A 225,851-nucleotide genomic window follows, 5' to 3' on the forward strand; every position below is an offset into this window, starting at 1 on the left:
GATATTCGGCTGTTTCAAGTACCACTCTCACAGCAGATCAAGGGGCTGCAAGATGATCTGTACGATGTGGGTTTTGCGCAGTCCGACGAAGTGGGCGAAGGCATTTCAGCCGAAATAGTATGGAATGACCCACTGATGGTAGCAGTGCCAGCGCGGCATCATTTGCTTAGGCATAAGCGAATCCCGTTGGATGAAGTGCTGCAATTCCCGCTTGTACTGTGCGATCCGCAGGCATGCGAGGGACATGCCCGCCAGGTCGAGCGCGTGCTGCGGCGCTCGGATAGAGAACCGTTGATCGCTGAGAGAGTTCCCTCGTTCGAGTTGATGATGGTCGTTGTATCGGCTGGCTACGCCTTGGGGCTGGCCGGTGGCTCACACATTGCGGCAAGTCGTGAGTCCGGTGTGGTCGCACGACCTTTGGCTGGACGCTCTCCTATGCTGACGACCTACCTATTGCGCCGCGAAGGTGATGTATCCGAAGTATTGACCCGATTCATTGAACGGGTGCAGGCCATTGACTTGCCTGAAGGCAAGAGACATGTGCTACCCCCTGAACCAGACCCCGAGGAGGAAATCGAGCTATGAAGCGAATACTCTCGTTGTTGCTTATTGCGGGGCTCACTGCTTGCGGCCCATCGGAGACGCCCAAGCAAGCCGACGTGCCGACCGTGGAAGAACTGGCCGCCGATCCTGCGCGGTTGAAAGATCTGCGCCAGCAGTGCAAGACCGACCGCGCGACGCTGGGCGACATGTTGTGCAACCGAGTAGCCGAGGCTACCCGCAAGCGGTTCTATGGCGATGGCCAGACCCCTTACACGCCGTCAGAAACGCCACCGAAGTTCTGATCGCCAACTCTTCGAAAAAATTCTGTTCGTCTTTGCAAACACGCCGCAGCGCGCTCGCGCCTGCGGCGTTTTTACTGGTTTCTTCCCTGCATGAAACCATGCTTTTTGCATCACCTTGATGCCGATAACGGTCTTTGACCGGCACTGAACCGGCACCGATCCTGACGCCTGCGGCACGCCTTTGTGCCGCGTTTTCCACGGGGAATCAGCGCAGGAGAAATCGGAGGCAAAGGTATGCAGGCTCAAGGCGTGTTGTTCGGCCAGATCGCCGCTGTGTTCGGCATCGTGATCGCCGGTGTGTGGGGTGCCACCCAATGGACAGCCGCCGCCTTGGGCTACCAACTACGCCTGGGCTCGCCCTGGTTCGACTTACACGGCACGCCGGTCTATTACCCGTGGAAGCTGTTCGAGTGGTGGTTCTTCTTCGACGCCTATGCGCCGCAGGTGTTCGACACCGGCGGCATGATCGCGGCAAGCAGCGGCCTGCTGGCTGTGGCGGTCGCCATCGCCATGTCGGTGTGGCGCTCGCGCCAGGCACGCAAAGTGACGACCTATGGCTCGGCCCGCTGGGCCGACGCCGCCGATGTTCGCAAGGCCGGACTGACGCAGCCGGTCGGTGTCTTTCTCGGCCATCATGAGAGCCAATACCTGCGGCACGAAGGCCCGGAGCACGTCCTGACCTTCGCGCCGACGCGCTCGGGTAAAGGCGTCGGCCTGGTCGTTCCCACCTTGTTGAGTTGGCCTGCGTCCGTCGTCGTTCACGACATCAAAGGCGAGAACTGGACGCTCACTGCCGGCTGGCGCTCGCGGTTCAGCCATTGCCTGCTGTTCAACCCCACTGATGCGAAGTCGGCAGCCTACAACCCGTTGCTGGAAGTCCGGCGCGGCGCGCACGAAGTACGCGACGTGCAGAACGTGGCCGACATTCTGGTCGATCCCGATGGTGCGCTTGAACGTCGCAACCATTGGGAAAAGACTTCGCACGCGCTGCTGGTCGGCGCGATCCTTCATGTGCTCTACGCGGACGAGGACAAGACGCTGCGCGGTGTCGCCAACTTCCTCAGTGACCCGGCTTGCCCGTTCGAGCTGACGCTGCACCGGATGATGACGACGAAGCACCTGGGCGATGCGCCGCACCCGGTCGTCGCATCCGCCGCGCGGGAAGTGCTGAACAAGTCGGACAACGAGCGTTCCGGTGTCTTGAGCACCGCCATGTCGTTCCTCGGCCTGTACCGCGATCCCACGGTGGCCGAAGTCACATCACGCTGCGACTGGCGCATCGCCGACCTGATTTCCGCCGAACACCCAGTTTCGCTCTATCTGGTGGTGCCGCCGTCCGACATCAGCCGCACCAAGCCGCTGATCCGGCTCATTCTGAACCAGATCGGGCGGCGGCTCACCGAGTCGCTTGACGGCAGCGACGGTATCGAGCGCCGCCACAAGTTGCTGCTGATGCTGGATGAATTTCCGGCGCTGGGCCGGCTCGACTTCTTCGAGTCGGCGCTTGCCTTCATGGCCGGGTACGGCATTCGCAGCTTCCTCATCGCGCAGTCGCTCAATCAGATCGACAAGGCCTACGGCCAGAACCATTCGATTCTGGACAACTGCCACGTCCGCGTGACGTTTGCGACGAACGACGAACGCACGGCCAAACGCATTTCGGAAACGCTCGGCACCGCGACCGAGCTGCGCGCGCAGCGCAACTATGCCGGCCACCGGCTCGCGCCGTGGCTTGGGCATCTGATGGTGTCGCGGCAGGAAACCGCGCGCCCACTGCTGACACCGGGCGAGGTGATGCAGCTTCCGCCCGATGACGCCGTGGTGATGGTGTCCAGCGTCGCGCCGATCAAGGCGAAGAAGCTGCGCTACTACACCGACGCCAACTTCAAGCGCCGCGTGCTGCCGCCGCCCGCGCTCGCTGCCGGGCCAATCAATGGACGTTATGCCGACGCGCCACCTTCTCGGCCCGACGACTGGAGCGGGCTGGCGATCCCGGCCGTGCCCGCCGCACCGGCTTTGGCATCCGCCGACGACCTTGGCGGCACCGATGACGGCGGCCCGCGCCGCCAGCCGGAGCTATCCGAATCCGTCGCCTACGACCCCGAAACGGACGCATACGCGACCGACCTGGCGCTGCTCGATGACGACGACGACTTGCCGCTGCCGCTTCCCGGCCAGCTCGATCCGGCCATGCAGCGCACGGCCCGGCTGGCTTCCCTCGACCCCAACGACGGAATCGACTTATGAGCCAATACCGATTGAACCTGTTCATCCAGCACGAGCACGCCAAGCGCCTCGATGAACTGGCCGCCAAGAAAGGCGTCTCGAAGTCCAGCATCGTTGCTGCTGCCCTGGCGTCATGGCTGTCGCCGGACGCGGGCGACCAGCGCGAGGCCGCCATCGCCAAGCGGCTCGATCGCCTGTCACGGCAGGCCGAACGCCTGGAGCGCGACCAGAACATCCAGATCGAGACGCTGGCGCTGTTCATCCGCTACTTCCTCACCGTCAGCACACCGGTTCCCGAAGCCCATCAAGACGCAGCCCGCGCCCAAGGCAAGGCGCGTTTCGAGCAGTTTGTCGAACAGCTTGGCCGCCACCTGCTGCGCGGCCGGAGCTTGGTGCGCGATGTGGTGGAGGAACTGCATCCCGATCCCATGCGGATGGATGAAGCGGTAGCACAGACCGAAGCCCATGAACGGGCCGCGGAGCGTGCGTCATGAGCGCCGTTCCACAGATCCCGCCCGAACACCGCTCGTCTGCTGCGACCTCGCTGGATCGCCGCATCCAGATGCTGCGCACGGCGATGGGGCCGCTGATCGCCGCCGCGCTGGAAGACCCGGACGTGGTGGAAATCATGCTCAACCCCGACCGCACCCTATGGGTGGATCGGTTGTCGTCGGGCCGCACGCCGCTGGGCGTCGAACTGCCCGAAGCCGATGGCGAACGCATCATCCGCCTGGTGGCCGCGCACGTCGGCGCGGAAGTGCATCGTGGTCAACCGCTCTTGACCGCCGAGTTGCCGGAAACCGGCGAACGCTTCGAGGGCATCTTGCCGCCGGCCGCGCCTGGCCCGGCCTTCGCGCTGCGCAAGCGGGCCGTGAGCATCATCGGCCTGGATCGCTACGTCAGCGACGGCATCCTGACGGCAAGCCAAGCGGACTTCCTGCGCCGTGCCGTGCGTGAGCGCCAGAACATCCTGATCGCGGGCGCGACCAGCAGCGGCAAGACCACGCTCGCCAATGCCTTGCTGGCCGAGATTGCCGCCACGGGCGACCGTGTGCTGGTGCTCGAAGACACCATCGAGTTGCAATGCGCGGCCCGCGACCATGTGCCGCTGCGTACCCGCGCGGGCGTGGTGTCCATGACCGAGCTGGTGCGCGCCACGATGCGCCTGCGGCCCGACCGCGTGATCGTGGGCGAAGTACGCGGCGGCGAAGCCCTCGACCTCATCAAAGTGTGGGGAACGGGGCATCCCGGCGGTATCGCCACCATCCACGCCGGTTCCGCGCTGGGTGCATTGCTGCGCCTTGAACAGTTGATTCTCGAAGTCGCGGTGAACCCGCCGCGTGCGCTGATCGCCGAGGCGATCAATGTCGTCATCCACATCGCCGGACGTGGCCGCAAGCGCCGCGTCGGAAGCATTGCCCGCGTCGTCGGCTTCGACGGCGCCGGCTATCGCCTGGCGGACGCGCTGGAAACGCCGCTTCCCGAGCTGCCGCCGCTTTCTTCCCCGTCCCTTGACCAACCTGGAGAACTGCCATGACGCACGTTGATGCTTTCCGTCTTTCTGTAAATCCGCTTTCTCGCCTGCCTATCCTGGCACGGCTGCGCAGCCTGGCCCGCCCTGCGGGGCAAGGGCTGCTGCTGGCCGCGCTGCTGCTGTTCCTGGCCGGAACAGCACAGGCCGCCGGTTCCTCGATGCCGTGGGAAGGTCCGCTGCAATCCATTCTGGAGTCGATTCAGGGGCCGGTGGCGCGCATCGTCGCGGTCATCATCATCATCGCCACGGGCCTCGCGCTCGCCTTCGGCGACACGTCGGGCGGCTTTCGCAAGCTGATCCAGATTGTGTTCGGCCTGTCCATCGCCTTCGCGGCTTCGAGCTTCTTCCTGTCGTTCTTCTCGTTCTCCGGCGGGGCCGTCGTATGAGCACGGCCAACGATCTTCCGGGTTTCGAGGTGCCCATGCATCGCTCGCTGACCGAACCGCTCCTCATGGGCGGTGCGCCGCGAACGGTCGCCATTGCGAACGGCACGCTGGCCGCCGCCGTCGGGCTGGGCCTGCAACTGTGGATTCCCGGCGTGGTGCTCTGGATCGTCGGCCATTCGCTGGCGGTGTGGGGTGCGCGCGTCGATCCGCAGTTCATGCAGGTCTTCGCCCGGCACATCAAGCACAAGCCGCTGCTGGACGTGTGAGGGGGATGCCATGCTGAACCTTGCCGAATACCGCCAGCGGCCTGCGCTGCTGGCCGACTGGCTGCCCTGGGCCGGGCTGATCGCGCCCGGCGTCGTCTTGAACAAGGACGGTGCTTTCCAGCGCACGGCGCGTTTTCGCGGGCCGGATCTGGACAGCGCGACGCAAGGCGAGCTGATCGCCACGTCGGCGCGGCTCAACAACGCGCTGCGCCGGCTCGGGTCGGGCTGGGCCTTGTTCATCGAAGCCGAGCGGGGGCCGGCGGCGGACTATCCGCATTCCGACTTCCCCGAACCGCTGTCCTGGCTGGTGGAGGAAGAACGCCGCGCCGCCTTCGAGGAATCGGGCCATCACTTCGAGAGCGGCTATCACCTGACGCTGGTCTACCTGCCGCCGGAGGAATCCCGTGCCCGCGCCGCCAAGCTGCTCTACGAGCACGCGCCCGGCGATGGCGTGGACTGGCGCGGGCGGCTCGATGCCTTCGTGGCGGAAACCGATCGGGTGTTCGACCTGCTCGATGGCGTGATGCCGGAGATCGCCTGGCTGGACGATGCGCAGACGTTGACCTACCTGCATTCGAGCATCTCGACGCGGCGCTACCGCGTGGGCGTGCCCGAAGTGCCGTTCCACATCGACGCACTGCTGGCCGATTCCGCCCTGGTCGGTGGCCTTGCGCCGACCTTGGGCGACCAGCACCTGCGGGTGGTGTCGGTGCGGGGCTTCCCGACCTCGACCTGGCCGGGCCTGCTGGACGACCTCAACCGCCTGGGCTTTGGCTACCGCTGGAGTACGCGCTTTGTCTGCATGGACAAAGCCGAGGCGGAAAAAGAACTCGGCCGTTTGCGCCGCCAGTGGTTCGCCAAGCGCAAGAACGTCGTCGCGCTGTTGCGCGAAACGATCTTCCAGCAGGAAAGTCCACTGGTCGATACCGACGCAAATAACAAGGCCGTTGATGCGGACGCCGCCTTGCAGGAGCTGGGCAGCGATCAGGTCGCCTTCGGCTACCTCACCGCCACGGTGACGGTGCTCGACGCCGACCCGGCTGCTGCCGACGAAAAGCTGCGCATGGTGGAACGCGTCATCCAGGGCCGGGGCTTCGTGACCATCCCCGAAACCTTGAACGCGGTCGATGCGTGGCTGTCGTCCATTCCCGGCAACGCCTATGCGAATGTGCGCCAGCCCATCGTTTCGACGTTGAATCTCGCGCACATGATGCCGCTGTCGGCGGTGTGGGCCGGGCCGGAGAAGAACGATCACCTCGACGGGCCGCCGCTGATCGTCACCCGCACCGATGGCGCGACGCCGTTCCGGCTGGTGACGCACATCGGCGACGTGGGCCATACGCTGGTCGCTGGCCCGACCGGCATGGGCAAGTCGGTACTGCTCGCCATTCTGGCGATGCAGTTCCGCCGCTACGTCGGCTCGCGCATCTTTGCCTTCGACATGGGGCGCTCGATGCGCGCCACGATTCTCGGTCTGGGCGGCGAGCACTACGACCTTGGGGCCGATGGCGGCATCGCCTTCCAGCCGCTCGCCCGTATCGACGGTGAGGGCTACCGCACCTGGGCGGCCGAATGGGTGGAAGGCCGTCTTCTGCATGAAGGCGTGACCGTTGGCCCTGACGAGAAGGCGGCCATCTGGTCGGCGCTGGGTAGCCTCGCGGGTGCGCCACCGGAGCAGCGCACGATGACCGGGCTTTCCGTGCTGCTGCAATCGAACGCGCTGCGCCAGGCCTTGTCGCCCTATGTGCTTGGCGGCGCGCACGGCAAGCTGCTGGACGCCGACCGCGACCGCCTGGGTTCCGGTTCGGTGCAGGGCTTCGAGATGGAAGAACTGATGCACAGCCCCGCCGCCGTGCAAGCGGTGCTGCGCTACCTGTTCGCCCGCTTCGATGAGCGTTTCGACGGTGCGCCGACGCTGCTGATTCTCGATGAGGCGTGGCTGTTCCTCGATGAGCCGGCGTTCGCCGCCCGCATCCGGGCGTGGCTGAAAACGCTGCGCAAGAAAAACGTCAGCGTCATCTTCGCCACGCAGAGCCTGGCGGACATCAAGGACTCGACCATCGCGCCCGCGATCATCGAGAGCTGCGCCAGTAGGATTTTCTTGCCGAACCCGCAGGCGACCGAGCCGCAGATTCGCATGATCTACGAGGGCTTTGGCCTCAACAGCCGGCAAATCGAGATCGTCGCCACCGCGCAGCCCAAGCGCGACTACTACTACCAATCGCGCCTCGGCAATCGCCTGTTCGACCTCGACCTGGGGCCGGCCGCGCTCGCCTTCGCGGGCGCATCCACACCGCAAGACCAACGCGACATCGACCGCGTGCTGACGCAGGCCGGCGCTCCCGGCTTTGCCGGTGCGTGGCTGCGCCATCGCGGCCTCGAATGGGCCGCCGACCTGCTGCCGTCCTCGCCGGCGGCGGCTTCCTTCCTGTCCCAACCACTGGAGAACCAGCCATGAAAAAGCGTCTTCTTGCCGCCGCCGTCGCGGCCATGCTTTGCACCGCTACTGCCCACGCGCAGTGGGTCGTTGTCGATCCCACCAACCTTGTGCAGAACACGCTGACGGCGATCCGCACGATGGAGCAGATCAACAACCAGATTCAGCAGCTCCAGAACGAAGCGGATATGCTCATCAACCAGGCGCGCAACCTGGCGAATCTGGATTTCAACATCGTCAACCGGCTGCGCTCGACGCTCGCCACCACCGAGCGCCTGATTGCCGAGGCGCAGGGGCTGGCCTATGACGTGCAGAACCTCGACAGCGATTTCGCACGGCTGTATCCGGAGCAGTACGCCGCCACCATCAGCGGCGACCAGATGTTCCGCGATGCCCGCGAACGCTGGAAGAACTCGCTAGACGGCCTGCATACCGCCATGCGGATGCAGGCGCAGGTGTCGCAGAACCTGGCGCAAGACGAAGGCGCGCTGGCCGACCTCGTGAGCCAGAGCCAGTCGGCCACCGGCGCGCTGCAAGCCATGCAGGCGACGAACCAGCTTCTCGCCTTGCAGGCCAAGCAGTCCATCCAGGCCCAGCAGCTCCAGATCACGCAAGACCGGGCCGCCTCGCTGGAACTGGCGCGGCAGGCGGCGGCCACCGAGCGCGCCCGCGAAGTGCGGCGGCGCTTTCTCGGCACCGGCACGCCGTACACGCCGCAGTCCGTCAACTTCTACAACAACTGACAGGGGGCGGCCATGCGATGCGTTCCTGTCCTGCTGGCCGTGCTGCTGACAGCTTGCGGCCAGCAGCCGGCCGAAGACCTGGCCGCGACCTTGGCCGCCGATCCCGTGCGGCTCAAGGCGCTGCGTGCCCAATGCGCAGCCGACCGGCACGCCGCAGGCGAAGACATCTGCCGCGCCGCCGCCGAAGCCTTCCGGCGGCGGTTCTTCGCCGGCCAGACCGGGCCGGACGAATACGGCTCGCTGGCCGACCTGCCGCCGATCCCGGCCAGCTTCGATGAGCCGACCACGGAGGACGCGCCATGAACGACGTGACCATCATCGACAGATTCCTCGACACGTTCTCGCGCTACATCGACTCCGGCTTCGGGCTGTTGCAAGGCGAAGTGGCGTTCCTGACGGCCACGCTCATCGTCATCGACATGACCATCGCGGGCCTGTATTGGGCCATGAGCCATGCGACTGGCCAAGGCGAGGACGTGATCGCCAAGCTGCTGCGCAAGGTGCTCTACGTCGGTGCCTTCGCCTACATCATCAACAACTTCAACTGGCTGGCCAGCATCGTGTTCCGCTCCTTTGCCGGGCTCGGTATCACCGCCACCGGCTCGGCCATCACGATGGAGAACTTCTTGCAACCGGGCCGGCTGGCAAAGACCGGCATCGACGCGGGCGCGCCGATCTTGGAGCAGATCGGCGACATGGCGGGCTTCCCCGAGGTGTTCGTGAACCTCGACCCCATCGTGGTGCTGTTCATTGCCTGGCTGGTGGTGATCCTCTGCTTCTTCGTGCTGGCGGTACAGCTTTTCATCACGCTGATCGAGTTCAAGCTGACGACGCTGGCCGGCTTCGTCTTGATCCCGTTTGCGCTCTGGAACAAAACCTCATTCCTCGCGGAAAAGGTGCTCGGCAACGTGGTGTCGTCGGGCATCAAGGTCTTGGTGCTGGCCGTCATCGTCGGCATCGGCTCGGGCCTGTTCGCTGAGTTCCAGGTTCACCCTGACGAGCCTTCCATCGACCACGCGCTGGTCGTGATGCTGGCCTCGCTCGCCTTGCTGGCGCTCGGCATCTTCGGCCCCGGCATCGCCACGGGCCTCGTGTCCGGTGCGCCGCAGCTCGGCGCGGGCGCGATGGCCGGCGCGGCGGTCGGTGCTGTCGGCACGGGCGTTGCCATTGGTGCCGCCGCGACCGGCGTGGGCGGTGCTGTCATGGCTGGCGCACGCATGGCCCCGGCCGCCGCCAAGCTGGCCGGCGCAGGTGCGCGTGCCGCCACGTCGGCGGCTGGTAGCGCCCGGTCGGCGTTCCAGGCCGGTTCCGCCGCTGCGGGCGGCGGGGCCAAGGGCGCGGCGGCTGGCCTGGGCAATGTCGCCAAGACCGGAGCACAGGCGGCAGGCCGCCGCGCCGCGTCCGGCGCTTCGGCTGCCGGGCAGAAGGTGGCCGATTCCTTCCGCGCCGGCTGGAACGGCACCGGCGCTGGCGCTGCTGGCGCAGGCCAGGCCGCCGCCGGCGAAGCGGCAGATGGTGCCGCCAGCTCGCCCAAGCAGGAGCAACCCGCCTGGGCCAAGCGGATGCACCGCCGCCAGCAGATCACCCATGCCGCGACCACCGCCGCCCACACGCTGCGTGGTGGCGACGGTGGCGGCTCCGGGCAAGGCCCGAGCCTGCGGGATTCCGATACCTAACCTTCAAGGAGAACACCCATGCGATTCAAGCGACCGCAGGTGCGCTATGCCGACACGCCGCAGCCTGCCACCCCATACCAATCCGCCGCCCAAGTTTGGGACGACCGTATCGGCTCGGCCCGCGTCCAGGCGAAGAACTGGCGTCTCATGGCGTTCGGCTGCCTCGTGCTGGCACTGCTGATGGCCGGTGGCCTGGTGTGGCGCTCGGCGCAGTCCATCGTCACGCCCTATGTCATCGAGGTGGATGAAGCCGGCCAGGTGCGCGCCGTGGGCGAAGCCGCCACGCCGTACCGGCCAGGCGATGCGCAGATCGCACACCACTTGGCGCGCTTTGTGACGATGGTTCGCTCGCTGTCCGTCGATCCCATCGTCGTGCGGCAGAACTGGCTCGATGGCTACGACTACACCACCGACAAGGGCGCGGCCGCGCTCAATGACTACGCGCGGGTGAACGATCCCTTCGCGCGCATCGGCAAGGAGTCGGTGACGGTACAGATCACCAGCGTAGTTCGCGCCAGCGATACGTCGTTCAACGTGCGCTGGACGGAACGCCGCTACGTCAATGGCGCGGCCGCCGGGCTGGAGAGGTGGACGGCCGTGGTGTCCATCGTCCTGCAAACCCCGCGCACCGAAGAACGCCTGCGCCGCAATCCCTTGGGCATCTACGTCAATGGCTTGGCGTGGAGCCGCGAACTGGATTCTTCCGAAGGAGCCAAGCCATGAACCTGCCTTTCCGCTTTTACGCTTTCGTGCTGACGCTTGCAGCCCTGTCAGGCTGCGCCACGCAGGGCAAGCCGCCGCCGACCATCTCACTCGATGAGCCGGTTCAGGCGCAGCCGCTGCCCGAACCGCCGAAGCCCGTCGAAGTCGTCGCCGTCCCCGAACCCCTGGCGCTGCCCGCGCAGTTGAAGCCGCTGCCCGAAGTGGACACGGCCCCGGCTGCGCCGGAGCCGGCCGACGAGAAGGTGCGCGTTTCGCGTGCGAACGCCGAGGCGCGCATCGCGCCGACCCGCGAGGGTTACGTCAACGCGATTCAAGTGTGGCCCTTCACCGATGGCGCGCTTTATCAGGTCTATGCCGCGCCGGGGCGCGTGACCGTGGTGTCCTTGCAGCCCGGCGAGGAACTGGTGACGGTCGCCGCTGGCGATACCGTGCGCTGGATCGTGGGCGACACGTCCAGCGGCAGTGGCGACGCGCTGCGCGTCAATGTGCTGGTCAAGCCCATCCGCTCGGGCCTGAAAACCAATCTGGTCATCACCACAAGCCGCCGGACGTACCTGCTCGAATTGACTTCGACGGAGAAGGCATGGATGGCGTCAGTGTCCTGGGACTACCCGAAAGATCGGATGCTGGCCTTGCAGCGCCAGGCGCAGGCGGCCAGCGCCGCCGCGCCGGTCGATACCGGCTTGTCGCTGGAGAAGATCCGCTTCCGCTACGCGGTCAGCGGCAGCAATCCGCCGTGGAAGCCGCTGCGCGCCTTCGATGACGGCGAGAAAGTCTATATCCAGTTCCCCGCAGGCATCGCGCAAGGTGAACTGCCGCCGCTGTTCGTCATTGGTGCGCAGGGTGACGGGCAACTGGTGAACTACCGTTTCCGCTCGCCGTACTACATCGTGGATCGGCTGTTCGGCGCGGCCGAACTGCGCTTGGGTGGTGATGGCGGCGACGTGGTACGCATCGAGCGCACCGATGGCGTGGCGCGGAGGAACTGACCATGAGCCAGGACGACACTCCCGACCTCGCCGCGCCGCAAGCGGCGGGCAAGATCGCGCCCGAGGCGATGGCGCTGCGTGCCCAGCCGCGCCCGGTCACGCGACTGAACCGGCGCACGTTGGCTATCCTCGCTGGCGGCCTGTCGGTCGCCGTGCTCGGCGCGCTGATGTGGTCGCTGCAACCGCAACGGCGCGGTGCGGGCGAACAGAGCGAGCTTTATAACGTCGATCGCGTGTCGAAGTCCGAAGGGCTGGATGCGCTGCCGTCGGATTACTCCAAGCTGCCGCCCGCCGTTCCCGAACTGGGGCCGCCGCTGCCGGGCGACCTTGGCCCGGCCATCGTCAAGTCGCAGCAGCCGGTGACGGCCGCCTACGCGGCCCCCGGCCATGACCCGAACGACACACTGCGCAAGGAAGCCGAAGCGGCCGCGGCCTCGTCCGTGTTCTTCCGTTCGGGTGCGCAGGCGGCCGCGCCGGTGGCGCAATCGCAGGTGGCTGCTGCGCCGGGCTTCGCCGCCAATGCGGCGTTCGACCCGATGGCCGCCGGGCCAGCCTCGACGGCGGCCCAGCCGGCCGACCCGACCGCCGTGCAGAACCGGCAAGACCAGAAAGAGGCGTTCCTGAAAGCAGGCTCTACGGAAACCCGCAATTCCGGCAATCTGACCCTGCCGGCTTCGCCGTATCAGGTCATGGCCGGAACCGTGCTCGCTGGGGCGCTGGTGACGGGCATCAAGTCGGACTTGCCGGGTGACGTGATCGCCACGGTGACGGAGCCGGTCTATGACACCGCTACCGGCGATTTCCTGCTGATCCCGCAGGGTTCGCGCATCCTGGGCAAATACAACAGCCAGGTGAGCTACGGGCAGAGCCGCGTGCAGGTGGTGTGGAACCGGATCGTCCTGCCGGACACGTCATCGCTCACGCTCGACAACCTGGCCGGCACCGACCCGGCCGGCTATGCCGGTCTGGAAGACGATGTGGACTGGCATTGGGATCGTGTCTTTGCCGGCGCGGCATTGACGACGCTGCTGGGCATCGGCGCTGAACTGGCCGCCCCGGAGAACCGCCAGGACGGTGATCGCGTCATCATCGCCGGGCGCGACAGCGCGCAGGACAGCATCAATCAGGTCGGCCAGGAGATGACCCGCCGAAATCTCAACATCCAGCCCACGCTGACCAGCCGGCCCGGCTTGCCGGTGCGGATCATCGTCAATCGTGATCTGGTGCTGCGGCCCTACCAGCCGCTTTTTTTCAACAGAGGGACTTCACGATGAGCGCGACGCGCAAGCTGCGGCTCGGGCCGCTCCCGAAGACCGAGACCGTCAAGGTCACATTCTCATGCCCGGCTGACCTGAAATCCGACTTGGAACGCTACGCCGCGCTGCACGCGCAGGCGTATGGCGAGGCCGTTGATGTGGCAACGCTGATCCCGCATATGCTCGACGCCTTCATGGCCGGGGATCGGGTATTCAGGAAGGTCGGTGCGGGCAAAGCTGCGCCGCCCAAGCCAAGCTGACGATGCGGGCTTCCGCTGGCGGCCATTCCTCGAACGCGCAGCCCGAAGCTGCGCGTTCTTCGTTCTGGAGGGCTGCGGCTGATTGGGCTATGATGGAAACACAAGCCCGCCGCGTCTCGGCAATCCAGCACGACCAAGTGCGATCCGGCTTTCTCTCCCGATGCTCTTATGTGGCACCTAGCCCACAACGCCGCAGCCCCGCAACGTGGCCTCGAAAAGAGCTAACCTACTGTCCAATATACGGTTTCAAGCCTTCCGTGATTTGCACGAAAGACTTGACACGAGAACTTTTTTGCCCGCAGCACAGGAAATGACGCGAGCAGCCGCCGGCAGGACGCATCCCGACGCAGGCGGCCCTTGATGAGGTTGCAGTTGATCCTCATCCTGTTAGGCTCAATGCCATATGACACCGATCAAAGGATGCAACATGAAACACGCCAAGCTCTTACTACTGGGAACCGGGGCCCTGACCCTGCTCAGCGGCTGCGATCTGGGTACCGGCAAGCTGGGTGTCACCGGCGGGGATACCGTCACCTACCTGTGTGAACAGAACCAGAAGGTGCAGGTACGCTACTTCTCCCTCTCGGACGAGAGCCTGAACTTCGTCAAGCTCGCCCTGCCCGATGGCAAGGACTACACCCTGCCCCAGGCCGTCTCCGCCTCCGGCGCCCGCTACACCGACGATCACGAGGTGGTCTGGTGGAACAAGGGCAAGGAGGGGTTCGTCGAGATGCGCGATGAGGCCGGGGAGTGGCAGAGCCGCTACAACGACTGCAAGGAGCAGTAAACCTGGCGCCGCCATGGCGCATTGCAGACACGCAACACCCCGGTCAGGCCGGGGTGTTTGTCATTTCACTTCCACTTCGAATCGGGCCTCAACCCGAGCCGGAATGGCTTGTGGATTCTGATCGGATGCCCGGTAGCGCATCTTCGCCAGCCCGGAGATGGCGATGAGATCCAGCACGCCGGGGGGCTCGGATGCCAGGACTTCAGGGCTGAACAGATTGCCATTGGAATCGATGAGATAGCGGAGTGTCACATACCCCTTGACCGGCCTCTTCTCCGGCAGCCCCCCGACCGGGCGGAAGACGCCTATGTCCCCCACCAGCACCCAGTATCTGGGCAGATCTTCCCAGGTGACATCCACCGGAGGCTGGTTCAGCTTCACGGTCGGGCTCGGGCTGGCACAGCCCCCCAGCAGGCCCAGGCTGGCCCACAGCAACAACACCTTCAAACGCACTCGACACTCCCTCTTCCTTGCACCGTTCGGCTCCTTGAACGGCGTGCCAGTGTCAGATGAAAGGGCTCATACGGGAAGCCCCCATCTGGCGGGCAACAAAAAGGCCAACCCCGGGGTTGGCCTTTTCAATCGGGCGGATCAGCCGCGCTTGTCGCTCACCACCAGCCAGAGCGCGTGGACCATGCCGGGCAGACCGCCGAGCAGGGTCAGCACTATGTTGATCAAGAAATGCAGGCTGAAGCCCACCTGGATAAAGGCGCAGACCGGGGGCAGAAAAATGGCCAGCAGGATCTTGAGCAGATTGTTCATCGCGCATCTCCTCGTAACGATGTCGCAGGAATTGGAATGGGCTAACCATAAACATCCCTGGCCTCAACTGCAAACCTGACAGGGGATGCCTTGCCCCTGTTGCGCCCGCCATGCATCGAGGTGGTGAATGATCTGGTTGCTGCTGCCGCGCCACAGCAGGCCGGGATCCGCCAGCCCTTTCTCGAACTTGCCGTCCACCAGCACGTCCAGCAAGGCCACCAGCTCCCGCTGGGCCGGGCTGAGTTCGCCGAGCAGATAGCCTGTCCAGCACCAGATGTCCTTGCCCGGGCACTCGGCGCGCACCCGCTGCACCAGCGCCAGCACAAAAGGCACGTTGGCAGGGTGGAGCGGATCGCCGCCGGAGAGCGACAGCCCCCGCCGCTTGATGCGGGTGTCGTTGAGATCCTGGATGATGCGATCGCTCATGGCCTGATCGAACAGTCTGCCGCCATCGAGCCGCCAGGTGCTCTGGTTGTAGCAGCCGGGGCACTGGTGTTCGCAGCCCGACACGAACAGGGTGGCGCGGGTGCCTGGGCCGTTGATCACATCGACCGGGTAGTACTGGTGGTAGTGCATTCGAGTTCTCTGGGTTAACGGCCAACCCCCTCCCAACCTCCCCCTTCGAAAGGGAGAGGAGCTTCTTTGCCCCCTTCCCTGCCAAGGGGAGGGCTGGGGTGGGGTCTGCTCGCTTACATATGCTTGACGCGGCGCTTCACCTCTTCCTGCTTGCCCGCGTTGAAGGGGCGCGCATCCGGGCTGCCGAGATAGCCGCACACCCGGCGGGTCACCGACACCTTGGCCGGATCGTGGTTGCCGCAGCGCGGGCAGGTGAAGCCCTTGGAGGTGCACTCGAACTCGCCGGTGAAGCCGCAGTCGTAGCACTCGTCGATGGGGGTGTTGGTCCCGTAGTAGGGCACCTTGTCATAGCTGTAGTCCCAGACGTTCTCCAGCGCCTCCAGGTTGTGCTGGATGTTGGGATACTCGCCGTAGCAGATGAAGCCGCCGCTGGCGATGGGCGGATAAGGCGCCTCGAAGTCCAGCTTGTCGTAGGGGTTCACCTGCTTCTCCACGTCCAGATGGAAGCTGTTGGTGTAGTAGCCCTTGTCGGTCACCCCGGCCACCACGCCGAACTCTTTGGCGTCGATGCGGCAGAAGCGGGTGCAGAGGTTCTCGCTCGGGGTGGAGTAGAGGCTGAAGCCGTAGCCGGTCTCCTCTTTCCACTCGTCGGTGGCCGCCTTGAGCCGCGCAATGATGGCGATGGCCTTCTCCCGCAACACCTCGCTGTCGAACAGATGGGTGTCGGTGCCGAACAGGGCGTTGATGGTCTCGTGCACCCCGATGTAGCCCAGGGAAATGGAGGCGCGGCCGTGCTTGAAGATCTCGCTGATGTTGTCGTCCGCCTTGAGGCGCACGCCACAGGCCCCCTCCATATAGAGGATGGGGGCGACCCTGGCCTTGACCCCCTTGAGACGCTCGATGCGGTACATCAGCGCCTGCTTGGCCACCCGCAGGGCGGCATCCAGCTTGTCCCAGAAGTCCGCCTCATCGCGGGATCTCAACGCGATGCGCGGCAGGTTGAGGCTCACCACCCCCAGGTTGTTGCGCCCCTCGTGTACCAGCTCGCCGTGTTCCTCGTAGGCACCGAGGAAGGAGCGGCACCCCATGGGGGTCTTGAAGGAGCCGGTGACCTTGACCACCTGGTCGTAGTTGAGGATGTCCGGGTACATACGCTTGGAGGCGCACTCCAGGGCCAGCTGCTTGATGTCGTAGTTGGGATCGCCCGGCCGATGGTTGAGGCCGTCCTTGATGGCGAACACCAGTTTCGGGAAGACGGCGGTCTTCCTGTTCTTGCCAAGGCCGGCGATGCGGTTGCCGAGGATGGCGCGCTGGATGAGGCGTGACTCCCAGCTGTCCCCGAGGCCAAAGCCGAAGGTGACGAAGGGGGTCTGGCCGTTGGCGGTGTGCAGGGTATTCACCTCGTATTCCAGGGACTGGAAGGCGTCGTGGCACTCCTTCTCGGTGCGAGCCATGGCGTAGGCATCCACGTCCTGGATCCCCCACTCCTCGGCCACCTCCCGGTGCTTGTGCCAGCTGATGGTCACATAGGGCGCCAGCACCTCGTCGATGCGGTTGATGGTGGTGCCGCCATAGATGTGGCTCGCCACCTGGGCGATGATCTGGGCGGTCACCGCGGTGGCGGTGCTGATGGATTTGGGGGTGTCGATCTCCGCGTTGCCCATCTTGAAGCCGTGGGTCAGCATCCCCTGCAGATCGATCAGCATGCAGTTGAACATGGGGAAGAAGGGGGAGTAGTCGAGATCGTGGAAGTGCAGGTCGCCGCTCTCGTGGGCCTGCACCACCTCCCGGGGCAGCATGTGGCTGATGGCGTAGTGCTTGGCGACGATGCCCGCCAGCAGGTCGCGCTGGGTCGGGATCACCTTGGAATCCTTGTTGGCGTTCTCGTTGAGCAGGGCCGCGTTGGTCTGCTCCACCAGGCCGCGGATCTCCTGGGCCAGGCGGCCACGGGCCTCGCGGGCCTGATCCCGGTCGTGACGGTACTCGATGTAGGCGCGGGCGATAGCCTTGTCGTCGGATGCCATCAGGTGGTTCTCGACCCGGTTCTGGATCTCGTGGATGTCCACCTCGCCGCGCCCTTCCAACTCCTGGCAGACCGCGTTTGCGATGCCCGCAGCCAGCGCCGGGTTGGCCTGATTGACCGCTTCCGCCGCCCGGCTCACCGCCTCGGCGATCAGTTGGCCATTGAATGGTGCACGACATCCATCGCGTTTGATCACTACCGGTTTCATCGAATATCCCCGCATTAAAGGCCTGGCGGCCACCCTCGGCTCGCCCTATGGAGTCCCCTTCCCCGCACCTGTCCCCGGCGCAAATAAAATCAGCCGGGGCTTGCAACACCTGGGCTGACACTGAGAGGGTGACGACTTATACACAGCTTAACAACACAACATATGGGTATTTTTATTTCACTAACCCCTATATGTGGGGCTATTAGGCACCAAAGCGATACCCTGTTTCTTGATCCAGAACAGGTTTTGGGAGGAGTGGGGCAGTTCACAACCAGCGTCAAAAGGGGCTTTTTGAGCCTACCCCAGACGGGGGGCGGGCTGGCGCCTCATCCGCCCGGCCAGAAAAAGAATTCCCCCTCCGACAGTAGTTGACCGGGACAGCGCTGCACCAAAATGGACATAATGGGTGACGACTCTCCCTGTCCATCTGGAAGCGACATGACCAACCCTCCCTTGCGGCTGTTGTTACTGCTGCTGTGCACCCTCCCGCTGCGGCTGTGGGCCGCCGAGATCCTGGTGATCAGCAGCTACCACCCCGAATACCTGTGGGACAGAAGCTACAGCGCCAGCCTGGAGGCCCACCTGGGTGGCCACCACCGCTTCGACTACTTCTACATGGACACCAAGCGCCGCTCTCCTGACGACTTCGACCGGATCGCCGAGCAGGCGCTCGCCTACTACCGGCAGAGCAAGCCGGAGCTGGTGATCCTCGGCGATGACAACGCCATCAACTACCTGGCCAGAGACATCGCCGCGCTCGGCACCCCTGTGGTGTTTCTCGGCATGAACGAGAATCCGCGCCACAAGGGGCTGGTCGGCCATCCCATGATCACCGGCGTGCTGGAGCGCCCCCTGCTCAAGCGCAACATCAGCGAGATGAGCCAGATGATGGGGGGGATCAAGAAGGCACTGGTGCTGTTCGACTCGAGCAATGTCTCCCTCACCGCCATCGAGGACGAGTTCAGGAGCCAGACCGAGCTGCGCATCGGCCAGACCCTGGTCAACAGTCAGCTGATCGGCAACTACGGCCTGTGGCAGGAGGCCGTGCTCGGCGCCAGGCAGAGTGGCCATGACGCCATCTTCGTCGGCCTCTATCACACCCTCACCGACGATCAGGGCAGGCACGTGGACGAGCAGCAGGTGCTGGCGTGGACCAGCGCCCACAGCCCGGTACCGCTGTTCTGTTTCTGGGAGTTTACGGTGGGCAAGGGCAAGGCCATCGGCGGCCTGGTGCTGGATGGCCGCGATCAGGGGGCCAAGGCAGCCGAGCTGGTCAACGCCATCCTGGCGGGGGCCCAGCCCAGGACTCTGGCACCGCGCGCTGCCCTGCGCGGCGAATATGTCTTCAGCAAGAGCGAGCTGGCCCGCTGGCAACTCACCCTGCCCGACAAGTGGCGCTACAAAATACTCTGGCGTGAGTGACGCGCCGCCCCAAACAAAGAACCCGGCCACAAGGCCGGGTTCTTTCAAGTGAGAGGGAGAGCGCCTCAGCCTTGCAGCGCCTGCTGCAGCTCCTCTTCGGTCCAGATGGTGATGCCGAGCTCCTGGGCCTTGGCGAGCTTGGAGCCCGCCGCCTCACCGGCCACCAGCACATCCGTCTTGGCCGACACCGATCCCGCTACCTTGGCACCGAGCGCCTGCAGCGCCGCCTTGGCGTCATTGCGCGAGAGCTGGGTGAGGGTGCCGGTCAGCACGAAGGTCTTGCCGGCAAACGGCTGCTCTGCGGCTTCTTTCTTCTCGATGGCCGGCCAGTGGATGCCGGCGGCCAGCAGGGCCTCCAGCACCTCCACGTTGTGGGGCTGACGCAGGAAGTAGTAGACGTGCTTGGCCACCACCTCGCCTACGTCCGCCACTGCCAGCAGCTGCTCCACGGACGCAGCGCGCAATGCATCCAGGGTGAGGAAGTGGTTGGCCAGGTTCAGCGCCGTCGCCTCCCCCACCTCGCGGATGCCGAGGGCAAACAGGAAGCGTGGCAGCGTGGTGCTGCGGGCCGCATCGATGGCCGCCACCAGGTTGAGGGCCGACTTTTGCCCCATCCGCTCGAGGCCGGCCAGCTGGATGGCGTTGAGGCTGAACAGATCCGCCGGGGTCTTCACCAGCCCCTTGTCCACCAGCTGCTCGACGATCTTGTCGCCGAGACCGTCCACGTCCATGGCGCGGCGGGCGGCGAAGTGCTTGATCGCCTCCTTGCGCTGCGCCTCGCAGAACAGGCCGCCGGAGCAGCGGGCCACCGCCTCCCCTTCCAGCCGCTCCACCGCGGAGCCACACACCGGGCACTGGGTCGGGAACAGGATTTCCCGGGCATCCGCCGGGCGCTGGGCCTCCACCACGGCCACGATCTGCGGGATCACGTCCCCAGCCCGGCGCACGATCACGGTGTCGCCGACCATGACGCCGAGGCGCGCGATCTCGTCCGCATTGTGCAAGGTGGCGTTGGAGACGGTGACGCCGCCGACGAACACGGGTTTGAGCTTGGCGACCGGGGTCACGGCGCCGGTGCGGCCGACCTGGAACTCGACGTTCTCGAGCAGGGTCATCTCCTCCTCCGCCGGGAACTTGTGGGCGGTGGCCCAGCGCGGGGCGCGGGCCACGAAGCCGAGCTCCCCTTGCAGGGCAATGTCGTCCACCTTGTAGACCACGCCGTCGATCTCGTAGGGGAGATCCCCGCGACGCGCCAGGATATCATCGTGAAACGCCTGGCAGCCGGCGGCACCCTCTTTGAGCTTCACTTCCGGGCTGAGCGGCAGACCCCAGGCCTTGAGCTGATTGAGGCGACCGAAGTGGGAATCCCCCAGCTCGTCGCCACCGACTCCCACGCCGTAGGCATAGAAGCTGAGGGGGCGGCTGGCGGTGATGCGTGAATCGAGCTGGCGCAGGCTGCCGGCAGCGGCGTTGCGCGGGTTGACGAACACCTTCTCCCCCGCCGCCAGCGCATCGCGGTTCATCGCCTCGAACCCCGCCTTGGGCATGAAGACCTCCCCACGCACCTCCAGCCGCGCCGGCCACCCCTGGCCGCGCAGAGTCAGGGGAATGGCCTTGATGGTGCGCACGTTCTCGGTGATCTCCTCCCCCGTGGTGCCGTCCCCGCGAGTGGCGGCCTGTACCAGCTGGCCATCCACGTAGAGCAGGCTCACCGCCAGACCGTCGAGCTTGGGCTCGCAACAGAAGGTGAAAGTCACCTCCCGCTTGAGGCGATCACCCATGCGTTGCTCGAACGCCTGCAACTCCTCGCTGCTGAAGACGTTGTCCAGACTCAGCATGGGGATCTCGTGGCGTACCTGCTTGAAGGCGGTCAGCGGCTGGCCCCCCACCCGCACGCTCGGCGAGGCCGGGGTTTTGAGCTCGGGATGCTCGGCCTCCAGCGCGATCAGCTCGCGCATCAGGCGATCGTATTCGGCGTCCGGCACCGTGGGGTTGTCCAGCACATAGTACTGATGGCCGTACTCGGTCAGCAGCTCACACAGTTGACGGTGGCGGGAGAGGATATCGCTCATGAAAAAGTCTCGAAGTGTGATGGAACATTCAGTCTGGGGCAGAAACAAAAATGCGGCACCGGGGTACCGCACTTTTCATTGTTCAAGCCCCATGGCTCATCAGTCGCGGCTGGCCTCGTAGGCCGCCAGCTCGTGACGGTAGCGGGCGATGTCGTCGTCGCTGAGGGGACTGCGCGAGGCGTCGGTCAGCATGGCATCGAGATCGCTCGCCAGCTGATCCGCGGCCTGCAACATGTGCTCGAAGGCGAAGGCGGCATTGCTGCGAAGGGGCAGTTGCATGAAGAGGGACACACCCGGGGTGCTGAACTGCTCCATGCGATAGGGGTTGAAGGTACCCGGCTTGACCATGTTGATCATGGAGAAGAGCACTTCACCCTTGCCGCCCAGATCTTCGTGACGGTGGAAGATGTCCATCTCGCCAAACTTGAAGCCCAACGCCAGCAGGGAAGAGAGCAGGGTCGCACCTTGCAGATCGTGGCCGGGACGGGCCATCAGGTTGATGACATAGACATCCTGCCAGATCTTCTCAACCGGGGCCGGGGCGGGTTCTGGCTCGGCTGCGTGAACCGGCTCTTCATAGGCTGGCTCGTCATCGTAAGCGGGCTCTTCATAAGCCGGCTGGGCGTAGCGGGGAGCCTGCTGGGCAACCGGTGCCGGCTCGCGTGCACCGAAGGTCGGCGCCTGGGCATAGGCCGGCTCCACCAGCGGCTCTTCGTCCAGCGGCTGCATCATGGGCTCGCGCTGCGGACGGGAACGGTGTACCGGCGTACGGCGGATCACCTGTGCAGGTTTGCGCACCGGCGCGGCAGGGGCCTCTTCAACAGGGGCGGCAACCGGCTCGTCATAGTCCTCTTCTTCCTCATACACAGGCTGAGGGGGGACAGGGCGAGCGGCAGGCTTGCGCACCACGGGAGGCGGCAGATCGGCGTCGTCATCTTCATCATCGAAGGCGGGAACGGGGGCGACACGGCGGGGTTCGGGCTGACGGGCCTCGTCGCTGCGCAGTTTGGGCTCGGCACGACGGCCACCGCTCACCACACGCACCTGACCGATGCCATCGCTGTCGAAGGCGTCGTTGTCACGCTCACGGGACTTGGACTCCATCCGACCCAGGGGTTTCTCCTTGATCGGTGCCTGACGATTCTTTCTGTTGCTCCACAACCCGTGAATGAGCAATGCCGCGATGGCAATACCGCCCAGGGCAACCAAGATGTAACGCAATTCCTGCATTAGCTGCTTCTCTTTCTAGTTTTGCTCAGCCAAAGCGACGGCTTCACCGATATCGACCGACACTATGCGCGAAACCCCGGGCTCTTGCATCGTGACGCCAACCAGCTGCTCGGCCATCTCCATGGAGACCTTATTATGACTGATGTAAACGAACTGTACTGTGCTCGACATCTCTTTGACAAGAGAACAGAAGCGACCGACGTTCACTTCATCGAGCGGTGCATCCACCTCATCCAGCAGACAAAATGGTGCTGGATTGAGTCTGAAGATGGCGAAAACCAGCGCAAGGGCGGTTAGCGCCTTCTCCCCCCCGGAAAGCAGGGCAATGGTAGCATTCTTCTTGCCCGGAGGTCTTGCCATGATGCTCACTCCGGCCTCCAAAAGATCATCCGAGGTCAGCTCAAGCCAGGCACTGCCCCCCCGAACACTTTTGGGAACAGGGATTTTAAATCTTCATTGACCTTATCGAAAGTGTCGCGGAAGCGTATTTGTGTTTCTTTATCAATTCTTTTAATGGCTTGGCTCAAGGTATCGAGGGCCTGCTCCAGATCCTGGCACTGATTTTCCAGGTAGCTTGAACGGGTTTTCGCCTCCTCATACTCTTCCAGTGCCGCCAGGTTGATGGCGCCAAGCGCCTCCACCTGCGCCTCCAGCGTCTGGATCTCCTGGCGCAGCTTGCCGCGATCAGCGGCAATCAGCACCGCCTGATCGAGGTCCACCAGGCGCACGCCCAGCTCTTCGAACTGCTCGTGCAGTCCCTGCCTGCGCGTCAGGTTGCGCTCGCGCTCGAGCCGCAGAGTCGCCAGCTTCTCTTGAATTTTCACCAGCTGCTTGTGATCGGCGCTTCTGGCCTGCTCCAGCTCGGTCAGCTGACGCTCCAGCTCCGCGAGCCGCTGGTGACAGGCCAGTTGCTGCGCCTCAAGATTGCGCTGTTCGACCAGCAGGGGCGACAGATCCTGACTCGGAGCGGCCCCTGGCTCCTTGAGTTCCGCCAGCTCCAGGCCGAGACGGGCCAGCTCCTGCTCGCGCAGCGTGATGAGCTGGCGCTGGTTCTGCTGCTCCAGTTGCAACCGCTGGCAGGCCGCCTGCTGCTGCTCCCGGCGAAGGCGCACCTCTTCCAGCGCCCGCTCCGCCCCGCTCACCTGCTCCTGGGCGAGCAGCAGCGCCTCGGCGAGTACCTCCCCCTGCTCCTGCAGCTCGCCAAGGGCCGCTTCATCCTGCTCAAGCCGCTCCCCGGCCGACGCCAGTCGCTGCGCCTCCTCAGCCTGCTCCTTGTCGAGCCGGGCCAGCTCTTCCCCCAGCTGGCCCAGGCGCTGCAAGCGCTCCTGGCGCTGCCCCTCGCGCAGACTCCAGGCTTCGCGCAGTTGCTGCCACTGCTGCTCCTGCTCGCGCAGGGTGCGCTGAGCCAGCTCATGCGCTCCATGCTGCTGGGCCCGCGCTGCATCGGCGGCGGCAAGCTGCTCGTCGAGTCTGTGCAGCGCCTCCCGGCCCGCGGCCAGCTCGGTGTGCAGCCGTTCACGCTCACCGAGCAGCGCCAGCGTACCGAGGGCCATGCCCTCCCCCAGATCCGCCCAGTTGGGGCCGAACCAGTCGCCGGCGGGAGTGAGCAGCGACTCACCGGCAGAGAGGCTGTGCAGGCGGGACAGCGCCTCCTCCCTGCTCTCTACCAGCCAGATGGCGTTGAGGAAAGCCGGAATGTGCTCGCCCCCCAGTTGCGCCGCCAGGGTACCGGCCCTGGCTGGCTGGGCCGGGCCAATCCAGAGTCCAGGTTGCGCCAGGTTGCACTCGTCCGCCGGGATTGCGGTGAGCCAGCGGCCGAGCACCTTGTCCAGCCCCCGGGCCCACTCGGGGGGAACCTGCAACCGATCCGCCAGGGTCGCGCCCGCCATCTGCTCCCCCAGGATCTGATCCAGGGTGGCGAGGCGCGCCTCCAGCTCGCGCAGCAGGCCCTGCTGGCGACCCTGCTCTGCCTTGAGTGCTTGATGGCGCGACACACCGGCCTGCCACGCCGCATCGGCTTCCTCATGGCGGGCGCGGGAGAGCGAGAGTTCCGCCGCCAGGGCATCGAGGGCCGGTTGCAGGTTCTCCCCTTCGCCGCCGAGGGGGCCGGCCTGTTCGTCTTCCAGCTTGAGACGGGCCAGCCGGGTCTTGGCCTGCAGCTCCTGCAGACCGTTCACCTCGGCGCGGGTCTGGTTGAGCCGCCCCTGCAACTGACCCAACTGCTGCTGCCACTGCTGCTGGCGCTGGCGCGCCTGCTCGAGTCGATCGCCCGCTGCTGCACGCACGCTCTGCTGGTCGGTAAGCAACTGCTCACACTGCTCGAGGCGCGCCGACGCTACCTCCCCCTGCAACGTGCTGTCGCCCAGTTGCTCCAGCTGGCCGGCCAGCTGGGCCTTGAGGCCGTCGATACGCTCGCCGAGGGCCTGCCGCCTCGCCTGCCAGTCACGACCGAGTTCGTTCTGGTGCAATTGCTGCTGCTCGAGGCGGGCGATGGCCTGCCCGCCGAGAAAAATCTGCTGCTGGCGGCTGGCCTGCTCGGCCTGCGCCTCCTGGCGGGCCACCGACAGGGTGACGTGGCGTCCTTCGTCTGCAGTGCGCTTGGCATCGAGGGCCGCCAGCGCCTGCTCGGTCTGGGCCAGTTCGGTCTTGGCTTCGCCAAGACGCGTCTCCAGCGCCCACAGTTCCGAGCCGATCAGTTCGCTGCGGGCCGCGCGACTGCGGCTCTTGAGCTGCTTGTAGCGCTCGGCGGTCTCGGCCTGGGCCTTGAGATGCTCGAGGCGTGAGCCCAGTTCGCCACGGATATCGCCAAGGCGTTCCAGGTTCTCCTGGGTATGGCGGATGCGCTGCTCGGTCTCCCGGCGCCGCTCCTTGTAGCGGGAGACCCCGGCGGCCTCTTCCATGAACAGCTTGAGATCGGCGGGGCGGGACTCCACCAGCCGGCTGACGGTGCCCTGTTCGATGATGGCGTAACTGCGAGGCCCAAGGCCGGTGCCGAGGAAGAGGTCGGTCACGTCCTTGCGGCGGCACTTCTGGCCGTTGATCTGGTAGTGATTGGATCCGTCGCGCAGCACTTCGCGGCGCACCGAGATCTCGGTAAAACGGCCGAACTCGCCGGGTACCCGGTTGTGGGGATTGTCGAACACCAGTTCCACCGAGGCGCGGCCGTGGGCGCTGCGGTTGATGGAACCGTTGAAGATGACGTCGGTCATGTTCTCGCCGCGCAGATGGCGGGCGGAGCTCTCCCCCAGCACCCAGCGCACGGCGTCGATGACGTTGGATTTGCCGCAGCCGTTGGGGCCCACCACGGCGGTCATGTCGGCGTTGAGTTCGATGCGGGTCGGCTCGACAAACGACTTGAAACCGGCGAGTTTGATCAATTTCAGACGCATGGCGGCCTATGTGGGTAACGAAATAAAGAGGAGGCGGGCAGGCGACTTTACCAAATCAAAGGCTTGTTTGTAATATGCTGGCACTTTCCCCATTCACTGATGGAGCTCACATGAGCCAATCACCCCACATGGTCAAAGATTCGGTCAGCGGTGCAGACTACTTCCTGCGCGGCTTCTCGCTCATCCGCCAGCCTGGCATCCGCACCTTCGTGCTGATCCCCCTGCTGGTCAACTTCGTGCTCTTTGCCGGTGCCTTCTACGCCCTGTTGCTACAACTGGACGGCCTGTTCGCCTGGCTGCACCAGCAGATCCCGAGCTGGCTCTCCTGGCTTGATTACCTGCTCTGGCCCATCGCCCTCATCACCATACTGGTGGTCTTCTCCTTCATCTTCAGCTCGGTGGCCAACTGGATAGCGGCCCCTTTCAACGGCCTGCTGGCAGAGAAGGTGGAACAGATCCTCACCGGTGAAGCCATGAATGACACCGGCATGCTGGATGTGGTGAAAGATGTACCCCGTACCTTCGGCCGCGAATGGACCAAGCTGAAATACTATCTGCCCAAGGCCATCGGCTGCCTGATCCTCTTCCTGATCCCGGTAGTGGGCCAGACCCTGGCACCCGTGCTCTGGTTCCTGCTCAGCGCCTGGATGATGGCGATCCAGTATGTCGATTATCCGTTCGACAACCACAAGATCGGCTTCATCACCATGCGCGACGCCCTCAAGCAACGTCGTGGAAAGTGCCTGAGCTTCGGCGCCCTGGTGACCCTTTTCTCCGCCATCCCGGTGGTGAATCTCTTCGTGATGCCGGTGGCCATCTGTGGCGCCACCGCCATGTGGGTGGACCAATACCGCAGCGAGCAACTTGGACGCTGAACCGCGTCATCATGATCAAAAGAGGGGGCGAAAGCCCCCTTTTCATTACTTAATCTAATGCATAACCAAGATAGCTTGTCGCCCCAGCGCAGGGTTGTTAGGATGCAGGGCTTTCTCGCACCCTGGGATATCTCATGTTACATGCACTCTTCTTGCTCGGCCTGGTGGCCGAAGGGATGACTGGCGCGCTGGCAGCGGGTCGGCGACGGATGGATCTGTTTGGCGTCGTGATCATCGCCTCGGCGACGGCCATCGGTGGCGGTACCATTCGGGATGTGCTGCTGGGCCACTATCCCCTGCTCTGGGTCGAGCACCCCGAATACGTGCTGCTGGTGGCGGGCGCCGCCATGGCCGGGGTCATCTCGGCCCCGCTGATGCGCTACCTTGGCAAGCTGTTCCTGGCGCTCGATGCCCTGGGGCTCGTGGTCTTCTCCATCTTCGGGGCTGCCCGGGCGCTCGAGATGGGCCACGGGGCCGGCATCGCCTGCATCATGGCCGTGGTGACCGGCGTGTTCGGGGGGGTGCTGCGGGACTTGCTGTGCCAGCGCATCCCGCTGGTGTTCAAGCGCGAGCTCTATGCCGCCGTCTCGCTGATCACCGCCGCACTCTACTGCTTTGCGCTGCACCATGGGCTGCCCAACGACTGGGCCGCTTTCGGTGCCATCGGCATCGGCTTCGTGCTGCGCCTCCTGGCGGTACGCTTCAAGTGGGGACTGCCCACCTTCAACTATCAGTACGCCACCCATTGAACACGCCAGTTCCTGGCCATATCGCACGGATAACGAGCAACAAAAAAGCGCCATACGGCGCTTTTTTGTTGGGCATCGGCAAGAGAGGAAAGGGTCAGTTGATCCCTTCCGAGCTGAAGAAGGTCGCCTTGTCGGCGATGAAACGCACCTTGATATTCTTGCCTTCCCCTCCCCAGACACAGCTCGTGGTGCCGAGAGCATCGTCGCAACGCTCGGCCTTGCCGAGGATGGCGCTCGCTTCGGCATAGCTCATCCCGACTTTCAGCTTGTCGTAGCTCTCGCGGTTGAGCTTGCCGCAACCAGTCAACAACAGGGCGATGAGCCCCCCGATCACAATCTGCTTCATCTTTCTCTCCTCTGGCTGGAGTCCAGAGCCTAGCAGCTTGGTCCCCCTCAATGCCAGCGGCAAAAAGACACAATCGGCACTCAACCCTTGAGGAAATCCCGACTCACCAGCTACGAACGGGGCCTGTGTCCAGGTGCACGAAGTTGTCGGAAGGGTAATAACCCACACCGCCCACCTTGAGGTTCAGGGCGGCCTTGCGCAGGTGCGCCAGCTGCACGCCGGGGATGCGCACGTCAACCGCCTGCCCCAGGGTGTGGTAGCTGTGCTTGGCAACACCGCGACTCTTGCGCCGCTTCTGCTGATTGGTGGTCGGGGAGCGATAACCCGAGATGAGCTGGATTTCGCCGTGGCGCCCCAGCTTGTGTTGCAGCAGAAAGAGCTGATCGAACAGCTTTCTGTCGATGTTGAACACTTCGTTGCGACGGTAGTCACGGAAAATATGGTTGAGCTCCGCCAACCCGTCACTCAGATAGTGGCCATCTTCCCAATAACTGGCGCGTACCCGCTCGCCGGTATTGAGGTTGAAGAAACTCAGTTCCCGTCCCGAAGTGCTGCGGCTCGCCAGCGCAGGGAACGACAGCAGGCTGGTCCCCATCAGGCAACCCGCCCCCAGCAGCAGACGGCGTCGGCTTATCTCTTGTCCCAGCATCCGTTGTCCGTCCATCTCATGGTGAAGTCACACAGGTGAATGAATTTGATACAAGGGCCGAAACTACCTGCCAGAAAAAGCGCTGTCAAACCCCATTCACCCATGAAAAAGCCCGGCACGGGCCGGGCTTGTCACTCTGTGGCGAGGATCACAGCAAGCGGCTTTGATAGCTGACTCTGTCGAATCCGTAGATATCGTTGCGCAGTTGCTGACGTCCCTCTTCATCAATCCAGCTGCTCCAGTAGACGGTAAACACCGGGATAGGGTTGCTCAGGGGCAACCACTTGGTCTGGGTCTCTTTCAGGATGCTGGCTACCTTGTCCGGCTGATAGCGGGAGTCCGCCAGCAGCAGCTCTGCCAGATCGTCGGCGTGTTCCACCCGGATGCAACCCGAGCTGAAGGCACGGGCCCCCTGCTCGAACAGCGCCTTGCGCGGGGTGGAGTGGAGATAGATGGCATCGTTGTTAGGCAGATAGAACTTGTAGCGACCCAGGGCATTGTGATCCCCCGGCTTTTGCCGCAACCGGTAAGGGAAACCGGAGGCCAGCGCATGGTGCCAGCCATCTTCGCTGAACTGCACCGGATTGCCCTCGCCGTCGATCACCTCGAACTGTTCGCGATCCAGGTAGGCAGGATCGCGCCCGAGCTTGGGCAGAATGTCCTTGCTCAGGATGGAGCGCGGCACGTGCCAGGCCGGGTTCAGCACGATGGAGCGGATCTCGCTGGCGAGGATGGGGGTTGCCCGCTGCTCCTTGCCGACGATGACCCGACTAGTGAAGACCTCGCTGCCCGACTCCACCACGCTCAGGCGGTAGTCCGGAATGTTGACCAGCACATAGCGACCGGCAAGGTGATCCACCAGATCACGGCGCCACAGGTTGCGAACCAGCAGGCTGGCGCGCACCTCGGGGCCGGTATTGAGCCAGCTGCGGGTCTGACGGCCGATGATGCCGTCGGCGGTCAGGCCGTGGCGGCGCTGGAACTGCTTGATGGCCTGTTCGGTCTCGGGATCGTAGAGGCTGTCCTGGTGAGTCGGGGCACTGTCCCCCAGTTCGTTCAGGATGGAGCGGATCTGGCCGAGCTCGGTCGAGCTCTCCCCGGCCCGCAGGGTCGGCATGGAGAGAGTGGGCCAGTGCTTGGCCATGGGCATGGCCAGCAGCTTGCGCACTTCTTCGCGCACGGCGTCGTATTCCGCCACTTGTGGCCTGAGTTGCTTGACCTGCTCCAGCAGATTGTCTCCCTGGGGGGCATGGGCCAGGGGGCGGTTCAGATCCAGCTTGAGGGTCTGCATCTGTTCGCGCGCGACCAGATCCATCCCTCGCCAGGCCTGCTGGAACCGGGCCAGCTTGCCAAAGGCCTCATCGTAGAGGGCACCGCGCCGATCCGCCGGGGTCTTTTGCAACTGCTGCCAGAGGCGGTAGAAATCCGGATGCAGCTGGGCCAGCACCGCTTCCTGCAACTGCTGTTCAAGCTCATGACGAGCCTGCTCGGCCACCTCGTTCTGATACCAGTCATGCTGAATACTGGGACTGGCCACTACCGCCTGTTCCGTGCTGGCATGAACCATGCTGGCCGGCCAGCAGCCCAGCCAGATGAGATTCGCCAATGCCAACCAATACTTCTTACCCATGCTTCTTACCACGCTTGCCTCAAATCGGTTCATTTCGGCCTGTCAGGCGCGACGGTCAGGTCCCCATGATGCGTGAATGCTGGCGACTTTGCTAGCGGACGGAGGTGTAACGACGCCAGATGAGTTCCTGCTCACCGCTGTCACCGACGGCCACTATCGCCTCGTTGAACCGCGCTACGAATTCCCCGGACAGGGTCTTCTTGCTCAACATGAAAAAGGTGGGCGTCTCATGGATCGCCATGGTGTGGGGGACGACCGCATCCGACAGCCCCTCTCTTTTCAGACCCCAGGGCGTGGCCAGACTATCCCCGAGAAAACCGTCTATCCGCCCAAGCAGCAGCTTGCGATAGTTTTGCACATCGTTGACCTCGCTCACCTGGTTGCGGTATCGCTGCAGAACCTTGGTGATTTCCGGGCCGTAATAGTAGTCCCTGGTCACACCGAGGCGATGCCCGTGGGCCAGCCAGCTCGCCAGATCCGACTCCTCACCGGTACCGGATTTGCGTACCCAGAGCGATGTCCGGCCCGGGTTGTAAGGGATGGAGAACCAGGCATAACGCGCCCTCTCATCAGCAAAATACGCCTCCATCACGATGTCCAGCCGACCCCGCTCAAGATCGTGCAACCCCCGCTTCCAGGGACGCTCCACATAGACCAGACGACAACCCAGCCGATTCGACACGGCATTGAGGTAGTCGACCGCAAATCCACGCAGTTCCCGACGTGCTCCCTCTTGCTGGTAATAGTGGTATGGGGGCCAGTCATCGAAACCGACGCGAAGGGGGGAGGAGCAGAACGATTGCGCCCACAACGGTTGGAGGGGCAGACAGCAGAGCACACACAGAGAGAAGAGTCTCATGGGTCATCCTTGACGACGGGACAAGCCATCTTAATTCTGCCCGGGTGAAATGGCGACAGATCCTGCCACAACAAAGCACAATATCAGCCGTTTGCCTGATGCGCCCCAGGTGGCGGCAGACAGGTTGGCGCCGAAAAAGCCACAATCAAGAAGAGGAAGCAAACGACCCCAAAGCCCCTTGGTAAGCAGGGTGATTGAGGGTTAATATGTGAGCAAATATATTTTTGTGATCCACTATGCTTTTTTTGCAATTGGATTAGCATATGCGCGAAATCTGCCTATCAATCTGTCGGGCGTCGAGTGAGTAATATGACCTACAAAAAGTTCGGTTTTCTGGCTGCCATCCTGGCACTGAGCGGTTTCTACCTTTATACCCTCTATCTGGCCGCTCACCCCAACGTGAGCCTGGCTTACAAGCTCTATTACCTGGAAGGCAAGACCCGTTTCTGGGAGCACAACTCCAGCATGACCTACCAGCCCGGCAACGAACTCAACCTGACCAAGCCGAGCCGCTTCCTCTCAAGCGAAGGCTGGGCCAAGAAGCCCAGCGAGCAAGGCACCGAGCTGAGCGGTCAGGGCGGTCTCTATTTCGTGCTGCCCAAGCAGCAGGCCCAGCCGGAGCAGCTCACCATCCAGGCCAGGATCAACAGCCCCCAGGCTGGCACCCTGCTCAAGGTGGCGCTGGGTCATGATTTCACCACCACGGTCAAGCTGGCCAAGGCGGGCATCAACGAGATCCGTCTCAGCCTGCCGGGCGACTCCCTGACCGCCGATCCCAAGCGTCCCAACTTCCTGGCGCTCTCCGCTCCGACACCGCTCAACGTCCAGTCCGTGCGGCTGACCGTGGCTCAGTGAAGCGGAATGCCCCAAGCATCTGTTCCGTAAAATAATTCTTTCAATAAGGAAGTTCCCATGTCCCGTGCCGATTTTCGACTCTCTCTGGTCGTTCCCGTTTACAACGAGGAAGAGAGCATAGACGCCTTCATCAGCGCGATAGATACCGAACTGGCCCCGCTCAAAGACCAGCTTGAAATCGTGTTCGTCAACGATGGCAGCCGTGACCGCACCCGTGAGGTGGTCGAGCAGGCCATCGCCCGGGATCCCCGTGTGACCCTGGTCAACCTGGCCCGCAACTTCGGCAAGGAAGCGGCCATGACCGCTGGCCTGCACCAGGCCAAGGGCGACGCCATCGTCCCCATGGACGTGGACCTGCAGGATCCCCCCTCTCTCATTCTGGAGTTCGTCAAGCTGTGGCAGACCGGTGACTATGACACCGTCTACGGCATCCGGGTGGATCGCAGCGCCGACACCCCGATGAAACGCCTGACCGCCGGTGGCTTCTACCGTTTCTTCAACGCCCTCTCCACCAGCACCAAGCTGCCGGAGAACGCCGGTGACTTCCGCCTCATCGATCGCAAGGTGGTCGAGGCCATCAAGCAGTTGCCGGAGCGCAACCGCTTCATGAAGGGGCTGTTCGCCTGGGCCGGTTTTCGCGCCGTCGGCGTTCCCTACGAGCGCCCGGCCCGCCATGCAGGCGAAACCAAGTTCAACTACTGGAAGCTGTGGAACTTCGCCCTTGACGGCCTGATGAGCTTCTCCAGCTGGCCGCTGCGGGTGTGGAGCTACATCGGGGTCGGTGTCTCCTTCATCGCCTTCCTCTATATCCTCAAGATCATCACCCAGGTGCTCTTCTTCGGCATCGACGTGCCCGGTTACGCCTCCCTGATGTCGGTCATGCTGTTCCTCGGCGGCATCCAGCTGCTGTCGCTGGGCATCATCGGTGAGTACATCGGCCGCATGTTCGTGGAGGTGAAACAGCGCCCCGTCTACCTCATCGAAGGGGTCTACGGCCAGTACGCCAAGCAGGATGAAGAGCAGAAGCAGGAAGTGCCCACCGCCAGCAAGAAGGGCGCTGGCAAGAAGGCCGCCGCGAAAGCCGCTGATGATCAGCAGGAGCAGGCGTCTCAATGATCTCCCGCGAGGAATTCTGGCGGCTGGTTCGCTTCGGTTTTGTCGGCGGGGGGGCCACCCTCGTCGATCTGGGTACCTCCATCGCCCTGTTTCATACCTGGCCGGCCATCTCCGAGCACCTGGTCACTACCCTGGCCTTTGCCGTGGCGTTCTGGTTCTCGTTCTTCGGCCATCGCTACATCACCTTCCAGAAACAGGGTGCCGCCAGCAAGTTCCTGCTGGTTGCCCTCTTCTCGCTGGCGGTGCGTAATCTCATCCTGAGCGGTTTGCTGTTTGCCGGTCTCTCCGGCCTGTTGCCGGTGGTGATCGCCACCCTGACCGTCACCGTGCTCACCTACGTTCTCTCCCGTATCTGGGTTTTTGCCTGATGAATGATATGACCAATACCGCCCCGTCAACCGGGGCTGCACTCCCCTATCGCCCGTCACTGCGCATCAGCGGCCGCGACTGGCTGATGATCGTCGCCGCCTTCGTACTGAGCCGGGTGGCGCTCTATGGCATGGGCTATTTCGGCGTCCAGCTCTATGGCGCCACCGACATCGGACCGCTGCAAGCCTACTGCCAGTTCGACTGCGTCTGGTTCCAGCGCATCATCGAGAATGGTTACGACCTCTATCCACGCTGGTTGAGCAAGGGCAATGCGGCGAACTGGGCCTTCATGCCCCTCTATCCCATGCTGGCCGGCGGTCTCTCCAGCCTGTTTGACATGGAGAGCCTCATCGGCCTGATGCTGGTGGCCAACATCGCCTTCTTCATCAGCCTGCCCCTGATGCTGCTGGTGCTGCGCCAGCTCAAGCTGGGGGACGACACCGCCCGCTTCGGGGTCTGGCTGCTGGCCTTCTCCCCCTTCTCCGCCTATTTCGTCTCCGGCTATACCGAGCCCATGTTCATGGCGCTGATGCTGGGAATGTTCCTGTTCGCCTACCGCGAACAGTGGCTCATGGTCGCCTTCCTCGGCATCTTCATCTCCGCCACCCGCAACCTGGGGGTGATGATGGTGTTCCCGGTGCTGATCCTGGCTCTGCAGGCCTACGGCTGGCGCGAGTTCTTCCGCTTCACCGAGCGGGCCTTCAAGGTGGTGTTCACCCTCTGGCTCATTCCCCTCGGCCTCTTCTCCTACATGGTCTATCTCTATCACCTCACCGGGGATGCCCTTGCCTTCAAGCACATCCAGGTGGCCTGGGGCCGCTATATGGACAGCCCCCTGGACTGGTGGCTGAGCGGCTTCGAGCTGGGGGGGCGCAAGGCCTATCTCTCCATCATGGTGATCTTCGGCTGGTGCCTGAATGGCTACCTGTTCAGCCAGAAACGCTGGGCCGAAGCGACCCTGATGTTCATCTGCTGCACCATCCCCCTGATGACCGGCCTCAACGCCATGCCCCGCTACATGTTCGGCCTCTACCCGACCCTGCTGGCCATCGTGCTGCTGGCCCATCGCTGGCCTACCATCCGCCCTGCGGTGCTCTGCATCAGCGGCATGGTTGCCTCCTTCATCGCGGTGGCCTTCGTCAACTTCAAGTTCTTCACCGTGTGACGCCACCCCGAATACCTACAAGCCGGTCAACTGACCGGCTTTTTTCATGGCCGCGACACCCGGTTCACACTTTTCCATTCTTGAAAACGTAACCATTTGAACTGACGTCACAAATCGGTATTTTACCGGTCCAAGCCTGCCCCAGCGCGCCCTAGAATGAGTGCCTCAACGGATCCTGCTCCTCACACTCTGCTCAAGGAATGGCTTATGCGTCTCTCTTCGCGCCCCGCTCTTCGCCCATCACCCCTGTGGCTGGCCGTGCTCGCCACACCGCTGTTCATCGGTCAGACGATGGCCGCCCCCGAGGTCTATCTCCATGTGGATGGCAAACCGGTGGCCGAGGCGCTGACGCTGGACAAGGGCACCGTCACTCTGACCCACAGACTGGACAAGGGGAGCCACCAGATCCGCATCAGCGATGCGGGCAACAGCTGCGGCACCAGCTTCGGGCCAACCGAGGCCAGGCCCCTTCCCTTCGGCACCGCCCAGCCCATGGACAAGTGCAGCAAGGGGACAGACTTCAATCTGAGGGTGATGCTGGCGGGGGACTACGAGTTCACCTTCAATCCCGATACCCCCAGCCTCAAGGTGTTGCGGGCAACCAAAAAGAGCGAGTTCAAACGCCAGCCCCCGGAAGAGCCCTGCATCAGCTGGGATGGCGGCCCGGTCACGACATCACTCAAGGGAGTCTGGCCCGACGGCACCCGGTTGCGGGATGCCTACTCGGGACAGGAAGCCGTGGTCAAGGGCGGCAAGATCACCCTGACACCGAGCAAGGAGAGCGGCGGCCTGCTGCTGCTCGAGCCGGTCAAGGCCGCCAAGCCTGCTCCCTTCAGCTGGGATCAGGCGAGCGTCTATTTTCTGCTGACCGACCGCTTCCACAACGGCGATCCTGCCAATGATCACAGCTTCGGTCGTCAGAAGGATGGTCAGGACGAAGTGGCCACCTGGCATGGCGGTGACTTCAAGGGGCTGACCGAGAAGCTCGACTACATCAAGCAACTCGGCATCAACGCCATCTGGATCACCCCCATGGTGGAACAGGTCCACGGCTTCATCGGCGGTGGCGAACAGGGGAACTTCCCCTTCTACGCCTACCACGGCTACTGGGCGCTCGACTTCACCAAAATCGACCCCAACTACGGCGACGAAGAGAGCCTGAAAACCCTGGTGGACGAGGCCCACAAGCGAGGCATGCGGATCATCCTCGACGTGGTGATGAACCACGCAGGCTACGCCACCCTCGCCGACTTGCAGGATCTGGGGCTCACCGATCTCACCCAGAACACCGGCAAGCTGCCGAGTCGCTGGAACGAATGGCGCCCGAGCGGCGGCCTCAACTGGCATGGCTACAACCAGTTCATCGACTACCAGTCATCCCACTGGGACAAGTGGTGGGGCCCTGACTGGGTGCGTGCAGGCCTGCCTGGCTACCCGCAACCCGGCACCGACGACGTCACCGGCTCGGTGGCGGGATTGCCGGACTTCCTGACCGAATCCACCAGATCGGTGGGGCTGCCACCGCTGCTCGCGGCCAAAAAAGACACCAGGGCCAAGGCCCTGCCCAACGCCACCGTGAGCGACTACCTCATTGCCTGGCACACCGACTGGGTGCGCCGCTTCGGCATCGACGGCTTCCGTGCCGACACCGTCAAACACCTGGAGCCCGCGGTCTGGGCCAGGCTCAAGCAGGCGGGCACCGACGCGCTCAAGGAGTGGAAGGCCTCCAACCCGGGCAAGGCCCTCGATGACCTTCCCTTCTACATGGTGGGCGAGGTGTGGGATCACGGGGTCGCCAAGGACTTCTGGTACCAGCACGGCTTCGATTCCCTGATCAACTTCGACTACCAGCGTGAATTCGCCCTGCCCCAGGCCCAGTGCATGGCGGGGGCAGAGCCCACCTATGCGAGCTATGCCAGCCGCATCAACCAGGATCCCGAGTTCAACGTGCTGAGCTACATCAGCTCCCACGACACCAAGCTCTTCTTCGGCGACTACCAGGACGTGGCGCTGCAACGGCGGGTGGCCAACAGCTTCATGCTGCTGCCGGGGGGCATCCAGATCTACTATGGCGACGAGTCCGGCCGGGGGCTGGCCAAGGATGGCGGCGTGTTCGATCAGAGCGTGCGCTCGGACATGAACTGGCAGGAGCTGGCAAGTGGCGAGAAGGCGGAGCTGGTCAAGCACTGGCAACGGCTCGGCCAGTTCCGTGCCGCCCACCCTGCCATCGCGGCGGGCAGCCACAAGAAGATTTCCGATACCCCCTACGGCTTCGTGCGGGAGAAAGGAGAAGACAAAGTGGTCGTGGTCTTCGCGGGTCGGCAGAAATAGCCACCTGGCCTGAATAAAAAGGGGGAGCCGATGGCTCCCCCTTTTTTGTCTTGCCGACGCCCGCATCAATCAGACTGGCGGGCCGCCTTTGGCCACTGCAACCTCGCCTTGAGCAGGGTTTCCTGCCACTGGGGCCAGGCCAGCAAGGCCTGCTGATAGGCGCCAGCCTGACCGGGCAGCGAAATGCCATAGCTTGCCAGTCGATAGGCCATCACCGCATAGAAGGCATCCAGAATGCTCGCCTCGTCGAAATAGAAGGGCCCCCGCGCCTGGGACCAGAGGGTCTGCAACCGGGCCAGCTCGTCAATGACCTCCACCGGCGGTTCACTCTGGGTGGGCGCCCCTAGGAAGAAGGGCAGCAGGGTGCGGATCTGGCGAAAACCGGCGTGCAGCTCGGCGCACAGGCTGCGGGCCAGGGCCCGTTCGGCCTTGTCCACCGGATAAAGGTGACGCTCCGGGCAGCACTCGTGGAGATATTCGGCGATGGCCAGAGAGTCGTGAATACGCAGCTCACCGTCGTCGAGCCAGGGCACCAGGCCGGCAGGGGCCGTGCGCTTGAGCCGTTGCAGCTCCTTGGCATCTTCCAGATCGAAGACCTGCTCCTGCCACTTGAGCCCGCTCATGGCCAGCACCATCGCCGTTCTCATTGCCCAGGTGGAGCCCGTGCCCACCGTCAAAACCAGGGATCCCATCGATTGCCTCCTGCATGGGTTGTTTACTGGCCATCCCGCCGGCCCCGTGGCACGACATCCGATGACCATCTCACATTTGCGTACTGGCGGGTTTGACCCACTTGGGTAGCAGTGCTAGTTTGATTTTTCAAAACAATCGGTTAGCAACAATGTGAGCTATGGACAGCCAATTTACCATCGTCATCGCAGATGACCACCCCCTGTTTCGGGGCGCCCTCTATCAAGCGGTGCACATGGCCATCGACGACGCCAGATTGCTGGAGGCTGACTCCATCGACAGCCTGAGCCACCTGCTCGATGAACATCCCGACGTCGACCTGCTGCTGCTGGATCTCAAGATGCCGGGGGCCAACGGCTTCGAGGGGCTGGCCTATCTGCGCGGACATCACCCGGATCTCCCCATCGTCGTGGTCTCGGCCTCCGAGGATCCCGCCATCATCCAGCAGGTGCTGCGCCTGGGCGCGCTCGGCTTCATTCCCAAGTCCGTCCCCATGAAAGAGCTGGTCAGCGCCCTCAATACGGTGATCGGGGGGGACAACTGGGTGCCGGAAGGCATCTCCCTCCATCCCGAGCCCGGCGAAGGGCCCGATTTCGCCACCAAGCTGGCCAGCCTCACCCCCCAGCAATACAAGGTGCTCATCATGTTGCGGGATGGCAGCCTCAACAAACAGATCGCCTGGGAGCTCAACGTTTCCGAGGCGACCATCAAGGCCCATATCACCGCGATTTTCCGCAAACTCGGGGTCAAGAACCGCACCCAGGCGGTCATCGCCCTCCAGCAGATGGATATCAAGGACAGTTGAGCCCCTTGCCACCATCAGAGCCCATATCACTCCGCCTTCCGCAAACTCGGGGTCAAGCACCGCACCCAGGCAGTCATCGCCCTGCAGCAAATGGGCATCAAGGACGACTGAGCTCGTCCCCGGCTGGCTTGTATCGAGCCAGCCACAACCGCCCCCAGCAGACTCTCTGGCCCCCCGCGGCAGCCGGAAACGGCCTCCCTGCACCATTTGCGGCTCGACAATTAGCACGGTCGTACTTTATGCTGCCAGCCCAGAGAGAGGAGAGCCGGATGAGCAAGGGACGTCTGACCCGCGACACCATTTTGCAGACTGCATTCGAGCAGGCGAGCCAGCAGGGGCTTGAGAGCCTCACCATAGGTTCCCTCGCAACGGCCTGCGAGATGTCAAAAAGCGGTCTGTTCGCCCACTTCCAGTCCCGCGACAACCTACAGATCGCCGTGCTCGCCCATTCCGCCGAGGTATTTCGGGAGCGGGTGATCCAGCCGGTGCGCCAACAGGGACACGCCACCCAGCAGGAGAAACTGCTCGCCCTGTTGCAGGCCTGGCTGGCCTGGAACCAGAGTTTTGCCGGCCGCTGCATGTTCCTCGATGCCTGGACCTCCGCCCAGGAGGGTGAGGTCCAGCAGGCGGCACGCGAGCTGGTCCGTTTCTGGCTCGACTACCTGGCACGCCAGGTAGTGCAGGGGCAGGCCAGAGGGGAGTGGCGCAGCGATCTCGACCCCTGGCGCGCCGTCTATCGCCTCTATGGCCTCTATCTCGGGGATCAGGTGTTCCATGCCCTGGGGCTCAGCGAGGATCCGGCCCGCCACTTCTGGCCCGAGGTGGAACAATTGCTGACCAGCTGGCGCTGACCCGACGGGCTCTTCCTTTTAAAAACTCGCAAAAAAGCACGACCGTTCGCACACAAAAAACACAGGATGACCATGAGCAGCAAGATCTACTTCAACACACGCCGCTTCAGCCCGAGCAAGTTGCTGCTGGGCCTCGGCACCCGCCTGCATCACGTGTTGGCGCCCACCCACGCCAAGCGCACCGCCAGCAAGCTGCTGCTCACCCCGCAGCGGGCGACCCGGGACGTCGAAGACCCGGCCGGCCTGGTCGAGCAGGCCATCCACACCAGTGAAGGGACCCTGATGAGCTACCGGCTCGGGCAGGGGCCGGTCTGGCTGCTGATGCACGGCTGGTCAGGCAGTGCTAGCCAGTTCTATCCGCTGATGAGCCACATTGCCGCCCAGGGCTATACGGCCCTCGCCTACGATCACCCCGCCCACGGCCGGAGTGAAGGGAACAGGGGCCACCTGCCCCGCTTCGTGCGCGCTTTCGACGAGATCCTCGAGCGGGTCGGCCCCGTCCAGGGCATCGTCACCCACAGCATGGGGGGCGCCGTCACCCTCAGCAGCCGTCACCCTGCAATCGATGCGCTGCCGCTGCTGCTCATCTCCCCGGTACTCGACTACGTGCCCCAGCTCTACGGCATGGTGGCGCGCTCCGGCTACTCCATCCGGCTGTTCGATGCGGTGGTCAAGGAGATAGAACACGAATACCAGCACCCGCTCAGCACGGTTGACCCCCTTGGCCGGCTCGCCCGGCGCAGCGGCGCCGCCCTCATCGTTCACGATGAGGAAGACCGCTTCGCCCCCCACCGGGACTCCCTGCGCGCGGCCCAGGATGGCCGCACCCGGCTGGTGAGCACCCGGGGGCTCGGCCATGGCCGTATTCTGGCAAGCCCTCCAGCCTTCGCCGCCTTCGATCAATTGAGCCAGACGCCCTTGGCAAACTGAAAATGAAACGGGCCGCAAAAATTGAGCGTGCGGCCCATTTTTATCCGGTATACAACGTCTTATAGTTGAATTGCGCGGTGGCAACCCGCCCTGGCGATCACGATAAGGCGCACCCTCATGGCCAGACCCAATACTGCTCTTCTGCTGACTGGTGGTGGTGCCCGCGCCGCCTATCAGGTCGGCGCACTCAAGGCGGTGGCCGAACTCTACCCCCGCAACATCGGCATCCCCTTCCCCATTTTGTGCGGCACCTCGGCGGGGGCTCTCAACATCACGGCGCTGGCGTGCTACGCCTCCTGTTTCCATCTGGGGGTGCGCAAGCTGGAGTGGGTCTGGCGACGATTCGAGACCCACCACATCTTCGACTTCCACCCTTGCCAACTGCTGTGGCGCACCCTCTATCAGGGCTCGGCCGGCCTCATCACCCCCCAGAGCAACCGAGCCTTTCACCTGTTTGACAACGCCCCCCTGCGCCGTCTGCTGGATCAGCTCATCGACTATCACCGCATCGATGACAACATTCTCTACGGCAGCCTGGAGGCCATCGCCATCACGGCCTCCGACTACGATGACGGCCTCTCCACCACCTTCTTCCAGGGGCGGGCCGAACATCAGCCCTGGGAGCGCGCCAGACGACGTGGCCTGCGTACCCTGCTCACCTCGGATCATCTGCTGGCCTCGTCGGCGCTGCCCTTTGTCTTTCCCGCCACCCCCATCGGCGATCGCGTCTACGGGGATGGCTCCATCCACCAGCTGAGCCCACTCAGCCCCGCCATCCACCTGGGGGCGGAGCGGATCCTGCTGGTGACCCTGGACTCCCCTCACAGGGAGAACCCGACTCCCCGCCAGGGGCACCTGACCAGCTCCAACATCGCGAGCCATCTGCTCAACACCGTCTTCTCCGACACCCTCAATTCGGATCTGGAGCGGCTCGGGCGCATCAACCAGACCCTTTCCCTCATTCCAGCACGGGAGCGCAGTCGGCTGAAACTGCGCCAGGTGGAGACCTGCGTGATCCGCCCCAGCCAGGATCTCGACCTCATCGCCCTCGAATACCTCCCACGGTTGCCGACCCAGCTGCGCCGTCTGTTGCGGGTGCTCGGGGTCAACGGCGAAGAGAGCAGCAGCCTGGCCAGCTTCCTGATGTTTGACCCCGGCTATTGCCAGCGGCTCATCAAGCTGGGATACCAGGACGCGCTGGATCACCGCCAGCGCATCGAGGCCTTCCTCGACCTGCCGGGCAGCGGGAGGCAGGAGCAGTTTCGCGAAGAGGCCTGAGGGGCCTTATCCCATGGCAAGGAGATCCTAGCGTCCCTCCAGCAGGCGCTGCTCGGCCTGTTCCATGGCCACGGCCGTGCCGAAAAGCACCAGGGTATCTCCCGCTGCCAGCACCAGCTCGCGCCTGGGATCCAGGCTGCGCTCCCCGCGATGAATCGCCTTGATGCGCACCTCCCCCAGGGCGAGATCCCGTACCCTGTGTCCCACCGCCCAGGCCTGGTCGTGCAGCAGCACGGGATGCAGCCGCTCGAGCTGTTGATCCGTCTCCAGATTGCCCGCACTCTTGCCGCCCCAGTAGAAACCGTGCGGAAAGCGATACTGGCTGCTGCGCTCGTGCTCCATGCGCCGGATCACCCGGCCGATGGGAATGTCGCAGTTGAGCAGCAGGTGGGAGACCAGCATCAGGGCTCCCTCCTGGGATTCGGGGATCACCTCGAAGGCGCCGGCCTGCTTGTAGTGTTCAAGGAAACTGTCATCCCGGGTACGCACCAGCACCTTGATCTCCCCCGCCAGCTCCCGGATCAGCGTCAGCATGGCATCGACCCGCTTTTGATCGTCGAAGGTGATGATCACCAGCCGTGCCCGCAACAGACCGGCCGCCAGCAGGATGTCGCGCCGGCTGGCATCGCCGAACGCCACCTGCTCCCCCGCCAGCTTGGCCTCGCTCACCCGCTCGGGATCGAGATCCAGGGCCAGGAAGGGGATCTCTTCGAGCTTGAGAAAGCGGGCACAGGTTTGGCCGGTGCGTCCGAACCCGGCGATGACGACGTGCTGGTGTTTGCTCAGGCCCGACTGGGCCACCTCGGCGCGAGAGAGCAGGGCACTGTCGGTGAGGGAGTGGGCAAGCCCCAGCGCCCGCAACACCAGCCAGGGGGTGAGGGCGATGGAGATGACACCGATGCCGATGAGCAGAGAGACCAGCTGGTGATCCAGCAAGCCGTGATGACTCGCCAGCGCCAGCAGCACAAAACCGAACTCCCCGACCTGGCTCAACATGATGCCGGCGGCCATGGCGTCGCGCTTGCGCTCCCCCATCAGGCGGCCCGCCAGCAATATCAGCAGCGACTTGCACAGGATGAGCCCCGTCACACAGGCCAGCACCTGCCACCAGGCACCCGCCACCAGCGCCCAGTCCATGGTCATGCCAATGGTAATGAAGAAGAGCCCCATCAACACGTCGCGAAACGGCTTGATGTCCACCTCAAGCTGATGACGATAGTGGGACTCCCCCAGCATCATGCCCGCCAGAAAGGCACCGAGCGCCATGGAGAGCCCCATCCACTGGGTCAGGGAGGCCGCCAGCAATGCCACCAACAGGGCACTCAGTACGAAGAGTTCGTCTGAACGTGCGCGCGCCACCTCGAAAAACAGCATGGGCAGCAGCCACTTCCCCACCGCCAGCAGCACGGAGAGCGCAAACAACCCCTTGAGGGAGGCCCAGGCGACCTCCGCCAGCAGGGCGCTGCCCTGCACCTCGGGCTGGGCCAGGATGGGGATCATCACCAGCAGGGGCACCACGGCAAGATCCTGGAACAGCAGCACGCTCACCCCGAGCTGGGCTCGCCGGGTATGGAGCTGCTTGAGCTCGCCGAGCTGCTTGATCACCACGGCGGTGGAGGAGAGCGCCAGGGTGCCTGACACCACCAGCGCCTGGGCCAGGCTCAGCCCCCACCACCAGCCGAGCCCGAAAAACAGCAGTGAGGTGAGCAGCACCTGCAGGCTGCCGACCCCCAGCACCAGCTTGCGCATGGCGAGCAGACGCGGCAGGGAGAACTCGAGCCCGAGGGAGAACATCAGGAACACGATGCCAAGCTCCCCTATGGTCTGCATCATGGCCTGACCCGTGACGATGGCCACGCCGTGGGGGCCGAGCAGCATGCCGGCAAACAGATAGGCAAGGATCACCGGCTGGCCGAGGCGCCGGAAAATGGCCACCAGCACAACGGCGAAGATCAGCAGGATCAACACATCGGCGTACACCCATCCCTCTCCTTCATCTGCCCGGCGCCCTCTTCCCTGACACAGCAAGCACAGCGCACGCTCCCCATATGGCACGCCACTCGCTCAGTGGCAGGAATTTCCCCTCCCGTTTCATCCCGTTAAGCCTAGCCAGCCCCCTTGTTTTTCATCGGACATATTTTAGGCACAGGGCTTGCAAGAGCCTGTGCAATGAATGGAGAGGTGTAAGGGCTGTAACGTGGAAAACACATCGTCATTGAACGGCTTCGGACATGGCATAGAGCAGTGGGTACAGCAGATGGAGCGGCTTGCGCCGTTGACCGGGCAGGACCGCTTTCAGCAGATAGAGCAGTTGCTGGGGCAACGGGATCTTGACGCCCTGCTGGCAATCTTTGCCGAGCGGGTGGCAAACATTGTCCGGATCCACTCGCTCCAGTTCGACTGTGGCCAGCCCCATCCCCTCATCTCGCACCCGCCCCAGGCCAGGCTGACCCTGCATGCCTATCGCTTCGAGCTGCGGGGACGACACGAGCAGTTGCTCGGCCAGTTGCACTACGAGCTGGAGCACCCCCTGAGCGACGGCCAGAGGCGGTTGCTTGAGCAATATCATCAGCTGTTCAGCCTCCCCCTGCCCCTCTACCTGCGGCTGGATCGGCTGGAACAGCAGGTGCGGCTCGACCACCTGACCGGGCTTGGCAATCGCGCCTACTTCGACGAGGCCATCGGCCGGGCGGTGGAGCAACACAGCCGGGAACCCCACGGCCTGGTGCTGGTGCTGCTGGATCTCGACAGATTCAAGCAGGTCAATGACACCTGGGGCCACCCGGTGGGCGACCTGGTGCTAAGCCGCTTCGCCCAGTTGCTGCAGGGGTGCATTCGCGGGACGGATCAGGCGTTTCGCCTCGGCGGGGACGAGTTTGCCCTGCTGCTGCAACCCGCGGACCCCGAGGCCTGGCGCCCGGTCTGGCTGCGGTTGCAACATGTGCTCCACAGCCACAAGGAGCTCAGCGCCTTCTCGGTGGGGTGCAGCCTGGGAGCCGCCAGCTGGCAGTCTGGCATGGATGTGCAGCGCCTCTACGAGACGGCCGATACCCATCTCTACGCCCGCAAGAAAGCCGGGGGCTCCGGCCTGCCCGAATAGGGCATCACCCTTCCCCTCCCGGCCCCCTGTCACTCTGCGATGTCAATCCGCATCCTGGGGGACGGGGGGCCGCCACTCCCACGCCACCCCCTCTTCTGGCGCCAGAAATCCGTCGCAGACAAAGAGCCCGGCCACCAGTGCCACCTGTTCACCGTAGTAGAGGATGGGAATGCGCCCCCGCTGCCAGGAGGGCACCCCGTACTCTTGCAGCAGCTTCTTGAGCCGCCTGCTGCCCACCCGCCCCACCGGTTTCAGCATGACGCCGGGGGCGACCTGAAAACGCACCGAGAGCGGCTCGTCCCCCCTCGGTGTCCGCAACCCTTCGCCATCCGTTCTCCAGAGCCTGAACTGCCCGAGCCCGTCCGGCAGGGTGAGCGTCTCTTCCATCCGGATGGGCAGCACCTCCTCGCGGGGGGCGAGATCCGGCGCCACCAGGTACAGACGCCCCTGATAGCGGCGACACGCCAGCCCTTGCAGGCTCAGCCTGGGGTTGGCGTCATCACGCGCCAGCGCCACCTCCTGCCACAGCAGGCCCAGCAGCTCGCGGGAGGGCATCTCTCCCCCCTGACGGCGGATCCAGTGGCGCAGCAGGTTGTTGCGCCGCACGGGGGAGAGGGAGAGGAGTCCGTCAATGCGCAGCCCTTCTCCCTCACCCACCGCTTGCCAGTCCGCCTCGGCCAGCTCGCTGATAAGCGCCTCCTGCTCGGCGCACAGGGCCATGGTGCGCGCCGTCGTCCGGGCCATGGCGGGCCAGCGGTCCTTGAGCAGGGGAATGATCTGCTGGCGCAGGAAGTTGCGGTCATAGCTCGGGTCCTCGTTGCTCTCATCCTCAACCCAGCCATAAGGAAGTGACTGCGCGGCTTCCGCCAGCTCGGCCCGGCTCATGTCGAGCAAGGGGCGCAACAGATGGCCTGCGGCAAAAGGCTGGCTCGCCACCATGCCCGCCAGCCCGCGCAGACCGGCACCCCGCTTGAGCGCCAGCAGCAGGGTCTCCAGCTGATCGTCCTGATGGTGAGCGGTGAGCAGCCACTCCCCCTCCCCCAGGTGGGCGGCGAGTCGCTCATAACGCGCCGCCCGCGCCTGGGCCTCCATGCTCTCCCCGTTGCCCCGACAGAGCTGCACCCGCTCCACGATGAGGGGCACCGCCAGTTGCCGGCACACCCCTTCGCAGTGAGCCACCCAGTCGTCGGCATGTGGGCTCAGGCCATGATGAACGTGCAGGGCGTTCAGGGCGAGGCCGTGGGCGCGGGCAAAACGGGCCGCCAGCACCAGCAAGACGGTGGAGTCGAGCCCGCCGCTGAAAGCCACCAGCAGACCGCGGGAACCTTCCGGCGCGGGCAGGGTCTGACAAAAACGAGAATAAATACGAGAAATCATAGGCTTCCCCAATACGACCAAGCCGATCTTAGCAGAGTCGGGCTTATCAAGCGCTAACCCGGCTGCTAGAGTGAATCGCTCCCTGCGTGGGCAAGGAAGCCATATAACCCGAATTGGAATAAAACCATAATGAACAACAAGAAACACATCCTGGCCACCCTCGTCGGGCTGGCCCTGCTGGCCGGTTGCAGTCAGGCACCGAGCCAACCGGACAAACACTCCGGCCTTGCGCTGGCCAACATGGACACCAGCGTCAAGCCTGGTGACGACTTCTTCCGCTACGTGAACGGCCACTGGCTCGCCACGGCCAAGATCCCCGATGACAGGCCCGCCGACGGCGCCTTCTACCTGCTGCGGGACAAATCCCTGGCGGACGTGCGGGTGCTGGTGGAGGGGCTGGATGGCAAAGCCGCCGCCGGTACCCCGGCCCAGCAGATCAACGACCTCTACCAGAGCTATCTGGATCAGGCCGCCCGCAACGCCAAGGGCACCACGCCCCTGCTGCCAATGCTGAGCGAGATAGAGCAGATCAGCACGCCGCAGGATCTCGCCCGGGCCTTCGCCCAGAGCGCCCGCACCGGTGGCGGCTCCCCCTTCGGTTTCTGGATTGACGCCGACGCCAAGGCCCCTGACAGCTATGCCGTCTACCTCTACCAGGCCGGCCTCGGCCTGCCGGATCGGGACTACTACCTCAAGCGCGACCCCAACAGCCAGGCGCTGCTGCACAAGTACGAGCAACACATCGCCGCCATGCTGACCCGCTTCGGTGAGACGGATGCCCAGGCCAAGGCGAAACGCATCCTGGCCCTCGAGACCAGGCTCGCCCAGATCCAGTGGGACAACGTGGCCCTGCGAGACAGAGAGAAGAACTACAACAAGGGCCCGGTGAGCGAGCTGGGGCGCCTCGCCCCCGCCATCGACTGGGACGCCTACCTGGCCCAGGCTGGCCTTGCGGGGCAGCAGAGCCTGGTCATCGGCCAGCCCACCTACCTCTCGGCCCTGAACGAGGTGATGCAGCAGACCCCGGTCGCTGACTGGCAGGCCTACCTCAAGTGGCAGCTCATCACCGATTACGCCCCCTACCTCGACAGCCAGACCGATGCCCAGAATTTTGCCTTCTTCGGCACCGCTCTTAGCGGCACGCCCAAGCAGCGCACCCCCTGGGAGCGGGCCCTCGGGGTACTGGACAACAACCTGGGGGAGGCGGTGGGCAAGCTCTATGTCGAGCGCTACTTCCCGCCAGCGGCCAAGGCCCGTATGGAGCAGCTGGTGGAGAACCTGCGCACCGCCTACGGCCAGAGCATCCAGGAGCTGGACTGGATGTCCCCGGCCACCAAGACCCAGGCCCTCGAGAAGCTCGCCAAGTTCAGACCCAAGATCGGCTACCCGGACAAGTGGAAGGACTACAGCGCCATCACCATTCGCCCCGACGATCTGGTGGGCAACCTGCAGCGGGCCCGCGCCTTCGAATACGCCGACAACCTGGCTCGCCTCGGCAAGCCGGTCGATCGGGACGAGTGGCACATGTCCCCCCAGACGGTGAACGCCTACTACAACCCGAGCAACAACGAGATCGTCTTCCCGGCCGCCATTTTGCAGCCCCCCTTCTTCGACATGACGGCAGACGATGCGGTCAACTACGGCGCCATCGGCGGGGTGATCGGCCACGAGATGGGCCACGGTTTTGATGATCAGGGGGCCAAATCCGACGGTGACGGCGTGATGCGCGACTGGTGGACGCCGGCGGATCTCAAGGAGTTTCGCTTCCGCACCAGCCGGCTGGTGGCCCAGTACAACCGCTTCGAGCCCATCAAGGGCCAGTACGTCAACGGCCAGTTCACCCTGGGGGAGAACATCGGCGATCTCGGCGGCCTCACCATCGCCCACAAGGCCTACCTGCTCTCCCTGGATGGCAAGGAGGCCCCGGTGCTGGACGGTTTTACCGGCGAGCAGCGCTTCTTCCTCGGCTGGGCCCAGGTGTGGAAGGGCATGTATCGCCCCGAGCTGATGCAGATGCTGCTCGCCTCGGATCCCCACTCGCCGCCGGAATACCGGGTCAACGGCGTGGTACCGAACATCCCCGCCTTCTATGAGGCGTTCAAGATCCAGCCCGGCGACAAGCTCTATCTGGACCCGGCCAAACGGGTCAAGATATGGTGATGACAACCCGGGCAGGGGGCGGCCGACCAGCGGCCCCCTGCCCGCTTCCGACGTGGCAGGGAAGCGTCCCCTGCCCGTCACAGACACACAAGCAGCAACAAGGGTCCTCTCCATGAAAGCCTTATTCCTTACTCTCGGCCTGCTCACCCTGCCCCTCGCCAGCCAGGCGGCGGACGGCTTCTTCAAACAGCTGACGCTCCCCTCCGGCCAGGTGGTGACCGTCAGCGAAGGGCGCGGCGAGCCCGCCTCCACCGGCAGCTACGACGTGCGCCTCTACTCCGGTGCCAACCCCCAGTTTCCGCTGGATCAGTTCATCGACGGCAAGGTGCTGCCGCGCGATGGCAGCATCAAGGAGCTCAAGCTGCTGGATCTCAACGGCGACAAGCAGCCTGAAGTCATCGTCGTGGTGGAGAGCGCCGGCAGCGGCAGCTACCTGAGCGCCGACGCCCTCACCATCAATCCCCAGGAGGGGCTGGAGAGCTTCAACCACGTGGAGGGACTGGCCCCCAGTGACGATGTGATTGAGGCCCTCAAGACCCCCCGCGACTGACCCCCCACGCCCCGTATCACGGGGCGTTTTTTTACCCCGCGCCTCCCGATGCGGTGCCCACGGCCCCCCACAGGGCGGATGGACGACTGTTTTTTTCTGTGCCTATAATCGCCGCACCCTGCCATAACGAAACACAAGGAGGTAAAAAATGGTTATCCAAGCGTGTCCGATGTTCTCGGCTCGCCTGTTCGGCACATTCAAGTGCTCTTGCCTGCATACCATCGCGCTGCGATAGCGGGTTCGAGCAAAGCCGACTCCCTTCCATACCGAGACCTTTCTCGACTCTGCCGTTGTCGCCAGCGCTCCTGATGACAGGGATTTCCCATCCCGCGATTTAAGAGAGCAAGAGCATGACAACCCTGATGAGTACCCATTCCCTGCAGATGAGTGCGGGGCACCTTCCCTTATTTGATCACCTCGAACTCGGCATTCGCGCAGGCGACCGACTCGGCCTGATTGGCGCCAACGGCTGCGGCAAGAGCACATTGCTCGCGCTGCTGGCGGGCGAGCGCACGCCCCAGGCCGGCCGGGTCGTGCAGGCCGCCGCCTGCCGCTGCGAGTTCGTGGCCCAGCAACTGCCCGCCGGGCTTTCCACCCTCAGCACCCGCGCCGTGCTGCTGGATGCACTGGGCAACGACCCCGCCGCCGAATGGCAGGTGGACAAGCTGCTGGCCGAACTGCAGCTGGAGGCCCAGGCCGCGCTGCCGGTCAGTGCACTGAGCGGTGGCCAGCACAGCCGGCTGCAGATAGGGCGCGCCCTGCTGCGTCAACCCAACCTGCTGCTGCTCGATGAGCCCAGCAACCACCTGGACTTGCCCGCCCTGCTCTGGCTCGAGCAGTTTCTGCTGGGCTGGCGCGGCGCCTTCGTGCTGGTTTCCCACGACGCTCGCCTGCTGGACCGCGTCACGGATCAGACCCTGATCCTGCGAGACGGCCAGTTGCACCGCTTCGCCCTGCCCTGCAGCCAGGCCAGGGCTGCGCTGGCTGCCGAGGATGAACAGGCCCGCCTGCGCCGGGCAGATGAGCAAAAGGAGATAGACCGCCTGAGCGCCAGCAGCAAGCGCCTCGCCATCTGGGGGCGCGAATATGACAACGAGAAGCTGGTGCGCCAGGCCAAGTCCATGGAAAAGCGCATCGCCCGCCTGCAGGAGGAGCAGAGCCAGGTGGCGGCGCTGGCCCCCTGGCGGCTCGAGCTGCGCGGAGTGAGCCTGCCTGCCGACACCCTGCTGCGACTGGAAGCCCTCGACGTATCGCCGGCACCGGCACTGCCGCCGCTGCTGCGTGCCGAGGGGCTCTGGCTGCGGGCAGGGGACAGGGTTGCCCTGCTCGGTGCCAACGGCACCGGCAAGTCCTCCCTGCTGCGCCAGTGCTGGCGCGAACTGACCATGCAGAGTCCGCAGGCGGGCTGGTACTGCCACCCCGGCGCGAGCATCGCCTATTACGATCAGTCCCTGCAGCAGCTGGCTGACGACGCCACCCTGAGCGACGCGCTGTACCCCCTGGCCCCTCTGCCTGAGGTGACGCGGCGACAGGCGCTGATCCGGGCGGGCTTCCCCTATGTCCGCCACGGCCAGCAGGTGCACACCCTGAGCGGGGGCGAGCGGGCACGGCTGCTGTTTCTCGCCCTGTCCCTCGGCAGCCACCACATGCTCTGGCTCGACGAACCCACCAATCACCTGGATCTGGCGGGTAAGGAGGAGCTGGCCGATGCCATTGCGGCCTTCCCCGGGGGCGTGCTGCTGGTCTCCCACGACCGGGAGCTGATCGAGCGCAGTTGCAACCGCTTCTGGCTGATACAGGACGGGCGCATCCAGGAGGCTCACAGTGCCGAGCGGGCCTATGCCGAGCTCCTGGGCGATGCCCCCTTGCCGCAGGCGGGCAGCCCGGCTCGATCAGGTGACCCGCAGGCCTCGGCCGCCACGGGGGATGACGAAGAGGCGCTGCTGGCGCGCTGGTATGAGCTCGATGCCCTGCTCGCCGCCGATCTGGCCCGCAAGCCCAGGCACCAGACCCCGCGCCTGCAGCAGCAGTGGCGTGACGAGCTGGCGCGCCTTGCCGAGCGGCTCGGGTTTGCCTGACGCCAGCCCGGATCATCCATCTCTTATGACGCAACACTCGCGGCCAACTCAGGTTGGCCGCAAGGAGCCACCATGACATCAACGCAACAACCTCACATCGGGCTGGATCCGGTCAGCGACGCCGATCTGCCCCATATCTTCCGCGGCCTGTCGGATCCGCGGGTCGTCGCCTACTACGGCGTCAGCTACGACAGCCTGGCGGCATGTCGGGCACAGATGGATTGGTACGCCGAGCTGATCCGCACCGGCCGTGGCGCCTGGCACCTCATTCGCGACCGGCACACGGGCGAGCCGCTGGGGGCCATCGGCTACAACGATGCCGACCCGACTCACCTGTTGCCGAGCTGGGCTACTGGCTCTATCCCGAACACTGGGGCAAGGGGGTGATGAGCGCGGCGCTGCAACTCTGGCTACCGCTCACTTACCGCACCACCGACCTGCACCGGCTTATGGCAGTGGTGGAGGAGCCCAACCTCCCCTCCGCCCGCCTGCTGGAGCGGGCCGGTTTTCACTACGAGGGCACGGCGCGGGAGTGCGAGCGCAAGGGGGATGGCTTCAGCTCCCTGCGCCACTACGCCATCTTGCGCAGCGACCTGCCCGCCAGCCTGTGACCCGCAACAACAAGCCCCGCGCTGCGGGGCTTTTTTTCGGGAGTTACTTGATGGCGCAGACACCCTCATCGGACGCCGAGCGGCGGCGTCTGCGCCGCCACAGGGAGAAGCCGCCATACCCCAGGCTCAGCACGACGGCATAGAGCACCTGGGTGGCGAGGGCCAGCAGCACCAGGGTGCAGAGCAGCACGCTGAGGCCCGCCAGCCCCTTGCCGGTCCCCGACAGCAAGCGCCAGCCGGCCGCCATGCAGAGCAGATAGACCAGCACGAAGTTGCCATTGGCGTAGCGGATCAACGCATCGAGGGGCAGACGCAGCCAGAGGATCAGGGTGATGGAGACGAAACAGATGGCGAGCACCCAGGCAAGGGCATGCAGGGGAGCGCCCCGGGCCGAGAGGCGAGAGAGGGAGACCGGCAGTTTGCCCTCCCGCGCCATGCTCCAGATAAGGCGCGCAAAACCTTGCAGGTAGATGTTGATGCTGGCGAAGCAGGAGAGATAGCCCAGCACCGCCACCAGCCACTTGGCGGTGGGGCCGAACAACAGGGAGAGCAGGGCCGGAATGGCGGTGGCATTGGTCGCCTCGTCCCCGTAGAGGTCATATTTGAGCACCACCAGCGAGTGAACCCAGTAGATGAGCCCCGCCAGCAGCACGCCCCCCAGCAGGGCAAGGGGGTAGTCCCGCTCTGGCCGCTTGAACTCCTCCCCCATGTGGGCGAAGGCCTCGAGCCCCACGAAACACCAGAACATCACCGCCAGCGCCGAGCCCATGGCGGGCCACTCGCTCGCCGTTGGCAGAGGCTGGGCGGCATCGCGCCAGCTGAGATCCCCCTTGACCCAGATAAGCAGGGTGAGCCCCAGAATGGCCAGAGCGATCAGCAGTTGCAGGTTGCCGGAGGAGCGCGCTCCCCGCAGCCCCAGCAGAAAGACCCCGAGCAGGGTGAGCAGCTGGATGCCCCAGAGGGTCCACTCCCCCATGTCGAACAGGGCGTGCCAGAAACCGGCGGCGATGGTGAGGGCGGCAGGCAGGCCCACCGGCAGCACCGCCAGAAACAGGAAAGCGGAGAAGCGCTCGGCGCCGTTGCCAAAGGCGAGGCCAATCAGATGGGGGGCGCCCCCCGCGTGGGGATAACGCCGCCCGAGGCGGGCGAAGGTAAAGGCGATGGGCAGCACCAGGGCAATCAGCAGCAACCAGGACCACAGCGACGCCCCTCCCGCCAGCGAGGCGGCGGTGGCCGGTACCACGAAGATCCCGGTACCGAGCAGGGAGGTGGCGAGCAGCCCCATCCCCTGCCAGAGCCCGAGATCCTTTTTCAACCCAGACATATCCTGTTGTCCCGTCTAGAAAAACATCCCGCCATGTTAGGCCGCCACCACCGCTTTGTTAAGCATTTGTGCCCATAAAAAAACCGCCCCGGGGGGCGGCTTTCTCACAGGGATGAACGCTGTCATCAGGCAATCAGCTTGTAGATGATGCCGGACATGGCGATGAGGCCGATGAGGGTGACGAAGCCGTTGCTGAGGTTGCCGGCATATTTGCGCATGGCCGGTACCTTGGCGATGGCGTACATCGGCATCAGGAAGAGCAGCATGGCGATGATGGGGCCGCCCAGATCTTCAATCATGCCGAGGATGCTCGGGTTGATGGTGGCCACGGCCCAGGTGGTCAGGATCATGAAGACCGCGGTCACCTTGTTCAGCTGCTTGACGTCGACGTTCTTGCCCTTCTCGCGCAGGGACTTGGCCATCAGGCCGTTCATGCCCTCTTGCGCACCCAGGTAGTGACCCAGGAAGGACTTGCTGATGGCAACCATGGCGATGAGCGGTGCCACGGTGGCGATCACCGGGTTGTCGAAGTGGTTGGCCAGGTAGGAGAGGATGGAGATGTTCTGCTCCTTGGCCGCCGCCAGGTCAGCCGGGGAGAGGCTCAGCACGCAGCTGAACACGAAGAACATCACTGTCATCACCATCATGACGTGGGCGCCCAGCAGGATGTTGCTGCACTTCTTCTCGGCGTTGGCGCCGTAGCGGCCTTTGTTGTCCACCGCGAAGGAGGAGATGATCGGGGAGTGGTTGAAGGAGAACACCATCACCGGGATGGCCAGCCACAGGGTCTTGATGAAGTCACCATTGAAGGCCTCACCCAGCGCCGGGGCTTCGGTGATGATGGCACCGTTCCAGTGCGGGATCAGGTAGACCGCCAGGCCCATCAGGGTGACCACGAACGGGAAGACCAGCACGCTCATCGCCTTGACGATGACCTGGCCGCCCAGGCGAACGATCGCCATCAGACCCAGGATCAGCACCAGGGAGAGGATGGCACGGGGAGGTGCCGTCATGCCCAGCTGGTGCACCATCAGGCTCTCGACGGTGTTGGTAATGGCCACGGAGTACATCAGCAGGATGGGGTAGATGGCGAAGAAGTAGAGCAGGGTGATGAACTTGCCTGCGGTCTTGCCGAAGTGCTCTTCCACCACCTCGGTGATGTCGCCGTCACGGGTGGAGCCGGACAGCACGAAGCGGGTCAGGCCACGGTGGGCGAAGAAGGTCAGCGGCAGGGCCAGGATCAGCATGGCGACCAGCGGCCACAGGCCACCGACACCGGCATTGATCGGCAGGAAGAGGACACCGGCGCCGATGGCGGTACCGTACAGACCCAGCATCCAGACCACGTCGGCCTTGTTGATGCCACGGGAGGAGGCTTTGCTCAAGCTGCCTTCAACTGCAATGTTCATGTCAGACATAGGGGTGTTCCTGTCATCAAGGAAAGTGGGATCTTAACTTGTCAGTGGGCCTGGGCCCGGTTCCTTTCCCTGGAACTCCAGCTATTCGTCCTGTTTGTTCCTCCGCCCCGGCCATCCGGCCGCCACTCCCTGTGGCAACCTGATTGCAACAAACACGGGCGGGGAGTCGTAATACAGAGGGGATCGTGCTCGCTCGTTAACAACGGGATAACGCTCACCTCATCCGATGAGATGACTCTAGTTAAAAGGCCCTATTAATCACAGCGTTTTTTTGAATTAATCAACCAAAGTTTGATTGGAATCGCCTTTCCGTCGCTTCAGATCACACTTGAATCGCCATATTGCGATTTTTTTTTAACATATAAACTTTTTGATGTGATCCACCTCACTCTTGAAACGCGCAACAATTTTGTCACAATCCCCTCATTGCCCCCCGATTGTCTCCCGTCGCCCCATGGCGTACCCTTTGTGTCCGCCCTTTTTCTGCGTACCGACCATGACCCTCTCCCGCACCGATCTCGCCGAGCTGGCCGTGTTTGCCGCCGTCGCCCGTCACCGCAGTTTCAGCAAGGCCGCCCTCGAGCTCGGGGTCTCCGCCTCGGCCCTGAGTCATGCCCTCAAAGGGCTGGAGAGTCGCCTGGCCGTCAGGCTGCTCAATCGCAGCACCCGGGCCGTGGTGCCGACCGAGGCGGGCGAACGGCTGCTGGCCCAGGTACTGCCGACCCTGGGGCAACTGGAGACGGCACTGGCGGAGCTGACGCGCCACGCGGGCGAACCCGTGGGCAGGCTAAGGCTCTGTGCCCCCCGAGCCGCCATCCAGGAAGTGCTGGCCCCGGTGCTCATCGACTATCTGGTGCGCTACCCGCGCATGCAGGTGGAGGTGGAGGAGCTGGAGCTGATGCCCCGCCTCATCGAGGATGGCTACGACGCCGCCCTCTTCTACGGCGACCTGCTGCCCCAGGAGATGATCTCGGTTCCCCTGGGCCCGCAGCAGCGCTATCTGGTGGTGGGCTCCCCCGACTATCTGGCACGGCGTGGCACCCCTCGCCACCCCTCGGATCTGCGCCAGCACGACTGCATCGGCTACCGGCTCACGCCCCATCACCACTATCGCTGGGCCTTTGCCGCCGAGGGGGAGCTGCTGGAGATCGAAGTGACGGGCCCGCTCACCACCAGCACGCCTGCGCTCTACCTGGGGGCGGCCGAGGCGGGGCTCGGGCTCGCCTACTGCCACGAAGGGGAGGTGTTCGACGCCCTGGCATCGGGACGGCTGGTGAGCGTGCTGGATGACTGGAGCCCCAGCTTTGCCGGGTTCAACCTCTTCTATCCGGGCCGGCACCAGCTGGGGCAAGGGCTGCGAGCCCTGATCGACATGCTGAAGGAGTATCACAGGATCCGTTGATTGATGAAATTTATTCAGCAATTCATCAAATGAAAGCCTGATTATCAATTAAACCATAAGAAACTAGACTGTCTGCTCGATTCCGGCCCTTTTCCCGAGTACAGATATGTCCGCCTACTTCCGCCTGCGTCAACGGGCCATGGCCCGCCGTTTCTGGGGCTATGCCCTCCCCTCCGTCATGGCCATGCTGGTCTCCGGCGCCTACTACCTGGTAGACGGCATCTTCGTCGGCCACTACGTGGGGGCCGCCGGCCTTGCCGGCATCAACCTGGTCTATCCGGTCATCATGGTGCTCATCGGCCTCGCCGCCATGATCGCCATGGGGGCCGCCACCGCCATCTCCTTCCAGCAGGGCGCCAGGAACCTCGCTCTGGCCCGCCAGGCTCTGGTCAGCGCCCTCTGGCTGCTGCTGATCCTGGGCACGGTAGCGCCGCTGCTGCTGCACCACTGGCACACCGATATCCTGCAGGCCCTGGGAATGGCCCCCGGCACCGACACTTGGCAGCAGGCCAGCGACTACCTCACCTGGATTGGCGGTGGCACCCTGCTGCTCGCCAGCAACCTGGCGGTGCCCTACCTGCTTCGCAACGACGGCCGCCCTCGCCTCGCCATGGTACTGGTGAGCGGCGGCGCCCTCCTCAACATCCTGTTCAACTACATCATGGTGGGCCGGCTCGGGCTCGGCCTCACCGGCACGGCCCAGGCCACCCTCCTCTCGGAGGCCATGGTCAGCCTGCTCGGCCTGGGGTACTTCTTCACCCGCCACGCCCGGTTGCGGCTGACCTGGCGCCAGCTGGTGCCCCGCTTCCCGACCATGCCCGGCCTGCTCTTCACCGGGCTGCCGAGCCTCATCGCCCAGTTCAACCTGGGGCTGCTGTTGCTGCTGCACAACAGCCAGCTGATGGTGCACGGCACGGTCAAGGATCTGGCGGGCTTCACCGTGGCGGGGTACACGGAGGCGGTCTTCATCGTCATCCTGCAGGGACTGGCGTTTGGCATCCAGCCCCTGGTGAGCCAGGCAGCCGGGGCCGGGCGCCATCGCGACCTCCAGTTCCTGATGGCGATGGGGCTCAAGATCACCCTGGTCTATGGCCTGGGGGTCTGGCTGATTGTCCAGCTGCTGCCGCAGCCGGTCGCCATGCTCTACACCGGTGATCAGGACGCAGAGCTGCTCGCCGCCGCCATCAGCAGTCTGACCCTCAACCTCGCTGCCCTGCCCCTGGAGGGGATCGTCATGTTCGGCATCGTGCTGTTGCAGGCCATGGCCCGCACCCGCCAGGCCCTCGTCATCTCCGTGGCCAAGACGGTGCTGCTGCTGCCCCTCATCTTCCTGCTGCCCCTCTGGTGGGGGCGCGACGGGGTCTTGATGGCACAGCCCGCCACCGTGCTGCTGCTGACGCCCCCCCTGTGCTGGCTGCTGTGGCGGGAGTGGCGGGCCCTGAGCCCTGCCGGAGGGCGTGCTTCCGTCCGTATGCAACGGGCGCTGACCGCCCCCTGAGACCCGCCCCCGGCGTCCCCCACAAACGTCGCCCATAAAAAAAGTCCCCGCATGCGGGGACTTTTTATTGGAAGCGGCAGATCAGCAGTAGCCGTAACCCAGCAGACGCTGGTAGCGCTGCTCCAGCAGTTGCTCGCTGTCGAGGGGGCGCAGGGCATCCAGATCCTGCTTGATGCGCGCTTTCAGGTGCTTGGCCATCTTCTCCACGTCGCGGTGGGCACCGCCGAGGGGCTCCTCGACGATGTTGTCGATGAGCTTCAGCTCCTTCAGGCGCTGGGCGGTAATGCCCATGGCATCCGCCGCCACCGAGGCCTTCTCGGCGCTCTTCCAGAGGATGGAGGCGCACCCTTCCGGGGAGATGACGGAGTAGGTGGAGTACTGCAGCATGTTGACCCGATCGCCCACGCCGATGGCGAGAGCGCCGCCGGAGCCGCCTTCACCGATCACGGTGCAGACCACCGGCACGGTCAGGCCGGCCATGACTTTCAGGTTGCGGGCGATGGCTTCGGACTGGCCACGCTCCTCGGCACCGACGCCAGGGTAGGCACCCGGGGTGTCGATGAAGGTGATGATCGGCATCTTGAAGCGCTCGGCCATCTCCATCAGGCGCAGGGCCTTGCGGTACCCTTCCGGACGCGGCATGCCGAAGTTGCGCTTGATCTTCTCCTTGGTCTCGCGCCCCTTCTGGTGACCGATGACCATCACTGGCTCGCCGTCGAGACGGGCGATGCCGCCGACGATGGCCTTGTCATCGGCATAGGCGCGATCCCCGGCCAGCTCGTCGAAATCGGTGAAGATCTGCTCGATGTAGTCGAGGGTGTAGGGGCGCTGGGGATGACGTGCCATCTGGGATACCTGCCAGGCACCCAGATCGCCGAAGATCTTCTTGGTCAGCTCTTCGTTTTTCTTCTCCAGCCGGCGAATGTCTTCGCTGAGATCCACGGCACTGTTGTGCTCGCTCACATGGCGCAGTTCATCGATCTGTGCCTGCAACTCGGCGATCGGCTGTTCAAAATCCAGAAAAAGACTCATAGGGACAATAGATCCTCTAATCAAAAACCAATTCAACCCGCTCTCGTCCAAGCAGGACTCGCAAGTCATCTATCAGTTGATCGGTGGGCGTCACCCGCCACTCGGTACCGAGCGTCAATCGCACCCGGGAACCGGGGCGACGATAGTTTACCTGAACCGGACAGACTCCGGCACGGGCGGGCTCCAAAATCTCGCACAAACGCGGGAAAAAGCGCTCGTCAATGCGTTGTTCATCGAGGGAGATGCGGATTGCCCTGGCAAAACGCTCCCTCGCATCGTTGATATCCAGCAACTCGCGGGCCGACATTTTAAGGCCACCGGAGAAGTCATCAAAGCTGACCTGTCCAGAAACCACTAAAATACGGTCTTTTTGCATCAATTCTTCGTATTTTTCCAGCGCTTCACTGAAAAGGGTCACATCCAGACGGCCGGATCTGTCGTCCAGGGTGAAGATCCCCATCTTGTTGCCGCGCTTGGTCACCATGCTGCGCGCCGCGATCACCAACCCCGCCGCCGTGGTCACCGTATCCCGGGAGGTGGGATGCAGATCGCACAGTCGGCCCGAGGTGTAGCGCCGCAGCTCGCTGCTGTACTGGTTGATGGGGTGACCGGTGAGGTAGAGCCCGAGGGTCTCGCGCTCCCCTTCCAGCCACACCTTGTCGGGCCAGTGCGGCACGTTGGCGAACGCCTTCTTGACGTCGTCGATCTCTTCGGTGAGCACACCAAACATGTCGACCTGCCCCACCGCCTGGGCCTTGGCGTGCTGCTCGGCGGCGCGCATCGCCTCCTCCAGGGTCGCCATCAGGGCGGCGCGGTGGGGGCCGAGCCTGTCCATGGCGCCGGAGAGGATGAGCTTCTCCATCACCCGTTTGTTGAGCTTCTTGATGTCGACCCGGTTGCAGAAGTCGAACAGGTCGCGGAACGGACCGTCCCGATCCCGCGCCTCCAGGATCGCCTCGATGGGCCCTTCCCCTACTCCCTTCACCGCGCCGATGCCGTAGACGATGTGGCCGTCCTCGTTGACGCTGAAGCGGTAGCGACCGGTGTTGACGTCCGGCGGGATCACGGTCAGCCCCATGCGCTGACACTCGTCCACCAGGGTCACTATCTTGTCGGTGTTGTCCATGTCCGCGGTCATCACCGCCGCCATGAACTCCGCCGGGAAATGGGTCTTGAGCCAGAGGGTCTGGTAGGAGACCAGCGCATAGGCAGCGGAGTGGGACTTGTTGAAGCCGTAGCCCGCAAACTTCTCCACCAGATCGAAGATCTTCATCGCCAGTTCGCCGTCGACGCCGTTCTTGACCGCCCCCTCCTCGAAGCCCGCCCGCTGCTTGGCCATCTCTTCGGGTTTTTTCTTGCCCATGGCCCGGCGCAGCATGTCCGCGCCACCCAGGGTATACCCCGCCAGGGTCTGGGCGATCTGCATCACCTGCTCCTGGTAGAGGATGATGCCGTAGGTGGGCTCGAGTATGGGTTTGAGGCTCTCGTGCTGCCACTTCTCGTCCGGGTAGGAGATGGCCTCCTTGCCGTGTTTGCGCTCGATGAAGTTGTCCACCATGCCCGACTGGAGCGGGCCCGGGCGGAACAGGGCCACCAGCGCGATCATGTCTTCGAAGCAGTCGGGCTGCAGCCGCTTGATGAGATCCTTCATGCCGCGGGATTCGAGCTGGAACACCGCCGTGGTCTCGAAGCGCTGCAAGAGGGCGAACGACTTCTTGTCGTCGATGGGGATGGCGGCGATGTCCACCGGCGGCTTGCCCTCTTTGGCAAGACGGGGGTTTATCATGCCAAGGGCCCAGTCGATGATGGTGAGGGTGCGCAGCCCCAGGAAGTCAAACTTCACCAGACCCGCATACTCTACGTCGTTCTTGTCGAACTGGGTGACCGGGTGATGCCCCTCGTCGTCGCAATAGAGCGGCGCGAAGTCGGTGATCTTGGTGGGCGCGATCACCACGCCACCGGCGTGCTTGCCGGCGTTGCGCACCACCCCTTCCAGGCGGCGGGCCATGTCGATGAGGTCCTTGACCTCCTCGTCCTGCTCGTAGAGCTCCGGCAACTTGGGCTCGGCTTCGAACGCCTTGGCGAGAGTCATGCCGGGGTCGGGCGGGATCAGCTTGGAGATGCGATCGACAAAGCCGTAGGCGTGGCCCAGCACCCGGCCGACGTCCCGCACCACCGCCTTGGCTGCCATGCTGCCGAAGGTGATGATCTGGGACACCGCCTCCCGGCCATACATCTCGGAGACGTGATCGATCACCTCGTCGCGCCTGTCCATGCAGAAGTCGACGTCGAAGTCGGGCATGGAGACCCGCTCGGGGTTCAGGAAACGTTCGAACAGCAGGTCAAATTCCAGCGGATCGAGATCGGTGATCTTGAGGGCGTAGGCCACCAGCGACCCCGCCCCCGAGCCCCGGCCCGGACCGACGGGGATGCCGTTGTCCTTGGACCACTGGATAAACTCCATCACGATGAGGAAGTAACCCGGGAAGCCCATCTGGTTGATCACTTTCAGCTCGATGTCGAGACGCTCGTCATACTCGGGACGACGCTCGGCCCGCACCGCCGGATCCGGGAACAGGAAGGCCAGCCGCTCCTCCAGCCCTTCCTTCGACTTCATGACCAGGAAGTCCTCGGTGGTCATGTCGCCGGTGGGGAAGTTGGGCAGGAAATACTCGCCAAGGCGCACCGTCACGTTGCAGCGCTTGGCGATCTCCACCGTGTTTTCCAGGGCTTCCGGGATGTCGGCAAACAGCTCCGCCATCTCCTCCTGACTGCGCAGGTACTGCTGGGGGCTGTAGCGGCGCGGTCGGCGCTTGTCCATCAGGGTGTAGCCGTCGTGGATGGCGACCCGGATCTCGTGGGCATCGAAGTCATCGGCGGTGAGGAACACCACCTCGTTGGTGGCCACCACCGGCAGTTCGAACTCGGTGGCAATGGCCACCGCCATGTGCAGATAGACCTCCTCGTCCGGGCGGCCGGTACGCAGCAGCTCCAGGTAGTAGGCATCCGGGAAGTGGGTCTGGTAGAAGGCGAGGCAATGCTCCACCATCTGGCGGTTGCCCTTGAGCAGGAACTTGCCCACATCCCCCTCGCGCCCCCCGGAGAGGACGATCACCCCCTTGGCATGTTCGCCAAGCCAGGCCTTGTCGATGACGGGGCGCCCCTGCACATGACCGCGCTGATAGCCGCGGGAGATGAGCAGGGTGATGTTCTGGTAGCCGTCGTTGTCCATGGCGAGCAGGGTGAGGCGAAACTGCTCGTCCCCAAGCTCGTCGCTCTGCACCCAGAAATCCGCCCCGACCAGGGGCTTGATCCCCTTGCCGTGGGCAGAGCCGTAGAAGCGCACCAGGCCGCACATGTTCATCTGGTCCGTCAGGGCCAGAGCCGGCATGTTGTTGGCGGCGGCTGCGGAGACGATGGGACCGATCTTCTGCAGGCCGTCGACCATGGAGAAGTCGGAGTGCACCCTCAGGTGGATGAAGCGGGGATCAGCCATGGTCACGCCCTCTCATTGCGCAAGCAGAAATCGTTCAGACAGATCGGCATCGGTTATTCGATCCCCAGGGCGCGGCGCACCGGCTTGAAGCTCTGACGGTATTCGAGCAGCGGGCCCCGTTCGGCCAGAATGGCGAGGTGCTCCGCCGTCGGGTAGCCCTTGTGGCGGGCGAAACCGTACTCGGGATGGCGGCTGTCCAGCTCGGTCATCTCGGCGTCCCGGGTCACCTTGGCGAGGATGGAGGCGGCGCTGATGGCGGCCACCAGGCTGTCCCCCTTGACCACGGCGCGGGCCTCCATCGGCAATCTGGGGCAGCGGTTGCCGTCGATGAAGACCAGCTCGGGCGTCACCTTGAGCCCCGCCACGGCGCGCTGCATCGCCAGCATGGTGGCGTGCAGGATGTTGAGCTCGTCGATTTCCGCCGGGCTGGCGCGGCCGATGGCATAGGCCAGCGCCTTCTCTTTGATCTCGCCAAACAGGGCGAGCCGCTTCTTCTCGGAGAGCTTCTTGGAATCGGCGAGGCCAAGGATGGGATTGGCAGGATCCAGGATCACCGCGGCGGTGACCACGTCACCCACCAGGGGGCCGCGACCCACCTCGTCCACCCCGGCAATCAGCTTGTCTTCGGGAATATCGATCGTCATCTCATAGCCTTGAATCAAAACCGGCCCCGCAGGGCCAGTATCAGCACAACATCACGCCTGACACACAGGCAGAGCCCACTAGCGTTCCAGCAGCACGGCAACCGCTTCCGCTGCCTGCACATCCGCATTGCAGCGGATCTTCTCGTGCAACCGGGTGAAGGTGGCGATGAGCTCGCTGTTGTCATGGTCCAGCAGCTTGCTCACCTCTTCCACCAGGTTGGCCGGGGTGCACTCGTGCTGGATGAGCTCGGGCACCAGCATCTTGTCCGCCAGCAGGTTCGGCAGGGAGACATAATCCGTCTTCACCAGCCACTGGGCCAGCAAGTAGCTGAAGGGTTTGAGCTTGTAACCGACCACCATGGGCTTTTTCACCAGCATGGCCTCGAGGGCCGCGGTGCCGGAGGCGAGCATCACCACATCGGCGGCAATCATGGCCTCGCGGCCCTGGCCGTCCAGCAGCACCATGTCGAGCTCCGGAGCCACCTCGGCCTTGATGGCGAGGAACTGCTCGCGCCGTTTCTGGTTGACCAGAGGCACGATGAAACCGAGATCCGGGTTGTGCACCGTCAGGTGCTTGCACGCCTCGAGGAAGACCGGCGCCATGAAGCCCACTTCCGCCGTGCGGCTCCCCGGCAGCACCGCCAGCCAGCGACGGGCGGGATCGATGCCGAGGGCCTCGCGCACCGCCCCTTGATCTGGCACCAGGGGAATGTCGTCCGCCATGGTGTGGCCGACGAAGCGACAGGGGGCATCGAAACGGTCGTAGAAGGCTTTCTCGAACGGCAGGAAGGCGAGCACCATGTCGGTAGCGGCCTTGATCTTGTGAATGCGGCCCTGACGCCAGGCCCAGACGGAGGGGCTGACATAGTGGACCGTCTTGATACCGGCGCGGCGCAGTTTCAGCTCCACCCCGATATTGAAATCCGGTGCATCCACACCGACGAAGATGTCGGGGGGATTGGCGATGAAGTGGCGCAGCAGTTCGCGGCGCACCTGGAGGATGCGGGGCAGACGGCCCAGCACCTCGGTGATGCCCATGACGGAGAGCTCCTCCATCTCGAACAGCGCCTTCACGCCGAGAGCCTGCATCCGCGGCCCGGCGATCCCTTCGAACTGCGCATCCGGGTAGCGGGCTTGCAGTTCGCGCACCAGCCCTGCGGCCAGGATGTCGCCGGAGGTCTCTCCGGCGACGATGCCGATGCGAATGGGATCAGGCACGGATGATCCCGCGCTCATTGTCCTTGAGGAAATCCACATAGAGCTGGATGGCCGGTTCGCTCTGGGCCATCTCGCTCAGCACGGGCAACACCTCTTCAATGGTCTTGCCGGAGCGGAAGATCTCCTTGTAGGCGCGCTTGACGGCAGAGATAGCCTCGGCGCTGAAGCCACGACGGCGCAGGCCTTCGGAGTTGACCCCGAACGGCTTGGCGTAGTTGCCGGCGGCCATCACGTAGGGCGGCACGTCCTTGTTCAGGGCAGCGCAGCCGCCGACGAAGGCGTGGGAGCCGACACGGCCAAACTGGTGAATGGCAGACAGACCGCCGAAGATCACGAAGTCACCGATGTGCACATGGCCCGCCAGGGTGGCGTTGTTGGCGAAGATGCAGTTGTCACCGATGATGCAGTCGTGGGCCACGTGAACGTTGACCATGAACAGGTTGCCGCTACCCACCTTGGTCAGGCTCTGGTCCTGGGTGGTGCCGCGGTGCACGGTGCAGTTCTCGCGAAACACGTTGTTGTCGCCGATCTCGAGGAAGGTGCGCTCGCCGGCGTACTTCTTGTCCTGGCAATCCTCACCGATGGAGGTGTGCTGGAAGATCTTGTTGCCGCGACCGATCTTGGTCGGGCCCTTGATCACCACGTGGGAGCTCACCCAGGTGTTGTCACCGATTTCCACCTCGGCACCGATGACGGTGAAGGGGCCGATTTCAACCCCTTTGCCGATGACGGCAGACTCATGGACGATGGCGGTGTCGTGGATGATGGCAGTCTGATCGATCACGGTTATACCTCGCGCTTGGCGCACATCAGTTCGGCAGTACAGACCACTTCACCGTCGACGGTGGCGACACCGGTGAACTTGGCGATGCCGCGACGCTCCTTCAGGAACTCCACATCCAGCACCAGCTGATCGCCGGGACCCACCGGGCGCTTGAAGCGGGCATTGTCGATGGAGGCAAAGTAATAGAGCTCGTTGGGGGACGGCTTGCCCACCATGGTGAAGGCCAGGATACCGGTGGCCTGAGCCATGGCTTCCAGGATCAGCACGCCGGGGAAGACCGGCTTGGCCGGGAAGTGGCCCTGGAAGATCGGCTCGTTGAACGAGACATTCTTGATGGCGCGCAGGGTCTTGCGCTCATCGCTGATCTCGTAGTTTTCCACCTTGTCCACCATCAGGAACGGATAACGGTGGGGCAGCAGATCCATGATTTCCTGGATGCCCAGGCTCTTCTTTTCAGTAGTCAAAACAGTACCCTATACCAATCGTGATTATTCTTGATCCAGCTTTTTCTCAAGCTTGCTCAACCGCTTGTGCATCTCTTCGATACGCATCACCCGGGCGGCGGTCTTGCGCCACTCTTTATTGGTTTGCAGGGGGATGCCGGAAGAGTAGATACCGGGCTCGGTGATGGGACGCATCACCATGGCCATGCCGGTGACGGTGGCCTGGTCGCAGATCTCCATGTGCCCGTTAAAGACGGAGGCACCACCAATGATACAGTATTTGCCGACCTTGAGACTACCGGCCATCACGGTGGAGCCCGCCACGGCAGTGCCGTAGCCGATCTCGACGTTGTGGGCGATCTGGCACTGGTTGTCGATGATGACGTTGTCAGCGATGCGGGTATCTTCCAGCGCACCGCGGTCGATGGTGGTGCAGGCACCGATCTCGACCCGGTTGCCGATGGTCACGCCACCGAGCTGGGGGATCTTGATCCACTCGCCACGCTCGTTGGCATAACCGAAACCGTCTGCCCCGATCACGGTGCCGGCCTGTACCAGACAGTCCGTGCCCAGGGTCACGTTGTGATAGAGGGTGACGTTGGCCCACAACCGGGAGCGCGCTCCCAGTCGGGTATCCTTGCCAACGAAACAGCCCGGGCCGATGCGCACATCGTCACCCAGCACGACGCCGGATTCGATCACCGCATTGGCACCGATGGCCACTCTCTCGCCCAGTTGCACGTCCGCCGCGATGACGGCGCTCGGATGGATATCCATGGCCGGCTGCGGGGTGGTGTCCAGCAGTTGGGCAACCCGTGCAAAGCCCACGTAGGGGTCCTTGAGCACCAGAGCGTTGGTGGGGCAAAACGGCAGGTCTGCCTCGGTGATGAGCACGGCAGTGGCCTTGCTCTGCTCCAGAAAATGCCGGTACTTCTTGTTGGACAGGAAGGCTATCTCCCCCTCCCCGGCTTTTTCCAGTGTCGCGACCTTGCGAATTTCCCGGGTCCCATCCCCATGGACCTCGGCCCCCAGTTGCTGGGCCAGCTGTGCGAGAGTGAATGCCATCAATTAGTTGCTCTTGCTAACCTGAGAAATAACCTGGCCGGAGATGTCCAGCTTGCTGGCTGCATACGGGGCGGCGTTGCGCTCCAGCACCAGATCGTAGCCATTGCTCTTGGCGATGGCGTCGATGGCAGCCTGCACCTTGGTCAGGATCTTGTTGCGCTCTTCGGACTGACGGCGACCGTTGTCCTGTTCAAACGCCTGACGCTTCTGGTTGAACTCCATCTGCAGCTTGGCCAGCTTCTCCTGGCTCTGCTTCTTCTGCTCGGCGCTCATGAAGGCTTCGTCCTTCTTGAACTTCTCGACCAGTGCCTGACCGTCGGACTCCAGCTTTTGCAGTTCACGCATGCGCGGCTCGAACTCGCCCTTCAGCTTCTTGGCAACGGCTTCACGCTGGGGCAGCTTTTGGAAGACTTCGCCCATGTCGACCACGGCAATCTTGGTCTCAGCGAAGGCAGAACCCATGCCGGCAGCCATCAGTGCAAAGCTCAAACCAGCTACTTTCAACGCTTTATTCACACTTACTCCTTGGTCCCTCGGTCGAGGGCTACCTGATTTACCTGATTGTGCAAGCGATCCACGAGATCGTCTTGTTACCTGGTGAGGCACGCAAACGCGCGACCCATCATGCTTCCCCCCGCCACGGCAGGGGGGCGTCCGCTCCCCTTAGAAGGTACGGCCGATGTTGAAGGAGAAGACTTCGGTGTCGTCCCCTTCGTATTTCTTGATTGGTCTTGCCAGCACGAACACCAGCGGGCCCATGGGAGAGAGCCACTGCAGCGACAGGCCGGTCGACATCCGGATGTTGCTCGGGTCGGAGTAGTCCATCAGATAGTTGCAACCACTGAAGCAACGGTTCTGATACTGGCTGTAGTCGAAGTGGGTATCCCACACGGAACCGGCGTCGATGAAGAAGCTGGTCCGCAGCTGGGGCTGATAGGTCTCGGAGGCAAAGGGCGTCGGCACGATCATTTCCAGCGAGGCCACCGCCAGGGCGTTGCCCCCGACCGAGCTGTCGGTGCCCTGGATGACGTCGTTGCCACCCAGGTTGTAGTAGTAGAGCGCCTTCGGACCCACGGTGTTGCTCTTGAAACCACGCAGGGTGTCGAAGCCACCGGCGTAGTAGTTCTCGAAGAACGGCAGGACGTGCTCGTAATCGCCATTGCTGCCGTAGCCATCGCCGTAGGAGGCCCGGGCCTTGGCCAGCATGACCCACTTGTGATCGGCATCAAACGGGAAGTAGTGGGCATCTTCGGCGTTGAGCTTGAAGTACTGCAGATCCATGCCGGGCACAGTCACCTTGGCGTTCACCCGCTGGCGGTCCCCCGCGGTCGGGAACTGACCCTTGTTGAGGGTGGAGCGGGTCCAGCCGGCGGTGACGTCCACGGTGTTGAACACCATGCGGTTGTCGCCATCCAGATTGCCGTTGTAGACCTTCCAGAACTCGTCCACCTGTACATAGGGGTTGGGCTGGGACAGTTTGTTGTTCTCGTAGCCCAGGCTGAAGTCGAGACGGTTGTTCTCGTTGACCGGGAAGCCGCTGGAGAGACGGAAACCGACGGTGGTGTTCTCGTAGTCCACGATGTTGGCGTCGGCCGCACTGAACTTGTTGTAGTAGAGACGGCCGCCCAGGCTCACCCCGTCCACGGTGAAGTAGGGGTCGTTATAGCTCAGGTCGACGCTCTTGGAGTAGTCGTTGGTGCTGGCGTTGATGCCGATCTTCTTGCCGGTCCCCATGAAGTTGTCCTGCTGCAGACCCGCCTGCAGGCTCAGACCCGACTCGGTGCCGTAGCCGATACCGGCGTTGATGGACCCCGCCGGCTGCTCCTTGACCTTGAAGTCCAGATCGACCTGGTCATCGCTGCCCGGCACCCGCTTGGTGTCCACTTCCGCGGTCTCGAAGAAGCCGAGGCGGTTGAGACGGGTCTTGGACTGCTCGACGTTGTCGGAGGAGAGCCAGGTGCCCTCCATCTGGCGCATCTCGCGACGCAGCACTTCGTCCTTGGTGGTGACGTTGCCGCTGAAGTTGATGTTGCGCACATAGACCCGGGGACCCGGCTCCACGTTGACGATGAGCTCCACTTCCTTGGTCTGATCGTTGATCTGGGGGAAGGTAACCACTTTCGGATAGGCGTAGCCGTAACGGCCGAGGAACTTGGAGAGCACCTCTTCGGTATGGGTTACCTGGCTGGCGGAGTAGACGCTGCCCGCCTCGATGGGGATGAGGCCCTTCATTTCGCCGCCGCGGTCGATGAGGTCGCCCTTGAGCTGGATGCCGGAAACCTTGTACTGCTCCCCTTCCTTGACGTTGAGGGTGACGTAAACGCCCTTCTTGTCCGGGGTCATGGAGACCTGGGTGGACTCCTGGGTGAAGCGGATGTAGCCGCGGTCCATGTAGTAGGAGCGCAGCACTTCGATGTCACCGGCCAGCTTCTGCTTCTGGTAGCGCTGATCGCCGGTGAAGTTCCACCAGGGCACGTCGTCCTTGAGGGAGAGCTGGGCCAGCAGCTTCTCTTCCGGGAAGACGTTGTTGCCGACGATGTTGATCTGCTGGATCTTGGCCGCTTCCCCTTCCACGAAGGTGAACTTGAGGTCGACCCGGTTGCGCGGCAGCGGGGTGACGATGGCCTTGACCTTGGCGGAGTACTTGCCCACACCGTAGTAGAAATCTTCCAGCCCTTTCTCGAGGGAGCTCAGCACGGTGCGATCCAGCGGATCACCCACGCGGATCCCGGAGGATTCCAGGCTCTGGGTCAGTTGCTCTTCCTTGATGTCCTTGTTGCCGGAGAACTCGATGCTGGAGATGGTCGGGCGCTCCTTGACCACCACTTGCAGCACCTGACCGTCGCGATAGACCTTGACATCCTCGAAGTTGCCGGAGGCATAGAGCTTCTTGATGGCGTTCGCCAGGGACACGGAGTCGACGGAATCACCGACCCGCACCGGCAGATTCAACAGGGCGGCACCCAGGGTCACCCGCTGCAGGCCCTCGACCTGAATGTCTTGCACCACAAAAGAGGCCGGGGCAGCCTGAGCCAGGAAGCTGGCCCCCAGCAGGCAACTCAACACCAATGCTTTTTTAACAGCCATTTTGTTCTTATGTGTCCTTGTTGATGCTCTGGCCTCAGAGGCGAGCGAAATCATTAAACAGCGCAATGCCCATCAGTAACATCAGAATGGCGGCGCCTATCCTGAACCCAACTTCCTGAATTTTTTCCGATACCGGCTTGCCGGTGATCGCCTCGATGAGGAAATAGACCAGATGGCCACCATCGAGCACCGGCAGGGGGAACAGGTTGATGATCCCCAGGTTGACGCTGATGAGCGCCAGGAATCCGAGGAAATAGACCAACCCGTAATCGGCGCTGCTGCCGGCCCCCTTGGCGATGGAGATGGGGCCGCTCAGGTTGTCCAAAGAGACGATGCCACCGATCAGCTTGCCTATCATGTCGAAGGTCAGGGTGATCAGGCTCCAGGTCTTCTGGACCCCATGCCACAGGGCTTGCAAAGGCCCATACTGTAACAGAGTTCGATACTCATCCGGTAATGGAACCAGTTGCGGCGACAAGCCCACAAAACCGACCAGCTGGCCCTTCACTTTCTTCCCGTCCGGGGTCAGGGTCAGGGTCATCTCGCTGCCCCCGCGCTCCACCGTCACCTGCAGCGGCTGCGCCGGTGACTGCTGGACACGCTCGACAAACTGGGTCCATTCGGTGATGGCCTCTCCATCGACCCCCTTGATGCGATCCCCTATCTGAAGGCCGGCCTTCTCGCTGGCGCTCGATGGCACCACGGCCTCCACCACGGGCAGCACCTTGCCACCGAGGGGCACTATCCCGAGGCTCCCGATGGGTGACTCTTTGTCCGGATCGAATTTCCAACCTGCCAGCTGCAGGGTCTTGTCCACTGCATAGCTGGTGTTGGCCGCCTTGAGCTTGAGCTGGACCGAGTCATCGCCAAGGTGGCTGATGAGGGCGTAGGTGACGCTCTCCCAGTCACCGGTCTCCTCGCCGCCGACGCCGACGATCTCCATGCCTGGCAGGATGCCGGCCTCTGCCACGATGGAGGCGGGACGCACCTCGCCCACCACGGGTTTGACGCTCGGCACCCCTATCATGAACATCAGCCAGAAGGCGAACAGGGCGAACACGAAGTTCGCCATGGGGCCGGCCGCGACGATGGCCATCCGGGCCCAGACGCTCTTGTGGTTGAAGGCCTGCGCCTCCTCCCCCGGCTTGAGTTCGTCGACCCGGCCATCCAGCATCTTGACGTAACCGCCAAGGGGGATCAGGGCCAGCACGTATTCGGTGCCATCCTTGCCAAGGCGACGCCAGATGGCCTTGCCAAAGCCGATGGAGAAGCGCTCCACCTTGACGCCGCAACGACGAGCCACCCAGAAGTGGCCAAATTCATGCACCGCCACCAGCAGCCCGAGGGCCACGATGAAGGCGCCGATATTCCACAGAACCCCGCCCATCAGCCGCGTACCTCGCGGTCATGTCCAGTCCTGCGCTCGAGAGCATGGAGAGGGGCTGGCTGCCACCACAGTCCGTTCATACGGCAAGCTCCTTTATCAGTTGCTGGGCACGGGCTCGGGCCGTACCGTCCAGGGCGATGAGATCCGCCAGAGAGCCGGCAGCACTACTGCCCAGCTCGGCCATGACGGATTCGTTGACTCTGGCAATATCCATAAATCCGATCCGCTCTGCAAGAAAAGCCGCGACGGCCTCCTCGTTGGCGGCATTGAGGGAGGTGGTCGCCCCCTGCCCCTGCTGGCACGCGCTCATGGCCAGCGCCAGACAGGGATAGCGCTCATAGTCGGGCCGGATAAAGCTGAACTCTCCGACACTGAAGAAATCCAAAGGTTCCACACCGGACTCGATCCGTTCCGGATAGGCCAGAGCGTGGGCAATGGGGGTGCACATGTCCGGGTTGCCGAGCTGGGCCAGCACGGAGCCATCCTTGTACTGCACCATGGAGTGAATGACGGACTGGGGGTGAATCACCACCTGGATCTGCTCGGGGGCCGCATTGAACAGCCAGCGCGCCTCGATGTACTCCAGCCCCTTGTTCATCATGGTGGCGGAGTCCACCGAGATCTTGGCCCCCATGGACCAGTTGGGATGGGCAATGGCTTGCGCCGGGGTGACATGGTGCAGTTCACCCACATCGGCATAGCGGAAAGGTCCGCCGGAGCCGGTCAGCAGGATCTTGCTGATCCCCGCCCCGGCCAGATCGCAGAAACCGGGCTGGCGCTGCACGTCGACCGGCAGGCACTGGAAGATGGCGTTGTGTTCGCTGTCGATGGGCAGCAGCTCGGCGCCGTGCTCGCGCACCGCCCCCATGAAGAAGGCGCCGGACATCACCAGCGCCTCCTTGTTGGCCAGCAGAATGCGCTTGCCGGCGCGCACGGCGGCCATGGTGGGTGCCAGACCCGCCGCACCGACAATGGCCGCCATCACGCTGTGGGCATCGGGGTGAGCAGCCACGTCGCACAGGGCTGCCTGACCGGACAACACCCGGGTGGTGCTGCCGTGTGCCTTGAGCCGACCCGCCAGATCGCTGGCGGCGCCTTCGTCCACCATGACGGCGAACCGGGGGGAGAATTCGAGACAGTCGCGCAGCATGGCATCCACGCTGCGGGCAGCGGTCAGCGCCAGCACCTGCCAGCGCCCGGGGTTGTGGCGCAGTACCTTGAGGGTGCTCTGACCGATGGAGCCTGACGCTCCCAGGATCACCAGGTTTTGCATCAAGACTCCTGATTGGGTAACAGACTGATGGAGCGGGACGCTCCCGGGATCATCAGTGCGCGAAACATCAAAACTCCGGACCGAGCAACAGGTAGCTGAGCAGGAAGACGGGCAGCGCCGCCGTCAGGCTATCGATGCGATCGAGAATGCCCCCATGGCCCGGCAACAGGGTGCCGGAATCCTTGATGCCGGCTTCCCGCTTGAACATGCTCTCGGCCAGATCGCCGAGCACGGAGGCCAGCACCGCCAGCAGGGAACAGAGCAGCACGGTGCCCATCTTGGCAGGCACGAAGCCCATGAACCAGGTCACGCCGATGGCCAGCAGGCTGGCGGTAAAGAGGCCGCCCAGCATGCCTTCGATGGTTTTACCCGGGCTCACGGCCGGCGCCAGCTTGTGTTTGCCGAACGCCTTGCCGAAAAAATACGCGCCAGAATCTGCCGCCCAGACCAGTCCCATCACGAACAGCAGGATCCAGGCCCCCATCATGGGGTCGTGGTAGAAGTTGTAGCCGCGAATGGCCACCAGGGACCAGAAGAAGGGAACCAGGGTCACCAGACCGAACAGGGATTTGAGCCAGATGGATTCACGCCACAGCCTGGCGCTTTGCGGGTAGCGCAGCACCAGCAGCAGCCCCAGCAGCCACCAGCTGACGGCAGTCCAGAGCACGCCCATCACCAGCGGATGCAGTTGGGGGATCCAGAGTTGCTCCACGGGCACCCAGAACAGGCTGGCCCCCAGCAGCAGACAGAACACCAGCGGCAACCACTGTTGCGGCTGGGCAGTGACGAAGGCACTCCACTCACGGCTGGCCAGCAGAAAGACCAGGGCGGCGAGCAGGGCAAAGAATTTCAACGGCAGAAAAAACAGCGCCCCCAACACCAGGGGTACTAACAGTAATGCGGTAATAATTCGTTGTTTTAGCAAAAGAAACCTCTCTCTTGGGAGCGGGGTTTAGCCGGTCTGTTGCGCGGCGATCAATTCCCGGATCTGTTCACCCGTACACCCGAAGCGACGCTCGCGAGCAACGAAGGAGGCAACTGCCCCACTGAACTCGGCCTCGTCAAAATCGGGCCACAGGACCGGGGTAAAATAGAGTTCGGCATAGGCGAGCTGCCAAAGGACAAAGTTGCTGATGCGATGATCCCCGCCGGTGCGGATCAGCAGATCCACGGGGGGAAGATCAGCCATGCAGACATGACGACCCAATGCCGCCTCATCGACCGCCTCGGCATCCAGTTCACCCACCGCCACGGCCCGTGCCAGGGTCCGGGCCGCCTGGGCGATGTCCCACTGACCGCCATAGTTGGCGGCGATATTGAGGGTCAATCCCTGATTGTTGGCGGTCAGGGCCTCGGCCTTGGCGATCTTGGCCTGCAGCCGCTCGCTGAAGCGGGCAGTGTCGCCAATCACCCGAAGGCGAATGCCGTTGCTGTGCAACTTGCTCACCTCGCGACCCAGCACCGTCATGAACAACTCCATCAGGGCGTTGACTTCCCCTTCCGGACGGCGCCAGTTCTCGCTGGAAAACGCAAACAGGGTCAGCGCCTCCATCTTGGCACGGGCGGCAAAGGCCACGGCCTCACGCACGGATTTCACGCCCGCCTTGTGCCCGGAAACCCGCATCTTGCCGCGGTTCTGGGCCCAGCGACCATTGCCATCCATGATGATGGCGACGTGACGGGGCAAGGACGAGCTGGCGCTATCGCCTAGCGCTGCCAAAAGCGACATTCATTTCTCCCACAAAGACAAAAGCGCCGTGCAGGGGCACTACACGGCGCTCGTAATATACCTGTCGGAGGCTTAGATTTCCATTAGCTCCTTTTCCTTCACAACCAGGGCGTCATCCACCAGCTTGATGAAGGTATCGGTCAGCTTCTGGATCTCTTCCTGGGCGCGACGGTCGTCGTCTTCGGAGATCTCTTTCTCTTTCAGCAGGGCTTTCAGATCGGCGTTGGCATCGCGACGGATGTTGCGAATGGCAACCCGGGCACCTTCGGCTTCGGCACGGACGATCTTGGTCAGATCACGGCGACGCTCTTCGGTCAGCGGCGGCAGCGGCACGCGCAGAGTCTGGCCGTTGCTGGACGGGTTCAGGCCCAGATCGGAGGTCAGGATGGCTTTTTCCACCGCCTGGATCATGGAGCGATCGAAGATGGAGATGGAGAGAGTACGGGCATCTTCTGCCACCACGTTGGCCAACTGCTTCAGAGGAGTGGCAGCACCGTAATACTCCACCTGGATGCCGTCGAGCAGGCTCGGGTGAGCACGGCCGGTACGGATCTTGGACATCTGGGTCTTCAGCGACTCTACGCTTTTGCCCATGCGGTCCTTGGCGTCGTTTTTAATCTCGTTGATCACAGTGGTTTTCCTTTTGGCGAACGAGCCGACGGGCGGCTCGTATCTATCTTGTTGACTGGCGTAATGGACAAGCGAGCCTGGGGCTCACACTTGCCTTACTTGCTGGCCTGGTGGATCAGGGTACCTTCCGGCTCACCCATGATCACGCGGCGCAGCGCGCCCGGTTTGTTCATGTTGAACACCCGGATCGGCAGATCGTGGTCGCGGGCCAGGGTAAAAGCAGCAAGATCCATCACTTTGAGTTCTTTTTCAAGAACTTCATCATAACTCAGTTCCTGATAGAGCACGGCATCCGGGTTCTTGACCGGGTCATCGGTGAACACGCCATCGACCTTGGTGGCTTTCAGCACGACGTCGGCTTCGATCTCGATACCGCGCAGGCAGGCTGCCGAGTCGGTGGTAAAGAAGGGGTTGCCGGTACCGGCAGAGAAGATCACCACCTTGCCGGCGCGCAGCTGGCTGATGGCTTCGGCCCAGCTGTAGGAGTCGCAGACCCCTTGCAGGGAGATGGCCGACATCAGGCGGGCATTCACATAAGCACGATGCAGGGCATCACGCATGGCCAGGCCGTTCATGACGGTCGCCAGCATGCCCATGTGGTCACCCACCACGCGATTCATGCCTGCCTTGGCAAGGCCGGCACCACGGAACAGGTTGCCGCCACCGATGACCAGACCGACCTGAACACCCAGCTCAACCAGCTCTTTGATCTCTTGGGCCATCCGTTCCAGCACCGCCGGATCAATGCCGAAACCCTCGGATCCTTGCAGGGCTTCACCACTCAACTTCAGAAGAACACGTCTGTATGCAGGCTTGGGATTGGTACTCATGTCACTGATTCCTGGTCATATAAAGACCGCGACATAAGTCGCGGTCTGGGGAAACGGAAAAACCGGTTCGATTAGGCCTTCTGAGCGGCCGCGATCTGGGCTGCTACTTCAGCAGCGAAGTCGGTCTCTTGCTTCTCGATGCCTTCGCCCACTTCGAAACGGGTGAAGGAAACAACGTCAGCGCCTTCTTTCTTCAGCAGCTCGGCAACGGTCATGGAAGGATCTTTCACGAACGGTTGACCAGTCAGGGAAACCTCACCGGTGAACTTCTTCATGCGGCCTTCAACCATCTTCTCGGCGATCTCTTTCGGCTTGCCGGAGTTGATGGCGATGTCGATCTGGATTTCGCGCTCTTTGGCAACGACTTCGGCAGACACGTCTTCCGGTTTGACGAATTGCGGGCTGTTGGCAGCAACGTGCATGGCCAGATCTTTGGCCAGCTCGTCGGTACCGCCAACCAGCTTGGTGATAACACCGATGCGGGAGCCGTGAACGTAGGTGCCCAGGTTGTCACCTTCAACCAGCATCACGCGACGCAGGTTCATGTTCTCACCGATCTTGGCGATCAGGTTGGTTATGGTCAGCTCGACGGACTCGCCGTTGCCGAAGTCGGCGGCTTTCAGCGCGTCAACGTCAGCGATTTTCTGGGTAGCAGCGATCTCGACGATCTTCTGACCCATGGCCAGGAAACCGGCATCCTTGGAAACGAAGTCAGTCTCGCAGTTCAGCTCGATCATGACGGCAACGTTGCCTTCGGTACGGGCGAAGATCACACCTTCAGCGGCGATACGGCCAGCTTTCTTGGCGGCCTTGGCCTGACCGGATTTACGCATGTTCTCGATAGCCAGCTCGATATCACCGTTGGCTTCTTCCAGCGCTTTTTTGCAATCCATCATGCCAGCGGCGGTGCGCTCGCGCAGTTCTTTTACCAGGGCGGCAGAAATGTTTGCCATGTCCAGTATCCTCGGTCTTGAATTGACAAGAAACAGGGGCCACAAGGGCCCCTGCTAACCAATTACATCAGCTTGGTTAATAAGGGCTTTTCAGTCCTTATCAATTACTCAGCTTCAACGAAGCCATCTTGTTCGGCTTGAACAACGATGTCCTGCTCGCGGGCTTCCAGAACGGTGTCAGCAGCAGCGTTCAGGTACAGCTGTACGGCACGGATAGCGTCGTCGTTACCCGGGATGACATAGTCAACGCCGTCCGGGTTGGAGTTGGTATCAACGATGGAAACTACCGGGATACCCAGGTTGTTGGCTTCTTTGATAGCGATGTGCTCGTGGTCGGCATCGACAACGAACAGAACGTCAGGCAGGCCGCCCATGTTCTTGATACCACCCAGGCTCTTCTCCAGCTTTTCCATTTCGCGAGTACGCATCAGCGCCTCTTTCTTGGTCAGCTTGTCGAAGGTACCGTCTTCGCTCTGGGTTTCCAGATCTTTCAGGCGCTTGATGGACTGACGAACGGTTTTCCAGTTGGTCAGCATGCCGCCCAGCCAGCGGTGGTTAACATAGAACTGGTCGCAACGCTCAGCGGCTTCTTTGACGGCTTCAGACGCGGCACGCTTGGTACCTACGAACAGTACCTTGCCTTTCTTGGCAGCTACGGAGCTGATGAAGTTCATGGCATCGTCAAACATCGGAACGGTTTTTTCCAGGTTGATGATGTGAACTTTGCTGCGGGCGCCGAAGATGTAGGACTTCATTTTCGGGTTCCAGTAACGAGTCTGGTGACCGAAGTGAACGCCGGCTTGCAGCATGTCGCGCATAGAAACTTTAGCCATTTTATACCTCTGTATTGGGGTTAGGCCTCCACACATCCCATATAACCGACCCGTTAAGGCACCCCGGCATATGTGTCGATGTGTGTGTGTTGTTGAGTAAGGGTGATGGTATGAGGACACGAGTTCCCCATTCCGGCGCGCTTTATACCATAACTTTGGTCATGACACCACCAGCCCGGGTGCTAAAAATGGATCCCGGACCATGGTGCGACCGCCTGATGACGTTGCGATGACGATCACACTGGAAGTAAACGGGGGTTGGGGATAAAATTTCGCCCTGATTGCAAACGCATCTATTTTTCATTACCTGGTTGTTGGGCATCGGCAGGATGCGCAATCAGGCCCCAAGAGAGATCCCATGTCCATTAAAATCAAGACACCGGAAGAGATTGAAAAAATGCGTGTCGCCGGCCAGCTGGCCGCCGACGTGCTGGTCATGATCGCCCCCCACGTCAAGGCGGGCGTCACCACAGACGAACTGAATACCCTCTGCCACGACTACATCGTCGACGTGCAGCAGGCCATCCCCGCGCCGCTCAATTACCACGGCTTCCCCAAGTCCATCTGCACCTCGGTGAACGATGTCATCTGCCATGGCATCCCGAACCACAAGAAGCTGCGGGAAGGGGACATCATCAATCTGGACATCACCGTCATCAAGGATGGTTATCACGGCGATACCTCCGCCATGTTCATCGTGGGCCAGACCACCCCCCTGCGCCGCCAGCTCTGCAAGGTGGCCCAGGATAGCCTCTATGCCGCCATCAAGCGGGTGCGCCCGGGCATGTGCATCACCGAGATCGGCGCCGTCATCCAGCCCATCGTCGAGCAGGCCGGCTTCTCCGTGGTACGCGACTACTGCGGCCATGGCATCGGTGCCGAGTTCCACGAAGAGCCGCAGATCCTGCACTACCGCAACGGCGGCAAGCTGGAGCTGAAAGCGGGCATGTGCTTCACCATCGAGCCCATGGTCAACAGCAAGAAGTACCACTGCAAGGTCAATCCGAAGGATGGCTGGACCGTGACCACCAAGGACGGCGGCGACTCCGCCCAATGGGAGCACACCCTGCTGGTGACCGAGGATGGCTGCGAGGTCCTGACCCTGCGCCCCGACGACACTATCGAGCGTTTTATCCACCACGTTTGACATTCAACCCCGGCCGCGCGCCGGGGTTGCTCTTTACCCGGCCCGACCGAGAGTGTGACATGCCATGGATGCCAGCCTGCTTTCTCCCCATCTGCTCCCAGACGATCAGCTCACCCGTGACAACTGCAAGGAGTATCTGAGCCGCTTTCTCGCCTGGCTGCATGAGCGCTTCGACGCCGGTGACAACATCATCGAACTGGTGGCCACCCGCTCCGAATACATGGACGCGCTGCTGACCAGGCTCTGGCACAAGTTCGGCTTCGACAGGACCGAGCTCACCCTGATCGCGGTAGGCGGCTATGGCCGCGGCGAACTCCATCCCCACTCCGATATCGACCTGCTGATCCTCTACGAAGGAGATGAACTGGACGAGGTGCTGGGGCTTCGCATCGGCGAGTTCATCACCCTCTTGTGGGATCTCAAGCTGGAGGTGGGCCAGGCGGTGCGCAACGTGGCCGAGTGCATCGAGCAGGGTCGCAACGACATCACGGTTGCCACCAACCTCATCGAGGCCCGTTACATCACGGGTCGCCTGGTGGGATTCGAGCAGTTGCAGGCGGCCACCCAGCCCCAGCACTTCTGGCCGAGCGAAGCCTTCTTTCGTGCCAAACGCGAAGAGCAGGCCCTGCGCCACCAGCAGTTTCTCGGCACCGCCTACAAGCTGGAGCCGGATCTCAAGAACAATCCCGGGGGCCTTCGCGACATCCAAACCCTGGCCTGGGTCGCCCGCCGCCACTTCGGCGCCACCACCCTGTTCGAGATGACCAGCCACGGTTTTCTCAACCGGGCCGAGTACCGGGAGCTGCTCGACTGTCAGAACTTCCTGTGGAAGGTGCGCTTCGCCCTGCACATGGCCATCAACAAGGGGGATAACCGTCTCTTGTTCGACCGCCAGCGCACCGTGGCCCAGATGCTGGGGTTCGAGGGGGAAGGCAACGGCCCGGTCGAGCAGATGATGAAGCGCTTCTACCAGACGGTTCGGCGGGTGGCCGAGCTCAACGAGATGCTGCTGCAACTCTTTGACGAGGCCATTCTCGGCAACACCGCCATGGACGTGCGCCGCATCAGCGACGAATTCCAGCTACGCGGCCGCCTCATCGATGCGGTGGACTCCGAGCTGTTCGGCCGGGATCCTGCCGCCATCCTGCGACTCTTCTACCAGATAGCCCAGCACCCGGAGATTGCCGGCATCCACTCCGCCACCTTGCGCCAGTTGCGCGAGGCCAGACGCACCCTCAACTGCTGGCTGCAAGATCTACCCGAGTGCCGCCGTCTCTTCATGGCGCTCCTGCGCCACCCCAACGGCATCGGCCAGCCGCTCACCCTGATGCACAAGTACGGGATCCTCGCGGCCTACCTGCCCCAGTGGAACCTCATCGTCGGCCAGATGCAGTTCGACATGTTCCACGCCTACACGGTGGACGAACATACCCACAGGCTGCTGCAGAACATCCATCGCTTCCCGAATCCGGCCAGCCGCCAGACTCACCCGCTCTGCCACGAGGTGTTCACCCAGTTGCGCAAGCCCGAGCTGCTCAGCATCGCCGCCCTCTTCCACGACATCGCCAAGGGCAGGCGTGGCGATCATTCCGAACTCGGGGCCGTGGATGCGCTGGAGTTCTGCCAGTTGCACGGGCTGGATCGCTACGAGAGCCGACTGGTCGCCTGGCTGGTGCGCCACCATCTGCTGATGTCGGTCACCGCCCAGCGCCGCGACATCTACGACCCGGACGTGGTCACCGACTTCGCCCAGAAGGTGCGGGATGAATTGCACCTCGACCTGCTCTATTGCCTGACCGTGGCCGACATCTGTGCCACCAACGACAGTCTGTGGAACGACTGGAAGGGCACACTGCTGCGCGAACTCTACTTCGCCACCCAAAAGGCCCTGCGCCAGGGGTTGGAAAACCCGCCGGACATGCGCCTCAAGATCCGTGAAAACCAGCGCCAGGCCAGGCAGATCCTGACCCAGCGCGAGGTGCCACAGGAGGCGGTCACCGCCCTCTGGAACGACTTCAAGGCCGATTACTTCCTGCGCCACAGCCCGGAGCAGATCGCCTGGCACTGCCGCAAGATCATCGCCCACGGTGACAACCCGGCCCCCCTGGTGCTCATCGGCAAGCATCCCATACGGGGCGGTAGCGAGGTGTTCATCTATTGCCGCGATACCCCCAACCTCTTTGCCACCGTGGCTTCGGCACTGGATCAGAAGAACCTCAGCATCCACGACGCCCAGATCATGAATTCGCGCAACGACTACGTGCTCGACACCTTCATCGTACTGGAACCGAACGGCGAGCCCATCAGCCCCAACCGTACCGCCACCATCAAGAAGGCGCTGGAGAAAGCCCTTCAGGAGCCGGGCAAGCTGGTGCTGCGCAGCAAGCCCCTGTCCAGACGCCACCGCCAGTTCAGCGTGCCGACCAGGGTGGTCTTCCTGCCCCACAAGGGGGAAAACCGCCACACCCTGCTGGAGCTGACGGCCCTGGACACTCCGGGCCTATTGGCCCGTATCGGTGCCGTGTTCCAGCAGTGCGGCCTCTCCCTCCATGCCGCCAAGATCACCACCATCGGTGAGCGGGTGGAGGACTTCTTCAGCCTCACCACCCTGGCCGGAGAGCCGCTGAACCCGGAGGAGCAGCAAGCCCTCGAGGAGAGGCTGGTCAATCAGCTCAACCCCCAGGAACCGCTTGGCGAGAGCGCCTGACACGCTCGGATGAAGCCTCGAAAGAGGCTTTTTGACGTATTGATTCCTCAATCAGAACAAATGGTTGGACCACTCAAGTACAATAAATCGCCCTAATTCTGAAGAAATCGGCGAGAGCCCTTAAAAACGATTGGAAAAGTGTGATACAACAAACAGAATTTTATAAAGGAAACCTGTCATGACCCAGTTGCAACAGACCATCGAAGCGGCCTTCGAGCGCCGTGACTCCATCACCCCCGGCTCCGTCGATGCCGCCACCAAGGCCGCCATTCTGGAAGCCATCGACCTGCTGGACTCCGGCAAAGCCCGGGTTGCCGAGAAGATTGCCGGCGAGTGGGTCGTCCACCAGTGGCTGAAGAAGGCCGTGCTGCTCTCCTTCCGCATCAACGACAACGGCATCATCAAGGGCGACGATGCCCAGTACTACGACAAGGTTCCCCTGAAGTTCTCCAACTACACCGAAGAGCAGTTCAAGGCTGCCGGTGTACGCGTCGTGCCGCCCGCGACCGCGCGCAAAGGCTCCTTCATCGCCCCGAACACCGTGCTGATGCCCTCCTACGTCAACATCGGCGCCTTCGTCGATGAAGGCACCATGGTCGACACCTGGGCCACCGTGGGCTCCTGCGCCCAGATCGGCAAGAATGTGCACCTCTCCGGCGGCGTCGGCATCGGCGGCGTACTGGAGCCACTGCAGGCCAACCCGACCATCATCGAAGACAACTGCTTCATCGGTGCCCGTTCCGAGGTGGTGGAAGGGGTGATCGTCGAGGAGGGCTCCGTCATCTCCATGGGGGTCTTCATCGGCCAGTCCACCCGCATCTATGACCGCGAAACCGGTGAAATCCACTACGGCCGCGTCCCGGCCGGCTCCGTGGTCGTTTCCGGCTCCCTGCCCTCCAAGTGCGGCAAGTACAGCCTCTACGCCGCCGTCATCGTCAAGAAGGTGGATGCCAAGACCCGCGCCAAGGTCGGCATCAACGCCCTGCTGCGCTCCATCGACGAGTAATCCACGCCGATGTCATCAAGGGCACCTCTGGTGCCCTTTTTCATGCCCGCTCTCATGGGTGGACGCCAACTCCCCTGCCCCACCAGCACTGCACCCCCCATGAGACGATACCGCTTATGGCAGTGCTGGCAAGGCGTTCACCCCTCCCCTTGGCTCATTGATTAAAGAAGACCTTTTTGACACCAATTTGAATTTGGCGCGCCTGTCACAGGCAAGGCGTCCGGACTCGGGTAAGATAGAGGGGTCAGGATCGTTTCAAACCAAGGAAGCCCGATGTACGAGAATCTCAAGAGCCTGGGGATCCAGGAACCCACCTCGGTGGACAGCTACACCCTGCGCCAGGAAGCCAACCACGACATCCTCAAGATCTATTTCAAGAAGCAGAAGGGTGAATTCTTCGCCAAGAGCGTCAAATTCAAATACCCCCGCCAGCGCAAGACCATGCTGGTCGACTCGGGGACCCATGAGTACAAAGATGTCACCGAGATCAACGCCAACCTCAAATACGTGGTGGATGAGCTGGACAATCTGACCCAGGGCGGCCAGCCTTCCGCCGATCCGGACATCAAGCAGAAAATACTGCGCGACTTGCGTCATCTGGAAAAAGTGGTGCAGAACAAGATCAGCGAGATAGAACGGGATCTCGAAAAGCTTTAAGCCGGTCTGATGCAGCAAAGGCGCCCAGGGGCGCCTTTTTCATTGGGTCACACCATGCTGGCGCCGCCAGGAAAGCCCCCGCACATGTCCCGCCACCAAACGCAACCCAGCAAAAAGGGAGGCTTGCGCCTCCCTTTTCGGAACTCGGATATTGGAGCGACAATCAGTTGCTCTTCATCCAGATGTCCATTTCAGTTTTCAGGTTGTCGGACTTGGTGCCGAAGATGGCTTGTACACCGGAACCCGCCACCACCACACCGGCGGCACCCAGCTTCTTCAGACCAGCCTGGTCAACCTTGGCCACATCCTTCACACCGACACGCAGACGGGTGATGCAGGCGTCCAGAGAGGCGATGTTCTCTTTGCCACCGAAGGCGGAGACCAGTGCAGCAGACATCTCGTCCTTGCTTTGACCGGCAGAGGACTCTTGGGCAGCTTCGTCTTCACGACCCGGGGTTTTCAGGTTCATGGCACGGATGACCACGGTGAAGACCACGTAGTAGATGACCGCGTAGACCAGACCCAGACCCACCAGCAGCAGCATGTTGTCGGCACGCGGAGATTGCACCACGAAGTCGATGAAGCCGTTGGAGAAGGTGTGACCGTGAACGACACCCAGCATGTTGGTCAGGACATAGGCCAGACCTGCCAGCAGAGCGTGGATGGCGTACAGTACCGGGGCCACGAACAGGAAGGAGAATTCGATAGGCTCGGTGATACCGGTCAGGAAGGAGGTCAGGGCAGCAGAAGCCATGATACCTACGATCTTGGCGCGGTTTTCCGGCTTGGCGGAGTGCGCAATGGCAAACGCGGCAGCAGGCAGACCAAACATCTTGAACAGGTAGCCACCCGCCAGTTGACCGAAGCCGTTACCGGCAGCACGGGAAGCGTCATCAGCAGTCAGGAAGCAGGTCATGATGCCGTGTACGGTTTCACCGGCGGCGTTGACGCAGGTACCAGCCTGATAGAAGAACGGCACGTTCCAGATGTGGTGCAGACCGAACGGGATCAGGGAGCGCTCAACCACGCCGTAGATGCCGAAGGCCAGGACCGGGTTCTGGTTGGCAGCCCAGTCGGAGAAGGCACCGATGGCACCACCAATAGGCGGCCAGATGAAGGAGAGCACGACACCCAGACCGATGGAAACAAAACCGGTGATGATGGGCACGGCGCGCTTGCCAGCGAAGAAGCCGAGGTACTCTGGCAGCTGGATCTTGTAGAAGCGGTTGAACGCCCAGGCAGCCACGCCACCGGCGAGGATACCACCCAGCACACCGGTATCGATCTTCTCGACACCCATCACAGGCGCCATCACAGTCAGGGTGGCGGTCATGATGCCGTAGCCGACGATGGCGGACAGGCCGGAAACACCGTCGTTATTGGTGAAGCCAAGGGCGACGCCCACGGCGAACAGCAGAGCCATCTGGCCGAATACGGAACCACCGGCCTGCTCCATCAGTTGGGAGACGATTTCCGGCAACCAGCTGAAGTGGGCAGCACCCACCCCCAGCAGAATACCTGCAACGGGCAAGACCGATACGGGCAGCATCAGCGCCTTACCGACCTTTTGCAGATTAGAGAAAGCATTTTTTAACATGTGTGCGCTCCTGAATGGAATGTCTTACCGTAGACGCTTCAGTCCAATTTATAGACGATCATCAACATCATCTCTCATCGGCATGAATTCGACGCGGGTTTGTTTATTTTGACCAGCTGAATATAACCCAGCAGATCGCAAATATCTTCCATCAGGGGTAAGCGAATAAAAAATTTGGAGGGGAGATCACAAGATAATTTCGGCGGGAATTTTCGGCTAATTACGGATATATTTCGGCATCTTCATGCTAAACCATAAATATGAAAAGTGCTGTTTCGCATTGTATTTTAGCCAATCAAACCAATACCCAACGAAACACACTGTAACTTAATGTAACCATTTGCTGTTTTTTCTATTTTAGTCTACCGATTAAAAAGGTTCTTCGCGGGATCTTGGGGAAGTGGAAGTTGACAGACAGGGTGCTGGTAAACTGGCTGTCTCCAAACACACCACCACCATCACCCTGCTGTCGCCGTGCATCATATTGATATTGCCTCCTTCTGGCCAGGTTATACCGTCATCGCCCAAGCGCTTTCTGCCAACCATCACACCCTGTTTACCCTTGAGCCTCGCGCCGACCTGTTGCCCCGTTGTCGCCGATGCCTGCAACCCACGCCATTGATCCACGACCAACGTATCCGCCGGGTGCGTGAGCGAGACCTATTTGACCGACAAGTCTGGTTACAACTGCCTGTTCGCCGCGTCGACTGTCTGCGCTGTGGTCGCGTCAGTGAACATATCGACTGGCTCCCCTCTGGCTCCCGCCTCACCCGGCGCATGCAGTGCTGGATTGAAGCGCTCGTTCAGTACCTCCCCATCCGCCATGTCAGCCAGCTCACCGGGGTCGGTTGGCACACCATCAAGGAGATCGACAAGCGCCGTTTGCAGACCAGTGTGGGCACCATCGAACTTGGGGAGGTGCGGCGGCTGGTGATGGATGAGTTTGCCCTGCACAAGGGACACCGCTATGCCACCGTGATCATGGATGCCGAGCGAACCCGCGTCCTGTGGGTGGGGCACGGCAACAGCCGGGCCGCTATCCGTCCCTTCTTCGAGCAGCTCGGCGAGCGATGCCAGCAGATTGAAGCGGTGGCGATGGACATGAACACGGCGTTCGACCTGGAGGTGAAGCAACACTGCCCGCAGGCGGAGGTGGTCTACGACCTGTTCCACGTGGTGGCTCGCTATGGCCGAGAGGTGGTGGACCGGGTGCGAGTGGAGCAGGCGAATGCACTGAAAAGCGATAAACCGGCGCGAAAAGTGGTCAAAAGTGCGCGTTGGTTGCTGCTACGTAATCGGGCGAAGTTGAGTGAAAAACAGGATGTGAAGTTGCAGGAGCTGTTGGCGGCGAATCAACCGCTGGCGATGGTGTACGTGCTGAAAGAGGGGTTGAAGGGCATCTGGTATGCGCCGAGCGTGTGGGAAGGATGGCGACGATGGCGGAGCTGGATGCGGCAGGTGAAGGAAAGCGGGCTAGCGCCGCTGCAACGATTTGGTCGAAATTTATCGAAATATATGCGGGGGATCCTGGCGAGTGCAAACTACCCGATGCACACGAGTGTGCTGGAAGGGGTGAACAACAAGATCAAAGTGATAAAGCGTATGGCATATGGATTTAGGGACTCAGAATACTTTTTTCTGAAAATCAAGGCGGCCTTCCCCGGAAAGCCGCGATGAACCATTAAAAAGGCCTCCAACAAGGGAGGCCTCAAATAAATATTATATTTTAAAGACCGGGCAATATTCAGCCCTTTTGGGAACGCTTCACCGCATCAATAAAGATCGATTTCGCCTTGGTCGAACCGGCCCGCTCCGCCTCGCTGACCAGTTGCATCGCCTTGTCGATATCACCGGCTTTCACCGCTTTTTCGATCTGGGATTGATAGAAGGCCTCGGTTTCGCTCAGCATGGGGGCACTGCTCTTGACTGCGCCGGCGGTCGCCAGGGGCACGACAAGCTTGTTTGGTGCCGTGTTGACTACCGGGGTGTTGGCATCAATCACATCCTGATAGACAGGCTTGTAATAGTTGCTCTCGGTTTTGACACCACTCAAGTCCTCCACAGAGAGGCTGACCACGCCCCAGGGGGAGTGCGGAATGACGGGGTCTTTTTCACCATAATCAACCACCCCCAGCGACTTGGTCATCAGCTTGGAAGGGCTAAGGATGGTGGTTGTTTTGTCCAGACCGCTCTGGTCTGTGTAGATCACCATGTAACTTTCGTTATTGGGGTTACCAACATAGGAGCGATCCACGGTAAACACGGCTTCCATGCGATCCCCTTGCAGCATGCGTGCAGGCTCGTACTTGAACACGTCGCTGCCCAACTTGCGGGTCACATTGAATTTGGAATCCAGCATCAAGACGGTCGGGTTGAACAGCGATTTGTCGATCAAGCCATCAACCGTGATGCGCAGGTCACCGGAGTTGACCGGCAACCGGAAGGCGGCAAAGTGGCTTTTCCCTTCGCTGAAAGCGTAAACGGGGGAGCTGCCATCAATGGGGATAAGCTTAGTTGCGCCCGGTTGTATGTCCTGGAACGGCAGACTGGAGACATCGTGACAGCAGCTGCCAACCGTAGCCAATTGGCTCATCGCAACGTCGCGATTTCCCATGATGGACTTGAACTCCTGAGTCGGCGCTACCGTCGTTTCCAACGTGGCGCACCCACCCAGCACAACAGAACAGAATACAGTCAAGGCTAATCTGGAATATCTCATCGCGTGACCCTAAGAAACGTGTTGTAAAAAAAGAGCCCCCGTCATGCGGGGGCACTTGCAGTCATGACGTCAACAGATTACCACCAAGCTTCAGCTTGAACACCGAAGTTCCAGGAGTCGTCCTGCTTCACGCCATTGGCATCCGGGCGGAACTGGCCGTCAGAATCCAGGTAGGAAGCATATACGCGGATTTCCGGGCGGGCCCAGAAGCTGGAGCCAGCGGACCAGGCCTGAGCCAGGGTGTATTTCTTACCGATGGTGCTGGTTTCGGTGCCATTGTTCGGCTTGTAGCTGTCATGGTGATAGCCAAGCTCGGCGATGGTCTTCATGGTGTCATTCCACTTGTACATCGGGCGAACGACAACGGAGAAGGTGTCTTTGTCAGCGCTGTCATTGTCGATATCACTGGCAGTACCGTAAACCAGCTGATGACCGAACTCGACCTTATCGCCAACGGGCAGCACGCCCCAGTTGATGAAGCGCCAGCCATCGCCCTTGGCGGCAGATTGGCTCAGGCCGCTGCCAGAACCGCTACCGTAGTCAACAGCCTGAGCGGCATAACCGTCGGCGAAATACTGAACCACGGTCTTGTTGAAGCCACCCAGCATGGATTGGGTCAGCTCGGCGGTCAGCATGTGGCCGTTTTTCTCGTAATCTTTGCTGCCCAGAGCCGCTTTCTGCTCATCGGTCAGGTTACCGCGGGCGTAGTCATATCCCAGCTCCAGGGAGCCGTCTTTCCACAGCGGGATACCGGCATAACGCAGGTCCAGTACGTCCGTATCAACACGCTTGTCGACACCAACACCACCTACAAACTGATCGTAATCATCCCACGGGTCGTTACGCAGCCATGCAAAAGAGAGCTTGCCCGGACCAGCCTGGATATTTTCTACACCAGCACCGGCACCAGACACATCCCAGTAGTAGAAGTCGGAGATGTGGATGTCGTGACGTTGATAGTAACGCTTACCGGCCCACAGAGTGGCTTCCGGCGCGAAGCCCAGCACGCCTTTGGCCTGGACGTTGAATTGGCGCAGGGCAAAGTCGGCATCACTACCGCTAGTGCTTTCCCAGTCGCGACCTTGCTGACCAGAAACCATTGCAAACATGGAGTCTACGTAGAAAGACTTGCCGTCCTTGTTGTAAGCCTCTTGACCTAGCTGGACTTCGCCGTAGGTCTCGGCTTCATTGCCCAGACGACCGACTTTCGCCTTGGAATAGGTTTGCAGGCTGCCGTTATCGGAAGTACCGACACCGGAACGCATGTAGCCGTGGAAATCAACGGCGAAGGCGGCTTGGGAAGCCAGGGCTGCGGTTACTGCTGCAGCGATCGGGAGCCACTTTGCTTTCATTTTCATTTTCCTTATTCCCGCTGAGAGGAGTGTGATCCTGATATTCAAGTTCTTATCACCGGAAAAACGTTTTGGTGATAACCGAGGTCGATTATAGGTACCCAAATTCCCTGCAAACATGAGCTGATTCACAAAACGATGACAAATCGCACGCCACCGACAGCCACAGCCACAAAATGTCAATGAATTTTCATTTTTTGGCACCAACCACCCAAGATAAGCACAAAAAAGAAAAACAATAACTAAAGAAAGCGCTTTCAAATATTAATTTGCAACGAGAGTTAAGTGATAAATCCATGTCGCAGTAGCAAAAACATGACTGAAATCGCTTTCAATGCGGAACTTTTAATTTTTCAATTTGTCGTGGTTGATGATGAATATGGCCAATCGCTTATCATCATTGGCGAGAAAAATAACCGGACGAAAGAGAGGATATATTTGGGGGCTGAGGCGTGACGCCCCAAAAATAACCCCCCCCCGACAGCACACTCACGGAGGTGAATTTATTCTCGGGGAGAAGGGTCTGGCTACAGTCTATTTTCCCAGGTTTTCAACCAGGCCAGCGCCGCCACTTCAGGCTCATCTTCTACCGTCGCATCGATTTCCAGGTGCACAACCAGTGGCTCGGCAGCCAGCTCCTGCAACAGGGCATCCAGCGATCGCCCCGCTCCGCAGAAGTGTTCATAGCTGCTGTCTCCCATGGCGATGAGGGCATAGCGCCATCCCTTCATATAAGGAGCACGATCGGCCAGAGCACTGGCAAAGGACTGCAAATTGGGCGGTATATCCCCCTGCCCCGTGGTGGCGGTCACGATGAGCAGAACGCGGGAGGCATCGATGTCGGTCAGCGCCGCGTCATCGAAGATCTGGCAGACATGGCCATCGGCTTGCAGGTGGTCACAGAGGGTCTCGGCCACCAGCATGGCAGAGCCGTAGACGGTGCCGACCAGGATGTCGATCTCGGCCATCAGCGACTCCTCAGGGACAGACATTGGGCCCGGCAAGACCGGGATGGGTAGGAAGAGCCCCCCTGAACAGGCGGGGGGCACGCGATTGCGCAGGCGATATCTCGTTGAGCCATAAGTCATTCCTCTGACGTACCTGGGCTACAGCATGCCACAGCCCGGTCAGAGGCAACAGATGGAAAGAGGCTCAGGCGCCGTAGTCTTGCTCGCTGGCAGGCCAGCCCAGACGGGCGAACAGACCCAGCACCTCGGGGCCCAGGGGCGCCTGGATCCGCATCGGCACCTTGAGCACCGGATGCTCGAAGCTCAGACGGTGCGCGATCAGCAGCAGGCGGTCGCACCCGTAGTGCTCGCGAAAGAAGCGGTTGTGTCGGCCATCCCCGTGGGTGGTATCACCGACGATGGGGTGGAACAGGTGATCCAGATGGCGGCGCAGCTGGTGCTTGCGCCCCGTCTTGGGAAAGAGGCGGACCAGGCTGTAGCGACTGGTGGGATGCTTCTTGGAGACGGCGAAGGGCAACTCGACCTGATGCAGACGACGAAACGCGGTCACCGCCTCCTGGGCGGGGCGATCCGGGTCGCTGAAGGCATCGGCAATCTTGTCCAGCTGCTCCTTGAGCGGATAGTCGATGAGCCCCTCTTCGGGGGCCCATCCCCGCACCAGTGCCAGGTACTCCTTGTGGATCTGACGGGCAGCAAAGGCCTCGGTCAGGGTACGGGCCACGGCAGGATCGAGAGCAAACAGCAGCACACCCGAAGTGGGCCTGTCCAGTCGGTGCACGGGGTAGACATGACGACCCCCGATCAGATCCCGGGTCATCTGCATGGCGAAACGGGTTTCGGCCTTGTCGAGCCAACTGCGGTGCACCAGGAGACCGGACGGTTTGTTCACCGCCACCAGCCAGTCATCCTGATAGAGCAGAGTTGGCTGCAAGGCATCCGCTGTCCGGGTCTGCTCGTCCATCATTGTTCGACCACTTTGCCGGAGAGCAGCAGATCGAAACGGGCGATCAGACGAAGCAGGGCCTCGACCTCCGCCAGCTCCTCTTTATAGACCTCACTTGCCATGGGATAGAGGGAGACGCTGGTCGGCAGCGGAGCCTGCAGCAGCACCAGTTGCTCCATACGCGGGATCAGCACGAACTGCAGCCATTGATCGAAACTCAGGGTATCGACACAAAACGGCAGCTCGCTTGCCAGCGCCTCGCTCCCCGGATGGTCGGCTTGCCAGCGTTCCAGACGTTGCAACTCGGCAGTCAGCTCTCCCAGCAGACCGGCAACCAGCAGATATTGATTCATCTCGCTCACTTCCTCATCGCGGGCCCGGTCTGCGACGGGGCCCCACTCAATACGGCCATCAAAAAGGGGCGCTACTATACACCGACCCCGCAATGGCTGCCATGTTACCGTCACCTTCATACCCTGCATCACCGCCTCTGGCTATCTGGTGCAGCCCCCTTATAATCGCCCGCATTATCTTCAAGCGGGATCTCTTCATGTCTTCCATCAACACCCTGACCGAGTTTCTGACCCAGGCCGATACCCAGTTCCAGCTGTTCGATCTGGGCCGCCAGGTGCGCCCGCTCCCCAGCGACCTCTTCGTGCGCATCGAGCAGCAGCAGGAGCCCTACCCCTGGCCGTTACAGCAGCACGCCTGGCTCGGCGTGCACTTCTTCCAGCCAACCGAATCCAGGCACTACCTCTGGTTCCTCAAGTTCGCCCTCGATGAACGCGGCCTGCTCATCTCCAGCGGCCCCAAGCATTTCATGGATCAGGTGGTAGAGACTCTGGGCTACAAGCTCACCGGTGAACTGGACGAAGAGAAGGCCCAGCGTCTGGCGGACAACCCCTACACCTTCCGTCCGGCCGAGGCCAAGATGGCCAGTGTGCACGCCAAGCTGGCCCGCCAGCTGGAACAAGCCCCTTCCGCTTACTACGAGGCCCTCTGCCACTATCTGGCGGCGCCGGGGGAAGAGGGGTGGCAGGCACTGGGACTGCAAGGGTTTGCAGATCTCGCGGAGCGGCTGCAGGTTGAACGCAACCTGGCACTGGTCTGCAAGGCCTTGCCCATGCTGCCGCAGGCCCCTCTTTACGCCCTGTGCCAGAGCCTGGAGAACGCCCCCCTGCCCCCTGCCCTGCAAGGCGCATTGCTGGAGCGCATCGGCAAGGAGCAGGAGTGCGCCGAGCCTGACCCCGAAACCCTGGCCTATCTGTGCCGGGCACTGGCCTCCTGCCCGGGCAACGGACTGCGCACCAACAAGCTGTTGACCCTGCTGCAAACCCGGCCAAGTCCCTCCCTGCTCCTCGCCATCGCTGGCCGCCTCTGGCCCGATCTGAAACACCCCGAACTGCTCGGCCTGTTTCTGGAGCAGCTCGCCCTGCAACCCACCCAGTTCTTCAACCAGGTATTTGCCGAGCTCGTCACGCTACCGGCCTTGCGCAATGATATGCTGGCAAAACTGCGTGACCCCGAACGCAGCGAGGCCTTGGGTCTGGCCATCGGTCGCCTGTTCGCTGCCACCTAGGCCCGGCACGACGGCCCTGTTGCCTGGGGTGAACAGGGCCCCACACATATCACAGAAGGAACCCGCTGATGGGAGAAATGCTTGGGATCTTGCTGCTCGGCCTCGTTGGCTGGGCCTTCTGGCAACAGCGCCGCCAGGCGGAGCTGGCCTGGCAATACATGCGCCGCTACTGCCAGCACCACGACCTGCAACTGCTGTCGCTGGCGCGGACACACCGCGCCCTGGGGCACAAGCCCCTGCGCCTGCTCACCTACTACCAGTTCGAGTTCTCCAGCGACGGAGAGAGCTATTATCAGGGACAGCTCTGCATGCAGGGGCTGCATGTCGCCGGTGTCGAACTGCCACCCCATCGTCTCCCCTCCTAGATTTGAGAGCACGGGGGCTGGCTATACTCTTCCACAGCCCCCTTCCAAGGAGTACCGACATGGAATTGCTCACCCATGACATGGCCGCCCTGTTTGCCCAGCTGGGGCTGGCCAGTGACGACATCAGCCAGCAGCGTTTTATCCGCGACCATCCCATCGATCGCCATACCCAGTTACCCGACGCGCCGTTCTGGACTCCTTCCCAGGCAGACTTTCTGCGCGATGCCCTCAGCCACGACGCCGACTGGGCGGAAGCCATCGACCAACTGGACGTGATGCTGCGCCAGGGGACCTGATCCCCCCACTCCCGGCGGCCAGCGTTGGGTAGACGCGGAGCCGCCAATCCCCTCCCTCCATCGCCCAGGCGCCCCTCCCTCTCGCCACCCACGCCCTTCGCTCCGCTTTCCTGATGGACAGGCTTTGATTAAGCTCTGTGCCACTATCCACCCGCAGCAAGACGGCCGTGCAGGAGCCAAGATGTCAGCCCAAGAGATCATCCAGATAGCCAACGAACTCAGTGCCAGGGGGATCACCCCCTCTACCGCCATGGTCAAGGCCCGCCTCAGCCATCCCGTGCCCATGGCCGAGCTGCTCAAGGTGTTGAGCCAGTGGAAGCAACAACCCCAGCCCGCGGCGACAGCGCCCGCCCCCGCCAGTGCCCCCGAGGCGTCCCCCTTGGCCACGGAAAGCGTCACTCTTCAGCAACTGAGCGAACAGCTCGCCCGGCTGGAGCAGAAGGTCGATCGCCTCACCGATCTGCTGCTCAACCAGAAGCCGGATTGACCCATCGCCATGTATATCCTCGAACTCACCTTTGAGTGCTACCGCGATACCTCCCTCGGGGAGGCCGAACGGGCCATCGTCCACTACCTCGACATGCTGCGCTATCAGGGTCAGATCCTGGGGCGGGAGTTTCCCACCAGCATGCACGAAGGCTATTTCGTCAGCCGGGTGGTCTGCACGGAGCAGGACAGCCTGCACCCTGACAACCAGAGCGAGCTGGTCGCCCTTGCCGAGCAAGGTCTGCACCAGGCGGGCCTGCTCACCCCCAAACTCCACCTGCAAGGGGCGGATCTGCTCTCGGACAGCACGGACCCGTGCGCAGAGCAGGGGGAGCGTCCCAGCTGGATGCTGCTCTACACCAGCTTCCTGCACAGTTGCTCTCCCCTGCGCTGTGGCGATCACTTCGCCCCCATCCCGCTCTATCGGCTGCCCGCCGTCGCCAACGGTGACCACAAGCAGATCATCAAGTGGCAGGAAGATTGGGAGGCCTGCGATCAGTTGCAGATGAACGGCTCCATTGCCGAGCACGCCGCCCTGCACGAAATCGGCGAGGTGGGCAGCCGCCTTCATCGCCGGGGCAGCGATCTCGCCAGACGGCTGGAGCTCCTGAGCGGCATTCCCACCTATTACTATCTCTACCGGGTAGGCGGCCTGAGCGCCGCCGAAGAGCGGGCTCGCCCCTGCCCTGGCTGTGGTGGTCCATGGGCGCTGGCCGCCCCCCTGCACGAGATCTTCGACTTCAGGTGCGAGCCTTGCAGGCTGGTCTCCAACCTCTCCTGGGACTTCAAGGAGTAGGAGCCTACCGCGCACAATGGCGCAATAAAATGGCACCATAAAAAGAGAGGGCCTTGCCAGGTGGCAAGGCCCTCTCTTTTGGAGCATCACTGGGGCAAGGTTTCCAGTCGCGCCAGAAAGGCCGGCAACGAGGGGGCCAGCGTCAGGCGCCGTCCGGAGTCCAGCCACTCCAGCCACACCTGGCCGCTCTCGTTATCGAGGGACACCAGCGTCATCTCGTTGCGGGTCGTGGCAATGAAGAGTGAAGGGGATCGCTTCAACTTGCGCAGCATCAGCAGGTGGCCGATGAGGTTCTCCTTGAGCAGATCCAGATCGGCATCGTTCCACGGCAGGATGAGTTCGATGCGCAGCCCCTTGAAAGAGCAGGGCAGAGGGCGGCTGAACCAGTGGCCAAACAGGGCGATGGCGCTGGGATGCAGCGTCAGCTCCAGGGCGTTCGCCATGGCCGTGAAGTCGGCTGCCTGCTCCCGCTGGAACGGACGCCAGGCTACCCGACCCTCCCTGGGTTCATCCAGCTCGCAAGGAGAGCGCCAGTCGGCCTCCCAGTCACACAGGGGCAGCCCCCGCCTTCCTTCGCCATCGCGCTGCCAGCGTAAAAAGAACTGCTCCAGGGCAGACAGGACTTGATCCGACATCGATATTCCCCACAATAGCGGCCTCTGATGGCCGCAAGTACCTGATCGAAAAATCGGGCCATTGCACCATCAAACCCTTTATCAGACAAGCGTGAGCAAACCAGCATGAGCAAACAAGAGAGATACGCCGGCGCCAGTGCGCTGCAAGGCCTGAGCCTGGGGCAGCAGTCAGCCTACATCAGCCAGTACACCCCGAGTCTGCTGCAGCCCGTGCCACGCAGCCTGAACCGCGACGATCTTGGCCTGAGAGGTGAACTGCCCTTCCAGGGGAGCGACGTCTGGACCCTGTATGAACTCTCCTGGCTCAATGCCAAAGGCAAGCCCGTGGTTGCCATCGGGGAGGTCTTTGTGCCGGCCACCAGCCCGAATCTCATCGAGTCCAAGTCGTTCAAGCTTTACCTGAACTCCTTCAACCAGACCCGTTGCGACTCCCTGGAGGCGGTGCAAGCGCTGCTGGTTCAGGACCTGAGTGGCTGCGCTGGTGCCCCGGTGAGCGTCACCCTCTTCACCCTCGACCAGGCCACCCACCAGATAGCCCAGCTGCCCGGTGAGTGCATCGACAACCTGGATATCGAGGTGGATGGCTACGAGTTTGACGAGACCCTGCTGCAAGGGGCCGCCGGTCGCGAGATCGTGGAGGAGACCCTGCACAGCCACCTGCTCAAGTCCAACTGCCTAGTGACCAGCCAGCCGGACTGGGGATCCGTGGTGATCCACTATCGCGGCCCGCGCCTCGACCGGGAGAAGCTGTTGCGCTACCTCATCTCGTTCCGCCAGCACAACGAGTTCCACGAGCAGTGCATCGAGCGCATCTTTACCGATCTCAAACACTTCTGCGCCCCGGAACAACTGACCGTCCATGCCCGTTACACCCGCCGCGGCGGCCTGGACATCAACCCTTTCCGCAGCGACTGGGAGCCGGTTCCGGCGAACCTGCGCCTCATTCGCCAGTAATCACCGGCGCCGCCATCCTGCGGGCTGCGGCCCGCTGCGCATCACCTCAGTAAACTCTGGACGGGCGGGGGTGGGCTTGGATAACATGCCTGCACCTCCGTGCCGTTCTTAATCCAATGAATCAACTGTTTTTTCTGGCAATGATGATGTCCTCCTTGTCGGCTCCTGATCTGGATCTGGCCAAGGAGCAGTTGTCCATCGACCTGCAGCAGGCCCAGACCCTGGTGCTGACCGATCCCGCCAGATGTGCCCAGATTGCCACCTCCTTCCTCGAACGCACGGCCAACAATCCCAAGCAGATCATCAGCAACCGTCAGGAGTACGGCTATCGCGAGCCGATGCTGAACTACGGTACCGCCACCCAGACCACGGGCGCCTATCTGCTCAAGGGGGAGTGTCTGCAGCAGCTAGGGCAGTTCACCCAGGCACAGGAGTCCTTTGAGCAGGGCATCGCCATGGCCGAGAAAGAGCAGCAGTTCGAGCTGCAGGCCCATGGGCTCTATCTGCTGGTTCGAAGCCGCAATCTGCAACAGCATACCCATGGCGCCGCGTCCCCCCTGCTCGACAAACTCGACAAACTGCTGGCCAATCCCGACCTCAAGGAGAGCCAGTTGCAGGTCTACAGCCGTCTGCTACGCGTCAACGCCAGCGTAGAGGAGCGGCAATTCGATCTCGCCAAACAGCAGCTGGCCGAGACCCGCAAATGGGCGGAACACGCCAAACAGCCTCTGGCCAGGGCCTGGACCAGCGCCGTGGGCGGGGATCTCTATCAGGCGCTGGGTCAGCCCCAGCTTGCACTGGGGGAATACATCGAAGCACAACAGCAAGCCAAACCCCTGCAGGATCCCCTCTTCCTCGGCCTGCTCTCGAACCAGATGGTCAGCCTCTATCAGGAAGAGCAGGAGCCACAAAAAGCGCTGCAATACGCCAGCGAGGCGGCCAACTATTTTCATGCCCTCGGCAATTCCTCCATGCTGAGCGACGCCCTGATCGTGCTCGCCCGTCTCAACCGGGATCAGGGCGAGATGAACATGGCGCTGGTCTATTTCTTCAATGCTCTCGACCTGCTGGACGAGAGCAGCAACCGCACCCGCATCGCCCATCTCAAGTTCGAGATAGGCAAGACCTACCTGCAGACCGGCAACCTCAACCTGGCGCGAAACTACCTGAACGCCGCACGCCAGTCCCATGAGCTGGGGGATGACAAGGAGTCGCTCATCGACACCCTGCTGTTGCTGGGAGAGCTGCACCTCAAGCAGCAGGAGGCGGGCATCGCCATCCTGCAGTTGGAGAACGCTCTCACCCTGGCCAACCGGATTGGGGACATCCGGCGCCAATTCGAGATCTTCCGCCTGCTCTCCGTCGCCTATGAGCAGAAGGGTTACCTCCAGCAGGCCCTGGAGAGCTACAAGAATTACCACCAGCGCAGCGAACTGGTTCGCCAGCAACAGCTGGCGCTGGAGCAGGAGGCGGTGCGCGACAACTACGCCCAGGTGGAGCGTGTGCAACAGGTCAAGGAGCTGGAACAGCAACTCGACGTCAGCCAGCACCAGCAGGAGCGATACCTCTGGACCAGCGTCAGCACCGGGCTGCTGCTGGCACTCTTCATCTATTTGTTTTTCACCCTCTGGCTGAAACTGCGGGTCGCGCGCCTTCATGCCAAACAGCTGGGAGAAGCCCTGCTGGTAGAGCCGCGCAGCGGCCTGGCCAACTGGCAGCGACTGATGAGCCGCTGGCCGCGGGAGATGGCCAAGCGCCAGCAAAAATCCGAGCGCTGGTACCTGAGCGAACGCCCCACCAGCGAATTTGACGACAAGCTGCACTACCTGCTGTTCCGGGTTCCCTTCCTGATCAACAGCCTGGAGCAGCACGGCTATCAGGTCAGCCGCGAGATAGAGCAGGCCTTCGGCCGTTACGTCAACGAACTGACCCCGCAGGATGGCCGCATCTACGACCTGCGCGAAGGCCACCTGCTCTATGTGGTGCCCCAGCGCCACGTGGCCCAGTTGCATCAGCTGGCCCAGACCCTGCTCGACACCCTGGCAGCCTTCCCCTGCGAGCACCCGCTGGACAGGTGCATCAGCCTCGGCATCGTCAGTCATCCCTTCCTGCCCAAGGCGGCCATGGCCCTCGATCACCACGGCCTGTTCGATCTCTGCTACCTGGCCCTCTCGGGTGCCATTCAGCTCAGCGAAAAATGCCAGCAGAGCGTCTGGCTTGAGCTGGCCGCCATCGATTGCCAGCAGGCCGCATTTTTTAACGGAGATGTGTGGCAATGCTGCTTGATGGCAATTGACAAGGGACTGGTAAAAGTAAATTCTTCTCATGAAAAGCAATGGGTTAACTGGCTTGCGCTTTCACGGATGAAGGTTGCGGACAATCCTTGACAAAAAGGTACTCAACGGGGTCTTTGATTGGCTTTCTGTTGCTGGACGAAACAAAAACGATAATGACAACAGGGCGACCTGAAGAATGAATGATATGGCTGCCGTAACAGGACAACTGGCAAGACTCAGGGAATCCCTCCAGCAGAAACAGCAGGAGCTTGACGGCATGGCGAGCTTCTCCGATGCCGAACGCACCCGCAGTATCCAGTTCATCGGCAAGTTGATGCAAGCCTGTCGCGGCCACGATCGCGAGCTCGACAACCGGCTCGCCAAGCTCAAGCAGAAACTTGAAGGCAACCCTCCGCTCACCTCCATCGATGCCGATCTGATCGCCATCGAGAAGCTGTTGCAGCAGCACAGCCACACCATGGAAGAGTCCATCAGCCTGACCCGGGCAGCCATCGATCTCGGCAGCAAACAGCTCAAAACCATCAAGGGGTTTCCGGAAGATACCCGCCGCGCCCTCAAGGAGTTTCTCGCCAGCCCGGAGAGTTACGGCATCGGCGATCACCAGAAGAAGGTGATCCGGCTGCTGGAGTTCTACCAGCAGGCGATCAAGATCCAGCTGCTGCCGCGCAAGCCGCTGATCCCCCCTTCGGCGGAGATCCCCACCGAGCTCTCCAGCCCGGCCCCTACCGACTCCTTTGACATCAAGGCACATGCCCAGATTTCAGACGAGTTGCAGCGTCTCATCACCGAGCTCGACTTTGCCGGCGCCGTGGGCGAGAGCCTCGCAGACATCCGCCGCCAGTTGCTCGGGGGCATCACCCCTGCCCTGCTGGCCGAAGTCTGCCTGCAGATCATCGAACTCATCATCGAGGGTACCCGGGAAGAGCGCAAAGCCTCCCAGGCGTTTCTCAGCACCCTGAACGAGAGTCTCTCCTCGGTCCATTACAGCTTTACCGAATCCCTGGATGAAGGGCGGGCGCTGCAAAATGCCGCCCATCTCAGCGGACAGGCGCTGGAGCGGGAACTCGCCGCCATCGATCGCGCCATGGCAGCCCATGACTCGCCACAGATACTCAGGGGCGCCATTTCTGGGCATCTGGACACCATCCGCCGGCTGCAGCAGGAGCGGGAGGAGATGGCCAACCGCGAGCGCCACCTGCTCACCCACCTCTCCAACATGGAAGCCAAGCTCAGGTTGATGAAGGACGAGACCGCCGAGTACAAGAAGCGGCTCAGCATCCAGAAACACAAGCTCTTCCTCGACAGCCTGACCCAGGTACACAACCGGGCGGCCCTGGACGAGCGGCTCGAGCTCGAATACAAACGCTGGCTACGCTATGGCACCCCCCTGTGCCTGGCCATCATCGACATCGACCACTTCAAGCACATCAATGACAATTACGGCCACATGGCCGGCGACAAGGCATTGAAGGTGGTTGCCAAGGCCCTGCAGAACGCCTTGCGCGACACCGACTTCATCGCCCGCTTTGGCGGTGAGGAGTTCGTGGTCCTGCTGCCGAACATCAATCCGGACAAGTACCAGAAGCCGCTGGAGAACCTGCGTCAGACCATCAAGAGCATCCCGTTCCGCTTTCGCGATGCCAGGGTCGAGATCACCATCTCCATCGGTGCCACCCTGTTTCGGACCGGCGACCATACCACGGATGCGTTCGAGCGCGCCGACAAGGCGCTTTACAGTTCCAAGCACTCCGGCCGGGATCAGGTCAATCTCGCCTGAATCCGCTTTGAGGGGCGGCTAAAAAAGCGGCAAACGCACAGTCCCCCTATTCCCCTGCCCACCCCCTTGCCTCTACTATCGAACCCGAGGGATGCCAAAGCATCCCGTTTTCTCCCCAGGGAAAGCACAACGATAACAAGCGAGTGAAAGGGGAAATTATGATTACACACATCAATCCCGTGGGCAGCATGGACCTGCTGTCCCAGCTCGAGGTGGATCGCCTCAAGCAGACGGCCTCCAGCGATATCTATCAACTGTTTCGCAACTGCTCGCTGGCGGTCCTCAACTCCGGCAGCCATACCGACAGTTCCAAAGAGATACTGGAACGTTTCAAATCCTTCGATATTCACGTGATCCGGCGCGAGCGCGGGGTCAAGCTCGAGCTGTTCAACGCCCCCGAGCACGCCTTCGTCGACGGCGAGATCATCCGCGGCATCCAGGAGCACCTGTTCTCCGTGCTGCGGGACATTCTCTATGTGTCGACCCAGCTCGAGTCCAATCGTCTGGTCAACCTGACCAGCTCCACCCATATCTCCAATGTGGTGTTCGCCATCCTGCGCAACGCCAAGGCGATCCTGCCCGGCGCCGATCCCAACCTGGTGGTCTGCTGGGGCGGCCACTCCATCAACGAGGTGGAATACCAGTACACCCGGGCGGTGGGTAGCGAGCTGGGTCTGCGCGAGCTCAACATCTGTACCGGCTGCGGTCCGGGTGCCATGGAGGGCCCCATGAAGGGGGCCGCCGTCGGCCACGCCAAGCAGCGGGTGCGCAACGGCCGTTACATCGGTCTCACCGAGCCTTCCATCATCGCCGCCGAACCGCCGAACCCCATCGTCAACGAGCTGGTGATCCTGCCGGACATCGAGAAGCGGCTGGAAGCCTTCGTGCGTCTGGGTCACGGCATCATCATCTTCCCGGGCGGGGTCGGCACTGCCGAGGAGCTGCTCTACCTGCTCGGCATCATGATGCACCCGGCCAACGATCGCCAACCCATCCCCATCGTGCTGACCGGCCCGAAAGAGAGCGCCGACTACTTCCGCGCCATCGACGACTTCGTCAAGGCGACCCTGGGGGAAGCCGCCACCAGTCTCTACCGGATCATCATCGGCGATGCGCCCGAGGTGGCCCGCGTGATGAAGGAGGCGATGCCGAAGATCCGCGAATACCGCAAGTCGGTGGGAGATGCCTACTCCTTCAACTGGTCCCTGCGGATCGAGCCCGAGTTCCAGCTGCCGTTCGAGCCGGATCACGCCAGCATGGCCAGCCTGGATCTGCATCGCAACCAGCCACCCCAGCTGCTGGCAGCCAACCTGCGCCGCGCCTTCTCAGGCATCGTCGCAGGCAACGTCAAGGAAGGGGGCATCAGGGCCATCGAGAAGAAGGGTCCCTTCAAGCTGCACGGCGACAAGGAGCTGATGCACCTGATGGACAGATTGCTGGAAAGCTTCGTCAAGCAGCAGCGCATGAAGCTGCCGGGCAGCCAGTACGTTCCCTGCTACGAGATAGTCAAATAGTCGGGACATCACAATGCACCGCACCGGAGGGGCCCATGGGCCCCTCTTTCATTGACTGGTCTTCTACGGGGTTAGCAGGAGACGCCACCATTGTTACAATGGCAATCCCCGACGCCCGGAGTGCCCCATGCCACACCTGCTCATCATCGATGCCCTCAACCTCATCCGCCGACTGCACGCGGTGCAGAGCCAGCAGGGACTGACCCCGGCTCAGGCCCTGCTCGCCACCCGTGCCAACCTCATCAACACCTGCAAGAAGCTCCTGGCGGCCAGCGAGCCGACCCACGCCATCGCGGTCTTTGACGGTGAGGTCCACAGCTGGCGCAAGACGCTCTATCCCCCCTACAAGGAGGGCCGCACCCCCATGCCGGATGAGCTGAGAGAAGGGCTTGCCGACCTGCAGGACGCCTTCTGGGAGTGCGGTGTGGATGCCCTGCTCTCCCAGACCGACGAGGCGGACGATCTCATCGCCACCCTGGCAAGCGGCATTGCCCAGCACGGCGCCAGCGCCACCATCATCTCCACCGACAAGGGGTTCTGCCAGCTCATCTGCCCGCAGATCCGGGTGCGGGATTACTTCAACAAACGCTGGCTGGATGCCGCCTTCGTCCAGCAGCAGTACGGCGTTACACCGACCCAGCTTGTGGACTTCTGGGCCCTGACCGGTATCAGCGGCTCCAACATCAAGGGGGTGCCCGGCATTGGCCCCAAGACCGCCACCCAGTTGCTGCAGCAATACGGGGACCTGGCTGCCATGCTGGAGGCCTGTGAGCGGGAGGAGGCCACCAGACCCCTGCTCAAGCTGCGCCAGCACCGGGAAGAGGCCCTGCTGGCCCAACGCCTGGTCCGGCTGCAGCACGATATCCCGCTCGGGTTCAACCTGCGGGAGATCCGCTACCCTCCCATCCCTGATGCCGGGGCGTGATCCCCAGCACACCATTTCCCAAGACAGGCCGTACCTGTTGACATAAATGGGTAAAATGTAAAGAAACATGGAGGATGTGGTGCAAAAATGGTATAAAGCCGACGAATCCTCCCCCTCTGTTCCCTAGAAGTGGATACGCCTCATGTCAAAAAGAAAGATTACCGTCATCCCGGGCGACGGCATCGGCCCCAGCATCATCGAATCCGCCATCCAGATCCTGACCCACGCGGGTTGTGACTTCGACTACGAATACGCAGACGCCGGTCTGGTAGCCCTGGAAAAACATGGCGAGCTGCTGCCCCAGGCCACCCTCGACCTGATCGAGAAGAACAAGGTCAGCCTGAAAGGCCCGCTCACCACTCCGGTCGGCGGCGGCTTCACCTCCATCAACGTCTCCCTGCGCAAGAAGTTCAATCTCTACGCCAACGTGCGCCCCGTCCTCTCCTTCAAGGGCACCAAGAGCCGTTACGACAACATCGACATCATCACGGTGCGCGAGAACACCGAAGGCATGTACTCCGGTGCCGGCCAGAAGCGCAGCGATGACAACCAGAGCGCCGAGGCGATGAGCATCATCACTCGGGAAGGGGCCGAGCGCATCGTCACCTTCGCCTTCGAGCTGGCGCGCCAGGAAGGACGCAAGAAGGTCACCATCATCCACAAGGCCAACATCCTCAAGTCCACCTCCGGCCTGTTCCTGGAAGTGGCCCGTCAGGTCGCGGCCCGCTACCCGGACATCCAGAACGAGGAGATGATCGTCGACGCCGCCTGCATGAACCTGGTGATGTACCCGGAACGCTTCGATGTGATGGTCACCACCAACCTGTTCGGCGACATTCTCTCGGATCTCTGTGCCGGTCTGGTGGGGGGGCTGGGCATGGCGCCGGGCGCCAACATCGGTGAAGGGGCCGCCATCTTCGAAGCGGTACACGGCTCTGCGCCGGACATCGCCGGCAAGAACATCGCCAACCCCACCTCGGTGATCCTCGCCTCCATCCAGATGCTGGAGTATCTCGGCATGCAGGACAAAGCGGAGCGCATTCGCGAGGCCGTGCGGGCGACCATCGAGTCCGGTGATCGGGTGACCCGTGACCTGGGGGGCACAGCGTCCACCAGCGAATTCACCCAGGCCATCATCGACCGTCTATAAATAGAATCCAACCATATGATTTTAAAAGGGAGCTTCGGCTCCCTTTGTTTTATGCCAACGCCTCCCTACCTCCCTCGCCAGATGAATACTATGTTGATATGAGGGATAAGGAGATCCACCATGCGTGCTACTTTCATCTTGCTGATTGTCAGCAGCAGTGCCACGGCATTAGACAGGCCAGTCGACAATGCCTGGTTGACGCCGCCTCCCCAGCACGAGGCGCCAGCCAAGCAGACCTGGCAATCCACCCTGGATACCAACGATCTGCTCAAACAGCCCAAGCCGCTCTCTCTGGGGGTGGATATCACCACCGACAGCAACGGTAATCGGCAGATCACCCCCTATCAGAAGCTGAACCTCACGGCAGAGAAGAGCGTCAGCCTCTCCTTCGAAAAGCAAAAGCCCAGGATCAAGTTCAACGCTGGCGGCATCAACACCTCGGTCAAGCTTCGCGGGGATGGCGTCAAGATGCAGTTCAACCCCAGTGACAAGACCATTCCCCTGCAAATTGAGCTGAAGATCACCGACGACGAGTCCATGATGCGTCTGGACTACCGCTTCTGATGACCCAGACACAAAAAAACCGGACGTCACCGTCCGGTTTTTTCATGCCCTGTTCCCGATGCTGCTTCAGGACTTGGGGGACAGCTTGGAGACCCAGAACTTGTTGTAGACGTGCACCGTGATCTCTTCGCGATCGTGATAGAGCTGTTTGGCCTGAATGATGAAACCGCCATCGATCTCTGCCAGCAGTCCGCGCAGCACCTCGATGTTGTGCACCGCCTCGGCGTAGCGCTTCTTCATCGGCAGCTTGAGGTTGAACATGGCTTCCTGACAGTCGTTCTCCCTGAACCAGTCGGCCACCATGTGGGTCACTCGCGCCGGCTTGTCCACCATGTCGCACACCAGCCAGTAGGTATTCTTCTTGCTCGGCCGCCACACGAAACCATCGTCACGGATGTGCTTCACCTGGCCTGTGTCCATCAGGGATTGGGCCATCATGCCGTTGTCCACCGCCGTCACCATCATGCCACGACGCACCAGCTGATAGGTCCAGCCACCCGGGCAGGCGCCAAGATCCACGGCCTTCAGGCCGGAGCACAGGCGCAAGTCCCACTCTTCCTTCGGCACGAAGACGTAGAACGCCTCTTCCAGCTTGAGGCTGGAGCGGCTCGGGGCATCGGCCGGGAATCGCAGGCGCGGGATCCCCATGTGGAAGGCAGAGTTGTTGAAGGAGTAGGAGTACCCCAGCATCAGGTGGTCATTGGCCAGGAAGAAGGCGTGGAACACGGGACGGTTCGGGGTCTCCTTCTTGGTCAGGATCTCGTTGCTGCGCAGCGCCTGGCGAAGCGGCACGGTGAACTTGCGGCAAAAGGCGGAGAGCTCCTTCGCCTCGTTGGTATCGGCCGTCTCCACCCGAAGATCCCCGCAAATGGCGTAACCGCTCGCCGCCTCCAAGATGGGAGAGACCCGATCGCTTATTTCCAGATCTTTCAGCTCGTGGGTCACCACCAGCATCTGGCGAATGAAGATAAGCTCGCGGAACGGCAGCTTGCGCGCCAGCAGATCGGCCTGCTCCTCGTCATACAACTCGAAGATCACATAGCCGCTGTCGTCCTTGACCCGGGCAAAGCCGTAGCACTGCATGTTGCCGGCACGCTCGGTGATCTCTGCCGCCGCCTCTTTCTCAAAACCCGGGCGGCAATAAAGCAGCAGATTATTCATTCTTTCCTCCAAGACGACAGCCGGCCCACATCAGAGCCGCCCATCCCAACATAAAACAGAGGCCACCGGCCGGGGTGATGAGCCCCAGCCCCTTGCTGCCAAGCAGCACCATGGCGTAAATACTGCCGGAGAATCCCAGGATCCCCAGCACAAAGACGGCGCCCGCGAAGGTGATCACCTTGCCGCGCACGCCGCACAGCCCCAGCACCAGCAGGGCCAGGGCGTGGAAAAACTGGTATTGCACGGCGGTGTTGAACGCCGCCAGCAACGAAGGAGCAATGCCGGTCGCCGCCAGCCCGTGAGCGCCGTAGGCCCCGAGCATGGTGGCCGTCAGGCCGAAGAAGCCCGCCAGCACCAGCCAATGTCGTTGGATCTGCATCTTCTCTCCTTGCACGCTTCTTCTCTCGACCCGCTCGAGATGGTCAGGAGCGGCCCACCGCCGCGATAAAATCCTTGATCCGCTCCGCAGCCAGTCGCAGGTTCTCCTGCTCGCTCATGCCGCTCGCCTTTCTCGGTTTGAAACCATGATCCCCGTCGGTCAGCCAGTGGACCGATACGGCGGGTGAGAAGGGGAAATCGGCCAGCTCGGCGCGGGAACCGAAGGTATCGCGCTCCCCCTGCAGCAGCAGCGTGGGCGTCGTGATCAGCTTGAGCACCTCGCCCCGCCATGCGTCGGGCTTGGCCGGGGGGTGGAAAGGATACCCGAGAACGATCAATCCTGCAGCATCCATCTCGTCGCCCCCCTCGCAAAACAGCTCGGCCGCCATCCTTCCCCCCATGGACTTGCCCGCCAGAAACAGCCGGGGATGGGCAAACTGACGCACCATCTCGCGCCAGTGGGCGAGCAGCACGGGTTGTCTGTCCGGCGGCCTGCGTTTGCCGTCCTGAGCCCGTTTGGTCATGTAGGGGAAGTTGAAGCGCACCACCTCGATCTCCGGCCCCGCCAGCAGTCGCGACAACTCGGCCAGGAAGCTGTGCTCCATGCCCGCCCCCGCGCCGTGGGCCAGCAGAATGCGAACGGGGGCGTCACTCGCCCCCTCTCTTGTCAGGTCAGTCACCAGGTCAACTCCTCAGGCATCGGCAAGGCGGGCACGCCTGCGGGCCTCTTCCTGCTCCACCAGTTCCAGCATCCAGTCGCGAAAAGCCACTATCTTGCCCTGATCGGACTGCTGCTCCTGACACACCAGATAGAAAGCGTTCTTGCTCACCAGCACCTGCTCGAACGGGCAGATGAGACGCCCCGCCTCGATCTCCGGCTGGGCCAGCACGCTGTGGCCGAGCGCCACCCCCTGACCGTGGATCGCCGCCTGGATCACCATGGTGGAGTGGCTGAAGATGGGCCCCTGATTGACATTGGGCGCGTCGATATCGAGCTGGCGGAACCAGGCCTTCCAGTCGCGCCGGGAGGTGTCGTGCAGCAGGGTGTGACGGGTCAGATCGTCCGGGGTGCGCAGGGGCTTGGGGCCGGTCAGCAGCAGGGGGGAGCAGACCGGGATCAGGTACTCGGTGTGCAGCTTGTCCGAGCGCAGCCCCGGCCAGTTGCCGCGGCCGTAGTAGATGGCCACGTCCACGTCGTCGGTGAGGGAGCCCTCGTCCATGTCCACCGCCTTGATCCGCACATCGATGTCCGGGTGGCGTTCGCTGAACTTGACCAGGCGGGGCACCAGCCACTGGATGGCGAAGCTCGGCTGCAGGGAGACGGTGAGCGCCCCCTTGGCGCTGCGGGCCAGCAGCTTGTCAGTCGCCTCGGAGATGGAGGCAAAGATGTCCTTGATATCGAGGAAGTAGCTCTGCCCCTCCTCGGTCAGTAGCAGGGAGCGATTCTTGCGGCGAAACAGCTTGATGCCGAGATACTCCTCCAGCGCCTTGATCTGGTGGCTGATGGCTGCCTGGGTCACGAACAGCTCTTCTGCTGCGCGGGTAAAGCTCAAGTGACGAGCCGCGGCTTCAAACGCTTTCAGTGCATTGAGCGGAGGTAAACGACGAGACATGGAATCGGCCGACGATGAATTTTTCTAATGGGGCGCATTATAAATTGTCGGTTGCGGGTCGACCAGTGAATAAACATAATTCGCCACGCAATTCGTTGTCATATGGCTCACACCTTCTCTTCCATGTTGGTTTACATGTGGTTTTTGTGAGTGAGTCGACAGTGATTGTGGTGTTGTGTTTCTTCCTCTGCGGGAAGAAGGGCTAAATCAGGTCGATTTAACCCAGTCTGTCATCTGAATGTGTTTGGCGCCTCCGGTTGGATGGCGCCTTTTTTCTTATCCTCCCCTACACCCGGAACTGGCCCACCAGTTGCTGCTGCTTGTCCGCCAGTTGCGACAGCTCGCGCCCGTTGTCAGCGGAGGTCGCCGCTTCCGCCCGAATGGTATGGCTCACATCGCGAATGTTGCTGACGTTGCGATTGATCTCGTCCGCCACGCCGCTCTGCTCCTGCGCGGCCCTCGCGATCTGCTCATTCATCTGGTGGATGGTGCCGACCGCCTGGATGATCTGCTCCAGCACGCTGACCGACTGCTCCACCTTGGTGAGGGTCAGATCCGCCTGGTGATGGCCGGTCAGGATCGCTTTCACCACCGCCTCCGTCCCCGACTGCAACTGGCCGATGAGGTTCTGGATCTCGACGATGGCGTTCTGGGTTCGGCCCGCCAGGTTGCGCACCTCGTCGGCGACCACCGCAAAACCGCGCCCCTGCTCACCGGCTCGGGCCGCCTCGATGGCCGCGTTCAGGGCCAGCAGGTTGGTCTGCTCGGCGATCCCCTGGATCACCACCAGGATGTCGTTGATGTTGTCGCTGTTGGCGGAGAGGTGCTCCACCACTGGTTTGGCATCGCTTATCACCGTCATCAGTCTGGACATGGCCTCCTGGGTCTGCGCCACCACGGACTTGCCCTCCTGGGCCGCCGTGTCGGCCTCATCGGCCGCCGCCACCGCCGCATTGGCATTGCCAGCGACCTGCAGGGCGGTAGCGCTCAACTCTTCAAACGCGGTCGCCACCAGATCCACCTCCTGATACTGGGACTGCATGCCGGCGCTGGTACGGGCTGCCCCTTGCGCCGCCAGGGCCGCACTGGCCCGAGTGCCCGCAACGGTGTCGATCACCTGGCTGATGGTGGATTGCAGCTTGTCCAGAAACTTGTTGAACCACTTGGCCAGCTCGCCTATCTCGTCATCCCTGCGCAGATCGATGCGCTGGGTGAGATCCCCCTCCCCGCTGGCGATGTCCTTGAGGCGTGCCACCACGGCGCGGATGGGCGCCACGATGCGCTGGGCCATCAGCCAGATGCAGAGCAGGGCGAGCGCCGAAATCCCGCCACCTATGGTGAGCTGGGTGGCCACGCTGCGCTGGGCCTGATCCTCAAGCTCCCCTTGCAGTTGCAGGGCCGAGGCGAGCACCACGGCACGGGGCAGCTCGATATAGATGCCCCACTTGCGATCCGTACGGCGCATGCTGACCGGCACGAAGGTCTGCAACAGGGCGCCGTCCGGGCTCCAACGGGTGGCCACGTCCCCCTTGGCGAGCCAGCCGTCGAGATCCTGCGCCAACGGCGATTGCGCCAGGCGGTTGCCAAGGGCGACCGGGAACCCTTCCACGCCGGCCACCCGCCCTTCACTGCTGAGCAGAAGCACCTTGCCCTGCCCCTTGTAGAGGGTCCGGCCCATCTCTTCCACCAGGCTCTGCAGGGTCCCCAGGGAGATGTCGACCCCCACCATGCCAAGCAGGGAGCCCTGGTCCAGCAGCGGCACGGTCACCGAGGTCATCAACACCTGCTGGGTTCCCACCTCGTCCACATAGGGTTCGAGCAGACAGAGCGCCTTGCTGCGGATGCTGCAACTGTACCAGTCGTTCTCAAGGCCGCCGTGTCCGGAGGGCTTGTCGTTGGCCAGCATCGCCTCGTCCATCACCTCCAGGCTGACCTTGCCGTCGACCCTGGCCCAATAGCTGGAAAAACGCCCCTTGTCGTTGGCTCCAAGCGCCGTCGACCCCTGATAGTTGTCATCCTCCCCGTCGAGCTGGTTGGGTTCGAATACCGCATAGACACCGAGCAGGTTCGCTGACGACTCCGCAGCATCCTGCAACTGCTGGTTGACGGCATTGCGCAGCGCCTCGGAGTGAACGAAGTTGTCGGCCGCGTTCTTGCGCTGGAACAAGATGCCCTCGGCAAGCAGGGTCGCCCTGAAGTAAGCCTCATCGAGGTAGCTGGTCACCCGGGCTGCCTGGGTCGCCCCCATGGCCTGCATCCAGTTTTCTGCCGCGTGCTGCCCCTCCAGGGTGGTGGAGGTGAGCACCTGCTCCTGCATGCGGGCCGCGTTGAAAAGAGAAGAAGCCACCAGCGCGACGGCACTGGCCAGCAGACAGCAACCGGCGATCAGGGTGATCCGTCCCTGAACAGAAAGAGAACTCATGCCACTATTTCCTAACGTCTACAGATGTGAACACTGTATCGGTTTTGGATACAAAAACTTAACTAAATCAGCAGAGATCCAGGCTTAATTGATTGATTTCACCCGCTCCGGGCAAACCAACGACCAGACCGAGCAGGCGAATGGGCTTTCCTTGAGCCCGTTGCAGTCCCTCGTGCAGCAGATCGTGGAAACGGGCCGCCTGATAACTCCCCTTGCGGTAGACGGTGGTCTGGTGAAAATCGGCAAACTTCAGCTTGATCCCCTGCCCCATCAGCATCTCCGCAGGGCAGGCCTTGGCAAAACGCTGCTCCAGCTCGGGAATGAGCCGGCTGAGCACCTGCCAGCAGGTGTCCTCGTCCAGCACGTCGCTGGCGAGCGTCGTCTCTACTCCGATGCTCTTGCGCACCCGCCTGGCCTGCACCGGCTGATCGTCATGCCCCCAGATGCGGCCGGCCAGCATCTCCCCGAGCTTGCCGAAACGGGCGATCAGCTCCTCGTTGCCGAGCTGGCGGGCATCTTCGCACGAATACAGCCCGAGGGACTCCAGCCGCTCTGCCGTCTTGCGGCCGATGCCGGGCAACTTGCCAAGGGGGAGCTGGCGCACGAACTCGTCCACCTCCTGGGGGCGGATGACGAACAGGCCGTCAGGCTTGCGCTGCTCGGAGGCGAGCTTGGCCAGAAACTTGTTCGGCGCCACACCGGCCGAGGCAGTCAACCCAAGCTCGGCGCTGATGGCGGCACGGATCTCCGCCGCCATCAGGGTGGCGCTGCCACCGCAGCGGGGACTCAGGGTCACGTCGAGATAGGCTTCATCGAGGGAGAGCGGCTCCACCTGCTCGGTGTAGCGCAGGAAGATGGCGCGCAACTGGCGCGAAGTTTCTTTGTAGACGGCCATCCGCCCGGGGATCAGCACCAATGGCGGACAGAGCTTTCTGGCCAGGGCGCTCGGCATGGCGGAGCGCACCCCGAAGCGGCGCGCCACGTAGTTGCAGGTGGAGATGACCCCGCGTCGGTCGGCGGCGCCACCGATGGCGAGCGGCACCTCCCTGAGGGCCGGGTTGTCCCGCATCTCCACTGCGGCGAAGAAGCAGTCCATGTCGATGTGAATGATCTTGCGCATGGCCGTGTCTGTTGCTGTGTCGACAGCCTCCCGAACAGATCATAGGGATAGACCCTGGGCATCCGGCGAGGAGGCGTGTCGAACGACAAAAATACTGTATGGATAACCAGTTGAACGTTCCATGCTACCCCAAGCCTGTCATTTCTGCCAGTCTGCGCGCGGGCGCGGCGGCATAGACTCTCAAGGCCACATCCACACGAGACTCAAGGAGGAGAAGCATGAGCATCATCCGGGCGGGGCTCTGCCTGCTGCTGTTGCCGCTAGCGACCATGGCCAAGGATCACCCGACAGCCGAATGCAGCTGGCTGTACAAGCGCATCGAGATACTGGAAACCGCCATCAGGCAGGGAGATGAACTGGGCACCAGGGAAGAGCTGGCAAAGCGAAAGAAAGAGTTCAAGGCAAAGGCATGCAGCCAATATGACTACTGACCCCATGCCACATAAAATAACGAGCCGACCCAGGGGTCGGCTCGTTTCGTTGCAAGGCTGCCTTCAGAGCGATATCCGTCGTTAGATGATGCGGTTGTCCACCAGCATCTTGCGACGAGCCTCTTCCTTGGCCATCTTCTTCTTGCGGTTGTCGCAAGGCTCGGGGCAGTCGCACTCCTTCTCGATCCCGATGGAACCCAGGCCGCCACAGGAGCCGGAGATGGACTTGCGCTGGAAAATGTAGCCGATGGCCATGGCCACCACGACCATCAGAAACACCCCGAAGGTGATCAGAAAGATCTGCATGTAGTTACCCCTTACTTCTTGACCAGATATGGTTTGAAGGCATCCGAATAAGCCTCTTCGAACCCGTCATCCGTCTTGGTGATGGTGAAGATGGCCAGCCCCCGTTCCTTGGCATAGGCCAGGCTCTTCTCCGGCCCCATGACCATAAACACGGTCGCCAACCCGTCTGCAGTCATGCAGGAGGGGTGGATGACGGTCACCGACACCAGGCGGTGCTGGATGGGCTTGCCCGTCAGCGGATCCATGGTGTGGGAGAAGCGCTTGCCGTCCAGCTCGTAATAGTTGCGGTACTCGCCCGAGGTGGCCACCCCGTTGTCACCGGGCAGGATCACCTCCTGTACTGAACCGGCATTGACGGTCGGCTTCTCGATGGCGACACGCCAGGGATGCCCCTTGCCGTTGACACCGTTGATGCGCAGCTCGCCGCCTATCTCCACCAGATAGTTGCGCGCCCCCTGGGACTCCAGGTACTCGGCCACCTTGTCTACGCCAAACCCCTTGGCAATGGCGGAGAGATCCACGTAGAGGTCCGGGATGTCCTTTTGCAGGGTATCGGCATCGGCAGAGGTTATCACATGCAGATTGCCAAGGCCCGTCTTCTGCCGGGTCTGGGCGATCAGCTCGTCGGACGGCACCTTGGTCGGTCTGGCATCCGGCCCAAAGCCCCACAGATTGACCAGAGGACCGACGGTGACGTCCAGCGCCCCGCGGCTCTCGCGGCCAATGTGAATGGCCTCGGTCACCACCCGCGCGGTATCGCGGGAAACCACCACAGGGGTATTGCTCTTGTGCTGGTTGAAGCGTGACAGCTCGGAATCCGGGCGATAGGTCGACATCTGATCGTTGACCCGCTCCAGCAAGACGTCGACCTCGGCTTGCAGCCTGGCGGCATCCTGAACAGCGCTATCTGCCACCTTGATGGAGTAGTAGGTACCCATGGTGCTGCCGGTGATGTGGATCTCCGGCTTCGATTGGACCGTTTCCTGACCGCACCCAGTCAAGAAAAAGGCTAGCCCGAAGGCTAGCCAGGTCTTTACAACGCTGTGCATGGATTAACCACCGAAGTCATCCAGCAGGATGTTCTCGTCTTCAACACCGAGGTTTTTCAGCATGTTGATGACGGCGGCGTTCATCACGGGAGGCCCGCACATGTAGAACTCGCAATCCTCAGGCGCCTCGTGGTTCTTGAGGTAGTTCTCGAACAACACGTTGTGGATGAAGCCGGTGTAGCCATCCCAGTTGTCTTCCGGTTGCGGATCGGACAGGGCGACGTGCCACTGGAAGTTGTCGTTCTCGGCCTGCAGCATGTCGAAGTCTTCGACATAGAACATCTCGCGCTTGGAACGGGCACCGTACCAGAAGCTCATCTTGCGCTTGGTCTTCAGACGGCGCAGCTGGTCGAAGATGTGGGAGCGCATCGGCGCCATACCCGCACCACCACCAACGAACACCATTTCGGCGTCGGTGTCCTTGGCGAAGAACTCGCCGAACGGACCGGAGATGGTCACCTTGTCACCGGCCTTCAGGCTGAAGATGTAGGAAGACATCTGGCCGGGAGGGGCAGTCCAGTTGCTGGGCGGCGGGGTGGCGATCCGCACGTTCAGCATGATGATGCCGAACTCTTCCGGATAGTTCGCCATGGAGTAGGCACGGATGATCGGCTCGTTGACCTTGGACTCCAGCTCGAAGATCTTGAAGCGATCCCAGTCGCCACGATACTCCTCGGGAATATCGAAGTTCTTGTACTGCACGTGGTGGGCAGGCGCTTCGATCTGGATATAACCACCGGCGCGGAACGGCACGCTCTCGCCATCCGGGATCTGCAGCTTGAGCTCCTTGATGAAGGTGGCCTTGTTGTCATTGGAGATGACGGTACAGTCCCACTTCTTCACGCCGAAGATCTCTTCCGGCAGCTCGATGTCCATGTCGGAGCGCACGGTGACCTGGCAGGCCAGACGCTCGCCATGACGGGCTTCGCCCTTGCTGATGTGATCCAGCTCGGTCGGCAGGATGTCGCCGCCGCCGGATTTCACACGCACCTTGCACTGACCACAGGAGCCACCGCCGCCACAGGCGGAGGAGACGAAGATACCACTGCCGGCGAGCACGCCAAGCAGCTTGCCACCCGCCGGGCTGGTCACAGCCTTGGCCGGGTCGCCGTTGATGCTGATTGTCACGTCACCGGCGGTCACCAGCTTGGACTTGGCGAACAGAATGACTGCCACCAAGGCCAGCAGGATCACGGTGAACATGACCACACCCAGAATAATTTCCATCTATATTTCCTTTCCGATTACAGGGAAATACCAGAGAAGGACATGAAGCCCAGCGCCATCAGACCCGCGGTGATGAAGGTGATGCCGAGGCCGCGCAGGCCTTCCGGAACATCGGAATATTTCATCTTCTCGCGGATCCCTGCCATCGCGACGATGGCCAGCATCCAGCCTGCACCCGAACCCACGCCATAGACCACGGACTCAACGAAGTTGTAGTCACGCTGCACCATGAAGGAGACGCCGCCGAAGATGGCGCAGTTCACGGTGATGAGCGGCAGGAAGATACCGAGGGCGTTGTAGAGGGCCGGGAAATACTTGTCCAGCGCCATCTCCAGGATCTGCACCAGGGCCGCGATCACCCCGATGAAGGTGATGAAGCTCAGGAAACTCAGATCCAGACCGGATACCAGGGCACCGTCTTTGAGCACGTAGTTGTAGATCAGGTTGTTGGCCGGGACGGCAACGGTCTGAACCACGATAACGGCAATCCCCAGGCCCATGGCGGTCTTGACCTTCTTGGACACCGCCAGGAAGGTACACATCCCCAGGAAGAAGGAGAGCGCCAGGTTCTCGATGAAGATCGAGCGAATCAACAGACTGATATAGTGTTCCATACCTTAATCCTTCGCCTCCACCTGCTTGGGATCCTTGGTGCGCACGCCCCAGATGATCAGACCAATGATGAAGAACGCACTCGGCGGCAGCAGCAGCAGGCCGTTGGGCACATACCAGCCACCATTGTTCACCAGCGGCAGCAGCTCGATGCCGAACCAGGTGCCGGAACCCAGGATCTCGCGCACGGTGGCCACGGTCAGCAGCACGGCGCCATAACCCAGACCGTTGCCGATACCGTCCAGGAAGGAGGGCAGCGGGGCACTCTTCATGGCGTAGGCTTCGGCACGACCCATCACGATACAGTTGGTGATGATGAGGCCGACGAACACCGACAGTTGCTTGGAGATGTCATAGGCATAGGCCTTGAGCACCTGGTCAACCACGATAACCAGCGAGGCAATCACCGCCATCTGGGCGATGATCCGCACGCTGTTCGGGATCTGGTTGCGGATCAGGGAGATGAACAGGTTGGAGAAGGCGGTGACCGCGGTAACGGCCAGCGTCATCACGAACGCCGTCTTCATCTGGCTGGTAACGGCCAGCGCGGAACAGACACCCAGCACCTGCAGTGCGATGGGGTTGTTGCCGAGCACAGGCGTCAACAGCAACTTTTTCATTTCGCTCTTGTCAGCCATTGTTGATTTCTCCTGCACGTACCTTGGCCAGGAAGGGACCGAAGCCCTTGGGGCCCATCCAGAAGTCGAAGGTGTGCTGTACACCATTACCGGTCAGGGTTGCACCAGACAGGCCGTCGATTTCATGCTCGGAACCAGCCGGAGCATGGCCCTTGATCACCCGCAGCGCAGGCTGGCCGTTCTGGTCGAACAGCTTCTTGCCGACGAACAGCTCGCGCCAGGCCGGATTCTCGATCTCGCCACCCAGACCCGGGGTTTCACCGTGGTCATAGTAGGTGATGCCCTTGATGGTCTGGCCATCGGCCGCGACTGCTACGAAGGCGTACATGGTGGACCACAGACCCTGGCCGTAGATCGGCAGGATGATGTTGTCGACCTTGCCTTCGGCATCTTTCGCGAAGAACACGGGAACCAGCTTGGAGATTTGACGCAGGCCGGCCTTGTCGTCGGCCGGGGCCAGACGGATGCTCTTGGCCGGATCCTTGGCGGCAACCTTGGTGTCGAAGTTGTCGGCGTCGCCGTCAACGAACTCACCGCTGGTCAGATCCACCAGACGCGCTTCAATCTTGTCGCCATAGAGCTGGGCCAGGTCACGCTTGGCCACGGCGCTGATGTCGACGCCGGCGACGGACAGGATGTTGCTTTGCTTGTCCAGCGCCTTGTTTTCCAGCTGGGCCGGACGCAGACCCACGGCGGCCACGGAGACCACGATGGAGCAGACCAGACACAGACCGGTCACTACGGCGAGAGTGCCGGTAGTAGAGTCTTTATTAAACGCCACGTGCGATCCTCCGCTTGATGTTCGCCTGTGCCACGAAATGGTCAAACAAGGGGGCAAACAGGTTGGCGAACAGAATGGCCAGCATCATGCCTTCCGGGAATGCAGGGTTCACTACCCGGATCAGCACCACCATCACGCCGATCAGGGCGCCATACCACCACTTTCCCTTGTTGGTGAAGGCAGCGGAAACGGGGTCGGTCGCCATGAAGGCCATGCCGAACGCGAAACCACCCAGCACCAGGTGCCAGTGCCACGGCATGCTGAACATGGGGTTGGTATCGGAGCCGATGACGTTGAACAGCAGGGAGGTCGCGACCATGCCGACCATGACGCCGGCGATGATGCGCCAGGAGGCGATGCGCATGTAGACGATCATGGCTGCGCCGATGAGGATCATCAGGGTGGAAACTTCACCGATGGAACCGGGCAGGTTGCCAAGGAAGGCATCCATCCAGCTGATGGCTTCACCGGTGGCACCGTTGATCAGCGCCATCTGGCCGCCCTGGGCCCACTGGCTCAGTGCGGTTGCGCCGGAGAAGCCGTCAACGGCAACCCAGACCGCATCACCGGAGATTTGACCCGGGTAGGCGAAGAACAGGAAGGCACGACCCGCCAGCGCCGGGTTCAGGAAGTTTTTGCCGGTACCACCGAACACTTCCTTGGCCAGCACCACACCGAAGGTGATACCCAGGGCAGCTTGCCACAGGGGCAGCTCGGGCGGCACGATCAGGGCGAACAGGATGGAGGTCACGAAGAAGCCTTCGTTGATCTCGTGCTTGCGCACCATGGCGAACAACACTTCCCAAAAACCACCGACGATGAAGACGGTGATGTAGATCGGGAAGAAGTGCGCCGCACCGATCAGCATCTTGCTGCCGATGCCGGCGACGGCCGGATCCAGCGAGGCACCGAACAGGGTGGCCAGGGCGTATTGCCAGGAATCGGCACCGGCCGCGCTGCCCATGTGGGCGATAGCGGCGATAGACTGGTTGCCGACGTTGTACATGCCCCAGAACATGGCCGGGAACACGGCCAGCCACACCATGATCATCATGCGCTTCAGATCGATCGCATCACGGACGTGGGCGGCATTGCGGGTCACGGAACCCGGGGTATAAAACAGGGTGTACGCCGCTTCGAACAGGGCATAGTACTTGGCGTACTTGCCACCCGGCTCGAAGTGATGTTCCATATTTTCAAGAAGTTGCTTGAAACTCATCGCTTAACCTTCCAGTTCGATCTTGGTCAGGCACTCACGCAAGACGGGGCCGTACTCTGTCTTGCCGGGGCAGACGAAGGTACAGAGCGCCAAATCTTCCTCATCCAGCTCCAGGCAGCCGAGCGCCTGCGCGCTGTCGGTGTCACCGGAGATCAGATCCCGCAGCAGCAGGGTCGGCAGGATGTCGAGCGGCATCACACGCTCATAGTTGCCGATAGGCACCATGGAGCGATCACTACCGTTGGTGGTGGTAGTGAAGTTGATGAGTTTGCCCTTCATCAGGTGAGAGAGGGTGGTACGGGTGATGGAGAACTTGTTGGCACTGGGTTTGACCCAGCCCATGAACTCTTTCTCACGGCCTTCGCCCAGCACGCTCACCTGGTTGTGGAAGCGACCCAGGTAGTCATGGACCCCTTCGGCCTTGGCACCGCTCAGCAGGGAACCGGAGATGATGCGGTTTTCGTCCGCACGCAGCTCGTTGTTGGTCAGCTGGCTGAGGCTGGCACCCAGACGGGTACGCAGCAGACGCGGCTTGATGACGTTCGGGCCAGCCAGGGAGATCACCTTGTCGGTGAAGATCTGGCCAGTGGTGAACAGCTTGCCGTAAGCGATCACGTCCTGATAATTGATGTGCCACTGCACCTTGTTGGCACCGACCGGATCCAGGAAGTGGATGTGGGTGCCCGGCAGACCGGCGGGATGCGGACCGACGAACACGGCTTCCTTGACCTGGGCCAAGGAGGAGTGCGGCAGGCTGGCTTCGCCCTTGCAGACGTGGACGGTACCATCGGTCAGGCGGGTCAGCACGGCCAGACCGTCGAGGAAGGCCTGGGCCTGTTCCTTGATGATCAGCTCCGCACTGGCAGCCAGCGGATTGGTGTCCATGGCGGTGACGAAGATGGCGCGCGGGGTGGAACCCACGGCCGGCACCTTGCTGAACGGGCGGGTACGCAGCGCGGTCCATTGGCCTGATGCGACCAGGATCTCCTGCACCTTGCTACGCTCGAGCTGTGCCAGCTCGGCGGAGGCAAAATGCTCAAAGGTCACCTGCTCGTCGGACCCATCGATGTCGATGACGACGGACTGGAGAACACGCTTGGCACCACGGTTGATCTCAGAAACCACACCGGTGGCAGGGGCCGTGAATTTAACGCCGGGATTCTTCTTATCTTCGAAGAGCTCCTGACCTTTAATGACGCGATCACCTACTTTGACAAACATAGTAGGACGCATCCCCACGAACTCTTCGCCGAGTGTAGCAACACGGGTGATGGCCGGGCCATCGTAGATTACTTGCTCCGGAGCACCCAGCACGGGGATGTCCAGTCCTCTTTTAATTGTAATCATACTCACTTGCACTACCGTTAAGGGAAGACAGGTTGGTTAGCGCCGAGAAATACATCACGACGAGTTGTTGAATGAGCCCGTCAACATCGCGGAAAGCTGTCGAAGAAATAAACAAATCAGCAACATACAGGATCATTCAAAAGCGCCTGAGTTTACCACCTTAGGCGAGTTAGCCGCCACGCCAAATGGGGAAAATCCCCGCCCTATCACAAAATTAACCTTCACTGAATATTTCGCGCACGTCCTTGCAAACCGTGGTTTTAAAGGACTTTTCGCAAAACTAACCATATAGAGGTATTTTTCAGGCGCAAGGAAAAGGATTAGAAAAAATAATGCTACCCCCCTCATCCCTGGCTGCACACCATTCGTGATAGCGCTGTTAATGGCCCGAGGAAGGCGCCATCAGGAGGTTCAACGGCTCACGCAAAGGGGGATTTGCTGACGCAACCCGGCGTCTTTGGCGCCTGCTCCCGGGCCTGCCACTCGGATTCGGTATAGGTATGCAGCGCCAATGCATGAATGGCTCCCGCCAGCTCGTCGGCCAGCACCCCGTTCACCTGACGATGGCGACCCAGCAAACGCTGTCCCTCAAACGCCTGGCTCACCACGACTACCTTGAAGTGGCTTTCGGAGCCCGGTGCCACCCTGTGCATGTAGCTTTCATTGATCACTTCCAGGTGGCTCGGGGAGAGCGCGGCGGCCAGCTTGGCCTCTATCTGTTGTTGCATGCTCACGGTAAGGACTCCTCGTTGAATATCCGGCCATTGTAGCCAGGGTTGTGCGCCCGATGCATCAGGTACGAAGGATCCGCTCGCTCTCGCCGCACCGGACTGGTGAATTTCTCCGCCGCCGCTAGAATAGCGCCACTTTCACCGCTGCCGGGCAACACGGGGCAGACGGTCGCCATTCATCAATCACACGTTGGACTCTTGCCTATGCAAACCCTGCTCGACACGGCCCACTGCCGCCTGACCCTGTATCGTTACCCACGGCAGAGCCAGGATCCCCTGCAGGCCTGGGATGCGGCGGACGAGTACCTGATAAGCCACCTTGCCGAATCGCAGCAGGCACCTGACGGCCCCGTCATCATCATGAACGACGGCTTCGGCGCCCTGGCAGGCTACCTGCATGCCCACGCCCCCGTCTGCGTGACCGACTCCCACATCAGCGAGCGGGCCACCCTGGCCAATCTGGCGGAAAACGGGCTGGATCCCCACGCCATCACCCTGCAGGATGCCCTGGCCCCCCTGCCCGATGCCCCCGCCCTGGTGGTGATCAAGGTCTCCAAGTATCAGGCGCTGCTGGAGCAGCAACTGCTTGCCCTGCGCGGGGTCGTCACCCCCGCGACCCGCATCATTGCTGCCGGCAAGGCCAAGGACATACACACCTCCACCCTCAAGCTGTTCGAGAAGTATCTGGGGGAGACCCGCACCTCGCTCGCCTGGAAAAAGGCACGCCTCATTCACTGCACGCCCGCGGCCGAACGGCCCACGCTGGCCAACCCCTTCCCGACCGTCTGGCCGCTGGAAGGCACCACCATGCAGATCCACAACCACGCCAACGTGTTTTCGCGCACCAGCCTGGATATCGGTGCCCGCTTCATGCTGGACAACCTGCCGATCCACAGCGCCCGCAAGGTGATCGATCTGGGCTGCGGCAACGGCGTGCTGGGGCTCTCCCTGCTGGCGCGGGACAGCGAGGTGGAGGTGACCTTCATCGACGAATCCCACATGGCGGTGGCCTCGGCCCGCCTCAACGTCGAGCACAACCTGCCGGATGCCCTGCCCCGGGCCCGCTTCCTGGTCAACAACTGTCTCGACGACGTGCCCGCCGGAGCAGCAGACAGGATCCTCTGCAACCCCCCCTTCCACCAGCTGCAGGCGATCACCGATCACATCGCCTGGCAGATGTTCAGCGATGCGCACCGGGTGTTGCCTCAAGGGGGGGAACTCTGGATAGTAGGCAACCGTCATCTGGACTATCACAACAAACTCAAGCGCCTGTTTGGCAACGCACAAGTCGTTGCGTCGAACAGCAAATTCGTTATTTTGAAAGCCATCAAACGCTAAAGACAAAGCTAAAGGAAACCCATGATGAAAAAGTCACTCTTGCTGCTGGCCGCCCTGGTGCTGGGTGGTTGTGCCACTCACTGGCCGGAGAGCGCACTGATCAACCCGCAGGTCATCCCCTCCAACCAGCAGTACTACTCTGGCAACCGCATCACCATGGAAGGGGTGGACAATCGTGAAGCCGCCTATGTCTTCTCCATCAAGAAGAAAGAGAAGGCACCTGTGCTGGTCAACAGCAGCCAGCCCCTCAACAACCTGCTGGCGGAGAAGCTCGCCGAGGGTCTGCGCAGCCAGGGCCTGGAAGTAGGCAACAGCGGCACCACCAACCTGACGCTGGCCATCACCACTGCCGCCGTCACCGTGGAAGAGAAGACCTTTACCTATGTCACCAAGTCCCGCGTCAGCCTGCAGGTGATCGCCGACTTCCAGGGCAGCAAGCTGACCAAGCAGTTCAACATGTCTTCCAGCAAGGAAGAGCCGGGTGAGCCGAGCATGGCCGACCTCGAGTCGACCCTGAACCAGCAGCTGGGTAGCGTGCTGCAACAGATCATGGCGGATACCGCACTGCGCGGCTATCTCAAAGGCCAACCGAGCTGAGCGAGGAGATACCGATGAAGAAACTCTGGCTACTGGCCACCCTGATCGCCCCCCTTGCCTTCGCCGGCCCCAAAGTCCAGATGGAGACCAATCATGGTACCATCGTCGTGGAGCTGGCATCCAAGCAGGCGCCCCAGACGGTGAAGAACTTCCTGCGCTACGTGGCGGACGGCAGCTATGACGGCAGCCTGTTCCACCGGGTGATCCAGAACTTCGTGGTGCAGGGTGGAGGCTACAACCAGCAGTTCCAGCCACTGCCGACCTTCGATCCCGTGGTCAATGAATCCCGGGGCGGCCTGCCCAACAAGCGCGGCACCATCGCCATGGCTCGCACCCAGGCGGTCGACAGCGCCACCCGCCAGTTCTATTTCAACCTGGTGGACAACGACAACCTCAACGCCAATGCCGGCGCCGGTTACACCGTGTTCGGCCAGGTCGTGAAGGGCATGGAGGTGCTGGACAAGCTGGCTCAGGTACAGACCGGCTACAGCTCCATCCTGCGCGCCAACGACGTCCCCACCAGCCCCATCATCCTGAAGAAGGTGGTGTTGCTGGCGGACAAATAACGCGGGCCGGATCACATTCCGCCGCCCCCCTGAACGGGTCACCGCCCTCCTTTTCTATACTCTGCCCTTGCCCGATGATTGCGGTACACGAAAGCAGAGCGAGGAGGAGCCGGTGACCTGTCACGATTACATAGCCCAACACGCCGGCCCGCTGGCCCAGGCGGTTCGTCATTTCCTGGCACGGGAAATCCCCTATCACCAGCTGGAAGATCTGAGCTGGCAACTGCTCTCCCACTGGCAGGCACTCCCCGTCATCCCCATGGACAAGACCCCCGCCAACGAGCGAGAAGGGGTGTTCTGGCACCTGCTGCACAGCCTGCATCTGTGGGATGAGCAGCAACTCGTCAGCGACACCTGGCTGCGCCTGCAGCTGATGGCCTGCGCCAACTTCCTCGCCGCCGAAGGCCCCTGCCCGGGTCACTGCATCGGTTCACGCCCCTGAATCCTGCCGGTCCCGCTCGGCTTGCCTTGGCTATGCCTCCCGAACCTGACAAAATGACCCCCTTTTCTCCGAGGAGTCAGGCAGTTGAACAACCTCCGCCCGCCCAGCCACACCCCAGGTCGCGCCACCCGCTGGCGAGATGCCCTCGCCGTCTATCTCGAAGCGCGGGTGCTCATCCTGTTTGCCATGGGGTTCTCCTCCGGTCTGCCGCTGCTGCTGGTCTTCGGCACCCTCTCGTTCTGGCTGCGCGAGGCGGATGTCAGCCTGACCGACATCGGTTACATGAGCTGGGTAGCGCTGGCCTACGGTTTCAAGTGGCTGTGGTCGCCCCTGGTGGATCGGCTGCCCCTGCCCCTGCTGTCACGGCTGCTTGGGCGGCGACGCAGCTGGATGCTGTTCTCCCAGGTGCTGATCGCCCTCTCCCTGGTGGGGATGGCCTATTGCGATCCCAAGACCCAGCTCGCCCAGCTCGCCCTCTTCGCCCTGCTGGTGGCTTTCGCCTCCGCCACCCAGGACATCGTCATCGACGCCTACCGTATCGAGTCGGCGCCAGAGCGGTTGCAGGCGGCCATGGCCGCCTCCTACATGACCGGGTACCGACTCGCCATGATCATGGCCGGGGCGGGGGCGCTGGCGCTGGCCGCCTGGCTCGGCAGCAACAGCGGCTATGACTACCGCGGCTGGCAGCTCACCTATCTCTTGATGGGGGGCCTGATGTCCCTCGGTGTCATCACCACCCTGTTCTGTCATGAGCCCGCCATCGACATTGCCGCCCAGAATGAACAGCAAGCGGAGCGCAAGGCGCAGCTGATAGCACGAGGCTGGTCATCCTCCCTGGCCGGGCTCGGTGCCTGGACCTACGAGGCCATCTGGTGCCCGTTTGCCGACTTCTTCCGCCGCTACGGGACCTCGGCCCTGCAGATCCTCGGGCTCATCGCCTGCTATCGCATCTCGGACGTGGTAATGGGGGTGATGTCCAACAGCTTCTACGTGGACCTGCAATTCAGCAAGACGGAGGTGGCCACCATCACCAAGGTGTACGGCGTCATCATGACGCTGGTGGGGGCGGCGCTCGGGGGGGTGCTGGTGATGCGCTTTGGCACCCTGCGCATCCTGTTTCTCGGCGCCGTGCTGACCGCCAGCACCAACCTGCTGTTCGCCCTGCTCAACGAGGTGGGTCACGATCTGGAGCTGCTGACCATTATCATCTCCCTGGACAACCTCAGCGCCGGCATCGCCACGGCTGCGTTTGTGACCTATCTGTCGAGCCTGACCAACGTGGCCTTCTCGGCCACCCAGTACGCGTTGTTCAGCTCCATCATGCTGTTGCTGCCCAAGTTGCTGGCGGGGTTTTCCGGTCAGGTGGTCGAGCTTGTCGGCTACAGCCGCTTCTTCATCGGCACCAGCCTGCTCGGCGTACCGGTGATGATTTTGATCATCATTGTCGCCAAACGAAACAGTGGTTTGTCACCACAAACGAGCAAATAGCAAGCGTTTGCTAATTTTCGGGGGTGATTAGATTCACAAATCCTGACAAAGTTCCCTGGTGCTTGTTTATCCGTTGAATTTATTTGGCTAGAATCCCTCCCGCTCCTTGTGGGCAGGCTACGGAAAACCTCAACTAACGCACAAGAGACCAATAAAATGGCCAAATTTACCAAGACTCTGATCGCTGCCGGTCTGCTGGCTGCCTCCGCCACTCCGGCCTTTGCTGCCGACTACAGCGGCGACATCCACAAGAACGATTATAAGTGGATGCAGTTCAACGTGATGCACACCATCGACCAGAAACCTCATGGTCCGGATGGTTACAACGATACCTACTTCGAAATGGAGTTTGGAGGTCGATCCGGTATTTTTGACCTGTACGGTTACGTTGATTACTTCGATATATTCGACTCACGTCACAGCGACAAGCACAAGCAAGAAAACCTCTTCATGAAGTTTGCTCCGCGCATGTCCTTGGATGCCCTGACCGGTCAGGATCTCTCCTTTGGTCCGGTACAGGAAGTTTATGTTGCCAGCTTGTTTAACATCGGTGGTGTACAGGGGCTGAATGATGCCTTTGTTGGTATCGGTGCTGACGTGATGGTTCCGTGGTTTGGTAAAGTGGGCATGAACCTTTACAAGCGCCATGCTAACGAAACCTTCTCTGGTGAAGGCGAAGGCTGGAGTGGCCAACAGTTCTCCATGAACTGGTTCAAGCCGTTCTACACCTTCTCCAACGGCAGCTTCATCTCTTACCAAGGCTATCTGGATTACACCTGGGGCATGAAAGATACCAGCCACTCCGATGGTCTGGCGACTTTCCACGGTATCTACTGGCACTCTGACCGCTATGCCGTCGGTTACGGTCTGAAATACTTCAACGAGATCTACGGTATCGATAACTCCGATGCCTTCAAGTCTACTGGTTTCGGCCACTACTTCTCCGTGACCTACAAGTTCTAATCGAACCTGTCGTCGACGGACACAAAAAACCGGAGCCATGGCTCCGGTTTTTTTATGGCCTGATGCAGGAACAAGGGGAGAGACTCGCCCTCCCCGCCCGGATCAGTCGCGGAAGTTCTGGAACTGCATCGGCTGGCCCAGTTCGGCGCCACGCACCAGAGCCATGGTCTCCTGCAGATCGTCGCGCTTCTTGCCGGTAACCCGCACCTCGTCGCCCTGGATGGCGGCCTGCACCTTGATCTTGGAATCCTTGATCAGCTTCACCAGCTTCTTGGCGACTTCCTTGTCGATCCCCTGCTTGAACTTCACGGTCAGGTGGAAACGCTTGCCGGAGTGAACGCTGTCACCCACGTCCATGGAGCTGTTCTCGATCTGGCGCTTTAGCAGGGCGCCGCGCAGGATCTCGACCATCTGCTTGAGCTGGAAATCCGCATCGGCCTCCAGCTTCACCTCTTCCTTGTTCAATTCGAAGCTGGCTTCCACGCCACGAAAATCGAAACGGGTCGCCAGTTCACGATTGGCGTTATCGACGGCGTTCAACACCTCGTTCATTTTGACTTCAGAGACAATATCGAATGACGGCATAGCCGGGCTCCTCATGCTGTTCTTCAGGTTGTACTTATCGGTGGGCAAATCTACCAGAAAACGGGCAAATTTGCTGATTTCGATGGGATTGCTCTGCTAGAATCCCCTGCGCACAGGAATGGTGAGACCCGTTAGAACCCGTCCAGGAGCGGTCGCGAGAGGTCCGACACTCGGTGAAGTGCAGCCCAGGAACCCGTATGGTCATGCATACATGAGGCTCCCTGGCTGCGCATGAGCCTTGAGTACGACCCGACAGCCAGCTCATGCACCGGTTTCAGGTATTCACCAAGCGACATCTTCCCTTATCCCGGGTTGGCGGTTGACAGGATGGCAGCCCTTCCCATGATCGAGCCTCTTCATGCCAAGCGGATTACGCGACAACAACCTGAAAACACGCCGTCACCCTGTCTCTCCCGAGTGGACCTTGCTGGGCTGCGGCGCCCTGGGCGGCGTCTTCGCCTCCCTGTTGACCCAAAGCGGCCAAGCAACCCGCCTCCTGCTGCGCGAGCGCCATCGTGCCACCTTGCACCCCGGCGTCGACTTTACCTCCCTTGAGGGGCATACCCAGCTCCTGGCCATCGAACGCGCCTTCATCGACAAGCCGGGCAGCATCAAACGCCTGCTGGTCATGACCAAGGCGGGGCAGGTGATATCGGCCCTCACTCCCCTGGTCGGGCAACTGGCGGCAGGGGTGCCCATCGTGCTGCTGCACAACGGCATGGGGATCGCCGATCAGGTGGTCGCACTCTTCCCAGACAACCCCGTGATCGCCGGCGTCACCAGCCATGGCGCCATGCAGAGCGGCCACTTCGTGTTCCGCCACACCGGCAAGGGGGAGACCTGGCTGGGCCCTGTCAACGAAGCGGCCCGTGCCCATGCCCACCTCGCCGACGAGCTGGCCAGCGCCCTAGGTCAGGCCGGCTGGGATGAGCAGATCCTGACACGCCAGTGGCAGAAACTCGCCGTCAACTGCGCCATCAATCCCCTCACCGCGCTCTACAAGCTCAAGAACGGCGAATTGGCTGGTCCGCGTTTTGCCGATGCCCTGCAGCAAATCTGCGTGGAAGTGGCTGACGTCATGCGGGCCGAAGGTCAGCCTACCGGCAGCGAAGAGCTGTTGCGCCGTGTCATGATGGTGGTGGAGCTCACCGCCGACAATTACTCTTCCATGTATCAGGACATGGAACAGGGCCGCGAGACCGAGATCGAAGCCATCACCGGCTTCCTGCTGAACAAGGCCGCCCTTCACGGTATCGCGGTGCCGGTCAATCAGGGCCTCTATCAGGCCGTCAAAGAGAAGCGCTGAGCAGAGCAGCTGGCAAGCAAGGAGTGCTAGATGAGCGTACTGGTATTGGTGGCCCCCGGGTCGGAAGAGATAGAGACGGTTGCCATCGTCGATACCCTGGTTCGGGGTGGCATCGATGTGGTGCTGGCCTCCTGCTGCCCCACTGGAGCGCGCCAGATCCGCGCCTCTCGCGGGGTGCAACTGGTGGCGGATTGCCATCTCGACGAGCTGACTACCCGTGACTTCGATGCCATGGTCGTACCGGGCGGTCTGCCCGGCAGCGAAGTGATCCGCGACACTCCCCTCGCCATCGACCTGCTACGGGAGCAGGCAGGCCTCGGCCGCTGGCGCGCCGCCATCTGTGCCGCACCCGCCGTGGTACTGCACCATCACGGCTTGCTGGGGGATGCGAGCATCACCTGCCACCCGGGCTTTCAGGCCCTTCTGCCCGCGACACAATTGAGCACGGCAAGGGTAGTGACCGATGAAGCCCATCGCCTGATCACCAGCCAGGGCCCGGGTACCGCCATCGAGTTCGCTCTCGAGATAATACGGGTACTGCGAGGTGACGAGGCCGCCCGTACGGTGGCCGGTCCCATGGTGTTGCCCCCCTCGCTATCGCCATAACCACATCGGGCACTCCGATGAAAGCGACAGAGCCCCCTTGTTTGGTCTATGTTGGCTGCTCTTGTGCTAGATAAAACAATCCGGGCTTCCCCGGCCTGGCACCGGCTGTTAACATGCGCCCCTTATGCCTGTTATGTGCTCTGGGGTGGCCGTCACGCCGCCCTGACCCTGCCCTGTGCGGCCTCTGCCGCTTGACTCCGGTTATGCCGACCGGCCGGTTTACCCGACCATCAACAGCCAGTCCAATCCTGTGATCCCCGCCATTCCCCCTGATTTGCGGGCCTGTGGCCATGGATCCTCAACGAGCGAGAAAATCCCCATGCTGGAACGTGCAAGACAAGAGTGGTTCTCCAACATACGGGGCGATCTGCTGTCGGGCATCGTCGTCGCCCTGGCGCTGATCCCCGAGGCCATCGCCTTCTCCATCATTGCGGGCGTCGACCCCAAGGTCGGCCTCTATGCCTCCTTCTGCATCGCCGTGGTCATCGCCTTCGTCGGCGGTCGTCCCGGCATGATTTCCGCCGCCACTGGCGCCATGGCGCTCCTGATGGTGACCCTGGTCAAGGAACATGGCCTGCAGTATCTGCTGGCGGCCACCCTGCTCACCGGCCTCTTCCAGATAGCGGCGGGCTACCTCAGGCTCGGCAGCCTGATGCGATTCGTCTCCCGCTCTGTGGTGACCGGCTTCGTCAACGCCCTGGCCATCCTTATCTTCATGGCCCAGCTGCCCGAGCTCACCAACGTCACCTGGCAGGTCTACGCCATGACCGCGGCCGGGCTTGGCATCATCTATCTGTTCCCGCTCGTTCCCGTGGTGGGCAAACTGCTCCCCTCCCCTCTGCTGTGCATCGTCATCCTGACGGCGGTGGCCATCACCCTGGGCATCGACATCCGTACCGTGGGCGACATGGGCGAGCTGCCCGATACCCTGCCGGTCTTCCTCTGGCCCGACGTGCCCCTCAATCTGGAGACCCTGTCCATCATCTTCCCCTATTCAGCGGGGCTGGCGGTGGTGGGACTGCTCGAGTCCATGATGACGGCAGCCATCGTCGACGAGATGACCGACACTCCAAGCGATCGCAACCGCGAGTGCAAGGGTCAGGGGATCGCCAACATAGGCGCCGGTCTGCTGGGAGGCATGGCGGGGTGCGCCATGATTGGCCAGTCCGTCATCAACATCAAATCCGGTGGCCGCGGCCGCCTCTCCACCTTCGTGGCGGGGACCCTGCTCATCCTGATGGTGGTCTTCATGGATGAGTGGATCCGTCAGATCCCCATGGCCGCCCTGGTGGCCGTGATGATCATGGTCTCCATCGGCACGTTTTCCTGGGAGTCGGTACGCAACCTGAAGAGCCACCCCCTCTCCACCAACCTGGTGATGGTGACCACTGTCGCCGTGGTGGTCGCGACCCACAACCTGGCACTCGGGGTCTTCGTGGGGGTGCTGCTCGCCTCTCTCTTCTTCGCCCACAAGGTTGCCCGCGTCATGGTGGTCAAGAGCGACAGCGAGCGCAGCGGCGCCGTGCGTACCTATCTGGTGCGGGGCCAGGTCTTCTTTGCCAGCGCCGAGCAGTTCCTGGCCGGTTTCGATTTCAGAGAGGAAGTGGAGAAGGTGGTCATCGACCTGACGCACGCCCACTTCTGGGACATCACCGCCATCACGGCCCTCGACAAGGTGGTCATCAAGTTCCGCCGTGAGGGGAAAGAGGTGGCGGTCATCGGCCTGAACGACGCCAGTGCCACCCTGGTCGATCGCTTTGCCATCCACGACAAACGCCAGGAGGGAGAGCCCCTGCTGGCCGAGCATTGATCCCGGCGCCCCATGAGAGCGCTGCCTGCAAGCCATAAAAAAAGCCCGTCTCTCCCCATGAGATGGGCTTTTTTTATGGGCTGTTGGATCACAGTCAACACACGCGCCTCGGCGCGCCCATCCCGAGCCGATGCGGCAATGCGGGGTCATGACCTGCCGTCAGGGTGCAAGAAGGGCCAGGAAAGCAGGAACAGGGTGCCGCCCCGCCCGCCGGATTGGCAGAGCGCACTGCCGCCGTGGGCCTCGGCAATGGCCTTGACCACGGCCAGCCCGAGCCCGCTGCCGCCACTCTTGCGCGAGCGTGACGGATCCCCCCGGCGAAACGCCTCGAAGATATGGGTGGCGACCTCCTCGCTGATGCCGGGCCCTTCGTCTTCCACGCTCAGGATGCACTGGGCGCCAGAACGATGCAGGCGCACGGTCAGCATGCCCGGCACCGCGTGCTTCTGGGCATTTTCCAGCAGCGCCATCAGGGCCTGACGGATGCGAAGTGCATCGCAACAGGCCCAGAGCTCGGCATCGAGCTCCCGTTTGAGGGTGAAACCGCTCGCGGCCAGGGGGGTGGCAAACGCCTCAAGCACCACGGCAAGCTCGTCGGCCAGCCTGATCGCCTCTCGTTGCAGCTCCAGGTGGCCGCTGTCGTTGAGACTGAGCACCCGCAAGTCTTCGATCAGGTGGGTCAATCCCTCCACCTGGCGCAACAAACCTTCAAAGAGCGCACGCTCTGGCGGAAATACCCCTTCGGCCAGCCCCTGCAATCGGCCACGTAATATGGTCACCGGGGTGCGCAACTCGTGGGCGATGGCGGCATTCCAGAACTCCCGCTCACGGGTCATGCTCTGCAGCCGTTCGGCCATGGTGTTGAAGTCCCGCACCAGTTGCGCCGTCTCCCCGATCGCCTGTTCATCCAGCAGCACACGGGCGTCGAGCCGATCCTGTTTGGTGCTCCCATCATCATGAACCCGGTCTTCTTCCTGCCCTTCATCCTGGTGCCGATGATCAACGCCATCCTGGCCTGGTCCGCGGTGGATCTGGGTCTGGTTGAGAAGGTCGTGATGCTGACCGCATGGACCACGCCGGCCCCCATCGGCGCCTCCTGGGCGACCAACTGGGCCTTCAGTCCGGTCATCATGTGCTTCATCTGCATGGGGATCTCCGCCCTGATGTATTACCCCTTCGTGCGGGCTTACGAACGCACCCTGCTCAAGCAGGAAGCCGAGACGGCTGAAGCGGAAGAAGCAGCCAGATCAGAAAAAGCAGACACAATCACACCAATTCAGAGTCAGGCGTAAGCGCCAGGCGTAAGCGCCACGCCGCCTGCACGCCGGTCATCAAGAGGAAACTGCAATGCAATATACATTCCCCGAAGGCTTCTGGTGGGGTAGCGCCTCGTCGGCCGCACAATCGGAAGGGGCTGCCAATGTGGGCGGCAAGGCACCGACCATCTGGGATCACTGGTTCGAGACGGAGCCACACCGTTTCCATGGTCAGGTTGGCCCGGCCAACACCTCCACCTTCTACGATCGTTATCGTGAAGACATCGCATTGATGGAACAGATTGGCCACAACAGCTTCCGCACATCCATCTCCTGGGCCCGGTTGCTGCCGGATGGCCACACCGTCAACCAGGAGGCCGTCGACTTCTACAACAAGGTTATCGATGAGCCGCTGGCCAAGGGGATCAAACCCTTCATCGGCCTGTTCCACTTCGACATGCCGATGTACTGGCAGGAGCAGGGGGGCTGGGAGAGCCGCGAAACCGTGGCGGCTTATGCCGAGTACGCAGCGCTCTGCTTCAAACTGTTCGGTGATCGCGTCGCCTGCTGGATGACCTTCAATGAGCCCGTTGTGGTAGTGGAAGGAGGGTATCTGTATGACTTCCATTACCCGAACCAGATGGACTTCAAACGGGCAGCCCAGGTGGCCTATCACATGATGCTGGCCCACAGTCTGGTGGTGAAGCGTTATCGCACACTCTCTCTGCCCGGCCAGATCGGCATCGTCCTGAACCTGACCCCCTCCTATCCGCGCTCTTCAAACCCGGCAGACTTGAAGGCCTCGTTCATTGCCGACCTGTTCTTCAACCGCGCTTTCTTCGATCCTGCGGTGAAGGGGGTTTATCCCCAGGAGCTGATCGATATCCTGCGCGAGCACGATCAGATGCCCGTGGTGCAAAGCGGCGACTGCGAACTGCTGGCCGCCGGCAAGATCGATCTGCTCGGCATCAACTACTACCAGCCGCGGCGAGTGAAGGCACGCATGACGGCCATCAATCCGGACTCCCCTTTCCTGCCTGACTGGTTCTTCGAGAATTACGAGATGCCAGGCCGCAAAATGAACCCTTATCGCGGCTGGGAAATATATGAGCGCGGTATTTATGACATATTGATCAACCTGCGCGACAACTATGGAAATATCCCAAGCTATATCTCCGAAAATGGTATAGGTGTCGAAGGGGAGCACAGATTCATTGGTGAAGATGGTCAGGTAAAAGACGATTATCGTATCGACTTCATTCGCGGCCACCTCCAGTGGATTCATACCGCCATTGCCGAAGGAAGTCATTGCCCTGGTTATCACCTGTGGACCTTTATTGACAACTGGTCCTGGATGAATGCCTACAAGAACCGTTATGGATTCATCAGCCTTGATTTAGAAAGCCAGCAGCGCACCGTCAAGAAAAGTGGTGAATGGTTCACCAACGTCTCTCGTAATAATGGATTTTAAGGAGTCATAAATGATGGATCTTGAAGAAGCAGTCATGGGCATCATCGTCAATGCCGGCCAATCTCGCAGTCTCTGTTTCGAAGCCCTGCGTCAGGCTCGTGCTGGCCAGTTCAGCGAAGCCGATGCCTTGCTGCTCCAGGCCACCGACGCGGGGAAGGCTGCCCATGCCGTACAAACCAAACTGATTGAAGCCGATGAGGGCGAAGGCAAGACCAAGATGACACTGGTCATGGTACATGCCCAGGATCACCTGATGACCTCCATTCTGTGCCGCGAACTGGCCACCGAACTGGTCGAGATCTATCGCCGCCAAGCCAGCTGATTTTAACTCATCGGATCGGGAGTCCGTGCTTTTGCCACCGTTATATACGGTGGCTTTTTTTATTCTGGTTATACCAGCCAGCCGTCATGTATTTCATACCTTTTTCAGGCAATTTCAAAAATATGAAACTGTCATGACGCGATACCAGTATAAGTTTCAATATCTGTTTATGGCTATTCTGATGCTGCTTGTCGTCATCAACAAAACACTCATTAATAAACACACAGGAATGTGGATAATATGCGTAAACTTGGACTGATGTCAGTATTGCTGATGGCGGGAGGATTATATTCCACTCAGGCATCGGCATGGTGGTGGAGCAATCAGGATTGGCAGGTCTCTGATGGTTGGCGCAATGGCGGGTCAGAATTCGACTGCACTTGGCGCGCCGCCAACGTCTGGATGGAGTCCGGCACGGCCATCCTCCATGCGAAATCCGACAAAGGGAACAAGAGCTGTGCTGAGCTGCGAACCTACAACTACACCCGCAAGGGTCGTTATGAGGTGCAGATGCAGGCAGGATCGGTGCCCGGCACCATCAGCTCCTTCTTTACCTATACCGGAGATGCAGGCACCAGCTCTCACTATGAAGTCGACATCGAGCTGATGGGGGGCACCAACCTGCTCCATACCAACGTCTGGATCCAGGGGCGTCAGTATCCCCAGGACATCGACCTGGGCAAGTACGGTATCTCCATCTGGAACATGGAGCGCTACGCCTTCAACATCGACGAGGCGGGAGTCACCTGGCAGGTCTTCAGCCGCACCCAGAACAAATGGGTGAGCGTGCGCCGCGAGAGCCGCCCCGTCACCAGCTGGATGCAGACGTTTGTGAATAACTGGATCAGCGCCAACCCGAGCTTCCCGCCCAGCTCCTACAACGGCCAGCCCGTCTACGCCAAATACAAGTACGCCAATGTGACGCCCTGGGAGTGATCGCGATGGTCAACTAAATCCGGGCACACGGCGGCATACCCAAAACCGAAGACACAAAAAAGCCCAACTGAATAAGTCAGTTGGGCTATATAGATGGCGGAGGAGGTGGGATTTGAACCCACGGATGGTCGCCCATCGCCGGTTTTCAAGACCGGTGCATTCAGCCGCTCTGCCACCCCTCCGCAGCAGTGCGACGCATATTACCCATGCCCCCAGCCCTTGTAAATCCCTACTCCGTTTGTTTGCCCATTTATTGGGCTATCTGGCGCACAAAACCGGCAAAACCGCTGCAAACCGTGCTTTTTCAAGCGGATGGCTTGACTTGAAAACAGACTCACCCACTATAGGGGCCACTACCACATCCCCAGCAAGATGGACTTATGAGAATCAAACATGCCCTGTTCGCCGCCCTGACCGGCGCGACCCTGCTTGCGGCGCCCGTGCAGGCGAGCGAGCTGACCAAGAGCGATGTCGAGCAGATCGTGCGCGACTATCTGGTCAAGAATCCGGAGATCCTGGTCGAGATGTCCAACGCCCTGCGTGCCAAGCAGGAGAGCCAGCAGGCCGAGAACGACAAGACGCTGATAGAAGCCCATGCCAAGCAGCTCTTCGCCAACCAGGATCCCGAGAGCGGCAATCCCAAGGGCAGCCTGACGGTGGTGGAGTTCTTCGACTACAACTGCGGCTACTGCAAGCGCGCTCATCCCCTCATTCAGCAACTGCTCTCTGAGGACAAGGAGATCCGCTACATCTACAAGCAGTTCCCCATCCTGAGCGAAACCTCCTACTACGCCGCCCGCGCGGCGCTGGCGGTGAAGCTCGGCCAGCCCGACAAATACCAGACCTTCCACGACAAGCTGTACGCCCATCAGGGGCCCCTCTCCGACGAAGCCCAGGTGAAAGACGTCGCCAGGGCCGCCGGCGTGGACTGGAGCAAGGTCGAGGCGAAGATCAAGGACGGGAGCATCGATCAGAATCTGGGTACCAACCGGGCGCTGGCCGAAGCCATGGCCATTTCCGGCACCCCGGCCTTTATCATCGGCGATCAGATCCTGCGCGGCGCACCGCGGGATCTGGCCAGCCTCAAGGCTATCATCAAGGATGTCCGCGCCGGCAAGAGCATTCAGTAACCCGCGCGTTGTTCATGAAAAAACGCCCCGGCATGCCGGGGCGTTTTGCTATTCAGGCTGCAAACCATCAGGCCTGATGGGCCGTCGCGAGAAGCTGTCAGCAAGGCGAAGAGCAGCGCTGGGACCCGAGTTTATATGAATAAATGAGGTTCCCGAGCAGCGCATGACCCTTGATCACGGCTTCGCAGCAGGGCCATAACCGTTCGGGTTCTGGCTTTGCCAGCGCCAGGTATCGATCATCATCCGCTCCAGCCCCCGCTCGGCCTGCCAGCCCAGCTCGTCACGGGCCAGAGCCGGTTCAGCCCAGCACTCGGCGATGTCGCCGGGGCGACGGGGCTTGATCTGATAGGGAATGGTGCGACCGCTGGCCGCTTCAAATGCCTTGATCATCTCCAGCACCGAGTAGCCCTGGCCGGTGCCGAGGTTGTAGGTAAAGACCCCGGTATCGGTGGCGATACGGGCCAGCGCCTTCAAATGGCCGATGGCGAGATCCACCACGTGGATGTAATCGCGCACCCCGGTGCCGTCCGGGGTTGGATAGTCGTTGCCAAAGACCCCCAGCTCCTTGAGCTTGCCCACGCCGACTTGACTAATGTAAGGCAGCAGGTTGTTGGGGATGCCGTTGGGATCTTCACCGATGAGGCCGCTCTCGTGAGCCGCCACCGGGTTGAAGTAGCGCAGCAGCACAATGGCCCAGCGAGGATCGGATTTGGAGAGGTCACGCAGGATCTCTTCGACCATCAGCTTGGAGCGGCCATAGGGGTTGGTGGCGCTGGTGGGGAAATCTTCCCGCAGGGGTACCGAGGCCGGATCCCCATAAACGGTGGCCGAGGAGCTGAACACCAGCCGGAACACGCCGGCCCTGGCCATCTCTTCGCACAGCACCAGGGTGCCGGTGATGTTGTTCTGATAGTAGGTGAGCGGGATCTGGCCGGATTCCCCCACCGCCTTGAGGCCGGCGAAGTGGATCACGGATGCTATCCTGTGCTCGGCAAACAGCCGCTGCAGGCAGGCTCTGTCCAGAATGTCCCCTTCCACGAAGGTGACCGGCTTGCCGGTGATCCGCTCGACCCGTTTGAGAGATTCGGGGGAAGCGTTGGAGAGGTTGTCCAGTACTACGACCTGCTGCCCGGTACCAAGCAGCTCGACCAGGGTGTGGGAACCGATGTAACCGGCTCCCCCCGTCACCAGAATTGTCATTTTTTATCCCGTACTTTGCTGAAACTGGGGTTGAGTCTACCCGCACGACCCGTCCGGGAAAAGCTCGGGATACCAATGACGCCCGTCAGTACTCCAGGCTCACATCCCCTCTGGCGGTGCAGGAACAGGCCAGCGCCACCCCGTTCTCGAGATCTTGCGCGCTCAAGGTCATCACGCTCTGGCGCTCGATTTCGCCTTCCGTGGTGCAGCGACAGGCGCCGCACACCCCGGCGCGGCAAGCGGCCATCATGGTCTCCCCCGCCCCCTCCAGCGCTGCCAGCAGGGTCTGACCCGGCAGGATCTTCACTTTCTTGCCGCTCTTTTTGAGGGTCAGCCAGAAGTGGTCGCTGCCGGCCGCAACTGGCGCCGCACTCGATGTTCCAGCAGGCAGGCCGAACGACTCCTGGTGCAACTGCGCTGCCGGCAGTCCCAGCTCCGCCAGCATGGTGCAGACTGCGGTCATGTAGGGGGCAGGCCCGCACAGATAGACGTGGCGCGCCAGCAGGTCTGGCGCCAGTTCCCTCAACATGTCCGGTGTGAGCCGGCCAACCCAGGGATGAGCCGTTGGCGCCTCTTCCCCAACTTTCTCCAGCACTAAAGCATGGCGCACACCGGCATGAGCCTCGGCCAGTGAAGCCAGTTCCCTTGCGAAGATCACATCCCCGGGGGTTCTGGCGCTGTGAATAAAGCGGATATCGGCGTCCGGTCGCTTGGCGAGCTCGTCCCGCAGCATGGCCCACATGGGGGTGATGCCGGAGCCGGCGCTGAGCAGCAGCGGCCGCTCGCAGGGGAACGCGGTCAGGTGGAAATCGCCGAAGGGGCCGTCTACCCGGATCTCGTCCCCCACTTGCAGGCTCTTGTGCAGATGGTGAGAGACCAGCCCCACATCCTTGATGGTGACCTGCCAGAAAGGATCCTGCGGGCTGGAGGAGAGGGTGTAGGCGCGGCAGTGAGGCTTGCCGTCAATCATCGTGTGCAGGGTGACGCACTGGCCGGCCAGCACGGAGGGCAGGTCGCCAGCCAGGGGTTCAAATTGCCAGCTCGCCACGTCGTGGGTCTCTGCCCGGCGGGCTATACAGCGCAGGCTCAAAGAGGTGGAGGTCATCGCAAGGCTCCTCTTGCTCGGAAATAGCGTTGAAAAAAGGCGAGCCATCAGGCTCGCCAAAGGCTTACAACATGCTGAGCGTGTAAGGCTGTATCTTTGCTCAGGCCGCCAGGATCTCGGCGAGATCCGCGTCTGCCGTGGTGGTTCCTTTCAGGCCGAACTGCTCCTCCAGCACCTTGAGCAGGGCCGGGGTGAGGAAGGCCGGGGCGGTCGGGCCGGTGCGGATGTCCTTCACGCCGAGCGCCAGCAGGGTGAGCAAAATGACGATGGCTTTTTGCTCGAACCAGGAGAGCACCAGGGTCAGGGGCAGATCGTTGACGCCGCACTCGAACGCGTCGGCGAGCGCCAGGGCCAGCTGGATGGCGGAGTAGGCATCATTGCACTGACCCACGTCCAGCAGACGGGGAATGCCGCCGATGTCGCCGAAATCGAGCTTGTTGAACTTGTACTTGCCGCAGCCCAGGGTCAGCAGCAGGCTGTCCTGCGGGATCGCCTTGGCAAACTCGGTGTAGTAGGCGCGCTCGGCACGGTCACCGTCACATCCCCCCACCAGGAAGAAGTGGCTGATTTCGCCAGCCTTGACCTTGTCGATCACCGCAGGAGCGGCCTGCATCAGGGCGTTGCGGGCAAAACCGATGGTGATGAAGTGCTCGAGCTCAACGTGCTTGAAGCCTTCCAGCGCTTGCGCCTTGGCGATAACGGCGGAGAAATCTTCCCCTTCCAGGTGGGTCACACCGGGCCAGCCGACGATGGAGCGGGTGAAGATGCGATCGCTGTAGTTGCCCACGTTCGGGTCGATGATGCAGTTGGAGGTCATCACCACGGCGCCCGGGAAGTTGGCAAACTCCTTCTGCTGGTTCTGCCAGGCGGAGCCATAGTTACCCACCAGGTGCGGGTACTGCTTGAAGAAGGGGTAGGCCAGGGCCGGCAGCATCTCGCCATGGGTGTAGACGTTGATGCCAGTGCCCCTGGTCTGCTCCAGGATGAGCTTGAGATCCACCATGTCGTGGCCGGAGACCAGGATGCACTTGCCCGGTACCGGAGTGACGCGTACCTGGGTCGGCTCGGGATGGCCGAAGGCGGTGGTTTCACCGAGATCCAGCATCTCCATGATTTTGAAGTTCAGCAGGCCAATATCCATAGCGCACTTGAACAGGGGATCCAGATCGCAGGGATCCGTGCCGAGCCAGCTCATGATGCGATGGAATTCGGCGGCGACCCCGGCATCCTGCTGATCCAGCACCCGGGCGTGTTCCATGTAGGCGGCGGCCCCCTTGAGGCCATAGAGGCAGAGCAGGCGCAGCCCCATGATGTCTTCGTTGACCTCGTTCTTGCCCCGGTTGACCGCGGTCTGCGGCGCCTGGGCAAGCTGGGCCAGCAGATCGGCACCCGGCTCGAAGCTGGCCGCGGCGGGCAGTGTGTCGGCCTGCACCGCCAGCGGTGTCAGCTTGGCGGCCAGTTGCTGGCGATAGGCCAGTGCCTGGTTGACGTAGGCGACGATGCGAGCGGAGTCGAAGTTGACGTTGGTGAGGGTGGCAAAGAACGCCTTGGGCACGAAAGCGTCTATTTCGCTGTCGACGATGCCGTGCTCGCGGGCCGCCAGGGCCCAGGCGCTGAGCCCTTGCAGGGTATAGATCAGCACATCCTGCAGGTCGGAGGTTTCCGCCGTCTTGCCGCACATGCCTTGTGCATAGGCGCAGCCGTTGCCTGCCGGGGTACGAATAGTCTGTTCACATTGCACACAAAACATCATGTCTCTCCTAATTGGACATTTCAGTTATCTGTTTTGTGGCGATTCTATTCCCCTCCTGGAAAACTTAATAGGCATTCAATTTACCAATTAACGTTTCATTGATGCAGATCAAATAGAAAAAAGCCGCCCAAATCGGGCGGCAAGCGGGTGGGAAATCAAGGAGAGACAACTCGGGTTTGCAACAACAGGGGCAATGATACGGGCCGGAGCATGGGCAGCCGGCCCCAGGTTCATCAGGCCAGATAGGCGCGCAGCATCCAGACCAGTTTTTCCTGCTGCTGCACATAGTCGGAGAGGATGGACGCAGTCCCTTCATCACCGGCATCGGCGGCCTGACCCAGGATGCGGCGCTGGGCAACCAGCAGTTCGCGGAAGCTCGCCAGCAGGGATTCCACGCAGGCACGACCGTCATGCAACCCCTTCTGCTCGGGGATGGCGGACACCTGGATGTAGTCGCTGAAGCTGTGCAGGGGCACCCCATCCAGGGTCAGAATGCGTTCGGCCAGGGCATCGACTTTCAGCAGCAGGTCGTTGTAGATCTCTTCGAATTTCAGGTGCAGCTCGAAGAACTGGTTGCCGCGGATGTTCCAGTGGAAGCCACGGACGTTCATGTAGAGGATCTGATAGCTGGCCAGCAGCTTGTTGAGCTCGGCGGCCAGGGCTTGTGATTGAACGGTATCAAGACCAATGGGGCTCTTCATGATTCACCTCCAGGTGGTAAGCATTATCGGGAACGGAGTCAGCTTATCCAGAAGCAGACTCAAAGGACAATCGTTCGTGCCTTGCCGATCAATAGCCAATGGCTATCGTCGGCAAAAAATGCACCGGCGTTCATTGCTCAAGCCGTTCGATATAGAGGATCACCTCGCCGAGGTAAATGCCGAACTTGCTGATCTTCGCACGGTTGATCAGGCGATCGTCGTCCAGCAGATACATCCAGTCATCGAAGCTCACCCTCACCACGCTCTCATCCGGCAGAGCCAGATCGAGTTGATAACGCCAGTTGAGGGCGAAACCCTCTGTCTTGCCTACCGCCTCCCCCACCACGTCTGAAGCCGTGCCGCGCCAGTGGCCATCCGCCCCCTTGCTCAAAAACCAGGTGCGGGTCTGCCGACGGCCATCATCGAAGTAGAACTGCTCGAACAGCTCCCCCTTGCCCTCTCGCCAGTGCCCCTGCATCTCGACCCGAAAGCGACTGGTCACTTCGCCGCTGCGGTCCGTCACCAGGCCGTGGGCCACCAGCTTGCCATTGAAGAAACGGGCGAGATCCCAGCCCGGCCGGGAGCCGCGATAATCGTCAAGACCCGCGCCGCAACCAGAGAGCCACAGCAGGGGCAGCAACCAGGCAAGACGCCACCAGGAAGAGAACTTCATGGAATACTCCATCAGGATTGGCCGCGCAGGCGGCGGGTCAGAGCGGGATCCCGGCTGTCGTCAGTCAGCCAGATAGCAAGAAACGCGGGGGCGAAGGCGGGATCATCGAGAGAGCCAAGGAGGCGATCTCGCAACCAGAAGTGGCCCGTGCCTTGCTCGTCCACATAAAAAACCAGCTTGTCGCCGGGGGCGACATCCGGCCAGAGCGTGGCCAGTCGAGCCAGCCAGCGTTGGCGCTCACTCTCGCTACCAAGGCCGAGCCGCTGCCACTCGGCGGCGGTCGCCTCCAGCAGATCCTGGCGCTCGATGGCCCTCGCGTAGGTAATGCTGAGGGCCTGCGGGTAGCGCCCCGGCTGATAGCGACCGCTCTCGCTGTAGAGGGTGGCGTCATAGAGCTTGAACCAGAGCCAGCGCATCTCCCCCTGTCCCACGGTACGCAGCCCCTGCCAGGGGGCGGCAACGCTCTGGGCGGTCGCAAACAGTGGCAGGCTCAAGGCCGCCAGCAGCAGGCTAGTTCCACCCCATGTGCCAACGGGCGGGATCCTCCAGTTCATGCCAGTCCATCTCCTGTTCCTGCAGGGTGTTGATATCCTGCATCACCACGCTCGCCAGATGCCCCTGGGCATCGCGCTGGCAGGCCACCACCAGGTAGAAACGCTCGGCCAGCTCGCACTGGCCATCCCTGGTCCACTTGGAAAACAACAAGGTGTCGGTCGAAAAGGTGTTCATCTCGTCTCACCCTCCAGCTTGACCGTTACCCACAGGAGTACGGGTAACCACCACATCCAGATCACCGCCAGCAGCACTGCGCTTGTCCAGATGCCCCAGGGTAAGTTTACTGCCCCCATGGCGGCCCCCGCCATATAGGAGGAGGCGCCCCCCACCATGCCGAACAGCCCCTGTTGCCAGCGCGGCAAGGGGCGAAGCCAGGGAAGGCCGTGGGAGAGGGTCAGGGCGAAACCGCACCAGAGCAGCAACAGCCAGAGCGGAAAACCGGACGGAAAGTGAAACAGGCCGAGGCGCCAGAGCAGGATGTCGAGCAGGCAGCCTGCCAGGGCGACCGGGATGAGGCGCCAGTCCTGCCCACGGCGGGGGGAGAAGATGAAATGGAGCAGCAGCATCCCGAGCAGCGGGCCCGGTTGCTGCCATGTCACCGCCAGCAACCAGTAGAGGTTGAATCCCAGCAGGTGGGCCCACTGCCACATGATCAGCGACCGCTTGCCGGCAAGTCCCCGGACCAGCCATGGGGCCCCGGCTTGGCGGCCTCCAGTTGCACCAGGCTGATGGCCCGTTCCCAGAATCCCCCTTCACAGTAGGCGAAGTAGAAGTGCCAGAGCCGGATGAAATCCTGGCTGTAACCGAGCTTGGGCAGCTCCGGGGCCAGCGCCAGGAAGCGTTCGCACCAGTGGGCCAGGGTACGGGCATAGTGGTGGCCGTGATCGTGCAGCCGTACCAGCTGCATGTCGGTCTCCCGCGCCAGCAGACCCGCCATCTGGGAGACGCAAGGCAGGCAGCCTCCCGGGAAGATGTAGCGCTGGATGAAGTCCACCCCGCGCAGATACTGGGCGTGGCGCTGATCGGCGATGGTGATGGCCTGGATCAGCAGGCGTCCGCCGGGCTTGAGCAGGCGCGACAACTGGCGGAAATAGTCGGGCAGGAAGGCGTGCCCCACCGCCTCGATCATCTCGATGGAGACCAGCTTGTCATAGCGTCCCTCCAGCTTGCGGTAATCCTCCAGCAGCAAGGTGATGCGATCTCCCAGCCCCTCCCGCTCGATCCACGCCTTGGCATAGTCGTGCTGGGCCCGGGAGATGGTAGTGGTGGTGACCCGGCAGCCGTAGTGACGGGCCGCATAGACGGCGAGACCGCCCCAGCCGGTGCCTATCTCCAGCAGATGGTCGTCCGGCCCAAGCTCAAGCCGCTCGCAGATGGTGCGCAGCTTGGCCTGCTGCCCCTCCTCCAGGGTGGCATCCGGGTGGGGATAGATGGCGCTCGAATACTGCATGTGATCGTCGAGAAAGCCCTGATAGAGGGTGTTGCCAAGGTCATAGTGGGCGGCGATGTTGGCGCGCGAACCGGTCAGGGTATTGCGATTGAACCAGTGGCGCACCTTGTTGAACGGGAAGCTGAGCCAGCCGAGGCGCCGTTCCAGGGCGTCGAGCAGCGGCAGATTGCGGGCCAGCAAGCGCACCAGTGCCACCGGCTCCGGGCTGGTCCAGAGACCCTCCACCCAGGTCTCTCCTGCGGCGATGCTCCCCCCCAGCAGCAGGCGGCGATAAAACGCCGGATCCTGCACCACCAGCTCGGCATGCAGGTCGCTGCCCGCCTTGCCGAAACGGTGGCACTCGCTGCCGTCGTGGAGCACCAGCTGGCCCTGCTCAAGGCGCGCCAGCAATTTGAGCAGCAGTTGCTTGGCCCCCTTGTCGATGAAAGAGGCAGAGAGGGTTGATTGAGCAAGTTCCATTAGCGGCTCTCCGAATGGGTCAAGAGTGGGGTCGTTCGGTTGGGATGAACCCGCACCATGGGCTGCTGACAACACCAGGAAGCGGAGTTAAACGGGTGTGTCAGCGTCACGGGCGGCTCTCCGGATGGGTGAAGACGGGGGTGCGTTTGATCAAAAGGCGCAGGGCCTGCCAGTAGATCCCGAGCAGCACCTTCAGGGTCATCCAGGGCCAGCGAGCCAGCAGCGCCGCCAGCCCCTTGCGCGACAGCGGCGCGCGGCGCAGGGCCAGGGTGGCGTCAAACAGCTTGCTCTCACCGGATACGGGGTGGCTCTCGATATGGATCAGCGCCTCCTCTTTCGGCGCCCGGATGCGCCAGTGGTAGCGCATCCCCAGCCCCATGAAGGGGGAGACATGAAAATCCTTGTCATGGGGGGAGAGCGCCGCCAGATCCAGCAGGTAGTAGTGGCGCTCGTTCCAGGGGGTATTGGAGACCTCCGCCAGCAGGTAGCGGGTCTCCCCCGCCCGATCGCAGAAATAGAAATTAACCGGGCTGAAATAAAACCCGAGGCAGCGCACGTTGCCAAGGAGCAGCACCCGCCCGCCGGGCTCCGCATCCCCCCCAAGGGCCGCCACCTTGTCCCAGACCGCCTGCTTGAGGGGCCCTTCGCTGCCCCGCATATAGTCCTCGCGGCGAAACGAGAGCAGTCCGGCCCGCTCCACGGTAAACCAGCGCCCCTGCTCAAGCCCGGGCAGTTCGTCCAGATCCAGCCCCAGCATGAAGAGGCTGTATGAAAAAGCGTGGGCCCTGGGGGCGAAGCGGCGATGGCGCACCGAGCCTTGCCAGATGGCGCTGATCCCCTCCCCCATTCCCTCGTCCCCCTGCGTCAAGGCCGCGGCGCCGCTCATAGCTCGGCCCCGAAGCGTCTGGCCACGTCCAGGGCGCTGCGCACCCCGTCCTCGTGAAAACCGTTGTACCAATAAGCCCCGCAGAAGTGGGTATGCTGATGGCCACAGATCTCGCCCCGTCGCTGCTGGGCGGCGATGGAGCCCTGATTGAATACCGGATGATGATAGACGAAACGGCGCAACACCTTGCTCTCGTCCACCCGTCCACGGGGATTGAGGCTGACGCAGAAGGGCGCTGGGGAGCTCACCCCCTGCAGGATGTTCATGTTGTAGCTCACCAGGGGGCGCGCCCCGTCATCCTCACCGAGCTGGTAGTTCCAGCTCGCCCACGCCTTGCGGCGCATCGGCAGGCAGGAGGCGTCGGTGTGCAGCCAGACGTCGTTGGCCTGATAGGGCATGTTCCCGAGGATGGCCCTCTCTCCCTCGCTCGCATCCGCCAGCAGGGCCAGGGCCTGATCGCTGTGGCAGGCGAAGATCACCTCGTCAAAATGGGCCTCCTGCCCCTGGCTGGTGACCACGACGCCATCCGCCACCCGGCGCACCGCCTCCACCGGGGTAGCGAGGCGGATGTGCGACTGCCAGCCCGCCGTGAGCGGCCCTATGTACTCTCGCGAGCCCCCCGGGATCACATACCACTGGGGCCGGTTCGCCACCTCCAGCAGCCCGTGGTTGGCGAAAAACCGCAGGAAGAAGCTCAAGGGGAAGGCACGCATGTCCGCCAGGGTGGAGGACCAGATGGCCGCCCCCATGGGCAGGATGTAGTGGCGGGCGAAATAGTCGCTGAATTTCCCCGCCTGCAGGAAGTCCCCCAGGGTCAGCTCGGGGGTCAGCTCCCGCTGGCGATGCGCGGCCAGCCAGGCCCGCGCCTCCCGGTTGAAGCGCAGGATCTCGGCGACGAAGCGATAGAAGCGCGGGCTCAGCAGATTGCGGCGCCGGGCGAACAGGGTATCGAGGTTGTGACCGTTGTACTCCATCCCCTCGGGACTCTTGACCGAGAAGCTCATCTCGGCGGGTTGGCGCCCCACCCCGATGCGCTCCAGCAATTTGAGGAAGTTGGGATAGGTGCGGTCATTGAAGACGATGAAGCCGGTGTCGATGGCATAGTGGCGCCCAGCCTGTTCCACCTCCACGGTGGCGGTGTGGCCTCCCAGGGTCGGCGCCGCCTCGAACAGGGTGATGTCATGCAGCTTGTGGAGCAGAAAACCGGCGGTGAGACCGGAGATACCGGAGCCGACGATGGCGATCTTTTTCTTCATGAAGGGCGTCCTTTCGAAACGAGTGTGCGGCCAAGGCGCAGCCAGAGCCCTGTCGGCAGGGCGCCGAGCAGGCGCAGCAGCCAGATGAAGCGACGGGGAAAGTGGATCTGGTGGCGACCGGCGGCAAGCCCCGTCATGATGGCGCGGGAAGCCTCTTCCACCGTCACCAGGCAGGGCATGGGAAAATCATTCTTGTCGGTGAGCGGCGTCTGCACGAAGCCCGGGCGGATCAGAGTCACCCCGATGCCCTTGCTGGCCAGATCCAGGCGCAACGTATCCGCCAGATAATCGAGGGCCGCCTTGGAGGCGCCATAGGCCTCCGCCCGTGGCAGGGGCAGCCAGCTCACCGAGGAGCTGACGATGGCAAGCCGTCCACCCGCCCCCAGCCGCGGCAGCAAGGCGGCCAGGGCGTTGCCGGTGGCAATGAGGTTGGTCTCGATGACCCGGGCAAACAAGGCGCCATCAAAGCCTTCTGCCGGATCCATGTATTCACAATTGCCCGCATTGAGAATGAGCAGGTCGAGGGCGGGCAGACTCGCGGCCACCCCGGCCATGGCGGCGCTGTCGCGCGCATCGAATCGCAAAGGGGTGATCCCCAGGTCGGCCAGTGCCTGCAAGCGCACCTCGTCCCGGCCACAACCCCACACCTGCCAGCCGGCGCGCCGATAATCCAGCGCCAGCTGGCGGCCGATGCCCGAGGTGGCCCCGGTGATCAGCACCCGGCCGCTCATGTCCCCAGCCTCCCCTTGATGGCACGTACCACGGGCCCCAGCAGCGGCAACTGCTCGTAGAGCATGGCCCCGAGATCGAAGTAGTCCCGGTGCAGGCACACCTTGCCCCAGGAGTCGAACGTCAGCCGGGTGGCCCCCTCGACCCTGACAGCCCGGCCACCGGCAATCCTGGGGTGGGAGAAGGTCATGACCCAGGCGAGCCAGGCTTCGTTGCCCGACTGCTGCTGACTCGTTATCTCGAAGCTGCACTGGGCAAGGCGCTCATAAAGGGAGGAAAAGTAGCGGGTGAGCGCGGCCAGCCCCTCTATCCGGTGCGCAGGATCGATGAAGAGCACCTCATCGGCATAGACCTCCGGCAAGCGGTGCAACTGATGCTTGTCCAATTGCAGGTAGAGGATGACAAAGCGGGCCAGCGCGTCATTCATGCTAGTTTTTCTCCAGTTCGCGGAACATCTCGATGGCCCTCACCCGTGCAACGGCATGATCCACCATGGGGGCCGGATAATCCTGCCGCCCCTTGAGCCGCAACCAGTCGTGGGGCTCGTGGAGATAGGCAGCAGGCACATCCGCCAGCTCAGTGACCCAGGTACGAATGAACTCCCCTTGTGGATCAAATCGTTGCCCCTGGGTGGTGGGGTTGAAGACCCGGAAATAGGGCGCCGCATCGGCCCCGGTCCCCGCCGCCCACTGCCAGCCGCCATTGTTGGCCGCCAGATCCCCGTCGATGAGCCGACTCATGAAGTAGTCCTCCCCAAGCCGCCAGTGGATGTGGAGATCCTTGGTGAGGAAGCTCGCCACTATCATCCGCAGCCGGTTGTGCATCCAGCCGGTGGCGTTGAGACAGCGCATGGCCGCATCGACCACGGGGTAGCCGGTGCGCCCCTCGCACCAGGCGGCGAAGGCATCTGGATCCCAGCTCCACGGCAGGGCCGCCGTCTCCGGCTTGAAGGGGCGGTTCATGGAGAGGCTCGGGATCAGCACCAGCAAGTGGCGGTAGAACTCGCGCCAGATGAGCTCGTTGAGCCAGACGAAACCGGGTTGGGCCTTCGACTGGGGCCGGTAGCCGAGACGCTGCTGCAGCGCCCCCACGCACTGGCGGGCACTGATGATGCCCGCCGCCAGATAGGGGGAGAGCACGGAGGTGCCCGCCAGCGCCGGAAAGTCCCGGGTCTCGCCGTAATCGAGCACCGCCTGATCCAGAAAAGCGTGCAACCGGCGGCTCGCCTCGGCCTCCCCCACCGGCCAGCGGGTGTCCGCCGTCAGCTCCCCCAGCCCGTCGTCCACCCACTCCCGCTCGGCCAGGGGCAGCCACGGCAACGGCTCGCCGCGTGGTGCGGGGGCACGGTGAATGACGAAGCCATCCTCCTCGAGAGCCTTGAGCCAGGCGCGGCTGAAGGGGGTGAAGACCTTGAACATCTCCCCCGACCCGGTCAGCACCCGACCGGGCGGCAGCACGCAGCAGCCGTTGAACCAGTGGCTGGTCATGCCCTGCTCCCCCAGCGCGGCGCTGACGGCGTGGTCGCGGCGCAGCTCGTCAATCTCGATGGCCTGGTTGGCGTAGAGCTGGCTCACCCCGAGCTCCCGGCAAAGCGCCGTCAGCGCCGTCGGCACCTCGGCAAAGGTCTCGACCCGCAGCAGATGAAGCGGAATGCCGAGGGCCGCCAGCTCGCGGCCCATGGCATCCACCTGTGCCAGCATGAAGCGCTGGCGGACCGGGGCCAGCTTGTGCTGCTGCCACTGGGTCGGCGAGACGATGAAGAGTGCGGCGACCGGTTCATCTCCGGCGCAGGCGTGGCGCAGGGCCGGGTTGTCGGCCAGACGCAGATCGTTGCGAAACCAGACCAGCCTCATGACGGTGTTCTCCCGCCCTTGCCCTTCGCCTTGGCAGTGCGGGTCGTCGCACTGACCTCTGCCAGGGTGGCGTGCCAGTTGCGGGCACGCCGCCACGGCTCATCGTAGAGGCGTCCCAGCTCGCCAAAGAAGCGGGTACCCTCAGGCCATTCGGCGGCCTGGTCCTGCTTGCCGAGCCCGGCCCCCAGCAGGATCAGCCAGGGGGGAGTGGCGCGCCCCTCCAGCAGGGTGGCATAGCGGGGCTCCACCGCCCCCAGCAGTTGCACCTCATAACCCTGACCGATGAGCTCATACGCAGCCCAGACCAGATCCAGCGGCCCCACCTGCCCCCAGCTTGCCAGGGTGACGGGCACGCCCTTCTCCTGCTCGATGAGGTGGCGGGCGAAGCGGGTATGCAGCCAGCCGAGCCACACCTGTTGCAGCAACTCGCCATCGGGGCGCTCGCGCCACAGCCCCAGCAGCCGCTCCACCAGGGGCTGCAGCACCCGGCTGCGCACCAGCTCGAAGGGGTAGCTCGCCAGCAGATCGCCAAGCTCGGCCTCCGCCTTGCGCTGGTTGAAGGCGAGCAGCGCCTGGCTGAACTGCTCCAGGGTCTGCTGCCAGTGATCGCTCACCGGCGCACTCTGGGGCTCGCTCAGGAGCCCCTTCACCTGACCTATGCTCACCCCCCGCTCCAGCCAGCTCAGGATCTCGCCTATCTGGCGGATATCCTGCTCGCTGTAGAGACGATGGCCCTTCTCGGTTCGGGCCGGTTGCACCAGCCCGTAGCGGCGCTGCCAGGCGCGCAGGGTGACGGCGTTGACGCCGGTGAGGCGGGAGACCTCGCGAATGGGGTAGACGCCCTCGTCGGGGAGAGGCGCGGCGGCTTGTGATTCATCAGACATGAGAGAGTCCATCAGACGTTGGAAAGAGGCCCCGGTCATCCACCGGGGCCTGCACAGGGGGTTCAGAGCCCGTAGCGCAGCTTGAGCGTGTCGGGATGAAGGTCGAGGTAGGCCTGATCGGCCAAATCCAGCCACACCTTCACAGCCCGTAACGCAATTTCAGCGTGTCGGGATGGGGATTGAGGTACACCTGCTCGGCGAGATAGGGGTTCGGGTACTCGCGCAGGTAGTGGCGGATCAGGGTAAGGGGCACCAGCAACGGGAAGACCCCGGTGCGGTACTTGTCGATGGTGTCGCACAGCTCCTGCTTCTGGGCCGGGGTCAGCACCCGCTTGAAGTAGCCCTGCAGGTGCATCAGCACATTGGTGTGGCTGCGGCGGTTGGCGCGAAGAGTCAGCGCAGCCATCAACCCCTGGATGTAGCTGTCGGCCACCTCCTGCAGGTTGGCCTTGCCAAGGTTGGCGAGCAGGCGCCCCAGCGCCCGGTAGTGGGTGGTGGCGTGGGAGAGCACCAGGTACTTGTAGCGTGAATGGAAGCGGATCAGGGCTGAGGCGGTGATCCCCCGGGCGCAGAGCTGCTGCCAGTCGTGGTAGGCGAAGACCCGCAGCACGAAGTTCTCCCGCAGGATGGGGTCGCACAGGCGGCCATCTTCCTCCACCGGCAGCAGGGGGTTGGCCTCCATCAGCGCCTTGGCGAAGAGGCCGACCCCCTCCTTGGCGCTCCCCTCGTTGTTGGCGCCATAGATACGCACCCGCTCCATGCCGCAGCTGGGGGACTTGGCGCAGAGGATGTAGCCGGAGAGGAAGTCGAGCTGGCGTGCCTTCTGCTCGCTGAAGGCAATCAGCTTGTCGGTGACGTCGAAGCTCCCGTTGCTTGCCTCGGCCCGCACCTCGCCCTGGCGCTTCACCAGCCGGATGGCGGCGCGGGGTGCACCCAGGCCAATGGCCATCTCGGGGCAGACGGGGTGATAGTCGAAATGGGCGCCCAGATCCCGTTCGCAGAAACTGGAGCGTTTGTGGCCCCCGTCGAAGCGCACTTCCTGGCCGAGCAGACAGGCACTGATACCGACCTTGATCTTGTACATAATGAAGCCCCTTGTATAAGCCTTGAGTAAGTTATAGCAGTTATACAAAAAATTGGAAGCTGTATAACTATTGCGAACTGATACGGCCAGGGGGCGGCGGGCGGATCAGCCCCCATAAAAAAAACCCATGACCGAAGTCATGGGTAAAGGTGAAGACCCTGCAGGAAGGATGATCAGAAGCTGTATTTCACACCCAGGCTGGAGATGGAGCCTTTTTGCAGATCCCAGTTGCGATAGGTGTAGTCGGCGGTGAGGGCCAGGTTCTGGGTCAGCTTGTACGCCGCCCCCGCCTTGAAGTCGTGCATGTCGTCGGTCATGTTGGCGTAGCGATAGCCGGTGGAGAGCTCGACGGCGCCGGTGTCGTAGCGCAGGCCCACTTCTCCGTAGAGGCTGCCGCTCTTCTTGCGGGCCAGGGTATCCCAACCGGAGTGGTTCACGTCGGAGGCCAGCTCCCGTTCCAGGCTGTAGCCCATCAGGCCGGTTTCACCGTAGAGGTTCAGGCCGGTGCTGAGGGGGGTGTAGACACCCATCCCCAGACTGGAGATGGCCATGCTGTCGTTGCCGCTGCTGCGGGAGGTGTATTCGCTGCCGATCCGGCCATAGACATTGCTGGTGAAGCTCTTGGAGAGATCCAGGCTCAGGCCGCCGAAGTCGCGGTTCTCCCCATCCTTGCCACCGATGTAGTCAGACTTGGTGTGGGCCCAGGTGGCAGAGCCCTTGGCATAGCTGAAGGCATCTTGCGCCAGGACGGAGGTGGAAGAGAGACCGGCCAGAACCAGAACAGACAGTGCGATCTTTTGCATTTTGTTGACTCCATGGGTTGAGTTAGGCGGACCTAACTGGAATGGAGCCATTGTGACGGGCAAAGGGGGCAACGCCGAGGAGCAAGCTGTTGCCAAACCATGTCAGATGTAAGCGGATATTGCTGGCGGTTACCGGTGCAACACTCTGCGGGGGAGCGAGGGCTCCCCCGCCGTCATCCTAGCGGAACTCCACCTCGTCGATCTGCACCCGCACCAGCGGCTTGCCGGTGAGGCCGGCGGGTCGTGCCAGCTCGATGGCCCGGGAGGTGCGTGCCTCCCCCTTGCGCAGGTAGGAGTCAGGCAGGCGGTTCTCCCCGACCCAGAAGCGCACGGGCTCGCTCGAGAGCTGCACCCCGTCGGCGCTGAACAGGGTCAGGCTGCCGTTGACGCGCACCACGTTGCGACTGCCGGTGTTGCTCACCACGAACTGCAGGCTGAGGGGATCGTCCCCCGCCACCTGGTCCAGCTTCACCGTGATGCCGTCCCGGGTCGCCTGGGAGAGCAAGTCGGGATGGGCCATGGCCTGCTCGGTCAGCACCGGGGCCGCGACACTCGCCGTCACTGCCTGACCGGCTACCGTGGCTGCCGGCTTGACCAGCAGGTATTCCCAGGTGAAATCGTCATTGAGTTGCACCTGGCGACCATCCGGCAAGGTGATCTGGTGCAGGGGAGCCGCCTCGGCCAGCAGAGGGCACAGACAGAGGGCGACCAGCAGTCGGGAGAGGGGTTTCATGGGCAGGCACTCGATAAAGGATGCGAAGGGGGCAGTATAAAGAGTCGCGCCCTCCTTGCCTATGACCCCCCTCACGTTACGCCCCGGCTCAGATGACCAGGGGGTGGGGATCCTCCAGCGTGGCCAGATCCAGGGTCACCAGATCGAACTGGGCACTCCTGAGGGCCTTCTGGATGGTGGGCTGCATGTCGAACACCAGGGCCCGCAGCCGTTCGGGCACCCGGATCCTCGCAAGGGTGGTGACCCTGTCACCCAGGGTATGGAAGAAGACCTGGGCTCCCCCCAACCCCATGTCCACCAGCATCTGCTCGGCCATGTCGACCATCCGCAGGTGCCGCCTGTCCAGGGAGGCCATATCGACAAACCGCCGGCTCAGGCAGGCCTCCCCCACGTCTCCCCAGAGCGCCAGTTGCCGCTTGTGAAAGCCGTAGCGAAAATCCCGGTTGGTCATCCCCTGCTCGGCAAAGATCCAGAGGGTGTTGGCGGGCAGGCTGTGGAATCGGCGCAGGTACTCCCGCTTCTCCTCCACCGAGGCCGACATCAGCAGCGGCGGGCCCTCTTCATGTTCGAGCTGCTGGCAGAGGTAGCGCACCGGGTCGGTCACCTCGGCGAGGTGGCCCAGGTGCGCGCTGAAGATCATCTCGTCGGTCTTGAGCACCTGATGGGGGATGCCGTAGTGCCGGCAGTAGCGCTGTGCCCTGGCCACCGACTGGCGGCTGAGGGTGGGGTTGTCCAGGGTGATGGCGCGAAATCGCACCCCGCTGGCCCGGCACAGATCCATGCTGTAGCAGGATTCCAGTCGGCCGGAGAAGGAGACAAGCAGTTCGCTGTAACCGGCCAGGGTGTTGATGAGCCTCTGTTCCCTGGCTTGAAAGGTCTGATCGTATCCCCGATGCAGCGCAACGACATTGGCATCCATAACAACAACTCCGGATGATGAACTGGATACCATTTTGCCCGTCCCAAGCTGAATATACACTTAAAGAGCATGGATAAAGCTGTACGTTATTTGCCCTCAATCAAGGTTTTGCCCACTTTTTTCGCTGCGAAGCGAAACTGGCTCCCCTCAGGCAGGCAACAACCCCTGAGCGATCAGATGCGCCCGGCACCGGGCCGGATCGGTGAAGATCAGCCCCCGCAGACCGAGCGCCTCGGCCGCCGCCACGTTGGCCGGGCTGTCGTCGATGAAGAGGCACTCCTGCGCGCTCAGGTCGAACGACACCAGCAGATAGCGGTAGATGTCGGGCTCGGGTTTGAGCATCCGCACCCGGGCCGACACCACCTTGCCGCGAAAGAAGCGCCAGAAGGACTGATGCTGCTCCAGCCAGTCGATGCTGGCGTGCCCCATGTTGGAGAGGGCATAGAGGGTGTGGCCTGCACCGTGCAATTCTTCGATGAGCGCCACCATGGCGGGATCCGGCACAAGGGAGGACGGCACCGCCTGCAAGATGGCCAGATTCTCCGCCATCGACAGGCCGGTGCGCCCCTGCGCCTGACGGGCCATGGTGTGCAGGGAGAGGGTCCCCCTGTCCACCTCCAGCCAGTCCGGGTGGTTGAACAGCTGCTCCGCGATCCCAGTCGCCCCCTCAGGTCCGCGCACCGCACTCACTATGGCCACCGGATCCCAGCGCACCACCACCCTGCCCAGATCGAAGATCACCGCCATCGTCTCGTCCCCTCTGTGTGTTGTTGCCACGGATGTGGTCACGGCGGTTGCCATAAACAGGGACCAGAACGACGCTCACTCTCCCCCGGCAACCCGAGCCACCACCCTGCCCCGTTCAACGCCCCCGGGCAAGTTTTACTTGCATCGCACCGCCAAATCCCTTAATGGTTATGGCGTTACATTCAGGACACGCCCATGAACACACCATTCTTCTTTGTTTTCTCGTTTACCCGGCCCACATGAGGGAAGGCCCGTCGTCACGTGAACCATTCGCGTAAACAGAAACCAAAGACGAATCGAGCCTCCCCAGCGGAGGCTTTTTTTTGCACCACACACCACAGAATCACTGGATAGGGAACCACCATGGCAACGCTCGACGAGATCAGACACGACATCACCCAGTTGGATCAGGAGCTGCTCGCCCTGCTGGCCAAACGCAAGACCCTCAGCATCGAGGTCGCCCGCGCCAAGCAGGCCAATCCCCGTCCCATCCGTGACCACCAGCGCGAACAGGACTTGCTGGTCGCCCTGATCCAGAAAGGGCGCGCCCTCGGACTGGATGCCCAGTACATCACCCGCATCTACCACACCATCATCGAAGACTCCGTGCTCTCCCAGCAGGCCTACCTGCAGAGCCTGCTCAACCCCCAGCAGCAGGAGCCCATGACCAGCGTCGCCTACCTGGGACCGCGCGGCTCCTACTCGAGCCTGGCCGCCCGCAAGTACCTGGCCCGCTACAAGGATCAGGTGATCGAGGTGAACTGCCAGAACTTCCGCGAGGTGCTGGACACCGTGGAGTCGGGCCGCGCCGCCTTCGGGGTGCTGCCCATCGAGAACACCAGCTCGGGCTCCATCAACGAGGTATACGACGTGATGCAGCACACCACCCTCTCCATCGTGGGTGAGCTCACCTATCCCATCGAGCACTGCATCCTCACCGCCGTGCCCACCGAGATCGAACGCATCAAGACCTTCTACGCCCATCCCCAGGTGTTCCAGCAGTGCTCCCATTACCTCAGCAAGCTGGAAGGGGCGCGCCACGAAATCTGCGACTCCTCCTCCAGCGCCATGATGAAGGTCAAGGAGCTGGCAAGCCCGGAAGCGGCGGCCATCGGCAGCGCCGCCGGCGGCGAGCTCTATGGCCTGGACGTGCTGGCCGAGCAGCTCGCCAACCAGAAGGAGAACTACAGCCGCTTCATCGTGGTGGCGCGCAAGCCCATCGACGTGGCACCCCAGATCCCGGCCAAGACCACCCTCATTATGTCCACCTCCCAGAAGCCGGGCTCCCTGGTGGAGGCGCTGCTGGTGCTGCGCAGCCACGAGATCAACATGACCAAGCTCGAATCCCGTCCGGTGCAGGGCAACCCCTGGGAGGAGATGTTCTACCTGGATGTCTCCGCCAACCTGCAGACCCCGGCCATGCAGGCCGCCCTGCTGGAGCTGACCAAGATCACCCGCTACATCAAGGTGCTGGGCTGCTACCCGAGCGAAGACGTCAAGCCGACCGCCGTGCCGCCTGTCTTGATGGGAAGCTGATGGGGAGCGGATCCCTCCCCTGCCACACAAAGGCGAGCCCCGGCTCGCCTTTGTGCTCTCTGCGCCCTCCCCGTGAGACGCGCCCGGTCCCGCCCCTCCCTTCCGGCGTTAAACCGCCCTCCCCCCCCTCCCTCGCGGACCCGGGATCCTGGCGCTGCTGTCTTTCCACTCACCATCAGGCCATCTTCCTCCCGTTGCGGCCTCCTTTTGCCGCCTGCCGGGCCTTTCTATCGTTTGAATTTATTTAACGATATGGCAGCATCGTTAGATTTACCTAAACAATAAAGGCTGCTATTCCGGCGCCCGGGCACCTCTTGTTCGATCTCAGCCCCCTTTTTCCTCGCCACAGGCCGGATCCCGCCCAGCCCATCAAGTCCGTTTCTCCTGCAGAAGACCAGCTCTCCCCCCAAGACGCCAATCCCGGTTATCCTCACCAGGCCCTATCCCGTCCAAGGCGCCAACCCCGGTTATTCCCCGCAGATCCGAGCCCCTTCCCGACCAAACAAAAAGGCGAGCCTGCGCTCGCCTTTGTCTGTGCCGTGATGATCGCCGGGCTCATGCCGGCGCCCCCCGGACCCGCCCTAGAACTGGCCCGCCATCAGCTGGTTCAGGTGATAGAGGTTGCGGGTGTCGAGCTCCAGCTCGGTGGCATAGGTGTTGCCACGGGGATAGGTCGCCACCACCCGGGCACCGCGCACCATGCCCGCCACCGACACATCCAGGGAGTTGGAGGTCTGGGTCAGGTCCTTGTAGCTGCTCTGGCCGCGCACCTGCTGGCCGTTGAGCTGCTCCGCCAGCTCCCGGTAGGCGTCCATCTTGGAGGCGCGGATCGCCTGCAACATCTTCTCGGACTGGGAGGGGCCGGGCTGGATGTCGATCACCGCATACCCCACCGCCTTGAGCACCGGGAAGTCATCGGGCTTCTCGCCCACGTCATAGTTCACCACCCGGTTGCCACTGCACGCCGTCAGCAACATGGCCATCAGGCAACCCAACAAGATTTTCATCGCTGTTTCCCCGTTTTCCTGTTCACCACACCCGATGTTTCACGGCTCAATGTCAGCCAGCCCGCTTCACGCTTCATGACGCGCCACCTCAAGGGGTCAGGTTGACCAGATGACCGGACGGGCTCTGGCCCCCCCGCATCAGGTAACCGCGATTGATGGAGGCCCGGCCAAAGGAGTTGCTGGCACCGGACAAATATTGTTTCGGGATCAGGCTCTGGGCCGTGGTCTCCACCATCTTGGTGCGCAGATCGATGATGCGGGCGTTGACCAGGATCCCCTGCTGATTGCGGCTGAAGGTGCCGGTCAGGATGCGGGAGATGGGTAGCCGGGACGAGAGATCCTTGTAGTTGCGGCTCATCACGAAGTCCCCCTGCGGGGTCACCTGGATGTTGCCCGTGGTCTTGAAGTCCACCACCACTTCCCCGCGCCGGTTCAGCTCGTAGATGAAGCTCTCCTCGATCTGCTGCCCCATCCAGTTGGTGTCCTTCAGGGTGTCGAGATCGACAAAGGAGGCGACAGCAATGGGCTCGGTCAGGGTGGTGAGGGACTTGCGCTCCATCAGCTGATCCGTCATGCGGGCCACCAGCCAGTTGAGCTCCATCCCCTTCGCCGCCTGGCGAGGGTCTCCCAGCTCCCGATTGATGGGGTCGGCCGACCCGCAACCGACCAATGCCAGCGCCACCGCCAGCACCGTGATAACTCTCTTCATGGATACCTTTCCTGTATCTGCACCTGACCTGTTATCGGTCGCAACCGCCAACACTTGAGGCGGGAATGCGCGCAGGATCCTCGATGATCCCCGGGCAAAGGCGTGCACTGTGCCACCGGAGCCCACCGTACGGGCTCCGGCCAGGGAAGAAGGCATGGTTCTTGCTTTTATTTGGTCACCCGCTCCGGTGCAGACCGGATCTGTGTCCAGGATCCCTGACCCGCCCCACGGCGGCAGCGGGGTCGCCCACTCAAGGTGTTTGTTATGAAAGTTTCGCTGCTGTTCACCCTGCTGCTGGCCAGCCTGTCGGCCAGGGCCGAACTTATCGAGGCCCAGGGCAGTGCCGCCATTCTGGGGGGCGACGAGGTCTACGCCCGCGAGCAGGCGACCCGGGATGCCCTGCGCCAGGCGCTGCTGGCCAGCGGCGCCTCCGTCTCCAGCATCCAGCGCCTGGAAAACGGCAGCCTGCGCTCCGAGCAGATCCAGATCCGCTCCGGCGGCGACATCCGCCAGTACCGCCTCAAGCGCGAAGAGGTGCGCAACGGCCGCATGTACATCACCCTCGTGGCCGACATCCAGGCGGAGCGGCAGATCTGTCAGACCCAGCACTACGCCAAGGATTTGACGCTGGTGCGCCTGCGCATGCGCTACCCGGACCAGGCGAGCACCGGTGCCCTGGACGACATGCCCGCCGATCTCTCCCGCCGGCTGTTTGAAACCCTGGCGACGACGCCCCAGGTGGTCGCTCGCCAGTGGCTGGACGAGAATCTGCGCATCGACCCTCTCCATCTGCAACAGGGGGATCGCAGCGCCCTCGAGGAGATCAAGGCCCTGAGCCTGCGCACCGACAGCCAGTATCTGGTGCTCGGCAGCATCGACGACCTCTCCCTCGAGCCCCAGGGCAACGCCCTCACCAGCTGGTATGAGGATCCCGTGCGCAATTTCTCCATGCAGCTCTACCTGTTCGACGGCATTAACGGCAGCCTGCTCGGCCGCAAGGAGTACAAGGGCCGCGCCAACTGGACCTTCTCCAAGCGGGAACAGGTGGGCAGCAGCGGCGGCCAGTTCTGGCAGTCGAGCTTTGGCCAGGAGGTGGGCTACCAGTTGAAGGAGGCGGCCCAGGACATCGCCGCCGAACTCGCCTGTGCCCCCGTCACCGCCCGGATCGTGGCCCAGCACGAGCGCGGCCCCCACATCAACCTGGGCCGTCGCAACGGGGTCAAACTCGGGGACCAGTTCCGGGTCCAGCACAGCGCCGACTTCGCCGACCCCTATGGCAAGTCCAGGGTGATGCGCAACCCCGCAGACGGTCTGTTCGAGGTGGTGCAGGTGTTCGAGGATGGCGCCATCATCAGCAGTCAGAACAAATATTCGCCGTTCAATCTCCAAATCGGTGACCTGGCCGTATTGGAATAGGAATCAAGGGTTTAAAAGCACAATGCTTCTTGTATAATGCCCGCCACAAGGTTCCCGTAGCTCAGCAGGATAGAGCGGTCCCCTCCTAAGGGACAGGCCACTGGTTCGACTCCAGTCGGGAACACCATACACAGCAAGGGGCTGGCATCGTCATGATGCCAGCCCCTTGTGCGTTTCTGCGCCATTTCCCCTGCATCCATGGCGGCCAGGTCCCGCCCCCCCCTCTTCAATGTCTCACTGCCACCAACAACCCCGCGAGCCCCACCAAAGATGATCCCGGCCATCCCCCGGTAGTTGCCACTCCCGGTGGCGGCACACCGTCATCTACCCTTGAAGGGCGCCGTCCGGCAGGACGGCCTTCCATTCGCCGAGACACAGAGAAGGACATCATGGGCAGCAAACGAAAATCCAGAACGGAAGAACCGGTCGTGGCCGAGGCGCAAAAGCCCCTTGGCAACAAGGCATACGAAAAGGCGCTGCGCCTCTTGCACGTGGAGCTGGTCAGGCTGCAGCAGTGGGTGGTGCACAAGGGGCTCAAGGTCTGCATCGTCTTCGAGGGGCGCGACGGGGCTGGAAAGGGGGGCACCATCAAGGCGATCACCGAGCGGGTCAGCCCCCGGGTCTTTCGGGTCGTCGCACTGCCCGCCCCCACGGAGCGGGAGAAAAGCCAGCTCTACTTCCAGCGCTACATCCCCCATCTGCCAGCGGCGGGGGAGATCGTCATCTTCGATCGCAGCTGGTACAACCGGGCCGGGGTGGAGCGCATCATGGGTTTTTGCAGCGAGGAGGCGAGCGACAAATTCCTAGCTGGCACCCCCATGGTGGAAAAAGCCCTGGTGGACTCTGGCATCATTCTGCTGAAGTACTGGCTGGAGGTGACCCCACAAGAGCAGGAGCGGCGGCTGCGTGATCGCATCGACGATGGCCGCAAGATCTGGAAGCTCTCCCCCATGGACATCAAGTCCTTCGATCGCTGGGATGACTACACCCGGGCGCGGGATGCCATGTTCATCGCCACCGACACCGCCTGGGCCCCCTGGTTCGTGGCCCACTCCGAGGACAAGAAACGGGTGCGCCTCAACATCATCTCCCACCTGCTGGCGCACATCCCCTACGAGGCGCTGCCGGCGGAGCCGGTGAAGCTGCCCAAGCGCAAGATAGGCAAAGTCAAACCATCGGATCACCCGCTTCGCATCGTGCCAGCCCTCTTCTAGCCAGAGGGGGGTGAGCCCTGGCTCACCCCCTTTCCCTTCCTGCCCCAAGGAACAACCGGCACCGCCGGTATCACCCAATGGCTTGTTGTTGCTCACGTTTTCCCGTTTGCCTCCCCTATACTTCAGCGACATTCAGGTCTGGCCGCTCGAGGAGGTCCCATGTTGCGACTGTTTGCCCTGCTGCTTGTCTGCCTGGTGCTCCCGGTGCGGGCACTGACCCTGACCCCGGTGGCGGGGGAGCTACGCTACCCCTGGGGGCTCGCCTTCCTGCCGGATGGCGGCTACCTCGTCAGCGAGCGCCCTGGGCGCCTGCTGCGCATCGATGCGGGCGGCAACCGCCATGTGGTCTCCGGCCTGCCGCCCCTCGCCGCCACGGGTCAGGGGGGTCTGCTCGATCTCGCCCTGGACGGCGATGGCTGGCTCTATCTCAGCTACAGCGAGCCGGGGGACGGAGGCGCCGGCACCGCCGTGGCCCGGGCCCGACTGCAAAAAGAGGCCCTCGTCGACTGGCAACTGCTGTTTCGCCAAGAGCCCAAGGTGGCCGGCGGCGCCCACTTCGGCTCCCGCCTGGTGCTGACGGATGACCACCTCTTCATCACCCTGGGGGATCGCTACAGCGAGCGGGAGCGGGCCCAGACGCTGGACAACCACCTCGGCAAGACGGTGCGCCTGCACAAGGATGGCCGGGTCCCCGCCGACAACCCCTTCGTCAAGACGCCGGGGGCCCTGCCGGAGATCTGGAGCCTGGGCCATCGCAACATGCAGGGGGCGGCCCTGCGCCCGGGCAGCCAGCAGTTCTGGGCTCACGAGCACGGTCCCCAGGGCGGGGACGAGGTCAACCTCATCCTGCCCGGCCACAACTACGGCTGGCCCAAAGTGACATTCGGCGAGGAGTACGGGGGCGGCAAGATTGGCGTGGGCCAGAGCGCGCCGGGCATGACGGCACCGCGCTGGATCTGGGTGCCCTCCATCGCCCCCTCGGGCATGACCTTTTATCAGGGGGACTTGTTCAGGGAGTGGCAGGGGGATCTGTTCGTCGGCGCCCTGCGTGGTCAGGCCTTGTTGCGCCTGCACCTCGACGGAGACAAGATAGTGTCGGCGGAGCGGCTGCTGACTGATCTGGGGGAGCGGATCCGTACCGTCAAGGAGGGCCCCGACGGCGCCCTCTACCTGTTGACGGATTCAGGCCAGGGGCGCCTGCTCAAACTGACCCCATAGCATGAAAGGAGCAAGGATGAAGACGAATCGCATGCTGCTGGTGCTCTGCACCAGCCTCTGGTTGCTGGGCTGCAACACCATCCACGGGATGGGGCGGGACATCGAGAAGGCGGGGGAGGTGATCCAGGGCTCCGCCAAGCTGACGGACGCACCGGCCGCAGAGGGTCGCTGATCCCGGCCGGGTGGCGCTGTGGTTCGCCGCCTGTCGCCCCTCTCCTTACCCCTGTTCGGCGCTGGCCACCAGACTGGCCAGCGGCGCCATGGTCACCCTGACCCCGTGCTGTGCCAATGCCTCGCGGGCGCTCTGGGGCAGTTGCTCGTCGGTGATCACCTGATCGATCGCATCCCAGCTCACCACGTTGAAAGTCCCCACCTTGCCATATTTGGACGAATCGCAGATAAGGATGCGGGTCGCCGCCGACTCCACCACGGCTCGCTTCACCGGCACCTTCTGTTCGCTCGGGGTGGAGATCCCCTGACTGTCCCAGGAGGAGGCTGACAGGAAGGCGATGTCCAGATGGAGGTTGCGCAGGAAGTGGGCGGTGGCCTCCCCGGCACAGGACTGGTTCTCGCGAATGACCTGCCCTCCGGTGTGATAGAGGCGGCAGCGGCCGTGCTCGATGAGGTAGGCGCAGACCATGAAGTCGTTGGTCACTATCATCAAATCTTCCCGAAGCGCCAGCTCCCGGGCCAGCTCCAGGGAGGTGGTACCGGCATCCAGATAGACGGTGCTCCCCTCGCTCACCTGGGCGGCGGCGAGCCGCGCAATGGCCAGCTTGGCCCCCTGCATCAGGCTGCGCTTGGCGGCGTGGGAGGGCTCGCTCTTGATCCGCTGGGAGAGGCTGACCCCGCCGGAAACGGAGAGTACCCGCCCCTGCTCCTCCAGCTTCTGGATGTCGCGCCTGATGGTCATGTGGGAGACCTGCAGCCAGTCGGTCAGCTCCACTATGCTGACCACGCCGCGCTCTGCCAGCAGTTGCAGGATACGTTGCTGTCGCTCTACGGGAATCATCTTGCCTCGCGCCTCGGGAAAAGGAAGGTGCCATTCTACCCCAGCGACCTGGGAAAAAATGATAAATAACCTGAAACGGGCTCACAAATCACATTTATTCACACAAAAAACGCCAAAATTTGACTCGAAAGAATCTCAACCCTCATAAATAACAAAAATTAACACCAATTAAGTTATTTTTTGTGACGACTGCCTGATATTTCATCGCCGCAAGCCTCTACTATCTGCTCATCAGTCGTAATCGAGGAATCACGAGATGAGCACTCCCTATCATGTTGCGGTCATCGGCCTGGGCGCCATGGGCATGGGCGCCGCCCGTTCCTGCCTGCGGGCCGGGCTCACCACCTATGGCATCGACCTCAGCGAACAGGCTCGCGGCCAGTTGCAGCAGGCCGGTGCCGCCGCCGTCATGGCCGATGCCAGGCCCCTGGCCGAGACGCTCGATGCCGTGCTGTTGCTGGTGGTCAACGCCACCCAGGTGCGCCGCATCCTGCTCGGCGAAGCGGGGCTGGCTCGCCACCTCAAACCGGGCACCGCCATCATGGTCTCTTCCACCATCGCTGCCGAAGAGGCGAGCGCCCTGGCCGCCGAGCTGGCGCAGATGGGGTTGCCGATGCTGGATGCGCCGGTTTCCGGTGGTGCCATCAAGGCCGATGCCGGCGAGATGACGGTGATGGCCGCAGGCGCCGACGCCGCCTTCGACAAGCTGGCCCCGGTGCTGGATGCGGTGGCCGGCAAGGTCTACCGGGTCGGCAGCGAGCCGGGCCAGGGCAGCACAGTCAAGATCATCCACCAGCTGCTGGCCGGGGTGCACATCGCGGTGGCCGCCGAGGCCATGGCGCTGGCCAGCCGGGCAGGGGTGTCCCTGGATCTCATGTATGACGTGGTGACCCATGCCGCCGGCAACTCCTGGATGTTTGAAAACCGCATGCCCCGGGTGCTGGCCGGTGACTACCAGGCCCGCTCCGCAGTGGACATCTTCGTCAAGGATCTCACCCTGGTGGCGGACACCGCCAAGGCGCTGCGCTTCCCGCTGCCGCTCGCGAGCACGGCGCTGAACATGTTCCTCGGTGCCAGCAACGCGGGCCACGGCCAGGAAGATGACAGCGCCGTCATCAAGATCTTCTCAGGCATCACCCTGCCGGGTCAGGAGGAGCAAGCATGAAACTCGGAGTCATCGCAGACGACTTCACCGGCGCCACCGACATCGCCGGTTTCCTGGTGGAGAACGGCCTCTCCACCATCCAGTTTGCCGGCATCCCGGCAGAGGCGGATCTGACCGGGGTCGACGCCGTGGTGATCAGCCTCAAGAGCCGCTCCTGCCCGGCCGATGAGGCAGTGCGCGACTCCCTGGCGGCCCTCGACTGGCTCAAGGCCCGCGGCTGCCCGCGCATCTACCAGAAGTACTGCTCCACCTTCGACAGCACGGCAGCGGGCAACATCGGCCCCGTCACCGACGCCCTGCTGGCGGCGCTTGGCCAGCACTTCACCCTGATCTGTCCGGCCCTGCCGGTAAACGGTCGCACCGTCTATCAGGGCAACCTCTTCGTCGGCGCCCAGCCGCTCGCCGAGTCCGGCATGCGCCATCACCCCATCACCCCCATGACCGACAGCAACCTGCTGCGGCTGATGGAGGGGCAAGCCCAGGGCCGCGCCGGTCTGGTGCCGTTCAATACCATCGCACAGGGTCCCGGCGCCATTGCCGACGCCTTTGAGCAGCTAACGCAAGCGGGTGTGCGCTACGCCGTGGTCGACACCCTGACCGAGCAGCACCTGCTGGACATCGCCACCGCCGCCCTCGACATGCCCCTGGTGACCGGCGGATCCGGCCTCGCCATCGGCCTGGCCCGTCAGCTTGGGAGCGGCGATCTGCAGGGTGCCCGCGAAGCGGGCTGGCCCAGAGGCACCCGCACCGCGGTGCTGTCGGGCTCCTGCTCCGAGATGACCAACCGTCAGGTGGCCCGCTATCGCCAGCACGCTCCTGCCCTGGCGCTGGATGTGGTGCGCTGCCTCGAAGAGGCCGACTACCCGGCCGAGCTGGCGCGCTGGGTACTGGACCAGCCCCGGACCCCGGCGCCGCTGGTCTACGCCACCACCAGCCCGGCGGAGCTGGCCCGCATTCAGGAAACCCACGGCCAGCAGGCGGCCAGCGACGCGGTGGAACACTGCTTTGCCCGCCTCGCCCAACTGCTGCAAGGCGCCGGCGTGGACCGCTTCATCATCGCCGGTGGCGAGACCTCGAGCCGGGTCACCCAGGCCCTCGGCGTCAAGGCGTTCCACATAGGCCCGCAGATCGCCCCCGGTGTGCCCTGGGTGCGGGCCATCGACTCCCCCCTGTCGCTGGCCCTCAAGTCCGGCAATTTCGGGAGCGACGACTTCTTCGACAAGGCTCAGGAGTACTTCCATGACTGAACAGGCACTGCGCGACACCATGGTGATGCTGGGGGCCTCCCTCTTCCAGCGCGGATATGCCACCGGGGGCGCCGGCAACCTCTCCGCCCTGCTGCCGGACGGCACCCTGATCGCCACCCCGACCGGCTCCTGCCTGGGACGGCTCAGCGCCGACAGGCTCTCTCACGTCAACCTGCAGGGGGAACACCTGGGAGGTGATCGCCCCTCCAAGGAGGTGGCCTTCCACCTTGCCATCTACCACAACAATCCGGACTGCCGGGCCGTGGTGCACCTGCACTGCACCCACCTGACCGCCCTCTCCTGTCTGGAGGGGCTGGCTCCGGCCAACGTCATCCGCCCCTTCACCCCCTACTACGTGATGCGGGTCGGCCAGTTGCCGCTCATCCCCTACTACAAACCGGGGGATGCCCGCATCGCCGAGGAGCTGGGGCGCCGCGCCCCCGAAGGCAACGCCTTCCTGCTGGCCAACCACGGCCCCGTGGTGACGGGCAAGGATCTGGTGGATGCGGTCAACAACATGGAAGAACTGGAGGAGACGGCACGCCTGGCACTGATGCTTCATGGCCACTCCATCCGCTACCTGAGCGAACCCGAAATTGATGAATTGAGGAGGATGAAACCATGAGCAAGTTTGCCGCCAATCTCACCATGCTGTTTACCGAGGTGCCGTTTCTGGAGCGCTTCGCCGCCGCCCGCGACGCAGGCTTCGAGGCGGTGGAGTTCCTCTTCCCCTACGAGTGGCCGGCCGCAGAGCTGGGCCGCCGCTTGCGCGAGCAGGGGCTCTCCCAGGCCCTGTTCAACATGCCGCCGGGCAACTGGGGCGCAGGTGAGCGCGGCATGGCTGCCATCCCGGGGCGGGAAGCGGAGTTTCGCGGCCACCTGCCAAGCGTGCGTGACTATGCCCTGGCGCTCGGCTGCACCAAGGTACACGCCATGAGCGGCATCGTGGACCCTGCTCATAGCCTCTCGGCCCACCGCCAGACCCTGATCGACAACATCCGCTTCGCCGCCGACTTCCTGGCCGAAGACGGCATCAAGGTGCTGCTGGAGCCGCTCAACGATAGAGATGTGCCCGGCTACTTCCTGGCCCACCAGCTCGACGCCCTGGCCCTGGTGCAGGAGATAGACAGGCCCAACGTGGGGGTGCAGCTTGACCTCTACCACGCCCAGATCATGGACGGGGATCTCACCCGCCTCATCGGCAAGCTGGGTCCGGCCATCGGCCACGTCCAGATCGCCTCGGTGCCGGATCGCCACGAGCCGGACGAGGGGGAGATCGCCTACCCCCACCTGTTCAAGGCGCTGGCGCAGGCGGGCTACCACGACTGGATAGGCTGCGAGTACAACCCCAGAGCCGGCACCCGGGAAGGGCTGGGCTGGCTGACACAACAATAACGACCCTGAACATGAACGAGTCTGAGGATAACAAGATGCAGATCATCATCACCGGCGGCGGTGGCTTCCTGGGCCAGAAACTGGCCCGGGCCCTGCTGCAAGGCCCCCACCCCTTCACCGAGCTGCTGCTGGTGGACATCCAGCAGCCGCAATCCCCCCTGCCGGACCCCAGGGTTCGCTGTCTGCGGGCCGACCTCACCGAACCCGGTGTCGCCGAGTCCCTCATCAGCGAGCGGACCGCCGTGGTCTACCACCTGGCGGCCATCGTCAGCAGCCACGCGGAGCAGGACTTCGATCTCGGCTGGCAGGTCAACCTGGACACCACCCGCACCCTGCTGGAGGCGTGCCGCCATGCCCGGCCGGGCATCCGCTTCGTCTTCACCAGCTCGCTCGCCGTCTATGGCGGCCCGCTGCCGGAGCTGGTGAATGACGGTACCGCCCTGACCCCAACCTCCTCCTACGGCGCCCAGAAGGCCATGGGGGAACTGCTGGTCAACGACTACAGCCGCAAGGGCTTCGTCGACGGTCTGGTATTGCGCCTGCCCACCATCTGCGTGCGGCCGGGCAAGCCGAACCGCGCCGCCTCCTCCTTTGTCAGCAGCATCATCCGCGAGCCGCTGCAAGGGGAGAGCGCCATCTGCCCGGTGAGCCCGGATCTGCGCCTCTGGCTCTCCAGCCCCGCCACCGTGGTCGCGAACTTCCTGCTGGCGGCCAGACTTCCCGCCACCGGTGACGCCCGCAGCATCAACCTGCCCGGCATCAGCGTGACCGTCGGCGAAATGCTGGAGGCCCTCGCACGGGTCGGTGGCCAGGCGGCCCGGGATCGGGTGCAGTTTGCCGCCGATCCGGCCATCGAGCGCATCGTGGCGAGCTGGCCGGGACGCATCGACAACCAGCGAGCCAGCGCCCTCGGCTTCGCGGCAGACAGGACGTTTGCCGACATCATCGACAGTTTCATCACCCATGACATGCAGGAGGCATCATGAGCGACATCCCAACCCCCATCATCGGTCTCATCATCGCGGTCTTCGTGCTGGTGTTCCTGGTCATCCGCACCCGGGTGCACGCCCTGATCGCCATGCTGGCGGCGGCCTGCATCGCCGGGATCACCGGCGGCATGAGCATCGACAAGACCCTCACCGTGATCACCCAGGGCTTTGGCTCCACCCTCGGCAGCATCGGCATCGTCATCGGCCTCGGGGTCATGATGGGTCGCCTGCTTGAGGTCTCCGGCGCCGCCGAACAGATCGCCTACAGCTTCATCAAGTGGCTCGGCAAGCGCCGCGAGGAGTGGGCACTGGCCATCACGGGCTACATCGTCAGCATCCCCATCTTCGTGGATTCCGCCTTCGTCATCCTCTATCCGGTGGCCAAGGCGCTGGCAAAAAGTGGCAAGCGCTCCCTGCTCACCTTGGGGGTGGCGCTCGCGGGCGGCCTGGTGGTAACCCACCATACCGTGCCGCCGACCCCGGGCCCGCTGGGGGTTGCCGGCCTGTTTGGCGTGGACATCGGCGCCATGCTGCTGACCGGCATGGCCCTGGCCATCCCCTGCGTGCTCGGCATCGTCTTCTACGCCCAGTGGCTCGACAAGAAGTACCCCGAGTTCGGTGCCCAGGCCGCCCAGACCCCGGACGAGCTGCAAGCCACCTATGAGCAGTACCTCAAGGAGAAGGAGGGCAAGACCCTGCCGAGCCTGACCCTGTCGCTGCTGCCGATCCTGGTGCCCATCGTGCTAATCTTCGTCAAGGCCATCTTCACCACTCTGGCCACCCTGGAGGGCATGGACGGGCTGATGGCGAACCCCCTGGTGCAGGGCATCAACTTCATCGGCACCCCCATCATCGCGCTGGCCATCAGCGTGCTGCTGGCGGTCTATACCCTGGTCCCGCACATGGACAGGCACGCCACCGCCGCCCGCCTGGAAGAGGGGTTGCAATCCGCCGGCATCATCTTGCTGGTGACCGGTGCCGGTGGGGCGCTGGGGGCTGTGCTGCGCGACAGTGGCGCAGGCCAGCAACTGGCCGAGCAGATCGCCCAATTGCCCATCTCCCCCATCCTGATCCCCTTCATCGTGGCGACTCTGGTGCGCCTCATCCAGGGGTCCGGCACCGTGGCCATGGTGACGGCGGCCTCCATCTCCGCCCCCATCCTGGCGCAGATCCCCGGGGTCAACATGCTGCTGGCCGCCCAGGCCGCCACCATGGGGTCGCTCTTCTTCGGTTACTTCAACGACAGCCTGTTCTGGGTGGTCAACCGCATGATGGGGATCTCCGACGTCAAGCAGCAGATGATCGTCTGGTCCATCCCGACCACCATCGCCTGGGCCATCGGCGGCACCGGCGTCGCCCTGCTGAACCTGCTGTTCGGCTCCGGCGGCACCTGGTTCGACCCCGTGCTGCCGCTGCTGGTGCTGGCCCTCATCGTCTGGTACGTCAAGGGGCAGTCCCTGGCTCCGGCGGCAGGGGCCGTCCCGAGCCGGGAGTCATAACCCGCACCGTCACGGCAACGCTGTGTGACGAGGGCCAGTCTGCTAGACTGGCCCTCTTTTTCGTTCATTCATCTTGCAAAGGAGTGTTGGATGCCTGCGTCTTCCTGGTGGGACAAGTCCACCGGTTTTGCCCTGCTCACCATCTTGTTGTGGGCCTCCCTCGCCGCGCTCACCTCCCGGATCACCAGCGTCTCGCCGCTCGTGCTGGTGGGGCTGGTGCTGCTGTTCTGCGGGGCGGGCACCCTGCCATTCTGGCGCCAGTGGCGCGCCAGCCCCCTCACCTGGCTGGTGACCATCACCGCCCTGCTGCTCTATCACCTGCTGCTGTTCACAAGCTTTCGCCACGCCCCCGTGCTGGAGGCAAACCTCATCAACTACCTGTGGCCGCTGTGCATCATCCTGTTCACCCCCTTGCTGCTGCCGGGTCATCCCCTGAGCCTGCACCATCTGCTGGCCGGGGCCCTGGGTCTCGCGGGATCGGTGCTGGTGATGGTCGATGGTCACCTGCAGTTGCAACAGGCCCATCTGCCCGGCTACCTGCTGGCCCTCGGCGCCGCCATCGTCTGGGGCGCCTATTCCGTGCTCTCCCGCCGCCTGCCTCCCGCTCCCGCCGTGGTCACGGCCGCCGCCTGCCTGCCCGCAGGGCTCCTGGCCCTGCTGCTGGCATGGATGCTGGAAGGCCCCTTGCCATTCGCCCGGATCCCCCAGGGGGACTGGCTGCTCATCGCCGGGCTCGCCCTCGGCCCCATGGGGGCGGCCTTCGTCACCTGGTATCTGGCGCTGCGGGACGGGGATCCGCGCCGCATCGGCGCGCTCGCCTACCTCACTCCCTTGCTGAGCACCCTGCTGCTGGTCTGGCTCAACGGCGAGGCGCTCACCCCGCGCCATCTGCTGGCGGGGGGGCTCATCATGGGCGGCGCCCTGCTCGGCCTGCTGGTGAAAAGCCCAAATCAACGGGAGCTGGCACGGCCACTGTCATAAAAACGCCATCAGACCTGATTAAGCTCGCGCCCATTGCGTGATTCAAGCAGGAATCTGATGTGAAAATTGCCCATTTTGCCTCCCTCTCTTCCCTCGTCTTGCTGCTGGTGGCCGGTGTCCAGGCCACCGCGCTCTATCATGGCTGGCAACAATTCAACCACTCGGCCCAGGCCCAGCGTCTGCAGGAGCGCCTGCAACAGCAACTGAGCGGTCCGCTGCAGGGGGCGCTTCGCGACTATCTCGGCAGCGGGGATCCCCTGCTGCTGGCCCAGGCCCAGGGAGTGCGCCAGCAGGCGCTGGCGCTGTTGTCCCGCCTGGAGGATCCCCAGACCCAGCCGCTAAACGCCCGGCTTGAGCAGATGAAAACCCGCATTGACGGCGACTATCTGGCGGCGGGCAAGCTCTCCGGCAACAGCCAGTGGTTGCTGCAAAATGCCGAGAACGAGTTGACCACCCAGGCCAAAGCCTTGCTCCGTTACGGCCAGCAGGGAGCAGCCGCCGGGCGGGATCCGGCCCTTGCCGAGCAGTATCGCCAGGGGGCGGCCGACATCCTGACCGCCCTCCCCTCCCTCGCCCACCAGCGCCAGAACTACATGGAGCAGGCGAGTGCCAAGCGTCTCGAAGGGCTGCAATTCGAGCTGGCTGCCCTGCAAAAGCAGGCCGACTCCCTGGCCGCCCTGCCGAGCCTGGCACTTTTCGAGGAGGCACCGGCCGACGAATTCACCCTGGGAGAGCCGATACGCAAGGAGCTCGGGGATCAGCCCAAAGCCGAGCTGACCTCCCTGCTCAAGCGCTATCCCCAGGAGCTGGAAAACAGCCGCAAGGCGCTGCAACAGCAGCAGGCTGCTCGTCAGATGGTGCAGCAGGACATCACCCAGCTGCTGCAAGCGGGGGAGCAATTGGGTGAGCAACTCGCCGCCGCCCGTCAGACCATGAACCGGGAGCTGGCCACCGTGCTCGGCATGCTGGCGCTCTGCCTGGTCGTGGTGGCCCTGCTGTTCGCCCTGGTGCAGCGTCGCTGGCTGGTCAGGCCCCTGCTGCAACTGCGGGCAGCCTTCCTGCAGCTCGACGCCACGGGTCAGGCCCAGCTCCTGACCCCGGGGCGCGAGCGCAACGAACTGGCGGACATCGTCGCGAGCTACAACCGCCTGATACAGCGCCTGCAACAGGATCAGCAGCAGAAGGCGGGGCAGCTCTCCAGCGTCTCTTCCAGCCTGCAGGAGATGGTGGAGCAGGTGCAGGAGATCCATCACAGCACCCGCACCACGGAGCAGGCGGTGGATGAGAGCGACACCATGATGCAGGAGCTCAACCAGCTCGCCAGCGAGGTGCACCAGGTCGCCGCCGAAATCGCCCAGCACGCCCAGCACAATGAACACTCCATGAGCCAGAGCGAGCGGCTGGTAGGGGGCATGCTGACGGCTACCGCCCAGACCGGGCTCGCCATCGACGAGAGCAGCGGCGCCCTGGCCCAGCTGACCCGCTCGGTGGAGGACGTGACTGCCATCGTCGACGTCATCGGCCATATCTCCCAGCAGACCAACCTGCTGGCCCTCAACGCCGCCATCGAGGCGGCCAGGGCCGGGGAGCAGGGACGCGGCTTCGCGGTGGTAGCCGACGAGGTGCGCCACCTCTCCGCCGACACCCAGCGCTCCCTCGGCCAGATCACCGAGATCCTGGCCAGCCTCACCCAGGCGGGGGATCAGCTCGCCACCGTGCTGGCCCGCATCACCGCAGAGGCCGCCGAGCAGCGCCAGCAGGCGGAGCAGCTGCGCCAGACCACCCTGACGGTGCGGGAGATGGCGCGCAGCACCGCCGTCATCGCCCTGCAAGGGGCCGACAATGCCAAGAGTCAGGAGCACAGGCTGGCGAGCTTCGCCGCCCTCATCGGTCGCATCAGCCAGCACGCCCGCCAGGGCAGCCGCCTCTCGGTACAGGTCTCGGAGCACATCCACCACCAGGCCCAGCAGATCCCCCGGATCCTGAGCCAGAGCTGATAACCCCCGGGCCTGGAACGCACCAGACCCGGGGCGCGTTCCCTGTCTACCTGCCCGCAGTACGGCCTTGCCGCAACCCTTCCCCTGATACTCCCGTCACGTCTTCACGGGCGATGACGGGTTGCCTCATCCATTCAGTCACAGGCTCCCTCACCCCTTTCACATCTCTGGTCCCCCTGTCTGTCGGGGCGACGGCTCACGCTCACGACAGTGGGCATCCGGCCGGGCCCATCTTTTTTTGTGATACAAAATTATATGTTGCCACCGGGTTAACAAAGAAAGTTCTGCCTTGACGGCAAGATCTGCGCAGGAGAACGGTGAAATCACCATGAAAGCGTTGTCATTGCCGACATGAGTGGCCTGGGAGTGCCCACACCAAGAATCATGATTATTTGCACTCGGTCATATTTTTGAAACTTGCCGGGAACTTTACATTGATATTTCGCACCGCGAACGTACTCTTGGTGATGTCAGATCGCCAAGGATCGACAGCCAAAAAATAACGACTGTAACGATGCAGATAGCCCCGACCGATGCGCCAAGGCATCAGGCACAAGGGCACGACAGAGAACCATTTTTTTGCCCTTCGGGGTGTTGATTGCAATGCCAATACCGAGCGGCGGGTGCCTACCCGGCTGCCGGATAAAAAAGCTAAGTCCATAAAATCAGGAGCAATAACAAATGGAAAAAGTGATCTTCAAGCGCGCCGCGTTGAGTGCTGCCGTGGTCGCGGCACTGGTCGCCCCCGGCATGGCGTTCGCCGCTCAAGACATGATGAGCCCGGAATACGGCAAGTCCTACAGCGCCTTCATCGACGAAGGCAAGCTCACCGGTGGCCTGTTCTACTTCCAGCGTGAGCGTGATCGCGTCCAGGCCGGTCCGGGTCAGGATGGCAAATACCACTCCAACCTGAGCCATGCCACCACCCAGGCAGCCCTGAACTTCAACTCCGGCTATGCATGGGGTGTGGTCGGCGTCGACGTGGGCGGCTTCGGTGCCTACGATCTGGCCGTTGACGAGAGCAATGGCGTCAACGAAGAGAACGAGTTCTCCTTCTGGGGCGACAAGTGGGGTTCAGGTGGTGACGGCGTTCCCGAGAACGGCTTCAGCCTCTCCAACGCCGCCCTGAAATTCAAGTTCGGTGACGCCGTCACCGCCAAGGGTGGTTACACCCAGCTCTATGTACCCGGCATCCTCGGCGTCAACTGGTCCTATCAACCCGGTACCTACCGTGGTGGCCAGATCGAAGGCACCTTCGGCGGCCTCTACCTGACCTACGCCATCGCCGACGAGTACAAAGCTCCCTGGTTCAAGAACACCACCGGCTTCTCCAAGAGCAGCCCCTATGCCAGCGATCCCTTCACCGATGCGAACAAGATCGACTACATCCACGGTCTGGCCGCTCGCTACACCTTCGAGAACGGCACTGCCGTCACCGCCGGCTTCGGTCAGTCCGAAGGCTACATGGACAGCTACCACTTCAAGCTGGCCCACAAGTTCGACGTACTGGGTGGCCTGAACACCAGCTACCAGTTCTACGGTTCCGACACCGAGAACAGCGACTATGACGGCCTGGCCTGGCAACAAGCCCTGACCGCCAGCTGGGCAGCCGGCCCCTATGGCTTCCGTCTGGAAGGCCTGTGGACCAAGGCTGAAGGGGATCTGGGCAACTACCTGCCCCGTCTGACCCGCGGCTACGGCAACTCCCAGGGCGCGAACGAAATCTGGTGGGATTCCCGCTCCGACTGGAACCACAACGACGAGAAAGCCCTGTTCTTCGGCGTGACTCGTTCCCTGGATGATCTGGTGGGTGCACCGGGCTGGGGCGTGGGTGTCTCCGGTGCCTACGGCTGGGATGCCAACAACGGCGACAAGTCCCTGGAAGGCGGCAAAGAGTGGGCAGCCAACTTCGACGTCATGTACACAGTGCAGGACGGCAAGCTGAAGGGCACCCTGTTCAAGCTGCACTACACCGACTACAACAACGAACAGGACGACAAGGGCAGCTGGTACTACCCGAACATGTTCAGCTCCGAGCATGACGTCAAGTTCCACATCATCATGCCGTTCACCATCATGTAATCAGGCATCTGACGTGACCGAAAACCGGGCCTCTGGCCCGGTTTTGTTTTTGGTGGCACCACGCTACCATGCCAGCTTCGGGCCACCTGCCGGCCGTCAATCAGGACCATGCTCATGCCCCATCCCTTCGTGCTCGTCACCGGCTGCTCCAGCGGCATCGGCCTCGCCGCCGCAAGAAAGCTCGGCGCCCGGGGCTTCACCGTCATCGCTTCCGCCCGCAAGGGCGAGGATGTGGCCCTGCTGCAGCAGCAGGGTCTGTTGGCGGTGCAACTGGATCTGGCGGACAGCGCCAGCATAGAGCGAGGGGCGGCAGAGGCGCTGGCCCTGGCAGAAGGGCGCCTCTACGGCCTCTTCAACAACGGCGCCTACGGCCAGCCCGGTGCGCTGGAAGATCTGCCCACCGAGGCGCTGCGCGAGCAGTTCGAGACCAACCTCTTTGGCTGGCATCACCTCATTCGCCAGATATTGCCCCCCATGCTGGCGGCAGGCGAGGGGCGCATCGTACAGAACAGCTCGGTGCTTGGCCTGGTGGCCATGAAGTATCGTGGCGCCTACAACGCCAGCAAGTTCGCGCTGGAAGGCTATACCGATACCCTGCGCCTGGAACTCGCGGGCAGCGGCGTGCACGTCAGCCTGATCGAACCCGGCCCCATCGACACCCGGTTTCGCGCCAATGCCCGGGAGGCCTTCCTGCGCCACATAGACCCGAGCGCGAGCCGCCATCAGGACGCCTATGCCCAGACGCTGGCCAGGCTGGAGCGTGAAGGGGGTGCCCGGGGCTTTACCCTGCCAAGCGAGGCCTGCATCCCGCCGTTACTGCATGCGCTCACGAGCAAGCGTCCCAGGCACCGCTACCCGGTCACCTTCCCGACCAAATTGTTTACCGTGCTGCGCCGCCTGCTGCCAAGCCGCTGGCTTGACAAGCTGCTGATCAAATCCGCCTGATAAAGGGAGCCCGGACGGCAGGGGCCCTCGGCGGGCCTCCTCTTGACATGCACCTGTCTTAGCAACGATACCCGCTCAATCTCAATAGTGCTGGCCGTTGCTGTAGTAGTGACTCTTGACGATGGGCAGCACCTGCACCACCACATAGGTCTGCTCCCCCAGCACCCCTTTCAGGTGGCGGGTGATGAGGGCGGCGGCGGCATCCTGCATCTCCTGCGGTCGCTCGAACCAGACCAGCTCCACGAAGGGGAAACCGGCTTCGGGCTGGCCATCTCGTACCCACTGGCTCGGCACGCACTCCAGGGTGACGAACTCCGGCTTGCCACCGGTCAGGGCGCAGAGATCCGTCATCAGGGGGGCGCTTATCCGCTGCAGGGTGTCGACAGAAACTGCCCGAAAACGAAGGTGGGGCATGGGAAACCTCTTGGCTGTGACAAATGAGGACTTATCATAGAGCACTCATCCAGCTCACATAAGGTGCCTCATGAGATTCCATCCCACGCTGCTCTCCTTCCTGCTCTGCCTGCTGCTGCCGCTCCATGCCATGGCCGATCCGGCCTTCTACCGCATCAACAAGGGCAACGAACAGCACTGGCTGCTGGGGTCCATCCATGCGGGCAAACCCTCTCTCTATCCCCTGCCGGACCCGGTGGAGCGCGCCTGGCAGCAGAGCCGCGCCCTGGTGATGGAGGTGGATATGACCCACATCAGCCAGGAGCAGTGGCAGGAGATGGGCGCCATCACCCGGCTCGTCGACGGCAAGACCCTCAAGGATCACCTGCCCATCGACCTCTACCGTCGCACCCTCATCGCCGCGGGCCAGAACGGTCTGAACGAGAGCATGCTGGCCCCGCTGCGTCCCTGGTTTGCGGCCATTACCCTGACCCAGGCGGCCCTGGAGCGCACCGGCTATCGCGGTGAATACGGTGTCGACCAGCACTTCGCCAAGCGGGCGAACGACGGCGGCAAACCCATCGTCGGGCTGGAGACCCTGCTGGAGCAGCTCGGCTATCTCGCGAGCGTCGGCGACAACCAGACCCTGATGCTGGAGAGCACCCTGGACGAGCTGCCCGACATCCAGCAGGGGTTCGACGCCGTGATGACCGCCTGGCAGAACGGGGACGAGGCCACCCTCATCAATCTGCTCAGGGAGGAGATGGCGCCGCCCAAGCTGCAAGCCTGGCTGGAACAGACCCTGCTGGCAGAGCGCAACCGCAACTGGGTCAAGAAGTGGCCCAGCCTGCCGAACGAGAGCTTTATCGTGGTAGGGGCCCTGCATCTTTACGGCGAGCATGGGCTGCTCGCCCTGCTGGAGCAGCAGGGCTGGCGCATCACGCCCCTCACCGAACCGACCCTGGAGAAAGCAAAGTAGCGTCCAGTCCGGCGACCTGACGCGCCGGATGCGTGTCGGCTCACAGAATTTGCTGCCGATTAAATAACCAGAGAGGGAGTTGATCGAGATCATCCCCTCCCTCCTGAAGAGGTATCTATCATGCCTGTCACCGCCCAGTGACAGGAGTGAACGAGATGGAATTCTGGATGAACCTGATGTTCGGCAACAGCGTGGGGCTGATGTCCATGCTGGTGATTTTCGGCACCTTCCTGCTCATCAGCGCCTATGCGGTCTATTTCATCTACAAGGTGATGCACGCAGAGCCGCCCAAAGAGGGGCAATAACCAGGCTCGCTCAGACCGCCCTCCCCGGCAGGGCCGGGGCCCGCGAGCGTTGCCATTCTAAGGCCCACCAAGGCCCGCTATACTGGCTCCCTCATTTTCATGCGGGGAGCCTGCCGTGTCTCATAACGACGAACTCTCACTGTTCCTGCAGGAAGTGGCCGACGTGCGGCCCCTTCGCAGCGACCATATCGCCCCCGTTGCGGGCAACAGCCAGCCCACCGAGGCGCAACTCGCGCGCCGGGAAGCCGCCACCGCCGAACAACTCACCCTGGATCACCTCGGCACGGAAGCAGTCGAGATGCTGGACCCCCACGCCATCGTCGGCTTCAAGCGTGACGGCGTGCAGGAGGGAGTCTACAAGAAGCTGCGCCTTGGCAAATACGAGCTGCAAGGCTCCCTCGACCTGCACCACAAAACGCTCAACGAGGCCCGTATCGCCCTGGTGCAGTTCATTGCCGAATGCGAAGTGCGGGATATCCGCTGCCTGCTGATCCTGCACGGCAAGGGGGAGCGCAGCACCCCGCGTGCCCTGCTCAAGAGCCATGTCAGCGCCTGGCTGCCACAGTTGCCTTCGGTGATGGCCATGCACAGCGCCGAGCGCCGCCACGGCGGCAGCGGTGCGCTCTACGTATTGCTGCGCAAGAGCGAGCGCAAGAAGGCGGAAAACCGCGAACGGCACCAGAAGCGCCTCGGCTGACTGCCTGAGGGTGGCACCAGGGTGGATGGCAGTGCTAGCATCGGGCGGCCCCGATCATGCCAGGTACGGGGTGCATACCATCAGGGACGATAACAAGGACAATCCCATGTCATACCAGAAACTCGAACAACATCAGCAACAACTGCACCGCCTCTCCCACCTCTCCGCCATCTGCGGCTGGGATCAGGCCGCCATGATGCCGGAGGGAGGCAACGAGGCCCGCGCCGAGGCGATGGCGGAGCTCGGCGTGCTGATCCACGGCAAGCGCACCGCCCCCGAGCTTGGGGAGTGGATAGCCAAGGCAGAGAGCGAACCGCTGGACGAGCACCAGCGTGCGAACCTGCGGGAGATCAAGCGCCAGTGGCAGGATGCAAGCCTGCTGCCGGGGGCGCTGGTGGAGGCGCTGTCGCTCGCCGGCAGCAAATGCGAGCACGCCTGGCGTCGCCAGCGCAAGGAGAACGACTGGGCAGGTTTTGCCCCGAACCTCGAGGAGGTGGTGCGCCTGTCGCGGGAGGTGGCGACCTTGCGCGCCGACGCGCTCGGGGTGCGCCCCTATGACGCCATGCTGGCGCTGTACGAGCCCGGCATGACGAGCGCGAGGCTGGATCAGATCTTCGGCGATCTGACGAGCTGGTTGCCCGGCCTCATCCAGACCGTGAGCGAGCGGCAGAAGAGCGACACCCTCCTCACCCCGCAAGGCCCGTTCCCGGTTGCGACGCAGCAGGCGCTCGGCCAGGAGGTGATGGGGCTGCTCGGCTTTGATTTTGCGCACGGCAGGCTCGACGTGAGCAGCCACCCGTTCTGCGGCGGCGTGCCGACGGACGTGCGCATCACCACGCGCTACAACGAGCAGGAGTTCGTCTCCAGCCTGATGGGCATCGTCCACGAGACGGGCCACGCACGCTACGAGCAGGGCCTGCCGCGCGCACTGCTCGGCCAGCCGGTGGCCGAGGCGCGCTCCATGGGCATTCACGAGAGCCAGAGCCTGTTCTGCGAGATGCAACTCGGCCATCACCCCGCGTTCCTCACGCTGATTGCGCCGCGCATTCGCGCGCACTTCGGGGCAGAGGATGCGCTCGCACCCGCGAACCTCGAGAAGCTGTACAACAGGGTCGAGCCCGGCTTTATCCGCGTCGATGCGGACGAAGTCACCTACCCGGCCCACGTCATCCTGCGCTACGAGCTGGAGCGGGACTTGATGGAAGGGCGCATCGAGGTCGCGGACATCCCCGAGCTGTGGGACGCGAAGATGCAGCAGTGGCTCGGCTTGTCCACGAAGGGCAACTACCAGAACGGCTGCATGCAGGACATCCACTGGACGGACGGCTCGTTTGGCTACTTCCCGAGCTACACGCTCGGCGCCATGTACGCGGCGCAGCTGCGCTTCGCACTCGAGCGTGAGCTCGGCGACATGGGCACGCTCGTAGAGTCCGGCCGCCTGCCGGAGATCTTTGGCTGGCTCGGTCGCCATATCTGGTCCCAGGGCAGCCTGCACGGCACGGACGAGCTCATTCGCCGCGCGACCGGTGAGGCACTCAATCCCCAGTGGCTGCGCAAACACCTCGAACAACGCTATCTGAAATAAGCGAGGTTGACCCCCCTCCCAGCCTCCCCCTTCACAAGGGGGAGGAGCTAACCCCGCCCCCGTTCACAGAGGGGAGCTGTTTGTCCCCTCCCCTTACGAAGGGGAGGGTTAGGGTGGGGTCCTGCCCCCCTAACCTTACAAAGGGAGGACTGGGATTCCTCGGATCGCACTATTTTTGCTATCCCTGTCCGTTTTTGGCTAGTCACCCCTCTCGCCCCCGCTTAGTCTCTGGGACATGCCCACAGCAACCCGAGCCATGCCATGACCACAGAGCCCCCGCATTCATCCCAACGAGACGAGATCATCCCGGGTCTCACCCGGGAGCAGTGCCACGCCGCACGCCTCGCGCGAGACGCGCGTTTCGATGGTCGCTTCTTCACCGGGGTGCTCTCCACCGGCATCTATTGCCGCCCCGTGTGTCCGGCGCGGGCACCGCACGAGCACAATGTGCGCTATTTTCGCTTCGCGGCGGCGGCGGAGCAGCACGGGCTGCGCCCCTGCCTGCGCTGTCGCCCCGAGCTCGCACCGGCCCAGAGCGGCGATCTGCCACCGCTCGTCGCCCAGGTGCTGGCGCGCATCGAGCGCGGCGAGCTGGCGGAGCACAGCCTGGGCTCCCTTGCAACGCAGGCCGGGATCACGGAGCGCACCCTGAGGCGCCAGTTCGAGCAACACCTCGGCGCCTCGCCGAAACAGGTGGAGCAGACGCGCCGCCTGCTGCTTGCGAAACGGCTGCTGACGGAGACGCGCCTGCCCATCACGGACGTGGCGTTTGCCGCAGGCTTTGCGAGCATTCGTCGCTTCAACGACGCCTGGCTGCAGGCGTATGGCATGACACCGGGCGCCCTGCGCAAGCAGGAAGGGGGGACTGGCGAGGCGGCGCCGCAATCGAGCCTGCAACTGCACCTGCTGTATCGCCCGCCGTTCGACGTCCAGGCCATGCTCGCGTTCTACCGGTTGCGCGCCATTCCGGGGCTGGAGCGGGTGGATGAGCACGGTTACGAGCGCCGTCACCGGGTCGGCGAGCAGGAGGGGCTCATCCGCATCGAGCCCGTCGAGGGGGAGAGGCTCAGACTCACGGTGCGGGATCTGCCGCCGAGTGCGCTGCCGGACATACTGTACCGCGTGCGCCGCATGTGGGATCTCGACGCCGACATGAGCCGCATCGGCGAACACCTGGGGCAGGATCCGCTGCTCGCCGGCATCCAGGGACGATGGCCCGGGGTGCGGCTGCCGGGGGGGTGGGATGAATACGAGGTGATGCTGCGCGCCATCGTCGGCCAGCAGGTGTCGGTCAAGGGTGCCATCACCATCATGGGGCGCCTGGTGGCGCGCACCCAGGCTCAGTTCGGCACCGCGCAGCTGCCCACCCCGACCCAGCTGTGCGAGCTGGATCTCGACGGCATCGGCATGCCGGGCAGCCGCATCCGCACGCTGCAAGGGCTTGCCTCGGCGCTCGCAAGCGGCGCACTCACCCTGGGCAGCGCGAGCGACGAGCAACTGCTCGCGCTGCCGGGCATAGGCCCCTGGACTGTCGCTTACTGGCGGCTGCGCTGCGGGCTCGACACGGACGCCTTCCCCGCCTCGGATCTCGTGCTGCAAAAGGCGCTGGGGGGCGGTGACAAGCTGCCGATGAAAGAGGTGACAGCGCGCAGCGCCCCCTGGCAGCCGTGGCGCGCCTACGCCGCGAGCTGGCTGTGGCACGCCATGAGTGAACAACCGGCGCTGCTCACCCGGCCAACACAGACACAAGACGAGGAGAAGAGCCCATGATCCGCTATGACATGATGCCCACCGACCAGGGCGAACTGCTGGTCGCCATCGACGAGCGCGGTCTGGTGCACGTGGACTTCCTGGCCGGGCTGCGGCCACTGCCCGACATGAGCGACTGGCGGCAGGACGGCGAGGCGCTCGCCCCCTTCCTCGCCGAGTTTCGGGACTACTTCGCGGGCCGGTTGCAGCGCTTCACCCTGCCGCTCGCCCCCAGGGGCACGGCGTTTCAGCAAGCGGTGTGGCAGGCGCTGTGCGACATCCCCTACGGGGAGACCCGCAGCTACGGCGACATCGCCCGCGCCATCGGCAAGCCAAACGCGGTGCGGGCGGTGGGTGCCGCGAACGGTCGCAATCCGCTCTCCATCATCATCCCCTGCCACCGGGTGATCGGCCAGAATGGCAGCCTCACCGGCTATGCGGGAGGCCTGCCCATCAAGCAGGCACTGCTGACGCTGGAGAGGGCCTCTCGTTGATCCGGCGCAGCCCGGCCAGGGCTCACTGCCGCTGCGCCAGCCAGCCGTGAAACCCCAGCGCCTGAAAGAAGCGGTGCGCCGCCGCGAAACCGGCCCCTTGCAAGAGGCGCCGGGTCTGTCCCTCGTCCAGGGAGGTGAAATCCTCCCCGAGGCGGCGCACCATCTGCTCGCAGGCAGGAAGCGGCAAACCGGCGAGGGCGGCTTGCAACCCCATCGCCTTGCGCTCAAGCGGGTCCGTGGGCGCCATCAGATCCGCCAGCAGCAGGGGAGCGCCAGGATTGAGCTGGCGATAAATATCACCCAATAGCGCGGCTTTGGCATCTTGCGCCAGAAAATGCAGCACCAGCAGACAGAGTGCACCATCGCAAGGCTTATCCAGCACAGGCAATGCGCCCAGGTGCCAACACACCCTCTCCCCCATGCCCGCCTGCTCGGCCCGCATCCTGGCATGGGCCAGCATGTCCGCCGAGATATCCTGGGCCACAAAGGTCCAGCGGGGGCAGAGACGGCCAAGCAGCAGCAACTCGCTGCCCGTGCCCACCCCCACCAGCAGCACACGGGCCTGCTGGCCCAGCGCGGCCATCAGCCGGGAGGCACAAAGCTGGTGCAGCAGCTCGTAGCCTGGCACCAGCAGGGGGATGCGGCTGTCATAGGCCTTCGCCCCTTCTCCTTCGAATCGCTCCGTCATCTTTTGCTCCTTTGGTGTGAGCCCCCTTGATAGGGGTTGCCGCCGGGAGAAGGTCAAGAGCCACAGGGACGAGCCAGTTGCCAGCCCAGCCCTTCCCATGAAGGGAGGGCCCTAGCCCCCCTTGCCCAGCGCCGCTTTCAGGGCCGGATTGAAGACGCGCTGGAGGGAGGCGGGGTTGTTCACCAGCTTGGCCGCCGGGCGGCGCGGGCGCCTGACCAGCTCGCCGCCACAGTTGGGGCAGGTCAGGTGCAGATACTGATCGTTGCACTCGGCGCAGAAGGTGCACTCGAAGGAGCAGATGTAGGCCGTCGCCGTGTCGGCGGGCAGATCCCGGTCACAGCACTCGCAGTTGGGTCTGAGTTCAAGCATGGCAAGTTCCTGATGTACAAGGGGAAGCGGGAAAGAGAGCGGCTCAGTCGACGATAAAGAGGCGAGCGCCCAGTTCGCTATAGGAGCGATGGGGTTCGGCGTTGTCCGCCACCTGGTAGCTCATGCCCGGCGTCAGGGTGAAGACGCGGCCATCCTGCAACTCGGTGTGCAGCTCCCCTTCGAGGCAGAGCAGCACATGGCCCTTGCTGCACCAGTGATCCGCCAGATACCCGGGGGAGTACTCCACCATTCGCACCCGCAGATCCCCGAACTGCCGGGTGTGCCAGCGGGCGACGCCGCGCTCTCCCTTGTGTTCGGTCGTCGGGACCTCGGCCCAGTTCGTGGTGCAAAACGGCAGTGCATGGATGTTCATGACGGATCCTTTGTCAGAAGAAGGCTGGGGGAAGGCGGCTCGCCACGGGATATCCGTGACAAGGCCGCGCCCCATACTGCCATCAAATCCGCTCCAGCCCCATGCCCACACGGGCAATCATCCCCTCTTCAGGCTGCCCATCACCTGCATCTCGCAGCGGTGGCAGTCAAAGCGCAGGCGGAAACTCTCCTTGCCCATCTTGAGCGCCAGGGGCTCGGCCTTGAGACCGGGTACCTCCTTGGGGCAGAGCTGCTGGCTGTAGCGGATGCAGTGCTTCGTTGTCATCAGCACCACTTCCCGCTCCTCCTTGTTCGCCTCATACGCGGGGGCGATGCTCCCCACCCCGTGCTCGCGAAAGAACTGCTCCGCCGCGCTGTTCAGCACGTTGCCCAGATAAGAGAGCCGATGTTGGGGATAAACGGCGCCTCGCAGGGGAATGCGCCGCTCGGGTCGCCGGTAGGCAGCCAGACGGGCCGCCTCCAGGGCGGCAATGCCGTCCCGGCGCAAGCCGTTAAGCTGTGAAGCCGCAATAAACAGCGGCCTCGTTATTGCCAACTCAATCTGGCGAGCCACAAACAGGGTGTTGCCGAGTTTGCCGAGCTGATCCCTGGCCTGCTGCAGCGCCCGTTCCGGGTTGTCGGCCAGCTGCTGGTCGCAGGGGAGCGTAACGGCGGCGCCAATGCCCTGCTCGTCCACAAGTTCGAGCCGCAGTCCCTCGTCGCACTCCGATAGCCGCATATCGACCCGGATGCGGCGATCCGCGCTCCCCTTTTCGAGCTGCTTGCTGAAGGCCTGATCGTGGTTGCGAAAGATCTCGGTGCCCACCTTGAGACCGGGCATGGGTTCCGACAGGAGTAACCGCTTGCTCTGTGCCTTCTCTTCCACTTTATTGAGGCGCATGCCCACCAGCTCGCCCCCCGGCTTGAAGAAGCCGAGGCCATCGCCGTTGTTGAGGGCAACGGCCTGGCCGTCGATCTCGATGCCATCGCGGGTCACGCTGGTGACGCGCCCGAGCGGCTCCCCGACGTATTTCGGGCTGCGCGGCGAGTCGATGCCTGGCTGTCGGCCATGGAGGAAGTAGTCGGTGCTGCCCCGGTTGAAACTCTTCTTGGGATCCGGCGTAAAGGTGTAGCTGCAACGACCGGCGGAAGCGGCCACCAGATCGGGGCGGCTCGCCAGGATGGAGTCCAGCTTCTGGCGATACCAGGCGGTGACGTTCTTGACGTAGTCGAGCCCCTTGAGGCGCCCTTCAATCTTGAAGGAGCGGATCCCTGCGGCGATCAGCGCCTCCAGGTTGTCGGTCTGATCCATGTCTTTCAAGGAGAGCAGGTGGCTGTTTTCCACCAGCACCTCCCCCGCCAGCGTTTGCAGGGAACAGGGCAGTCGACAGAGCTGGGCGCACTCGCCGCGGTTCGCGCTGCGCCCGGTGCGGGCGTGGCTGATGTTGCACTGGCCGCTGTAGGAGACGCACAGGGCACCGTGGATGAAGAACTCCAGCTGCACGCTCGTGGCGGCGCTTATCTCGCGGATCTGCGCAAGGGAGAGCTCGCGGGCCAGCACCACCTGGGAGAAGCCCACGTCCTGCAGAAACTTTACCTTTTCCGGGGTGCGGTTGTCGGTCTGGGTGCTGGCGTGCAGCGCGATGGGGGGCAAATCGAGCGCCAGCAGCCCCATGTCCTGCACGATCAGCGCATCGGCCCCTGCCTCGTAGATCTGGTGGGTCAGGCGCCGGGCCTGCTCCAGCTCGTGGTCGTGCAGCAGGGTATTGAAGGCGACGAAGACCTGGGCGCCGAAGCGGTGGGCATGGCGCGCCAGCGCCTCGATGTCCTCGAGGCTGTTGCCTGCTGCGCTGCGGGCACCGAAGGCGGGGCCGCCCATGTAGACGGCGTCGGCGCCGTGGTTGATGGCCTCGATGCCATAGGCAAGGTTCTTGGCCGGGGCCAGCAACTCCAGGCGGTTGTGATGGTTCTGATCGCGCATAACGTCCGGTTCGAAGGGCTGCAAATGGCCGCCACTCTAGCCAGACTCCCCGCCCCCCGCCTTGATCCCGCTTAAGATCACCGCAGAATGCAGGATTGACCCGGTACAAGGACATCTGGCGGGCCCTCAACCCCCGGCCCTGAGAGAGTGCCGACTACGCAGGCACCCGACGCGGAGCTAGATCACGACCTTGAGGGCCAGCCCCAGCAGCACCAGGCCGCTCACCTTGTCGATCACGGTGGATTTGGCCTTGAGCCAGGCGAGTACGGGCCCGCGAGAGAGCACCAGGGCCACCAGCACATACCAGAGCGCATCGATGCCGCCTGCGGTCAGCATCATGATGCCCCCCTCACGCCAGCCGGTGTCGGCGTGCACGAACTGGCTGAACAGGGCGATAAAGAAGATGGCGAGCTGGGGGTTCAAGAAGGCCACCATAAAGCCCTCGAACGCCCCTTGACGTCCCCGTGGCGGGTGCCCCTCCTCGTTGCCTGCCTCACCCCCTGCGGGCCTGGCCAGCAACGCCTTGATCCCGAGCCAGGCGAGGAACGCCGCGCCGCCGTAGCGGATGAGATCGAACAGCAGCGGGGTCTGGGTGATCAGGATGGCGAGGCCGAGGGCCGTGATCAGCGCATAGATGCCGACTCCCAGGCCGTGTCCCAGCGCCGTGGCGACCCCGTGGCCCTGCCCTCCCTGCACCGTATTGCGGATGATCAGTGCCAGGCTCGGCCCCGGGCTGATGGCCCCCATCACGCAAATGGCGGCCAGCGCCAGCCAACTCGTCAGCTCCATACCTTCTCTTCCTTCGTGTCGATTGTTGTCACCCGGGATCAGGGTAGGGGGTGGCTCGCTATGCCAGAAGTGAAAGTTATGAATAGAGCCCATAGCCAGTGGCTATAGAGTGGCACAACCCGCTGCCATCAGCGGCTCGCCTGCGGCCCTCGGGCCAACTGCTTGCGACTCTCCCCCAGGGTGAATTGCAGGTGATCCCGCAGGAAGGGATAGGCCAGCTCGCGAAACCAGCGGTGAGCCGGATCCAGGTGGTGGCGCTGGTGCCACAGCAGATGATACTGCTGGACACGGGTGGCGAAGGGGAGATCGCAAAAACTCAGGGCATGTTCCCGGGAGAGCTGCCAGGCGATATGGGCCGGGGTGGTCATCAGACAGTCTGTGCGCAGCAGCACCTCCACCGCTGCCTGGAAGAAGGGCACCCGGGCAAACCAGCGGCGGGAGAGCCCGCGGGGGGCCAGCACCTGCTCCACCGGGCTGTCCTTGTCCCCGCCCCCGCTCACCTGCAGGTGGGGCCAGGCGAGGTAATCCTCCAGGCTGAGCGCCATGCCAGAGAGCGGGTGATGGCGCCCCATCAGCACCACCAGCCTGTCCTCCCCCTGATGCAGGCCGCGGATCTGGTCCGGCACCAGCTCCGTGATGGTGGAGACCATGTCCAGCTCCGATTGCCAGAGCTGGGGCAACTGGCGCTTGTCCCACAGGCTGTACTCCAGCGCCGCCCGGGGGGCGGCCCTCGCCAGGGCCGCACAGATGTCCGGCAAGATGTGCTGGGCCACGTAGTCGGAGGAGGCGAGCCGAAACACCCGCTCGCAGCGCTCGGGGGCAAATTCCGGCGCCTCGTAGAGCCGCTCCAGGGCACCGAGGGAATCGGCAAGCTGGGCCGCCAGGGCCTCGGCCCGCGGGGTCAGCAGCCAGCGCTGCCCTTCCCGCACCAGCAGCTCGTCGCCAAACTCGCTGCGAAGCTGGCCGAGCTGCTTGCTGATGGAGGGCTGGCTCAGGTTCAGCAGCTCCGCCGCCCGGCTGATGTTGCGGGTCTCCAGCAGCACCTTGAGGGTGGGCAAGAGATTGAGATTCGCTTTGTGCACAGGAGTCACCTCGGGAAGGGGTCGCCGGGATCGGGCCTTCATCTTACGGCAAGGAGAAGCGGAAATTTAAGCAAAATCACGGTCTTGCTCCCGCCACTCCCCTTACACTGGGGGGACCGCAGGATGACAGTGAACGCCCCGTGCGGCATAATTTCGCCACTTTCCGCCCCAGAGCGGCCATCACGACAAGCGACGACAAGATGACATACGCCACTATCACCGGGTGGGGAAAATGCCTGCCCCCCGCCTCGCTGACCAACGATGACCTCGGCACCATCATGGATACCTCGGACGAGTGGATCTACCCGCGCACCGGCATCAAGGCCCGCCGGGTCTCCCATGTCAGCACCCAGGCGCTCGCCACCCTGGCCGGCCGTCGCGCCCTGGCGTGCGCAGGTCTGGACGCCGCCGCCCTCGATGGCATCATCCTGGCGACCGCCACCCCGGGCACGCTGGTCCCTAATGGTGCCTCCGCCGTGCAGCAGGCTCTCGGCGCCCACAAGGCGGCGGTGTTCGACCTCAACGCCGCCTGCACCGGCTTCGTCTATGCCCTCTCGGTCGCCACCTCCCTGGTGCAGACCGGCATGATGCAAAGGGTGCTGGTGATCGGTGCCGAGCGGCTGACCCAGTTGCTGGACTGGGCCAAGCGCGACACCGCCGTGCTGTTCGGGGATGGCGCCGGCGCCGTCATCATCGAGGCGAGCGAGCAGGAGAGCGGCCTGATTGCCAGCAAGCTCGGTTGTGACAGCGAAGCGCGGGAGATACTGCACGTGCCGAACTTCGGTACGGATCGGGTGCGTTTCGCCGACATTGACGGCCTCTTCACCTTCAACTTCGAGGGGCAGGAGATCTTCAAGCGCGCCGTGCGCGGCATGGGCGAAGCCACCGGCACCGTACTGGCCCAGGCCGGCATCGCCCCCGAGCAGATCGACCTCATCGTGCCGCACCAGGCGAACGTGCGCATCATCGAGACCCTGGCCAAGCGGATGAACGCCCCCATGGAGAAGGTGATGGTCAACATAGAGCAGTACGGCAACACCTCCGCCGCCACCGTGCCCATCGCCCTGTGCGAGGCGCTGGAGCAGGGTCGGGTCAAGCCGAACAGCTACCTGCTGACCGCCGCCTTCGGGGCCGGGCTGACCTGGGGCGCCGCCCTCATCAAGTGGGGAGACCGCGTCACCCCGATCGCGAGTTGCGACGAGGTGCTGCCCCCCTGCGAGCAGAGCGCCCTCGAACTCATCGCCCATGCGGTGCAGGGTTGCCAGCAGGCCCGCCCCGCCGACGCCTGAGCGAGCGCCAGCTCCCCATGATCCGCCAGGAGCCCCGTGGCTCCTGGCAGCCAGCCCCCCTACGTCCCCTCGCCGTTTCGGCAGCGACATAAAAGTCATTGAAAAGTGTGAATTTTGAGCGAAACATATCAAAAAATGACCACTTGACACTTTTTTGTCGTCAGAATGCGGCCAAGGGGTTCACAACCTTGCCGGATCTGGTAGTATGCGGCCTCGCACTTGGGGAGGGGTTCCCGAGCGGCCAAAGGGATCAGACTGTAAATCTGACGGCTCTGCCTTCGAAGGTTCGAATCCTTCTCCCTCCACCATTCAAGTGCGTCAAGTAAGTAAAAATCAGGAAAATACCCCGTGGAGGGGTTCCCGAGCGGCCAAAGGGATCAGACTGTAAATCTGACGGCTCTGCCTTCGAAGGTTCGAATCCTTCTCCCTCCACCATCTTCCTGAACACAATATGCAATGCCCCTGTGGAGGGGTTCCCGAGCGGCCAAAGGGATCAGACTGTAAATCTGACGGCTCTGCCTTCGAAGGTTCGAATCCTTCTCCCTCCACCATCCTTCAGACAACCCGGCCTCGCGCCGGGTTTTCGCTTTTCTGGATAGAATCCACATGGCGCTGTCAGATCTGACAATTGCCCTTCCCGCACTTTTTAGAAACAGTGGAGCCTCATGTCGCAAGGAGTGCACACAGATGTTTGAAATCTGGGATGAAACGGGTCGCGAGCACGGGCTGACACTGCCCGAGCTGCAACTGCGGCTGCGGGATTATCAGGGAGACGTGATGGTGCGCTACCTCAACCGCCTCGGCCTGCCGAGCACCCTCTTCCTGACCATCCGTCAGGGATGCGCCTATCAGCGCTTCAAGGCGGGCTCCCCCATGCTCGACTGGTCCTGGCTTGCCCAGGCCATGCACGCAGCCCCCCTGGCTGGCGCCGCACCTGCACAGGGCCATGCCCTTCCCTGACCCCCTCCTTCCTGCCCACGCCCATTATCAGACTCTTCCTACAGCCTCCCTTTAGACCCTCCCTGTATGATGCGCAGCCATGTTCCGTCAGGTGAGAGCCATGTTTGCGTTCAAAGAAGAGTATCCCGTGAGTGCCATGGTCAGCATGGCGGATATCGTCATCCCCTTTTATCAGCCCATCATCGGCCAGGATCGTCAGGTCAAGGGGTATGAGGTGCTGGCCAGGCGCTGGGATGCCGGCAACCAGGGTTATCAGAGCATCGATTTTGCCGCCCTCGGCGAGGATGATGCTCTGCACCTCGATATCGTCATGCTCAGGGCCATCATGCGCGATCTGCCCGTGCTCGCCCAAAAAGGCCCCTATGCGCTCTCCATCAACCTCAATCCGGCGCTCTCCAGCCCCACCTACCGCAATCTGCTATTGCTGGTGCTGCTCCAGGCCCGCAAGCTGGGGATCGCCATCTGGTTCGAGGTGCTGGAACACGTCAGGATCAAGCACCAGCACAGGGAGATGATCGAGGTGTTGCGAGCCCATGGCGCCCACATCGCCTGTGACGACTTCGGCTCCCTGGCATGCAACTTCCAGCGCCTGATGATGCTCCCCTACGAGATCGTGAAACTGGATCGTTCCCTGCTGCTCCAGGCTGTACGCAGCACCCATGCCCTCAACATGCTGACGGGGCTGGTGAAATACCTGCAACGACTCGGCATGGCCGTGGTGTGCGAGGGAGTGGAGACCCAGGCCCATATCGAGGTGGCGAACCGGCTGGGCTGCGACTACCAGCAGGGCTACGCCTACGCCATTCCCTCCCCTCTCTCCCGCTGGGCCTGAGCCGAACGCTTGCGTGTCACGGGGGAAACCCGGGCACCTTTCCCATGAAATTCGGCAGGGTGCTGCCATTTTCCTGCCAAAGATGGCAGGCTGTCCCGGCCACACTGACGCCGAGGCCCGCCATGGTTCGCTTTGCCACCTTCAATCTCGCCTTCGATCGCACTGCACCCGGCATGCTGGGGGAAGAGCTCGCCCTGACCCGCACCGAGCAGGATGCCCTGCTGGCCCGCCTCGCCGACGGCACCTTGAGCGGCGCCGAGAAGACCAAGGCCCTCGACGTGCAGCAGATCCGCAACATCGCCGAAATCATCCAGCGCACCCGGCCGGACGTGTTGCTGCTAAGCGAATTCGACAATGACGGCAAGGGCCGCGACACCACGGACCTCCACGCCTTCAACGACAACTACCTGGCCCATGCCCAGCACGACGAGGTGACCGCCATCAGCTATCCGGTGCTGCAGAACTTCGCCACCAACACCGGCCTGATGAGCGGCCATGACCTCAACCTGGATGGCCGAGTGAGCAGGCCGGACGACGCCTGGGGCTTTGGCAGCTATCACGGCCAGTACGCCTTCGCCGTGATGTCCCGCTATCCCATCGATACCAGGCAGATCCGCACCTTCCAGACATTCAAGTGGAAGGAGATGCCGGGCGAAGCGAACCCCGTCATCGACGACTGCCACAACCCCAGGGCACCGATCCCGAGCGGCCGCCAGTGTGGCGATGCCTGGTATGACGACGCAGCCTGGCAGGCGCTCCCCCTCTCCTCAAAGAACCACGCCGACGTGCCGGTGCACATCAGGCAGGGAGACAGGGAGGAGGTGATCCACTTCCTTATCTCCCACCCGACCCCGCCCATCTTCGGCAACGCGGCGCGCCACAACGTCAAACGCAACCGTGCGGAGATAGCCTTCTGGCAGGACTATGTGGCAGGGGCTGGCTACATGGTGGATGACGCCGGCAAGGCGGGTGGCCTGCCCGCGGGTGCCAGGTTCGTCATCGCCGGCGATCTCAACGCCGATCCCCAGATTGGCGATGGGGATCTCACCGCCATTCAGGCGCTGCACAACCATGTGCTGGTCAACCAGGCCGTCACCAACGGCGGCCTGATCCCGGTCAGCCAGGGCGGCCCCGAGTGCCTCGCCAGCCATCCGGATCAGTGCAAGCGCAACAACAACCGCCCCACCCCGGAGCGCATCACCAGCAGCAGCGGCCTGCAGCTCGACCACGTGCTGCCCTCCGCCAACCTGAACGCGGTCGCCTCCGGCGTGTTCTGGCCGGCCAGCTTCGAGCCGGGCTACCACCTGGTGTATGACCCCAAGCTCGGCATCGCCAAGGGCGTCAGTTCGGATCACCGCCTGGTGTGGGTCGACGTCACACTGTGACAGTGACGCAGAGCAGACAAGCAACGGGGCCCGCAGGCCCCGTTTTCATTGGTTTGTCATACCAGCTTCTCCACCCGGGCCGGCAGCCCCTGGCGGGCCGACGAGCCGATGGCCCAGTCCACCAGGGGATAGCGGCCATGGCGGCTGGGATCCAGCACCGCCAAGTCATTCAGATTGACCCCGGCTCCGCGCAGGGGATTGGCGACCACTTTCTGGCCGTCTATCCAATGTTCCCGCGCCCCCAGCTCCTTGTGGCCGAAACCGTGTTCGATGGCGATGGCATCGGCCTGCACCCCGGCCACGCACTCGGCCACCCCGATCACGCTGCCATCCGGGGTGCTGACCCGCACCCTGTCCCCGCTCTCGACGCCCAGCTGCGCCGCCGTCTGCGCATTGAGCCGCACCCGGTTGCTGGGGTTCACCTGGCGCAGGCGATCCGAGCCGATGCTCATGGAGCTCATGGTGTGGGACTTGTAACTGGTGAGCAGCAGCGGCCACTGGGCCGGCTTGAACGCCTCATTGAGCGGCGTGCCGTCCGCCAGCTGGGGGCGGAAAAAGCGCGGGGTACCGCTCAAGTATTGCCCGCTCTGGCTGTGGCGGCGGCTGCCCACCTCGGGGTTCCACACCATCAGCGGCTTGGGCCAGCGCTTGCTTGGCTGACCCGCGTCATCGCGCCCCTTGGCCGCCGGCTCGAAGCGCCCGCCACGGGCGAAGAGATAGGCGGCGCGGCCCGCCTCCTCCGCACTCAGGGTGGCATTCAGCACCGGCAGGATCCGCTCCACCCCGGACCAGGCGAGATCCTCAGGCCCGATAGGAGGCACCGGCTCGCCGAGATAGGCGACGTTGGCCGCCCCGTAGAGGGAGAAGTCCGCCGCCCTGTTCAAGCCATGCAACTTGCCGTCCGCCCCTTTGAGCGCCCCCTCGCCAAAGCCCGGCAGCCCCAGCCGTTTGGCCACCGCGATAAAAAAGGACTCCATGCAGACCGGATCCCCCTCGGCAGTCTTGGCGACTCTAGGCTCCACGATAGGCCAGCGGCCGGTGGAAACCTTGGTCAGCACCCCGTGCCAGGCGGTGGCCCAGCCCCAGGACTCGTAGGTCAGGGTATCCGGCACTAGGTAGTCCGACAGCGCCGATGACTCGTTGATGAAGCTGTCGATGCTGACCACAAGGGGCAGCACGGCGGGGTCCTTGAGCTCTTCACCGATGGCCTTGCTGAGCCCGGCCTGACCGTAGAGGGGGTTGCCCATGTGGTTGATCCAGGCCTTGAGCCGGTAGGGGTAGCCGTTTACCGCCGCAGTCAGGTGCTCGCCGAGCAAGGGGCCGGAGATGGGGAACCAGGGCTCTTGCGCCGGATAGGGGTTCTGACCCGCCTCGCGCTTGCGGCGATATTCGGAGGTCTTCTCGTAGGGGAACTTGGATCGCGACAGGAAGACCCCGGCTGGCTTGACCATGCCGGGGAAGCTCGCCAGATCGTAGCGCGGCCCCGCCCCGAAGGGATCGAACTTGCCGCCGCTCGCCACGGCGCCGCCCCGGGCGTTGAGGTTGCCGATCATGACGTTGAGCATCATGATGGCCCAAGCCGAGTAGAAGCCGTTGGCGCTCATGGTGCCGCCGTGGGAGACCACTGCCGCGCGGGTGCCGTGGCTGGTGAATTCCCGCGCCAGCGCCTCGATATCGGCCACCGGCACGGCGCACTCGGCGCTGTATTGCGCGAAGGAGTGCTCCCGGCACGCCTCGGCCAGCAGCTGGAAGCTACTCTTCACCATCAGCGCCCCCTTGGGGCCCTGAATGGGGCGATCCACCCAGAGGTTGGCCCGCTCACACTGGCCGGCGGGTCTCGGCTCGCCACTGCTCGCCTCCTCTACCAGCATGGCGTCCCCCTCTCCATAGGCTTCCCCATCAAAGGGCAAGCCAAGATCGCTGGCCCGCAGCATCTGACCGAAGCGCGGGTGGGACTCGTCGCTGAGCACCAGGTGGCTGGCGTTGCAAAAACCGCGATAACCGGCCCGCTCGGCCGCCTCGGCATTGGGCGCCATCAGGAAGGGCTCGGCATAGCGTTGGTGGTCGATGATCCAGCGCAGCATGGCCATGGCCAGCGCCGAGTCGGTGGCGGGGCGGATGGGCAGCCAGCGGTTGGCAGGGGCGGACGGCATGTTCACCGTGTTGGGCAGGCTGGGGGCCACCACCACGTAGGAGAACGGCTTGCCCGGTCGCGCCCGGTTTGCCGCCAGCTGGCGGGACTGGCGCTTGAAGGGGTTGCCCGATTGCTGGGGCGAGGTGCCCATGAACAGCAGGAAGTCGCTCTCGTCCCAGTCAGGCTTAAGGTGGGCGTTCTTCTCCAGATCGTCCAGCAGGGCGCCGGCCCCGACCCGGAATGACAGGCCACAATAAGCGCCGTGGTTGGCGAAGTTGCGGGTGCCGAAGCTGTTGAAGGTGAAACGCTTGATGAAGTGATCCCGCCCCTCGTCCGAGGCGTTGCTCACCAGCAGCTGGTTGGCTCTGGGGCCGTACTCCGGGTTTGCCGGGTCGAGCGGCTCGGCGAGGTTGCGGATGGCCCGCAGCCCCTCAACCTGGCCCTCGCCAAACAGGTCTCCCCCCTCCACCACCTCGGCCACCAGCTGCTCGAAGGGGATGCTCTGCCAGCGGCCGCTGCCACGGGGCCCCACCCGCTTGAGACAACGGGTGACCCGCTGCGGGCTGTCGAGCTGCTCGAGCATGGCGTTGCCCCGGGCGCAGGCGGTGGAGCGCCCGTCCAGCCCCCCTTCCTGGTAGCCACTGGTTGCGAGCAGCGCCTGCTTGACCGGGGTCTTGAAGTCAATGTGATGGCGAGCGGAGAGGGGGTGATAGGGGTTGCCCAGGATCCGCACTATCTGGTCGCGCTCGTTGTCGATGCGGGCCCGCACTCCGCACAGGGTCCAGCAGCCGAGGCACATGGTGTTGGCAACCCGCTGGGCCGGGTTGGGGTGCAGCTCCCCCTGCTCGTCAACCCGGTACTCCACGGCCAGCGAGTTGCCATGGATGGGATCCCGGGTCGGCTGGCCCGAGCTGCCGGTGGCGAGGCCAGTCGCCACCTGCTTGAGGGTGTCGCTGTAACCGGCGACGAACAATCCGGTACCGCCGGCGATGGCGGCGCCCTTGAGAAACTTGCGTTTGCTGTGATCCATCAGAGTGCCTCGCGTGCAAAAGGAGTGGGTGCCTTGATGGCGGGGGAAGCAGAGGGGCGCACCAGCTCCGAGAGGGCCACCAGCAGGGCCAGCAGCAGACCGAAAGTACCGAGAATGCCGAGCACACCGGCCGGGCCCCAGGCGATTTCATAGAGGTAGACGCCGGCCCCGTACTTGGGTGCGAGCTGTCCCTGGATCAGCACCAGCCAGCGCAGGCCCCACACCAGGTGCAGCCCCAGCAGCGCCAGCCCCCAGAGTGCCAGGCGGGCAGAGATCCTTGGCCACAGCAGCCTCAGCAGGCCGGCCAGCCCCAGGGTCAGCAACAGCCAGTGGGCCGCCAGCCGCCAGCTCGGGTCGAGCCGATGGAGGGCTGCGGCCTCTGCTGCCGAGGCGCCGCCAAACAGGGCCCAGCCCAGCAGGGAGAGCGCCAGCAGGCCTAACGTCCAGCCGCTCTGGCGCAGCAGGGTCGACTCGGTCTGGGCATGCCAGCCCGCCAGCAAGAGGTTGAGCAGCAGCAGGGCGCTCTGGGCCCCCAGCACGGCGCTCAGGGTCAGCAGCCAGGGCAACCAGGGGGTATGCCAGAGCGGGCGCGCCGCCACCGCCATGGTCTCGAGCCCGGTGTAGAGGGCGATGCTGAGCCCGCTCACAGCCGCCAGCAGAGAGAGCGGCCGCTGCCAGACGTGCCCCGACCAGCTTCCCAGGCAGAGCAGCCGGGCAAGGCGGGCTATCTTGTCCCCTTCTGCACCGCGCCGGGCCAGGGCGGGTCTTAGCAGCAGCCAGCCGAGCAGCATGGAGAGCAGGCTGAACAGCGGCAGCAGATAGGCGCCATACCACATGACGGAGCCAAAACGCGTCTGGGCGTAGAAGTGCCAGGCCCGGGCCGGCTGGTGCAGATCCGCGGTCAGGGCGATGGGAGCCACCAGACCAGCCGCCACCATCAGCACCGCCGCCAGGGTCTGCAGCCGCGGGTCCGGCGCCTTGCGCCACAGCTCAAACGCGCCGAGCCAGAGGGCCCCGTAGGCGAGGCCGATGAGAAAGAAATATTGCACCGCCCAGGGCAGCCAGGTGATGGGCTGAGCCGGGGCCAGCAGTTCGTTAATGACCATGGGCTATCTCCTTGCCATCGTCGGTGAGCAGGGTGCGCAGGGCCGGGTTGCCGTCGACCTTGCTGACGAAGGCCTCGTCCATGCCGAGATAAAAGACCCGCGGCTGGGTATTGGCCTCCGGCTTGAGCACCTTGAGCGCCGGCTCGTATTCGCGCAGCAAGCGGCTTATCCGGCTCTTGGGATCATTCAAATCACCTATGATGCGCGCCTCGCCGACGCAGCTCTCCACGCAGGCGGGCAAGAGCCCCGCCTCCAGCCGATGGGCGCAGAAGGTGCACTTGTCGGCGGTGTTGGTCTCATGGTTGATGAAGCGGGCATCGTAGGGGCAGGCCTGCACGCAGTAACCGCAGCCGACGCACCAGTCGTTGTTGACCACGACGATGCCGTCGTCGCGCTGGAAGGTGGCGCCAGTGGGGCAGACATCGAGGCAGGCGGGCTCGGCACAGTGGTTGCACAGCCTCGGCAACATCAAGAGAGAGGCGGGAGCCGCGAGGGCGGCCACGTCGCTCACCTCGTACTGGCTCACCGTGGTGCGAAACTGACCGAGGGGGGGCTGATTTTCGATGGTGCAGGCCACGGTGCAGGCCTGACAGCCGACGCAGCGGCGCAGGTCGATCAGCATGCCGTAACGCTTGCGCCCGTCCCCCCGGCTGATGGCCGCCCGCCCGTTGCGGGGAGCGGGAACGGACTGCGCCTGAACCTGGGTGACGGGGATCAGGGCAGCCCCTGCGGTGAGGGCGGCGATCCCGGATAACAATCGGCGCTTGCTGGGCTCCATGGCGTCTTTCCTTCTGCTGAGCTGGCTTGAAAGGGGTTGAGCCGATTGTCCTCAACGCAGGAAGTCGCCTCTATTGTGGTTTTCCACATACCGGGAGCCGGGTTGATCCAGCGCAATAAAAAATGTCCCAGCCCTGCTGAACTGTGACCGGGGCGGCGTTTGCCGCCCCTCCCGGCCCCCGTTCGCATGCAAGCGCACGTCCCGGTGATAGACTGCCCCTTTGCATAGAGAGGAGATCCCCCTGCACGCCCCAGTTCCCTTGCCCCTGCTCAGCCTGCTGCTCTTGCTCGCCCTGTCAGCCCTGCCGCTGCGGGTGCAGGCCGCCCCGCCCCCCTCTTCGCCAGCGCCGGCCCGACAGGAATCCTCACCATCCCAGGCCACGCCGGTGCAGGCCATGGCCGAGCCGATACGCATCGGCGTGCTGGCCACCCGCGGCCCGGCCCTGGCCAGAGCCCAGTGGCAACCGCTGCTTCGCTGGCTGGCACTGCGCGTGCCCGGCCATCGCTTCGTGCTGCATCCGCTGGGGCTTGATGAGCTGGCCGAGGCCGTCGCCCGCGAGCACCTCGATTTCGTCATCACCAACCCGGGCCAGTCGGTGAGTCTGGCGCGCCAGTATCCGCTGGCCTGGCTCGCCACCCTCAAGAGTCCGGCCGGGGGGGACAACCTCGCCATCGGCGCTGCCCTGGTGGTGCCTGCCCAGACCCCCTACCAACACTGGCGTGACCTCGAGGGGCAAGCGGTCGCTGCCGTTTCGGAGAACGCCTTCGGCGGCTACCTCGCCTTTCGCTTCGAGGCAGGCGAACAGGGGGTCAGGCTGGAGCGCTTCTTCTCCACCGTGCAGTTCACCGGCTTTCCGCTGGACCGGCTCATCGAGCGGCTGGCGGCAGGGGAGGTGGCTGCCGCCATCGTGCCGGTGTGTCAGCTCGAGCGCATGGAGCGGGAAGGCAAGGTCGCCAGGGGGGCGTTTCGGGTGCTGGACGATCAGGCGCCGGCCGGCTTTGGTTGCCAGAGCTCGACCCGGCTCTACCCCAACTGGTCCTTCGCCAAGACAGAGCGGGCCTCCCCCGCGCTGGCGCTGGCGGTGACCCGCGCGCTGTACGATCTGCCCGCTGATAGCGAGGCGGCCATCGCCGCCGATTCGGCGGGCTGGACCGTGCCCACCAGCGAGCTCGCCATCGACCGCCTGCTCAAGGCGCTGGATCGCCACCCGCTGCAGGGCCCCTGGTGGCAAGCGGCCTGGCACTGGCTGCGCCAGCATCAGCAGTGGGGCTGGGGCGCCCTGGCGCTGGTGCTGCTGCTGGGGGGCCACCACCTGCTGCTGCAATACCTGTTCAACCGCAGCCAGCGCCGGCTGCTCAAAGCCCGCCACCAGCTCGAGCAGAAGGGACGCCAGCTGGCACAGGCCAGACGGCTCGCCGAACTGGGCGAGCTGGGCGCCAACGTGGCCCACGAGATCAATCAGCCCCTGAGCGCCATCGCCAACTACAGCCAGGGAGCCTTGTTGCGACTGGACAAATTGGCACAGGATCCGGCCCAGTCTGCCGCCCAGGCCTCCCTGCGTCAGGCCCTGGAGCAGATAGGGCTCCAGGTCCAGCGCATCACCCAGACCGTCAACCGGCTCAGAGCCAGGCTGCAAAAGCGCCCTCCCCGCTTCGCGCCTTGCGACCTGCCCACCCTGGTGGCGGAGCTGTGCCCCCTGCTGGAGCAGATGCTGGCGCCGCTCGACGTCGCCTTCACCCTGCACTGGCGAGGCCAGCCACGCCCGTTACCTCTGGACGGCACCGGGATGGAGCAGTTGCTGGTCAACCTCATCAAGAATGGCGCCGAGAGTGCGGCGCAGAGGGCTCGCCTTCCTACGCCAGCAGCGGCACAGGAGCCTGCCCGGGTTGAGCTGCTGATCGCCTTCGAGGCGCAGAGATTGTTGCTGGAGATCCGTGACAACGGTGCCGGCCTGAGGGTCCCCACGACCGAACTTCAGCAGGCGTTTTACAGCGACAAGCCCGATGGCATGGGGCTGGGGCTGGCCATCTGCCGGGAGGTGGTCGAGAGCCATCGCGGCCAGTTCAGCCTGGAGAACCTGAGCCCCCACGGCTGCCTGGCCCGGGTCATTCTGCCCGTGCCGCCCCCCGAAACCCTCCCTTCATCCACCGACATGCCGAGGAACTGAGATGACGTCCCCTGCCCGCCCCCCGCTCTATCTGGTCGACGACGACGAGGCCGTGCTCGACTCCCTGCGCTTCATGCTGGAGAGCTGCGACGAGCGACAGCTGTTCAGCTTTTCCGATGGCGAGCGCTTTCTGGCAGAGGTCGACCTGCACCAGCCCGCCTGCCTCATTCTCGACTGCCGCATGCCGGGGCTGTCGGGCCCCGAGGTGCAGCAGCGGCTGAAGGCGGCCCAGAGCCCCATCGCCATCCTGTTTCTCACCGGCCACGGCGAGGTGCCCCTGGCGGTGGAGTCCCTCAAGCAGGGGGCGGTGGATTTCTTGCAAAAGCCGGTGCAGCTGGCCCCCCTGCTCGCCGCCATCGAGCGGGCCGAGCAGGCGACGCAGGCGGCGGCCACCCGCCTCGCCCAGCTGGCCGCCTTTGAGCGCCTCACCCCGCGCGAACGCCAGTTGTTACAGCTCATCGCCCGGGGCCACAAGAACCAGCAGATAGCGCAGGATCTCTGCATTTCGGTGCGCACCGTCGAGGTGTGCCGCGCCAGCCTGATGAAACGCCTGGCGGTGAACTCCCTCGCCGAGATGCTGCTGCGCTACGCGCAGGTGAACGAACAACTCTGAGTGGCCTGCAACCGTACAAAACGGGCAGGGATCACACATTTGGCGCTTCGATGGCGGTAGAGTGCCCTCTTCTCTTCACCAGGATCGCCCGGGTCCTGCGCCTTGTTTCGAGGACACATCATGGAACTGCTTCTGCTCAGCAACGGTAAAACCACAGAACACCCCGGCCTGCTCGGCTGGGCCCGCGACCGGGTGCAAGCCCTGCTCGCTCGCAACCAGGTCAAGCGCATCCTGCTCATCCCCTACGCGGTGATCCGCAGCGACTGGGATGCCCGTGCCCGGGAGCTCACCGAGAGTCTGGGGGTGGACGCCATCAGCATCCATCACTTCGACGATCCGGTGGATGCCATCAACCGGGCCGACGCCATCTTCATCAGCGGCGGCAATACCTGGCTCCTGAACCAGCGGCTGCACGAGTATGGTCTGGTGGTCCCCATCCAGCGTGCGGTGCGCGAGCGGAGCGTGCCCTATGTGGGCTGGAGCGCCGGCTGCAACGTGGCCACCCCCAGCATCCGCACCACCAACGACATGCCGGTGTGCAGCGCCGTCGTGCTGCCTGCGCTGGGGCTCTTCCCCGTGCAGATCAACCCCCACTATCTGGACGCCAGCATCAGCGGCCACATGGGGGAGACCCGGGACGAGCGTCTGGCCGAGTTCTGCGCCATCAACCCGAGCGAATCCGTGGTGGCCCTGCGCGAGGCGAGCCTGTTGCAGATCGGCGGCGATCACATCGAGTACTGGAGCGCCCGGGGCGAGACCTTCAAGATCTTCAAGCACGGCGAACCCGTCCGGGAATACGGGGACGCTGCGCCTCTGGCAGCGCTCACCCCCTTCACGCCGGCACGCTGATCCTGCCAAACGACAGAGGGATGGCCTGCGCCATCCCTCTTTCTTTGTTGCTCGCCCCTTCGTGATTCACTCCAGAATGGCCATCTCCTCCCTAGAGCCGCTGCGCCCGGGAGTCCTCAGCAACACCACCAGCGGCACGGCGCACAGGCTGACCCACATCATCAGGCGAAAATCCTGCAGGTAGGCGAGCAGGCTGGCCTGCCGGGTCACCTCGCCGTTGATCATGGCCAGCCCCTTCGGCGTCATCAGCTCCGCCATGCCCCCGCCCTGATGCAGGTTGACATTGAACGGGGTGATGTAGGCGGCGAACGCCTCGTGGTTCATCTGGGATCGCTGGGCCAGATAGGTGATCACTACCGAGATGCCGATGCTGCTGCCGATGTTGCGCACCAGGCTGAACAGCGCCGTCCCCTCGTTGCGATAGCGCGGCGCCAGGGTCGCAAAGGTGATGGTGGAGAGTGGCACGAAGATGAAGCCGAGTCCCAGCCCCTGGATGATGCCGGTGCGCACTATGTCCCAGCTGTCGATGTCCGTGTTGAACAGGGTCATCTCCCACATGGAGAAGCTGGTGAGCAGCAGCCCTGACAGGATGAGGTAACGGGCATCCACCCGGCCCGACAGCCTGCCCACCAGCATCATGGCAACCATGGTGCCCACCCCGCGCGGGGCGAGCAGGTAACCCACGTCGATCACCGGGTAACCCATCAGTCCCTGCATGAAGGGAGGCAGCAGCGTCATGGTCGCCAGCAAGATGATGCCGACGATGAAGATGAAGAGCAGACCGACGCTGAAGTTGCGATCCCGGAACAGGGCCGGTTCTATGTAAGGATGCGGGTGGGTGAAGATATGCACCACGAAGAGGTAGAACGCCATCACCATCAGGGCGGTCTCGATGACGATCTCCCGGCTGGCGAACCAGTTCTGGGACTCTCCCCTGTCCAGCGCCATCTGCAACGCCCCGATGCCGAGACTCAGCAGGGCGAACCCCAGCAGATCGAAGCGGCGGCTGGCATCGATCTTCGTCTCCTCGATGAAGGCGGCAAGCCCGAACCAGGCCAGCAGGCCGAACGGCAGATTGATGTAGAAGACCCAGCGCCAGTTGTAGTACTCGGTGAGCCAGCCCCCCAGCGACGGCCCCAGAATGGGGCCCACCATGACCCCAATCCCCCAGAGCGCCATGGCGGAGCCGTGCTTCTCCGGCGGATAGGTGTCCAGCAGCACCGCCTGTGAGAGGGGCACCAGGCTGGCACCGAAGATCCCCTGAAGCAGGCGGAACAGCACGATCTGCTCCAGGCTCTGGGCCGCGCCACACAGCATGGAGGCGACGGTAAAGCCCGCCACCGACCACATGAACAGCCTTTTGCGGCCAATTCTTGCCGAGATGAAACCGGTCAGCGGCATGAAGATGGCGGCCGCCACTATGTAGGAGGTGAGCACCCAGGAGATCTGATCCTGGGTCGCCCCCATCGCCCCCTGCATGTGGGGGAGGGCCACGTTGGCGATGGTGGTGTCCAGCGCCTGCATGATGGTCGCCACCATCACCGACAGGGTGATGAAGGTGCGACGGGAAGCCTGGTCTGCCTGCCCTGTGGCTGCGCTCGTCATATCAACCTCGACCTGACAGGCCAGGCAGGGTGCGCTGATGGCCGGTGTCTATCTCGGCGGTGGCACTCAGACCCGCCCTCAGGGTGGGCAGATCCGCTCCCGAATCCAGCTTGATCCGCACTGCCACCCGCTGGGCGATCTTGACCCAGTTGCCGGTGGCGTTCTGGGCCGGGATCACCGAAAACTCGGAGCCTGTGGCCGGGCTCAGGCTCTCCACCACCCCGGTCCAGTGCGCATCGGGGTAGGTATCCACACTGATGCCCACCTTCTGGCCAGGTTGCACATGGGTCAGCTCCGTCTCGGTGAAGTTCGCCTCCACCCAGGGGGTGTCGGTCTCCACCAGCATCATGGCGGTCATGCCCACCAGATTGTACTGGCCGGGCTTGGGCAACTGGCTGACGATGCCGTTGGCGGGGGCATAGATGGTGGTGCGAGCCAGATCCAGCCTGGCCTTGGCCAACTCGGCCGCGGCCTCCTGATAGGCGGGCTGCTGATCCACCGGCAGGTTCACGTCCCCGCTGAGGGAGGCTTCAATCTTCTTGAGCCCCTCCTCCAGCGCCACCTGCTGCTGGGCGGTCTGTATGGTGAGCTGGCGGGCATCGTCGTAATTGGCGGTGGAGGTGAAGTGCCTGGTCACCAGATCCGCCTGGCGATGCTCCTCCTTCAGGGCATAGGCATGGCGGGTGCGGGCCACGGCGATCTCCGCCTGCTGGCCGCGATAACTGGTCTGCAACGCCACCAGATCGGTGCGCACCTTGGCAAGTTCCGCCTCGGCCTTGGCCACGGCGACCCGGAAGGACTCCTGATCCAGCTCGAACAGCGGCTGGCCAGCCCGGACCTGCTGGTTTTCCTCGACGAACACCTTGGCCACCCGGCCCAGCACCTCGGTGCTGATGGGGACCTTGTCCGCCTTCACATAGGCGTTGTCCGTCTCCACATAGCGCCCGCCCTGCAGGTAGATAACGCCCGCCCCGAGCAGGGCCAGTGCCGGCACCACCACCAGCAACAGCAGGCGGGTGCGGCGCCGGTTGGCGGCGGGACGGGAGGAAGAGGGGGAATCAGTGGTCATGATATGGCTCCACGTTGGTTGGCATCACAGGAAAGCATCAGAGGTGGCCGAGGTTGGCACGCAGGATCTTGAGGGAGCGGCACAGCGCCTCGGTCGCCTCCTCCCCCAGCTCGCCGATGGCCCTCTGATGCACCAGATCGGACGCCTGTTTGATCATCGCCAGATAGGGGGTGGCCCCTTCGGTCAGATGGAGCTGATAGGCACGCCTGTCATGGGGGTCGCTGCGCCGCTCCACCAGGCCGCTCTCCGCCAGCTGATCGAGCTGACGGGCCAGGGTGATGGGCTGGATGTCGAGCCGCTCCGCCAGATCCACCTGGCGGATCCCTTCGCTGCGTGCAATGTGCACCAGAGCCCTGGCCTGGGCCAGGGTGAGGCAGCTTCCCTCCAGCTGCTGCTGGAACTGGCGGCGCATCAGGCGCTGGACGTCGCCGATGAGAAAGCCAAGGGTGTCCGGTTGTTTGTTCATGATATGCAACCCATATAGTAAGCTTTACTTATTATATGCAAAGCGTATCCACGTGCAAGCTGGCCCCGGCCGCCGTTTGGGTTCATGCTGGGTGCCACCACCTCAACGGCAGGAGACACGTCATGGATATCAGGATGGAGCGGGACAGCCTGGGGGAGATAGCCGTCCCGGCGGACAGGCTCTGGGGGGCCCAGACCCAGCGCTCCCTGCATCACTTCAACATCTCGGGGGAGCGCCAGCCCATGGAGATCATCCATGCCCTGGCCTGCATCAAGTCCGCCTGCGCCCGGGTCAACCACGCCCTGGGGCTACTCCCCGCCCGCAAGGCCCAGGCCATCATGGCCGCCGCCGACGAAATCCTGCGCGGCCTGCACGACGCCGAGTTTCCCCTGATGGTGTGGCAGACCGGCTCCGGCACCCAAACCAACATGAACCTCAACGAGGTGCTGGCAAACCGGGCCAGCGAACTGCTCGGCGGCCCCCGGGGGGAAGCGCGGCTGGTGCATCCCAACGACGAGGTAAACAAGAGCCAGTCCAGCAACGATGTCTTCCCGAGCGCCATGAACCTGGCGGCGGTCACCGCCATCACGCAGCGGTTGCTGCCGGCCCTCGCTGCCCTGAAGCAGACCCTGGCAGGCAAGGCCGCCGCCTTCGACCACATCGTCAAGATTGGCCGCACCCATTTGCAGGATGCCACTCCCCTCACCCTGGGCCAGGAGATCTCCGGCTGGGTCGCCCAGCTTGAACAGGGGGAGCGCCATCTACGCGCCGCCCTGCCCCATTTGTGCGAGCTGGCGCTCGGCGGCACCGCCGTGGGCACCGGCCTCAACTGCCCTCCCGGCTTTGCCGAGGCGGTGGCCAGAACCCTGGCCGAGCAGACCGGCCTGCCGCTCATCAGCGCCCCCAACAAGTTCGAGGCCCTGGCGGCGAGTGACGCCCAGGTTCACGCCCACGGTGCCCTCAAGACGCTGGCAGCCTCCCTCATGAAGATCGCCAACGACGTGCGCTGGCTGGCGAGCGGCCCCCGCAGCGGGCTGGGGGAGCTGCTCATCCCCGAGAACGAGCCCGGATCCTCCATCATGCCCGGCAAGGTCAACCCGACCCAGAGCGAGGCGCTCACCATGCTGTGCGCCCAGGTGATGGGCAACGATGTAGCCATCAACATCGGCGGCGCCAGCGGCAACTTCGAGCTCAACGTGTTCAGGCCGATGATCGCCTACAACGTCCTGCAGAGCGTGCGGCTGCTGGCGGACGGCATGCAGAGCTTCCACGACCACTGCGCCGTCGGCATCACCCCGAACCAGGCCAGGATCGACGATCTGCTCTCCCGCTCCCTGATGCTGGTGACGGCCCTCAACCCCCATATCGGCTATGACAAGGCGGCCGAGATCGCCAAGCGGGCGCACCATCAGGGGCTCAGCCTGCGGGAGGCGGCCATTGCCTCGGGCCACCTCAGCGCGGAGCAGTTTGATGCCTGGGTGATCCCCGCTGACATGGTGGGTCGCACGCCATAAGGCAGCGCACTGCACTGCAATCCCATGCTCGGGGCATACCAGCGCAGGTGGCAGGCGCAGCAAATAGGGACAGTGATGGGCAATAAAGATGAAAAGGGCGCCATGGCGCCCTTTTCATTGCAGATCTGCCGTCAGGTCTTGCTCTGGCAGTTGAACATCCAGTGGGTGCCGAACTTGTCCACCAGGGATCCGAAATAGTCACCCCAGAACATCTCCGCCAGCGGCATCTCCACCTGGCCTCCCTCAGCCAGGGCTGCGAACAGGCGATCGGTCTCGCCCCGGCTGTCCGGCTCCAGGTTGAGGTAGCTGTTGTTGCCCTGCACCAGGGTGAACCCCATGCTGGCCGGAGCATCCGTGCCCATCAGCACGTGACCCCCAAGGATGGGCAGGGCCACATGCATCACCAGCTCCCCGTCTTCCTCCGACAAAGGGGGCTGGCCCGGGCAACCCGGGGACTCCTTGAACCTGTGGATGGGGCCGCTGAAGTCACCGCCGAACACTTCGCGATAGAAGAGGAAGGCAGCCTCCGTCTCCCGGGCAAAATTGAGATAGGTACTGACACGCGCCATGGGTTTCTCCTTGTCACCGATAGCTGGCCCCTGTGGCCAGCTAACAGCATAGAAGAGCACGGGGCTCTGTCAGGTGGCGCTCCGCCCCCTTCTGCGCACGGGGGAGCCGCGCTCACAGCCCAGGCTCGGTCGAACACGCAAAAGCGCAACCCGATTCACAGTGGGTTGCACCTCATATAGGCATTCATAAGATGCATTGCCAACCCATTAATAATGCTGTGAAAAGCGGACAAGCGGCGGGCTTGAAAGGAGCCTGATGGAGACCGGGTTCATGGAAGAATTCAACAATGTAACCAATACATTAAAATTTCTTGCTTGAAGGTTGCACCTGGTTGCACCATCATCGGCGAAATTTAACCGTCCGGTAATATTGTTACCTTCTAGACACAGGAAGTCCCATGGCCACTACCACCCTCGGCGTCAAACTCGATGAAGCGACCCGCGACCGCCTCAAACAGGCTGCGCAGACCCTGGATCGCACTCCCCACTGGCTGATCAAGCAAGCCATCTTCACCTATCTGGAGCAACTGGATCGCGGTCTGACCCCGCCCGAGCACTCCGGGCTGGCTGCCGCCGCCGGGGAAGAGGCCGTCGAGACCCTGACCGAGCAGGGCATCCAGGTCTTCCTCGAGTTTGCCGAGAGCATTCTGCCCCAGTCCGTGCTGCGGGCCGCCATCACGGGGGCTTATCGCCGCCCCGAGACCGAAGCCGTCCCCATGCTGCTGGAGCAGGCCCGTCTGCCCAAGGAGAAGGCTGACGCGACCCAGAAGCTGGCCATGGGCATCGCCGAGAAGCTGCGCAACCAGAAGAGCGCCAGCGGCCGTCAGGGCCTGGTGCAGGGGCTGCTTCAGGAGTTCTCCCTCTCCTCCCAGGAAGGGGTGGCCCTGATGTGTCTGGCGGAGGCGCTGCTGCGCATCCCCGACAAGGCGACCCGGGATGCCCTCATCCGCGACAAGATAAGCGGCGGCAACTGGAGCCAGCACCTGGGCCAGAGCACCTCATTGTTCGTCAACGCGGCCTCCTGGGGTCTGCTCATCACCGGCAAGCTGGTGGCCACCCACAACGAGGCGGGCATGAACAGCTCCCTCAAGGGACTCATCGGCAAGGGGGGTGAGCCGCTCATCCGCAAGGGCGTCGACATGGCGATGCGCCTGATGGGTGAACAGTTCGTCACCGGCGAGACCATCGCCGAGGCGCTGGCGAACGCAGGCGGCATGGAGAGCAAAGGGTTCCGCTACTCCTACGACATGCTGGGGGAAGCGGCCCTGACCGAGGAGGACGCCAAACGCTATCTGGCCTCCTACGAGCAGGCCATCCACGCCATCGGCAAGGCCTCCCACGGTCGCGGCATCTACGAGGGGCCGGGTATCTCCATCAAGCTCTCCGCCCTGCATCCGCGCTACAGCCGCGCCCAGTACGATCGCGTCATGGAGGAGCTCTACCCCACCTTGCTGGGCCTGACCCAGCTCGCCAGGCAGTATGACATCGGCATCAACATCGATGCCGAGGAGGCCGATCGCCTGGAGATCTCCCTCGATCTGCTGGAGAAGCTCTGCTTCGATCCGTCCCTCGCCGACTGGAACGGCATCGGCTTCGTCATCCAGGCCTACCAGAAGCGCTGCCCCTATGTGATCGACTACGTCATCGATCTCGCCAAGCGCAGCCGTCACCGCCTGATGATCCGTCTGGTGAAGGGCGCCTACTGGGACAGCGAGATCAAGCGTGCCCAGCAGGAAGGGCTGGAAGGCTACCCGGTCTACACCCGCAAGCCCTACACGGATGTCTCCTACCTCGCCTGCGCCCGCAAGCTGCTGGCGGTGCCCGAGGCCATCTATCCCCAGTTCGCCACCCACAACGCCCATTCGTTGTCGGCGATTTACCAGCTCGCCGGTCAGAACTACTACCCGGGCCAGTACGAGTTCCAGTGTCTGCACGGCATGGGCGAACCGCTCTACGAGCAGGTGGTCGGCAAGGTGGCCGACGGCAAGCTGGGTCGCCCCTGCCGCATCTATGCACCGGTAGGCAGCCACGAGACCCTGCTCGCCTACCTGGTGCGCCGCCTGCTGGAGAACGGGGCCAACACCTCCTTCGTCAACCGCATCGCGGACAACAACATCTCCCTCTCGGATCTGGTGCAGGATCCGGTGCAGCAGATCGAGCAGATGGCCGCCCGTGAAGGGGCCCTGGGTCTGCCCCATCCGCGCATCCCCCTGCCCCGGGATCTCTACGGCGAGGCGCGCCCGAACTCCGCAGGTCTGGATCTCGCGAACGAGCACCGCCTGGGGTCACTCTCCGCCGCCCTGCTCGCCAGCACCAACACCGCCTATCAAGCCGTGCCCATGCTGGGTTGCGACACCGAGGCGCCGACCCAGTTCCAGCCCGTGCTCAACCCGGCGGATCACCGCGATGTCGTCGGTCAGGTGAGCGAAGCCACGGTAGCGCTGGTGGACAAGGCGCTCGCCTGCTCCCTCACGAGCGGCCAGATCTGGCAGTCCACCCCGCCAGCCGAGCGGGCCGCCGTGCTGGACAGGGCAGCCGATCTGATGGAATCCGAACTGCAACCCCTGATGGGCCTGCTGGTTCGCGAATCCGGCAAGACCTTCGCCAACGCCATCGCCGAGGTACGCGAGGCGGTGGACTTCCTGCGCTACTACGCCGCCCAGGCGCGCAACCACTTCGCCAACGACACCCACAGACCGCTCGGCCCCGTGGTCTGCATCAGCCCCTGGAACTTCCCCCTGGCCATCTTCAGCGGCCAGGTGTGCGCGGCCCTGGCCGCCGGCAATACGGTGCTGGCCAAGCCTGCCGAGCAGACCCCCCTCATCGCGGCACAAGCGGTGCGCATCCTGCTGGAAGCGGGGGTTCCCGCCGGTGCGGTGCAGCTGCTGCCGGGCCGTGGTGAGACCGTGGGTGCGGCGCTCATCGCGGACGAACGGGTGCGCGGCGTCATGTTCACCGGCTCCACCGAGGTGGCGGGTATCATCTCCCGCAACCTGGCCGGTCGCCTCGACGCCCAGGGTCGCACCATTCCCCTCATCGCCGAGACCGGCGGCCAGAACGCCATGATCGTCGACTCCTCCGCCTTGACCGAACAGGTGGTGATGGATGTCATCTCCTCGGCGTTCGACAGCGCCGGTCAGCGCTGCTCCGCCCTGCGAGTGCTGTGCGTGCAGGATGACGTGGCGGATCGGGTGATCCGGATGCTCAAGGGCGCCATGGCCGAGTACAAGGTCGGCAGCCCCGAGCACCTTTCCACCGACATCGGTCCCGTCATCGACGCCGAGGCCAAGGCCAACATCGAGCGCCACATCAAGGCCATGGGCGACAAGGGGCGCAAAGTGCACCAGATCGCCCGCACCCAGGGGGATGCCTGCAGCCGCGGCACCTTCGTGCTGCCGACCCTGATCGAGCTCGACAGCCTGGACGAACTGGGACGCGAAGTGTTCGGCCCTGTGCTGCACCTGGTCCGCTACCCACGCACCCGGCTCGGGGAGTTGCTCGAGCAGATCAACGGCAGCGGCTACGGCCTGACCCTGGGTGTTCATACCCGCATCGACGAGACCATCGCCCAGGTGGTGAACGTGGCCAAGGTGGGCAACCTCTACGTCAACCGCAACATCGTGGGCGCCGTGGTCGGGGTGCAACCCTTCGGTGGGGAAGGGCTTTCCGGCACCGGTCCCAAGGCCGGTGGCCCGCTCTACATGTATCGCCTGCTCGGCGCCCGTCCCCAGGAAGCGGTGGCCAACCAGCTGCACCAGGAGTCCGGTGCCCTGCATGCCGAGGCGAAAGCCCCCCTCGTGGCCCTGCGCGACTGGGCGAGCAAGCAGGATCCGGTCCTCGCCGCCCTGTGCGATCACTACGCCGCGCTCTCCCAGAGCGGCCGTACCCAGCTGCTGACCGGCCCCACCGGCGAGCGCAACAGCTACAGCCTGCTGCCCCGGGAACGGGTGCTCTGTCTTGCCCAGGAGAAGGCCGACCTGCTGGCCCAGCTGGCCGCCTGTCTGGCGGTCGGCAGCCAGGTGCTGCTGCCGGACGATGCCCAGACACGCTCCCTGCTCTCTTCCCTGCCGACCGAGGTGCGGGATCCCATCGCGCTGGTGGCGGACTGGGCCACGGGGGAGACGGACTTCGATGCCCTGCTGCACCACGGCGACTCGGATCAGTTGCGAGAGGTGAGCAAGCTCGCCGCCGCGCGCCAGGCAGCCCGTAACGGCGCCATCATCGGTGTGCACGGCCTGCATCGCGGCGAGACCGACATCCCGCTGGAGCGCCTGCTCATCGAGCACGCCCTCTCGGTCAACACCGCCGCCGCCGGTGGCAACGCCAGCCTGATGACCATAGGCTAAGCGCCGCATAGTGACGGAGACTCAAGCCCCGCCAATGCGGGGCTTGTTCTTTCGTCTCTGGGACACGCCCATGAAAAAGGCCGCCCTTGTCGGGGCGGCCTTTTTGTTCTCCCCTCGCGGGAGAAGGGTTGGGGATGAGGGGCGACTCGCCTACACGTACTCCATAAAGACGCGGGAGGTGAGCTTGGTGATGAGCTCATAGGGAATGGTGCCGATCTGGTCGGCCACCCGCTCCACCGGCAGCCCTTCCCCCCAGAGCACCGCCTCGTCACCGGCCTTGTCGGTGGCGCCGGGACCGAGATCCACCGTGGTCATGTCCATGGAGACGCGCCCCACCAGAGGCACGATGCGGCCATTGACCAGCACTGGCGTACCATTGGGGGCCATGCGCGGATAACCGTCGCCATAGCCGATGGCAATCACCCCGAGCCGGGTATCGCGATCCGACACCCAGTTGGCGCCATAGCCTACCGGCTCGCCCGCCTTGTGATCGCGCACCGCGATGAGCTGGGTCTTGAGGGTCATCACTGGCTGCAGGTCATAATCCGCCGCCACCGTATTGGGGAACGGCGACACGCCGTAGAGGATGACGCCGGGGCGCACCCAGTCGCAGTGGGAATCCGGCCACGCCAGGATGCCTGCCGAGTTGGCCATGGCGCGCTCGCCCGACAGCGGCGCAGTCAGCTGGCTGAACAGGTCGATCTGCTCGCGGGTGGTGGGTTGCTCCAGCTCATCGGAGCGGCTGAAGTGGGTCATGACGTTGAACGGCTGCACCACGTTCTTGCACTTGCCGAGGCGCTCGATAAAGGCGGGCATCTCGTCGGCCCGCACGCCGAGGCGGTGCATGCCGGTGTCGAGCTTGAGCCAGGCCACCACGGGGGCAGGCAGCTCCGCCTGCTCCAGCGCTTCGAGCTGCTCCCAGGTGTGCACCGCGGTCTGCAGGTTGTTGGCCGCCAGCACCGGCAGGTCGGCGGCAGAGAAGAATCCCTCCAGCAGCACGATGGGCTTGACCACGGCGCAGGAGCGCAGCATCAGCGCCTCTTCGATGCGGGCCACCGCGTAGGCGTCCGCATCCACCAGAGTGCGGGCGACCGGCAGCAGGCCGTGGCCATAGGCGTTGGCCTTGACCACGGCAATGATCTTGCATTGGGGGGCGTGTCGTTTCACCACGGCGAGGTTGTGGCGCAGGGCCGCGGTATTGATTTGGGCGATAGCCGCTTTCATCTGTTTTCCCTTACGAGGGCATGATAATCAGGCACCGGGTGGTGTCAGCCCTCAAATCTCATCGTCTAAGGCCGGACCGGCAGAATTGTCGAACCGGGAAAACTGTTTATGGATGCCGGGAGAAGGCTCCCGGCTTACTTAGTAGTCATCATCAAACGCCGGGCCCGCGTAGTTGTCAAAGCGCGAGAACTGACCCTGGAAGGTGAGCCGCACTCGTCCTATGGGGCCGTTACGCTGCTTGCCGATGATGATCTCGGCGATCCCCTTGTCGGGGCTGTCGTCGTGATAGACCTCGTCGCGGTAGATGAACATGATCAAGTCCGCATCCTGCTCGATGGAGCCGGATTCCCGCAGATCCGAGTTGACCGGGCGCTTGTCGGCCCGCTGTTCCAGGCTTCGGTTCAGCTGGGAGAGCGCCACCACGGGGCACTGCAGCTCTTTCGCCAGTGCCTTGAGGGAGCGGGAGATTTCACCGATTTCCAGAGTACGGTTGTCAGACAGCGCCGGCACCCGCATCAGCTGCAGGTAGTCCACCATGATCATGCTGATGCCGCCGTTGTCCCGCGCCACCCGACGGGCACGGGAGCGCACTTCGGTCGGGGTGAGGCCGGAGGAGTCGTCGATGTACATCTTCCCCTTCTCCAGCAGCAGCCCCATGGTGGAGGAGAGCCGCGCCCAATCCTCGTCGTCGAGCTGGCCGGTCCGCACCTTGGTCTGGTCGATGCGGCCCACCGAGGCGAGCATACGCATGATGATCTGCTCGGAGGGCATCTCGAGGGAGAAGATCAGCACCGGCTTGTCGGCGGTGAGGGCCGCGTGCTCGCACAGGTTCATGGCAAAGGTGGTCTTGCCCATGGAGGGACGGGCGGCGACGATGACCAGATCCGAACGCTGCAGGCCGGCGGTCATCTTGTCCAGATCGTTGTAGCCGGACGACACGCCGGTCACCCCGTTGTGGGGGGTCTTGAACAGCTCTTCAATCTTGTCGACGGTCTGCTCGAGGATGAGCTTCAGGGGCTGGGGGCCCTCGTTGGCGCTGGTGCGCTGCTCGGCGATCTGGAACACCTTGCTCTCGGCCAGGTCCAGCAGATCGTTGGAGGTACGCCCCTGGGGCTCGTAGCCCGCTTCGACTATCTCGTTGGCGACCGAGATCATCTCCCGCACCACCGCCCGCTCACGCACGATCTCGGCGTAGGCACTGATGTTGGCGGCACTCGGGGTGTTCTTGGCGATCTCCACCAGATAGGCGAAGCCACCGGCCTCTTCCAGTTGCTCGGAGCGCTCGAGCTCCTCCTGCAGAGTGATAAGGTCGATGGGGTTGCCCGCATTGGAGAGGCGGGTCATGGCCTGGAAGATCAGGCGGTGCGGACGGCTGTAGAAATCCTTGTCGATCACCCGTTCGGCGACCCGATCCCAGGCCTCGTTGTCCAGCATCAGGCCGCCCAGTACGGACTGTTCGGCCTCAAAAGAGTGGGGAGGTACTTTCAGCTGTTGTGTCTTGGCGTCTTTTTTCGCCGTCACTTGCTCTGCCATACACATAAAAACCGCAGCGGGAAGGGGACGGGAATTTTACAAAAGAAACCCCGCCATCGCGAGTGCTAATACGTCCCGTCATCGCATCCGGCGACAAGACGGGACCCAGGCCTCGTCAGCATCATCCACTTCTGCGCCGCAGACCTGCCTCACAGTACGAGAAAGGGCCAGACCAGGGTCTGATCTTTCGTTCTTGCTCTTTGTTTGTTGCGCAGCCTGCGCACCGAGCGACTCGGCCGTCTGTGTTTCATGGGCGCCTCCCCTGTCGGACGACTCAATCTGTTCATGAATAATTCATGCCATCCGTGATAATCATACCCGCAAGCTGCAACACAAAAAGGGACTGGCAGCCTGCCATGCGCCTCGCTGAGCTTGCACAAGCAGAGCATGCCCCCACCTACATGAGAGTGAAAGAGTCAAAATGAAAAAGATGCTGACCCTGTTTGCCCTGATCCTGGCCATTGGCCTTGGGGCACCCATCGCCGAGGCCAAGAAACTTGGTGGCGGCAAATCCTTTGGCAAGAGCTACAAGACGGCTCCGGCCCAACCTGCGGCCAAGCCGGTCGACACCAAGAACCCGACCGTGGGCGCCCAGGCACCCAAGAAAGGCGGCATGATGGGCGGCCTGCTGGGTGGTCTGCTGGCCGGCGGCCTGTTTGCCTACCTGCTGGGCAGCGGTGCCTTCGAAGGTCTGCAAGGGATGGACTTCCTGCTGATCGCCCTGCTGGCACTGGGCGGTGTCTTCCTGTTCCGAGCCCTGCGCAGGAACAAGGCGGCAGCGGCCCAGCCACAGACGGCCTATGCGGGCTATCAACCGCCCCAGAGCGCGGCCCCCCAGCAGTTCGAGCAAAGCCACAGCGCCCCGCAGGCCACCGGTTTTGCCGACAGCGACGTGCCCTTCCGTCTGCCCCCGGGCTTTGACATGAACGGCTTCCTGGCCGGTGCCCGCGATCACTACCGCACCCTGCAAGAGGCCTGGAACAAGAACGACCTGGAGAAGATCCGCGAGTACGTGAGCCCCGAGCTGTTCGAGCACCTCAAGGCCGAACGCGCCGAGCTCTCCGGTGAGCAGCACACCGAGGTGATGTACGTGGACACCCAGCTGGTCCGTGCCGACTACGGCAGCGACTGGGCCCAGGTGAGCGTGCGCTTCAGCGGCCGCTACATGGACCGTCAGGAGCAGGTCGAGGAGGATATCAAGGAGGTGTGGCACCTCGAGCGTGATCTCGCCAAGGACAATGCCCCCTGGCATATCGTCGGCATCGAGCAGCTCTAAGGTTCAACCGACCCATTTCATCAAGGCGACCTCAGGGTCGCCTTTTTATTGCCATCGGATCGTGTCATGCCCTATTTCGGGGCAGCTTCCCGTGGCCGGATATATTTCCCGAGAGACACAGCTGATGATATTGAAAATAAAAAGAGAGGCAGCCATGGCTGCCTCTCTTTTTTATTGGTTCGGGGTGCAGGGATTATTTGCAACCCTCTACCGAGGTGGAGTTGATATAGCTGACCTCGCCGGCCGGCTGATAATCGGCGACCTGAATGGTCTTCTTCGCAGCGATATAATCCTTCAGCACACCGGCATCCACCAGACCGGCATTGATGGTGTCGATCTTCGGATAACCGTCACCACCGGCTGCGCTGAAGCTCGGGATGGAGAAGCTGTAGGTTGCTGCCGGATCGAAGGCCTTGCCGCCGATGGTGGCGATGTCCACGCTCTTGGCCTGGCAATCCACCGTCATCTTGATACCGCCGAACTGGGCATAGCCACCGGTATTGGCGGTCTTGGTCGCAACCTGACCCAGGTAGGTCAGCAGCTCGTTGCCGCTCATGGTCGCCTTGTTGACGGTGTTGCCGAACGGATGCACGGTCAGCACGTCACGGTAGCTGATGTCCCCTGCCGCGATGGAGGCACGCACCCCACCGGAGTTGACGATGCCAAAGTCGGTGCTCAGCTTCTCGGCAGTCGCGGTGGTGATGAGACGACCCAGGTTGGTCTGCTTGTTGCGCACGTTGGCGCGTTCACCGTCCAGTACGCCATCGGTGGCACCGATGACCACACCCAGCTCCTGCTGTCCCTTCTCCTGATAGGTGAGCAGGGTGTTGTAGAGCTCGGGATCCTTGACGATCTCTTCCTGAATGAAATCACCGTCCGCATTCTTCAGGTTGACCGGGATCAGATCGTACTGGGTCAGGGTCAGCTTGCCATTCTGATAGTCAAACTGGGCACGACCCACATACTTGCCCCACTCGTGAGCCTGCATGATCCAGGTGCCGTTCTGCTGATCCGGCTGGCAGTCGTCGCCCGGCTTGAAGTCGGCGTACTTGTCCGGGGTACCCGGCTCCATGCAGACCGGGTTCTGGGAGTGACCACCGATGATGGCGTCCAGGGTGCCTGCCGGCAGCGCACGGGCCATTTCCACGTCACCCGGTGCGTTGCTGCCGTGCTGACCATTCTCGTAATGGCCCATGTGGGTGATGGCAAGAACCAGGTTCGCCTCTTTGTTGTCGCGGATCTGCTTGCCGAGATTGGCGGCTTCCGTGGTCGGATCGCGGAACTCCAGGGTCTGGACGTTGTTGGGATCCACCAGCTGGGCTGTGTCCTCTGTGGTCAGACCCAGCACGGCGACCTTGAGGCCGCTCTCCAGCTTGAACACCTTGTAGGGATCGAAGTAGCGCTTGCCGCTCGTCTTGTCATAGATGTTGGCGGAGATCATCGGGAACTGGGCCCACTGGCGCTGTTTCTCGAGGATGGTCAGGGGGTTGTCGAACTCGTGGTTACCCACCGCCATGGCATCGTAACGGATGCTGTTCATGGCCATGAAGTCCGGCTCTGCATCCTGCAGATCCGACTCTGGCACCCCGGTGTTGACGTCACCGCCGGAGAGCACCAGCACTTCGCTGCCCGCCGCTTTCGCCTCGGCACGCAGCCGCTCGACCAGGGTCTTCTGGGCCGCCATGCCATATTCGCCCTTGTCGTTGTGCCAGAAACGACCGTGGGTATCATTGGTATGCAAAATGGTCAGCTTGCAGACATTTTCGGTGCAGGGGGCGACGCTGTCGTTGCTTGAGGTATTGCAGCCGCTCAATGCGGCAAGCACTGCCAGTGCGATACTTCCTTTGACAAATTTATAATTCATTTCCATATCACCTTGTTATTTTGTTATTGGACGACCCTATCCAGGATCGGGCGGTAATATAACAAACAACATGTGACGGTTTTTCATCGGCGACTCACAAATTCCGCCAAATGTGATCATCCACGCAACCTGTTTCCCCTATTTGGAACAGAGGCACCCCACTCGCAGAGCAATTTCCCCCATGATGGCAGCCCGCCGGTAACGGTTATGGCATACTGCCCGCCAATCAATGCCAAGGAGTGCCTGGAATGGCCAAGTACGACAAAATTTCCCCCGAAACCCAGCAGGAGGCGATGAAGATCGCCCGTGCCAACCAGAAGCCGGGGCAGACCAAGGAGCAAACCCAGCTCATCGCCCAGGGGATCCAGAAGGGCATAGACGAATACAAGAAACAGATGAAGGCGAAGGCCCGCGAGGCCAGCCGCCAGAAGAAACTGCAAGCCAAAGCCAGGCACTCTTCCCAAGAGACACGGGAAGAGGAGAGCGAAGCCGAGGTCATCGAGCTCACCCGCCAGCACCCGCTGCCCTGGATCCTGCTGATGCTGAGCTGGCTGGTATTTGCCGTGCTCTGGTTCTGGTTCCGCTGATCCTGCCCAGGCAAACCTTTGCCCTGCGATCCGCTTCACAGCCCGGGCGCGGGGGACTGGTCATTCCCCACCCGGACTGCCTACACTCTGCCCCCCTTGTCAGGAGACACTCATCATGAACCCGGCCCCGCTCTATCTGCTGGCTCCCCTCGCCCTCTTCCTCGTGACCCTGGTGCTCTATCGCATCTCGCCACTGCGGGCGGTCGCCGCCGGCCATGCCCGCTGGTTTATCCTGCCCGCCTTCACCCTCTTTATCCTGCTCATCGTCATCAATGGCGCTGCGGATCCCGCCCTGCGAAGCCCTGCTTTCCACTGGCTGATGCCGGGGTTCGGCTTTGCCCTGAGCCTGTTCCCTGCCCTGCCCAAGGCGCTGGTACCGCGCCTGGCTATCAAGGAGGGAGCCTTTGCTGCCCTGGGTCTGATGCTGATGAGCCTTGCCATGGTCTACTGATCGGCAAGCGCTGGCGTCACGATGGCGCCAGCCCCCCTTCTTGTACAAAGAATGGCCTTCAGGCATCTTGGTGGGCGGATAACCGGCATGGAGGCCAGATGAACAATCCGCCCGATTTCATGGCGCTGTGGGATTATCAGGATCCCGCCGCCAGCGCCCAGCGTTTTCAAGCACTGCTGCCCGAGGCGCGTGCCACCAACCTGCAATGGGAGCTGGAGCTCCTCACCCAGATAGCCCGCACCCATTCGCTGCAACGCCAGTTTGCACAGGCGCACCAGCTGCTCGACGAGATAGAACCCCGCCTCACCGAGGCGACTCCACGGGCCCGCCTGCGCGCCTTGCTGGAGCGTGGCCGCACCTTCAACTCCGCCGGTGACAAGGCCAGCGCCAGAGCCCTGTTTGAACAGGCCTGGCAACTGGGAGAGCAGTACGAAGAGCACTATCTGGCCATCGATGCGGCCCACATGGTGGCCATCGCCGCCCCCCTGGAGGAGCAGAGCCACTGGCACCAGCTGGCGATGACCCTGGCCGAGCGCAGTCACGACAAGCGGGCACGGGGCTGGCTCGCCACCCTCTACAACAATCAGGGCTGGACCCTGTTCGAGCTGGGTCGCCTCGACGAGGCCATCGCCTGTCAACAAAAGTGCCTGGCCTGGCACGAGCAGCACAACAACCAGGGCAAAGCCTTTATCGCCCGCTGGAGTCTGGCGCGCCTGAGCCGGGCCCAGGAGCGCCATGAACAGGCCATGGCCGAACTGGCGCAGTTGCGCGACGACATGGCCGCCGCAGGCACCCCCGAGGATGGCTATGTGTTCGAGGAGCTGGGGGAGAATGCACTCGTGCTCAATGATCCCGCGGCACCCGAGTTCTTTGCCCGCGCCTGGTTTCTGCTGTCACAGGATGGCTGGTTCACCGCCAACGAGGCAGAACGACTGGCCAGGCTCAAGCTGCTCGCCAAACTCTGATAAGCGTGCGGGGCGACCAATTGGCCGCCCCGCACATCAGCATGTCTGCCCGGGAGCAGAGGTGACGGCTCAGGCCGGACTCGCCTCTTCCCAGCTCTGCTTCTTGCGATAAATCGTGGAAGGGCTTATTTCCAGCAGGGCCGCCGCCTTGGGGATGTTGCCGTCACAACTGGCGATGGCCTGCTCGATGGCCTCCTTTTCCACCTGCCAGAGCGGACGGACCTGCCTGCGAACGACCACGGGATCTGACTGGGGATCCGCCATTCCGACCGCAGGCTCCGGGGCCAGGGTACGCCCCCCGTTGAGGGGAGGTGGCAGGATATCCGGGCTCACCAGCTCGCCATCATTGAGCACCACTATGTTGCGCACCACGTTTTGCAGCTCGCGTACGTTGCCGGGCCAGGGGTAGTCGAGCAGCACCTGCACTGCGTCCGCATCAAAGTCCCTGAACCGCTTGTTCTCCTCACCGGCATAACGCAGCAGCAACTCCCGGGCCAGCAGCAGGATGTCCTCTCCCCGCTCCCTCAGGGGGGGCAGCGCCAGCGGGATCACGTGCAGGCGGTAGTAAAGGTCTTCACGAAACCGTCCGGCCTTGACCTCCACCAGGGGATCCCGGTTGGTGGCGCAGACAAAGCGCACATCCACCGTCTCCAGCTTGCCGCTGCCGACCCGCTGCAGGGTGCCGGTCTGAATGAAACGCAGCAGCTTGCTCTGCAGGTCGAGATCCATCTCGCAGATCTCGTCGAGGAAGAGGGTACCGCCGTCCGCCAGACTGGCCGCCCCCTTGCGATCCCCCTGGGCACCGGTAAACGACCCTTTCACATGGCCGAAGATCTCGCTCTCCATCAGGTCATGGGGAATGGCGGCGCAGTTGAGGGCGATGAAGGGCTGATCCCGACGCGGGCTGCACTGGTGGATGGCCTCTGCGCACACCTCCTTGCCGGTGCCGCTCTCGCCAGTGATGAAGACGGTTGCCTTGCTCGGCGCCGCGCTCTCGATGATGCGATAGACCGCCTGCATCGCCATGGAGGCGCCGATGAAACCGGCAAAGGAGCTGCGCTCGAAGTTTTCCCGATACTGGGCCACCAGCGAGCTGAGCTGCTGGTGCTTCAGGGCATTGCGCGCCGTGGCGCACAGGCGCTTGCCATCGAACGGCTTGGTGAGAAAATCGAAGGCCCCGAACCGCATCGCCTCCACCGCCACATCCACCGAGCCGTGAGCGGTGATCACCACCACGGAGCAGGGCAGTTGCCGCTCCGTGATCTGCTGCAAGATGTCCATGCCGGACATGTCGGGCAACTCCAGGTCGAGCAGCACCACGGGGGGCGGGCTTGCCAGCAATTGTGCCAAAGCCTGCTGGCCACAATCTGCCAGCTGCACCTCGTAGCCATCCTGGGCCAGATACTGCTCATAGACGACCGCCAGACTGCGGGTATCTTCCACCAACAGGACACGGGGTTTGCTTTCAGCCACGAGATCCATCCTTGCGCTTGATTTTGTTGTCTATTCTGGGGGCTAGCCGCCACACACTCAAGACGGCCTCATCGCTTTATCCGGGGGATTGCGACAATACACAAGCAAAAACGGCTCCCTGGGGAGCCGTTTTTATGGTGCTTTGAGCTTATTTCTTGGCGTTGTCGCCATCGGCAGCCGGTTTTTCGATGGCCAGCAGCTCTACGTCAAATACCAGCACGGCGTTGGCCGGGATGGAACCTGCACCGTGCTCGCCATAGGCCAGCTTGGACGGCAGGAAGAACTTGAACTTGGAGCCGACCGGCATCAGTTGCACCCCTTCGGTCCAGCCCGGGATCACCTGGTTGAGCGGGAAGGTAGCCGGCTCGCCGCGATCGACAGAGCTGTCAAACTTGGTGCCGTCGGTCAGGGTACCGGTGTAGTGTACCTTGACGATGTCGGTGGCCTTCGGCTTGGCGCCGTCACCCATCTTCTCGACCTGATATTGCAGGCCGGACTCGGTGCTCTTCACGCCCTCTTTCTTGGCGTTGGCAGCCAGGAACTCTTCACCCTTCTTCAGGTTTTCCACGGCATCCTTGTCGGCCTTCGCCTTGGTCAGCTCGTTGATCTTGGCGTCGTATTCCTGCAGAACCTTCTGGATCTCCTCGTCGGTCATCTTGGCTTCTTTGCCCAGACCGTCGGTGACACCCTTCAGGATCACGGTGTTGTCCAGCTTGATACCGAGCTCCTGCTGGCGCTCCAGGGTATTGGCGATATAACGACCCATGGAGAGGCCGATCGCATAGCCGGATTGCTCTTCAAAGCTCTTGGCCTCAGCCTTGGGGGCCTCTGCCGGCTTGCTGGCTTCTGCCTTGACCTCTGCGGTGTTGGTCGCAGCAGGTTTCTCATCTTTTTGGCAAGCAGTCAGACCGACGGCAACCGCCGCAGCCAACAGGGACACCTTCAGAAAATTGTTCATCAGTTTCTCCAAAACTCTAAATACCGCTCTCGGTTCCTTCGTGAAATGAGAGGTTTATCGTGATAAGCGCCTTATACTAACGCCGTGATCGCAGGTAACGAAAGCATGAGACAGGAAAAATGATCAAAAGTGCCATTTATCTCATCGGTATTTGCCTGATGCTGACGGGGTGCGAACAACGCTCACTTCCCAGCCAGCAGATCCGCCTCGCCAACCAGGGTCTGCTGAGCGCGGATCTCGCCAGTTCCGGCAAGCTCGCGCTGGTCTCCAGCCTGGGTCAGGGCACTGTGGTGTGGGATCTGGAACAGGGCAAAGAGCGCTGGCGCTGGCGCCAGAGCGATGACCAGGAGGAGTTCGTCACCCTGACCCGCTTCTCCCCCGATGACAGCCATGCCATCACCGCCACCCAGCACACCTTCGCCATCTGGCGCTTGCAGGATGGCCGCTCCCAGGGCTACTACTCCCTGCCAGAATCCCGCCTGCGCGATGCAGCGATCTCGGCGGATGGCCGCCAGGTGCTCATCGGCCGTGAAGACGGCAAGGCGGAAGTGGTCGACACCCAGACCGGACGCCGGCTGCAATTCCTCGGCCACACCGAACAGGTCAACACGGTGGATCTCTCCCCCAATGGTCGCTATGCCCTCACCGGCGGCAACGATTACAGCGCCTATCTGTGGGATACCCGCACGGGCCAGGTGGTGTGGCGCTTCAACCACGCCGGGCGAGTCGTGATGGCGAGACTGGATCCGTCCGGACGCTTCGCCTTCACCGCAGACAGTCGCCAGGCCAGCATCTGGGATCTCAAAACCGGCAAGGAGCACAGCCGGTTGCAATACGATCACCGCTTCGAGGTCTACACCAGCGCCCGCTTTGCCAACGGCGGCAACTGGCTCATCACCGGCGCCCCCTCCCGCCAGCTCACTCTGTGGCAGGTGAGTGACGGCCAGCCGTTGCAGAGCTGGCGCGTCTCGCCCCATCCCAAGGTGAAACCGCCTAGCGCTGTGGTCTATGGCGTGGCTTTGCGCGACAATGACCACCTCGTCAGTGCCAGCTCCAGTGGCCTGGCTGAAATCTGGACTATCAAGTAAGGACCAAAAGGCCCATGAGTCAGCAACTAAACGAACGCCTCGAAACCTTGGAAAGCCGCCTCGCCTTTGCCGAATACACGGTGGAGCAGCTCAACGACGAGGTCACCACCCAGGGTCGCGAGCTGGACCGGCTCAAACACCAGATCCATCTACTGGTGGATAAATTGCAGAGCGTACAGCCGAGCCAGATCGCCAGCATGGCCGAAGAGACGCCGCCACCGCACTACTGATGAGTGCCAGCCATAAAAAACCCGCGCCATGCGCGGGTTTTTTATCATCGGCCAGGCCGTGATCAGTGCTGATGGCCCTTGCCACCACAACCGCCACCACCGCAGCAACCACCGTGACCGTGATCGTCGCCGTGATCGTGTGCATGGTTGTGACCATGGCCGCCACAGCAGCCACCGTGGTCATGATCGTGATCATGGCCGTGATCATGGTCATGACCATGATCGTGACCGCAGCCACCGGCGCCGTGCACATGGCCATGGGCCAGCTCTTCGGCGGTCGCGGCACGCACGTCCTTGATCTCGACCTTGAAGCCCAGGGTCACGCCAGCCAGGGGATGGTTGCCGTCCACCTTGATGAACTCCTCGGACACCTCGATGACGGTCACCGGGCGGTGACCATCGTCGGTCTCGGCCACAAAAGTATCCCCTTCAGACACTTCCATACCGTCGAACAGCTCGCCGGGCACTTCCTGCACCAGATTCTCGTCGTACTCGCCATAGGCCTGGTTCGGCGTCAGGGTGACGTCGAACGCCTCGCCCACGCTGCGGCCTTCCAGCTCGGCTTCGAGGCCGGAGACCAGGTAACGGGTACCGTGCAGATACACCAGCGGCTCTTTACCGACAGTGGTGTCGATGACTTCACCGTGTTCGTCGGTGACCGTGTATTCCAGCGTAACCACGCTCAGGGGAGCTACTTTCATGTCAGGGATCCTGCGGATAGAAAAAAACGGGCTCAGAATACCTCAAAAAGGCAGACAAGCATATGGTCGGCCCGGCTTCAGTGTGATGAAAAAGTCATCAACAGCGACCAGCCTGACCGGCGTACCATCACCTTGAGGCATGGCACTCACTCGGGACGAAACACCCCTATCACCTGCTCCGCCTCGCGCGTCGCCTTGTCCACCTGCTCCTGGGTCTGCACCTGGGTATCCCCGCACTCGACACAGGTCACCTTCTCGACTCCATGCTCCATATACAGCATCATGGTGTCCATCTTGCCGCACGCCGGGCAAACTGCCCCGGCAATGAAGCGTTTTTTACGTCTGGTTTCCATTTTTGTTACCTCCAGGCAGCATCATATCAGGGTTTTTACATGCATCACGCCATCGAATATCAGCATTTTTCCACTTCCACCCTTCAGGTCGGCCCCCGCAAGCGCTCCCCCATGGGCCAATTGCTGCGCGTCACCCAGGGGGTGGCGCTGCTGAAATTGGGTGCCCATGAGCTGCTGCTGACACCTGGCAGCCACTTCTGGCTCTGTGCCGATGCCCTCGCCGCCTTCACCCCTCTGGCTGGCTGCCAGCATGATCTGCTGGCCTGCTCCGTGCGGGTGCCCCAGCCCGCCCAGGCTGGCTGGTTGCAGGCAAGCCCGTTGATGGACGCACTGCTGGACAGCCTGGCGGTCTGGTCACGCCCACGCGACTGGCAAGGCCCCTATGGGCAGCGGCTGCAGGTGGTGGGGGATGAGTTGCACGGCTGCACCATCTCGTCACTGGGGGATCAGGCACTGCAAGATGCCTGGCAAGCCCTGGCCAGAGCGCAGCCGGATAGCGTGGCTGCCTGGCAGACCCTGCTGGACACTCGCGGTCTCGAGGGCCCGGACGCCCGGGCACTGCAGGATCAGTGGCAACTGTTGCAGGGGATTCGCCTGCTGCGAAGCGGCAGCGCACCGTCACAGGTGGTGAGCAGGCTGGGTTATCGGGATGAAAGCGCGCTGGCCGAGGCTCATCTGCAATGGCTCGGGGCGCCCCTCTCCCCTCAGCCGTCCGCGACCCGATAAGAGAGGCATAAAAGGATGGCAAAAGAAATCCAGTTTTGCGGCTCACCGCCGCTAACAACAAAGGAGTCATTCATGTCACCATCCTTTATGCTGAACACCCGATTGACCGTCACCGACTAGATCAACAGGACATCCGCCATGACGAGCAAGGCCAACCAATCCCAGGGCATGTTGCTGTTCCACCTCTCTGCCAGACAATCCTTCGCCATCGGTACCCTCAAGGTGAAGGAGATCGTGCCCTACACCCAGCTCACCGCCCTGCCACAATCCCATCCCACCGTGCTCGGGGCCGCCAGCATGCGCGGCACCACCATCCCGGTGATCGACATGGCAATGGCCGTGGGCTATCGCCCCATCAGCCGGGAGGAGATGCCCCACTGCTTCATCATCATCACCGATTGCCGCCGCACCCTGGTGGGCTTTCTGGTGCGGGGCATCGACAAGATCACCGAGTGCAACTGGCGTGACATCGAGCCGCCCCCTCCCTCCTTGGGACAGAACGTCTTCGTCACCGGCGTGACCCGGGTGGGAGAACAGTTGATCCAGTTGCTGGATGTGGAGCTCATCCTGTCGCGGGTCTATCCGGACGATCCCAGCCATCTCTACCCCGTGCTGACCGACGTGCAGCGCGAGCGGCTCAAGCCGATGCGGATCCTGCTGGTGGACGACTCCTCCGTCGCCCGTCGCCAGCTCATGGCGGCGCTCGATTACATCAACATCCCCTACGAGGTCTGCACCAACGGACGCGACGCCCTCACCCTGATGCAGACCCGAGTCTCCCAGGGCACGCGGATCGACATCCTGGTGAGCGATATCGAGATGCCGGGGCTGGATGGTTACGAGCTGGCCTTCGAGGTGCAGAGCGATGCCAAGCTGGCGGGAGCCTACATCATCCTGCACACCTCCCTCTCCAGCGAGATCAGCGTGGAGCGGGCCCATCAGGTCGGCGCCCACGAGGCGCTCACCAAGTTTGAAGCCAACGAACTTATCCAGGCCATGCTGCGCGGCGCCGAGCACCACGATCGTCTGCTGGCCTGATGACGCGGCGAGCCAAGGGCTCGCCGCCCCCTTTTCCTCCCTGCTCTTCCGAGTCGTTGCATGTTGACAGAAAGCCACTTTCACGCCCCCTGGTGGGCCCGCAACCCCCATCTGCAAACCATTTTGCCCAAGTGGCTGCGCCGCTCGCCTGCCCGCTTCATCCAGGAGCGCTTCGAACTCCCGGACGGCGATTTCGTCGATCTGGCCTGGAGCGGCGAACCCGGCCAGGATGAACAACCCCTGGTGGTGGTGTTCCACGGACTGGAGGGGAGCATTCACTCCCACTATGCCAAGGGACTCTTTGCCCACCTGCAGCGGCAAGGGAACGAGGCGGTGCTGATGCACTTTCGGGGGTGCAGTGGCGAGCCTAACCGGCTGCTGCAGGCCTATCACTCGGGCGCCATCGAGGACGCCCAAGCGGTGATTGCCGAACTGGAGCGGCGTTTTCCAGGCCGGCCTCTGGTCGCCATCGGCTATTCCCTGGGGGGCAACATGCTGGTCAATCTGCTGGCGCGGGCCTGCCCGGCACCATTGAAAGCGGCGGTGGTAGTGTCGGCCCCGCTGCAACTGGCAAGCTGTGCCGATCGGGTCAATCAGGGCTTCTCACGGGTCTATCAGAACTACCTGCTGCGGACCATGCGAACCAACCTGCAAAGCAAGATCCGGCGCCAGAGCGCGGCACGGGCGCGCTGGCAGCCGGCCCAGATCACCCGCATCGCCACACTGAGGGAGTTCGACGAGCTGGTGACAGCACCGCTCCATGGTTTCGAAAGCGCCGATCACTACTACCAGACCTGCTCCGGCCTGGGCCTGCTGGCCCGTATTCCCATACCGACCCTCGTCATTCACGCCGCCGACGATCCCTTCATGACCGATGCCGTCATTCCGGCGGCGGAGCAGCTCTCCCCTCTGGTGCGCTACGAGCTGAGCCGCCAGGGCGGCCACGTGGGCTTCCTGCACGGCTCTCCCTGGCGCCCCCGCTTCTGGCTGGATGAGCGCATCAGCCAGTGGTTGCGGGAACAGACTCAGGGCGCGAACCGGTAACCGTTGCGCCCCTCTTCCTTGGCCTGATAGAGGGCGCCATCGACCCGCTCGAGCAGCATGACGAGGCTCTCCCCGGCTCGCCACTGGGCTATCCCCTGGCTCAGGGTGAGGTGGGGGGCTACGTCGGAATCCTCATGGGGCAGAGCCCTGGCCGCCAGAGTAGCGCGAATGCGCTCCGCCACCTCCTGGCCACCGGCCAGCGTCGTCTCCTGCAGCAACACCACGAACTCCTCTCCCCCGTAGCGCGCCACCAGATCACCGGGCGCCCGCACACTCTCCTCCAGGCACTCGGCCACCAAGATCAGGCACTCATCCCCCGCCTGATGACCATAGCGATCGTTGTAGCGCTTGAAGAAATCCACATCGAGCAGGATCACGGTGAGCGGTACATCCTGGGTGGTGCCTTGCGCAATGGCACGCTTGCACGCCTGATCGAAGTGGCGACGGTTGGCTATGCCGGTCAGGGGATCCCGGTTGGCCATGGCATTCATCTTGTTTGCCAGCATCAGGTTGTCGTGCTCCCTTGACACCGCAAGCTCGAACCAGCCGTTGAGCATGCGCCGTCCCGTCTCCAGCACCACTAGCAAGACCCCGACCACGATGGTGTTGACCAGAACAAAGGGCTCAGGACTCCAGGAGGCTCTCATCAGCAAGAACAGCAGGGGGACCGACACCAGTGCGTAAAACAGCCGCACATCGCAATACGCGGCGACGAGACCGGTCAGCAGCAACAGACTGACCATGTTGAAAATGAAACTGAAGCCCCCCTTCAAGTCGACGATCGAGATGGTGTAACCCACCATGGCCCAGGCCAGCCCCCAGGCCAGGGCACAGACGCACAGGGACACCAGCCAGATGACATGGGATTGACGGGAGAGCCAGCCCCACCCGAGCGGCAGCAGCAGGCCAACACCTATCATGGCAAAGAGCTGCCATTTGTATGACCAGGGCAGGTTGCCGACCAGTACCAGGTGTGCATCCCGATAGATGTAGAAGCGGGTCAGCAGAAATACGAGGGCGATGAGATTGATGACCCAGTACCAGCGCAAACCGGCGCTCAGGGCGCGGCGGCGGGCATCGAACAGGTGCTGTTCGAATTGACTGGAGGGTCGGCGTGCGTCAATGGATTGCATGGCACCCCTCGTCCAAAACGAGACAAATCCCTTGCGCTTGCCGACCAGACATCGACAATATCCGCAACCCACTGAGTGAAGATGAAATCATGATTATCCCCTGGCAAGAACTGGAGCCGGACACCCTCACCAACCTGCTCGAACACTTTGTGCTGCAAGAAGGCACCGAATACGGTGAACAGGATGTCAGCCTGACCGACAAGGTCGAAGCAGTCAGGCAACAATTGCTACAAGGTAGCGCCGTGCTTGTCTACAGCGAGCTGCACGAAAGTGTCAATGTCGTCCCAAAGACTCATTTAAGCAAGTCACCCACTGACGACTTCCCCCAAGCGTAACGCGGTCACGGCTTATCGGGCGGCTCACCCCGCCCTCCCCCTATCCAACTCGCACCATCAGGCCGCATGGCCAGCTCGCCACCCAGCAGCGCCTATTCCGGCGTCCCCAGCGCACAGGGCAGCCCTCGTTCACCGCTATTGTCGGGAAGCGTGGGGGCAGCGGGAGGATGACGGCGCACTTGACCGCACTTTGGGCCACCCCTTATAACGGAACTCCCAAGGAAGAGAGAATTCTATGTCGGCCAAGCATCCCATCATCGCGGTCACCGGTTCGTCCGGTGCCGGTACTTCCACCTCCACCAACGCCTTCCGCTCCATGTTCCACCAGCTTGGATACAAGGCGGCCGTGGTCGAGGGGGACAGTTTTCACCGCTACACCAGGCCCGAAATGGACGTGGCGATCCGCAAGGCCCGGGAGCAGGGGCGGCATATCAGCTACTTCGGCCCTGAGGCCAACGACTTCGGTCTGCTGGAGTCCTTTTTCCAGGAGTATGGCCAGAGCGGCACCGGCCAGTATCGGCGCTATCTGCACAGCTTCGACGAGGCGGTGCCTTTCAACCAGATGCCGGGCACCTTCACGCCCTGGCAGGATCTGCCCGGCGAGACGGATCTGCTGTTCTACGAAGGACTGCATGGCGGCGTAGTCACGGGGGAACACAACGTGGCGCGGCACGTGGACTTTCTCATCGGCGTGGTGCCCATCGTCAACCTGGAGTGGATCCAGAAGCTCATTCGCGACACCTCGGAACGCGGCCACTCCCGCGAGGCGGTGACCGACTCCATCGTGCGTTCCATGGACGACTACATCAACTTCATCACGCCGCAGTTCTCCCGCACCCACATCAACTTCCAGCGGGTGCCCACCGTCGATACTTCCAACCCTTTCAGCGCCAAGGTGATACCCAGCCTGGACGAGAGTATGCTGGTGATCAGGTTTCGGGGCATCAAGCAGGTGGACTTCCCCTACCTGCTGTCGATGATAGACGGCGCCTTCATGTCCAGGATGAACACCATCGTCGTGCCGGGTGGCAAGATGGGCTTCGCAATGGAACTGATCCTGCGCCCCCTGATCCAGCAACTGATCGAAACGGGCAAGATCACCTGAGCCAAGGAGCTTAACGATGCGCGCTGCACTTCTCTCATTCACGCTGGCAACCCTGCTGGGGGGTTGCAGCTCCGGCCCCGCCGCCCCCACGGTCGAAACGGGCACCATGGTGGTTCGCCCGGCGGAGCATTGGACCTACGGGGCGACACCACGCTATGCGCTGGCCGAACAATTCCAGTATGCGGGCAACAGCGCCGCGCCCTGGCTCGAGCCGGTACAGCAGGCCGTCATCCGGCAACTGGACGGCAAAGGCTGGCGCAGCGTTCCCCTGGATGAGGCCGACGTCTGGGTCGCCATCGGGGTAGCTGGCAGCCAGGACATGAGCGATGGCGAGATCTTCTCCCGCCTCGGCATGACACCGGGCCTGAACGCCGCCGCCAATGCCCGCAAGGGGACCCTGGCCGTCGTGCTGCTCGACGGGCATAGCCAGAAAGCGGTGTGGAGCAGCGCCATCCAGCTCGCCAGCGACGTGCCTGTCGCAGAGGAAGCCCGTGGCCAGCTTAGCCAGCAACTGGCCGCCCAGTTGCTGGGCTCGCTACCGTCAGACTGATGTCTCTTTCAACAAAAACGGCCTGCTTCACGCAGGCCGTTTTCCATGCACGCCGTGACGGCATCAGGGTCACTTCAACTCGCAGGTCAGCTGGGTCACACCGCTCTTGACCAGGGTGGCCTGCTTGTCCTGACGGGAGAAGGTAGTCACCCCGTCGGAATAGCTGGCAGTCTCTTTGGGCGACTCGATGCGCCCCAGCTTGTGATAGACACCGGCATAAGGGAACTGCACCATGTCGGCCTGGGCATCATAGGTGATGGCCAGCAACTCTTCCCCGCACTGATACTGGCTGTATTGATACTGGGTCGGCTGCGGCATGCTGCAGGCGGCCAGACCGAACAGGGGAAGCAACATCATCATTTTTTTCATCGCACTTTCCTTATGTCATGGCGTTATCGACGGGACAAACTTTAGCGGTCAACCCTCAAGAATTTGATAACTATGGGTAATTTCTACCGCTTTTTCCAACATCAGGGAAACTGAACAATATTTTTCCATGGACAGATCCACCGCACGGGCGACCTGCTTCTCCGCCAGCCCCTTGCCGGTCACCACGAACTTGAGGTGGATCTGCTCAAATACCCGGGGAACGGTATCGGCGCGGGTCCCTTCCAGTTCGACATGGCAGGCGGTCACGGACTGACGGGCCTTCTCCAGGATGGAGACCACATCGATGGAGCTGCAGCCGCCGACAGCCAGCAGGATCATCTCCATCGGGCTGGCACCTTCACCCGGGTTGGCGCCATCCAGGGTCACCTGATGACCGGACTCGCTCTCCCCCACAAACTTCATGCCTTCCACCCAGCTGACCTTGGCTTTCATCTCTCACTTTCCTCTCAATGACGACGGTTCTAACGCCCATAGCATACCTCAAGCCGGGGTCGAGTGGCACATACGCCAGGATCTTGCCCGTTCCCGGCGATAAAGCTCCGTTTTGCGGCGACAAGCCTCTCCTGCGAAACGGGCGACGACCCAAAGGGAAATAGATCGAAATCAACATCCGACCTCCTCTTCTTGCCTAGAATGCCCCGGACGACGCAGCAGATGGCGGCTCACCGGTGGACGGCAAAACCCCAAAGCCTTGTCAGCACAGGCAAAGGCTCTTATTCTACTGCGACCAAAGAGTAAGGAATGGCAAGCTTGGCAACTTGCCTGGACGCACAGTCCATAAAAATGACACTACAGAGGAAGTCTCATGATCATTGGCAAACCGCAAAGCGATCCCACCCTTGAGTGGTTCTTGTCGCATTGCCACATTCATAAGTATCCCGCCAAGAGCACCCTGATCCACGCCGGTGAAAAAGCGGAAACCCTCTACTACATCGTCAAGGGCACCGTCGCCGTCCTGATCAAGGATGACGAAGGCAAGGAGATGATCCTTTCCTACCTGAATCAGGGGGATTTCCTGGGCGAGATGGGGATGTTCGAAGAGAACGAGAATCCGGAGCGTTCCGCCTGGGTACGTGCCAAAGGCGCCTGCGAAGTCGCCGAGATCTCCTACAAGAAGTTCCGCCAGCTGATCCAGGTCAACCCGGACATCCTGATGCGTCTATCCGGTCAAATGGCCAAGCGCCTGCAACACACCAGCCAGAAGGTCGGCAACCTCGCCTTCCTGGACGTGACCGGCCGCATTGCCCAGACCCTGCTCAACCTGGCCAAACAGCCGGATGCCATGACCCACCCGGATGGCATGCAGATCAAGATCACCCGCCAGGAGATCGGCCAGATCGTCGGCTGCTCCCGTGAAACCGTCGGCCGCATCCTCAAGATGCTGGAAGAGCAGGAGCTCATCTCCGCCCACGGCAAGACCATAGTGGTGTTTGGTACCCGCTGACCGGGTTCCGCCGGCGGCGCCCGCACAGCGCCGTTGGATAAAAAGGCTGCCCATGGCAGCCTTTTCCGATCCTCTCCCCTATAATCCCGAACGCCCCGCCGTCATGGCCTTCGCCAAGAGAACTCCTATGCACCTTCAATGCCCCCTTTGCCGCAGCCCCCTGCACCTTCATGCCGCCTCCCGCGGGGTCTATTGCGACAACAAGCACCACTTCGATCCCGCACCGGAAGGCTATCTGGACCTCATCCCCGGCAAGAAGAACCCCAAGGACAGCGACAGCCGGGCCCTGCTGCGCGCCAAGCGTCGCTTCCTGGAACAAGGCCACCAACTGCCTCTGGTGGACGCTATGGCGAACCTGCTCGCTCCTCTTGGCGAGCGCGAGCTTGTCCACCTCGGCTGTGGCGAGGGGTACTACTGCCGTGCCCTGGCTGAGCGGCTGCCCGGCTGGCAGGTCGGCGGTTTCGATCTGGC

General features: G+C 63.0%; 212 protein-coding genes, 5 tRNA genes, 5 pseudogenes and 1 other annotated feature (2 of these 223 cut by a window edge). Of the genes and pseudogenes, 117 read left to right on the forward strand and 105 right to left on the reverse strand.

What is annotated here, in order from left to right; translation table 11 throughout:
* From C2U37_RS01305 to C2U37_RS01380, 16 genes are all read left to right on the forward strand, one after another.
* Positions 1 to 585: the 3' portion of a LysR family transcriptional regulator gene (locus tag C2U37_RS01305; RefSeq protein WP_023123530.1), read on the forward strand. It extends 360 nt beyond the left edge of the window; the window shows 585 of its 945 coding nt (coding positions 361-945); the start codon falls outside the window, past its left edge; it ends in the stop codon at positions 583 to 585.
* Positions 582 to 845, forward strand: a complete 264-nt coding sequence (locus tag C2U37_RS01310; RefSeq protein ID WP_023123529.1) for an EexN family lipoprotein — start codon at positions 582 to 584, stop codon at positions 843 to 845. The genes C2U37_RS01305 and C2U37_RS01310 overlap by 4 nt, the downstream gene beginning before the upstream one ends.
* A gap of 234 nt (positions 846 to 1,079) precedes the next feature.
* Positions 1,080 to 3,092 (forward strand): conjugal transfer protein TraG, encoded by a 2,013-nt coding sequence (locus C2U37_RS01315; protein WP_023123528.1) that lies wholly within the window; start codon positions 1,080 to 1,082, stop codon positions 3,090 to 3,092.
* Positions 3,089 to 3,565, forward strand: a complete 477-nt coding sequence (locus tag C2U37_RS01320; RefSeq protein ID WP_023123527.1) for a ribbon-helix-helix protein, CopG family — start codon at positions 3,089 to 3,091, stop codon at positions 3,563 to 3,565. Before C2U37_RS01315 ends, C2U37_RS01320 begins: the two co-directional genes overlap by 4 nt.
* Positions 3,562 to 4,608, forward strand: a complete 1,047-nt coding sequence (gene trbB / locus C2U37_RS01325) for a P-type conjugative transfer ATPase TrbB (RefSeq protein ID WP_023123526.1) — start codon at positions 3,562 to 3,564, stop codon at positions 4,606 to 4,608. Before C2U37_RS01320 ends, trbB begins: the two co-directional genes overlap by 4 nt.
* The gene (locus C2U37_RS01330; protein ID WP_023123525.1) at positions 4,605 to 4,991 is read left to right on the forward strand and encodes a TrbC/VirB2 family protein; all 387 of its coding nucleotides are present in this window, start codon (positions 4,605 to 4,607) and stop codon (positions 4,989 to 4,991) included. The genes trbB and C2U37_RS01330 overlap by 4 nt, the downstream gene beginning before the upstream one ends.
* On the forward strand, positions 4,988 to 5,257 hold the full coding sequence (locus tag C2U37_RS01335; RefSeq protein WP_031654989.1) for a VirB3 family type IV secretion system protein: 270 nt from the start codon (positions 4,988 to 4,990) through the stop codon (positions 5,255 to 5,257). Before C2U37_RS01330 ends, C2U37_RS01335 begins: the two co-directional genes overlap by 4 nt.
* 10 nt (positions 5,258 to 5,267) lie before the next feature.
* Complete coding sequence (gene trbE, locus C2U37_RS01340; RefSeq protein ID WP_023123523.1) at positions 5,268 to 7,715, forward strand: conjugal transfer protein TrbE; 2,448 nt, start codon at positions 5,268 to 5,270, stop codon at positions 7,713 to 7,715.
* Positions 7,712 to 8,437: a P-type conjugative transfer protein TrbJ gene (gene trbJ / locus C2U37_RS01345; RefSeq protein WP_023123522.1), complete on the forward strand. Its 726-nt coding sequence runs from the start codon at positions 7,712 to 7,714 to the stop codon at positions 8,435 to 8,437. Before trbE ends, trbJ begins: the two co-directional genes overlap by 4 nt.
* A 12-nt stretch (positions 8,438 to 8,449) precedes the next feature.
* Complete coding sequence (locus C2U37_RS01350) at positions 8,450 to 8,740, forward strand: hypothetical protein (RefSeq protein ID WP_023123521.1); 291 nt, start codon at positions 8,450 to 8,452, stop codon at positions 8,738 to 8,740.
* A complete protein-coding gene (gene trbL / locus C2U37_RS01355) occupies positions 8,737 to 10,113 on the forward strand; it encodes a P-type conjugative transfer protein TrbL (protein ID WP_023123520.1) in 1,377 nt (458 codons plus the stop codon). The genes C2U37_RS01350 and trbL overlap by 4 nt, the downstream gene beginning before the upstream one ends.
* A gap of 18 nt (positions 10,114 to 10,131) precedes the next feature.
* The gene (gene trbF / locus C2U37_RS01360) at positions 10,132 to 10,836 is read left to right on the forward strand and encodes a conjugal transfer protein TrbF (protein ID WP_023123519.1); all 705 of its coding nucleotides are present in this window, start codon (positions 10,132 to 10,134) and stop codon (positions 10,834 to 10,836) included.
* The gene (trbG, locus tag C2U37_RS01365) at positions 10,833 to 11,825 is read left to right on the forward strand and encodes a P-type conjugative transfer protein TrbG (protein ID WP_045353480.1); all 993 of its coding nucleotides are present in this window, start codon (positions 10,833 to 10,835) and stop codon (positions 11,823 to 11,825) included. The genes trbF and trbG overlap by 4 nt, the downstream gene beginning before the upstream one ends.
* A 2-nt stretch (positions 11,826 to 11,827) precedes the next feature.
* On the forward strand, positions 11,828 to 13,099 hold the full coding sequence (locus C2U37_RS01370; protein ID WP_023123517.1) for a TrbI/VirB10 family protein: 1,272 nt from the start codon (positions 11,828 to 11,830) through the stop codon (positions 13,097 to 13,099).
* On the forward strand, positions 13,096 to 13,341 hold the full coding sequence (locus C2U37_RS01375; RefSeq protein ID WP_103245823.1) for a DUF2274 domain-containing protein: 246 nt from the start codon (positions 13,096 to 13,098) through the stop codon (positions 13,339 to 13,341). The genes C2U37_RS01370 and C2U37_RS01375 overlap by 4 nt, the downstream gene beginning before the upstream one ends.
* Before the next feature lie 427 nt (positions 13,342 to 13,768).
* Entirely contained in the window at positions 13,769 to 14,128 is a 360-nt protein-coding gene (locus C2U37_RS01380; protein WP_043152336.1) for an MliC family protein, read from the forward strand.
* Between the two features lie 60 nt (positions 14,129 to 14,188).
* On the opposite strand, the gene C2U37_RS01385 is transcribed toward C2U37_RS01380, so the two are convergent.
* The 4 genes from C2U37_RS01385 to nrdD all read right to left on the reverse strand — a co-directional run bounded on the left by C2U37_RS01385 (position 14,189) and on the right by nrdD (position 17,697).
* Positions 14,189 to 14,581: an energy transducer TonB gene (locus C2U37_RS01385; protein WP_043152334.1), complete on the reverse strand. Its 393-nt coding sequence runs from the start codon at positions 14,579 to 14,581 to the stop codon at positions 14,189 to 14,191.
* A gap of 138 nt (positions 14,582 to 14,719) precedes the next feature.
* Positions 14,720 to 14,890, reverse strand: coding sequence for a YqaE/Pmp3 family membrane protein (locus C2U37_RS01390; protein ID WP_005343870.1), 171 nt, complete (start codon positions 14,888 to 14,890; stop codon positions 14,720 to 14,722).
* A 63-nt stretch (positions 14,891 to 14,953) separates the two neighbouring features.
* Complete coding sequence (nrdG, locus tag C2U37_RS01395) at positions 14,954 to 15,466, reverse strand: anaerobic ribonucleoside-triphosphate reductase-activating protein (protein ID WP_043152332.1); 513 nt, start codon at positions 15,464 to 15,466, stop codon at positions 14,954 to 14,956.
* A 113-nt stretch (positions 15,467 to 15,579) separates the two neighbouring features.
* Positions 15,580 to 17,697: an anaerobic ribonucleoside-triphosphate reductase gene (nrdD, locus tag C2U37_RS01400; RefSeq protein WP_102948798.1), complete on the reverse strand. Its 2,118-nt coding sequence runs from the start codon at positions 17,695 to 17,697 to the stop codon at positions 15,580 to 15,582.
* A gap of 438 nt (positions 17,698 to 18,135) precedes the next feature.
* Here nrdD and C2U37_RS01405 point away from each other — a divergent pair, with 438 nt between their 5' ends.
* Positions 18,136 to 19,119 (forward strand): ABC transporter substrate-binding protein, encoded by a 984-nt coding sequence (locus tag C2U37_RS01405; protein WP_102948799.1) that lies wholly within the window; start codon positions 18,136 to 18,138, stop codon positions 19,117 to 19,119.
* Positions 19,120 to 19,184: 65 nt separating this feature from the next.
* On the opposite strand, the gene ligA is transcribed toward C2U37_RS01405, so the two are convergent.
* The 3 genes and pseudogenes from ligA to C2U37_RS01420 form a co-directional block, all read right to left on the reverse strand.
* Positions 19,185 to 21,191 carry an NAD-dependent DNA ligase LigA gene (gene ligA / locus C2U37_RS01410; protein WP_102948800.1) on the reverse strand — a complete coding sequence of 669 codons (2,007 nt, stop codon included), beginning with the start codon at positions 21,189 to 21,191 and terminating at the stop codon, positions 19,185 to 19,187.
* Positions 21,192 to 21,290: 99 nt separating this feature from the next.
* The gene (gene zipA, locus C2U37_RS01415) at positions 21,291 to 22,421 is read right to left on the reverse strand and encodes a cell division protein ZipA (protein WP_039039273.1); all 1,131 of its coding nucleotides are present in this window, start codon (positions 22,419 to 22,421) and stop codon (positions 21,291 to 21,293) included.
* Between the two features lie 15 nt (positions 22,422 to 22,436).
* A pseudogene (locus C2U37_RS01420) lies at positions 22,437 to 25,810 on the reverse strand (AAA family ATPase).
* A 110-nt stretch (positions 25,811 to 25,920) separates the two neighbouring features.
* On the opposite strand from C2U37_RS01420, the gene cysZ reads away from it, so the two are divergent.
* Positions 25,921 to 26,685 carry a sulfate transporter CysZ gene (gene cysZ, locus C2U37_RS01425; RefSeq protein WP_010673447.1) on the forward strand — a complete coding sequence of 255 codons (765 nt, stop codon included), beginning with the start codon at positions 25,921 to 25,923 and terminating at the stop codon, positions 26,683 to 26,685.
* A gap of 134 nt (positions 26,686 to 26,819) precedes the next feature.
* Entirely contained in the window at positions 26,820 to 27,434 is a 615-nt protein-coding gene (locus C2U37_RS01430) for a trimeric intracellular cation channel family protein (protein WP_010673446.1), read from the forward strand.
* 94 nt (positions 27,435 to 27,528) lie between these two features.
* Here C2U37_RS01430 and C2U37_RS01435 read toward each other — a convergent pair whose 3' ends face one another.
* The 4 genes from C2U37_RS01435 to C2U37_RS01450 all read right to left on the reverse strand — a co-directional run bounded on the left by C2U37_RS01435 (position 27,529) and on the right by C2U37_RS01450 (position 30,918).
* Positions 27,529 to 27,780 carry a hypothetical protein gene (locus tag C2U37_RS01435; protein WP_010673445.1) on the reverse strand — a complete coding sequence of 84 codons (252 nt, stop codon included), beginning with the start codon at positions 27,778 to 27,780 and terminating at the stop codon, positions 27,529 to 27,531.
* 103 nt (positions 27,781 to 27,883) lie between these two features.
* Positions 27,884 to 28,429 (reverse strand): DUF882 domain-containing protein, encoded by a 546-nt coding sequence (locus C2U37_RS01440; protein WP_052814334.1) that lies wholly within the window; start codon positions 28,427 to 28,429, stop codon positions 27,884 to 27,886.
* A gap of 148 nt (positions 28,430 to 28,577) precedes the next feature.
* Positions 28,578 to 30,059 (reverse strand): L,D-transpeptidase family protein, encoded by a 1,482-nt coding sequence (locus C2U37_RS01445; protein ID WP_102948803.1) that lies wholly within the window; start codon positions 30,057 to 30,059, stop codon positions 28,578 to 28,580.
* A gap of 91 nt (positions 30,060 to 30,150) precedes the next feature.
* The gene (locus C2U37_RS01450; RefSeq protein ID WP_069651724.1) at positions 30,151 to 30,918 is read right to left on the reverse strand and encodes a substrate-binding periplasmic protein; all 768 of its coding nucleotides are present in this window, start codon (positions 30,916 to 30,918) and stop codon (positions 30,151 to 30,153) included.
* Between the two features lie 309 nt (positions 30,919 to 31,227).
* Here C2U37_RS01450 and C2U37_RS01455 point away from each other — a divergent pair, with 309 nt between their 5' ends.
* The 5 genes from C2U37_RS01455 to C2U37_RS01475 all read left to right on the forward strand — a co-directional run bounded on the left by C2U37_RS01455 (position 31,228) and on the right by C2U37_RS01475 (position 36,754).
* Positions 31,228 to 31,773, forward strand: coding sequence for a hypothetical protein (locus tag C2U37_RS01455; RefSeq protein WP_041213381.1), 546 nt, complete (start codon positions 31,228 to 31,230; stop codon positions 31,771 to 31,773).
* A 57-nt stretch (positions 31,774 to 31,830) separates the two neighbouring features.
* Positions 31,831 to 32,889 (forward strand): glycosyltransferase family 2 protein, encoded by a 1,059-nt coding sequence (locus C2U37_RS01460; protein WP_102948805.1) that lies wholly within the window; start codon positions 31,831 to 31,833, stop codon positions 32,887 to 32,889.
* Positions 32,886 to 33,257, forward strand: coding sequence for a GtrA family protein (locus tag C2U37_RS01465; protein WP_010673439.1), 372 nt, complete (start codon positions 32,886 to 32,888; stop codon positions 33,255 to 33,257). The genes C2U37_RS01460 and C2U37_RS01465 overlap by 4 nt, the downstream gene beginning before the upstream one ends.
* Positions 33,257 to 34,423 carry a hypothetical protein gene (locus C2U37_RS01470; RefSeq protein ID WP_102948806.1) on the forward strand — a complete coding sequence of 389 codons (1,167 nt, stop codon included), beginning with the start codon at positions 33,257 to 33,259 and terminating at the stop codon, positions 34,421 to 34,423. Before C2U37_RS01465 ends, C2U37_RS01470 begins: the two co-directional genes overlap by 1 nt.
* A gap of 207 nt (positions 34,424 to 34,630) precedes the next feature.
* Positions 34,631 to 36,754, forward strand: coding sequence for an alpha-amylase (locus C2U37_RS01475; RefSeq protein ID WP_102948807.1), 2,124 nt, complete (start codon positions 34,631 to 34,633; stop codon positions 36,752 to 36,754).
* Positions 36,755 to 36,819: 65 nt separating this feature from the next.
* Here C2U37_RS01475 and C2U37_RS01480 read toward each other — a convergent pair whose 3' ends face one another.
* Positions 36,820 to 37,446 carry a glutathione S-transferase gene (locus tag C2U37_RS01480; RefSeq protein ID WP_102948808.1) on the reverse strand — a complete coding sequence of 209 codons (627 nt, stop codon included), beginning with the start codon at positions 37,444 to 37,446 and terminating at the stop codon, positions 36,820 to 36,822.
* A 158-nt stretch (positions 37,447 to 37,604) separates the two neighbouring features.
* Between C2U37_RS01480 and C2U37_RS01485 the strand changes: the two genes are divergently transcribed.
* The 5 genes and pseudogenes from C2U37_RS01485 to C2U37_RS01505 all read left to right on the forward strand — a co-directional run bounded on the left by C2U37_RS01485 (position 37,605) and on the right by C2U37_RS01505 (position 41,308).
* A complete protein-coding gene (locus tag C2U37_RS01485) occupies positions 37,605 to 38,249 on the forward strand; it encodes a response regulator transcription factor (RefSeq protein ID WP_041214700.1) in 645 nt (214 codons plus the stop codon).
* A 7-nt stretch (positions 38,250 to 38,256) separates the two neighbouring features.
* A pseudogene (locus C2U37_RS25325) lies at positions 38,257 to 38,360 on the forward strand (DNA-binding response regulator); the annotation flags it as partial.
* Between the two features lie 158 nt (positions 38,361 to 38,518).
* Complete coding sequence (locus tag C2U37_RS01495) at positions 38,519 to 39,100, forward strand: TetR/AcrR family transcriptional regulator (protein ID WP_102948809.1); 582 nt, start codon at positions 38,519 to 38,521, stop codon at positions 39,098 to 39,100.
* 72 nt (positions 39,101 to 39,172) lie between these two features.
* Positions 39,173 to 40,030: an alpha/beta hydrolase gene (locus C2U37_RS01500; RefSeq protein ID WP_102948810.1), complete on the forward strand. Its 858-nt coding sequence runs from the start codon at positions 39,173 to 39,175 to the stop codon at positions 40,028 to 40,030.
* Positions 40,031 to 40,147: 117 nt separating this feature from the next.
* Complete coding sequence (locus C2U37_RS01505) at positions 40,148 to 41,308, forward strand: patatin-like phospholipase family protein (RefSeq protein WP_042864253.1); 1,161 nt, start codon at positions 40,148 to 40,150, stop codon at positions 41,306 to 41,308.
* Between the two features lie 27 nt (positions 41,309 to 41,335).
* Here the strand turns inward: C2U37_RS01505 and C2U37_RS01510 are convergent, their stop codons facing one another.
* Positions 41,336 to 43,288, reverse strand: coding sequence for a monovalent cation:proton antiporter family protein (locus tag C2U37_RS01510; RefSeq protein WP_193758863.1), 1,953 nt, complete (start codon positions 43,286 to 43,288; stop codon positions 41,336 to 41,338).
* Positions 43,289 to 43,481: 193 nt separating this feature from the next.
* Here C2U37_RS01510 and C2U37_RS01515 point away from each other — a divergent pair, with 193 nt between their 5' ends.
* The gene (locus tag C2U37_RS01515; RefSeq protein WP_102948811.1) at positions 43,482 to 44,408 is read left to right on the forward strand and encodes a GGDEF domain-containing protein; all 927 of its coding nucleotides are present in this window, start codon (positions 43,482 to 43,484) and stop codon (positions 44,406 to 44,408) included.
* 42 nt (positions 44,409 to 44,450) lie between these two features.
* On the opposite strand, the gene tilS is transcribed toward C2U37_RS01515, so the two are convergent.
* Positions 44,451 to 45,785, reverse strand: a complete 1,335-nt coding sequence (gene tilS, locus C2U37_RS01520; protein WP_102948812.1) for a tRNA lysidine(34) synthetase TilS — start codon at positions 45,783 to 45,785, stop codon at positions 44,451 to 44,453.
* 129 nt (positions 45,786 to 45,914) lie between these two features.
* Between tilS and C2U37_RS01525 the strand changes: the two genes are divergently transcribed.
* The 4 genes and pseudogenes from C2U37_RS01525 to C2U37_RS01540 all read left to right on the forward strand — a co-directional run bounded on the left by C2U37_RS01525 (position 45,915) and on the right by C2U37_RS01540 (position 51,184).
* Positions 45,915 to 47,945 (forward strand): M13 family metallopeptidase, encoded by a 2,031-nt coding sequence (locus C2U37_RS01525; protein ID WP_102948813.1) that lies wholly within the window; start codon positions 45,915 to 45,917, stop codon positions 47,943 to 47,945.
* Between the two features lie 112 nt (positions 47,946 to 48,057).
* Positions 48,058 to 48,495 carry a PliI family lysozyme inhibitor of I-type lysozyme gene (locus tag C2U37_RS01530; RefSeq protein WP_042883192.1) on the forward strand — a complete coding sequence of 146 codons (438 nt, stop codon included), beginning with the start codon at positions 48,058 to 48,060 and terminating at the stop codon, positions 48,493 to 48,495.
* 350 nt (positions 48,496 to 48,845) lie between these two features.
* Positions 48,846 to 50,573 carry an ABC-F family ATP-binding cassette domain-containing protein gene (locus C2U37_RS01535; RefSeq protein ID WP_102948814.1) on the forward strand — a complete coding sequence of 576 codons (1,728 nt, stop codon included), beginning with the start codon at positions 48,846 to 48,848 and terminating at the stop codon, positions 50,571 to 50,573.
* Positions 50,574 to 50,645: 72 nt separating this feature from the next.
* A pseudogene (locus C2U37_RS01540) lies at positions 50,646 to 51,184 on the forward strand (GNAT family N-acetyltransferase).
* 43 nt (positions 51,185 to 51,227) lie between these two features.
* On the opposite strand, the gene yjeH reads toward C2U37_RS01540, so the two are convergent.
* Entirely contained in the window at positions 51,228 to 52,508 is a 1,281-nt protein-coding gene (yjeH, locus tag C2U37_RS01545; protein WP_102948815.1) for an L-methionine/branched-chain amino acid transporter, read from the reverse strand.
* 125 nt (positions 52,509 to 52,633) lie between these two features.
* Entirely contained in the window at positions 52,634 to 53,926 is a 1,293-nt protein-coding gene (locus C2U37_RS01550) for an HAAAP family serine/threonine permease (RefSeq protein WP_039039437.1), read from the reverse strand.
* A 496-nt stretch (positions 53,927 to 54,422) separates the two neighbouring features.
* On the opposite strand from C2U37_RS01550, the gene C2U37_RS01555 reads away from it, so the two are divergent.
* Both C2U37_RS01555 and C2U37_RS01560 read left to right on the forward strand, forming a co-directional pair.
* Positions 54,423 to 55,328: a LysR family transcriptional regulator gene (locus tag C2U37_RS01555; RefSeq protein ID WP_102949239.1), complete on the forward strand. Its 906-nt coding sequence runs from the start codon at positions 54,423 to 54,425 to the stop codon at positions 55,326 to 55,328.
* A 106-nt stretch (positions 55,329 to 55,434) separates the two neighbouring features.
* Positions 55,435 to 56,826 carry an MATE family efflux transporter gene (locus C2U37_RS01560; RefSeq protein WP_104451735.1) on the forward strand — a complete coding sequence of 464 codons (1,392 nt, stop codon included), beginning with the start codon at positions 55,435 to 55,437 and terminating at the stop codon, positions 56,824 to 56,826.
* Between the two features lie 81 nt (positions 56,827 to 56,907).
* Here the strand turns inward: C2U37_RS01560 and accA are convergent, their stop codons facing one another.
* From accA to rpsB, 17 genes are all read right to left on the reverse strand, one after another.
* Entirely contained in the window at positions 56,908 to 57,858 is a 951-nt protein-coding gene (gene accA, locus C2U37_RS01565) for an acetyl-CoA carboxylase carboxyl transferase subunit alpha (RefSeq protein WP_041211295.1), read from the reverse strand.
* Positions 57,859 to 57,874: 16 nt separating this feature from the next.
* Entirely contained in the window at positions 57,875 to 61,354 is a 3,480-nt protein-coding gene (dnaE, locus tag C2U37_RS01570) for a DNA polymerase III subunit alpha (protein ID WP_041211337.1), read from the reverse strand.
* A 53-nt stretch (positions 61,355 to 61,407) separates the two neighbouring features.
* On the reverse strand, positions 61,408 to 61,998 hold the full coding sequence (gene rnhB, locus C2U37_RS01575) for a ribonuclease HII (RefSeq protein WP_104451736.1): 591 nt from the start codon (positions 61,996 to 61,998) through the stop codon (positions 61,408 to 61,410).
* Positions 61,999 to 62,076: 78 nt separating this feature from the next.
* Positions 62,077 to 63,216: a lipid-A-disaccharide synthase gene (lpxB, locus tag C2U37_RS01580; protein WP_104451737.1), complete on the reverse strand. Its 1,140-nt coding sequence runs from the start codon at positions 63,214 to 63,216 to the stop codon at positions 62,077 to 62,079.
* Positions 63,209 to 64,000 carry an acyl-ACP--UDP-N-acetylglucosamine O-acyltransferase gene (lpxA, locus tag C2U37_RS01585; protein WP_010673415.1) on the reverse strand — a complete coding sequence of 264 codons (792 nt, stop codon included), beginning with the start codon at positions 63,998 to 64,000 and terminating at the stop codon, positions 63,209 to 63,211. Before lpxA ends, lpxB begins: the two co-directional genes overlap by 8 nt.
* A 2-nt stretch (positions 64,001 to 64,002) precedes the next feature.
* Complete coding sequence (fabZ, locus tag C2U37_RS01590) at positions 64,003 to 64,464, reverse strand: 3-hydroxyacyl-ACP dehydratase FabZ (protein WP_010673414.1); 462 nt, start codon at positions 64,462 to 64,464, stop codon at positions 64,003 to 64,005.
* A 24-nt stretch (positions 64,465 to 64,488) separates the two neighbouring features.
* Complete coding sequence (gene lpxD / locus C2U37_RS01595; RefSeq protein ID WP_039039449.1) at positions 64,489 to 65,508, reverse strand: UDP-3-O-(3-hydroxymyristoyl)glucosamine N-acyltransferase; 1,020 nt, start codon at positions 65,506 to 65,508, stop codon at positions 64,489 to 64,491.
* Positions 65,509 to 65,511: 3 nt separating this feature from the next.
* Positions 65,512 to 66,024, reverse strand: a complete 513-nt coding sequence (locus C2U37_RS01600; RefSeq protein ID WP_029313943.1) for an OmpH family outer membrane protein — start codon at positions 66,022 to 66,024, stop codon at positions 65,512 to 65,514.
* Positions 66,025 to 66,171: 147 nt separating this feature from the next.
* Entirely contained in the window at positions 66,172 to 68,595 is a 2,424-nt protein-coding gene (gene bamA, locus C2U37_RS01605; RefSeq protein WP_103255025.1) for an outer membrane protein assembly factor BamA, read from the reverse strand.
* A 34-nt stretch (positions 68,596 to 68,629) separates the two neighbouring features.
* Positions 68,630 to 69,982 carry a sigma E protease regulator RseP gene (rseP, locus tag C2U37_RS01610; protein ID WP_043152308.1) on the reverse strand — a complete coding sequence of 451 codons (1,353 nt, stop codon included), beginning with the start codon at positions 69,980 to 69,982 and terminating at the stop codon, positions 68,630 to 68,632.
* 76 nt (positions 69,983 to 70,058) lie between these two features.
* Positions 70,059 to 71,255 carry a 1-deoxy-D-xylulose-5-phosphate reductoisomerase gene (ispC, locus tag C2U37_RS01615; RefSeq protein ID WP_041214689.1) on the reverse strand — a complete coding sequence of 399 codons (1,197 nt, stop codon included), beginning with the start codon at positions 71,253 to 71,255 and terminating at the stop codon, positions 70,059 to 70,061.
* Positions 71,256 to 71,322: 67 nt separating this feature from the next.
* The gene (locus C2U37_RS01620; protein WP_039039428.1) at positions 71,323 to 72,180 is read right to left on the reverse strand and encodes a phosphatidate cytidylyltransferase; all 858 of its coding nucleotides are present in this window, start codon (positions 72,178 to 72,180) and stop codon (positions 71,323 to 71,325) included.
* 27 nt (positions 72,181 to 72,207) lie between these two features.
* Positions 72,208 to 72,984, reverse strand: a complete 777-nt coding sequence (uppS, locus tag C2U37_RS01625; protein ID WP_104451738.1) for a polyprenyl diphosphate synthase — start codon at positions 72,982 to 72,984, stop codon at positions 72,208 to 72,210.
* A 72-nt stretch (positions 72,985 to 73,056) separates the two neighbouring features.
* Positions 73,057 to 73,614 (reverse strand): ribosome recycling factor, encoded by a 558-nt coding sequence (gene frr / locus C2U37_RS01630; protein WP_010673406.1) that lies wholly within the window; start codon positions 73,612 to 73,614, stop codon positions 73,057 to 73,059.
* Between the two features lie 95 nt (positions 73,615 to 73,709).
* Complete coding sequence (gene pyrH, locus C2U37_RS01635) at positions 73,710 to 74,444, reverse strand: UMP kinase (protein ID WP_010673405.1); 735 nt, start codon at positions 74,442 to 74,444, stop codon at positions 73,710 to 73,712.
* A 71-nt stretch (positions 74,445 to 74,515) separates the two neighbouring features.
* Positions 74,516 to 75,397 carry a translation elongation factor Ts gene (gene tsf, locus C2U37_RS01640; RefSeq protein ID WP_010673404.1) on the reverse strand — a complete coding sequence of 294 codons (882 nt, stop codon included), beginning with the start codon at positions 75,395 to 75,397 and terminating at the stop codon, positions 74,516 to 74,518.
* Positions 75,398 to 75,501: 104 nt separating this feature from the next.
* On the reverse strand, positions 75,502 to 76,230 hold the full coding sequence (gene rpsB, locus C2U37_RS01645; protein ID WP_010673403.1) for a 30S ribosomal protein S2: 729 nt from the start codon (positions 76,228 to 76,230) through the stop codon (positions 75,502 to 75,504).
* 358 nt (positions 76,231 to 76,588) lie between these two features.
* Between rpsB and map the strand changes: the two genes are divergently transcribed.
* From map to C2U37_RS01665, 4 genes are all read left to right on the forward strand, one after another.
* Positions 76,589 to 77,377 carry a type I methionyl aminopeptidase gene (gene map, locus C2U37_RS01650; protein ID WP_043152303.1) on the forward strand — a complete coding sequence of 263 codons (789 nt, stop codon included), beginning with the start codon at positions 76,589 to 76,591 and terminating at the stop codon, positions 77,375 to 77,377.
* A 64-nt stretch (positions 77,378 to 77,441) separates the two neighbouring features.
* Positions 77,442 to 80,084 (forward strand): bifunctional uridylyltransferase/uridylyl-removing protein GlnD, encoded by a 2,643-nt coding sequence (gene glnD, locus C2U37_RS01655; protein ID WP_043152301.1) that lies wholly within the window; start codon positions 77,442 to 77,444, stop codon positions 80,082 to 80,084.
* A gap of 178 nt (positions 80,085 to 80,262) precedes the next feature.
* On the forward strand, positions 80,263 to 81,090 hold the full coding sequence (gene dapD / locus C2U37_RS01660) for a 2,3,4,5-tetrahydropyridine-2,6-dicarboxylate N-succinyltransferase (RefSeq protein ID WP_010673400.1): 828 nt from the start codon (positions 80,263 to 80,265) through the stop codon (positions 81,088 to 81,090).
* A 273-nt stretch (positions 81,091 to 81,363) separates the two neighbouring features.
* The gene (locus tag C2U37_RS01665) at positions 81,364 to 81,747 is read left to right on the forward strand and encodes a DUF3461 family protein (protein ID WP_039039426.1); all 384 of its coding nucleotides are present in this window, start codon (positions 81,364 to 81,366) and stop codon (positions 81,745 to 81,747) included.
* A 163-nt stretch (positions 81,748 to 81,910) separates the two neighbouring features.
* Here C2U37_RS01665 and ptsG read toward each other — a convergent pair whose 3' ends face one another.
* Entirely contained in the window at positions 81,911 to 83,344 is a 1,434-nt protein-coding gene (gene ptsG, locus C2U37_RS01670) for a PTS glucose transporter subunit IIBC (RefSeq protein ID WP_010673398.1), read from the reverse strand.
* 474 nt (positions 83,345 to 83,818) lie between these two features.
* Between ptsG and C2U37_RS01675 the strand changes: the two genes are divergently transcribed.
* Positions 83,819 to 85,021 (forward strand): ISL3-like element ISAeme19 family transposase, encoded by a 1,203-nt coding sequence (locus C2U37_RS01675; protein WP_076611394.1) that lies wholly within the window; start codon positions 83,819 to 83,821, stop codon positions 85,019 to 85,021.
* Positions 85,022 to 85,088: 67 nt separating this feature from the next.
* Here the strand turns inward: C2U37_RS01675 and C2U37_RS01680 are convergent, their stop codons facing one another.
* Positions 85,089 to 85,958 (reverse strand): MalM family protein, encoded by an 870-nt coding sequence (locus tag C2U37_RS01680; RefSeq protein WP_223937916.1) that lies wholly within the window; start codon positions 85,956 to 85,958, stop codon positions 85,089 to 85,091.
* A 182-nt stretch (positions 85,959 to 86,140) separates the two neighbouring features.
* The gene (locus C2U37_RS01685; RefSeq protein ID WP_043152296.1) at positions 86,141 to 87,415 is read right to left on the reverse strand and encodes a maltoporin; all 1,275 of its coding nucleotides are present in this window, start codon (positions 87,413 to 87,415) and stop codon (positions 86,141 to 86,143) included.
* A gap of 315 nt (positions 87,416 to 87,730) precedes the next feature.
* Between C2U37_RS01685 and C2U37_RS24515 the strand changes: the two genes are divergently transcribed.
* Entirely contained in the window at positions 87,731 to 87,871 is a 141-nt protein-coding gene (locus tag C2U37_RS24515; RefSeq protein ID WP_155488369.1) for a hypothetical protein, read from the forward strand.
* Positions 87,872 to 87,942: 71 nt separating this feature from the next.
* Here C2U37_RS24515 and C2U37_RS01690 read toward each other — a convergent pair whose 3' ends face one another.
* The 3 genes from C2U37_RS01690 to C2U37_RS01700 all read right to left on the reverse strand — a co-directional run bounded on the left by C2U37_RS01690 (position 87,943) and on the right by C2U37_RS01700 (position 89,679).
* Positions 87,943 to 88,383, reverse strand: coding sequence for a flavodoxin (locus C2U37_RS01690; protein WP_043152293.1), 441 nt, complete (start codon positions 88,381 to 88,383; stop codon positions 87,943 to 87,945).
* A gap of 184 nt (positions 88,384 to 88,567) precedes the next feature.
* Positions 88,568 to 89,344: a tRNA pseudouridine(65) synthase TruC gene (truC, locus tag C2U37_RS01695; protein WP_373870915.1), complete on the reverse strand. Its 777-nt coding sequence runs from the start codon at positions 89,342 to 89,344 to the stop codon at positions 88,568 to 88,570.
* Positions 89,344 to 89,679, reverse strand: a complete 336-nt coding sequence (locus C2U37_RS01700) for a YqcC family protein (RefSeq protein WP_010673392.1) — start codon at positions 89,677 to 89,679, stop codon at positions 89,344 to 89,346. Before C2U37_RS01700 ends, truC begins: the two co-directional genes overlap by 1 nt.
* A 197-nt stretch (positions 89,680 to 89,876) precedes the next feature.
* Here C2U37_RS01700 and C2U37_RS01705 point away from each other — a divergent pair, with 197 nt between their 5' ends.
* From C2U37_RS01705 to C2U37_RS01725, 5 genes are all read left to right on the forward strand, one after another.
* A complete protein-coding gene (locus C2U37_RS01705; protein WP_039039422.1) occupies positions 89,877 to 90,905 on the forward strand; it encodes a DUF3549 family protein in 1,029 nt (342 codons plus the stop codon).
* A gap of 68 nt (positions 90,906 to 90,973) precedes the next feature.
* On the forward strand, positions 90,974 to 91,270 hold the full coding sequence (locus C2U37_RS01710; RefSeq protein WP_010673390.1) for a DUF3301 domain-containing protein: 297 nt from the start codon (positions 90,974 to 90,976) through the stop codon (positions 91,268 to 91,270).
* A gap of 59 nt (positions 91,271 to 91,329) precedes the next feature.
* On the forward strand, positions 91,330 to 91,566 hold the full coding sequence (locus C2U37_RS01715) for a DUF2789 domain-containing protein (RefSeq protein ID WP_010673389.1): 237 nt from the start codon (positions 91,330 to 91,332) through the stop codon (positions 91,564 to 91,566).
* Between the two features lie 181 nt (positions 91,567 to 91,747).
* Positions 91,748 to 92,053 carry a DNA-binding protein gene (locus C2U37_RS01720; RefSeq protein WP_010673388.1) on the forward strand — a complete coding sequence of 102 codons (306 nt, stop codon included), beginning with the start codon at positions 91,748 to 91,750 and terminating at the stop codon, positions 92,051 to 92,053.
* A gap of 9 nt (positions 92,054 to 92,062) precedes the next feature.
* Positions 92,063 to 92,848, forward strand: coding sequence for a Zn-ribbon-containing protein (locus C2U37_RS01725; protein WP_010673387.1), 786 nt, complete (start codon positions 92,063 to 92,065; stop codon positions 92,846 to 92,848).
* 86 nt (positions 92,849 to 92,934) lie between these two features.
* Here C2U37_RS01725 and syd read toward each other — a convergent pair whose 3' ends face one another.
* Positions 92,935 to 93,483 (reverse strand): SecY-interacting protein, encoded by a 549-nt coding sequence (gene syd / locus C2U37_RS01730; protein ID WP_010673386.1) that lies wholly within the window; start codon positions 93,481 to 93,483, stop codon positions 92,935 to 92,937.
* A gap of 105 nt (positions 93,484 to 93,588) precedes the next feature.
* Between syd and queF the strand changes: the two genes are divergently transcribed.
* The 7 genes from queF to C2U37_RS01765 all read left to right on the forward strand — a co-directional run bounded on the left by queF (position 93,589) and on the right by C2U37_RS01765 (position 102,664).
* On the forward strand, positions 93,589 to 94,437 hold the full coding sequence (gene queF, locus C2U37_RS01735) for an NADPH-dependent 7-cyano-7-deazaguanine reductase QueF (protein WP_043152474.1): 849 nt from the start codon (positions 93,589 to 93,591) through the stop codon (positions 94,435 to 94,437).
* Positions 94,438 to 94,553: 116 nt separating this feature from the next.
* Positions 94,554 to 96,824, forward strand: a complete 2,271-nt coding sequence (locus tag C2U37_RS01740; RefSeq protein WP_043152477.1) for a hypothetical protein — start codon at positions 94,554 to 94,556, stop codon at positions 96,822 to 96,824.
* Positions 96,825 to 96,909: 85 nt separating this feature from the next.
* Complete coding sequence (locus C2U37_RS01745; RefSeq protein ID WP_043152479.1) at positions 96,910 to 98,511, forward strand: GGDEF domain-containing protein; 1,602 nt, start codon at positions 96,910 to 96,912, stop codon at positions 98,509 to 98,511.
* Between the two features lie 158 nt (positions 98,512 to 98,669).
* Entirely contained in the window at positions 98,670 to 100,025 is a 1,356-nt protein-coding gene (gene ppnN, locus C2U37_RS01750) for a nucleotide 5'-monophosphate nucleosidase PpnN (protein WP_010673382.1), read from the forward strand.
* 127 nt (positions 100,026 to 100,152) lie between these two features.
* On the forward strand, positions 100,153 to 100,950 hold the full coding sequence (gene xni / locus C2U37_RS01755; protein WP_042864270.1) for a flap endonuclease Xni: 798 nt from the start codon (positions 100,153 to 100,155) through the stop codon (positions 100,948 to 100,950).
* Between the two features lie 142 nt (positions 100,951 to 101,092).
* The gene (locus tag C2U37_RS01760) at positions 101,093 to 102,100 is read left to right on the forward strand and encodes an isocitrate dehydrogenase (protein WP_010673380.1); all 1,008 of its coding nucleotides are present in this window, start codon (positions 101,093 to 101,095) and stop codon (positions 102,098 to 102,100) included.
* A gap of 120 nt (positions 102,101 to 102,220) precedes the next feature.
* On the forward strand, positions 102,221 to 102,664 hold the full coding sequence (locus tag C2U37_RS01765) for a hypothetical protein (RefSeq protein ID WP_010673379.1): 444 nt from the start codon (positions 102,221 to 102,223) through the stop codon (positions 102,662 to 102,664).
* 66 nt (positions 102,665 to 102,730) lie between these two features.
* On the opposite strand, the gene rlmM is transcribed toward C2U37_RS01765, so the two are convergent.
* From rlmM to dinB, 6 genes are all read right to left on the reverse strand, one after another.
* Positions 102,731 to 103,825: a 23S rRNA (cytidine(2498)-2'-O)-methyltransferase RlmM gene (gene rlmM / locus C2U37_RS01770; RefSeq protein ID WP_010673378.1), complete on the reverse strand. Its 1,095-nt coding sequence runs from the start codon at positions 103,823 to 103,825 to the stop codon at positions 102,731 to 102,733.
* The gene (locus C2U37_RS01775) at positions 103,818 to 104,204 is read right to left on the reverse strand and encodes a DUF423 domain-containing protein (protein ID WP_010673377.1); all 387 of its coding nucleotides are present in this window, start codon (positions 104,202 to 104,204) and stop codon (positions 103,818 to 103,820) included. The genes rlmM and C2U37_RS01775 overlap by 8 nt, the downstream gene beginning before the upstream one ends.
* 43 nt (positions 104,205 to 104,247) lie before the next feature.
* Entirely contained in the window at positions 104,248 to 104,883 is a 636-nt protein-coding gene (locus C2U37_RS01780; RefSeq protein WP_043152486.1) for an alpha/beta fold hydrolase, read from the reverse strand.
* Between the two features lie 12 nt (positions 104,884 to 104,895).
* Complete coding sequence (locus tag C2U37_RS01785; RefSeq protein WP_029313926.1) at positions 104,896 to 105,816, reverse strand: transcriptional regulator GcvA; 921 nt, start codon at positions 105,814 to 105,816, stop codon at positions 104,896 to 104,898.
* Positions 105,817 to 106,102: 286 nt separating this feature from the next.
* The gene (locus tag C2U37_RS01790) at positions 106,103 to 108,238 is read right to left on the reverse strand and encodes a methyl-accepting chemotaxis protein (protein ID WP_043152488.1); all 2,136 of its coding nucleotides are present in this window, start codon (positions 108,236 to 108,238) and stop codon (positions 106,103 to 106,105) included.
* A 67-nt stretch (positions 108,239 to 108,305) separates the two neighbouring features.
* Positions 108,306 to 109,358, reverse strand: a complete 1,053-nt coding sequence (dinB, locus tag C2U37_RS01795) for a DNA polymerase IV (protein WP_043152491.1) — start codon at positions 109,356 to 109,358, stop codon at positions 108,306 to 108,308.
* A 218-nt stretch (positions 109,359 to 109,576) separates the two neighbouring features.
* Here dinB and C2U37_RS01800 point away from each other — a divergent pair, with 218 nt between their 5' ends.
* Entirely contained in the window at positions 109,577 to 109,789 is a 213-nt protein-coding gene (locus C2U37_RS01800; RefSeq protein WP_039040708.1) for a hypothetical protein, read from the forward strand.
* 81 nt (positions 109,790 to 109,870) lie between these two features.
* Here C2U37_RS01800 and nqrM read toward each other — a convergent pair whose 3' ends face one another.
* From nqrM to C2U37_RS01845, 9 genes are all read right to left on the reverse strand, one after another.
* Positions 109,871 to 110,095, reverse strand: a complete 225-nt coding sequence (gene nqrM, locus C2U37_RS01805) for a (Na+)-NQR maturation NqrM (RefSeq protein WP_010673371.1) — start codon at positions 110,093 to 110,095, stop codon at positions 109,871 to 109,873.
* Between the two features lie 11 nt (positions 110,096 to 110,106).
* Positions 110,107 to 111,144 (reverse strand): FAD:protein FMN transferase, encoded by a 1,038-nt coding sequence (locus C2U37_RS01810; RefSeq protein ID WP_029313924.1) that lies wholly within the window; start codon positions 111,142 to 111,144, stop codon positions 110,107 to 110,109.
* A 3-nt stretch (positions 111,145 to 111,147) separates the two neighbouring features.
* Positions 111,148 to 112,371, reverse strand: a complete 1,224-nt coding sequence (gene nqrF / locus C2U37_RS01815; RefSeq protein WP_010673369.1) for an NADH:ubiquinone reductase (Na(+)-transporting) subunit F — start codon at positions 112,369 to 112,371, stop codon at positions 111,148 to 111,150.
* A 17-nt stretch (positions 112,372 to 112,388) separates the two neighbouring features.
* A complete protein-coding gene (gene nqrE / locus C2U37_RS01820) occupies positions 112,389 to 112,985 on the reverse strand; it encodes an NADH:ubiquinone reductase (Na(+)-transporting) subunit E (protein WP_005303538.1) in 597 nt (198 codons plus the stop codon).
* 3 nt (positions 112,986 to 112,988) lie between these two features.
* Positions 112,989 to 113,621, reverse strand: coding sequence for an NADH:ubiquinone reductase (Na(+)-transporting) subunit D (locus C2U37_RS01825; protein ID WP_005303545.1), 633 nt, complete (start codon positions 113,619 to 113,621; stop codon positions 112,989 to 112,991).
* Positions 113,614 to 114,402, reverse strand: coding sequence for a Na(+)-translocating NADH-quinone reductase subunit C (locus C2U37_RS01830; protein WP_029313922.1), 789 nt, complete (start codon positions 114,400 to 114,402; stop codon positions 113,614 to 113,616). The genes C2U37_RS01825 and C2U37_RS01830 overlap by 8 nt, the downstream gene beginning before the upstream one ends.
* Complete coding sequence (locus C2U37_RS01835; RefSeq protein ID WP_010673367.1) at positions 114,392 to 115,621, reverse strand: NADH:ubiquinone reductase (Na(+)-transporting) subunit B; 1,230 nt, start codon at positions 115,619 to 115,621, stop codon at positions 114,392 to 114,394. Before C2U37_RS01835 ends, C2U37_RS01830 begins: the two co-directional genes overlap by 11 nt.
* Positions 115,622 to 115,624: 3 nt before the next feature.
* Positions 115,625 to 116,968, reverse strand: coding sequence for a Na(+)-translocating NADH-quinone reductase subunit A (locus C2U37_RS01840; protein ID WP_029313920.1), 1,344 nt, complete (start codon positions 116,966 to 116,968; stop codon positions 115,625 to 115,627).
* Between the two features lie 419 nt (positions 116,969 to 117,387).
* Positions 117,388 to 117,696, reverse strand: a complete 309-nt coding sequence (locus C2U37_RS01845; RefSeq protein WP_010673364.1) for a BolA family protein — start codon at positions 117,694 to 117,696, stop codon at positions 117,388 to 117,390.
* A gap of 207 nt (positions 117,697 to 117,903) precedes the next feature.
* Here C2U37_RS01845 and C2U37_RS01850 point away from each other — a divergent pair, with 207 nt between their 5' ends.
* The 6 genes from C2U37_RS01850 to C2U37_RS01875 all read left to right on the forward strand — a co-directional run bounded on the left by C2U37_RS01850 (position 117,904) and on the right by C2U37_RS01875 (position 123,093).
* Entirely contained in the window at positions 117,904 to 119,037 is a 1,134-nt protein-coding gene (locus C2U37_RS01850) for a methyltransferase (RefSeq protein WP_104451739.1), read from the forward strand.
* Positions 119,038 to 119,061: 24 nt separating this feature from the next.
* Positions 119,062 to 119,634 carry a YajG family lipoprotein gene (locus tag C2U37_RS01855; protein WP_043758626.1) on the forward strand — a complete coding sequence of 191 codons (573 nt, stop codon included), beginning with the start codon at positions 119,062 to 119,064 and terminating at the stop codon, positions 119,632 to 119,634.
* Positions 119,635 to 119,648: 14 nt separating this feature from the next.
* Entirely contained in the window at positions 119,649 to 120,200 is a 552-nt protein-coding gene (locus C2U37_RS01860) for a peptidylprolyl isomerase (RefSeq protein ID WP_104451740.1), read from the forward strand.
* A gap of 112 nt (positions 120,201 to 120,312) precedes the next feature.
* On the forward strand, positions 120,313 to 120,642 hold the full coding sequence (locus C2U37_RS01865; RefSeq protein ID WP_043758621.1) for a hypothetical protein: 330 nt from the start codon (positions 120,313 to 120,315) through the stop codon (positions 120,640 to 120,642).
* 84 nt (positions 120,643 to 120,726) lie between these two features.
* Positions 120,727 to 122,130, forward strand: a complete 1,404-nt coding sequence (locus tag C2U37_RS01870; RefSeq protein WP_104451741.1) for an AmpG family muropeptide MFS transporter — start codon at positions 120,727 to 120,729, stop codon at positions 122,128 to 122,130.
* A gap of 156 nt (positions 122,131 to 122,286) precedes the next feature.
* Positions 122,287 to 123,093 carry a nucleoside-specific channel-forming Tsx family protein gene (locus C2U37_RS01875; RefSeq protein ID WP_103261458.1) on the forward strand — a complete coding sequence of 269 codons (807 nt, stop codon included), beginning with the start codon at positions 122,287 to 122,289 and terminating at the stop codon, positions 123,091 to 123,093.
* Between the two features lie 102 nt (positions 123,094 to 123,195).
* Here the strand turns inward: C2U37_RS01875 and C2U37_RS01880 are convergent, their stop codons facing one another.
* Positions 123,196 to 123,678: a YajQ family cyclic di-GMP-binding protein gene (locus C2U37_RS01880; protein ID WP_010673357.1), complete on the reverse strand. Its 483-nt coding sequence runs from the start codon at positions 123,676 to 123,678 to the stop codon at positions 123,196 to 123,198.
* A gap of 358 nt (positions 123,679 to 124,036) precedes the next feature.
* Between C2U37_RS01880 and C2U37_RS01885 the strand changes: the two genes are divergently transcribed.
* From C2U37_RS01885 to C2U37_RS01895, 3 genes are all read left to right on the forward strand, one after another.
* Positions 124,037 to 124,984: a ketopantoate reductase family protein gene (locus C2U37_RS01885; protein WP_045523610.1), complete on the forward strand. Its 948-nt coding sequence runs from the start codon at positions 124,037 to 124,039 to the stop codon at positions 124,982 to 124,984.
* A 30-nt stretch (positions 124,985 to 125,014) separates the two neighbouring features.
* Complete coding sequence (locus tag C2U37_RS01890; RefSeq protein ID WP_104451742.1) at positions 125,015 to 125,590, forward strand: DJ-1 family glyoxalase III; 576 nt, start codon at positions 125,015 to 125,017, stop codon at positions 125,588 to 125,590.
* A gap of 319 nt (positions 125,591 to 125,909) precedes the next feature.
* Positions 125,910 to 127,400, forward strand: coding sequence for a SulP family inorganic anion transporter (locus C2U37_RS01895; RefSeq protein WP_104451743.1), 1,491 nt, complete (start codon positions 125,910 to 125,912; stop codon positions 127,398 to 127,400).
* 146 nt (positions 127,401 to 127,546) lie between these two features.
* Here the strand turns inward: C2U37_RS01895 and C2U37_RS01900 are convergent.
* Positions 127,547 to 128,338 (reverse strand): annotated as a pseudogene (locus C2U37_RS01900) (ATP-binding protein); the annotation flags it as partial.
* Here C2U37_RS01900 and C2U37_RS01905 point away from each other — a divergent pair.
* From C2U37_RS01905 to C2U37_RS01920, 4 genes are all read left to right on the forward strand, one after another.
* On the forward strand, positions 128,279 to 128,692 hold the full coding sequence (locus tag C2U37_RS01905) for a hypothetical protein (RefSeq protein ID WP_233768445.1): 414 nt from the start codon (positions 128,279 to 128,281) through the stop codon (positions 128,690 to 128,692). The pseudogene C2U37_RS01900 and the gene C2U37_RS01905 overlap by 60 nt on opposite strands.
* A gap of 55 nt (positions 128,693 to 128,747) precedes the next feature.
* The gene (locus C2U37_RS01910) at positions 128,748 to 130,127 is read left to right on the forward strand and encodes a glycoside hydrolase family 1 protein (protein ID WP_104451744.1); all 1,380 of its coding nucleotides are present in this window, start codon (positions 128,748 to 128,750) and stop codon (positions 130,125 to 130,127) included.
* 10 nt (positions 130,128 to 130,137) lie between these two features.
* Positions 130,138 to 130,449, forward strand: coding sequence for a PTS lactose/cellobiose transporter subunit IIA (locus tag C2U37_RS01915; RefSeq protein WP_010673336.1), 312 nt, complete (start codon positions 130,138 to 130,140; stop codon positions 130,447 to 130,449).
* A 240-nt stretch (positions 130,450 to 130,689) separates the two neighbouring features.
* Entirely contained in the window at positions 130,690 to 131,385 is a 696-nt protein-coding gene (locus tag C2U37_RS01920) for a family 16 glycosylhydrolase (RefSeq protein WP_080560416.1), read from the forward strand.
* Between the two features lie 94 nt (positions 131,386 to 131,479).
* On the opposite strand, the gene C2U37_RS01925 is transcribed toward C2U37_RS01920, so the two are convergent.
* Positions 131,480 to 131,567, reverse strand: a tRNA-Ser gene (locus C2U37_RS01925).
* Positions 131,568 to 131,765: 198 nt separating this feature from the next.
* On the opposite strand from C2U37_RS01925, the gene C2U37_RS01930 reads away from it, so the two are divergent.
* The gene (locus tag C2U37_RS01930) at positions 131,766 to 132,515 is read left to right on the forward strand and encodes a DsbA family protein (protein WP_104451745.1); all 750 of its coding nucleotides are present in this window, start codon (positions 131,766 to 131,768) and stop codon (positions 132,513 to 132,515) included.
* A 174-nt stretch (positions 132,516 to 132,689) separates the two neighbouring features.
* Here the strand turns inward: C2U37_RS01930 and galE are convergent, their stop codons facing one another.
* The 20 genes from galE to C2U37_RS02030 form a co-directional block, all read right to left on the reverse strand.
* On the reverse strand, positions 132,690 to 133,715 hold the full coding sequence (gene galE / locus C2U37_RS01935; RefSeq protein WP_104451746.1) for a UDP-glucose 4-epimerase GalE: 1,026 nt from the start codon (positions 133,713 to 133,715) through the stop codon (positions 132,690 to 132,692).
* Positions 133,716 to 133,800: 85 nt separating this feature from the next.
* A complete protein-coding gene (locus C2U37_RS01940) occupies positions 133,801 to 134,820 on the reverse strand; it encodes a hybrid-cluster NAD(P)-dependent oxidoreductase (protein ID WP_010673331.1) in 1,020 nt (339 codons plus the stop codon).
* A gap of 100 nt (positions 134,821 to 134,920) precedes the next feature.
* Entirely contained in the window at positions 134,921 to 136,570 is a 1,650-nt protein-coding gene (gene hcp / locus C2U37_RS01945; RefSeq protein WP_010673330.1) for a hydroxylamine reductase, read from the reverse strand.
* Between the two features lie 236 nt (positions 136,571 to 136,806).
* Positions 136,807 to 137,274 (reverse strand): Dps family protein, encoded by a 468-nt coding sequence (locus C2U37_RS01950; RefSeq protein ID WP_010673329.1) that lies wholly within the window; start codon positions 137,272 to 137,274, stop codon positions 136,807 to 136,809.
* 130 nt (positions 137,275 to 137,404) lie between these two features.
* Positions 137,405 to 137,947, reverse strand: a complete 543-nt coding sequence (locus C2U37_RS01955; protein WP_010673328.1) for a DUF3833 domain-containing protein — start codon at positions 137,945 to 137,947, stop codon at positions 137,405 to 137,407.
* An 11-nt stretch (positions 137,948 to 137,958) separates the two neighbouring features.
* Positions 137,959 to 138,501 carry a chalcone isomerase family protein gene (locus C2U37_RS01960; RefSeq protein ID WP_029313899.1) on the reverse strand — a complete coding sequence of 181 codons (543 nt, stop codon included), beginning with the start codon at positions 138,499 to 138,501 and terminating at the stop codon, positions 137,959 to 137,961.
* Positions 138,458 to 138,676 (reverse strand): TIGR02450 family Trp-rich protein, encoded by a 219-nt coding sequence (locus C2U37_RS01965; protein WP_010673326.1) that lies wholly within the window; start codon positions 138,674 to 138,676, stop codon positions 138,458 to 138,460. The genes C2U37_RS01960 and C2U37_RS01965 overlap by 44 nt, the downstream gene beginning before the upstream one ends.
* Entirely contained in the window at positions 138,673 to 139,152 is a 480-nt protein-coding gene (locus C2U37_RS01970; protein WP_010673325.1) for a DUF2878 domain-containing protein, read from the reverse strand. Before C2U37_RS01970 ends, C2U37_RS01965 begins: the two co-directional genes overlap by 4 nt.
* 2 nt (positions 139,153 to 139,154) lie before the next feature.
* On the reverse strand, positions 139,155 to 140,411 hold the full coding sequence (locus C2U37_RS01975; protein ID WP_010673324.1) for an SAM-dependent methyltransferase: 1,257 nt from the start codon (positions 140,409 to 140,411) through the stop codon (positions 139,155 to 139,157).
* A 106-nt stretch (positions 140,412 to 140,517) separates the two neighbouring features.
* Entirely contained in the window at positions 140,518 to 141,297 is a 780-nt protein-coding gene (locus C2U37_RS01980; RefSeq protein ID WP_029313896.1) for a DUF1365 domain-containing protein, read from the reverse strand.
* Positions 141,294 to 142,553, reverse strand: a complete 1,260-nt coding sequence (locus C2U37_RS01985) for an NAD(P)/FAD-dependent oxidoreductase (protein WP_010673322.1) — start codon at positions 142,551 to 142,553, stop codon at positions 141,294 to 141,296. Before C2U37_RS01985 ends, C2U37_RS01980 begins: the two co-directional genes overlap by 4 nt.
* Entirely contained in the window at positions 142,550 to 143,284 is a 735-nt protein-coding gene (locus C2U37_RS01990) for an SDR family NAD(P)-dependent oxidoreductase (RefSeq protein WP_010673321.1), read from the reverse strand. The genes C2U37_RS01985 and C2U37_RS01990 overlap by 4 nt, the downstream gene beginning before the upstream one ends.
* Entirely contained in the window at positions 143,281 to 143,709 is a 429-nt protein-coding gene (locus tag C2U37_RS01995) for a nuclear transport factor 2 family protein (protein WP_010673320.1), read from the reverse strand. The genes C2U37_RS01990 and C2U37_RS01995 overlap by 4 nt, the downstream gene beginning before the upstream one ends.
* A gap of 1 nt (position 143,710) precedes the next feature.
* Positions 143,711 to 145,135, reverse strand: coding sequence for a deoxyribodipyrimidine photo-lyase (gene phrB / locus C2U37_RS02000; RefSeq protein ID WP_010673319.1), 1,425 nt, complete (start codon positions 145,133 to 145,135; stop codon positions 143,711 to 143,713).
* A complete protein-coding gene (locus C2U37_RS02005) occupies positions 145,132 to 146,019 on the reverse strand; it encodes a MerR family transcriptional regulator (RefSeq protein WP_010673318.1) in 888 nt (295 codons plus the stop codon). The genes phrB and C2U37_RS02005 overlap by 4 nt, the downstream gene beginning before the upstream one ends.
* Before the next feature lie 139 nt (positions 146,020 to 146,158).
* The gene (locus C2U37_RS02010) at positions 146,159 to 147,103 is read right to left on the reverse strand and encodes a YbgA family protein (RefSeq protein ID WP_010673317.1); all 945 of its coding nucleotides are present in this window, start codon (positions 147,101 to 147,103) and stop codon (positions 146,159 to 146,161) included.
* A gap of 173 nt (positions 147,104 to 147,276) precedes the next feature.
* Positions 147,277 to 147,906: an outer membrane beta-barrel protein gene (locus tag C2U37_RS02015; protein ID WP_010673316.1), complete on the reverse strand. Its 630-nt coding sequence runs from the start codon at positions 147,904 to 147,906 to the stop codon at positions 147,277 to 147,279.
* Between the two features lie 178 nt (positions 147,907 to 148,084).
* The gene (locus C2U37_RS02020; RefSeq protein WP_010673315.1) at positions 148,085 to 148,639 is read right to left on the reverse strand and encodes a DUF3157 family protein; all 555 of its coding nucleotides are present in this window, start codon (positions 148,637 to 148,639) and stop codon (positions 148,085 to 148,087) included.
* A gap of 88 nt (positions 148,640 to 148,727) precedes the next feature.
* Entirely contained in the window at positions 148,728 to 149,558 is an 831-nt protein-coding gene (locus C2U37_RS02025) for a hypothetical protein (protein WP_010673314.1), read from the reverse strand.
* A gap of 147 nt (positions 149,559 to 149,705) precedes the next feature.
* Complete coding sequence (locus C2U37_RS02030) at positions 149,706 to 150,305, reverse strand: HAD family hydrolase (RefSeq protein ID WP_010673313.1); 600 nt, start codon at positions 150,303 to 150,305, stop codon at positions 149,706 to 149,708.
* Between the two features lie 191 nt (positions 150,306 to 150,496).
* Positions 150,497 to 150,630 (forward strand) — a sequence feature (Phe leader region).
* A 38-nt stretch (positions 150,631 to 150,668) separates the two neighbouring features.
* On the opposite strand from C2U37_RS02030, the gene pheA reads away from it, so the two are divergent.
* Positions 150,669 to 151,841 (forward strand): prephenate dehydratase, encoded by a 1,173-nt coding sequence (pheA, locus tag C2U37_RS02035; RefSeq protein WP_010673312.1) that lies wholly within the window; start codon positions 150,669 to 150,671, stop codon positions 151,839 to 151,841.
* A 581-nt stretch (positions 151,842 to 152,422) separates the two neighbouring features.
* Here the strand turns inward: pheA and C2U37_RS02040 are convergent.
* Positions 152,423 to 152,848, reverse strand: a complete 426-nt coding sequence (locus C2U37_RS02040; protein WP_010673311.1) for an LPP20 family lipoprotein — start codon at positions 152,846 to 152,848, stop codon at positions 152,423 to 152,425.
* An 88-nt stretch (positions 152,849 to 152,936) separates the two neighbouring features.
* Positions 152,937 to 153,557, reverse strand: a complete 621-nt coding sequence (locus C2U37_RS02045) for a FlgO family outer membrane protein (protein WP_010673310.1) — start codon at positions 153,555 to 153,557, stop codon at positions 152,937 to 152,939.
* 264 nt (positions 153,558 to 153,821) lie between these two features.
* Here C2U37_RS02045 and C2U37_RS02050 point away from each other — a divergent pair, with 264 nt between their 5' ends.
* The 5 genes from C2U37_RS02050 (at position 153,822) to C2U37_RS25230 (ending at position 157,577) form a co-directional block, all read left to right on the forward strand.
* Positions 153,822 to 154,973 (forward strand): flagellar assembly protein FlgT, encoded by a 1,152-nt coding sequence (locus C2U37_RS02050; protein ID WP_010673309.1) that lies wholly within the window; start codon positions 153,822 to 153,824, stop codon positions 154,971 to 154,973.
* 50 nt (positions 154,974 to 155,023) lie between these two features.
* Positions 155,024 to 155,100: transfer RNA gene (locus C2U37_RS02055), tRNA-Arg, on the forward strand.
* A gap of 262 nt (positions 155,101 to 155,362) precedes the next feature.
* A complete protein-coding gene (ppk2, locus tag C2U37_RS02060; RefSeq protein WP_010673303.1) occupies positions 155,363 to 156,187 on the forward strand; it encodes a polyphosphate kinase 2 in 825 nt (274 codons plus the stop codon).
* Between the two features lie 159 nt (positions 156,188 to 156,346).
* Entirely contained in the window at positions 156,347 to 157,405 is a 1,059-nt protein-coding gene (locus C2U37_RS02065) for a PQQ-dependent sugar dehydrogenase (RefSeq protein ID WP_010673302.1), read from the forward strand.
* Between the two features lie 16 nt (positions 157,406 to 157,421).
* Positions 157,422 to 157,577, forward strand: coding sequence for an entericidin A/B family lipoprotein (locus C2U37_RS25230; RefSeq protein WP_010673301.1), 156 nt, complete (start codon positions 157,422 to 157,424; stop codon positions 157,575 to 157,577).
* A 45-nt stretch (positions 157,578 to 157,622) separates the two neighbouring features.
* On the opposite strand, the gene C2U37_RS02075 is transcribed toward C2U37_RS25230, so the two are convergent.
* Positions 157,623 to 158,417, reverse strand: a complete 795-nt coding sequence (locus C2U37_RS02075; RefSeq protein WP_010673300.1) for a DeoR/GlpR family DNA-binding transcription regulator — start codon at positions 158,415 to 158,417, stop codon at positions 157,623 to 157,625.
* Between the two features lie 256 nt (positions 158,418 to 158,673).
* Here C2U37_RS02075 and ltnD point away from each other — a divergent pair, with 256 nt between their 5' ends.
* From ltnD to C2U37_RS02125, 10 genes are all read left to right on the forward strand, one after another.
* Positions 158,674 to 159,582 carry an L-threonate dehydrogenase gene (ltnD, locus tag C2U37_RS02080; RefSeq protein ID WP_010673299.1) on the forward strand — a complete coding sequence of 303 codons (909 nt, stop codon included), beginning with the start codon at positions 158,674 to 158,676 and terminating at the stop codon, positions 159,580 to 159,582.
* Entirely contained in the window at positions 159,579 to 160,829 is a 1,251-nt protein-coding gene (otnK, locus tag C2U37_RS02085) for a 3-oxo-tetronate kinase (protein WP_010673298.1), read from the forward strand. Before ltnD ends, otnK begins: the two co-directional genes overlap by 4 nt.
* Positions 160,822 to 161,454: a 3-oxo-tetronate 4-phosphate decarboxylase gene (otnC, locus tag C2U37_RS02090; RefSeq protein ID WP_010673297.1), complete on the forward strand. Its 633-nt coding sequence runs from the start codon at positions 160,822 to 160,824 to the stop codon at positions 161,452 to 161,454. Before otnK ends, otnC begins: the two co-directional genes overlap by 8 nt.
* Complete coding sequence (gene otnI / locus C2U37_RS02095; protein ID WP_010673296.1) at positions 161,451 to 162,224, forward strand: 2-oxo-tetronate isomerase; 774 nt, start codon at positions 161,451 to 161,453, stop codon at positions 162,222 to 162,224. The genes otnC and otnI overlap by 4 nt, the downstream gene beginning before the upstream one ends.
* Before the next feature lie 11 nt (positions 162,225 to 162,235).
* Positions 162,236 to 163,210: a D-erythronate dehydrogenase gene (gene denD, locus C2U37_RS02100; RefSeq protein WP_223929660.1), complete on the forward strand. Its 975-nt coding sequence runs from the start codon at positions 162,236 to 162,238 to the stop codon at positions 163,208 to 163,210.
* On the forward strand, positions 163,207 to 164,712 hold the full coding sequence (locus C2U37_RS02105) for a GntP family permease (RefSeq protein ID WP_010673294.1): 1,506 nt from the start codon (positions 163,207 to 163,209) through the stop codon (positions 164,710 to 164,712). Before denD ends, C2U37_RS02105 begins: the two co-directional genes overlap by 4 nt.
* 90 nt (positions 164,713 to 164,802) lie before the next feature.
* On the forward strand, positions 164,803 to 165,693 hold the full coding sequence (locus C2U37_RS02110; protein ID WP_010673293.1) for a DMT family transporter: 891 nt from the start codon (positions 164,803 to 164,805) through the stop codon (positions 165,691 to 165,693).
* A 59-nt stretch (positions 165,694 to 165,752) separates the two neighbouring features.
* Positions 165,753 to 167,690, forward strand: coding sequence for a methyl-accepting chemotaxis protein (locus C2U37_RS02115; protein WP_010673292.1), 1,938 nt, complete (start codon positions 165,753 to 165,755; stop codon positions 167,688 to 167,690).
* 681 nt (positions 167,691 to 168,371) lie between these two features.
* Entirely contained in the window at positions 168,372 to 169,772 is a 1,401-nt protein-coding gene (locus tag C2U37_RS02120; protein WP_010673291.1) for an OprD family outer membrane porin, read from the forward strand.
* Positions 169,773 to 169,886: 114 nt separating this feature from the next.
* Positions 169,887 to 170,717, forward strand: coding sequence for an SDR family oxidoreductase (locus tag C2U37_RS02125; protein WP_010673290.1), 831 nt, complete (start codon positions 169,887 to 169,889; stop codon positions 170,715 to 170,717).
* An 81-nt stretch (positions 170,718 to 170,798) separates the two neighbouring features.
* Here C2U37_RS02125 and C2U37_RS02130 read toward each other — a convergent pair whose 3' ends face one another.
* Positions 170,799 to 171,131: a DUF1904 family protein gene (locus tag C2U37_RS02130; protein WP_010673289.1), complete on the reverse strand. Its 333-nt coding sequence runs from the start codon at positions 171,129 to 171,131 to the stop codon at positions 170,799 to 170,801.
* A gap of 70 nt (positions 171,132 to 171,201) precedes the next feature.
* Here C2U37_RS02130 and C2U37_RS02135 point away from each other — a divergent pair, with 70 nt between their 5' ends.
* The 6 genes from C2U37_RS02135 (at position 171,202) to C2U37_RS02160 (ending at position 176,919) form a co-directional block, all read left to right on the forward strand.
* Complete coding sequence (locus C2U37_RS02135) at positions 171,202 to 172,089, forward strand: TraB/GumN family protein (RefSeq protein WP_041214639.1); 888 nt, start codon at positions 171,202 to 171,204, stop codon at positions 172,087 to 172,089.
* A 155-nt stretch (positions 172,090 to 172,244) separates the two neighbouring features.
* Complete coding sequence (locus tag C2U37_RS02140; RefSeq protein ID WP_010673287.1) at positions 172,245 to 172,394, forward strand: DUF3149 domain-containing protein; 150 nt, start codon at positions 172,245 to 172,247, stop codon at positions 172,392 to 172,394.
* A 115-nt stretch (positions 172,395 to 172,509) separates the two neighbouring features.
* Positions 172,510 to 173,091 (forward strand): DNA endonuclease SmrA, encoded by a 582-nt coding sequence (gene smrA, locus C2U37_RS02145; RefSeq protein ID WP_010673286.1) that lies wholly within the window; start codon positions 172,510 to 172,512, stop codon positions 173,089 to 173,091.
* Between the two features lie 106 nt (positions 173,092 to 173,197).
* Positions 173,198 to 174,676 carry a carboxypeptidase M32 gene (locus C2U37_RS02150; RefSeq protein WP_010673285.1) on the forward strand — a complete coding sequence of 493 codons (1,479 nt, stop codon included), beginning with the start codon at positions 173,198 to 173,200 and terminating at the stop codon, positions 174,674 to 174,676.
* A gap of 261 nt (positions 174,677 to 174,937) precedes the next feature.
* The gene (locus C2U37_RS02155; protein WP_010673284.1) at positions 174,938 to 176,446 is read left to right on the forward strand and encodes a DNA-3-methyladenine glycosylase 2; all 1,509 of its coding nucleotides are present in this window, start codon (positions 174,938 to 174,940) and stop codon (positions 176,444 to 176,446) included.
* Positions 176,443 to 176,919, forward strand: a complete 477-nt coding sequence (locus C2U37_RS02160) for a methylated-DNA--[protein]-cysteine S-methyltransferase (protein WP_010673283.1) — start codon at positions 176,443 to 176,445, stop codon at positions 176,917 to 176,919. Before C2U37_RS02155 ends, C2U37_RS02160 begins: the two co-directional genes overlap by 4 nt.
* 22 nt (positions 176,920 to 176,941) lie before the next feature.
* Here the strand turns inward: C2U37_RS02160 and C2U37_RS02165 are convergent, their stop codons facing one another.
* The 6 genes from C2U37_RS02165 to C2U37_RS02190 form a co-directional block, all read right to left on the reverse strand.
* Entirely contained in the window at positions 176,942 to 177,607 is a 666-nt protein-coding gene (locus C2U37_RS02165; protein WP_010673282.1) for a class I SAM-dependent methyltransferase, read from the reverse strand.
* Positions 177,608 to 177,718: 111 nt separating this feature from the next.
* The gene (locus C2U37_RS02170) at positions 177,719 to 177,976 is read right to left on the reverse strand and encodes a DUF1272 domain-containing protein (protein WP_010673281.1); all 258 of its coding nucleotides are present in this window, start codon (positions 177,974 to 177,976) and stop codon (positions 177,719 to 177,721) included.
* A gap of 43 nt (positions 177,977 to 178,019) precedes the next feature.
* The gene (locus C2U37_RS02175; RefSeq protein ID WP_010673280.1) at positions 178,020 to 178,349 is read right to left on the reverse strand and encodes a DHCW motif cupin fold protein; all 330 of its coding nucleotides are present in this window, start codon (positions 178,347 to 178,349) and stop codon (positions 178,020 to 178,022) included.
* 117 nt (positions 178,350 to 178,466) lie between these two features.
* Positions 178,467 to 180,329, reverse strand: coding sequence for a peptidase U32 family protein (locus C2U37_RS02180; RefSeq protein WP_029313887.1), 1,863 nt, complete (start codon positions 180,327 to 180,329; stop codon positions 178,467 to 178,469).
* 177 nt (positions 180,330 to 180,506) lie between these two features.
* Positions 180,507 to 181,118, reverse strand: coding sequence for a LysE family translocator (locus tag C2U37_RS02185; RefSeq protein ID WP_010673278.1), 612 nt, complete (start codon positions 181,116 to 181,118; stop codon positions 180,507 to 180,509).
* Between the two features lie 128 nt (positions 181,119 to 181,246).
* The gene (locus C2U37_RS02190) at positions 181,247 to 182,200 is read right to left on the reverse strand and encodes a LysR family transcriptional regulator (protein ID WP_010673277.1); all 954 of its coding nucleotides are present in this window, start codon (positions 182,198 to 182,200) and stop codon (positions 181,247 to 181,249) included.
* A gap of 200 nt (positions 182,201 to 182,400) precedes the next feature.
* Between C2U37_RS02190 and C2U37_RS02195 the strand changes: the two genes are divergently transcribed.
* The 7 genes and pseudogenes from C2U37_RS02195 to C2U37_RS02225 all read left to right on the forward strand — a co-directional run bounded on the left by C2U37_RS02195 (position 182,401) and on the right by C2U37_RS02225 (position 186,666).
* Positions 182,401 to 183,489 (forward strand): ketoacyl-ACP synthase III, encoded by a 1,089-nt coding sequence (locus C2U37_RS02195; RefSeq protein WP_010673276.1) that lies wholly within the window; start codon positions 182,401 to 182,403, stop codon positions 183,487 to 183,489.
* Positions 183,490 to 183,712: 223 nt separating this feature from the next.
* Positions 183,713 to 183,797: transfer RNA gene (locus tag C2U37_RS02200), tRNA-Tyr, on the forward strand.
* A gap of 42 nt (positions 183,798 to 183,839) precedes the next feature.
* Positions 183,840 to 183,924: transfer RNA gene (locus C2U37_RS02205), tRNA-Tyr, on the forward strand.
* Positions 183,925 to 183,955: 31 nt separating this feature from the next.
* Positions 183,956 to 184,040: transfer RNA gene (locus C2U37_RS02210), tRNA-Tyr, on the forward strand.
* Between the two features lie 136 nt (positions 184,041 to 184,176).
* Positions 184,177 to 184,449: a hypothetical protein gene (locus tag C2U37_RS02215; protein ID WP_010673275.1), complete on the forward strand. Its 273-nt coding sequence runs from the start codon at positions 184,177 to 184,179 to the stop codon at positions 184,447 to 184,449.
* A gap of 100 nt (positions 184,450 to 184,549) precedes the next feature.
* Entirely contained in the window at positions 184,550 to 185,281 is a 732-nt protein-coding gene (locus C2U37_RS02220) for an EAL domain-containing protein (protein WP_029313880.1), read from the forward strand.
* 82 nt (positions 185,282 to 185,363) lie between these two features.
* Positions 185,364 to 186,666 (forward strand): annotated as a pseudogene (locus C2U37_RS02225) (endonuclease/exonuclease/phosphatase family protein).
* Between the two features lie 56 nt (positions 186,667 to 186,722).
* On the opposite strand, the gene C2U37_RS02230 reads toward C2U37_RS02225, so the two are convergent.
* From C2U37_RS02230 to dsrO, 3 genes are read right to left on the reverse strand one after another with little or no spacing between them, the layout of a single operon-like run.
* Positions 186,723 to 189,830 carry a tetrathionate reductase subunit A gene (locus C2U37_RS02230; protein ID WP_010673272.1) on the reverse strand — a complete coding sequence of 1,036 codons (3,108 nt, stop codon included), beginning with the start codon at positions 189,828 to 189,830 and terminating at the stop codon, positions 186,723 to 186,725.
* The gene (gene nrfD, locus C2U37_RS02235; protein WP_010673271.1) at positions 189,830 to 190,936 is read right to left on the reverse strand and encodes an NrfD/PsrC family molybdoenzyme membrane anchor subunit; all 1,107 of its coding nucleotides are present in this window, start codon (positions 190,934 to 190,936) and stop codon (positions 189,830 to 189,832) included. The genes C2U37_RS02230 and nrfD overlap by 1 nt, the downstream gene beginning before the upstream one ends.
* Positions 190,926 to 191,714, reverse strand: a complete 789-nt coding sequence (dsrO, locus tag C2U37_RS02240; RefSeq protein ID WP_010673270.1) for a sulfate reduction electron transfer complex DsrMKJOP subunit DsrO — start codon at positions 191,712 to 191,714, stop codon at positions 190,926 to 190,928. Before dsrO ends, nrfD begins: the two co-directional genes overlap by 11 nt.
* 259 nt (positions 191,715 to 191,973) lie before the next feature.
* Here dsrO and C2U37_RS02245 point away from each other — a divergent pair, with 259 nt between their 5' ends.
* The 3 genes from C2U37_RS02245 (at position 191,974) to pepE (ending at position 195,343) form a co-directional block, all read left to right on the forward strand.
* On the forward strand, positions 191,974 to 193,881 hold the full coding sequence (locus C2U37_RS02245; RefSeq protein WP_010673269.1) for a sensor histidine kinase: 1,908 nt from the start codon (positions 191,974 to 191,976) through the stop codon (positions 193,879 to 193,881).
* A gap of 1 nt (position 193,882) precedes the next feature.
* Positions 193,883 to 194,494 (forward strand): response regulator transcription factor, encoded by a 612-nt coding sequence (locus C2U37_RS02250; RefSeq protein ID WP_010673268.1) that lies wholly within the window; start codon positions 193,883 to 193,885, stop codon positions 194,492 to 194,494.
* Between the two features lie 120 nt (positions 194,495 to 194,614).
* Positions 194,615 to 195,343, forward strand: coding sequence for a dipeptidase PepE (pepE, locus tag C2U37_RS02255; RefSeq protein ID WP_043152647.1), 729 nt, complete (start codon positions 194,615 to 194,617; stop codon positions 195,341 to 195,343).
* A 66-nt stretch (positions 195,344 to 195,409) separates the two neighbouring features.
* Here the strand turns inward: pepE and C2U37_RS02260 are convergent, their stop codons facing one another.
* From C2U37_RS02260 to C2U37_RS02270, 3 genes are read right to left on the reverse strand one after another with little or no spacing between them, the layout of a single operon-like run.
* Positions 195,410 to 196,948 (reverse strand): DHA2 family efflux MFS transporter permease subunit, encoded by a 1,539-nt coding sequence (locus C2U37_RS02260; RefSeq protein WP_010673266.1) that lies wholly within the window; start codon positions 196,946 to 196,948, stop codon positions 195,410 to 195,412.
* A 1-nt stretch (position 196,949) separates the two neighbouring features.
* Positions 196,950 to 198,017: an HlyD family secretion protein gene (locus tag C2U37_RS02265; protein WP_010673265.1), complete on the reverse strand. Its 1,068-nt coding sequence runs from the start codon at positions 198,015 to 198,017 to the stop codon at positions 196,950 to 196,952.
* 37 nt (positions 198,018 to 198,054) lie between these two features.
* On the reverse strand, positions 198,055 to 198,483 hold the full coding sequence (locus C2U37_RS02270; RefSeq protein ID WP_010673264.1) for a MarR family winged helix-turn-helix transcriptional regulator: 429 nt from the start codon (positions 198,481 to 198,483) through the stop codon (positions 198,055 to 198,057).
* Between the two features lie 122 nt (positions 198,484 to 198,605).
* Between C2U37_RS02270 and fumC the strand changes: the two genes are divergently transcribed.
* Positions 198,606 to 199,997 carry a class II fumarate hydratase gene (gene fumC / locus C2U37_RS02275; RefSeq protein ID WP_010673263.1) on the forward strand — a complete coding sequence of 464 codons (1,392 nt, stop codon included), beginning with the start codon at positions 198,606 to 198,608 and terminating at the stop codon, positions 199,995 to 199,997.
* Positions 199,998 to 200,128: 131 nt separating this feature from the next.
* On the opposite strand, the gene C2U37_RS02280 is transcribed toward fumC, so the two are convergent.
* Positions 200,129 to 200,566 (reverse strand): VOC family protein, encoded by a 438-nt coding sequence (locus C2U37_RS02280; protein WP_010673262.1) that lies wholly within the window; start codon positions 200,564 to 200,566, stop codon positions 200,129 to 200,131.
* Between the two features lie 398 nt (positions 200,567 to 200,964).
* On the opposite strand from C2U37_RS02280, the gene putA reads away from it, so the two are divergent.
* The gene (gene putA / locus C2U37_RS02285; RefSeq protein WP_104451747.1) at positions 200,965 to 204,912 is read left to right on the forward strand and encodes a trifunctional transcriptional regulator/proline dehydrogenase/L-glutamate gamma-semialdehyde dehydrogenase; all 3,948 of its coding nucleotides are present in this window, start codon (positions 200,965 to 200,967) and stop codon (positions 204,910 to 204,912) included.
* 150 nt (positions 204,913 to 205,062) lie between these two features.
* Here putA and alr read toward each other — a convergent pair whose 3' ends face one another.
* Positions 205,063 to 206,136, reverse strand: a complete 1,074-nt coding sequence (gene alr / locus C2U37_RS02290; RefSeq protein WP_104451748.1) for an alanine racemase — start codon at positions 206,134 to 206,136, stop codon at positions 205,063 to 205,065.
* A 138-nt stretch (positions 206,137 to 206,274) separates the two neighbouring features.
* Complete coding sequence (gene dnaB, locus C2U37_RS02295) at positions 206,275 to 207,669, reverse strand: replicative DNA helicase (protein WP_039040054.1); 1,395 nt, start codon at positions 207,667 to 207,669, stop codon at positions 206,275 to 206,277.
* A 421-nt stretch (positions 207,670 to 208,090) separates the two neighbouring features.
* On the opposite strand from dnaB, the gene C2U37_RS02300 reads away from it, so the two are divergent.
* Positions 208,091 to 208,945, forward strand: a complete 855-nt coding sequence (locus C2U37_RS02300) for a Tim44 domain-containing protein (RefSeq protein ID WP_010673257.1) — start codon at positions 208,091 to 208,093, stop codon at positions 208,943 to 208,945.
* A gap of 193 nt (positions 208,946 to 209,138) precedes the next feature.
* On the opposite strand, the gene ushA is transcribed toward C2U37_RS02300, so the two are convergent.
* Positions 209,139 to 210,809, reverse strand: a complete 1,671-nt coding sequence (gene ushA / locus C2U37_RS02305; protein WP_041211202.1) for a bifunctional UDP-sugar hydrolase/5'-nucleotidase UshA — start codon at positions 210,807 to 210,809, stop codon at positions 209,139 to 209,141.
* Positions 210,810 to 211,057: 248 nt separating this feature from the next.
* On the opposite strand from ushA, the gene C2U37_RS02310 reads away from it, so the two are divergent.
* The 3 genes from C2U37_RS02310 to C2U37_RS02320 all read left to right on the forward strand — a co-directional run bounded on the left by C2U37_RS02310 (position 211,058) and on the right by C2U37_RS02320 (position 212,812).
* A complete protein-coding gene (locus C2U37_RS02310; RefSeq protein WP_104451749.1) occupies positions 211,058 to 211,396 on the forward strand; it encodes a DUF2956 domain-containing protein in 339 nt (112 codons plus the stop codon).
* A gap of 115 nt (positions 211,397 to 211,511) precedes the next feature.
* Entirely contained in the window at positions 211,512 to 211,847 is a 336-nt protein-coding gene (locus tag C2U37_RS02315; protein WP_010673254.1) for a hypothetical protein, read from the forward strand.
* Positions 211,848 to 211,945: 98 nt separating this feature from the next.
* Complete coding sequence (locus tag C2U37_RS02320; protein WP_104451750.1) at positions 211,946 to 212,812, forward strand: tetratricopeptide repeat protein; 867 nt, start codon at positions 211,946 to 211,948, stop codon at positions 212,810 to 212,812.
* Between the two features lie 69 nt (positions 212,813 to 212,881).
* Here C2U37_RS02320 and C2U37_RS02325 read toward each other — a convergent pair whose 3' ends face one another.
* Positions 212,882 to 214,285: a sigma-54-dependent transcriptional regulator gene (locus C2U37_RS02325; protein ID WP_104453177.1), complete on the reverse strand. Its 1,404-nt coding sequence runs from the start codon at positions 214,283 to 214,285 to the stop codon at positions 212,882 to 212,884.
* Positions 214,286 to 214,433: 148 nt separating this feature from the next.
* A complete protein-coding gene (gene fkpA, locus C2U37_RS02330; RefSeq protein WP_029313875.1) occupies positions 214,434 to 215,243 on the reverse strand; it encodes an FKBP-type peptidyl-prolyl cis-trans isomerase in 810 nt (269 codons plus the stop codon).
* A 119-nt stretch (positions 215,244 to 215,362) separates the two neighbouring features.
* Here fkpA and C2U37_RS02335 point away from each other — a divergent pair, with 119 nt between their 5' ends.
* A complete protein-coding gene (locus C2U37_RS02335; RefSeq protein ID WP_041211198.1) occupies positions 215,363 to 216,331 on the forward strand; it encodes a WD40 repeat domain-containing protein in 969 nt (322 codons plus the stop codon).
* Between the two features lie 14 nt (positions 216,332 to 216,345).
* Complete coding sequence (locus C2U37_RS02340; RefSeq protein ID WP_010673249.1) at positions 216,346 to 216,561, forward strand: SlyX family protein; 216 nt, start codon at positions 216,346 to 216,348, stop codon at positions 216,559 to 216,561.
* A 62-nt stretch (positions 216,562 to 216,623) separates the two neighbouring features.
* On the opposite strand, the gene C2U37_RS02345 is transcribed toward C2U37_RS02340, so the two are convergent.
* Positions 216,624 to 217,262, reverse strand: coding sequence for an FKBP-type peptidyl-prolyl cis-trans isomerase (locus C2U37_RS02345; RefSeq protein ID WP_010673248.1), 639 nt, complete (start codon positions 217,260 to 217,262; stop codon positions 216,624 to 216,626).
* A gap of 146 nt (positions 217,263 to 217,408) precedes the next feature.
* Complete coding sequence (locus C2U37_RS02350; RefSeq protein ID WP_010673247.1) at positions 217,409 to 217,615, reverse strand: YheV family putative zinc ribbon protein; 207 nt, start codon at positions 217,613 to 217,615, stop codon at positions 217,409 to 217,411.
* 39 nt (positions 217,616 to 217,654) lie between these two features.
* Here C2U37_RS02350 and C2U37_RS02355 point away from each other — a divergent pair, with 39 nt between their 5' ends.
* The 3 genes from C2U37_RS02355 (at position 217,655) to C2U37_RS02365 (ending at position 220,423) form a co-directional block, all read left to right on the forward strand.
* Positions 217,655 to 218,341, forward strand: coding sequence for a hypothetical protein (locus tag C2U37_RS02355; RefSeq protein ID WP_104451751.1), 687 nt, complete (start codon positions 217,655 to 217,657; stop codon positions 218,339 to 218,341).
* A gap of 138 nt (positions 218,342 to 218,479) precedes the next feature.
* A complete protein-coding gene (locus tag C2U37_RS02360) occupies positions 218,480 to 219,379 on the forward strand; it encodes a chemotaxis protein (RefSeq protein WP_043152627.1) in 900 nt (299 codons plus the stop codon).
* A 60-nt stretch (positions 219,380 to 219,439) separates the two neighbouring features.
* On the forward strand, positions 219,440 to 220,423 hold the full coding sequence (locus C2U37_RS02365; RefSeq protein ID WP_104451752.1) for a hydrolase: 984 nt from the start codon (positions 219,440 to 219,442) through the stop codon (positions 220,421 to 220,423).
* Here the strand turns inward: C2U37_RS02365 and C2U37_RS02370 are convergent.
* Positions 220,405 to 221,556 carry a GGDEF domain-containing protein gene (locus C2U37_RS02370; RefSeq protein WP_104451753.1) on the reverse strand — a complete coding sequence of 384 codons (1,152 nt, stop codon included), beginning with the start codon at positions 221,554 to 221,556 and terminating at the stop codon, positions 220,405 to 220,407. The two genes, C2U37_RS02365 and C2U37_RS02370, sit on opposite strands and share 19 nt — an antisense overlap.
* A gap of 89 nt (positions 221,557 to 221,645) precedes the next feature.
* On the opposite strand from C2U37_RS02370, the gene C2U37_RS02375 reads away from it, so the two are divergent.
* From C2U37_RS02375 to C2U37_RS02385, 3 genes are all read left to right on the forward strand, one after another.
* A complete protein-coding gene (locus C2U37_RS02375; RefSeq protein WP_010673242.1) occupies positions 221,646 to 221,891 on the forward strand; it encodes a YheU family protein in 246 nt (81 codons plus the stop codon).
* 235 nt (positions 221,892 to 222,126) lie between these two features.
* Positions 222,127 to 222,996 (forward strand): phosphoribulokinase, encoded by an 870-nt coding sequence (locus C2U37_RS02380; protein WP_010673241.1) that lies wholly within the window; start codon positions 222,127 to 222,129, stop codon positions 222,994 to 222,996.
* Positions 222,997 to 223,012: 16 nt separating this feature from the next.
* Positions 223,013 to 223,546, forward strand: coding sequence for a lipoprotein (locus C2U37_RS02385; RefSeq protein WP_043152620.1), 534 nt, complete (start codon positions 223,013 to 223,015; stop codon positions 223,544 to 223,546).
* A 69-nt stretch (positions 223,547 to 223,615) separates the two neighbouring features.
* Here the strand turns inward: C2U37_RS02385 and C2U37_RS02390 are convergent, their stop codons facing one another.
* Both C2U37_RS02390 and C2U37_RS02395 read right to left on the reverse strand, forming a co-directional pair.
* Positions 223,616 to 223,915, reverse strand: a complete 300-nt coding sequence (locus tag C2U37_RS02390; RefSeq protein ID WP_010673239.1) for a hypothetical protein — start codon at positions 223,913 to 223,915, stop codon at positions 223,616 to 223,618.
* A 48-nt stretch (positions 223,916 to 223,963) separates the two neighbouring features.
* Positions 223,964 to 224,368, reverse strand: coding sequence for an OsmC family protein (locus C2U37_RS02395; protein ID WP_010673238.1), 405 nt, complete (start codon positions 224,366 to 224,368; stop codon positions 223,964 to 223,966).
* Between the two features lie 373 nt (positions 224,369 to 224,741).
* Between C2U37_RS02395 and crp the strand changes: the two genes are divergently transcribed.
* Both crp and C2U37_RS02405 read left to right on the forward strand, forming a co-directional pair.
* Positions 224,742 to 225,380, forward strand: a complete 639-nt coding sequence (crp, locus tag C2U37_RS02400; RefSeq protein ID WP_010673237.1) for a cAMP-activated global transcriptional regulator CRP — start codon at positions 224,742 to 224,744, stop codon at positions 225,378 to 225,380.
* A gap of 127 nt (positions 225,381 to 225,507) precedes the next feature.
* Positions 225,508 to 225,851, forward strand: partial view of a putative RNA methyltransferase gene (locus tag C2U37_RS02405; RefSeq protein WP_041211190.1) — the 5' end (the start) only. Its footprint extends 457 nt past the window's final position; only the first 344 of its 801 coding nucleotides appear in the window; it begins with the start codon at positions 225,508 to 225,510; its stop codon lies off the right edge, out of view.

The organism is Aeromonas sp. ASNIH1 (assembly GCF_002934285.1).
Taxonomy (GTDB): domain Bacteria; phylum Pseudomonadota; class Gammaproteobacteria; order Enterobacterales; family Aeromonadaceae; genus Aeromonas; species Aeromonas caviae.

Bases quoted from the DNA above. Each gene is read 5' to 3' on its own strand.
- C2U37_RS01390 (WP_005343870.1), bottom strand. From the start codon at position 14,890: ATGAACAATCTGCTCAAGATCCTGCTGGCCATTTTTCTGCCCCCGGTC.
- C2U37_RS01315 (WP_023123528.1), top strand. From the start codon at position 1,080: ATGCAGGCTCAAGGCGTGTTGTTCGGCCAGATCGCCGCTGTGTTCGGC.
- truC (WP_373870915.1), bottom strand. From the start codon at position 89,344: ATGGACGAGCAGACCCGGACAGCGGATGCCTTGCAGCCAACTCTGCTC.
- C2U37_RS01720 (WP_010673388.1), top strand. From the start codon at position 91,748: ATGTCAGCCCAAGAGATCATCCAGATAGCCAACGAACTCAGTGCCAGG.
- C2U37_RS02300 (WP_010673257.1), top strand. From the start codon at position 208,091: ATGAAAAAGATGCTGACCCTGTTTGCCCTGATCCTGGCCATTGGCCTT.
- C2U37_RS01370 (WP_023123517.1), top strand. From the start codon at position 11,828: ATGAGCCAGGACGACACTCCCGACCTCGCCGCGCCGCAAGCGGCGGGC.
- C2U37_RS02165 (WP_010673282.1), bottom strand. From the start codon at position 177,607: ATGACGGAGCGATTCGAAGGAGAAGGGGCGAAGGCCTATGACAGCCGC.
- galE (WP_104451746.1), bottom strand. From the start codon at position 133,715: ATGACAATTCTGGTGACGGGGGGAGCCGGTTACATCGGTTCCCACACC.
- C2U37_RS02395 (WP_010673238.1), bottom strand. From the start codon at position 224,368: ATGAAAGCCAAGGTCAGCTGGGTGGAAGGCATGAAGTTTGTGGGGGAG.
- bamA (WP_103255025.1), bottom strand. From the start codon at position 68,595: ATGGCTGTTAAAAAAGCATTGGTGTTGAGTTGCCTGCTGGGGGCCAGC.
- C2U37_RS02075 (WP_010673300.1), bottom strand. From the start codon at position 158,417: ATGATTCCCGTAGAGCGACAGCAACGTATCCTGCAACTGCTGGCAGAG.
- C2U37_RS01405 (WP_102948799.1), top strand. From the start codon at position 18,136: ATGACCAACCCTCCCTTGCGGCTGTTGTTACTGCTGCTGTGCACCCTC.
- C2U37_RS01480 (WP_102948808.1), bottom strand. From the start codon at position 37,446: ATGGGATCCCTGGTTTTGACGGTGGGCACGGGCTCCACCTGGGCAATG.
- C2U37_RS02375 (WP_010673242.1), top strand. From the start codon at position 221,646: ATGATTATCCCCTGGCAAGAACTGGAGCCGGACACCCTCACCAACCTG.
- C2U37_RS01485 (WP_041214700.1), top strand. From the start codon at position 37,605: ATGGACAGCCAATTTACCATCGTCATCGCAGATGACCACCCCCTGTTT.
- C2U37_RS01700 (WP_010673392.1), bottom strand. From the start codon at position 89,679: ATGAATCAATATCTGCTGGTTGCCGGTCTGCTGGGAGAGCTGACTGCC.
- C2U37_RS01455 (WP_041213381.1), top strand. From the start codon at position 31,228: ATGACCTACAAAAAGTTCGGTTTTCTGGCTGCCATCCTGGCACTGAGC.
- C2U37_RS01825 (WP_005303545.1), bottom strand. From the start codon at position 113,621: ATGGCTGACAAGAGCGAAATGAAAAAGTTGCTGTTGACGCCTGTGCTC.
- fkpA (WP_029313875.1), bottom strand. From the start codon at position 215,243: ATGAACAATTTTCTGAAGGTGTCCCTGTTGGCTGCGGCGGTTGCCGTC.
- C2U37_RS02260 (WP_010673266.1), bottom strand. From the start codon at position 196,948: ATGACGAGCGCAGCCACAGGGCAGGCAGACCAGGCTTCCCGTCGCACC.
- C2U37_RS01985 (WP_010673322.1), bottom strand. From the start codon at position 142,553: ATGAAGAAAAAGATCGCCATCGTCGGCTCCGGTATCTCCGGTCTCACC.
- C2U37_RS02340 (WP_010673249.1), top strand. From the start codon at position 216,346: ATGAGTCAGCAACTAAACGAACGCCTCGAAACCTTGGAAAGCCGCCTC.
- C2U37_RS02045 (WP_010673310.1), bottom strand. From the start codon at position 153,557: ATGAAGAGAGTTATCACGGTGCTGGCGGTGGCGCTGGCATTGGTCGGT.
- uppS (WP_104451738.1), bottom strand. From the start codon at position 72,984: ATGTCGCTTTTGGCAGCGCTAGGCGATAGCGCCAGCTCGTCCTTGCCC.
- ltnD (WP_010673299.1), top strand. From the start codon at position 158,674: ATGAGCACTCCCTATCATGTTGCGGTCATCGGCCTGGGCGCCATGGGC.
- C2U37_RS01880 (WP_010673357.1), bottom strand. From the start codon at position 123,678: ATGCCGTCATTCGATATTGTCTCTGAAGTCAAAATGAACGAGGTGTTG.
- trbJ (WP_023123522.1), top strand. From the start codon at position 7,712: ATGAAAAAGCGTCTTCTTGCCGCCGCCGTCGCGGCCATGCTTTGCACC.
- C2U37_RS01330 (WP_023123525.1), top strand. From the start codon at position 4,605: ATGACGCACGTTGATGCTTTCCGTCTTTCTGTAAATCCGCTTTCTCGC.
- C2U37_RS01885 (WP_045523610.1), top strand. From the start codon at position 124,037: ATGCCAAGCGGATTACGCGACAACAACCTGAAAACACGCCGTCACCCT.
- glnD (WP_043152301.1), top strand. From the start codon at position 77,442: ATGGATGCCAGCCTGCTTTCTCCCCATCTGCTCCCAGACGATCAGCTC.
- C2U37_RS02015 (WP_010673316.1), bottom strand. From the start codon at position 147,906: ATGCAAAAGATCGCACTGTCTGTTCTGGTTCTGGCCGGTCTCTCTTCC.
- C2U37_RS01445 (WP_102948803.1), bottom strand. From the start codon at position 30,059: ATGGGTAAGAAGTATTGGTTGGCATTGGCGAATCTCATCTGGCTGGGC.
- C2U37_RS01685 (WP_043152296.1), bottom strand. From the start codon at position 87,415: ATGAAAGCAAAGTGGCTCCCGATCGCTGCAGCAGTAACCGCAGCCCTG.
- C2U37_RS01430 (WP_010673446.1), top strand. From the start codon at position 26,820: ATGTTACATGCACTCTTCTTGCTCGGCCTGGTGGCCGAAGGGATGACT.
- C2U37_RS01970 (WP_010673325.1), bottom strand. From the start codon at position 139,152: ATGTGGCAGTGGGCCCACCTGCTGGGATTCAACCTCTACTGGTTGCTG.
- C2U37_RS01785 (WP_029313926.1), bottom strand. From the start codon at position 105,816: ATGTCTCGTCGTTTACCTCCGCTCAATGCACTGAAAGCGTTTGAAGCC.
- nqrE (WP_005303538.1), bottom strand. From the start codon at position 112,985: ATGGAACACTATATCAGTCTGTTGATTCGCTCGATCTTCATCGAGAAC.
- ushA (WP_041211202.1), bottom strand. From the start codon at position 210,809: ATGAATTATAAATTTGTCAAAGGAAGTATCGCACTGGCAGTGCTTGCC.
- C2U37_RS02175 (WP_010673280.1), bottom strand. From the start codon at position 178,349: ATGAACATCCATGCACTGCCGTTTTGCACCACGAACTGGGCCGAGGTC.
- C2U37_RS01840 (WP_029313920.1), bottom strand. From the start codon at position 116,968: ATGATTACAATTAAAAGAGGACTGGACATCCCCGTGCTGGGTGCTCCG.
- C2U37_RS01950 (WP_010673329.1), bottom strand. From the start codon at position 137,274: ATGAAGAGCCCCATTGGTCTTGATACCGTTCAATCACAAGCCCTGGCC.
- nqrM (WP_010673371.1), bottom strand. From the start codon at position 110,095: ATGCAGATCTTTCTGATCACCTTCGGGGTGTTTCTGATGGTCGTGGTG.
- C2U37_RS01535 (WP_102948814.1), top strand. From the start codon at position 48,846: ATGACAACCCTGATGAGTACCCATTCCCTGCAGATGAGTGCGGGGCAC.
- pheA (WP_010673312.1), top strand. From the start codon at position 150,669: ATGGCAACGCTCGACGAGATCAGACACGACATCACCCAGTTGGATCAG.
- C2U37_RS01745 (WP_043152479.1), top strand. From the start codon at position 96,910: ATGAATGATATGGCTGCCGTAACAGGACAACTGGCAAGACTCAGGGAA.
- C2U37_RS02010 (WP_010673317.1), bottom strand. From the start codon at position 147,103: ATGTACAAGATCAAGGTCGGTATCAGTGCCTGTCTGCTCGGCCAGGAA.
- C2U37_RS01990 (WP_010673321.1), bottom strand. From the start codon at position 143,284: ATGAGCGGCCGGGTGCTGATCACCGGGGCCACCTCGGGCATCGGCCGC.
- trbG (WP_045353480.1), top strand. From the start codon at position 10,833: ATGAACCTGCCTTTCCGCTTTTACGCTTTCGTGCTGACGCTTGCAGCC.
- rnhB (WP_104451736.1), bottom strand. From the start codon at position 61,998: ATGACGATCGATATTCCCGAAGACAAGCTGATTGCCGGGGTGGACGAG.
- C2U37_RS02320 (WP_104451750.1), top strand. From the start codon at position 211,946: ATGAACAATCCGCCCGATTTCATGGCGCTGTGGGATTATCAGGATCCC.
- otnC (WP_010673297.1), top strand. From the start codon at position 160,822: ATGACTGAACAGGCACTGCGCGACACCATGGTGATGCTGGGGGCCTCC.
- ppnN (WP_010673382.1), top strand. From the start codon at position 98,670: ATGATTACACACATCAATCCCGTGGGCAGCATGGACCTGCTGTCCCAG.
- C2U37_RS01440 (WP_052814334.1), bottom strand. From the start codon at position 28,429: ATGCTGGGACAAGAGATAAGCCGACGCCGTCTGCTGCTGGGGGCGGGT.
- C2U37_RS02150 (WP_010673285.1), top strand. From the start codon at position 173,198: ATGTCATACCAGAAACTCGAACAACATCAGCAACAACTGCACCGCCTC.
- C2U37_RS01705 (WP_039039422.1), top strand. From the start codon at position 89,877: ATGTCTTCCATCAACACCCTGACCGAGTTTCTGACCCAGGCCGATACC.
- C2U37_RS01470 (WP_102948806.1), top strand. From the start codon at position 33,257: ATGAATGATATGACCAATACCGCCCCGTCAACCGGGGCTGCACTCCCC.
- C2U37_RS01800 (WP_039040708.1), top strand. From the start codon at position 109,577: ATGAGCATCATCCGGGCGGGGCTCTGCCTGCTGCTGTTGCCGCTAGCG.
- xni (WP_042864270.1), top strand. From the start codon at position 100,153: ATGCCACACCTGCTCATCATCGATGCCCTCAACCTCATCCGCCGACTG.
- C2U37_RS01940 (WP_010673331.1), bottom strand. From the start codon at position 134,820: ATGACCTCCACCTCTTTGAGCCTGCGCTGTATAGCCCGCCGGGCAGAG.
- C2U37_RS02105 (WP_010673294.1), top strand. From the start codon at position 163,207: ATGAGCGACATCCCAACCCCCATCATCGGTCTCATCATCGCGGTCTTC.
- C2U37_RS01725 (WP_010673387.1), top strand. From the start codon at position 92,063: ATGTATATCCTCGAACTCACCTTTGAGTGCTACCGCGATACCTCCCTC.
- C2U37_RS02050 (WP_010673309.1), top strand. From the start codon at position 153,822: ATGAAAGTTTCGCTGCTGTTCACCCTGCTGCTGGCCAGCCTGTCGGCC.
- C2U37_RS01505 (WP_042864253.1), top strand. From the start codon at position 40,148: ATGGCCAGACCCAATACTGCTCTTCTGCTGACTGGTGGTGGTGCCCGC.
- C2U37_RS01710 (WP_010673390.1), top strand. From the start codon at position 90,974: ATGGGAGAAATGCTTGGGATCTTGCTGCTCGGCCTCGTTGGCTGGGCC.
- C2U37_RS02360 (WP_043152627.1), top strand. From the start codon at position 218,480: ATGACGAGCAAGGCCAACCAATCCCAGGGCATGTTGCTGTTCCACCTC.
- pepE (WP_043152647.1), top strand. From the start codon at position 194,615: ATGGAACTGCTTCTGCTCAGCAACGGTAAAACCACAGAACACCCCGGC.
- zipA (WP_039039273.1), bottom strand. From the start codon at position 22,421: ATGCAGGAATTGCGTTACATCTTGGTTGCCCTGGGCGGTATTGCCATC.
- C2U37_RS02370 (WP_104451753.1), bottom strand. From the start codon at position 221,556: ATGCAATCCATTGACGCACGCCGACCCTCCAGTCAATTCGAACAGCAC.
- C2U37_RS01955 (WP_010673328.1), bottom strand. From the start codon at position 137,947: ATGAAGTTCTCTTCCTGGTGGCGTCTTGCCTGGTTGCTGCCCCTGCTG.
- ligA (WP_102948800.1), bottom strand. From the start codon at position 21,191: ATGAGCGATATCCTCTCCCGCCACCGTCAACTGTGTGAGCTGCTGACC.
- C2U37_RS25230 (WP_010673301.1), top strand. From the start codon at position 157,422: ATGAAGACGAATCGCATGCTGCTGGTGCTCTGCACCAGCCTCTGGTTG.
- C2U37_RS02020 (WP_010673315.1), bottom strand. From the start codon at position 148,639: ATGAAACCCCTCTCCCGACTGCTGGTCGCCCTCTGTCTGTGCCCTCTG.
- C2U37_RS01450 (WP_069651724.1), bottom strand. From the start codon at position 30,918: ATGAGACTCTTCTCTCTGTGTGTGCTCTGCTGTCTGCCCCTCCAACCG.
- C2U37_RS02180 (WP_029313887.1), bottom strand. From the start codon at position 180,329: ATGCGCGATCAGAACCATCACAACCGCCTGGAGTTGCTGGCCCCGGCC.
- otnK (WP_010673298.1), top strand. From the start codon at position 159,579: ATGAAACTCGGAGTCATCGCAGACGACTTCACCGGCGCCACCGACATC.
- C2U37_RS01845 (WP_010673364.1), bottom strand. From the start codon at position 117,696: ATGCAACAACAGATAGAGGCCAAGCTGGCCGCCGCGCTCTCCCCGAGC.
- C2U37_RS02220 (WP_029313880.1), top strand. From the start codon at position 184,550: ATGTTTGCGTTCAAAGAAGAGTATCCCGTGAGTGCCATGGTCAGCATG.
- C2U37_RS02380 (WP_010673241.1), top strand. From the start codon at position 222,127: ATGTCGGCCAAGCATCCCATCATCGCGGTCACCGGTTCGTCCGGTGCC.
- rpsB (WP_010673403.1), bottom strand. From the start codon at position 76,230: ATGGCTAAAGTTTCTATGCGCGACATGCTGCAAGCCGGCGTTCACTTC.
- C2U37_RS01850 (WP_104451739.1), top strand. From the start codon at position 117,904: ATGCAAACCCTGCTCGACACGGCCCACTGCCGCCTGACCCTGTATCGT.
- C2U37_RS01775 (WP_010673377.1), bottom strand. From the start codon at position 104,204: ATGCAGATCCAACGACATTGGCTGGTGCTGGCGGGCTTCTTCGGCCTG.
- cysZ (WP_010673447.1), top strand. From the start codon at position 25,921: ATGAGCCAATCACCCCACATGGTCAAAGATTCGGTCAGCGGTGCAGAC.
- putA (WP_104451747.1), top strand. From the start codon at position 200,965: ATGGCCACTACCACCCTCGGCGTCAAACTCGATGAAGCGACCCGCGAC.
- C2U37_RS01715 (WP_010673389.1), top strand. From the start codon at position 91,330: ATGGAATTGCTCACCCATGACATGGCCGCCCTGTTTGCCCAGCTGGGG.
- C2U37_RS02310 (WP_104451749.1), top strand. From the start codon at position 211,058: ATGGCCAAGTACGACAAAATTTCCCCCGAAACCCAGCAGGAGGCGATG.
- C2U37_RS02195 (WP_010673276.1), top strand. From the start codon at position 182,401: ATGACATACGCCACTATCACCGGGTGGGGAAAATGCCTGCCCCCCGCC.
- C2U37_RS01525 (WP_102948813.1), top strand. From the start codon at position 45,915: ATGAACAACAAGAAACACATCCTGGCCACCCTCGTCGGGCTGGCCCTG.
- C2U37_RS01965 (WP_010673326.1), bottom strand. From the start codon at position 138,676: ATGAACACCTTTTCGACCGACACCTTGTTGTTTTCCAAGTGGACCAGG.
- syd (WP_010673386.1), bottom strand. From the start codon at position 93,483: ATGTCGGATCAAGTCCTGTCTGCCCTGGAGCAGTTCTTTTTACGCTGG.
- C2U37_RS01475 (WP_102948807.1), top strand. From the start codon at position 34,631: ATGCGTCTCTCTTCGCGCCCCGCTCTTCGCCCATCACCCCTGTGGCTG.
- C2U37_RS01500 (WP_102948810.1), top strand. From the start codon at position 39,173: ATGAGCAGCAAGATCTACTTCAACACACGCCGCTTCAGCCCGAGCAAG.
- dinB (WP_043152491.1), bottom strand. From the start codon at position 109,358: ATGCGCAAGATCATTCACATCGACATGGACTGCTTCTTCGCCGCAGTG.
- C2U37_RS01835 (WP_010673367.1), bottom strand. From the start codon at position 115,621: ATGAGTTTCAAGCAACTTCTTGAAAATATGGAACATCACTTCGAGCCG.
- fumC (WP_010673263.1), top strand. From the start codon at position 198,606: ATGGATATCAGGATGGAGCGGGACAGCCTGGGGGAGATAGCCGTCCCG.
- C2U37_RS02390 (WP_010673239.1), bottom strand. From the start codon at position 223,915: ATGAAAAAAATGATGATGTTGCTTCCCCTGTTCGGTCTGGCCGCCTGC.
- trbE (WP_023123523.1), top strand. From the start codon at position 5,268: ATGCTGAACCTTGCCGAATACCGCCAGCGGCCTGCGCTGCTGGCCGAC.
- C2U37_RS01765 (WP_010673379.1), top strand. From the start codon at position 102,221: ATGCGTGCTACTTTCATCTTGCTGATTGTCAGCAGCAGTGCCACGGCA.
- C2U37_RS01515 (WP_102948811.1), top strand. From the start codon at position 43,482: ATGGAGAGGTGTAAGGGCTGTAACGTGGAAAACACATCGTCATTGAAC.
- denD (WP_223929660.1), top strand. From the start codon at position 162,236: ATGAACGAGTCTGAGGATAACAAGATGCAGATCATCATCACCGGCGGC.
- pyrH (WP_010673405.1), bottom strand. From the start codon at position 74,444: ATGAGTACCAATCCCAAGCCTGCATACAGACGTGTTCTTCTGAAGTTG.
- C2U37_RS01380 (WP_043152336.1), top strand. From the start codon at position 13,769: ATGAAACACGCCAAGCTCTTACTACTGGGAACCGGGGCCCTGACCCTG.
- C2U37_RS02155 (WP_010673284.1), top strand. From the start codon at position 174,938: ATGACCACAGAGCCCCCGCATTCATCCCAACGAGACGAGATCATCCCG.
- C2U37_RS01930 (WP_104451745.1), top strand. From the start codon at position 131,766: ATGAGAATCAAACATGCCCTGTTCGCCGCCCTGACCGGCGCGACCCTG.
- C2U37_RS01875 (WP_103261458.1), top strand. From the start codon at position 122,287: ATGGCCAAATTTACCAAGACTCTGATCGCTGCCGGTCTGCTGGCTGCC.
- C2U37_RS01920 (WP_080560416.1), top strand. From the start codon at position 130,690: ATGCGTAAACTTGGACTGATGTCAGTATTGCTGATGGCGGGAGGATTA.
- C2U37_RS01555 (WP_102949239.1), top strand. From the start codon at position 54,423: ATGACCCTCTCCCGCACCGATCTCGCCGAGCTGGCCGTGTTTGCCGCC.
- C2U37_RS02265 (WP_010673265.1), bottom strand. From the start codon at position 198,017: ATGACCACTGATTCCCCCTCTTCCTCCCGTCCCGCCGCCAACCGGCGC.
- C2U37_RS01435 (WP_010673445.1), bottom strand. From the start codon at position 27,780: ATGAAGCAGATTGTGATCGGGGGGCTCATCGCCCTGTTGTTGACTGGT.
- dnaE (WP_041211337.1), bottom strand. From the start codon at position 61,354: ATGGCTGATCCCCGCTTCATCCACCTGAGGGTGCACTCCGACTTCTCC.
- C2U37_RS24515 (WP_155488369.1), top strand. From the start codon at position 87,731: ATGACTGAAATCGCTTTCAATGCGGAACTTTTAATTTTTCAATTTGTC.
- C2U37_RS02350 (WP_010673247.1), bottom strand. From the start codon at position 217,615: ATGGAAACCAGACGTAAAAAACGCTTCATTGCCGGGGCAGTTTGCCCG.
- C2U37_RS02140 (WP_010673287.1), top strand. From the start codon at position 172,245: ATGGAATTCTGGATGAACCTGATGTTCGGCAACAGCGTGGGGCTGATG.
- tsf (WP_010673404.1), bottom strand. From the start codon at position 75,397: ATGGCAAACATTTCTGCCGCCCTGGTAAAAGAACTGCGCGAGCGCACC.
- C2U37_RS02025 (WP_010673314.1), bottom strand. From the start codon at position 149,558: ATGGATGCCAATGTCGTTGCGCTGCATCGGGGATACGATCAGACCTTT.
- C2U37_RS02315 (WP_010673254.1), top strand. From the start codon at position 211,512: ATGAACCCGGCCCCGCTCTATCTGCTGGCTCCCCTCGCCCTCTTCCTC.
- C2U37_RS01550 (WP_039039437.1), bottom strand. From the start codon at position 53,926: ATGTCTGACATGAACATTGCAGTTGAAGGCAGCTTGAGCAAAGCCTCC.
- nrdG (WP_043152332.1), bottom strand. From the start codon at position 15,466: ATGCACTACCACCAGTACTACCCGGTCGATGTGATCAACGGCCCAGGC.
- phrB (WP_010673319.1), bottom strand. From the start codon at position 145,135: ATGAGGCTGGTCTGGTTTCGCAACGATCTGCGTCTGGCCGACAACCCG.
- C2U37_RS02270 (WP_010673264.1), bottom strand. From the start codon at position 198,483: ATGAACAAACAACCGGACACCCTTGGCTTTCTCATCGGCGACGTCCAG.
- trbF (WP_023123519.1), top strand. From the start codon at position 10,132: ATGCGATTCAAGCGACCGCAGGTGCGCTATGCCGACACGCCGCAGCCT.
- C2U37_RS01690 (WP_043152293.1), bottom strand. From the start codon at position 88,383: ATGGCCGAGATCGACATCCTGGTCGGCACCGTCTACGGCTCTGCCATG.
- C2U37_RS01980 (WP_029313896.1), bottom strand. From the start codon at position 141,297: ATGAGCGGCGCCGCGGCCTTGACGCAGGGGGACGAGGGAATGGGGGAG.
- C2U37_RS01790 (WP_043152488.1), bottom strand. From the start codon at position 108,238: ATGAGTTCTCTTTCTGTTCAGGGACGGATCACCCTGATCGCCGGTTGC.
- C2U37_RS01335 (WP_031654989.1), top strand. From the start codon at position 4,988: ATGAGCACGGCCAACGATCTTCCGGGTTTCGAGGTGCCCATGCATCGC.
- C2U37_RS01895 (WP_104451743.1), top strand. From the start codon at position 125,910: ATGCTGGAACGTGCAAGACAAGAGTGGTTCTCCAACATACGGGGCGAT.
- C2U37_RS01375 (WP_103245823.1), top strand. From the start codon at position 13,096: ATGAGCGCGACGCGCAAGCTGCGGCTCGGGCCGCTCCCGAAGACCGAG.
- C2U37_RS02110 (WP_010673293.1), top strand. From the start codon at position 164,803: ATGCCTGCGTCTTCCTGGTGGGACAAGTCCACCGGTTTTGCCCTGCTC.
- C2U37_RS02040 (WP_010673311.1), bottom strand. From the start codon at position 152,848: ATGAAAATCTTGTTGGGTTGCCTGATGGCCATGTTGCTGACGGCGTGC.
- C2U37_RS02250 (WP_010673268.1), top strand. From the start codon at position 193,883: ATGACGTCCCCTGCCCGCCCCCCGCTCTATCTGGTCGACGACGACGAG.
- C2U37_RS01810 (WP_029313924.1), bottom strand. From the start codon at position 111,144: ATGCACAGCGTTGTAAAGACCTGGCTAGCCTTCGGGCTAGCCTTTTTC.
- otnI (WP_010673296.1), top strand. From the start codon at position 161,451: ATGAGCAAGTTTGCCGCCAATCTCACCATGCTGTTTACCGAGGTGCCG.
- C2U37_RS01350 (WP_023123521.1), top strand. From the start codon at position 8,450: ATGCGATGCGTTCCTGTCCTGCTGGCCGTGCTGCTGACAGCTTGCGGC.
- C2U37_RS01320 (WP_023123527.1), top strand. From the start codon at position 3,089: ATGAGCCAATACCGATTGAACCTGTTCATCCAGCACGAGCACGCCAAG.
- ispC (WP_041214689.1), bottom strand. From the start codon at position 71,255: ATGCAAAACCTGGTGATCCTGGGAGCGTCAGGCTCCATCGGTCAGAGC.
- C2U37_RS01960 (WP_029313899.1), bottom strand. From the start codon at position 138,501: ATGAACTGGAGGATCCCGCCCGTTGGCACATGGGGTGGAACTAGCCTG.
- C2U37_RS01560 (WP_104451735.1), top strand. From the start codon at position 55,435: ATGTCCGCCTACTTCCGCCTGCGTCAACGGGCCATGGCCCGCCGTTTC.
- C2U37_RS01530 (WP_042883192.1), top strand. From the start codon at position 48,058: ATGAAAGCCTTATTCCTTACTCTCGGCCTGCTCACCCTGCCCCTCGCC.
- C2U37_RS01975 (WP_010673324.1), bottom strand. From the start codon at position 140,411: ATGGAACTTGCTCAATCAACCCTCTCTGCCTCTTTCATCGACAAGGGG.
- trbB (WP_023123526.1), top strand. From the start codon at position 3,562: ATGAGCGCCGTTCCACAGATCCCGCCCGAACACCGCTCGTCTGCTGCG.
- C2U37_RS02355 (WP_104451751.1), top strand. From the start codon at position 217,655: ATGCATCACGCCATCGAATATCAGCATTTTTCCACTTCCACCCTTCAG.
- trbL (WP_023123520.1), top strand. From the start codon at position 8,737: ATGAACGACGTGACCATCATCGACAGATTCCTCGACACGTTCTCGCGC.
- nrdD (WP_102948798.1), bottom strand. From the start codon at position 17,697: ATGAAACCGGTAGTGATCAAACGCGATGGATGTCGTGCACCATTCAAT.
- C2U37_RS02120 (WP_010673291.1), top strand. From the start codon at position 168,372: ATGGAAAAAGTGATCTTCAAGCGCGCCGCGTTGAGTGCTGCCGTGGTC.
- C2U37_RS01495 (WP_102948809.1), top strand. From the start codon at position 38,519: ATGAGCAAGGGACGTCTGACCCGCGACACCATTTTGCAGACTGCATTC.
- C2U37_RS01910 (WP_104451744.1), top strand. From the start codon at position 128,748: ATGCAATATACATTCCCCGAAGGCTTCTGGTGGGGTAGCGCCTCGTCG.
- C2U37_RS01665 (WP_039039426.1), top strand. From the start codon at position 81,364: ATGTACGAGAATCTCAAGAGCCTGGGGATCCAGGAACCCACCTCGGTG.
- rlmM (WP_010673378.1), bottom strand. From the start codon at position 103,825: ATGAATAATCTGCTGCTTTATTGCCGCCCGGGTTTTGAGAAAGAGGCG.
- C2U37_RS01860 (WP_104451740.1), top strand. From the start codon at position 119,649: ATGAAGAAACTCTGGCTACTGGCCACCCTGATCGCCCCCCTTGCCTTC.
- C2U37_RS02335 (WP_041211198.1), top strand. From the start codon at position 215,363: ATGATCAAAAGTGCCATTTATCTCATCGGTATTTGCCTGATGCTGACG.
- C2U37_RS02215 (WP_010673275.1), top strand. From the start codon at position 184,177: ATGTTTGAAATCTGGGATGAAACGGGTCGCGAGCACGGGCTGACACTG.
- C2U37_RS02030 (WP_010673313.1), bottom strand. From the start codon at position 150,305: ATGGCGGTGATCTTCGATCTGGGCAGGGTGGTGGTGCGCTGGGATCCG.
- yjeH (WP_102948815.1), bottom strand. From the start codon at position 52,508: ATGTCTGGGTTGAAAAAGGATCTCGGGCTCTGGCAGGGGATGGGGCTG.
- nqrF (WP_010673369.1), bottom strand. From the start codon at position 112,371: ATGGAAATTATTCTGGGTGTGGTCATGTTCACCGTGATCCTGCTGGCC.
- dapD (WP_010673400.1), top strand. From the start codon at position 80,263: ATGACCCAGTTGCAACAGACCATCGAAGCGGCCTTCGAGCGCCGTGAC.
- C2U37_RS02065 (WP_010673302.1), top strand. From the start codon at position 156,347: ATGTTGCGACTGTTTGCCCTGCTGCTTGTCTGCCTGGTGCTCCCGGTG.
- C2U37_RS02230 (WP_010673272.1), bottom strand. From the start codon at position 189,830: ATGGATCACAGCAAACGCAAGTTTCTCAAGGGCGCCGCCATCGCCGGC.
- C2U37_RS01310 (WP_023123529.1), top strand. From the start codon at position 582: ATGAAGCGAATACTCTCGTTGTTGCTTATTGCGGGGCTCACTGCTTGC.
- C2U37_RS01890 (WP_104451742.1), top strand. From the start codon at position 125,015: ATGAGCGTACTGGTATTGGTGGCCCCCGGGTCGGAAGAGATAGAGACG.
- C2U37_RS02160 (WP_010673283.1), top strand. From the start codon at position 176,443: ATGATCCGCTATGACATGATGCCCACCGACCAGGGCGAACTGCTGGTC.
- lpxD (WP_039039449.1), bottom strand. From the start codon at position 65,508: ATGGCATTCACTCTCGCACAGCTGGCCCAGCAACTGGGGGCCGAGGTC.
- C2U37_RS01760 (WP_010673380.1), top strand. From the start codon at position 101,093: ATGTCAAAAAGAAAGATTACCGTCATCCCGGGCGACGGCATCGGCCCC.
- nrfD (WP_010673271.1), bottom strand. From the start codon at position 190,936: ATGGTCATTAACGAACTGCTGGCCCCGGCTCAGCCCATCACCTGGCTG.
- C2U37_RS01465 (WP_010673439.1), top strand. From the start codon at position 32,886: ATGATCTCCCGCGAGGAATTCTGGCGGCTGGTTCGCTTCGGTTTTGTC.
- C2U37_RS01995 (WP_010673320.1), bottom strand. From the start codon at position 143,709: ATGAATGACGCGCTGGCCCGCTTTGTCATCCTCTACCTGCAATTGGAC.
- C2U37_RS01855 (WP_043758626.1), top strand. From the start codon at position 119,062: ATGAAAAAGTCACTCTTGCTGCTGGCCGCCCTGGTGCTGGGTGGTTGT.
- queF (WP_043152474.1), top strand. From the start codon at position 93,589: ATGAGCAAACAAGAGAGATACGCCGGCGCCAGTGCGCTGCAAGGCCTG.
- crp (WP_010673237.1), top strand. From the start codon at position 224,742: ATGATCATTGGCAAACCGCAAAGCGATCCCACCCTTGAGTGGTTCTTG.
- rseP (WP_043152308.1), bottom strand. From the start codon at position 69,982: ATGGGCGGGGTTCTGTGGAATATCGGCGCCTTCATCGTGGCCCTCGGG.
- dsrO (WP_010673270.1), bottom strand. From the start codon at position 191,714: ATGGAGCCCAGCAAGCGCCGATTGTTATCCGGGATCGCCGCCCTCACC.
- C2U37_RS01740 (WP_043152477.1), top strand. From the start codon at position 94,554: ATGAATCAACTGTTTTTTCTGGCAATGATGATGTCCTCCTTGTCGGCT.
- C2U37_RS02005 (WP_010673318.1), bottom strand. From the start codon at position 146,019: ATGTCTGATGAATCACAAGCCGCCGCGCCTCTCCCCGACGAGGGCGTC.
- tilS (WP_102948812.1), bottom strand. From the start codon at position 45,785: ATGATTTCTCGTATTTATTCTCGTTTTTGTCAGACCCTGCCCGCGCCG.
- C2U37_RS01460 (WP_102948805.1), top strand. From the start codon at position 31,831: ATGTCCCGTGCCGATTTTCGACTCTCTCTGGTCGTTCCCGTTTACAAC.
- C2U37_RS02125 (WP_010673290.1), top strand. From the start codon at position 169,887: ATGCCCCATCCCTTCGTGCTCGTCACCGGCTGCTCCAGCGGCATCGGC.
- hcp (WP_010673330.1), bottom strand. From the start codon at position 136,570: ATGTTTTGTGTGCAATGTGAACAGACTATTCGTACCCCGGCAGGCAAC.
- C2U37_RS02345 (WP_010673248.1), bottom strand. From the start codon at position 217,262: ATGAAAGTAGCTCCCCTGAGCGTGGTTACGCTGGAATACACGGTCACC.
- accA (WP_041211295.1), bottom strand. From the start codon at position 57,858: ATGAGTCTTTTTCTGGATTTTGAACAGCCGATCGCCGAGTTGCAGGCA.
- C2U37_RS01680 (WP_223937916.1), bottom strand. From the start codon at position 85,958: ATGGGAAATCGCGACGTTGCGATGAGCCAATTGGCTACGGTTGGCAGC.
- ptsG (WP_010673398.1), bottom strand. From the start codon at position 83,344: ATGTTAAAAAATGCTTTCTCTAATCTGCAAAAGGTCGGTAAGGCGCTG.
- C2U37_RS02385 (WP_043152620.1), top strand. From the start codon at position 223,013: ATGCGCGCTGCACTTCTCTCATTCACGCTGGCAACCCTGCTGGGGGGT.
- alr (WP_104451748.1), bottom strand. From the start codon at position 206,136: ATGAAAGCGGCTATCGCCCAAATCAATACCGCGGCCCTGCGCCACAAC.
- ppk2 (WP_010673303.1), top strand. From the start codon at position 155,363: ATGGGCAGCAAACGAAAATCCAGAACGGAAGAACCGGTCGTGGCCGAG.
- C2U37_RS02365 (WP_104451752.1), top strand. From the start codon at position 219,440: ATGTTGACAGAAAGCCACTTTCACGCCCCCTGGTGGGCCCGCAACCCC.
- C2U37_RS02170 (WP_010673281.1), bottom strand. From the start codon at position 177,976: ATGCTTGAACTCAGACCCAACTGCGAGTGCTGTGACCGGGATCTGCCC.
- map (WP_043152303.1), top strand. From the start codon at position 76,589: ATGTCCATTAAAATCAAGACACCGGAAGAGATTGAAAAAATGCGTGTC.
- C2U37_RS01915 (WP_010673336.1), top strand. From the start codon at position 130,138: ATGATGGATCTTGAAGAAGCAGTCATGGGCATCATCGTCAATGCCGGC.
- C2U37_RS02280 (WP_010673262.1), bottom strand. From the start codon at position 200,566: ATGGCGCGTGTCAGTACCTATCTCAATTTTGCCCGGGAGACGGAGGCT.
- C2U37_RS02185 (WP_010673278.1), bottom strand. From the start codon at position 181,118: ATGGAGCTGACGAGTTGGCTGGCGCTGGCCGCCATTTGCGTGATGGGG.
- C2U37_RS02135 (WP_041214639.1), top strand. From the start codon at position 171,202: ATGAGATTCCATCCCACGCTGCTCTCCTTCCTGCTCTGCCTGCTGCTG.
- C2U37_RS02130 (WP_010673289.1), bottom strand. From the start codon at position 171,131: ATGCCCCACCTTCGTTTTCGGGCAGTTTCTGTCGACACCCTGCAGCGG.
- dnaB (WP_039040054.1), bottom strand. From the start codon at position 207,669: ATGGCAGAGCAAGTGACGGCGAAAAAAGACGCCAAGACACAACAGCTG.